Source organism: Bradyrhizobium sp. ma5, from assembly GCF_042258955.1.
In the GTDB taxonomy this organism is placed as follows: Bacteria; Pseudomonadota; Alphaproteobacteria; order Rhizobiales; family Xanthobacteraceae; genus Bradyrhizobium.
In genome coordinates this window covers 2,957,038-3,187,723 of record NZ_CP170156.1, presented here as the reverse complement: position 1 = coordinate 3,187,723, position 230,686 = coordinate 2,957,038, and the positions used below count along the sequence as shown (strand labels likewise).

203 protein-coding genes and 1 pseudogene (2 of these 204 running past the window's edge) are annotated in these 230,686 nt (G+C 64.8%); 89 read left to right on the top strand and 115 right to left on the bottom strand.

Annotation, left to right across the window (positions count from 1 at the left end):
• From ACE103_RS14615 to ACE103_RS14605, 3 genes are all read right to left on the bottom strand, one after another.
• Positions 1-356, bottom strand: partial view of an alginate lyase family protein gene (locus tag ACE103_RS14615; protein ID WP_375779984.1) — the 5' portion only. 1,639 nt of this gene lie to the left of the window's left edge; 356 of the gene's 1,995 nt are visible here — the first part of the coding sequence; the start codon lies at positions 354-356; its stop codon lies beyond the left edge, outside the window.
• Positions 353-2,539, bottom strand: coding sequence for a bi-domain-containing oxidoreductase (locus ACE103_RS14610; protein ID WP_375779983.1), 2,187 nt, complete (start codon positions 2,537-2,539; stop codon positions 353-355). Before ACE103_RS14610 ends, ACE103_RS14615 begins: the two co-directional genes overlap by 4 nt.
• Before the next feature lie 111 nt (positions 2,540-2,650).
• Entirely contained in the window at positions 2,651-3,889 is a 1,239-nt protein-coding gene (locus tag ACE103_RS14605) for a glycosyl hydrolase (protein WP_375779982.1), read from the bottom strand.
• Between the two features lie 117 nt (positions 3,890-4,006).
• Between ACE103_RS14605 and ACE103_RS14600 the strand changes: the two genes are divergently transcribed.
• The 3 genes from ACE103_RS14600 to ACE103_RS14590 all read left to right on the top strand — a co-directional run bounded on the left by ACE103_RS14600 (position 4,007) and on the right by ACE103_RS14590 (position 7,429).
• A complete protein-coding gene (locus ACE103_RS14600; RefSeq protein WP_375779981.1) occupies positions 4,007-5,317 on the top strand; it encodes a glycosyltransferase family 4 protein in 1,311 nt (436 codons plus the stop codon).
• 73 nt (positions 5,318-5,390) lie between these two features.
• Complete coding sequence (locus tag ACE103_RS14595; RefSeq protein ID WP_375779980.1) at positions 5,391-6,701, top strand: nucleotide sugar dehydrogenase; 1,311 nt, start codon at positions 5,391-5,393, stop codon at positions 6,699-6,701.
• An 8-nt stretch (positions 6,702-6,709) separates the two neighbouring features.
• Positions 6,710-7,429 (top strand): class I SAM-dependent methyltransferase, encoded by a 720-nt coding sequence (locus tag ACE103_RS14590; protein WP_375779979.1) that lies wholly within the window; start codon positions 6,710-6,712, stop codon positions 7,427-7,429.
• A gap of 21 nt (positions 7,430-7,450) precedes the next feature.
• Here ACE103_RS14590 and ACE103_RS14585 read toward each other — a convergent pair whose 3' ends face one another.
• The 11 genes from ACE103_RS14585 to ACE103_RS14535 form a co-directional block, all read right to left on the bottom strand.
• On the bottom strand, positions 7,451-8,122 hold the full coding sequence (locus ACE103_RS14585; RefSeq protein WP_375779978.1) for a class I SAM-dependent methyltransferase: 672 nt from the start codon (positions 8,120-8,122) through the stop codon (positions 7,451-7,453).
• Between the two features lie 85 nt (positions 8,123-8,207).
• Positions 8,208-8,834, bottom strand: a complete 627-nt coding sequence (locus tag ACE103_RS14580) for a methyltransferase domain-containing protein (protein WP_375779977.1) — start codon at positions 8,832-8,834, stop codon at positions 8,208-8,210.
• Positions 8,831-10,150, bottom strand: a complete 1,320-nt coding sequence (locus tag ACE103_RS14575) for a polysaccharide transporter (protein ID WP_375779976.1) — start codon at positions 10,148-10,150, stop codon at positions 8,831-8,833. The genes ACE103_RS14580 and ACE103_RS14575 overlap by 4 nt, the downstream gene beginning before the upstream one ends.
• Positions 10,147-11,439 (bottom strand): O-antigen ligase family protein, encoded by a 1,293-nt coding sequence (locus tag ACE103_RS14570; RefSeq protein ID WP_375779975.1) that lies wholly within the window; start codon positions 11,437-11,439, stop codon positions 10,147-10,149. Before ACE103_RS14570 ends, ACE103_RS14575 begins: the two co-directional genes overlap by 4 nt.
• Complete coding sequence (locus ACE103_RS14565) at positions 11,436-12,551, bottom strand: glycosyltransferase family 4 protein (protein ID WP_375779974.1); 1,116 nt, start codon at positions 12,549-12,551, stop codon at positions 11,436-11,438. Before ACE103_RS14565 ends, ACE103_RS14570 begins: the two co-directional genes overlap by 4 nt.
• Before the next feature lie 3 nt (positions 12,552-12,554).
• Positions 12,555-13,313, bottom strand: coding sequence for a class I SAM-dependent methyltransferase (locus ACE103_RS14560; RefSeq protein WP_375779973.1), 759 nt, complete (start codon positions 13,311-13,313; stop codon positions 12,555-12,557).
• Positions 13,310-14,122, bottom strand: coding sequence for a hypothetical protein (locus ACE103_RS14555; protein ID WP_375779972.1), 813 nt, complete (start codon positions 14,120-14,122; stop codon positions 13,310-13,312). Before ACE103_RS14555 ends, ACE103_RS14560 begins: the two co-directional genes overlap by 4 nt.
• Positions 14,123-14,135: 13 nt before the next feature.
• Positions 14,136-16,409 carry a polysaccharide biosynthesis tyrosine autokinase gene (locus ACE103_RS14550; RefSeq protein WP_375779971.1) on the bottom strand — a complete coding sequence of 758 codons (2,274 nt, stop codon included), beginning with the start codon at positions 16,407-16,409 and terminating at the stop codon, positions 14,136-14,138.
• A gap of 129 nt (positions 16,410-16,538) precedes the next feature.
• Positions 16,539-17,201, bottom strand: a complete 663-nt coding sequence (locus ACE103_RS14545; RefSeq protein ID WP_375779970.1) for a hypothetical protein — start codon at positions 17,199-17,201, stop codon at positions 16,539-16,541.
• Between the two features lie 106 nt (positions 17,202-17,307).
• Positions 17,308-18,720: an O-antigen ligase family protein gene (locus tag ACE103_RS14540; protein ID WP_375779969.1), complete on the bottom strand. Its 1,413-nt coding sequence runs from the start codon at positions 18,718-18,720 to the stop codon at positions 17,308-17,310.
• A gap of 76 nt (positions 18,721-18,796) precedes the next feature.
• A complete protein-coding gene (locus tag ACE103_RS14535; RefSeq protein ID WP_375779968.1) occupies positions 18,797-19,909 on the bottom strand; it encodes a polysaccharide biosynthesis/export family protein in 1,113 nt (370 codons plus the stop codon).
• A gap of 298 nt (positions 19,910-20,207) precedes the next feature.
• Here ACE103_RS14535 and ACE103_RS14530 point away from each other — a divergent pair, with 298 nt between their 5' ends.
• From ACE103_RS14530 to ACE103_RS14510, 5 genes are all read left to right on the top strand, one after another.
• Entirely contained in the window at positions 20,208-20,504 is a 297-nt protein-coding gene (locus ACE103_RS14530; protein ID WP_375779967.1) for a hypothetical protein, read from the top strand.
• Positions 20,505-20,611: 107 nt separating this feature from the next.
• A complete protein-coding gene (locus ACE103_RS14525) occupies positions 20,612-20,896 on the top strand; it encodes a hypothetical protein (RefSeq protein WP_375779966.1) in 285 nt (94 codons plus the stop codon).
• Positions 20,897-21,093: 197 nt separating this feature from the next.
• Entirely contained in the window at positions 21,094-22,329 is a 1,236-nt protein-coding gene (locus ACE103_RS14520) for a hypothetical protein (protein ID WP_375779965.1), read from the top strand.
• A gap of 7 nt (positions 22,330-22,336) precedes the next feature.
• Complete coding sequence (locus ACE103_RS14515; protein WP_375779964.1) at positions 22,337-23,116, top strand: metallophosphoesterase family protein; 780 nt, start codon at positions 22,337-22,339, stop codon at positions 23,114-23,116.
• Positions 23,109-23,705: a hypothetical protein gene (locus ACE103_RS14510; protein ID WP_223968312.1), complete on the top strand. Its 597-nt coding sequence runs from the start codon at positions 23,109-23,111 to the stop codon at positions 23,703-23,705. The genes ACE103_RS14515 and ACE103_RS14510 overlap by 8 nt, the downstream gene beginning before the upstream one ends.
• 56 nt (positions 23,706-23,761) lie before the next feature.
• On the opposite strand, the gene ACE103_RS14505 is transcribed toward ACE103_RS14510, so the two are convergent.
• Positions 23,762-25,204, bottom strand: coding sequence for an undecaprenyl-phosphate glucose phosphotransferase (locus ACE103_RS14505; RefSeq protein ID WP_375779963.1), 1,443 nt, complete (start codon positions 25,202-25,204; stop codon positions 23,762-23,764).
• 95 nt (positions 25,205-25,299) lie between these two features.
• On the opposite strand from ACE103_RS14505, the gene ACE103_RS14500 reads away from it, so the two are divergent.
• On the top strand, positions 25,300-25,605 hold the full coding sequence (locus ACE103_RS14500) for a hypothetical protein (protein WP_223968310.1): 306 nt from the start codon (positions 25,300-25,302) through the stop codon (positions 25,603-25,605).
• A 14-nt stretch (positions 25,606-25,619) separates the two neighbouring features.
• Here the strand turns inward: ACE103_RS14500 and ACE103_RS14495 are convergent, their stop codons facing one another.
• Positions 25,620-25,994, bottom strand: coding sequence for a helix-turn-helix domain-containing protein (locus tag ACE103_RS14495; RefSeq protein ID WP_223968309.1), 375 nt, complete (start codon positions 25,992-25,994; stop codon positions 25,620-25,622).
• Positions 25,995-26,661: 667 nt separating this feature from the next.
• Between ACE103_RS14495 and ACE103_RS14490 the strand changes: the two genes are divergently transcribed.
• Positions 26,662-26,850: a hypothetical protein gene (locus tag ACE103_RS14490; protein WP_223968308.1), complete on the top strand. Its 189-nt coding sequence runs from the start codon at positions 26,662-26,664 to the stop codon at positions 26,848-26,850.
• Between the two features lie 194 nt (positions 26,851-27,044).
• Here ACE103_RS14490 and ACE103_RS14485 read toward each other — a convergent pair whose 3' ends face one another.
• The 7 genes from ACE103_RS14485 to ACE103_RS14455 form a co-directional block, all read right to left on the bottom strand.
• Complete coding sequence (locus ACE103_RS14485) at positions 27,045-27,257, bottom strand: hypothetical protein (protein WP_092125205.1); 213 nt, start codon at positions 27,255-27,257, stop codon at positions 27,045-27,047.
• Positions 27,258-28,300: 1,043 nt separating this feature from the next.
• Complete coding sequence (locus ACE103_RS14480) at positions 28,301-29,371, bottom strand: NAD-dependent epimerase (RefSeq protein ID WP_375779962.1); 1,071 nt, start codon at positions 29,369-29,371, stop codon at positions 28,301-28,303.
• 55 nt (positions 29,372-29,426) lie between these two features.
• Complete coding sequence (locus tag ACE103_RS14475; protein WP_223968306.1) at positions 29,427-29,843, bottom strand: hypothetical protein; 417 nt, start codon at positions 29,841-29,843, stop codon at positions 29,427-29,429.
• Positions 29,844-29,898: 55 nt separating this feature from the next.
• On the bottom strand, positions 29,899-30,174 hold the full coding sequence (locus tag ACE103_RS14470) for a hypothetical protein (protein WP_223968305.1): 276 nt from the start codon (positions 30,172-30,174) through the stop codon (positions 29,899-29,901).
• Between the two features lie 158 nt (positions 30,175-30,332).
• Positions 30,333-30,665, bottom strand: a complete 333-nt coding sequence (locus tag ACE103_RS14465) for a hypothetical protein (RefSeq protein ID WP_375779961.1) — start codon at positions 30,663-30,665, stop codon at positions 30,333-30,335.
• Positions 30,666-30,692: 27 nt separating this feature from the next.
• On the bottom strand, positions 30,693-30,851 hold the full coding sequence (locus tag ACE103_RS14460; RefSeq protein ID WP_223968303.1) for a hypothetical protein: 159 nt from the start codon (positions 30,849-30,851) through the stop codon (positions 30,693-30,695).
• Between the two features lie 64 nt (positions 30,852-30,915).
• Complete coding sequence (locus ACE103_RS14455) at positions 30,916-31,107, bottom strand: hypothetical protein (RefSeq protein ID WP_375779960.1); 192 nt, start codon at positions 31,105-31,107, stop codon at positions 30,916-30,918.
• Between the two features lie 567 nt (positions 31,108-31,674).
• Here ACE103_RS14455 and ACE103_RS14450 point away from each other — a divergent pair.
• A complete protein-coding gene (locus tag ACE103_RS14450; RefSeq protein WP_375779959.1) occupies positions 31,675-32,652 on the top strand; it encodes a Ku protein in 978 nt (325 codons plus the stop codon).
• A 214-nt stretch (positions 32,653-32,866) separates the two neighbouring features.
• Here the strand turns inward: ACE103_RS14450 and ACE103_RS14445 are convergent, their stop codons facing one another.
• Complete coding sequence (locus ACE103_RS14445; RefSeq protein WP_092127042.1) at positions 32,867-33,031, bottom strand: Flp family type IVb pilin; 165 nt, start codon at positions 33,029-33,031, stop codon at positions 32,867-32,869.
• A 322-nt stretch (positions 33,032-33,353) separates the two neighbouring features.
• Between ACE103_RS14445 and ACE103_RS14440 the strand changes: the two genes are divergently transcribed.
• Together ACE103_RS14440 and ACE103_RS14435 are read left to right on the top strand one after the other, a co-directional pair.
• Complete coding sequence (locus ACE103_RS14440; protein WP_212311046.1) at positions 33,354-34,988, top strand: thiamine pyrophosphate-requiring protein; 1,635 nt, start codon at positions 33,354-33,356, stop codon at positions 34,986-34,988.
• An 81-nt stretch (positions 34,989-35,069) separates the two neighbouring features.
• Positions 35,070-36,284 carry an NAD(P)/FAD-dependent oxidoreductase gene (locus ACE103_RS14435; protein WP_375779958.1) on the top strand — a complete coding sequence of 405 codons (1,215 nt, stop codon included), beginning with the start codon at positions 35,070-35,072 and terminating at the stop codon, positions 36,282-36,284.
• Between the two features lie 58 nt (positions 36,285-36,342).
• Here the strand turns inward: ACE103_RS14435 and ACE103_RS14430 are convergent, their stop codons facing one another.
• The 7 genes from ACE103_RS14430 to ACE103_RS14400 all read right to left on the bottom strand — a co-directional run bounded on the left by ACE103_RS14430 (position 36,343) and on the right by ACE103_RS14400 (position 45,043).
• On the bottom strand, positions 36,343-37,584 hold the full coding sequence (locus ACE103_RS14430) for an ABC transporter substrate-binding protein (RefSeq protein WP_223968299.1): 1,242 nt from the start codon (positions 37,582-37,584) through the stop codon (positions 36,343-36,345).
• A gap of 45 nt (positions 37,585-37,629) precedes the next feature.
• On the bottom strand, positions 37,630-39,111 hold the full coding sequence (locus tag ACE103_RS14425) for an ATP-binding cassette domain-containing protein (protein WP_375779957.1): 1,482 nt from the start codon (positions 39,109-39,111) through the stop codon (positions 37,630-37,632).
• A complete protein-coding gene (locus tag ACE103_RS14420) occupies positions 39,112-40,038 on the bottom strand; it encodes a branched-chain amino acid ABC transporter permease (protein ID WP_375779956.1) in 927 nt (308 codons plus the stop codon).
• A 1-nt stretch (position 40,039) separates the two neighbouring features.
• Complete coding sequence (locus tag ACE103_RS14415; protein WP_092125194.1) at positions 40,040-40,915, bottom strand: branched-chain amino acid ABC transporter permease; 876 nt, start codon at positions 40,913-40,915, stop codon at positions 40,040-40,042.
• 94 nt (positions 40,916-41,009) lie between these two features.
• Positions 41,010-42,233 (bottom strand): ABC transporter substrate-binding protein, encoded by a 1,224-nt coding sequence (locus ACE103_RS14410; protein ID WP_223968808.1) that lies wholly within the window; start codon positions 42,231-42,233, stop codon positions 41,010-41,012.
• A gap of 503 nt (positions 42,234-42,736) precedes the next feature.
• The gene (locus tag ACE103_RS14405; protein WP_375779955.1) at positions 42,737-44,329 is read right to left on the bottom strand and encodes an MDR family MFS transporter; all 1,593 of its coding nucleotides are present in this window, start codon (positions 44,327-44,329) and stop codon (positions 42,737-42,739) included.
• 192 nt (positions 44,330-44,521) lie between these two features.
• Positions 44,522-45,043 (bottom strand): YcgN family cysteine cluster protein, encoded by a 522-nt coding sequence (locus ACE103_RS14400; protein WP_375779954.1) that lies wholly within the window; start codon positions 45,041-45,043, stop codon positions 44,522-44,524.
• A gap of 289 nt (positions 45,044-45,332) precedes the next feature.
• On the opposite strand from ACE103_RS14400, the gene ACE103_RS14395 reads away from it, so the two are divergent.
• Genes ACE103_RS14395 through ACE103_RS14385 form a run of 3 tightly spaced genes read left to right on the top strand, consistent with a single transcriptional unit; the run spans position 45,333 to position 48,800 of the window.
• Positions 45,333-47,606 carry a transglycosylase domain-containing protein gene (locus ACE103_RS14395; protein ID WP_375781107.1) on the top strand — a complete coding sequence of 758 codons (2,274 nt, stop codon included), beginning with the start codon at positions 45,333-45,335 and terminating at the stop codon, positions 47,604-47,606.
• A gap of 1 nt (position 47,607) precedes the next feature.
• Positions 47,608-48,186 carry a DUF1214 domain-containing protein gene (locus ACE103_RS14390; RefSeq protein WP_050424324.1) on the top strand — a complete coding sequence of 193 codons (579 nt, stop codon included), beginning with the start codon at positions 47,608-47,610 and terminating at the stop codon, positions 48,184-48,186.
• Positions 48,183-48,800 carry a DUF1254 domain-containing protein gene (locus ACE103_RS14385; RefSeq protein ID WP_375779953.1) on the top strand — a complete coding sequence of 206 codons (618 nt, stop codon included), beginning with the start codon at positions 48,183-48,185 and terminating at the stop codon, positions 48,798-48,800. Before ACE103_RS14390 ends, ACE103_RS14385 begins: the two co-directional genes overlap by 4 nt.
• On the opposite strand, the gene ACE103_RS14380 is transcribed toward ACE103_RS14385, so the two are convergent.
• Positions 48,797-49,639 carry an MBL fold metallo-hydrolase gene (locus ACE103_RS14380; protein WP_375779952.1) on the bottom strand — a complete coding sequence of 281 codons (843 nt, stop codon included), beginning with the start codon at positions 49,637-49,639 and terminating at the stop codon, positions 48,797-48,799. The genes ACE103_RS14385 and ACE103_RS14380 overlap by 4 nt on opposite strands.
• 91 nt (positions 49,640-49,730) lie before the next feature.
• Between ACE103_RS14380 and ACE103_RS14375 the strand changes: the two genes are divergently transcribed.
• A complete protein-coding gene (locus ACE103_RS14375; protein WP_375779951.1) occupies positions 49,731-50,588 on the top strand; it encodes a LysR family transcriptional regulator in 858 nt (285 codons plus the stop codon).
• On the opposite strand, the gene ACE103_RS14370 is transcribed toward ACE103_RS14375, so the two are convergent.
• Both ACE103_RS14370 and ACE103_RS14365 read right to left on the bottom strand, forming a co-directional pair.
• On the bottom strand, positions 50,585-51,352 hold the full coding sequence (locus ACE103_RS14370; RefSeq protein ID WP_223968290.1) for a hypothetical protein: 768 nt from the start codon (positions 51,350-51,352) through the stop codon (positions 50,585-50,587). The genes ACE103_RS14375 and ACE103_RS14370 overlap by 4 nt on opposite strands.
• Before the next feature lie 4 nt (positions 51,353-51,356).
• Positions 51,357-51,551 (bottom strand): hypothetical protein, encoded by a 195-nt coding sequence (locus ACE103_RS14365; protein ID WP_375779950.1) that lies wholly within the window; start codon positions 51,549-51,551, stop codon positions 51,357-51,359.
• Positions 51,552-51,847: 296 nt separating this feature from the next.
• Here ACE103_RS14365 and ACE103_RS14360 point away from each other — a divergent pair, with 296 nt between their 5' ends.
• The gene (locus ACE103_RS14360) at positions 51,848-52,780 is read left to right on the top strand and encodes a DUF2336 domain-containing protein (protein ID WP_375779949.1); all 933 of its coding nucleotides are present in this window, start codon (positions 51,848-51,850) and stop codon (positions 52,778-52,780) included.
• Here the strand turns inward: ACE103_RS14360 and ACE103_RS14355 are convergent.
• Positions 52,777-53,121 (bottom strand): DUF1491 family protein, encoded by a 345-nt coding sequence (locus ACE103_RS14355; RefSeq protein WP_176532524.1) that lies wholly within the window; start codon positions 53,119-53,121, stop codon positions 52,777-52,779. The genes ACE103_RS14360 and ACE103_RS14355 overlap by 4 nt on opposite strands.
• 225 nt (positions 53,122-53,346) lie before the next feature.
• Here ACE103_RS14355 and ACE103_RS14350 point away from each other — a divergent pair, with 225 nt between their 5' ends.
• Entirely contained in the window at positions 53,347-54,990 is a 1,644-nt protein-coding gene (locus tag ACE103_RS14350; RefSeq protein WP_375779948.1) for a hypothetical protein, read from the top strand.
• Between the two features lie 71 nt (positions 54,991-55,061).
• On the opposite strand, the gene ACE103_RS14345 is transcribed toward ACE103_RS14350, so the two are convergent.
• Both ACE103_RS14345 and ACE103_RS14340 read right to left on the bottom strand, forming a co-directional pair.
• Positions 55,062-55,808, bottom strand: coding sequence for a peptidoglycan-binding protein (locus ACE103_RS14345; protein ID WP_375779947.1), 747 nt, complete (start codon positions 55,806-55,808; stop codon positions 55,062-55,064).
• A complete protein-coding gene (locus ACE103_RS14340; protein ID WP_375779946.1) occupies positions 55,801-57,612 on the bottom strand; it encodes an ATP-binding protein in 1,812 nt (603 codons plus the stop codon). Before ACE103_RS14340 ends, ACE103_RS14345 begins: the two co-directional genes overlap by 8 nt.
• Positions 57,613-58,046: 434 nt before the next feature.
• Here ACE103_RS14340 and ACE103_RS14335 point away from each other — a divergent pair, with 434 nt between their 5' ends.
• Together ACE103_RS14335 and ACE103_RS14330 are read left to right on the top strand one after the other, a co-directional pair.
• Positions 58,047-58,424 (top strand): DUF5330 domain-containing protein, encoded by a 378-nt coding sequence (locus ACE103_RS14335; RefSeq protein ID WP_375781106.1) that lies wholly within the window; start codon positions 58,047-58,049, stop codon positions 58,422-58,424.
• A 144-nt stretch (positions 58,425-58,568) separates the two neighbouring features.
• On the top strand, positions 58,569-58,997 hold the full coding sequence (locus tag ACE103_RS14330; protein ID WP_375779945.1) for a SufE family protein: 429 nt from the start codon (positions 58,569-58,571) through the stop codon (positions 58,995-58,997).
• Positions 58,998-59,102: 105 nt separating this feature from the next.
• Here ACE103_RS14330 and ACE103_RS14325 read toward each other — a convergent pair whose 3' ends face one another.
• On the bottom strand, positions 59,103-59,516 hold the full coding sequence (locus ACE103_RS14325; RefSeq protein WP_092125178.1) for a MucR family transcriptional regulator: 414 nt from the start codon (positions 59,514-59,516) through the stop codon (positions 59,103-59,105).
• A gap of 180 nt (positions 59,517-59,696) precedes the next feature.
• A complete protein-coding gene (locus ACE103_RS14320; RefSeq protein ID WP_375779944.1) occupies positions 59,697-60,581 on the bottom strand; it encodes a DUF308 domain-containing protein in 885 nt (294 codons plus the stop codon).
• Positions 60,582-60,919: 338 nt separating this feature from the next.
• On the opposite strand from ACE103_RS14320, the gene ACE103_RS14315 reads away from it, so the two are divergent.
• Together ACE103_RS14315 and ACE103_RS14310 are read left to right on the top strand one after the other, a co-directional pair.
• Positions 60,920-62,569, top strand: a complete 1,650-nt coding sequence (locus tag ACE103_RS14315; RefSeq protein ID WP_375779943.1) for a glycosyltransferase family 39 protein — start codon at positions 60,920-60,922, stop codon at positions 62,567-62,569.
• 225 nt (positions 62,570-62,794) lie between these two features.
• A complete protein-coding gene (locus tag ACE103_RS14310) occupies positions 62,795-63,574 on the top strand; it encodes a class II aldolase/adducin family protein (RefSeq protein WP_223968282.1) in 780 nt (259 codons plus the stop codon).
• 102 nt (positions 63,575-63,676) lie between these two features.
• Here the strand turns inward: ACE103_RS14310 and ACE103_RS14305 are convergent, their stop codons facing one another.
• Positions 63,677-65,077, bottom strand: coding sequence for a M20/M25/M40 family metallo-hydrolase (locus ACE103_RS14305; RefSeq protein WP_375779942.1), 1,401 nt, complete (start codon positions 65,075-65,077; stop codon positions 63,677-63,679).
• Positions 65,078-65,173: 96 nt separating this feature from the next.
• Complete coding sequence (locus ACE103_RS14300) at positions 65,174-66,793, bottom strand: helicase HerA-like domain-containing protein (RefSeq protein WP_375779941.1); 1,620 nt, start codon at positions 66,791-66,793, stop codon at positions 65,174-65,176.
• A 354-nt stretch (positions 66,794-67,147) separates the two neighbouring features.
• On the opposite strand from ACE103_RS14300, the gene ACE103_RS14295 reads away from it, so the two are divergent.
• The 9 genes from ACE103_RS14295 to ACE103_RS14255 all read left to right on the top strand — a co-directional run bounded on the left by ACE103_RS14295 (position 67,148) and on the right by ACE103_RS14255 (position 75,270).
• Positions 67,148-67,513: a hypothetical protein gene (locus ACE103_RS14295; RefSeq protein WP_092127034.1), complete on the top strand. Its 366-nt coding sequence runs from the start codon at positions 67,148-67,150 to the stop codon at positions 67,511-67,513.
• A 60-nt stretch (positions 67,514-67,573) separates the two neighbouring features.
• Positions 67,574-67,981: a DUF4332 domain-containing protein gene (locus tag ACE103_RS14290; protein WP_092125172.1), complete on the top strand. Its 408-nt coding sequence runs from the start codon at positions 67,574-67,576 to the stop codon at positions 67,979-67,981.
• A 98-nt stretch (positions 67,982-68,079) separates the two neighbouring features.
• Complete coding sequence (gene folP, locus ACE103_RS14285) at positions 68,080-68,937, top strand: dihydropteroate synthase (RefSeq protein WP_375779940.1); 858 nt, start codon at positions 68,080-68,082, stop codon at positions 68,935-68,937.
• On the top strand, positions 68,934-69,314 hold the full coding sequence (folB, locus tag ACE103_RS14280) for a dihydroneopterin aldolase (RefSeq protein ID WP_223968279.1): 381 nt from the start codon (positions 68,934-68,936) through the stop codon (positions 69,312-69,314). The genes folP and folB overlap by 4 nt, the downstream gene beginning before the upstream one ends.
• 4 nt (positions 69,315-69,318) lie before the next feature.
• Entirely contained in the window at positions 69,319-69,810 is a 492-nt protein-coding gene (gene folK / locus ACE103_RS14275; RefSeq protein WP_375779939.1) for a 2-amino-4-hydroxy-6-hydroxymethyldihydropteridine diphosphokinase, read from the top strand.
• Between the two features lie 109 nt (positions 69,811-69,919).
• Positions 69,920-71,794, top strand: a complete 1,875-nt coding sequence (locus ACE103_RS14270) for a methylmalonyl-CoA mutase family protein (RefSeq protein WP_375779938.1) — start codon at positions 69,920-69,922, stop codon at positions 71,792-71,794.
• Positions 71,791-72,261 carry a GFA family protein gene (locus ACE103_RS14265; RefSeq protein ID WP_375779937.1) on the top strand — a complete coding sequence of 157 codons (471 nt, stop codon included), beginning with the start codon at positions 71,791-71,793 and terminating at the stop codon, positions 72,259-72,261. Before ACE103_RS14270 ends, ACE103_RS14265 begins: the two co-directional genes overlap by 4 nt.
• 12 nt (positions 72,262-72,273) lie before the next feature.
• Positions 72,274-74,430: a methylmalonyl-CoA mutase gene (gene scpA / locus ACE103_RS14260; RefSeq protein ID WP_375779936.1), complete on the top strand. Its 2,157-nt coding sequence runs from the start codon at positions 72,274-72,276 to the stop codon at positions 74,428-74,430.
• Positions 74,431-74,466: 36 nt separating this feature from the next.
• Positions 74,467-75,270 carry a DUF3298 domain-containing protein gene (locus ACE103_RS14255; RefSeq protein WP_375779935.1) on the top strand — a complete coding sequence of 268 codons (804 nt, stop codon included), beginning with the start codon at positions 74,467-74,469 and terminating at the stop codon, positions 75,268-75,270.
• A 14-nt stretch (positions 75,271-75,284) separates the two neighbouring features.
• Here the strand turns inward: ACE103_RS14255 and ACE103_RS14250 are convergent, their stop codons facing one another.
• Positions 75,285-75,755 (bottom strand): SRPBCC family protein, encoded by a 471-nt coding sequence (locus ACE103_RS14250; protein ID WP_375779934.1) that lies wholly within the window; start codon positions 75,753-75,755, stop codon positions 75,285-75,287.
• Positions 75,756-75,913: 158 nt separating this feature from the next.
• Here ACE103_RS14250 and meaB point away from each other — a divergent pair, with 158 nt between their 5' ends.
• The 5 genes from meaB (at position 75,914) to ACE103_RS14225 (ending at position 81,049) form a co-directional block, all read left to right on the top strand.
• Positions 75,914-76,906, top strand: a complete 993-nt coding sequence (meaB, locus tag ACE103_RS14245; RefSeq protein WP_223968273.1) for a methylmalonyl Co-A mutase-associated GTPase MeaB — start codon at positions 75,914-75,916, stop codon at positions 76,904-76,906.
• On the top strand, positions 76,903-77,550 hold the full coding sequence (locus tag ACE103_RS14240; protein WP_375779933.1) for a pyroglutamyl-peptidase I: 648 nt from the start codon (positions 76,903-76,905) through the stop codon (positions 77,548-77,550). Before meaB ends, ACE103_RS14240 begins: the two co-directional genes overlap by 4 nt.
• A 119-nt stretch (positions 77,551-77,669) precedes the next feature.
• Positions 77,670-78,149, top strand: coding sequence for a RidA family protein (locus tag ACE103_RS14235; protein ID WP_375779932.1), 480 nt, complete (start codon positions 77,670-77,672; stop codon positions 78,147-78,149).
• A gap of 282 nt (positions 78,150-78,431) precedes the next feature.
• Entirely contained in the window at positions 78,432-79,298 is an 867-nt protein-coding gene (locus ACE103_RS14230; RefSeq protein WP_375779931.1) for an aldo/keto reductase, read from the top strand.
• 380 nt (positions 79,299-79,678) lie between these two features.
• Positions 79,679-81,049 carry a TIGR03808 family TAT-translocated repetitive protein gene (locus tag ACE103_RS14225; RefSeq protein WP_375779930.1) on the top strand — a complete coding sequence of 457 codons (1,371 nt, stop codon included), beginning with the start codon at positions 79,679-79,681 and terminating at the stop codon, positions 81,047-81,049.
• A gap of 8 nt (positions 81,050-81,057) precedes the next feature.
• On the opposite strand, the gene ACE103_RS14220 is transcribed toward ACE103_RS14225, so the two are convergent.
• From ACE103_RS14220 to ACE103_RS14205, 4 genes and pseudogenes are all read right to left on the bottom strand, one after another.
• Positions 81,058-81,552 (bottom strand): TIGR03809 family protein, encoded by a 495-nt coding sequence (locus tag ACE103_RS14220; RefSeq protein ID WP_375779929.1) that lies wholly within the window; start codon positions 81,550-81,552, stop codon positions 81,058-81,060.
• Positions 81,553-82,094: 542 nt separating this feature from the next.
• Positions 82,095-83,759: pseudogene (locus ACE103_RS14215) on the bottom strand (S8 family serine peptidase).
• Between the two features lie 36 nt (positions 83,760-83,795).
• Entirely contained in the window at positions 83,796-84,542 is a 747-nt protein-coding gene (locus ACE103_RS14210) for a hypothetical protein (protein WP_375781105.1), read from the bottom strand.
• Positions 84,542-85,111, bottom strand: a complete 570-nt coding sequence (locus tag ACE103_RS14205) for a sigma-70 family RNA polymerase sigma factor (RefSeq protein WP_092125157.1) — start codon at positions 85,109-85,111, stop codon at positions 84,542-84,544. The genes ACE103_RS14210 and ACE103_RS14205 overlap by 1 nt, the downstream gene beginning before the upstream one ends.
• A gap of 418 nt (positions 85,112-85,529) precedes the next feature.
• Here ACE103_RS14205 and ACE103_RS14200 point away from each other — a divergent pair, with 418 nt between their 5' ends.
• Positions 85,530-86,678, top strand: coding sequence for a GGDEF domain-containing protein (locus ACE103_RS14200; RefSeq protein WP_375779928.1), 1,149 nt, complete (start codon positions 85,530-85,532; stop codon positions 86,676-86,678).
• 61 nt (positions 86,679-86,739) lie between these two features.
• On the top strand, positions 86,740-87,846 hold the full coding sequence (locus ACE103_RS14195; protein ID WP_173641768.1) for a DUF2336 domain-containing protein: 1,107 nt from the start codon (positions 86,740-86,742) through the stop codon (positions 87,844-87,846).
• Here the strand turns inward: ACE103_RS14195 and ACE103_RS14190 are convergent.
• The 3 genes from ACE103_RS14190 to ACE103_RS14180 are packed head-to-tail and all read right to left on the bottom strand — an operon-like array spanning position 87,843 to position 89,637.
• A complete protein-coding gene (locus ACE103_RS14190) occupies positions 87,843-88,481 on the bottom strand; it encodes an NrsF family protein (protein ID WP_375779927.1) in 639 nt (212 codons plus the stop codon). The genes ACE103_RS14195 and ACE103_RS14190 overlap by 4 nt on opposite strands.
• Positions 88,482-88,483: 2 nt before the next feature.
• Positions 88,484-89,029, bottom strand: a complete 546-nt coding sequence (locus ACE103_RS14185) for a sigma-70 family RNA polymerase sigma factor (RefSeq protein ID WP_212311080.1) — start codon at positions 89,027-89,029, stop codon at positions 88,484-88,486.
• A 32-nt stretch (positions 89,030-89,061) separates the two neighbouring features.
• On the bottom strand, positions 89,062-89,637 hold the full coding sequence (locus ACE103_RS14180) for a hypothetical protein (RefSeq protein ID WP_375779926.1): 576 nt from the start codon (positions 89,635-89,637) through the stop codon (positions 89,062-89,064).
• Between ACE103_RS14180 and ACE103_RS14175 the strand changes: the two genes are divergently transcribed.
• A complete protein-coding gene (locus tag ACE103_RS14175) occupies positions 89,636-90,040 on the top strand; it encodes a hypothetical protein (protein WP_375779925.1) in 405 nt (134 codons plus the stop codon). The two genes, ACE103_RS14180 and ACE103_RS14175, sit on opposite strands and share 2 nt — an antisense overlap.
• Positions 90,041-90,164: 124 nt before the next feature.
• Positions 90,165-90,944, top strand: a complete 780-nt coding sequence (locus ACE103_RS14170; RefSeq protein ID WP_375779924.1) for an enoyl-CoA hydratase — start codon at positions 90,165-90,167, stop codon at positions 90,942-90,944.
• On the opposite strand, the gene ACE103_RS14165 is transcribed toward ACE103_RS14170, so the two are convergent.
• Complete coding sequence (locus tag ACE103_RS14165) at positions 90,941-92,803, bottom strand: acetyl-CoA hydrolase/transferase C-terminal domain-containing protein (protein ID WP_375779923.1); 1,863 nt, start codon at positions 92,801-92,803, stop codon at positions 90,941-90,943. The two genes, ACE103_RS14170 and ACE103_RS14165, sit on opposite strands and share 4 nt — an antisense overlap.
• Before the next feature lie 243 nt (positions 92,804-93,046).
• On the opposite strand from ACE103_RS14165, the gene ACE103_RS14160 reads away from it, so the two are divergent.
• Positions 93,047-94,465 carry a TolC family outer membrane protein gene (locus ACE103_RS14160; RefSeq protein WP_375779922.1) on the top strand — a complete coding sequence of 473 codons (1,419 nt, stop codon included), beginning with the start codon at positions 93,047-93,049 and terminating at the stop codon, positions 94,463-94,465.
• Positions 94,466-94,603: 138 nt separating this feature from the next.
• Entirely contained in the window at positions 94,604-95,572 is a 969-nt protein-coding gene (locus ACE103_RS14155; RefSeq protein WP_375779921.1) for an amidohydrolase family protein, read from the top strand.
• On the opposite strand, the gene ACE103_RS14150 is transcribed toward ACE103_RS14155, so the two are convergent.
• From ACE103_RS14150 to ACE103_RS14140, 3 genes are all read right to left on the bottom strand, one after another.
• Positions 95,565-98,699, bottom strand: coding sequence for an efflux RND transporter permease subunit (locus tag ACE103_RS14150; protein WP_375779920.1), 3,135 nt, complete (start codon positions 98,697-98,699; stop codon positions 95,565-95,567). The genes ACE103_RS14155 and ACE103_RS14150 overlap by 8 nt on opposite strands.
• A 114-nt stretch (positions 98,700-98,813) precedes the next feature.
• A complete protein-coding gene (locus ACE103_RS14145) occupies positions 98,814-100,061 on the bottom strand; it encodes an efflux RND transporter periplasmic adaptor subunit (protein WP_375779919.1) in 1,248 nt (415 codons plus the stop codon).
• A 151-nt stretch (positions 100,062-100,212) separates the two neighbouring features.
• Positions 100,213-101,619 (bottom strand): CoA transferase, encoded by a 1,407-nt coding sequence (locus ACE103_RS14140; RefSeq protein ID WP_375779918.1) that lies wholly within the window; start codon positions 101,617-101,619, stop codon positions 100,213-100,215.
• 207 nt (positions 101,620-101,826) lie between these two features.
• Here ACE103_RS14140 and ACE103_RS14135 point away from each other — a divergent pair, with 207 nt between their 5' ends.
• Positions 101,827-102,114, top strand: a complete 288-nt coding sequence (locus tag ACE103_RS14135) for a hypothetical protein (protein WP_050626238.1) — start codon at positions 101,827-101,829, stop codon at positions 102,112-102,114.
• A 313-nt stretch (positions 102,115-102,427) separates the two neighbouring features.
• Here the strand turns inward: ACE103_RS14135 and ACE103_RS14130 are convergent, their stop codons facing one another.
• Positions 102,428-102,964: a heme-binding protein gene (locus ACE103_RS14130; RefSeq protein WP_375779917.1), complete on the bottom strand. Its 537-nt coding sequence runs from the start codon at positions 102,962-102,964 to the stop codon at positions 102,428-102,430.
• 221 nt (positions 102,965-103,185) lie between these two features.
• On the opposite strand from ACE103_RS14130, the gene ACE103_RS14125 reads away from it, so the two are divergent.
• Positions 103,186-103,956, top strand: a complete 771-nt coding sequence (locus ACE103_RS14125; protein ID WP_375779916.1) for an SDR family NAD(P)-dependent oxidoreductase — start codon at positions 103,186-103,188, stop codon at positions 103,954-103,956.
• Positions 103,957-104,135: 179 nt separating this feature from the next.
• Here the strand turns inward: ACE103_RS14125 and ACE103_RS14120 are convergent, their stop codons facing one another.
• The 3 genes from ACE103_RS14120 to ACE103_RS14110 all read right to left on the bottom strand — a co-directional run bounded on the left by ACE103_RS14120 (position 104,136) and on the right by ACE103_RS14110 (position 110,161).
• The gene (locus tag ACE103_RS14120) at positions 104,136-107,651 is read right to left on the bottom strand and encodes an error-prone DNA polymerase (protein WP_375781104.1); all 3,516 of its coding nucleotides are present in this window, start codon (positions 107,649-107,651) and stop codon (positions 104,136-104,138) included.
• Positions 107,652-107,718: 67 nt separating this feature from the next.
• A complete protein-coding gene (locus ACE103_RS14115; protein WP_375779915.1) occupies positions 107,719-109,476 on the bottom strand; it encodes a DNA polymerase Y family protein in 1,758 nt (585 codons plus the stop codon).
• Positions 109,367-110,161 carry an ImuA family protein gene (locus tag ACE103_RS14110; RefSeq protein WP_375779914.1) on the bottom strand — a complete coding sequence of 265 codons (795 nt, stop codon included), beginning with the start codon at positions 110,159-110,161 and terminating at the stop codon, positions 109,367-109,369. The genes ACE103_RS14115 and ACE103_RS14110 overlap by 110 nt, the downstream gene beginning before the upstream one ends.
• 256 nt (positions 110,162-110,417) lie before the next feature.
• On the opposite strand from ACE103_RS14110, the gene ACE103_RS14105 reads away from it, so the two are divergent.
• On the top strand, positions 110,418-111,851 hold the full coding sequence (locus tag ACE103_RS14105; RefSeq protein ID WP_375779913.1) for a UdgX family uracil-DNA binding protein: 1,434 nt from the start codon (positions 110,418-110,420) through the stop codon (positions 111,849-111,851).
• A gap of 593 nt (positions 111,852-112,444) precedes the next feature.
• On the top strand, positions 112,445-114,067 hold the full coding sequence (locus ACE103_RS14100) for an inorganic phosphate transporter (protein ID WP_223970799.1): 1,623 nt from the start codon (positions 112,445-112,447) through the stop codon (positions 114,065-114,067).
• Between the two features lie 4 nt (positions 114,068-114,071).
• On the opposite strand, the gene ACE103_RS14095 is transcribed toward ACE103_RS14100, so the two are convergent.
• The gene (locus tag ACE103_RS14095) at positions 114,072-115,064 is read right to left on the bottom strand and encodes a LysR family transcriptional regulator (RefSeq protein WP_375779912.1); all 993 of its coding nucleotides are present in this window, start codon (positions 115,062-115,064) and stop codon (positions 114,072-114,074) included.
• 138 nt (positions 115,065-115,202) lie between these two features.
• On the opposite strand from ACE103_RS14095, the gene ACE103_RS14090 reads away from it, so the two are divergent.
• On the top strand, positions 115,203-116,384 hold the full coding sequence (locus ACE103_RS14090) for a cytochrome P450 (protein WP_375779911.1): 1,182 nt from the start codon (positions 115,203-115,205) through the stop codon (positions 116,382-116,384).
• A 135-nt stretch (positions 116,385-116,519) separates the two neighbouring features.
• On the opposite strand, the gene ACE103_RS14085 is transcribed toward ACE103_RS14090, so the two are convergent.
• Positions 116,520-117,692 carry a M20 aminoacylase family protein gene (locus tag ACE103_RS14085; protein ID WP_375779910.1) on the bottom strand — a complete coding sequence of 391 codons (1,173 nt, stop codon included), beginning with the start codon at positions 117,690-117,692 and terminating at the stop codon, positions 116,520-116,522.
• A gap of 277 nt (positions 117,693-117,969) precedes the next feature.
• On the opposite strand from ACE103_RS14085, the gene ACE103_RS14080 reads away from it, so the two are divergent.
• Positions 117,970-118,395: a hypothetical protein gene (locus ACE103_RS14080; protein ID WP_223970812.1), complete on the top strand. Its 426-nt coding sequence runs from the start codon at positions 117,970-117,972 to the stop codon at positions 118,393-118,395.
• 105 nt (positions 118,396-118,500) lie between these two features.
• Here the strand turns inward: ACE103_RS14080 and ACE103_RS14075 are convergent, their stop codons facing one another.
• From ACE103_RS14075 to ACE103_RS14065, 3 genes are all read right to left on the bottom strand, one after another.
• Positions 118,501-119,127 (bottom strand): pyridoxamine 5'-phosphate oxidase family protein, encoded by a 627-nt coding sequence (locus tag ACE103_RS14075; RefSeq protein ID WP_375779909.1) that lies wholly within the window; start codon positions 119,125-119,127, stop codon positions 118,501-118,503.
• A 104-nt stretch (positions 119,128-119,231) separates the two neighbouring features.
• Positions 119,232-120,569, bottom strand: coding sequence for an amidohydrolase (locus ACE103_RS14070; protein ID WP_375779908.1), 1,338 nt, complete (start codon positions 120,567-120,569; stop codon positions 119,232-119,234).
• Between the two features lie 129 nt (positions 120,570-120,698).
• Positions 120,699-121,469, bottom strand: coding sequence for an IclR family transcriptional regulator C-terminal domain-containing protein (locus ACE103_RS14065; RefSeq protein ID WP_375779907.1), 771 nt, complete (start codon positions 121,467-121,469; stop codon positions 120,699-120,701).
• Between the two features lie 169 nt (positions 121,470-121,638).
• Here ACE103_RS14065 and ACE103_RS14060 point away from each other — a divergent pair, with 169 nt between their 5' ends.
• The 5 genes from ACE103_RS14060 (at position 121,639) to ACE103_RS14040 (ending at position 126,771) form a co-directional block, all read left to right on the top strand.
• Entirely contained in the window at positions 121,639-122,130 is a 492-nt protein-coding gene (locus ACE103_RS14060) for a MaoC family dehydratase (protein ID WP_375779906.1), read from the top strand.
• Positions 122,131-122,141: 11 nt separating this feature from the next.
• Positions 122,142-122,582, top strand: coding sequence for a MaoC family dehydratase (locus ACE103_RS14055; protein ID WP_223970827.1), 441 nt, complete (start codon positions 122,142-122,144; stop codon positions 122,580-122,582).
• A gap of 237 nt (positions 122,583-122,819) precedes the next feature.
• Entirely contained in the window at positions 122,820-124,127 is a 1,308-nt protein-coding gene (locus tag ACE103_RS14050; protein ID WP_375779905.1) for an MFS transporter, read from the top strand.
• A gap of 99 nt (positions 124,128-124,226) precedes the next feature.
• Positions 124,227-125,846, top strand: a complete 1,620-nt coding sequence (locus ACE103_RS14045; protein ID WP_375779904.1) for a GMC family oxidoreductase — start codon at positions 124,227-124,229, stop codon at positions 125,844-125,846.
• A gap of 7 nt (positions 125,847-125,853) precedes the next feature.
• Entirely contained in the window at positions 125,854-126,771 is a 918-nt protein-coding gene (locus tag ACE103_RS14040; RefSeq protein WP_375779903.1) for an alpha/beta fold hydrolase, read from the top strand.
• Positions 126,772-126,885: 114 nt separating this feature from the next.
• Here the strand turns inward: ACE103_RS14040 and ACE103_RS14035 are convergent, their stop codons facing one another.
• Positions 126,886-127,101, bottom strand: a complete 216-nt coding sequence (locus ACE103_RS14035; RefSeq protein WP_375779902.1) for a hypothetical protein — start codon at positions 127,099-127,101, stop codon at positions 126,886-126,888.
• A gap of 501 nt (positions 127,102-127,602) precedes the next feature.
• Between ACE103_RS14035 and ACE103_RS14030 the strand changes: the two genes are divergently transcribed.
• Entirely contained in the window at positions 127,603-128,085 is a 483-nt protein-coding gene (locus tag ACE103_RS14030; RefSeq protein WP_375779901.1) for a hypothetical protein, read from the top strand.
• 28 nt (positions 128,086-128,113) lie between these two features.
• Here ACE103_RS14030 and cax read toward each other — a convergent pair whose 3' ends face one another.
• On the bottom strand, positions 128,114-129,217 hold the full coding sequence (gene cax, locus ACE103_RS14025) for a calcium/proton exchanger (protein ID WP_375781103.1): 1,104 nt from the start codon (positions 129,215-129,217) through the stop codon (positions 128,114-128,116).
• Positions 129,218-129,603: 386 nt separating this feature from the next.
• Between cax and ACE103_RS14020 the strand changes: the two genes are divergently transcribed.
• From ACE103_RS14020 to ACE103_RS14010, 3 genes are all read left to right on the top strand, one after another.
• Positions 129,604-129,978 (top strand): Spy/CpxP family protein refolding chaperone, encoded by a 375-nt coding sequence (locus ACE103_RS14020; RefSeq protein WP_223970844.1) that lies wholly within the window; start codon positions 129,604-129,606, stop codon positions 129,976-129,978.
• Positions 129,979-130,161: 183 nt separating this feature from the next.
• Entirely contained in the window at positions 130,162-130,590 is a 429-nt protein-coding gene (locus ACE103_RS14015; protein WP_375779900.1) for a universal stress protein, read from the top strand.
• The gene (locus tag ACE103_RS14010) at positions 130,587-130,970 is read left to right on the top strand and encodes a hypothetical protein (protein WP_375779899.1); all 384 of its coding nucleotides are present in this window, start codon (positions 130,587-130,589) and stop codon (positions 130,968-130,970) included. The genes ACE103_RS14015 and ACE103_RS14010 overlap by 4 nt, the downstream gene beginning before the upstream one ends.
• 108 nt (positions 130,971-131,078) lie before the next feature.
• Here ACE103_RS14010 and ACE103_RS14005 read toward each other — a convergent pair whose 3' ends face one another.
• The gene (locus ACE103_RS14005; RefSeq protein WP_375779898.1) at positions 131,079-131,486 is read right to left on the bottom strand and encodes a GFA family protein; all 408 of its coding nucleotides are present in this window, start codon (positions 131,484-131,486) and stop codon (positions 131,079-131,081) included.
• A gap of 251 nt (positions 131,487-131,737) precedes the next feature.
• Here ACE103_RS14005 and ACE103_RS14000 point away from each other — a divergent pair, with 251 nt between their 5' ends.
• The 4 genes from ACE103_RS14000 (at position 131,738) to ACE103_RS13985 (ending at position 134,440) form a co-directional block, all read left to right on the top strand.
• A complete protein-coding gene (locus ACE103_RS14000; RefSeq protein WP_375779897.1) occupies positions 131,738-132,691 on the top strand; it encodes a metallophosphoesterase family protein in 954 nt (317 codons plus the stop codon).
• Between the two features lie 12 nt (positions 132,692-132,703).
• Positions 132,704-133,027, top strand: coding sequence for a cupredoxin family copper-binding protein (locus ACE103_RS13995; RefSeq protein ID WP_097670580.1), 324 nt, complete (start codon positions 132,704-132,706; stop codon positions 133,025-133,027).
• 94 nt (positions 133,028-133,121) lie between these two features.
• Positions 133,122-133,679: a sigma-70 family RNA polymerase sigma factor gene (locus ACE103_RS13990; protein ID WP_375781102.1), complete on the top strand. Its 558-nt coding sequence runs from the start codon at positions 133,122-133,124 to the stop codon at positions 133,677-133,679.
• The gene (locus ACE103_RS13985; protein ID WP_375779896.1) at positions 133,676-134,440 is read left to right on the top strand and encodes an anti-sigma factor family protein; all 765 of its coding nucleotides are present in this window, start codon (positions 133,676-133,678) and stop codon (positions 134,438-134,440) included. The genes ACE103_RS13990 and ACE103_RS13985 overlap by 4 nt, the downstream gene beginning before the upstream one ends.
• Before the next feature lie 154 nt (positions 134,441-134,594).
• Here the strand turns inward: ACE103_RS13985 and hpnO are convergent, their stop codons facing one another.
• Positions 134,595-135,986: an aminobacteriohopanetriol synthase HpnO gene (gene hpnO, locus ACE103_RS13980; RefSeq protein WP_375779895.1), complete on the bottom strand. Its 1,392-nt coding sequence runs from the start codon at positions 135,984-135,986 to the stop codon at positions 134,595-134,597.
• 102 nt (positions 135,987-136,088) lie between these two features.
• Here hpnO and ACE103_RS13975 point away from each other — a divergent pair, with 102 nt between their 5' ends.
• Positions 136,089-136,745, top strand: coding sequence for a DUF2147 domain-containing protein (locus ACE103_RS13975; protein ID WP_375779894.1), 657 nt, complete (start codon positions 136,089-136,091; stop codon positions 136,743-136,745).
• A 128-nt stretch (positions 136,746-136,873) separates the two neighbouring features.
• Here ACE103_RS13975 and ACE103_RS13970 read toward each other — a convergent pair whose 3' ends face one another.
• Positions 136,874-139,489 carry an MMPL family transporter gene (locus ACE103_RS13970; protein ID WP_375779893.1) on the bottom strand — a complete coding sequence of 872 codons (2,616 nt, stop codon included), beginning with the start codon at positions 139,487-139,489 and terminating at the stop codon, positions 136,874-136,876.
• A 452-nt stretch (positions 139,490-139,941) separates the two neighbouring features.
• Between ACE103_RS13970 and ispH the strand changes: the two genes are divergently transcribed.
• Both ispH and hpnH read left to right on the top strand, forming a co-directional pair.
• The gene (ispH, locus tag ACE103_RS13965; protein ID WP_375779892.1) at positions 139,942-140,868 is read left to right on the top strand and encodes a 4-hydroxy-3-methylbut-2-enyl diphosphate reductase; all 927 of its coding nucleotides are present in this window, start codon (positions 139,942-139,944) and stop codon (positions 140,866-140,868) included.
• Positions 140,869-140,913: 45 nt separating this feature from the next.
• On the top strand, positions 140,914-142,074 hold the full coding sequence (gene hpnH, locus ACE103_RS13960) for an adenosyl-hopene transferase HpnH (protein ID WP_212311112.1): 1,161 nt from the start codon (positions 140,914-140,916) through the stop codon (positions 142,072-142,074).
• Positions 142,075-142,145: 71 nt separating this feature from the next.
• On the opposite strand, the gene ACE103_RS13955 is transcribed toward hpnH, so the two are convergent.
• The 10 genes from ACE103_RS13955 to ACE103_RS13910 form a co-directional block, all read right to left on the bottom strand.
• Complete coding sequence (locus ACE103_RS13955; RefSeq protein ID WP_375779891.1) at positions 142,146-143,096, bottom strand: Rossmann-like and DUF2520 domain-containing protein; 951 nt, start codon at positions 143,094-143,096, stop codon at positions 142,146-142,148.
• Positions 143,042-143,884, bottom strand: coding sequence for a class II aldolase/adducin family protein (locus ACE103_RS13950; protein WP_223970867.1), 843 nt, complete (start codon positions 143,882-143,884; stop codon positions 143,042-143,044). The genes ACE103_RS13955 and ACE103_RS13950 overlap by 55 nt, the downstream gene beginning before the upstream one ends.
• 13 nt (positions 143,885-143,897) lie before the next feature.
• Positions 143,898-145,586 carry an acyl-CoA dehydrogenase family protein gene (locus tag ACE103_RS13945; RefSeq protein WP_375779890.1) on the bottom strand — a complete coding sequence of 563 codons (1,689 nt, stop codon included), beginning with the start codon at positions 145,584-145,586 and terminating at the stop codon, positions 143,898-143,900.
• Positions 145,583-146,227, bottom strand: coding sequence for a TetR/AcrR family transcriptional regulator (locus tag ACE103_RS13940; RefSeq protein WP_375779889.1), 645 nt, complete (start codon positions 146,225-146,227; stop codon positions 145,583-145,585). Before ACE103_RS13940 ends, ACE103_RS13945 begins: the two co-directional genes overlap by 4 nt.
• 362 nt (positions 146,228-146,589) lie before the next feature.
• On the bottom strand, positions 146,590-147,273 hold the full coding sequence (locus ACE103_RS13935; RefSeq protein WP_249788355.1) for a phosphorylase: 684 nt from the start codon (positions 147,271-147,273) through the stop codon (positions 146,590-146,592).
• Between the two features lie 71 nt (positions 147,274-147,344).
• Positions 147,345-149,306 (bottom strand): squalene--hopene cyclase, encoded by a 1,962-nt coding sequence (gene shc, locus ACE103_RS13930; protein WP_375779888.1) that lies wholly within the window; start codon positions 149,304-149,306, stop codon positions 147,345-147,347.
• Positions 149,307-149,372: 66 nt separating this feature from the next.
• Complete coding sequence (hpnE, locus tag ACE103_RS13925) at positions 149,373-150,623, bottom strand: hydroxysqualene dehydroxylase HpnE (protein WP_375779887.1); 1,251 nt, start codon at positions 150,621-150,623, stop codon at positions 149,373-149,375.
• Positions 150,623-151,459 carry a presqualene diphosphate synthase HpnD gene (gene hpnD / locus ACE103_RS13920; RefSeq protein ID WP_375779886.1) on the bottom strand — a complete coding sequence of 279 codons (837 nt, stop codon included), beginning with the start codon at positions 151,457-151,459 and terminating at the stop codon, positions 150,623-150,625. The genes hpnE and hpnD overlap by 1 nt, the downstream gene beginning before the upstream one ends.
• Positions 151,456-152,334, bottom strand: a complete 879-nt coding sequence (gene hpnC / locus ACE103_RS13915; protein WP_223970886.1) for a squalene synthase HpnC — start codon at positions 152,332-152,334, stop codon at positions 151,456-151,458. The genes hpnD and hpnC overlap by 4 nt, the downstream gene beginning before the upstream one ends.
• A 196-nt stretch (positions 152,335-152,530) precedes the next feature.
• Positions 152,531-152,767, bottom strand: coding sequence for a cysteine rich repeat-containing protein (locus ACE103_RS13910; RefSeq protein ID WP_223970889.1), 237 nt, complete (start codon positions 152,765-152,767; stop codon positions 152,531-152,533).
• Positions 152,768-153,172: 405 nt separating this feature from the next.
• Here ACE103_RS13910 and ACE103_RS13905 point away from each other — a divergent pair, with 405 nt between their 5' ends.
• The gene (locus tag ACE103_RS13905) at positions 153,173-153,676 is read left to right on the top strand and encodes a hypothetical protein (RefSeq protein WP_375779885.1); all 504 of its coding nucleotides are present in this window, start codon (positions 153,173-153,175) and stop codon (positions 153,674-153,676) included.
• An 81-nt stretch (positions 153,677-153,757) separates the two neighbouring features.
• Here the strand turns inward: ACE103_RS13905 and ACE103_RS13900 are convergent, their stop codons facing one another.
• The 4 genes from ACE103_RS13900 to ACE103_RS13885 form a co-directional block, all read right to left on the bottom strand.
• Positions 153,758-156,142, bottom strand: a complete 2,385-nt coding sequence (locus tag ACE103_RS13900; protein ID WP_375779884.1) for an RND family transporter — start codon at positions 156,140-156,142, stop codon at positions 153,758-153,760.
• Between the two features lie 197 nt (positions 156,143-156,339).
• Positions 156,340-157,134, bottom strand: a complete 795-nt coding sequence (gene eutC / locus ACE103_RS13895; protein WP_375779883.1) for an ethanolamine ammonia-lyase subunit EutC — start codon at positions 157,132-157,134, stop codon at positions 156,340-156,342.
• A gap of 4 nt (positions 157,135-157,138) precedes the next feature.
• Positions 157,139-158,725 (bottom strand): B12-binding domain-containing radical SAM protein, encoded by a 1,587-nt coding sequence (locus tag ACE103_RS13890; protein ID WP_375779882.1) that lies wholly within the window; start codon positions 158,723-158,725, stop codon positions 157,139-157,141.
• Positions 158,726-158,853: 128 nt separating this feature from the next.
• Positions 158,854-160,236: an ethanolamine ammonia-lyase subunit EutB gene (locus ACE103_RS13885; RefSeq protein WP_375779881.1), complete on the bottom strand. Its 1,383-nt coding sequence runs from the start codon at positions 160,234-160,236 to the stop codon at positions 158,854-158,856.
• Between the two features lie 349 nt (positions 160,237-160,585).
• On the opposite strand from ACE103_RS13885, the gene ACE103_RS13880 reads away from it, so the two are divergent.
• Both ACE103_RS13880 and ACE103_RS13875 read left to right on the top strand, forming a co-directional pair.
• Positions 160,586-162,292: a methyl-accepting chemotaxis protein gene (locus ACE103_RS13880; protein ID WP_375779880.1), complete on the top strand. Its 1,707-nt coding sequence runs from the start codon at positions 160,586-160,588 to the stop codon at positions 162,290-162,292.
• 172 nt (positions 162,293-162,464) lie between these two features.
• Positions 162,465-163,967: a diguanylate cyclase gene (locus ACE103_RS13875; RefSeq protein ID WP_375779879.1), complete on the top strand. Its 1,503-nt coding sequence runs from the start codon at positions 162,465-162,467 to the stop codon at positions 163,965-163,967.
• A gap of 44 nt (positions 163,968-164,011) precedes the next feature.
• Here ACE103_RS13875 and ACE103_RS13870 read toward each other — a convergent pair whose 3' ends face one another.
• From ACE103_RS13870 to ACE103_RS13820, 11 genes are all read right to left on the bottom strand, one after another.
• Entirely contained in the window at positions 164,012-164,890 is an 879-nt protein-coding gene (locus ACE103_RS13870; protein ID WP_375779878.1) for a transglutaminase N-terminal domain-containing protein, read from the bottom strand.
• Positions 164,887-167,418 (bottom strand): circularly permuted type 2 ATP-grasp protein, encoded by a 2,532-nt coding sequence (locus ACE103_RS13865; protein ID WP_375779877.1) that lies wholly within the window; start codon positions 167,416-167,418, stop codon positions 164,887-164,889. The genes ACE103_RS13870 and ACE103_RS13865 overlap by 4 nt, the downstream gene beginning before the upstream one ends.
• A gap of 20 nt (positions 167,419-167,438) precedes the next feature.
• Entirely contained in the window at positions 167,439-170,705 is a 3,267-nt protein-coding gene (locus ACE103_RS13860) for a DUF2126 domain-containing protein (protein WP_375779876.1), read from the bottom strand.
• Positions 170,706-170,805: 100 nt separating this feature from the next.
• The gene (locus ACE103_RS13855) at positions 170,806-171,303 is read right to left on the bottom strand and encodes a GDSL-type esterase/lipase family protein (protein ID WP_375779875.1); all 498 of its coding nucleotides are present in this window, start codon (positions 171,301-171,303) and stop codon (positions 170,806-170,808) included.
• Positions 171,304-171,520: 217 nt separating this feature from the next.
• Positions 171,521-173,044, bottom strand: a complete 1,524-nt coding sequence (locus ACE103_RS13850) for a UxaA family hydrolase (protein WP_375779874.1) — start codon at positions 173,042-173,044, stop codon at positions 171,521-171,523.
• Positions 173,045-173,229: 185 nt separating this feature from the next.
• The gene (locus ACE103_RS13845; protein WP_092125098.1) at positions 173,230-174,006 is read right to left on the bottom strand and encodes an HpcH/HpaI aldolase/citrate lyase family protein; all 777 of its coding nucleotides are present in this window, start codon (positions 174,004-174,006) and stop codon (positions 173,230-173,232) included.
• A 39-nt stretch (positions 174,007-174,045) separates the two neighbouring features.
• Positions 174,046-175,131, bottom strand: a complete 1,086-nt coding sequence (locus ACE103_RS13840; RefSeq protein ID WP_375779873.1) for a malate/lactate/ureidoglycolate dehydrogenase — start codon at positions 175,129-175,131, stop codon at positions 174,046-174,048.
• A gap of 35 nt (positions 175,132-175,166) precedes the next feature.
• On the bottom strand, positions 175,167-175,895 hold the full coding sequence (locus tag ACE103_RS13835; RefSeq protein ID WP_021079917.1) for an ABC transporter ATP-binding protein: 729 nt from the start codon (positions 175,893-175,895) through the stop codon (positions 175,167-175,169).
• The gene (locus ACE103_RS13830) at positions 175,895-177,667 is read right to left on the bottom strand and encodes an ATP-binding cassette domain-containing protein (protein ID WP_375779872.1); all 1,773 of its coding nucleotides are present in this window, start codon (positions 177,665-177,667) and stop codon (positions 175,895-175,897) included. The genes ACE103_RS13835 and ACE103_RS13830 overlap by 1 nt, the downstream gene beginning before the upstream one ends.
• On the bottom strand, positions 177,664-178,539 hold the full coding sequence (locus ACE103_RS13825) for a branched-chain amino acid ABC transporter permease (protein ID WP_097670551.1): 876 nt from the start codon (positions 178,537-178,539) through the stop codon (positions 177,664-177,666). The genes ACE103_RS13830 and ACE103_RS13825 overlap by 4 nt, the downstream gene beginning before the upstream one ends.
• A gap of 72 nt (positions 178,540-178,611) precedes the next feature.
• Positions 178,612-179,757, bottom strand: coding sequence for an ABC transporter substrate-binding protein (locus ACE103_RS13820; RefSeq protein WP_375779871.1), 1,146 nt, complete (start codon positions 179,755-179,757; stop codon positions 178,612-178,614).
• 289 nt (positions 179,758-180,046) lie between these two features.
• Between ACE103_RS13820 and ACE103_RS13815 the strand changes: the two genes are divergently transcribed.
• On the top strand, positions 180,047-181,042 hold the full coding sequence (locus ACE103_RS13815) for a GntR family transcriptional regulator (RefSeq protein WP_375779870.1): 996 nt from the start codon (positions 180,047-180,049) through the stop codon (positions 181,040-181,042).
• Between the two features lie 25 nt (positions 181,043-181,067).
• Here the strand turns inward: ACE103_RS13815 and hpaR are convergent, their stop codons facing one another.
• The gene (hpaR, locus tag ACE103_RS13810) at positions 181,068-181,604 is read right to left on the bottom strand and encodes a homoprotocatechuate degradation operon regulator HpaR (RefSeq protein ID WP_375779869.1); all 537 of its coding nucleotides are present in this window, start codon (positions 181,602-181,604) and stop codon (positions 181,068-181,070) included.
• A gap of 109 nt (positions 181,605-181,713) precedes the next feature.
• Here hpaR and hpaH point away from each other — a divergent pair, with 109 nt between their 5' ends.
• The 6 genes from hpaH to ACE103_RS13780 all read left to right on the top strand — a co-directional run bounded on the left by hpaH (position 181,714) and on the right by ACE103_RS13780 (position 188,313).
• Positions 181,714-182,520: a 2-oxo-hept-4-ene-1,7-dioate hydratase gene (gene hpaH, locus ACE103_RS13805; protein ID WP_375779868.1), complete on the top strand. Its 807-nt coding sequence runs from the start codon at positions 181,714-181,716 to the stop codon at positions 182,518-182,520.
• Between the two features lie 21 nt (positions 182,521-182,541).
• Positions 182,542-182,940: a 5-carboxymethyl-2-hydroxymuconate Delta-isomerase gene (locus ACE103_RS13800; protein WP_223970938.1), complete on the top strand. Its 399-nt coding sequence runs from the start codon at positions 182,542-182,544 to the stop codon at positions 182,938-182,940.
• On the top strand, positions 182,933-184,477 hold the full coding sequence (hpaE, locus tag ACE103_RS13795; protein WP_375779867.1) for a 5-carboxymethyl-2-hydroxymuconate semialdehyde dehydrogenase: 1,545 nt from the start codon (positions 182,933-182,935) through the stop codon (positions 184,475-184,477). The genes ACE103_RS13800 and hpaE overlap by 8 nt, the downstream gene beginning before the upstream one ends.
• A 146-nt stretch (positions 184,478-184,623) precedes the next feature.
• Positions 184,624-185,607: a 3,4-dihydroxyphenylacetate 2,3-dioxygenase gene (hpaD, locus tag ACE103_RS13790; RefSeq protein WP_375779866.1), complete on the top strand. Its 984-nt coding sequence runs from the start codon at positions 184,624-184,626 to the stop codon at positions 185,605-185,607.
• A 180-nt stretch (positions 185,608-185,787) separates the two neighbouring features.
• The gene (locus ACE103_RS13785; protein WP_375779865.1) at positions 185,788-186,660 is read left to right on the top strand and encodes a fumarylacetoacetate hydrolase family protein; all 873 of its coding nucleotides are present in this window, start codon (positions 185,788-185,790) and stop codon (positions 186,658-186,660) included.
• A 24-nt stretch (positions 186,661-186,684) separates the two neighbouring features.
• A complete protein-coding gene (locus tag ACE103_RS13780) occupies positions 186,685-188,313 on the top strand; it encodes a thiamine pyrophosphate-dependent enzyme (protein ID WP_375779864.1) in 1,629 nt (542 codons plus the stop codon).
• On the opposite strand, the gene ACE103_RS13775 is transcribed toward ACE103_RS13780, so the two are convergent.
• The 10 genes from ACE103_RS13775 to ACE103_RS13730 form a co-directional block, all read right to left on the bottom strand.
• Positions 188,310-189,524, bottom strand: coding sequence for an MFS transporter (locus ACE103_RS13775; RefSeq protein WP_375779863.1), 1,215 nt, complete (start codon positions 189,522-189,524; stop codon positions 188,310-188,312). The genes ACE103_RS13780 and ACE103_RS13775 overlap by 4 nt on opposite strands.
• Before the next feature lie 42 nt (positions 189,525-189,566).
• Complete coding sequence (gene alkB, locus ACE103_RS13770) at positions 189,567-190,220, bottom strand: DNA oxidative demethylase AlkB (protein ID WP_375779862.1); 654 nt, start codon at positions 190,218-190,220, stop codon at positions 189,567-189,569.
• Positions 190,221-190,232: 12 nt separating this feature from the next.
• Positions 190,233-190,979, bottom strand: a complete 747-nt coding sequence (locus ACE103_RS13765) for a 2OG-Fe(II) oxygenase (protein WP_375779861.1) — start codon at positions 190,977-190,979, stop codon at positions 190,233-190,235.
• A gap of 253 nt (positions 190,980-191,232) precedes the next feature.
• Positions 191,233-191,919 carry a DUF2848 domain-containing protein gene (locus tag ACE103_RS13760; RefSeq protein WP_375779860.1) on the bottom strand — a complete coding sequence of 229 codons (687 nt, stop codon included), beginning with the start codon at positions 191,917-191,919 and terminating at the stop codon, positions 191,233-191,235.
• Entirely contained in the window at positions 191,912-193,261 is a 1,350-nt protein-coding gene (locus ACE103_RS13755; protein WP_375779859.1) for an amidase, read from the bottom strand. Before ACE103_RS13755 ends, ACE103_RS13760 begins: the two co-directional genes overlap by 8 nt.
• A 176-nt stretch (positions 193,262-193,437) precedes the next feature.
• Positions 193,438-194,157 (bottom strand): ABC transporter ATP-binding protein, encoded by a 720-nt coding sequence (locus tag ACE103_RS13750; RefSeq protein WP_223970967.1) that lies wholly within the window; start codon positions 194,155-194,157, stop codon positions 193,438-193,440.
• Positions 194,147-194,878, bottom strand: coding sequence for an ABC transporter ATP-binding protein (locus tag ACE103_RS13745; protein ID WP_375779858.1), 732 nt, complete (start codon positions 194,876-194,878; stop codon positions 194,147-194,149). The genes ACE103_RS13750 and ACE103_RS13745 overlap by 11 nt, the downstream gene beginning before the upstream one ends.
• Positions 194,868-195,788, bottom strand: a complete 921-nt coding sequence (locus ACE103_RS13740) for a branched-chain amino acid ABC transporter permease (protein WP_375779857.1) — start codon at positions 195,786-195,788, stop codon at positions 194,868-194,870. The genes ACE103_RS13745 and ACE103_RS13740 overlap by 11 nt, the downstream gene beginning before the upstream one ends.
• Positions 195,781-196,704 carry a branched-chain amino acid ABC transporter permease gene (locus ACE103_RS13735; RefSeq protein WP_092125078.1) on the bottom strand — a complete coding sequence of 308 codons (924 nt, stop codon included), beginning with the start codon at positions 196,702-196,704 and terminating at the stop codon, positions 195,781-195,783. Before ACE103_RS13735 ends, ACE103_RS13740 begins: the two co-directional genes overlap by 8 nt.
• A 45-nt stretch (positions 196,705-196,749) precedes the next feature.
• On the bottom strand, positions 196,750-197,997 hold the full coding sequence (locus ACE103_RS13730) for an amino acid ABC transporter substrate-binding protein (RefSeq protein WP_223970970.1): 1,248 nt from the start codon (positions 197,995-197,997) through the stop codon (positions 196,750-196,752).
• A gap of 244 nt (positions 197,998-198,241) precedes the next feature.
• On the opposite strand from ACE103_RS13730, the gene ACE103_RS13725 reads away from it, so the two are divergent.
• The 4 genes from ACE103_RS13725 (at position 198,242) to ACE103_RS13710 (ending at position 202,089) form a co-directional block, all read left to right on the top strand.
• On the top strand, positions 198,242-198,655 hold the full coding sequence (locus tag ACE103_RS13725) for a Zn-ribbon domain-containing OB-fold protein (RefSeq protein ID WP_298369889.1): 414 nt from the start codon (positions 198,242-198,244) through the stop codon (positions 198,653-198,655).
• A 4-nt stretch (positions 198,656-198,659) separates the two neighbouring features.
• Complete coding sequence (locus tag ACE103_RS13720; protein ID WP_375779856.1) at positions 198,660-199,799, top strand: thiolase; 1,140 nt, start codon at positions 198,660-198,662, stop codon at positions 199,797-199,799.
• 108 nt (positions 199,800-199,907) lie between these two features.
• Positions 199,908-200,822: an SDR family oxidoreductase gene (locus ACE103_RS13715; RefSeq protein WP_375779855.1), complete on the top strand. Its 915-nt coding sequence runs from the start codon at positions 199,908-199,910 to the stop codon at positions 200,820-200,822.
• A 154-nt stretch (positions 200,823-200,976) separates the two neighbouring features.
• Positions 200,977-202,089 carry an SMP-30/gluconolactonase/LRE family protein gene (locus ACE103_RS13710; RefSeq protein ID WP_375779854.1) on the top strand — a complete coding sequence of 371 codons (1,113 nt, stop codon included), beginning with the start codon at positions 200,977-200,979 and terminating at the stop codon, positions 202,087-202,089.
• Positions 202,090-202,257: 168 nt separating this feature from the next.
• Here the strand turns inward: ACE103_RS13710 and ppc are convergent, their stop codons facing one another.
• The 3 genes from ppc to ACE103_RS13695 all read right to left on the bottom strand — a co-directional run bounded on the left by ppc (position 202,258) and on the right by ACE103_RS13695 (position 207,762).
• The gene (gene ppc / locus ACE103_RS13705; protein ID WP_223970980.1) at positions 202,258-205,053 is read right to left on the bottom strand and encodes a phosphoenolpyruvate carboxylase; all 2,796 of its coding nucleotides are present in this window, start codon (positions 205,051-205,053) and stop codon (positions 202,258-202,260) included.
• A 228-nt stretch (positions 205,054-205,281) separates the two neighbouring features.
• Positions 205,282-206,826, bottom strand: a complete 1,545-nt coding sequence (locus ACE103_RS13700) for an acyl-CoA synthetase (protein ID WP_375779853.1) — start codon at positions 206,824-206,826, stop codon at positions 205,282-205,284.
• A gap of 123 nt (positions 206,827-206,949) precedes the next feature.
• The gene (locus ACE103_RS13695; RefSeq protein WP_375779852.1) at positions 206,950-207,762 is read right to left on the bottom strand and encodes a crotonase/enoyl-CoA hydratase family protein; all 813 of its coding nucleotides are present in this window, start codon (positions 207,760-207,762) and stop codon (positions 206,950-206,952) included.
• Positions 207,763-207,862: 100 nt separating this feature from the next.
• Between ACE103_RS13695 and ACE103_RS13690 the strand changes: the two genes are divergently transcribed.
• Entirely contained in the window at positions 207,863-208,738 is an 876-nt protein-coding gene (locus ACE103_RS13690) for an SDR family oxidoreductase (RefSeq protein ID WP_298369876.1), read from the top strand.
• A gap of 252 nt (positions 208,739-208,990) precedes the next feature.
• Positions 208,991-210,571: a fatty acid--CoA ligase gene (locus ACE103_RS13685; RefSeq protein ID WP_375779851.1), complete on the top strand. Its 1,581-nt coding sequence runs from the start codon at positions 208,991-208,993 to the stop codon at positions 210,569-210,571.
• A gap of 160 nt (positions 210,572-210,731) precedes the next feature.
• On the opposite strand, the gene ACE103_RS13680 is transcribed toward ACE103_RS13685, so the two are convergent.
• Together ACE103_RS13680 and ACE103_RS13675 are read right to left on the bottom strand one after the other, a co-directional pair.
• On the bottom strand, positions 210,732-211,205 hold the full coding sequence (locus ACE103_RS13680; protein ID WP_375779850.1) for a GFA family protein: 474 nt from the start codon (positions 211,203-211,205) through the stop codon (positions 210,732-210,734).
• Between the two features lie 26 nt (positions 211,206-211,231).
• Complete coding sequence (locus ACE103_RS13675; RefSeq protein ID WP_375779849.1) at positions 211,232-212,506, bottom strand: acyl-CoA dehydrogenase family protein; 1,275 nt, start codon at positions 212,504-212,506, stop codon at positions 211,232-211,234.
• Between the two features lie 220 nt (positions 212,507-212,726).
• Between ACE103_RS13675 and ACE103_RS13670 the strand changes: the two genes are divergently transcribed.
• Positions 212,727-213,506 (top strand): enoyl-CoA hydratase-related protein, encoded by a 780-nt coding sequence (locus ACE103_RS13670; protein ID WP_097670526.1) that lies wholly within the window; start codon positions 212,727-212,729, stop codon positions 213,504-213,506.
• A gap of 128 nt (positions 213,507-213,634) precedes the next feature.
• Here ACE103_RS13670 and ACE103_RS13665 read toward each other — a convergent pair whose 3' ends face one another.
• From ACE103_RS13665 to ACE103_RS13655, 3 genes are read right to left on the bottom strand one after another with little or no spacing between them, the layout of a single operon-like run.
• The gene (locus ACE103_RS13665) at positions 213,635-214,012 is read right to left on the bottom strand and encodes a DUF6285 domain-containing protein (RefSeq protein ID WP_375779848.1); all 378 of its coding nucleotides are present in this window, start codon (positions 214,010-214,012) and stop codon (positions 213,635-213,637) included.
• Position 214,013: 1 nt separating this feature from the next.
• Positions 214,014-215,000: a phosphotransferase family protein gene (locus ACE103_RS13660; RefSeq protein WP_375779847.1), complete on the bottom strand. Its 987-nt coding sequence runs from the start codon at positions 214,998-215,000 to the stop codon at positions 214,014-214,016.
• On the bottom strand, positions 214,997-215,791 hold the full coding sequence (locus tag ACE103_RS13655) for an enoyl-CoA hydratase/isomerase (protein WP_375779846.1): 795 nt from the start codon (positions 215,789-215,791) through the stop codon (positions 214,997-214,999). Before ACE103_RS13655 ends, ACE103_RS13660 begins: the two co-directional genes overlap by 4 nt.
• Before the next feature lie 151 nt (positions 215,792-215,942).
• On the opposite strand from ACE103_RS13655, the gene ACE103_RS13650 reads away from it, so the two are divergent.
• The 5 genes from ACE103_RS13650 (at position 215,943) to ACE103_RS13630 (ending at position 220,116) form a co-directional block, all read left to right on the top strand.
• Positions 215,943-216,725: an SDR family NAD(P)-dependent oxidoreductase gene (locus tag ACE103_RS13650; RefSeq protein ID WP_212311162.1), complete on the top strand. Its 783-nt coding sequence runs from the start codon at positions 215,943-215,945 to the stop codon at positions 216,723-216,725.
• A gap of 509 nt (positions 216,726-217,234) precedes the next feature.
• Positions 217,235-217,612, top strand: coding sequence for a VOC family protein (locus tag ACE103_RS13645; protein WP_163153214.1), 378 nt, complete (start codon positions 217,235-217,237; stop codon positions 217,610-217,612).
• Positions 217,613-217,782: 170 nt separating this feature from the next.
• The gene (locus ACE103_RS13640; RefSeq protein ID WP_223970781.1) at positions 217,783-219,060 is read left to right on the top strand and encodes an acyl-CoA dehydrogenase family protein; all 1,278 of its coding nucleotides are present in this window, start codon (positions 217,783-217,785) and stop codon (positions 219,058-219,060) included.
• A 153-nt stretch (positions 219,061-219,213) separates the two neighbouring features.
• Positions 219,214-219,831, top strand: coding sequence for a flavin reductase family protein (locus ACE103_RS13635; protein WP_375779845.1), 618 nt, complete (start codon positions 219,214-219,216; stop codon positions 219,829-219,831).
• A 9-nt stretch (positions 219,832-219,840) separates the two neighbouring features.
• A complete protein-coding gene (locus ACE103_RS13630) occupies positions 219,841-220,116 on the top strand; it encodes a GNAT family N-acetyltransferase (protein WP_375779844.1) in 276 nt (91 codons plus the stop codon).
• 105 nt (positions 220,117-220,221) lie between these two features.
• Here ACE103_RS13630 and yghU read toward each other — a convergent pair whose 3' ends face one another.
• On the bottom strand, positions 220,222-221,100 hold the full coding sequence (yghU, locus tag ACE103_RS13625) for a glutathione-dependent disulfide-bond oxidoreductase (RefSeq protein WP_375779843.1): 879 nt from the start codon (positions 221,098-221,100) through the stop codon (positions 220,222-220,224).
• A gap of 282 nt (positions 221,101-221,382) precedes the next feature.
• Here yghU and ACE103_RS13620 point away from each other — a divergent pair, with 282 nt between their 5' ends.
• Positions 221,383-222,516, top strand: a complete 1,134-nt coding sequence (locus ACE103_RS13620; protein WP_375779842.1) for a nitronate monooxygenase — start codon at positions 221,383-221,385, stop codon at positions 222,514-222,516.
• A gap of 139 nt (positions 222,517-222,655) precedes the next feature.
• The gene (locus tag ACE103_RS13615) at positions 222,656-224,167 is read left to right on the top strand and encodes an acetyl-CoA acetyltransferase (protein ID WP_375779841.1); all 1,512 of its coding nucleotides are present in this window, start codon (positions 222,656-222,658) and stop codon (positions 224,165-224,167) included.
• 112 nt (positions 224,168-224,279) lie between these two features.
• On the opposite strand, the gene ACE103_RS13610 is transcribed toward ACE103_RS13615, so the two are convergent.
• From ACE103_RS13610 to ACE103_RS13600, 3 genes are all read right to left on the bottom strand, one after another.
• Complete coding sequence (locus ACE103_RS13610) at positions 224,280-225,482, bottom strand: efflux RND transporter periplasmic adaptor subunit (RefSeq protein WP_375779840.1); 1,203 nt, start codon at positions 225,480-225,482, stop codon at positions 224,280-224,282.
• Positions 225,469-228,648, bottom strand: coding sequence for an efflux RND transporter permease subunit (locus ACE103_RS13605; RefSeq protein WP_375779839.1), 3,180 nt, complete (start codon positions 228,646-228,648; stop codon positions 225,469-225,471). The genes ACE103_RS13610 and ACE103_RS13605 overlap by 14 nt, the downstream gene beginning before the upstream one ends.
• A gap of 384 nt (positions 228,649-229,032) precedes the next feature.
• On the bottom strand, positions 229,033-230,686 hold the 3' portion of the coding sequence (locus ACE103_RS13600; RefSeq protein ID WP_375779838.1) for a methyl-accepting chemotaxis protein. The gene runs 53 nt beyond the window's last position; 1,654 of the gene's 1,707 nt are visible here — the last part of the coding sequence; its start codon lies off the right edge, out of view — the gene reads right to left on this strand; it ends in the stop codon at positions 229,033-229,035.

The following is a 230,686-nucleotide window of genomic DNA, read 5'->3' as shown; positions in this document are numbered from 1 at the left end:
ACCGCAAACGCGTACATGTCGGCAGGCGCCCGCTTGCCGCTTCTGATATCGACGAACCAGTCCGGCCGTTCGCCCAAAGCATCATGATCTCTGGCGAAAACCCGCCAATGTCCGGCGAGAATCCGGTCGGCAGCATGGATCAGCCGCTCGGTGGCGTGCTGGGGAGCGTGCGCCGGCAAAGGCAGCGGCTTCAGCCGCGGCTGTCGCGGGCCCGGGGCCAGCCTGGCGCCGGCGTGTCGTGCGATATCGGGCGGCGTGATGCGCCAGAGCAGGCGCAGCAGTTGGTCGTTCACCCGGCCCGTAAGCTCGGACGGTTCCATGCGCTGCAGCCTGCGCAGATACCAGGCCGGATTCATCTCAACGCAGTCGCGGCGCGCGCGACGACCTGCTCTGCTGCGCCGATCGTCAGATCGACCGGCATCCCGGCGGCTGCGCTCTCCTGCACCGCGAGCGTTGCGCGGGTGGTCGCAAGCAGCGATTCGAGTTCGATCGGCATCGCGGAACCCGATGCGACCGCGGCGATGAAGGCATCCAGCATCGGCCGCTGCCCCTTGTCGAGCCGCGCTTTCTTCGCCGTGCGCTGTCCGGCGTGCCAGACTTCGAAGCCCGAGAAATTGTCGAAGGCGGCAAAGCCGGTGCTTGCCGATATTTCAAGCGCCTCCTTCGGCACACGCGGATCGCCTCCGGTGAGATAACTGAGGCTCGCAACCGAACCGTCGGCAAAATCGAATGTGGCGACGAGATTGTCGACATCCTTGCCCGCGGTGCTCGCGGAGACGCGCAGCGGCTCGGCGCCGAGCCACCAGGACAACACGTCGATGAAATGCCCACCCTCGCCGACGAACCGGCTACCTTCGCTCTCGGCCTGCAGATACCAGGATGATTTCTCCAGCGGGCCGGCGATGACGCGATATTGCAGGGTCTGTGGCCCCGCCGGCGCGAACGCCGCGCGCATGGCTTGCAGCAGCGGCGAGAAGCGGCGGTTGAAGCCGACCATCAGCCGGTTGTTACCGGTCTCGCGGATCACCTGCTCCAATTGATCGAGTACGTCTGCGTCGATCGCCAGCGGCTTTTCGACAAACACCGCCTTGCCGGCACGCAGCGCTTGTGCCGCGAGGTCGGCGTGGGAGGCATGGCGCGTCGCGATCAGCACGGCATCGATGTCGGCGGCCGCGAGCACCGAGGTCGCATCCGTCGAGGCACGCGCGAAGCCGAACTTGCGCACCGCGGTGGCGCCGCTCAGGCCGGTGTTGGTGGCAACCTCGACAAGATCGACACGCTGATTATTCGCAAGCTGCGGCAACAACATGCTGGAGGCATAATTTCCCGCGCCGATGACGCCGAGCCGGACCCGGCCGCTGCGCAGGGCAACGACCGGACGATAGACCATCTGCATCGCCCGGGGAGCGGCGTCCGGATAGGCGAAGACCATGCCAAGACCGACCTCGCCCCGGCTCATGCGCTCGAATGCCGACGTCGCCTGCTCCAGCGGCACCACGTCAGAAATCAGCGAAGCAAAATCGAGCCGCCCGTCGGCGAGCAGCGCGACGATCGCCTCCATGTTACGCTTCTCGGTCCAGCGTACATGGCCGATCGGATAGTCGATGCCGCCCTCCTCGTAGAGCGGATCGTAGCGGCCGGGGCCGTAGGAGCGCGAGAAGCGAACGTCGAGCTCCTTGTCGTAGAATTCGTTCCACGGCAGGTTCAGCGTGCATTTGCCGATATCGACGATGCGGCCGCGGTCGCGCAGCAATGCGGCCGAGCGCGATGCGAGATCGGGATCGTCGCTGCCCGCCGTGATGAACACGCAATCGACACCGTTGCCTGCGGTCAGCTGATCGATCCGGGTGCGAAACTCGGCCGCAGCCTCATCCGATGCGACCGCACAGAGCGCGGCGCCCGCCGCCTCCGCCTGACGACAGCGCGCCTCCAGCCTGTCGAGCCCGACGACCACGACACCGGCGCTACGCAGCAGGCGCACCATGATCTGCCCGATCAGGCCGAGGCCGATCACGCAGGCGGTCTCACCGAACCCGGTTTCCGACTGGCGCATCGCCTGCAGCGCGATCGAGGCGATCGTCGTGAACGCGGCCTGATCGAGCGCGGCACTGTCCGGCAGCGGCACGCAGAGGTTCACCGGCACCCAATTGTATTCAGCGTGGGTTGCATATTGATTGCCGCCGCAGCAGACCCGCTGTCCGACCGAGAAACCAGCGACGCCCTCGCCGACTTCCACGACGGTGCCCGACAGCGAGTAACCGAGCGGCGTGTAGGAATCGAGGCGGTTGATCACCTTCTGATAGGTCGCAAGCAATCCCTGCTGGCGGACCGAGCGCACCACCTTGGCAACCTGATCGGGGCGCGCACGCGCCTTGCCGAGCAGCGACAGGCGCCCCTCGGTGAACTTCATCATCTCGGTGCCGGTCGACACCGCCGAAAATGCCGTGCGCACCAAAACCCCGCCGGCGCGGCAACGCGGTGCCGGCACATCGATCAGCTTGAGTTCGCCGCTCTTATAGTTCTGCGCGATCTGCTTCACAGTCGGTCAACGCCTCAAGTTAACAGTGCCCGTTGTATCGTGCCCGCCGCCTGTAATGAAGATAAGAACATCGTGATCGTTATCCCTTGATGCGGAAGTTTAACATCGTTATCATTCCAGCAACAGGACCGGTTTGGGCGAGATCTCGACCTCACCGTTGGCAACAACTCCTTCGCCGCCGTCGAGACCCTGGTAACGGTCAAAGCGCGGATCGACCCGATAGATGGACCGCCCGTTGGTGGTCCAGAGGATCAGACCGCTGCGGCCATCCGGCATGCGGAGATCGACGCGCCAGGTCGACGGCGACGGCCTGGCCGCGGCCACGACGCTGGCACCGACCAGCCATGACTGGACCGTGCGATAGGCAATTCCGCTCGGAAGCAGCCCGCGTGCCCGGTCCCACAATTTGCCGAAGTCGCTGCCCCCGCCGGCGAACTCGTACCAATAGAACCGGTCGACACCGCTGATCCATTTCAGGATATAGGCGCGCGCCAGACAGCCATCCGGATTGTCATCGTGGGACGACCAGCCGGCCTCGGTGTCCCAGATCGGCCTTGTGGAGAGATCGTGCGCGGCGAGGATCTGCTTGAAGCGGGCGATGATTCCGATCACCGCTTCGGGTTCACTCGTATAGCCGTGGAAGGCGAACACATCGGCATATTGGCCGCCGCCTTGCGCCATGAAGGCCTGTTGCCAGCGATAGCCGTCCGGCGTGCCGTTGGACGACGGCGTCAGCACAGTTAGGGCGGGATCGGCCTGCTTGATGATCTCGTAGGCCCGTTTCTGCATCTGGACCATGGTCGCAATATCGCCCGAGTAATATTTAGGATCCTCGGGCTCGTTCCAGATTTCCCAGTATTTGATGCGGCCGGCTGCACGCGCAACGGCCGCACGCACCCATTCATCCCACGATGCGAGATCGGCAGGCGGCGAGCTTGCGCCCGGCGTGAACGCCGGCGGCGCATCCTTCACTGACGCGGCCCAACGCGGCGTGAAGGCGAGATTGAGGACAATATCGACGTGCTCGCGCTCCGCCGCCGCGAGGATGGCGTCGAAGCGCGCCCAATTGTAGATGCCGGGCGCCGGATTGATCTGGGCCCAGTAGATCGCGCCCCATAGCCGGACGCCGTCAAATTTGAGCTCGGGCCATGGCTGCGACTGCCCGATCGCATTGATCGTCATGCCGAAAAGCGACGGCGGGATCACCACGTTCACACGGCTCACATCGAGCGCATCGTTTGCCGCCGCACCGGCCCACTGCAGCGGCCATTTGTGAGCCAGCGGCGCCAGCGCACTCAAAACCAGTGCAATCAACGCCGCCTGTGCCCAATCCCTCACTTTGCCTGCCATGTCGGTGTCTCGTCGCCGTCACATCCGTGCCGGGATTGCATAATGGAAGTCGCTCATGTTAATGCCGATGTTAGTCAGATTGTGATGTTGTTAGGTCAATGGTATAGATCATCGCAGATGTCGAGAGCTGAACCATCACCGCGGCGGATCCTGATCATCGTCGAGAACCTTCCGGTTCCTTTCGATCGCAGGGTGTGGTGCGAGGCAACGTCGCTGCGCCAGGCAGGCTATGAAGTTTCAGTGATCTGCCCGAAGGGCCGCGGCCATGACGAATCCTACGAATGCCTCGACGGCATTCACATTTACCGTCATCCGATGCCGCTGGAAGCGCGCGGGATCGCCGCCTACCTCATCGAATATCCGGTCGCGCTGTTCTGGGAGACGTGGCTTGCGCTCAAGGTGGCGTGGAAGCACGGCTTCGACGTGATCCATGGCTGCAATCCGCCCGACCTGATCTTCCTGATCGGCCTGCTGTTCAAGCTCGGCGGCAAGCGCTTCGTGTTCGATCATCACGACGTCAATCCCGAGCTCTACGAAGCAAAATTCGGCCGCCGGGACTTTTTCTGGCATCTGCTGCGGCTGGTCGAATATCTCACCTTCAAGACCGCAAGCATCTCGATCGCGACCAACGAATCCTATCGCGAGATCGCGATCACCCGCGGCCGGATGCCGGCCAACCGGGTCTTCGTGGTGCGCTCCGGCCCCAGTCTCGACCGGGTGCGCTCCCGCCCCGCCGATCCGGCCTGGCGCCGCGGCCGACGCTACAGCGTCGGCTATATCGGCGTGATCGGCCAGTCGGAAGGCATCGATCTCCTGCTGCAGTCGATCGGCCACATCGTGCACGATCTCGGCCGCACCGACATCCAGTTCAACATCGCCGGCACCGGGCCGGAGTGGAATGCGGTGGTCAAGCTCTGCGAAGAGATGCAGCTCTCCGACTACGTGAACTTCACCGGCGCCGTCGCCGACGACGCGCTGTTCACGATGCTCTCGACCGCTGACGTCTGCGTCAATCCGGATCGCGTCACGCCGATGAACGACATCTCCACCATGAACAAGATCATGGAATACATGGCGCTCGGACGGCCGATCGTTCAGTTCGAGGTTCGCGAAGGCCGCCGCTCGGCGCTCGACGCATCGCTCTATGCGGCGAAGAACGACCCGCAGGATTTCGCCGGCAAGATCATCACGCTGGTCGATAATCCGACGTTACGGCAGACGATGGGGGCATTTGGCCGCAGCCGAGTCGAGCGCGAATTGTCCTGGACGCACGAGGAGCCGAAGCTGCTCGCCGCCTATGAGGCGTTGTTCGCGAGGAAACTCCCCTGGCAGAGCCGCGCGCCGCGCACGATCGCCACCGCGGAGCGGTCAACCTCGCAGGCGTCTGGTGTCAGCGCCAATGCAGCCGCCGGGCGGGCATCGCGTTGAACGCCCTGCCGCCTCACTCACGCGAAACGCGACGCCGCCACACGCACGTCCTTGGATGGTTGAAGGTCGAAGCATGAATGTCAGCATTTTCGGCCTCGGCTATGTCGGAACGGTCTGCGCGGCCTGCTTCACCGAACTCGGCCATCAGATCATCGGCGTCGACAAGAGCATTGCGAAAGTCGACCTGATCCGCGGGGGCCGATCGCCGGTCATCGAGCCGGGCATCTCGGACAAGGTGGCGCACGCGGTTGCAACGGGTCAATTGACCGCCACCACCGACGCCACCGAGGCGATCGTCAACAGTGACATCTCGATGGTCTGCGTCGGCACGCCGTCGTCCGGCAATGGCAATCTCGACCTGGCCGCGATCCGAGAGGTCGCCATCGAGATCGGCCGTGGGCTGCGCGCGAAGAACGCGCCGCATACCGTGACGATCCGCTCCACCGTGCTGCCCGGCACCACCCGCGGCACCGTCGGACCGCTGATCGAGGAAGCCTCCGGCAACAAGATCGGACGCGATTTCGACCTCGCCTTCAATCCGGAGTTCCTGCGCGAAGGCAGCGCGATTGCCGACTTCAACGCGCCGTCCAAGACGGTGGTCGGTGCCTTCAATCAGGAAACCGCAGACCGCGTCATGGCGCTCTACAAGGATCTGCCGGGCGCCAAGATCACCCCGCCGGTCGAGATCGCCGAGCTCGTCAAATATGTCGACAACAGCTGGCACGCGTTGAAGGTCAGCTTTGCCAACGAGATCGGCACCATCGCGAAGACGCTCGGCATCGACGGCCGCGACGTCATGAACATCTTCCTGCAGGACACAAGGCTCAACATCTCGCCGGCCTATCTGCGGCCGGGTTTTGCCTTCGGCGGCTCCTGCCTGCCCAAGGACGTCAAGGCGCTGAAGCACCTCGCGCACAGCCGCGGACTGTCGACGCCGGTGCTCGAAAGCATCCTGCCGAGCAACGACATGATCATGTCGCGCGGCGCCGACTGGATCCTGTCGCATGACGGCCGCCGCATCGCATTCCTCGGCATCAGCTTCAAGGCCGGCACCGACGATGTTCGCGACAGTCCCTTCGTCGAACTGGTGAAAAGCCTGCGCGGCGAACGGCGCGACATCCGGATCTACGACCCCAACGTTCGGCTGTCGCAACTGATCGGCGCCAACCGCGACTTCATGATGCGCAACCCGGAGCTGGTCGGTCTGCTGCATGACGACGTGACGGCGACAATCGAATGGGCCGACATCATCGTGCTGACGACGGCCGATCCGCGCTTCGTTGCGGCGCTGAAGGCAACCCGGCCCGACCAGGTGGTGCTCGAACTGTCTGATATCGGATTGCCCGACGAGGTGAGCGCCAGAGTGAGCGGCTTTCACTGGTAGGGAACACCATGGCCACCATGGCCCAGACCCGCGACCGACCCGAAATCCGCTTTCACGACGAGATCTCGTCGGAGTGGGAGACGCTGCATCGGAGCCGCACCTTCAAGGCGCGCACGGCCGCGATGTTCGATCTGCTCGGGAACACAGACCTTGTGGGCCAGCGCTGGCTGGATGCAGGGTGCGGCACCGGAACGCTCTCCCGCCTGCTCGCCGCACGCGGCTGCGACGTCACCGGCGTCGACGCCTCATCGGAGATGATTGCGGCGGCACGCGGCCGACCCGCCGACGGCACGCTGGCCGAACGGCTCACATTCCGGCAGATTCCGACCATCGCAAGCCTGCCGTTTGCGGATCGATCCTTCGACGGCGTGCTCTGCGCGAGCGTGCTGGAATATGTCCCCGACCTGGCGCAGTGCCTCGCCCAGATCCATCGCGTGCTCAGGCCCGGCGGACTGCTGCTGCTCTCGGTCCCCAACCGCGGATCGCTGCTGCGCCAGGGCTACAAGCTCGCGCATGCGGCTTCGTCGCGCGTGTCGGCGCGGCCGCTGTTCCGCTACCTCGCGTTCTCCAAGTTCGACACGACGCCGGCCGTGATGCAGAACCTGCTGCGGCAACATGCTCTCACAATGCTCGGCGCCAGCTTTGCCGGCTCCCCGCTCCCGCCGGCGCTCGACCGCCGGCCCGCGGTCGGCACGCTGATCAATATCCTCGCCCGCCGCGACAATTGATGTGGCGGGCAGTTACCTGCTTCACGCCTTGATCGCCATCAGCGACTTGGTCACGCCGAGATATCGCTCGCGGTAGATCTTCGCATCCGGAAACGTTTCGGTCATCTCGCGCCAGTCGAACAGGTGCCAGTCGGGCGCGGTCCGTTTGAACCAGAAGCGGTTGAACCTCTCGATCAGTGCGATTTGCTGTCGCCTCGGCAACAGGACGATGATTCCGGGCAACCAGGTATGGCTCTCGATCGGAAAGTACCGGTGCGGCGTCTGCACGTAAAACGACTTCGCGACCCGCGAGATCTCGCCGGCAAAGCGATTCTGATGCTCGCGCGCGATAGTCCGGAATGCCGTGTCGTTCTCGATCGTCACGACGTCCTGCTTCGGCCCGGTGACATGCTCGATCACCGACGAGCAGAAGCAGAAATCGAACGCCTGATCCACGAACGGCAAGCGCTCGGTCTCCTGCAGCAGCACCGTCTTGAACCCGAAGCGCTCGCGCGCGGCCTGCAAATCGTCGGCCGATATATCGCAAACCGTGATGTCGGTATGGCGCGGCAGGATCGCGCGAATGTGCCGGCCGGTGCCACCGCCGAGATCGAGGATCTTTGCGTCGAGCGGCAGGTTCACGGTGCGGACGAGGAACTCGCCGCGCCGCTTGCGCGCTGCACCGGAAAATCGGGCTTGGATCGCGCCCAGCAATGTCAATCTCCTGCTTTCGGTCGCGTCGGTCTAGCACGGCACGCGCAATCCTTCACGCAGCGGTGGATCGATTTGCCGATCCCGCTCACTTGATCGCCTCGAAGAAGATCGATTCCTCCGGCCGGTTGTCGAGCCGGTCGATGTCGGGGCAGACCCCCTCTCGATAGGCCCGGGTGTGGGCCTCGGAACAGCCCGCATCGCGGAACAGCGCCGCAAGGGAAGCGCGCGTAAAGCCCCAGTGATGCGCAAAGGCGGCATCCCTGCGGCGCTCGATCTCGAACACGCCCTTGAGGAAGGCCTGCGGTGCGGCCGGATCGTAGAGCGCGACGATCCTTTCCATGTCGGGGACGACGATGCGGCACACCCCGCCTGGCGCCAACACCCGCGCGATCTCACGCGTCAGCCGCGCGACCTCGTCGGGAAACAGATGCTCGAAGACATGCGCGCTGAACACCGCCGAGAGGCTGCCGTCGGCGAACGGCAACGGCTTGGTCAGATCCATGTAGCGCAGCCCGGCAAATTTGCCCTGGCGATGCTCGGCATAGCGGGCGTCGCTCAGCAGGCCGGCGAAATGCAACGCTTTCGCCGCGAGCGGCAGGCGCGCGATCCACAGATGCATCGTGATGTCGGTGTTGACCCAGCCCGCGATGCCGCAATTGAAGGCGCCGATATGCAGCTTCGAGAGCGAGTGGCCGGATGCGTCGTCGGTCATGTCTGCTCCCGCACCGAATTGGTCAGCACGACCACGATCACCGACGCCGCGCTGGAGGCCACCATCGCCGCAACCGCGCCCGTCACCTGCCAGGCCTCAGCCGCCAGCGGCAGAACGCAGCACAGCGCGACGAGGCCGGCGATCCGGCTCAGCATGAACCGCTGCGGCCTGCCGGTCGCAAACAACGGCAGCGCGAGGCCGAGCCACACCGCGTCGAGCGCCATTGCGGTCCCCATCAAGGCGAGGCTGCCGGTGCCGATCTCATAACTCTGGCCGTGGATGACGAGGGCGAGCATGTGCTGGCCGAGCAGCACGGCCACCGCGCCATAGGCGAGCGCGATCGAGCCGAGCAGCACGGCATTCTCGCGCGCAGCAGCGGCGACCGCGCTGCGCCGGCCGGCGCGCAGTTCGGCTGCAATTTCCGGCAGGCGAACCGAGAACAGCGTCGCGCAGAACTGGCTGAGCGGTGCGAACACCAGGAGCAGGATCCGCAGCGACGCGCTCGCGTCCAGCCCGATCAGGAAACCGCAAACCGGGATCAGGCCGATGCTGCCGATCCAGTAGGTGAGCGAGGTCGCGACGAACCAGCGGCCGTTCCGAAACAGCCGTCGCAGCGAGCCGCGGAAGATCCTCGTCCGCGGCCAGGCCAGTTCGCTGGTGTGAGCGAGCAGCAGGCTGCCGGCAAGCGCCGCCGAGATCGCGAAGCACGCCATCGCGGCCGCAGCGCCGGTCAGTTTGAGCGCGATCATCAGCCCGGCCGAGACGACGAGCGCCACGCAATAGGTCAGCGACGACGCCACCGCGCGCGGCAGCCGCCCATCGAGATAGCAGATGCGGCGGAACATGCTTTGCAGCCGAACCGCAGGGATCGCGAGCCCGGTTGCGATCACGAGCCCGCCCGCGGTGCCGCCGACTGCTGCGATCACGAGGCCCGCAATCACCAGCAGCAGCCCAAGCACAGCCGAGACGAGCAACGACGACAGATAGAGGCCGAGCCGCAGCTGCGGCCACAGCGATTTCGGGATGCGATGCGCAGTCGCCGGCAGGCCGTCATCGAACAGGCCACGCAGAAACACCGCCTCGATCAGGATCGAGAACGACCAGGCGACGCTGAACCGGCCGAACGAACTGATATCGAGCACATTTGCCAGCACCACCGTCAACACGAAAGCCGAGCCGCTGAGCGCCGCCTGATCGATCAGGCCGAGCGCGACATTGCCCCCGGCGCGCCGCAGCCGGCGGAGCGCTCCGCTCACGGCACCAGTGACCCTGGTCTGGGCCGCCACGCGATCCAACCTGTCGGTCAACGCACTCACGCCTCACTCACACGCAGTCTGGCAAACGCCCGCCGTGGCGCCATTTGCAGCCTGGCTTCCGGCCCGAAATAGCACCAGAACACCAGCACGCAGCCGAAATAATTATGCAGCAGCTGGCTGGAATCGTTGGCTGACGCGATCACGACGAACAGCAGCATCGCGAACGGTGCCAGCCAGTACATTCCGCGCCGCTCGAACGTGAAGACGATGGTGTTCCACAACGCCCGCGCGACCAGCAGCATATAGAACGCGCCGCCGAGCAGGCCGAACTGGAGGAAAGCATCGAGATAGGAATTCTCGAACGAGCCGAACTCGGTGTTCCATGGCGCCATGCTCGTCAGCTCGTTCACGGGCGAGTTCGGCAGTTCGTTGAAGAACCCGGAGAAGCCGTAGCCCAGCCAGGGGTGTTGCCAGAAGAAGTGCGGCCAGACCGCCCAGAGGAACGAGCGGCCGGTCAGGTTTCCGCTGCGGCCGACCAGCCCGTACAACTCGTCGCTCGGCACGGCGAACATGACAAGCGCAACAAAGGCGAGGCCGAGCCAGTAAATCGCGGCAGCTCCCCTGTGCCCGAGCACCACCAGCAGCAGCCCGAAAGTCACGGCGAGTGCCGTCAACATGCTGATCAGCGGTCCAGCGGCGCCGGCCGCGGCGAGCGCAAAAAGATGACATCCCATCAGCAGCAGCGACCAGCCGAACTGCCGCCGCGGCCCCGCCAGCATGCGCACGAAGCAGATCAGCACCATGAGACCGAAGAAGGCGCCCGCGAGATTCTTGTGACCGAATACGCCGGCATAGGCCTGGGTCCCGAGCACGGTCGGCCGATGCAGCGGATCGTAGGCCCATTGCGAGCCGATCACCGGAAACAACAGAATGTGAACGATCAGCACCACGATCCCGATCCGGAACAGGGTGTCGACGAGCCGATCGACCGGGCAGCTGATCACGACCCAGGCCGAGAACAGCGTGGTCAGGAGATACATCGCGAACTTGATCGACGAGCCCGCGGGGTCGGCGCTCAGCACCAGCGACACCAGCGCGAAAGCAATGAACGTCAAATAGAGATGTGATTGCAGTATCAGCACGCCGAAGCGGCTCCGATCGACCGCAATGTGCAGCATCAGCACGATATAAAGCAGGAGCCACGCGCCGCGGAACAGCGTGGACTCCCCGGCCCGTTCTGCGAACGAGATGCCCTCGATGAAATTGAACAGGAAGTAGATGCAGCCGAGCACCATCACCAGATAGGCGTGCAGAAAGACCTCGGTTCGAAACCACCATTTACCGATCATTGCGTAGCCTCCTGCCGGGCCGGCGCCCTCAAGAGATGATCGACCGTGGCCGCAAAGCGAGTCGCGGCGTCGGCAAGCGCATCCTTTCGAACGCTCTGCCGGGCCTGCTGCGCCATCGCCTCCCAGCGCGCGGGATGTTCGAGCAAGCCGCGCGCCGCGTCGACCCAGGCCTGCTCATCGAGCGCGCAAACATGGCCGTTATGGTCGTCGCGCACCAACTCGCCGCCTGCCCCGACATGGGGCGACACCAGGCAGGGAACCCCGCACTGCAAGGCCTCGTTGCACACCAGACCCCATGGTTCCAGCAGCGAGGGCAGCAGCAGCAGCCGCGATTGCAGGTAGACCTCCGATATCGCCTGCCACGGCACATAGCTGTCGTGGCTGACATCGATGCCGGCGCCGCCGAGCCGCGCCAGCAAGCGCTGCTCGGCAGCGCCGGACCCGACCACGCGAACCCGCAAGCCAGGCAAGACCCGGCCCAGCGCAATGGCGACGTTCTCGAAGAAGATCGCGTTCTTGGCATCGTCGTTGATGCGGGCGCACCACAGCAGGTGAAAGGGACGGTCGTGGAAGTCAGGGATAATGTCCGGCGGATCCCATGCCGGCACCAGCGGCACCACGAACAGATCGTCGTCGCCAACACCCTCGCCGCGGAAGTACGCCCTGCCCTTGTCGCTGCAGCACACGACCGCGCCGCATTGGCGCAGCAGCCATGGTCGCGCCAGGCGATGATAGGCCGTGTTGGGCATCGTCTCGCGCCAGCCGTCGATCGTCAGCGCAAGCGCCCTGCCGTTGGCACGCGCCCATGCCGCGCCGGCCAGCATCGAGGGATAGAGGCCGTTGACGAACAGCAGGTCGGGCGCCAGCGCGTTCAGGGCGCGCCCGATCCCGATATTGAGATGGGTGTGGCGCGACCGCGACAGCGGGATCGAGACACCGGGCACCGTGCGCGTCGTGTAGCGCGGCGTAAACGATCCCGCCCAGGAGCGATCGGCCTCCTGCGCGGTACAGGACAGCACGGCGAGATCCAGCCCACGGTCAACCAGCTCGTTGTAGAGCCGGTTGGTGTAGGGTGTGATCATGTTGTTGAAGACGACCACGCGCGGCGCCATGGCTTAGCGGTCCCGCGGCGGCGGCGCCGCCTCGGCGCGCCGGCAGAGCGCCCCGCAATGATAGGTCGCAAGCCGGGTCGCGAGTTCGGGGCTGATCGCCAACAGCGACTTCCGCACAAGGCTCTTGGCAAGGCCCTTCAGGCGCGATGAATGAAAGGCGTGCACCGGCAGGCTGTGATCATAGGTACCGAAGCCGGCAACATGGAGCCCCGCGGTCTCCAGCACGAGACGGAACGTGTCCGGCGTGTAGAAATTGATATGGCCGATGTCGAGCGTCGATTGCAGGGCCCGACGATTGGTTCGCGCATGCAGCTCGCACGGCACTTCGAGATAGATGAAATCCCGCGCCACCCGCGCAAGCTCGCGCAGGAACGCGCGCGGTTCGGGCACATGCTCGAGCACGTGGCTGGCATAGACAAGATCGAACGATCCGTCAGCGAACGGGATCGTTGCACCGTCATAGCTCGACCAGCGGAACGGGGCTGACGCGGCGCCGTCGGTCTCCAGGTTGGTTGCGGGATCGATGACGTCGATGCCGGTGAAGTCGCGGCCGATCCCGATCGCGGACAGCCGCGCCAGCACGGCGCCGGTGCCGCAACCGACCTCGAGCACATTCCCGACAGCGGCGGCGGACCCACCGAGCAAGCCGGCGATATGATCGGCCTTGTCGACCGCGCAGACGCGGCGCCAGTCGCGCTCCTGCGCCGAATAGACGCCCTCATAATGCGCGTTGTGCTGTCCGATGCTGAATTCCATCGTCATGGTCGAGCCATCGCTGCGGGCGGCATTCGGGCAGGCTCGTCGAGGCGGTCGTTCGTTTTTTGCTCCGGATTGCGTCGCTCCGTCGGCGAACGGTGGTCGAGATCGTATCCGATGTCGGCCATGGTGCGGGTCAGGATGTCGACGTTGCGTTGCGGGACAGCTGCGAGGCCGGCCAGTAGCCTGTCCCGGTGCACCCAGCCGGGCCCCTTCAGGAGATCGATCGCCTCGGTATACAATTCGGTCTTCACGAGGCGTGCGAACTCGGCCACGACCGCGTCTGAAAGATCAGGCGGCAGGGCATCGAGTATCGCGAGCGCCAAGGCGCTGCGCGTGACGACGATCCAGCCTTCATTGGGCCCGAGCCGGTAGGACATTCGCAGCAGGTCGAAATTTGCATCGTTCAAACCTTGCCTGATGTTACGGAGCCAGAACAGCACGTCCCAGAGATAAGGATCTGCCGGCGCGCAGCCGAGCGACTTGCGGACAGCCGCGTCGAGCTCGCCCAACCGCCTGTCCACGAGGTTGCCGGATGCGAATGCGTTCTCGGCGAGCCGCAGCCGGATCACCGCCGCGTCGCGATCGATCGCCGGTATGCAATCCGGTCGCGCCGAAGCGCGCGACAGCAGCGGACCGAGATCGCCGAGTTCCGCGTCGCTGACCGGCACGTTGCGCACGATCAGGTCTCTGGCGCCATCGAGCCTGGTCTGGTCGATGAACACCGGCAAGGTGGTCGCGCCCCAGGCGACCGACGAGCACGCGACCGCGGCCAAAAAGCCGCGCGCAAGCCAGATGGCGGCACGCCGGGGCATACCACCATGCGTCTCACTCGGTGTAGCCATATCGCCCATAATGCGAGTTGTAATAATAGTTCTTGCCGCCATAGCCGCTATAGCGGCTCATCGCGGCGATATCGGCCTTGTTGAGCACGACGCCGAGCAGGTTCTCGTTGACCGCACGCGCGCTGCGCAACGCCCGCTCGACGACCTGCACCTGGGTCTTGCCCCATTCCACGATGAAGACGAAGGAATCGACGAAGTGCGCGGTGATGCGGACATCGACCACCGGCGTGAGCGGCGGGAAGTCGACGATCACGTAATCATAATGGCTGCGGACCCCGTCGATGAAATCCTTCATCTGGTCAGAGGCCAGCACCTCGTGCGAATGCGCGATGCGCGACCGTGTGGCGCCCGGCAGGAAGGCAAGGCCGGTCTCGGGATCGCGCCACAGCGTGTCCTGCAATGTCGCATTGTTCGACAATACGTCCAGAATGCCGCGCTCGGCTTTGGCGGCGACCTTGCGGCTCAGCGAGGGATTGCGCAGGTCGCAATCGACCAGGAGCACGCGCGCCCCGCTCTGGGCGACCAGCTGCGCGAACACGAAGGCGAGCGTCGACTTGCCCTCGTTGGGCAGCGCCGAGGTCAAGCCAAGGATCTTCGACGGCTTGGTGACATTGAGGTCGGCATTGACCTTGATCGAGCGGATCGCTTCGGAGAATCGCGAGAATGGTGAATCAATCGCCGCCCACAGCACCGGCTCATCGCCGCGCTGGATCATGCGCGCGCCGACCGGCGGGCTAGGACGACCTGCCGCCGGCGCCTTGAGCTGGCTTGGCGAGAGGCGGGGAACGATCGCGACGCAGTCGGCGTCGAGAATGGTCTCGACCATGTCAGCGGTGCGGAATACCCGGTCATAGAGGTCGCGCAACACGCCGAGCGCGAGCCCGGCAATCAGGCCGCCGAGCGCCGAGAGCGCGAGCACGACGAAGGTCTGCGGGTGGCTCTTGCTCAGGGGACGCGAGGCACGGGTGATCACCCGCGCCTCGCTGACCGGAAACGACTGCTGCTGCACATTTTCCATGTAGCGCTGCAGAAAGTTATCATAGAGCGAGCGATAGGTCTGGGACGAGCTCTCGAGCTCGCGCAGCGTGACCTGCGCCTGATTGGTGGACTGCGACTGCGAAACCGAATCGTTCACGGCGCGCTCGATCTCGGTCTGACGCTGCAGGGCGATCGCATAGTCGCTCTTGTAGCTCTCCGCGAGCCGCTTCAATTCGTCGATGATCGACGACTGGATCTCGCGCATCTGGTTACGCAGATTGACGGCGGCCAGGTGATTGTAGCCGTAGCGCGACGACCAGTCGGCCTCGCGATTGGAAAGCTCGAGATATTGCGAGCGAAGCTTGGTGATGACCTGGTTGTTCAGGGTATCGGCAACCGTCGCATCGGGGACGCCGCCCTTCACCACCGCCTCGATGCGGTCGAGCTTGGCCTTGGCGTCGGTGACCTGCGACTTCACCTGGAGCAGCTGAGTGTTGAGCTCGCCGAGCTGCTGCTCGTTCAGCAGCTTGCCGCTGGAAGTGACGATGTTGTTGGTCTTCTTGTAGTCGAGCACGGCGCGCTCGGCCTTGGATGCCTGGGTGCGCAGCTCCTGGATGCGGTCTTGCAGCCAGACACTGGCGCGGCGGGTCGACTGATACTTGGAATCGAGCTGCTCGACGATGTAGGCGTCGGCAACCGCGTTGGCGATCTGCGCCGCGCGCTCGGGATCGAGCGAGCGGAAAGAGACCTCGATCACATAGGTCATGCCGCGCCGGCGGACGTCGAGCTGCTTCTCGAAGGTGCGGACCGCGCGCCGGGTCCGGTAGAACTCGTTGGGCGGCGCGCTGCCGGCAAACAGGCCGGACACGAAATCCAGCACCGCTCCCGCCGCGCCGGCCCTGGAGCCGATGAATTCCGGATCCTCGTTGAGCTTGAGGTCGCGGATCACCGCGAGCGCCACGTTCTCCGACTTCAGGATTTCGACCTGGCTCTCGACCGCGGAAGAATCGACCGGGAGGTCATTCACCGGCGATTGCTGCTGGGCGCCCTGGAGTTTGCGCGTGTCGATGATCATCGTGGCGAGCGCGGTATAGCTCGGCGCTGCCGTCGCCAGGTAGCAGATGCCGCCGAACAGGCAGAGCCCGGCAGTCCCCAGGATGACCCAGTATTGCCGCAGCAGATAGGTGACGAAGGCGTCGAAAGTTTCCGCCAGCGACGGCAGTTCGGCCGGACGATTTCTCAGATCGACGGGCGGCGAAATCTGGTTGCGCTGAAGCATCTCGTCCTATCGCCGCGCCGGCAGGATGCATCCTGCCCTCGCGTCCTCCAATGATCCCGGGAAGCGTTCCGTCGCCGACACCGAAGCGCGCTGCTGCTGAAAGTTCTCCATTCGCGATCGAACGCCCGCTCAGGGAGTAACTGTTGAAATCAGTGTGGTGGTGCCGGCGGTTGTACCGGTCGTATTGTTGCCCGAGCTGCTCACCGACGAGGTGAAGCGGAAGTTGCCGGTGTTGACGCTGTTGCCGTTGATGGCCTCGAGCGTGCCGCCACCCGCGCCGTTGGCGCCGAGCGCGCTGGTCTGGCCACCGGATGCACCGGCGCTGCCCGCGCCGCCGGCGCCGGTCGCAGCGGTGCCGCTGTCACCGGACGCCGCGGCAAACGCCATCACGGTGTCGAGGTCCTTGGTGTCGGCGATCGCCTGCTGAATGCGCGTCGCATAGGGCTGATTGCTGCGCACCACGATACGCGCGGCCTGGGCCAGACCGGCGGCGATCGCCGTCTTCTGGTCCTTGCTTGCCTTGGCGAGCAGAGCAACGAGCGTATCGAGCGATGTCGGATCGTTGAGGGCGAAGTCGCGCGCCCGCGAAGTCAACTCCACACCCGCGTTCGGAAACTGGGTCAGCAACTGTTCCGGGTTGGCCTTGAAATTCGTGACCGCCTGCGAGAGCTGGATCAGCCCGCCGGGCGTTTCCGCCAGCGCTGCGCCGCCGGGCGCCGCCAGCGCCAACATCGCCATTACCGCCGCCAGGCGCAGGGCGGAAAAACCGCCGGATCGCTCAAATGTGAACACTGCCATCTCCCTAACAAATACTAACAGTTCGTTAGCATAGTCAGAGTTGTCGCGCCAATTAAATACCCTCGACCGGACATGACCCGGGCCCGACGCGAAATCAACGTTAACCAGCCGTCCCGATCGTAACACCGGCGTCACGCCCGGTGCCGTGACGCCTGCCGGAACGGAAGGATTGTGACAGGCCCGCCCCAAGCAAGGCCGCGATAACTACGGCATAGCCGGTGATCTGGAGCGAGAAATCGATCATCGAATGGAGTGCGCCGGCGGTCGACGCGCAGAGCGCCGCGAGCGGCACGATCACGTCGCGACGGCGGGTCCGCACGCCATGCGCGAGCACGGCGAACGCTGCGAGCAGCGCGATCATGACGGCGCCGGCCATGAGCATTCCGCCGTCGGACGCCAGCTCGAGCCAGCTGTTATGCGCTCGGTTCCAGGTCCCGCGCAGCGAGATGTCGTCGGTGCGATACGCCGGATAGACCCATTCGAAGCTCCCGAAACCATCGCCGAGCCAGGGGTGGTCCCAGATCATCCGCAACGTCGCGCGATAGGTCGAGAACCGTCCCTCATCCGACAGGCCGATCGTGCTGAAGCGCGCGCCGACGCCGCCGCCGAGCAGTTGCAGCAGCGCCAGCGCAACCAGGCTGCCGACGCAAAGCGCCATGATCAGGCCGTAGCGGCGCGGCATCCGGTTGCGAAAGAAGATCGCGGCAGCTGCGACCGCCGCGAGCAACGAGATCCCGATGCCGCCGCGCGATCCAGCCAGAAACATCGCCAGCAGGCAAACGAGCCAGCCCAACGCATGGCCGGCGAGCCGGCGCCGCGCGTGCATGTCGAGGCGCGCCAGCAGGCGTGGCAGGCTGGGACGGCGCGACGGCCAATGCCGTTCGATCAATTCACAGCCGAACAGCATCCAGATCAGCGCACAGCAGCCATAATAGATGGCCGCCGTGTTGCGATTGACGAAGGGCGACGTCAACCATTCCAGATGCGCCTGCTTTTCATGAAGCAGGTAGATCCGGGCGGGATCGATCGCGAAGGTGATGATGCCGCTGATCGCATAGACCAGGCCGGCCGCGGCCACGGCCTGCAACAAGCCGCGCGCCAAAATGCGGTTGGCGCCGAGCACAACGCCGATCGCAAAGCTGAGCAGGCAGACGATTCCGACGCCTGCCGAATAAAACGGCTGGTTGGTTGCGATCGTCACGACCGGTGGAAGCTCGGCAGGCAGCAATTTGCCGGCCTCCGCCCACAGCGCGTTCGGGGCCACACCCAGCCAGGGCCGCACCGCCGATTGCTCGTGCAGCACCAGCATGGCGAGCGCCGTCAAGAGCGCGGTCACCGCCAGGATCGCAAGCTGGCTGCCGCGCAACGACATCGGCAACATCCCGAGCAGCACGGCGCCGAGCAGGATCGACCAGATCGCCGGCGCGACAACCCCGACCGAGCCGAGCGGCAGCGGCGCCAGCGCGACGACGGCGCAGAACAGCCACGACGACCAGCGCACGGACCACGGCAATGCCGTAGCCTCGCTTGAGCTGGAAGCTAATCGCAAATGTGTCATGAAGCCGGCCGCGCCGGCTCACGCCCGAATATCAGGGCGCAAGCTTGATCGAACTACGAAGTAAAGTTGCGTTGTAGGCGGCCACGATCGGATCGTTCACCGTTGCGGTGACGAGGCGGATTTGCTGCATGAGCTTGGCGTCCTCGACGGATGCCGCGTTCGATGCATAAAGCACGTCCTTGTTGCGCAACTGGAAACGCGTGGCCAGGAAATAGCCGGCCGGATCGCGGAAATTGATGTTGTAGACGACCGGGATGATCGGCCCTGAATATTTGCTGACGTCGACGCCAAGCTTGGCCGCCACTTCCGGCAGCTCGCCGCGATAGACGAACACCGAGGCCGGATCGGCCGAGGAATCGTTCAGGCCGCCCGCCTTGGCGACCGCTTCGGCGAGCGAGATACGCCAGGCCTCGAAATTGAACTGGCCCTGCGCACCTGACGCGCCGAAAGCGACGAAGGTCTGCGGCTCGCGGTAGACATAGATGGTGTCGCCTGGATGCGCATAAATGTTGGTCTTGGGCTCGTAGACCAGCTGGCCGAACGGCACCGTCGTCCGCTTGCCATCACGCTCCAGCATCACCCATGTATCAAAACCCTGCCCTTTCGGGCCGCCGGCGCGCGTGATCGAGTCGAGCACACGCTCGCCCGCGGCATTGGCGGGGAAGCGGTTCGGCGTATTGACCTCGCCGAGCACAGAGATCAGCGAGGTGCGCTGCTCGATCAGGGCGACCACGGCCTGCGGCTCTATCGCGCGGTTCTTCAGCGCATCGACGATCGAGCGCTGCACCTCGGTCGGCGTGCGGTTCTTGGCGCGGATCGCGCCGGCATAGGGCACCGAGATATTGCCGTCGGTATCGACGTTCTGGTTCGGCAGCGTGATGTAATTGCCGGGGCGCACGCCGGCCTCGACCGGAATGAACAGACCGCCGGCGGCGGCCTCGAAGATCGTGACGCTGACGACGTCGCCGATGCCGAAGTGGATGTCCTTTGGTGGCGGGCCCTGAATGCCTCCGGCGAGTTGCGGCGCGAACGACGCCAGCACGTTCTCGACCTGCGGCGTGATCTTGACCATCGCATAGGGCAGGCTTTCCGGATCCTTCTGCCCGGCGACGACGTCAGAACTCGTCGGACCGTTGGTCGGCATGTAATGGCAACCGCCGACCCAGCAGGCGGCCGCAAGCGATAACATTGCTCGAATGAAATTCGCACGCGACATTTAAAATGCTCCGGCCGTGCCGTAACACGCCGACTATCACAATCACAAGGTTCCGTGATATGATGCACCGCAATTGATAAATAATGTTAGCAAAGTGAGGCAAATGAGCGACACCGGCGTGTCGCCGTGAACAAGCGGTCCGCGCGACATCACTCCGGCTTTGATTTCGTGTGATGTTCCGATTATCTGTGAACGAGATGGTTTGAGTTAATCGGTTGGGAGTTCGATGGTTCGCATGAAGCCGCTGGCGATAGCATTGGGGACGGTTGTGGTTCTGCTTGGCGGATCAACCGCATTTGCTGCGGACCTAGGCATCTACAAGGCCCCGCGCGCCGTCGAGCGTGTCAGCGCCAACTGCCAGCGGCTGCAATATTGTCATGGCGATGTCTGCCAGTGGAAACGGGTCTGCTGGCACGGTTGCCCGGATCGCTATTCCTGTGCGCCGCTGTATGGCGCCTATGGGCCATATGGCGGCCGCGACTACTGGGCCGCCTACAGTTACGGCGACCTGCGCCCGTTCTGAATGTTAATCGACTAACATAACCGTGTGCCGTTCCGACGCCGGCCGGCACTGGACTGTGGAATTTGCGACGACCGGCTTAACCCCGGCTTAGGACCCTGCCCGATAATATGCGGGCGCAGGGTTTGGTTATGTTATTTGTTTTGCTTGGCAATTTGATCGGCGGCGCCGTGCTCGGGCTGCGCCAGCACTGTCTGGTGCTGGTGCCGGTGATGCTTGTCGAACTCATGCTGCTGGCCGCCGTCGGCGTGGCGCGCCTCTCGTGGTCCGAGACTGCGCTGCTGATGATCATCGCCATGGTATCGCTGCAGGGCGGATATCTCGCGAGCGCCTTCGCGCCGTTGCTCCGGTCCCGCAGCTCGACGCCGCTCATCGCCCTGCGCCGCCCTCATTGACACGGTACGACGCTGCCTTGCCTGGCGCGCCCGATTTCCATTGACCTCGCCGCGAGCCCGGGGCATCCCGCTGCCTTGCGTTCTCATCGTCCGCAGGACCTGTTTCCCAAGGATTTTCCCAAGGATTTGCCCCTCCCGTGTGGAACGTCACGGCTTTCATCTGCATCTTGATCGGGGCATCGATTCCGGTGGGTCTCATGGACGCATCGCTCGCCACCGGCGTGGTCGGCGCCGCAACGTCGCTCGGCCTGCTGGCAAGCCTCAGATCGATTCGTCCGGGTGAACTGTCTTTCCTGAAGTCCGTTGCCGGGCCCGCCGTTGCGGCAGCGCTGCTGCCGATGCTCTGGATCATCCTGCAGATGCTGCCGCTGACGTTCTGGGCGCATCCGGTGTGGAAATTCGCCGGCGATACATTGGCTGCACCGCTCAGCGGCAGCATCACGATCGATACCGGTGCAAGCCTCGGCGCGCTGCTGCTCTGGCTGTCGCTGCTCTCGGTCATGATCACCGCCGCGGCGATCGCGATCGATCCCCGCCGCGCCGACATGGTGGCCCGCAGCATTGCAGCGACGGCGGCCGTCGTAGCTCTGATCCTGGTGTTGTATAGCGATCCGATCAAAGCTTGGCTCGGCGTCGCCGACGCTGCGCGCGACGGGACAGCAAACGGATTCCTCGTCGTCGTTCTCATTGGCGTCCCGCTCGGCCTTGCGCGCGCACTCGACACCGGCCGACATATTGTTGGCGGCCGCACGGCGGCCCAGTCGACCCGACTGCGCCGGCTGCTCGCCGCCAGCGCGCTGTTTTGCGCCACCTGCGCCTGCTGGTACGGGCGGCACGGCGCCGCGATCGCAATCGCAGGGGGCATCGCGCTCGTCCTGATGACCTTCGCCGCGCGAAGACTTGCTCTGCCTCGCTGGAGCAGCGCTGCTGCTGCGGCTGCGATCGCGCTGATCGCACTGGTCACGGCGAGCGCCAACCGTCACCCCGACGTGGCGCTTGCTATCGCCTTCACCCATGCGCCGGACGAGCTCGTGCAGTCGACCCAAAATCTGCTCGCCGACCTGCCCGCGCTCGGCAGCGGCGCCGGCACCACCGCAACGCTGGCATCGACCTACATGGACTGGCAAGGCGCAACCACGCGGCCCGTGGTGGCGAACAGCGCCGCCGCCTTGATCACGCAGTTCGGTTCCGCCATGTTCTGGACTTCACTCGCGGTTACGATCGTGGGTATCGCGGCGTTCACGGCGGGTGCACGTAATCGCGGCCGCGACTGGTCCTATCCCGCGGCGGCGGCAGCCGTGTTGCTGACCCTGGCGCTCGCCGCCTTCACTTTGCCGGAATTGCCGGCGCTGCCCGGAGTGATCGTGGTGGGAGCCGTGATCGGAACAGGACTGGCACAGCGGATCAGCCGTTCACGGTTGCAGGCGGGCTAGACCACAGATGCGCAACCTCCTCCGGCGTATGGTCGGCCAGACCGGCGACCTCGAACCTGACGAGGGCGACGAGACCTGCATCTATGCCGTCGGCGATATTCACGGACACGCCGATCTGCTGCACGAGATCTGCGCGCGCATCGATACCGATATCCGCAAGTTCCGGCCGGCGCGGCCGATCCAGGTCTTCCTCGGCGACTACATCGATCGCGGACCGGATTCGCGCGATGTGATCGCGATGCTCGATCAGCGCCGCCGCACGTGCAGCATGGTCTGCCTGCTCGGCAATCACGAGGCCTGCCTGCTGGAGTTTCTCGTCAATCCCGACATGCTCGCGCAATGGCGGCAATTCGGTGGCCTGCAGACGCTGATGTCCTATGGACTGACGCCCTCGCTCAATCCCGACGCCGCGGAACGGCGGGCGCTCGCGCAACAGTTGGTTCGCCAGATGCCGCCGGCCCATCTTGCCTTCCTGCGCTCGCTGCCGATCACCTATTCCTGCGGCCGCTATTTCTTCGTGCACGCCGGCGTCAGGCCCGGGCTCGCGCTGAAGCAACAGCGCAAGGAGGACCTGCTCTGGATCCGCGACGACTTCCTGGTGTCGGAAGATGATTTCGGCAAGGTCGTGGTCCACGGCCATACGCCGGTGCACGAGGCCGAGCTGCTGCACAACCGCATCAATGTCGACACCGGCGCCTACGCGACCGGCCGCCTGACCTGCGTCAAGCTGGAGGGCGCGCGGCGAAGCCTGCTGATGACCGGCAACCGGGCGGCGCGCCATGGCTAGCGCGACGACTGATGCGCCCCGACGGCGCGTGCGGCAGCTGTCGCCGGCCTTCATGCCGGCGGCAATCCTGATCGGCGCCGCGACGCTGGCGTTGTCGGCCTGGTGGCTCGCCGCCGATGCAATGCGCGGCAAGTCTTCGCTGGCTGCCGCCCTCGGCGTTGTCAGGAGCGAGCTGTGGCTCGCCGACGGCTGGAGCAAATTGCAGACCTCGCCCGAGGCGGCCGAAGCCGCCTTCACCCGCGCACTGCGGCTCTCGCCGATGGACGCCGGCGCCTGGTTCGGCCTCGCCGCGGCGACCGGACGGTTCGACTGGCTGAATCCGACCGCATCGAAGGCGCTGAAGATGTCCTACTACACCGGGTTCAACCGCAGCGACCTGATCGCGCCGCGGCTGATCCTGCTGGCGCAGGTCGATACCACGCGCGATGTGGAGCTGGTCGATCTGCTGCAGCGGCAGATCCGCCTGATCCTCACCCGCGCGCCGGAGCTGAAGGGCGCGATCGGCCAGGCCTATCGCGTGGCGACCGATGCCAACCGGCACATCATCGAGGCGGAATTCAAGGACGCCAACCAGAGCATCCCGGAGTAAGGCGCGTCGGCACGCGAACGGCGGTCGGATGCGGGATCCGTCAAGACGCCCAGCCGTCAGACGCCCTTATGCCGCAGCACCGCGCCGACGGTGCGCAGCAGGATGCGCAGGTCGAGCACGAAGCTCCAGCTCTTGATGTAGATGAGATCGTGCGCGACCCGCAGCTGCATATCCTCGATCGCGGGCGTCGCGCCGCGCAATCCCTGCACCTGTGCGAGACCGGTGATGCCCGGCTTGACGTGCTGGCGCTGCGCATAGCTTGCGATCAGCTTCGAATATTTGTCGTCATGCGCCAGCGCATGCGGCCGCGGCCCGACCAGCGACATGTCGCCGCGCAGCACGTTCACCAGCTGCGGCAGCTCATCGATGCTGCGACGGCGCAGCGTGGCGCCGATCCCGGTCAGCCGCGGATCGTTCGCGCGAGCCTGCGTGATCACATCGCCGTCCTCGAGCACGTGCATGGAGCGGAATTTGAGGATGGTGAATTGCTTGCCGTCGAACCCGTTGCGGCGCTGCCGGAACAGGACCGGCCCCCTGGAGTCGAGCTTGATCGCAATCGCCGTCCCGATCAGAAGCGGCGCGAACAGCACCAGGAGGCCGCTCGATGCCACGATGTCGAACAGCCGCTTGCCGGCACGCTCGACCGAGGTGAGCGGCGAGCGCTGCATTTCCAGCGTCGGTATCGGGCCGGACGCCACCATCCGCAGCGCCAGGAATCGCTCCGCCGTCCGATCCGGCAGCAGCCGCACCGGCAGCGGTGACGCCCGCAGCTGATCGCACAGGAACTGGATGCGCGGTTCCTCCTGCCAGGGCATCGCCAGGGTGATCTCATCCGCGCCGCACTCCCGTGCCGCGCGGATGGCCGACGCGACGGCGGCGCGATCACCCTCGTCGTCGGACAGGCCGGACAATTGGATCCGTCGCACCTCGCTGAGGCCGAAATCGCGCAGCAGGCTCGATTGCCGCACCCGGGACAATTCGTCCGCCATCCCGACCACGATCGCGCGGCGCGTCGCCAGCATGCCGCGGTCGATCGCGCGTTGCAGCGGCGCCTGCAGCAGCATCCGTCCGGTCACCAGCCCGAGGCCGCCGATCAGGCCAAACGACATCACCGACCCGCGCGAGACGCCGGTGCCAACCTTCAGAAGGAAGATGATCAGGGTCATCAGCAGAACGACCAGCAGCCACCCGCCGAGCAGACTGCTCCAGCGCCGGTCGAGACCGGCCAGCACCTGTGCATTGTAGAGGCCCTGCGACTTCGCCACGAACATGTGAAGGATGGCGGCGAGGACCCCGATCCCTAGAAAACCCTCGAAGCTGTTGCTATAAACCGTGTGGTAGTAAAACAGGTGATAGGCCGCGCCGCCGATGATGCTGGACAGCACGACGATGATCATCTCGAAGACGACAGCAAACGCTTCGAGCGAGCCAAAAGCGAACGAGAAGGCGCCGAAGCTAACCGGTACCTTCGCTATTCGAGCGTCCGAAAGGTCGGTCATCGGGAATTAACATTCGTGTTAACAATTCACATGTGTAATATCAGGCAGGTCGTGAGCTCGCAAGACCTGCCGGCAACATCAGGCAGAGAGCGTCTATGAGTTCATCGGCTGGCGAAACCGAGGCCGCGCTGCTGGCCCTCCTCCATCTCATCCGCTTGATGGGCGCCGAGCTCGTCGCCGGCCAGCACCGCGACGACGTCGAGGTGCTGGTCAAGGCGGTCGAAACAAAGCTGCGATCGGCCCGTTTTCCGGCTGAAATGCCGAACCAGGACATTGTCAAAGGCTTGGACCTTGCAGAGGCGAGGCTACGTCCAATCCTCGAGGAGCTGCGCGCAAGATCCGAGAAAGCGCATCTGAGCGACCAGCTGCTGCTGGCTCCCAGGCCCTCGCGTATCCACTAGCGGATCAGCTTCCGTCAGCTCTGGACTTCACCACGGCGGGGCAAACCGTTCCCGCCGCTGGACCTGAGCGCGAGCTTCTCCTCGATCTTCATTTTCTCGAGCAGCAGGTCAGTCACAATCCGGCGCAGCCGTTCATTTTCCAGCCGCAATTCGTCAATACGGTTGTGAACGTGGGGAATACCATCTCGATCATCGGTGCGAGCGGCAAGCTCGGTCACAGTACCATTCGGCTGATGGCCGCGTGCAGCCTCCTGCTTGCGCCAGCGGTGAAATGTCATCACGCTAACGCCCAGCACCTTGCACGCTTGGGCTTGTGACTGCCCCCGCGCCATGAGTTCCTCGGCTTGCTTGACCTTGGAACTGATCTCGTCAGTTGAATGACGCCTCATTGGTCATCTCATTGCCCCCTAGATTAGCAATCATCGCATGGCCTATAAGCTATGTAAATGCAACAGGAAATTCAAATTGAGGATTTCCCGGGGGACCTACGGGAGCCTCGAACTTGCCGTCGGCAGCGCCGCATTGTGCGAAGAAACATCGAAGCTGCAAGGTATTTACCGGAATATATGAGCAATATTCCTGCCGAAAGACGGCCTCACAGAAAAAGTTATACGACTTTCTGCGCATGACAATTTGATCCGGATAACTGGCGCACCGTTTGCATTCCCGAATGAGAAGCAAATGAGAACATCCAATCGGTCCCGCGACAGATTGTGAGTGCACCATGCCTCTCCGTGATAGCTACGCCGCCGGTCAGGCGAGAGTTTCACAACACTCTAACAAATTAATCCCGCGACCTTCGCGTCCGGCAGCTTGCGGGCGCGCACGCGCAGCGGTAGTTACTGAGACGTTAGGTGTCATGAGAGTTTCAACATATTTGAGGATCATTTTCAGGAAACCTAACACCCATAGCTCGATCCGCGAATTATCAATTAGGCGCTTTCCCACCCGAGGCCCTCAGGCGGAACCACGACCGCCCGATCATCCGCGAACTATTCTGTGCTGACGCTTGTCAGAGCCAGTCTCTGACCAACACATTTTACGAGGATCGACACTATGGCGCGTCTCAAGGTCTTCGAGGGGAAGCAGTCCGCGTCCAGCGAGGCGACCGACGCCCTGGAACGTCTCGTCGCGGAGAATTCCGAGCTCCGGCATACCGCCGTCGAGCTGGTCTTGCAGACTTGGATCCTGCGCGAGCGCCTGTCCTACATCGTGGCGCACAAGCCGGTGCGGCAAGAGCACTGACTGCCCTGCCCTCACGACCACAGATTGTCCGCGGCAAACATTGGCCAGATCGAGCCGGCTCGCCCAAACGAGGGTCGGGCGGGACAACGTTCAATTTAAAATTGAATTGTTCATAGCGGCAGGCGCCGACATCCTCGCCAGACTGGCTTGGATGTGGCCGCAAATTCTGCTCGGTGAGAAATAGGCTGACGACTTTAGCTGTGGTGAACCCGGCGCAATGCGACGCGCGGAGCGTTCTGCTCACGCGACATGCCGAACGAACGAGACGCCCCCGGACGCTCGTGGATTTCACGCAACGCGGCGATATCAAGCATCAGCGCAACGACTTCGTTGCGCAGCGATTGATTGGTCGCGAGCAACGCCTCTTCGATTGGCTGATGCGAATGTTGAACTTTGTGCTGCTTCATGGCGCGCCCTCGCTCTGCGGTTAAGGGTATGAGCGATGTGATTGAAGTTTCGATGACAGAGTTAGATCACGCACATGGAATGCGGTTAATGGGGCAGGTTTGCGACGAACTTGGCTCCGCGTTAAATTTTCTCAACCAGGTTCCACAACCTGATCGCGAAAAGTTCGATCGATGGCCTTATATGTGTCGTGGCGATGGGATGTCAGCGGCAGCGACGAGACGCGCGGCCAAAGAGCGCAGCTGGAACGGACCGTGAGGCGCGACCAAGAGCATGAAATCATTTGACGATCGTTGATCGCGGCGATCGAGGTCGAAACCGGCGACGCGCCTGCCGGCTATCACAATGTCGCCGCGTCAACGGCTCGGGACTTGATGAGGTGTTCCAGCCTCGAACCAGATATTCCACCAAACACGGCGTGCACACACTAAATCTGCTGCTTTCGATCAATCGGTTTTTTCGCCGCGCATAACAGCTTGAACCGAGCAGCATGGATGCAGCGAACCGACGCCGCGTCCTGTGCATTGAGCGCAGAATGTTTCGATCCGTTTCGGATATCGAGATCGCGGATCTGGGCATTCTGATCCGCCCTCACGATGCGGCGAAGGGAATCAACGCCACACATGCGATCATGCGAGACATTCGCCTCGACCTGAGCCGAACGCGACAATGCTATTCAAATTTGAAATGAGTGATATTGAGGCGTTTCGACTTCAGCGGAGGCAGCGAACGCCCGCATTCTCATCTCATATGCGCTTGCACGATTGCCACGGCGGACAACGGCGATTCGACCAACCGCCATAAGCATCGCTAATTCGCAACGTGCGTCGCGATCGCGCGCTATTTCGATTTGAGAGGCGTGTCGTGGTCCATCTTGCCACCACTGGCGACGCACCTGTTGAAAGTGGCGCTGGACATGATGATCCCGGGTGACGCGAAATGATCGCGGCTGACGCGAACGCAAAGCCACTGACAACTCTCGTTGCCGCACTCCGTTCCACGCCGAGCCAGGTTTTTTCTCGCGCCGGAATTCGCAACGAACGCACTACGTCCGATCGACGTCATGATAAGCGCGGTACCAGGCGACAAATTTGGCAATGCCGTCCTCGATCCGCGTCTGCGGCCGAAAGCCGATCTCACGCTCCAGATCGGAGACATCGGCCGACGTCTCCAGGACATCCCCAGGTTGCATTGGCAACAACTGCTTTTCGGCCTGCCGGCCGAAGCCCTGCTCAAGCAGTGCCACCACATGCATCAGTTCTTCCGGCCTGGAGTTGCCGATGTTGTAGACGCGCCACGGCGCCTTGCTCGACCCCGGATCGGGATGCGCTCCCGACCAGTTGACGTCACCCTCGGGCGCGCGGCCGATCAGCCGCACCATCGCCTCGACCACGTCATCGACATAGGTGAAGTCGCGCCGCATATTGCCGTTGTTGAACAACTGGATCGGCTTCCGCCGGGTGATCGCGTCCGCAAACGCATAGAGCGCCATGTCCGGCCGATACCACGTGCCGTACACGGTGAAGAACCGCAGCCCTGTCGTCGGGATGCGATAGAGGTGGCTATAGGAGTGAGCGAGCAGTTCGTTGGCCTTCTTGGTAGCCGCATACAGGCTGATCGGATGATCGACGTTGTCGTGGACCGAGAACGGCAGCTTGGTGTTGGCGCCGTAGACCGACGATGACGACGCAAACAGCAGATGCCGGCACGCAGTATGTCGGCAGCCCTCGAGGACGTTGAGGAAGCCCTCCAGATTGGAATCCAAATAGGCATGCGGATTCTGCAGGGAATAGCGCACGCCGGCCTGCGCCGCGAGATGCACCACGACCTCGAAGCGATAGCGCTCGAACAGCGCTTTCATCCCGGCACGGTCGGCGAGGTCAAGTTCCAGGAAGGTGAAGCCGCGGTGCTGCTTGAGCAGATCGAGCCGCGCCTGCTTGAGCGCCGGATCATAATACTGGTTCAGATTGTCGATGCCGATCACCGGCTGCCCTGCCCGCAGCAAATGCTCAGCCAGATGAAAGCCGATAAAGCCGGCGCAGCCCGTGACGAGTAGATTGCCTGCGATCACCACGTTTCGCCTGTGCCTTTCGCCTTGCGCCGGACCAGGCCGCATACGCCGTCAGGCGCGGGCCGCAGCTTCTGGCTTCGCGTTGCGGCCGCGGCGCGCGTCAGTTGCTGCCGGCCGGAGGTATGTAGTCCGGAAAGCGGCTCAGGACCGCGGCCTTCATGAACTTGAAGTGCGCGATCTCGGTCGCCAGTTCCTTCAGCCGACGCTGGCCGTTGGAGATCTCGGCGTCAAACAGGTCCTGATGATGGTTGTCAAGCGCCTCGCGTTCCAGATACTCGTCGGTGCCGTTGCCGAGCGTCACCGCCGCGCGGGCCAGAACATCGTCGACACGTCGGCCAAGGCCGGATTGCTCGCTTTCGGCTGCCTGCAACGCCGCCTCGATCGCGGCCATGATCGATCCGATCCGGGCGCGATCGGTCTCGGCATCGCGCTCAGCCGAGCGCGCCTTGAAACCTTCCTCGCCACGCCGCGACCTGACCAGGTCGTGCGCGCGAGCCCGCAAAAACAGCTGAAACATCTGTCAGTATCCGGTTCGGGCCCACTCAGGCAGTATCGCTCAAAATCGCCCGGTCTTAGTTAAAAAAGGGTGAATTGCCCGCTTGCCCGGCCCTCAGGTCGGCCTTCCACTGGATCCAGGCCTTGTCGTGCTTGTCATAGAGCTCGAGCCAGCGTCCCTCGACGGCCGACGGCATCAGTTCCGCTCCCTGGGCTTCCCCGCCCAGCATCGGCAGCGAGGTGTCCAGTCCTTCGAATTCAGATGTCTCTTCGAGCGTGAGACCGACCAGCACGCGCTTTCCACTGACATCGACGACATACCGCCTTGGCGAATGCCCCCTGAGATCATTCATGCTGTGCAAGTTCCCTCACGATGCGCGGGCCGACGGAAAGACCCAGCCGGCACGCGAACCCGGCCCCGCTGCCGCAACGAAGACAAGATGACCGATTGCATGTCGCCCGCCAACCCCAACTCACCACACTGTCGCGCTACCTCTGTCGAGCTAGCCCGCTAGAACGCACGGCGCATGTGGCCGAATGCGGTAACCGGCTGTTCCGGCCGCGACGATTTCGCCGCTGACGGCGCCACATAGGGCGCATAGATCCGATATTGCGCGCGCCGCTTGCGCGACCGCCACGCGCGCGTGGCGAAACCGGAGCAGAAGCCGGCGACGAACGCCGCCGCAAGGATGAGAACAGGAGAGAGCATCACATTCGTCCACGTTGATCCGATGTTATTAACATTCGGAGTTGTGACGACATCATGATTGCGCGCGCCGAAAGAATGTTCAGCCGCTGGAATTTTTTGTGCAGTCGAACCGCGCAACGATGACCAGGCGCCCACGCCGGTTGTACTCGAGGGCGACGCGCCTCAGGAGAACCACCACAGCATGAATTTCAGGAACATCGAGCTGAGAAGATAAATCCACCCCGCCATCGCCAGCAGCGTCAGCCCGACGAATACACCTGAAACGCTTTTCTCCTTGAAGCGCGCCAGCAGCGAGTTTTTTTCTTCTTGCGGATAGAACATCTCGAGCTCAAGACGCATCTGATTCAAATCAGCTAGCAGCCAATTTCGATGATCTCATGACGCGTCACGGCAGCAATTCGCCCCGCGCATCACAGATCTCTACTGCAAAATCTCGTGAAGCGGCGGGCCCGCGCTCAAGAAGATTGCTGGTCAAGGCTTGGCTCAAGAAAACAGGGATCGCCTCCCGCGATCGCAGCAGCCCGCGCGCCGGAATTTTCAGTTGCGTGATATTGCGGTCGGCGCCGCGGATGTGCATCGCGCATCAAGCCGATCGCCGAGCCTGGGAATGCCAGGCGATCGCATGCGCGGCAGCCGTGGCGAGATGCGGGCGTGATCGACCGCACACCCCGCAAGCGCATGGCGGCCCGCTATGCCCGCATCTCAGTTTAACAATCAAGACCTCGCATCGGGAAACCGCGATCGGCGCGTCACACCCGGAAAAGGCAACCAGGCAATTCCGCGGATCAAGTCTGCAAGCCCGGTGGAGGCCGTGAGCGGCGCGAGAACCGATGGTCCGGGCTCGGCCTGGAGCGCCCCGGTCGGGTTTCAGTGACCGGACCGTGTCGTTCCGTTGCGATGGCGACCTTTTTGCTTAAGCGCCTGAAATTCCGGCGATTGTCGTTCCCGTTCAGAGGCCGCCGCGTGATCCGAGTGATGTTCCGAGCCGTTGAAGGCTTTCCGACGGTTGGCGCTGCCGCCGCGTCAAACGGGCGCAGGCTTGGGGTCACGGTTAACGCCGTTGCCAGATTCACCGGGCCGCGTTGTTTCAAACCGGGGTTCCCGGTGTTATCCTCGACCGTTCCGCGTAATCGGAGTTTTCCCTATGGCCCCCCGCGCCAACTGGAAGGGCTTTTTGCGCCTTTCGCTCGTGACTTGCCCGGTTGCCCTGTACCCGGCGACGTCGGATACCGAGAAGGTCTCCTTCAACCAGATCAACCGCAAGACCGGCCACCGGATCAAATACGCCAAGGTCGATGCGGAGACCGGCGAGGAAGTCTCCACCGACGACATCATGAAGGGCTACAAGGTCGACACCGACACCTATATCGAGGTCACCAAGGAAGAGCTCGACGACATCGCGCTGGATTCGACTCGCACCATCGAGATCGACGAATTCGTGCCGCGCAGCGAGATCGACAGCCGCTATCTGATCCGCCCCTATTATCTCGTTCCCGACGGCAAGGTCGGCCACGACGCCTTCGCGGTGATCCGCGAGACCATCCGCAGCATGGACAAGGTCGCAATCGGCCGCGTGGTGCTGACCAACCGCGAGCACATCATCGCGCTCGAGCCGCTCGACAACGGGCTGATGGGCACGCTGTTGCGCTACCCCTATGAGGTGCGCAGCGAGAAGGAATATTTCGACGACATCCAGGATGTGAAGATCACCAAGGATATGCTCGATCTCGCCAAACACATCGTCGAACAGAAGTCCGGCGAATTCGATCCGGAGGAGTTCGAGGATCGCTACGAGCAGGCGCTGATCGACCTGATCAACCAGAAGCGCAACGGCATCAAGATCGCCAAGCCCGCGGGCAAGGCCAGCGGCAATGTCATCAACCTGATGGACGCGCTGAAGAAGAGCCTCGCCAACGAGAAGCAGGCCGCTCCCGCCAAGGCCGAGGCAAAGGCGGCGAAGGGCAAGAAGCCGAAGAAGCGCATCGAGGGCCAGCGCGAGATGCTGCTGCCGATCTCGGGCAGCGGCAAGCGCGAGCCCAAGGAGGCCGTCAAGCCCGAGCCGAAGAAGGCCGAGAAGCCCGCGCGTGCGCAAGGCACCGCGGCGCGGAAGAAGGCGGGTTGAGGTCGCGGCGCTGCAGCAGGCGGCCGGCCACATCATCAAGCTATCGGAGCACACCCAGCAGCAGGCGCGCTGGTAGCTTCCGGTTGCGCATCTGATCAGCGCGGCAGAACGAGGTGCGGGTGGCTGACGTTCGCGCGCATCACGATGCTGCGCGCGCTGAATGGAAACGGCGGAGCCGACTGAATCGGAAAGTGTGGAGCGTGTCCGGTGGCGCTTACTTGAATGCAGAACTGACTGCCGTGAATTGGCCGCTCACAGTGGTGCCGATGCCTCTGACGCCGGCGACGATCACGATGCTGATGCCGCCGGCAATGATGGCGTATTCGATCGCCGTAGCCCCGACGTCATCACGCAGAAATCTTGCAAGCAACGCGCGCATGAAAAGCTCCTGTCCGACGCCCGCGGCTTTTTCTCCCGCGCCGTAGCAATATGCCAGCAAAACTAGGCCACATTGGTTGACGGCGCATTGATGGACAGGATGAACGATCGCTTAAAGGTTGCAGAGAAACTCGCTGCCAGTTCTGCCTGCATCCTGAACTCGCCCCGCGAGCCAGCGCGCCGCGATTGGGCGTAAACGCATATCAGGACTACCTGATCCGGCCCCGGCGGCGCTTTACCCTCGCGGCGAAATCCTGTTCCTTTATCGGACAGGACGACAACGAGGCCGGAACGAACCGGCCGCATCCAAGGGAGTGACCGTCATGAAGCTCGGCACCGCGATCGCGGAAATCATGAAGCGCGAGGGGATCGAGATCCTCACGGGCTACCCGGTCAACCATTTGATCGAATATGCCGCCAGTGCCGACATCCGCCCCGTGATGGTGCGCCAGGAGCGCATCGGCGTGCACATGGCGGACGCGATCTCCCGCGTCACCTCGGGCGAAAAGATCGGCGCGTTCTGCATGCAGCACGGACCGGGCGCCGAGAACGCGATGGGCGGCGTCGCGCAGTGCTACGGCGAATCCGTGCCCGTCCTGGTGCTACCGATGGGTTATGCGCGCCGGCTCGCCAACATCGATCCCAACTTCAATTCCAGCCAGGCGATGAAGGCGTTCTCGAAATCCTCGGAGCCGATCAACATCGCCGCGGAAGTCTGCAACATTTTCCGTCGCGCCTTCACCAAGTTGAAGAACGGCCGCGGCGGGCCTGTGATCGTCGAGATCCCCGCCGACATGTGGAACGAGGAGGTGCCGGAGCCCCTGAACTACACACCGGTGCTGCGCACCCGCTACGGCGCCGATCCCGTTCATGTGAAGGAAGCCGCAACCCTGCTCGTCAACGCCAAGCGTCCGGTGATCTATGCCGGCCAGGGCGTGCATTACGCCAAGGCCTGGCCGCAGCTGAAGCGCCTCGCCGAGCGGCTCGCGATCCCCGTCACCACGAGCCTCGGCGGCAAGTCGTCATTCCCGGAGACCCATCCGCTGTCGCTCGGCTCCGGTGGTCTTGCCGTGCCGCGCGCGGTGCCGAAATTCCTCGCTGAGGCCGACGTGATCTTCGGCATCGGCTGCTCCTTCACCGAAACGTCGTTCGGCATCGCGATGCCGAAGGGCAAGACCATCATCCATTCGACGCTCGATCCGAACCACATCAACAAGGATGTCGAGGCCAGGATCGGTCTGGTCGGCGACGCCGGCCTGGTGCTCGACGCGCTGCTGGAGGAGATCGGCAAGACCGTGACCGCGGACCGCAATGCCAGTGCGGTCGCGGAAGAGATCGCAGCCTCCCACAAGGAATGGCTCGCCAAGTGGATGCCGAAGCTGACGCATAACGATGCGCCGCTCAATCCCTACCGGGTGCTGTGGGACCTGCAGCACACCGTCGACATCCACAACACCATCATCACCCACGACGCCGGCAGCCCGCGCGATCAGCTCTCGCCGTTCTGGAAATCGGTCGAGCCGCTGTCCTATATCGGCTGGGGCAAGACCACACAGCTCGGCTACGGTCTCGGCCTCGCGATGGGCGCCAAGCTGGCAAAACCCGACAAGCTCTGCATCAATGTCTGGGGCGACGCCGCGATCGGCTTCACGGGCATGGATTTCGAGACCGCGGTGCGCGAACGGATTCCGATCATGTCGATCCTGCTCAACAATTTCTCGATGGCGATCGAATTGAAGGTGATGCCGATCTCGACCGAGAAATACCGCTCGACCGATATCTCCGGCGACTACGCCGCGATGGCCCGCGCCTTCGGCGGCTATGGCGAGCGGGTGACCAAGCCCGAAGACATCATCCCCGCGATCAAGCGCGGCATCCAGAAGACCAGGGAAGGCGTGCCGGTGCTGCTGGAATTCATCACCAGCAAGGAGACTGAGGTGTCGCGGCCGGGGACGTGAGGCACCTCACACGCCCTCGCCCACTTGATTTGACCTCGCCTGGGCAGGCAAGCTCTCTTCGACAAAGGATCGGAAGGAGAGATGGCGCGCGTTCTGGTGCTGGGTGCCGGCTTTGCCGGGCTGTGGGCGGCGCTCGGTGCCGCTCGCAAGCGCGACGAGATCGGCGTGCGGGCTGAGGACACCGAGATTCTCGTCGTCGATCGCAACGCCTATCACAACATCCGGGTGCGCAATTACGAGGTCGATCTCGGCGATGTCGCACTGCCGCTCAAGGACCTGCTCGATCCGGTCGGCGTCGGGCATAGGGTGGCTGATGTCGCGGCGATCGATCCGGCGAAGCGCGAGGTCGTCGTCAAGACAGGCTCCAGCGCGGACACGCTGAGCTATGACCGGCTGGTGCTGACGACCGGCAGCGAGCTGGTCCGCCCCGCGATATCAGGCCTTGCCGCACACGGCTTCGATGTCGACACCTTCGAAGCAGCCACGCGCCTCAACACGCATCTTGCCGCGCTCGGCAGGCAGCCGCCCTCACCGGCCCGCGCGACGGTGGCGGTGGTCGGCGCAGGGTTCACCGGGATCGAGGTTGCGGCCGAGATGCCGGCCAAGCTCGCGCAAGCCGGCATCAGCGGCGATCACCGCATCGTCCTGATCGACCCCAATTCAGTGGTCGGCGCGACGTTCGGCGCGCATGGCCGTCCCGTCATCAACGAGGCGCTGGCCGCGCTCGGCGTCGAGACGCGGCTGAACGTCAGGGTCAGCGCCGTCGGCGCCGAAAGCATCACGCTGGATAGCGGCGAGATCATTCCGGCCGCAACCGTGGTGTGGTGCGGCGGCATGCGCGCGAGCCCCCTCGCCGCCCTGCTGCCGGCGAAGCGCGATGCGCTCGGCCGCATCGCCGTGGATCACTACATGCGCGCCGAGGGCCTCAACGGCGTGTTCGCCGCGGGCGACGTTGCCGCCTGCCTTATCGATGGCGAGCATCCAACCGTGATGTCGTGCCAGTTCGCGCGGCCGATGGGCCGCTTTGCCGGGCACAATGTGGTCGCGGATCTGTTCGGCGAAAAGCTGCTGCCGCTCAATATCGACTGGTATGTGACGGTGCTCGATCTCGGCGCCTGGGGCGCTCTCTACACCACCGGCTGGGACCGCGAGGTGCACACCACGGGCGCCGCCGCCAAGCTCACCAAGCAGACCATCAACCAGCAACGCATCTATCCGCCGCGCAACGGCGACCGCGCCGCCCTGCTTGCGGCCGCCGCGCCGACGACCCAGACCGCACCGCCGACGCGCAAATAACAGAAGGGGCGGCCACCGCGTGACCGCCCCTTCTCATCTCACGATAGCGTGCCCGCAATTACTGCGACAGCTTCACAAAATCCGGAAACTTCAGTTTCCCTTCCGCGATCGCCTTCGGCCAGACCGTGATCTGCTTGCCGCCCTGCCATTGGAACACGAGGCCGGTGACGGCGCCCGGGCCGGCCTTGATGCCGTGAGTGAATTCGTCGCTCTTGCCGTAGAACTGGATCTTGCCGATCGTGCCCTCGAAATCCGTCTTCTCGAGCTCGGTGACCATCTTGTCCGGATCGGTCGAGCCGGCGCGCTGGATCGCCTCCGCAATGATGTAGACCTCGTCATAGGCGGTGTAGCCGGTATAGGCCGGCGGCGTGCCGAACTTGGCCTTGAACGCCGCGGCGAACGGCTTGGTCTTCGGGGTGACAGCGACGTCGGGCGTCGCCACCGCGAGCGACGGCACGCCTTCGGCGGCGCCGTTGGTGTCGCCCCAGAACGTCGGGCTCAGCGCCTGCGCGCTGATGCCGAACATCGGGATCGGCACCTGCTGGTTCTTCCACTGCACCGTCGGCTGCACGCCGACATGGGAGATGCCGGTGACGATCACGTCGGGCTTGGCCGCTTCCATCTTGTTGAAGATCGGCGTGAAGTCGGTGGTGTCGGGCGAGAAGCGGATGTGCTCGACGACCTTCAACCCGGCCTTGGGCAGACAGGCCTCGTAGCCGATGTCGAGCGGCTTGGTCCACGCCGCATCCTCGCTCATGATCGCCACCGACTTGAACTTGAGCTGATCGACCAGCAGCTCCTTGGCCGCGTCGCAGACGAGCTGCGCCTGCGCGGCCGAGGTCAGGTAGCCGTGGAAAGTGTACTTGTTCTTCTCATAATCGTTGTGCACCGCCTTGGTGATCTCGTTCGAGGCAGCGCCGGGCGTGATCAGCGGCATCTTCAGCCGCGAAGCCCACGGCTCCAGCGCCAGCACGACCTCGCTGATGTAGCTCGCGATCACGGCCGAAACCTTGTCCTCGCTCACCGCGCGCTGAAACGCGCGCACCGAATCCGCCGACGAGCTCTTGTTGTCGTAGGTGACGATCTCGATCTTGCGGCCCATCACGCCGCCCTTGGCGTTGATCTCGTCGGCGGCGATCTGCGCGCCGCCCGGGGTTGCCGCACCCGCGATCGACTGCACCTCGGCGATGACGCCGATCTTGATCGGGTCGTTTGACTGCGCATAGGCTGGCGCCGCAAGGCACAGCGCGAGCGCCGAGGCCAACAGGCTGACGCGGGTGGCGGTTGAATATGCTGACATCGTGATCTCCCTTGCTTTGTTTTGTTATTCTTCAAACTTCGAACGTCAGAGAAAGTCCTTGCCGGCCTCCGCGGCGAACCGGCCCGGATCGCCCTCCCAGACGATCCGCGCATGCTCCAGCACATAGACGCGGTCGGCATGCGGAAGCGCGAAGGTCACGTTCTGCTCGCCGAGCAGCACCGTGATCTTGGTGGTCTGGCGCAGCTTCTCCAGCGCCTTCGACAACAGTTCGAGGATGACGGGCGCAAGGCCCAGCGTCGGCTCGTCGAGGATCAGGATCTGCGGCTGCATCATCAGCGCGCGGCCGATCGCCAGCATCTGCTGCTCGCCGCCGGACAGAGTCTGCGCCATCTGTCCCTGGCGCTCCTTCAGGATCGGGAACAACTCGAACAGCCAGGCGAGTTGCTTGGCCCGCGCCGCGTCGTCGAGATGCTGGCCGCCGAGATCGAGGTTTTCCCGCACCGTCATCTCGCCGAACAATTCGCGCGATTCCGGGCATTGCACGAGGCCCGAACGGGCGATCTTGGCAGGTCCCGTTCCGCGCAACTTCTCGCCGCCGCGCAGGATCTCGCCGGTGTAGGGCAGGAAGCCCGAGATGGTGTTGAACAGCGTGGTCTTGCCGGCGCCGTTGAGGCCGACGATCGAGACGAACTCGCCCTCATGGACGTGGATCGAGACGTTCTCCAGCGCCTGTGCCTTGCCGTAATGCACGCTGACATTCTCGACTTGCAGCAGCGGCACCTTGTCCTTGAACGAGGTCTCGGGCCGCGCATGGGTCTCGATCGCGCCGCCGAGATAGACCCGCCGCACGGTCTCGTTCTTCATCACGTCCTCGGCGCGGCCGGTCGTGATCTCCTCGCCGAGATACATCGCAAGCACGCGGTCGACCAGCGCGGCGACGCTCTTGACGTTGTGGTCGACCAGCATCACCGCGCGGCCCTCGTCGCGGAAGCTGCGGATCAATGCGGAGAACGTTCCGACCTCGGCGCTGGTGAGGCCGGCGAAGGGCTCGTCGACCAGCACCACTTTTGGATCACGCGCAATTGCTTTCGCCAGCTCCAACCGCCGCAGATCGGCGAATGGCAATGTCGGCGGGCGGCGGTCCATCACCGCCCCCAGGCCGACGCGGTCGGCGATCCACTTGGCGCGTTCGGTGAGCGCCTTGTCGGGAAACAGCATGAACAGGCTGTCGGGCAGCAGCGCGACCATGATGTTCTCCAGCACGGTCTGCCGGTTGAGCGGCCGCGAGTGCTGGAACACCATGCCAAAGCCCTTGCGCGCGATCTTGTGCGCCGGCAGCCCGGCGACGTTCTCGCCGTCGAACAGCACCTCGCCCGCGGTCGGGCGCTCGATACCCATCACGCTCTTCATCGCGGTCGACTTGCCCGAGCCGTTCGGCCCGATCAGGCCGAGGATCTCGCCGGGGCGCAGCTCGAAGCTCAGATTCTTCACCGCGGTCAGGCCGCCGAACCGCTTGGTCAGGCCGCGAACTGCGAGTGTCGGAATAGTGGTCACAGTCTGATCCATTTAGGAGCGCGCCTCGCGTGACAGGGCCGCGCCGAGGAAACCGCCGGGGAAGAACAGCACGACGAGCAGCGCCACCGCCGAGACGATGAAGGTCGCGAGCTCGCCGGTCGGACGGAGGAATTCGCCGGCCACGATCAGGAAGATCGCGCCTAGCGCCGCACCCAGCACGGTGCGCCGGCCGCCGAGTACGGCAGAGACGATCACGTTCACGCCGACCGCGACGTCGACCACGGTGCCGACCGAGGCGGTGCCGAAATAAAACACCAGCAGCGCCCCCGACAGCCCCGAGAAGAACGCGCTGACGATGAACGCCGCGAGCTTGTGCTTGACGATATTGAAGCCGAGCGCGCCGGCCTGCACCGGATCCTGCCCACTCGCCTGCAGCACGAGGCCGACGGGCGATTGCGACAGGCCATACAGAATGGCCGCGCTGATGGTCATGAAACCGAGCGCGATCCAGTAGTTCGCCCCGGCATTGATCGTGATGACATCAGGGATGGTGAGCCCGATCTCGCCGCCGGTGAGATCGGCGAACACCACAATGAAATTCTGCAGCATCAGCACCGCGACCAGCGTGGTGAGGCCGAAATACGGTCCCCTCACCCGCAGCGCCGGCAGCGCCAGCACGAAGCCCGCCACCACCGAGGCCAGCGCGCCGAGCAGGATGCAGACATAGACCGACCAGCCGAACTGGTTGTTGAGGATGCCCGCGGTGTAGGCGCCGGTGCCGATCAGGAAGGTCGGCCCGAAATTGACCTCACCGGCGAAGCCGAACAAGAGGTCCCAGGCCATCGCGAATACGCCGAAATAGAACGCGACGGTGAGCAGGCCGAGGATATAGCCGGAGACATAGAGCGGCAGCGTCGCGGCAACCACGACGCAGACCAGCGAGATGAAGAACAGGCGCGAGGTGAAGAAGTTGGCCATCTCAGCGCCTCCCCAAGAGGCCTTGAGGCCGGATATACATCACGAACACCAAAAGCAGCAGCGCCGGAATGGTGCGGTAGGCCGGCGAGATCATGTAGGCCGTGATGGTCTCGAGATAGCCGACGACGAAGGCCGCGATCAGCGAGCCGGAGACGCTGCCGAGGCCGCCGAGCACCACGATCGAGAACGCGCTCGCGGTCAGCGGCCCGACGCTGTAGGAGCTGACGCCGAGGAACATGCCGAGCAGCACGCCGGCGATGCCGGCGAGAATGCCGTAGATGCCCCACACCACGATATAGATCTGGGTGAGCTCGAGCCCGAGCAAGGTGACGCCGCGCGGGTTCATCGAGGCCGCCAGCACGGCCTTGCCGGTCCTGGTGCGGTTCACCAGCAGCCACAGCAGGCCGATCACGAGGCAGCACACCAGCGCGGTGAAGATGTTGTTGCGCGGCGTGCGGTTGCCGAAGATATCGACGACGCCCTCGACGATCGGCAGCACCGTCTTGGCGTTGTTGGTGAAGAAATAGGCGATCAGCTCCTGGATCATGATGCCCCACAGCAGGGTGCCGGTGAGGACGAAGATTTCCTTCTCCTCATTGGGGATCCGCCTGGAGTTCTGGATCGGCTTCACGACCGCAAAATAGGTCGCGAACGCCATGATCAGCGCCACGCCGACACCGAACAGCGCGCCGGAGTAGATGTCGAGGTGCAGCACGCTGGCCGCGGCCCAGGCCGCGACCGCTGCGGCCACCATGATGGCGCCGTGGGAGAGGTTGAGAACGCCGGAGACACCGAAGATCAGGGTGAAGCCGGTGGCGCCGAGCGCATAGAGCGCACTGATGGCGAAGCCATCGATCAGGATTTGTAAGGCAAGCATCTCAAATCGGCCGCGGCAGCAAAGCTGCCTGTTGTGGAGGACGCGGAACTGAATACGGATGCTCCCGGGACCGGCCCGGGAGCATGATCATCGGTCAGTTGGTGGTGAGCTTGATGAAGCTCGGGAACTTGAGATCGCTCTTGGCGACCTCCTTCGGCCACACCGCGACCTGCTTGCCGCCCTGCCACTGCAGCATCAGTCCGGTGATCAGGCCCTTGCCGTACTTGATCGAATGGGTGAAGGGATCGTCCTTGCCGTAGAACTGGACGCGTCCGATGGTGCCTTCCCAATCGGTCTTCTCCAGTGCATCGACCATCTTGTCGGCCTCAACCGAGCCGGCGCGCTTCACAGCATCCGCGATGTAATAGACCTCGTCATAGGCGGTGTAGCCCGCATAGGACGGATAGTTGCCGTAGCGCTTCTTGAAATCCTCCGCGAACGGCACCGACTTCGGCGTCACCGCGACGTTCGGGCCCGACACGCCCTGATACAGCACGCCTTCGGCCGCGTCGTTGGTGTCCTTGCCGAAGGTCTCGTTGGTCGCCTGCGAGGAGATACCGAACATCGGGATCGGCACCTGCTGGTTCTTCCACTGCACCGTCGGCTGCACGCCGACATGCGAGATGCCGGTGATGATGACGTCGGGCTTGGCGGCTTCCACCTTGTTGAAGATCGGCGTGAAGTCGGTGGTATCCGGCGAGAAGCGGATATGGTCGACGACCTTGAGCCCGATCTTCGGCAGGCACTCCTCGTAGCCGACGTCGAGCGGCTTGGTCCACGCCGCGTCCTCGCTCATGATGACCGCAGTCTTCATGTGCTTCTGATCGACCAAGAGCTCCTTGGCGGCATCGCAGACCGACAGCGCGAGCGCAGCCGAGGTCAGGTAGCCGTGGAAGGTGTACTTGTTCTTCTCGTAGTCGGCGTGGACGCTCTTGCTGATCTCGTTGGAGGCCGCACCGGGCGTGACGAACGGGGTCTTCAGGCGCGACGCCCAAGGCTCGAGCGCCAGCACCACTTCGCTGATATAGCTCGAGATGACGACGTTGACCTTGTCTTCGTTGACCGCGCGCTGGAATGCCCGCACCGAGTCCGCCGAGGACGAGTGATTGTCGTAGGAGACGATCTCGATCTTGCGGCCGTCGATGCCGCCCTTGGCGTTGATCTCGTCGGCGGCGAGTTGCGCCGCCTGCGGGATCGACGCCCCGGCAATCGCCTGCGCTTCGGCGATCACGCCGATCTTGAGGGTGTCGGCGGCCTGCGCGCCGCCGGGCGCGAGCGCCACAAGGCCCAAAGCGGCTGCTCCGGCGAATTGCTGCATCGCATGAAATGGCAGTCGCGAAGTCTTTTTCACCCTGTTTCTCTCCTCTTTTGTTCGGCTGCTTCGAGCTCTTGGGGCCGGACTATAGCTGCGACAAAACGCGCAGCAAGTGAAACTGCGCGCAGATCGCCATGCATGGACGACAACTAAAGTAGTGGGTGGGCGCTTTGCGGTTGAATAAATATGAGGCAGCGCGGGAATAAGAGCGTGGGGTGCCGGTCTCTCAATTCGTCATTCCGGGGCGAGCGAAGCGAGAGCCCGGAATCCATTCCACCACTTGTTTTGCTTGATCCGACACATTCAGCGTCGTCCTGGCGAAAGCCAGGACCCATTACCCCAAATGAGAATTGTCGCGCGATGCTGGGGCCACGATCCCATCCATCACCGAGTGCGGTGGTTATGGGTCCTGGCTTTCGCCAGGACGACGGCGGGAATTTGGCGTCGTCACGGAAACGTCCCTGCGTTCGTTCGGGGGACGACTGCGATTTACGAGGCTGACCGCCCTACTCCGCCATCTCGACCGGCCGCGCGGCGGGACCGGCGAGCGGGCGTTCTTCCATCGTGATCATGCAGATGGACGCCGTGGTCAGCAGTACGGCGGCGGCGCCGAACACGTAGCGGAATGCGGTGATCATGTCGGCCATCGGGATCGCGCCGACGCTGCCGGCGGACGCGGCATGATGCTCGCCGGCAAGCGAGATGTCGGTCCCGAGCGTCATCAGCAGGATCGTGGTGAAGGCGGCAACCGTGAAGGACGCCATCATGGCGCGGAAGAAGTTCATCGCACCGGTCACGGTGCCGACCTGCGGGCGCGCCACCGCGTTCTGCAGCGACACCACGCTGATCGGGAATGTGGTGCCGAGCCCGAGCGCGAACACGCTCATCAACAGCAGCAATCCCCACAGCGGCAGCGTCGTCACGGCCATGCCGACGGCGCAGATCGCAGCCACCGAGGTGCCGACGATCGCGACACGCTTGTAATGCTTGGCCTTCGCCATGGTCCGGCCGGCGATCGCCGCACCGAAGGTCGAGATCGCCGCGAGCGGGATCAGCGCAAGGCCGGCCTCGCTGGCGGTGAGGTGATAGACCACCTCGTAATAGAGCGGCAGGTGCACGGTGAGCCCGACCATGGCGCCGAGCGCGCAGCCGCCCGCGCCCATTGCGAACGGCACCACCGAGCCGCCGAGCAGCGACAGCGGCAGGAACGGCTCGTCGGCGCGGCGCGCGTGCCAGACGAAGGCGCCGGCGAGCGCGATCGAGGCGCCAATCATCGCGGTAATGGTCGGCGACAGCCACGAGAGACGCGTGCCGCCCCAGGTCAGCACCAGCATCAACACGACGGCCGAGGCCATCAGCAGCACGCCGCCGAGCCAGTCGACCTTGCGCTTGCGGTGGAACACCGGGATCTTGCTCATCTTCGGCAGCAGCAGCGCCAGCGCCGCCGCCGCGAGCGGCAGGTTGATCCAGAAGATCATCGACCAGTGCAGATGCTCGGCGAACACGCCGCCGACCACCGGGCCGAGAATGCCGCCGGCCATCCAGACGCTGGAGAAATAGGCCTGGTAGCGGCCACGCTCGCGCGGGGTCACCACGTCGGAGATCACGGTCTGCACCACCGGCATGATGCCGCCGCCGCCGAGGCCCTGCAGGCCGCGGGCAATGATCAGCATGGTCATGCTGGGCGCGATCGCGCACAGCACCGAGCCGACCACGAACAGGCTGAGCGAAGTGATGATCATGACGCGGCGGCCATAGATGTCGCTCAGCGTGCCGAACACCGGCGCCACCGCGGTCGAGGCGAGCAGATAGGCCGTGATCACCCAGGACAGGTTGGTGACGTCGTGAAACTGGCGCCCGATCGTCGGCAGCGCGGTCGCGACGATGGTCTGGTCGAGCGCGGCCAGGAACATCGTCAGCATCAGGCTGATCACGATGGTGCGGACTTCGTCCGGATTGAGCGGCGCCGGCGGCGCCAGCGGCGGCGCGTCGCTGAGTTCGATCACCTCGCTCGGGAGGTGAGACAGCTCTGCGGCAATGTCGTCAGGCAATGTTTCTTGGTCGGCAGGAAAACGGCTCTGCCGTTCATACTTGTTCATTTGGGGCGTAATGCTGCTGCGCGGGCGCGTGCCGCGATGGAATCATGCTCTGATCCGCAATTTATGCAGCAATTCGTTGCTGAGGCAGGCACCTCAGCGCATGGGTGCATCCCACCGCACTGTTCTCGCGGTGACGTGATCGCGACAACACCAGCGCCAGCTCTCGCGCCGGCGTCGTTCTGTCGTGAAAATTTACTTGGAGGCCTTGGGCCGCTTCTTCAATTGTGCCCGTTTCGGCAGCAGGGCCGGCCAGCGCACGATGTGATCCTCGAGATCGGCGTCGTTGACGTCGAGCTCGGTGCCCTCCACCCGCCCGCGCACCGAGACCCCGGCTTCATGCACGGTGTTGGGATCGCCGGAGATCAGGGGATGCCACCAGTAAAGGTCCCGCCCCTCGGCCACGAGCCGGTAGCCGCAGCTCGGCGGCAGCCAGTTCAGCGTCCGGACGTTCTCGGGCGTCAGGCGGACGCAATCCGGAACCTGGTCGGAGCGGTTCGGATAGTCCTTGCAGGTGCACAGGCCGGAATCGAGCAGCTTGCAGGAGATATGGGTGAAATAGATCTTGCCGGTGTCCTCGTCCTCGAGCTTCTCCAGGCAGCAACGTGCGCAGCCGTCACACAGGCTTTCCCATTCGGCGTTGGACATCTCTTCCAACGCCTTGGTTTTCCAGAAGAATCCCTCCTGGCCCGACGGGCGCTTGGGCGGTGCGGTCATGATATCCCTGACATGGCGGTAAAGCTCTTCTTGGGACGCCGGCGCTCCCTCCGCAAGGGGGGGTGATATTGCGGGGTCGAAAAAGCCGGTGGGCAGCGTTAGGGCTTTCATTAAATTCATAAGCCGCGCCATTGGTTTATGGCAGCCGCTCGGATAGAACAACGAACGAGTCCCCAACGACGCAAAAGCGCCTTGGGATTGCCGCAACATCGAAGCAAGACGCTGGCCTGTGCCCATTTCGGGCGCCCGCAGCGCTGTCGAACTGATCAAGGGTCCGGTCCTTCAGATCATGCCGTCGCATTGGAAACAGAAGGTCCGGAATTTCTTCCTGGACCTCGATGCGCGTATCGACTCGACGCTGTTCTCGTCGGGCAAGGGCCTGCGCGAACTCTACGAGCGCTATTCCACCTTCATGGACCGCTTCTATGTCGGCCGCTGGAAGCGCTGGGTGTTCATCGAGCCGCTGTCGGAGGCCGCGACGCTTGGGCTCGGCGGCATGATCCTGATGCTGACGCTGGCGATCCCCGCCTTCCGCGAGACCGCCGACGAGGACTGGCTGAAGAAGTCCGACCTCGCGGTGACCTTCCTCGACCGCTACGGCAACCCGATCGGCAGCCGCGGCATCAAGCATAATGACTCGATCCCGCTGGAAGACTTTCCGGACAACCTGATCAAGGCGACGCTCGCGACCGAAGACCGCCGCTTCTACGACCATTTCGGCATCGACGTTCCGGGCCTCGCCCGCGCGCTCGTCACCAACGCGCAGGCCGGCGGCGTCCGCCAGGGCGGTTCGTCGATCACCCAGCAGCTCGCCAAGAACCTGTTCCTGAACAATGAGCGCACCATCGAGCGCAAGGTGAAGGAAGCCTTCCTTGCGATTTGGCTCGAGACGCGGCTCACCAAGAACGAGATCCTGAAGCTCTATCTCGACCGCGCCTATATGGGCGGCGGCACTTTCGGCGTCGACGGCGCCGCGCACTTCTATTTCAACAAGTCGGTGCGCGACGTGAACCTCGCGGAAGCCGCGATGCTCGCCGGCCTGTTCAAGGCGCCGACCAAATACGCCCCGCACATCAACCTGCCCGCGGCACGCGCCCGCGCCAACGTCGTGCTCGACAATCTGGTGGATGCCGGCTTCATGACCGAGGGCCAGGTGTTCGGCGCCCGCCGCAATCCGGCGGTCGCGGTCGACCGGCGCGACGAGAATTCGCCGAACTACTATCTCGACTACGCCTTCGACGAGATGCGCAAGCTGGTCGATACGTTTCCAAAATCCTACACCGAGCGCGTCTTCGTGGTCCGCACCGCGATCGACATGAACGTGCAGAAGGCGGCCGAGGAAGCGATCGAGAACCAGCTCCGCCAGTTCGGACGCGATTATCACGCGACGCAGGCCGCGACCGTGGTGTCCGATCTCGACGGCGGCATCCGCGCCATGGTCGGCGGCCGCGACTACGGTGCAAGCCAGTTCAACCGCGCGGTCGACGCCTATCGCCAGCCGGGCTCGTCGTTCAAGCCCTACGTCTACACCACGGCGCTGCTGAACGGCTTCACGCCGAACTCGAAGGTGGTCGACGGCCCGGTCTGCATCGGCAATTGGTGCCCGCAGAACTATGGCCATTCCTATTCGGGTCAGGTCACGCTGACGCAGGCGATCACCCGCTCGATCAACGTGGTGCCGGTCAAGCTCTCGATCATGCTGGGCGGCAAGGAAGGCCCGAAGGCCGGCCGCGCCAAGATCGTCGAGGTCGCACGCCGCTTCGGCCTCAAGGCGCCGCTGCCCGACACGCCGTCGCTGCCGATCGGCTCCGACGAGGTCACGGTGATCGAACACGCGGTGGCGTATGCAACCTTCCCGAACCGCGGCAAGGCGGTGACGCCGCATTCCGTGCTCGAGGTGCGCACCGGCGCCGGCGATCTGGTGTGGCGCTGGGACCGCGACGGTCCGAAGCCGCGGCAAGCCATTCCGCCGAACATCGCCGCCGACATGGCCGGCATGATGAGCCACGTGGTCAGCGAAGGCACCGCGCGCCGCGCCGCGCTCGACGGCATTCCGACCGCGGGCAAGACCGGCACCACCAATGCCTATCGCGACGCCTGGTTCGTCGGCTACACCGGCAACTTCACCTGCGCAGTCTGGTACGGCAATGACGACTATTCGCCGACCAACCGCATGACCGGCGGCTCGCTGCCGGCGCAGACCTGGCACGACATCATGGTGACCGCGCATCAGGGCGTGGAAGTGAAGGAACTCGTCGGCGTCGGCATGGGCCAGAAGCTGCCGCCGCAGCCGGCGCAGGCCAATGCCCAGGCCAACGCGGCGCCGCGCGTGCTGGAGACCAAGCCGGGTCCGCCGCCGGTCTTGACCAAGCGCGGTGCCGATATCCTGGTGCGGGTCGAGAAGCTGCTCGACGACGCCGCCAAGACGACCAACAAGACCACGCTCAACGAGCCCTCGAAGGCCGGCAAACCGGAATCCTCGAGTGCGCTGGCGTTCCCTGAAAACTACGTTGCCGCGGCCGGACCGGACGGCACGACAGCGCCTGCGCCACGCAAGAACTGACGTGCGGCTCCTCCTCACCACCTTGCTGGCACTCGTCATCGCCACGGCCGTCGGCCTCGGCCTGACCTACGCGACGGCAACGCGCGGCACCGATCTCGGCACGCTGAAGATTGGCGCCTGGACCGCGCGGCCGAAGAACGGCACCTCAGACGTCGACCCCTATTCGCGCGCCACCATCGCGCGCAGCGGCGAGCTGCCGATCGGCACCGGCGACGGCATCGCGTTTTCGGCAACCACCGACGACAAGAACAAGCCGCTCGACGGCCGCTGCGACATCGTGGTCAGCGGCGTGACGCCGGCGGCGCGGTTCTGGACGCTGACGCTGTTCGACCGCAAGGGCCACCTCGTCGCCAATTCGCTGCAGCGCTACGGCTTCACCAGCCAGGAGATCATGCGCGCCTCCGACGGCACGTTCGAGATCCACATCGCCTCGCGCTCGCGCGCCGGCAACTGGCTGCCGACCGGCGGCATCGAGCGCTACGCGCTGATGCTGCGCCTCTACGACACGCCGGTCGGGGTCGCGACCCGCACCCAGCGCGACGCGCCGATGCCCTCGATCGCAACGACGGGCTGTCCATGATCCGCGTGCTGTTCACCATCCTCGCAGGCGTGCTGCTCGGCGGCGTGGTGCATCTCGTCAGCGTGCTGGCGCTGCCGCGCATCGCCTCGCAGGACGCCTATTCGCGGCTGACGCCGATGACCAAGCTCAACGAGGTGACGCAGCTGCCGCTGGCCGACCCGAGCAACTCGCCGATGCCGCTGATGGATCCGGCCTTCGCGGTGGCGATCTGCCGCTACGATCTCTCCACCGGGCCGCTCAAGCTCACGGTGCCGGTCAGCCAGGCCTATACGTCGGTGTCGTTCTACACCCGCAACGAGGTCGCCTATTACGCGATCAACGACCGCTCCGCCGGCAAGAAGGTGATCGAGCTCGACCTGATGACGGAAGCGCAGCACAACGAACTGCCGGAGGATGAGGAAGTCACCGCCGCCGACCGGCTGATCATCGACTCGCCGACCTCGACCGGCCTGATCCTGCTGAAGGCGCTGGCGCCGGAGCCCGGCCTGATGCCGCAGGCGCAGGCCTCGCTTGCGGCCTCCTCCTGCAAGCTGCAGGCCGAGCCCGTCGCGACGAAGCAGGAAGCACCGCCGCCGCTGCCCGCTCCGCCACCTGCGGCGCGCAACAAGCGCTAGCGCGCAGCCAGCGCGTGCCGGCCGCAACGGCAGGTCTCGTAGTCGACGGGATCGTGGCTGTTGACGATCGTGACATCAGAGCCATGCGCCGCCTTCAACTGGCGCAGCCGCTCCTGGTTCTTGATGCGCGTCGCGCGATCCATGTCGGCGCGGCGCTGGAACATGCCGAGCACCAGCGGGATCCGCGGCCTGGCATCGAGCTGCGCGTGGTGGAAATAGGCGTCGCCGGCGTGCAGCAGCCATTTGTCCTTGTCGCGCACCGCGATGCCGCAATGGCCGAGCGTGTGGCCCGGCAGCGGGATCATCAGAATATCCGGCTCGCGATCACCGAGCGCGCGCACCCCCTTGAAGCCGAACCAGTCCTCGCCATCGGCGCCATAGAACGCCCAGTCCGGCCCGTGCTTCCACTGCGCCGTGATGTAGCGGCCTTCCGGCGGCGCGACCTGATGCGTCACCGCCATGTCGTACTCTTTGCGATGAACATGCACCTTGGCCTTCGCAAAGTCCGGCACGCCGCCGGCATGGTCGCGATCGAGATGCGTCAGCAACAGATGCCGCACGTCGTCGGGCGAGAAGCCGAGCGCCTTGACCTGCTGCACCGCCGTCTCGGCCGGATCGAGCCGCGGCGTCGTCTGGCGCACCCATTTGCGGCCGAGCCGCGGCGGGTCGCCGATGTCGTCGAGCCCGATCCCGGTGTCGACCAGCACGAGGCCGTCATTGCTCTCCACGAGCAGGCAGTGACAGACCATCCGCGCCCGCTGGAAAATGCTGCCGCTGCCGTTCACGAGCCGCTTGCCGATCGGGCACATGGTGCCGGTGTTGAGATGGTGGATGCGCATGACCCTTCCTCTGCTGAATTCAGCACAGCCTTGCCACCTGCGTTTCCATAGGTAAAATATTGTCTCTCTATCGATACGATAGGAAAGGCCTATGGATATCCGCGAACTTCGCTATTTCGCCGCGGTCTACCGCGAGCGCAACCTGACCGCCGCGGCGAAGCGCTGCTTCATCTCGCAGCCGTCGATCTCGGCGGCGATCACCCATCTCGAGGCCGAGCTCGGCACCACGCTGTTCATCCGGCACAAGAAGGGCATGGCGCCGACGGAGTCGGCCGCGCAGTTTCACGGCGTCGCCCGCAGGATCATCGACGAGGCGGACGCGGCGCGAAACCTGTTTCGCAAACCCGTGACAAGGCAGCCGCTGACGCTCGGCCTGTTGCGCACGCTCGATCAGGCGCGGACGATCGCGCTACTGAAGCCGCTGACGGCCAACGCCGACCTCGCGCTTCGGCTGGTCGCCGCCAATGAGAAGGCCGACGCGCGGATCGTCGCCAAGACCATGATCAACGCCGGCGAGCACTTCATCCCGCTCTGGAGCGAACGCTACGTCGCGGCATTGCCGCCGTCGCATCCACTGACCCTCAAAGAGACGCTCCGGACCACCGACTTCGCAGGCGTTCCGATGATCGATCGCTGCCATTGCGAGCAGCAGGAGTTCTTCAAGCGCACCGCGCCGCCACGCAGGCCGGTGGCGATCGCGGAATCGGAGGAGTGGGCGATGGCGCTGGTCGCGGCCGGGGTCGGTGTTGCGATCGTTCCCGAAGGCGTGGCGCGCGGCAATCCGGATGTGGCGGTGCGTGCGATCGAAATCGACGTGACACGCCAAGTCGGCCTCACCTACCCCTCGGCGCACCCGCCCTCCGACGCGCTGAAGGAGTTCATTGCGAGCCTGCCGCGGCAGGCGAGCAGCCGCGGGGTCAAATCAGCGCGGAAAGCGAAGCGGGCCTAGCCCTTCGTCACGACGGCCTGACCGGTGACCGGACCTGAGACGAGCGGCGCATTGGCGGTGAGCCGGGCGAGCTCGTTGATCTGGCGTTCGGCGTCGGCGGCCATGCCGTCAGGCGCCTGGATCACCAGCCGCTCCAGCGCCCAGCGATAGGACGAGATCCGCCGCTCCAGGCTCTGCTGGACCCATTGCACGATCAGCGTGTTCTCTTCCATCCGCGCCACCGCGTCGGCCTTCTCGCGCGGCGACACGTCGGCGATCATCTTCAGGCTGGCACTGCGCTTGCGATCCAGCTCGATCACCTGGATCGCGGTGGCGAAGAACGGCTCGAAGCGCGTGATGTCGTCGCGGACCTGGTCGATCAGCAGCGAATAGCGCGAGGCGAACGAGCGATGCGGCTCGTCGATCAGATTGCGGCCATACGCCGTGCGATCGAACACGACCTTCTGCCGCCACGGCGAAGGCAACGGCTGGTAATCGCCGAACACGCTCTTCCACGCCGGTCGCGACAGCGGCGGCTCGATGAACTGATAAGCGAGATCGCGCAGCTGACGTTCGTGTTCAGTGAGCTGGAATTGCGAGGCGTTCTTGCCGACGCTGCCGGTCGCTTCGGCACCCATCCAGCGATGCATGTCGTCGTTGCGGAAGTCGGCGCGGGTGCGGCCGAAGTCGCCGCCGCTACAGCCCGCAAGCGCCGAGCCCGCAAGCAGCAGGATCAGCACCGGGAATGACCGCCGAGCGGCGGTCCGCTGCGCAAATTCCGGCATTGGATCAGGAGCGGCGTCGGCGACGACGGCCCTGCGCAGCGCCCTGCTCCGGCCCGCGACCTCCGCCGGTCTCCTCCGTCGTTCGCTCGATCCGCACGACGGGAAGGATCAGCACGGTCCCCATGCCTTCACCGGCAGCACCGACCATGCTCGGCCGCCGTGCAGCCGCATCCGCCGGAAACTCAACGATGGTGCCCATGTTCCGTTCTCTCTGGCCCCGCACGGACATGATTTGCCCCGCGCACGCCGAGTTAAGAACGCGTATGGTTAACGACATCTTAAGCCGCCGATACGGACGGTTACGGATGTGGCGCTGTGCCTTAATGGACACGCGCAAATTCGAGCGTTCGCCTTCACGGCTTGTTTTCCTTAACTGCGTCTTAAAGCAGCCTGCGTAGGCTCGCTGCCACAAGGTTTTCAAACCGAGTTCTTATTGGCAAGTCGCGTACGCCCGAGATGAGCGCAGCTCCGCTATTTCCTGGTTTCGATGGGCTGATGACGCTCTCCCGCCGCGAGGGAGTCGACATCCGCCCCACTTTGCTGCGCGTCCTGACTGACCTGTATGTGCAGGCGAGCGCACACTCCGCCGACGAAGAGCGCCAGTTCGTCGAGCTGACCTCGCGCCTGATCGACGAGGTCGACGACGCAACCCGCGCCGCCGTCCGCGCGCGACTTGCGATCTATCCGGCAACACCCGCCAGGATCATCGACAAGCTCGGGCTGCGCCGCACCGGTCCGGAGCAGCCGATGCCGGCTGCCGCGCCAATTCCCGCGCCCGCACCGTCCACGCTGCCCGCCAAGGTCCCTACCGAAGCCGAGCTGCGGATGGCCGCGAGCCTTGCGATGCGGCCAAACGATGCCGCCGAAATCTCCGACATGTTCTTTGCCGCCAGCGCGAAAGAACGCGCGCGGATCCTGCACAATCTGCAGGAGACGCCGCTGAAGGCCGCGGCGCGGATTCCGGCTGCCCGCGCCGCGCGCGCGATCCATATCCTGGAGATGGCGGCGTTTGCCGAGGATCTCGATAACTTCACGCTCGAGCTCGGCGAGGCGCTGATCCTGCCGTCGCGGATCGCCGCCGACGTCGTCAACGATCCCGGCGGCGAGCCGCTCGCCTGCGCGATGCGGGCGCTCGACGTGTCGAGCGCCGCATTCCAGCGGATCCTGATGTTCCTCAATCCGGAAGCCGGCTCGTCGGTCAACTACGTCTATCGGCTGTCACGGCTTTACGATCACCTCAGCGAGCGCTCGGCGCTGGTGATGCTGGCGGCGTGGCGTGGCTCGACCATGGCGGTGGCGCGCGCCAAGTATCGCTCGTCGCTCTATGACGACGAGCGCCATCGGGTCCGCGCAGCATCGGCGCAGACACGACCCGTCGTGCAACCCGGCAGCGCGCCCGGCATTCGCAACCAGAAGTCCGGAAGTTAGGCCTTCGCCAGATCGAGAAAGTGCCGCCCGGCGCGATCTTCGGTCTCGACGATCCAGGCATCGGGATCGAAGCGGAGCTCTTTGGTCAATCGCTCCTCGACCGAAGGCTCGGACACCGGCTGCTGTGCGGTCGGCACGAACAGCCGCTCGGCCGGACGGCTGTCGTCATAGACCGTCTGCGGAGCCGGCGCATACAGCATCGCGTTGCCGTCCATCAGCGCCACCTTGACGAACACGGCGCCGGCTTCCTCGGCGCCCTTCTTGCGGATCGCGCCGAACACGCCTTCGGTCTGGCAGCGGCGCAGATACGCCGCGACCCATATGCTGGTTTTCAATCGCATGCGCCGACCTATAGGCCAGCGCCGCGGCCACGTCCAATTGTCACAGATGACATCACGCACGGGCGGGTTGACCGAACCAAGCCTCGCTCATATCCTTGCATCTGCGGTGCAAGCCGCGCCCGGGTCCACGGGAAGGGTTGAACCCACTTGCACCTCATATGCGGCCAACCAAGCCTTTGTGCAGCCGGTTTTGTGGACCGTCGGCGATGATGCACGGAGGTTTCCATGGACCGATCGCCCGCGCGATTGAATCTCGAACATCTGAAGAAGCAGGCCAAGGAGCTCATTCGCCTTTACCGGCGACAGGTCCCGGAGGCTTACGCCCGTTTCCGGCAGGCGCTTCCGGCTGCGGCCGGGCGCAGTGACGCTGAGATCGCCGCACTCGATCTGCGGCTCTACGACGCGCAGTCCTGCGTGGCGCGCGATCTCGGCTTCGCCTCTTGGCCGGACCTGCGGCGCTATGTCGAAGCCCAATTACCATCAGGCAAAAGCAAGGCCGACCGGGTGCGGCGGTGGCTGCAGCTGGTCTATGCCGCTGATGTCGACGGCACATCCGATCGCGCTCATCCGCGCGTCGCGGTGCGCATGCTCACCGAATATCCCGATCTTGTGGCCGACGATCCCTATCTCGCCTGCGCCGTCGGCGACGAGGAGACGATACGGCGCACCACAGCGCGTGATCCCACATGGGTCAACCGTCCCGGTGGTCCGTTGAAGCTGCCGCCGCTGGTTGCGGTCACGCATTCAAGCCTGCTGCAGATTCCGGAATTTCAGGCGCGGCTGCATCGCTGCGCGCGCCTGCTGCTTGAGGCCGGCGCCGATCCCGACCAGCATATCAGCAGCCGCTGGCCGCCCGGATCGCTCGACGCCCCCGATGACAGCAATCCGCTGTCGGCATTGTATGGCGCCGCCGGGCGCAATCACGATCTCGCGCTAACGAGACTGTTGCTCGAAGCAGGCGCCGATCCGAACGATAATGAATCGCTGTACCATTCGCTCGAAGGCTCTGTAACGACAGGCCTGCTGCTCGAGCACGGCGCGCGGATCGCGGGCACCAACGCGATGTACAAGGTGCTCGACGACGAGAACGTGCCGGGGCTCGCATTGCTGCTGAGCCACGGCGGTGACCCGAACGAGCCGGCCCGCAACGCGCCGTTGACGGACTGCGGATCGCCACTGATGTGGGCGATCCGGCGGCGGCGCTCGCGGAAGTGCATCGCGGCCCTGCTCGACGCCGGCGCAGATCCACGCATCACGACACCGGACGGTCTCAGCGCTTACCGCTACGCTTTGCAGTTTGGACTGGCCGAGGTCGCCGAGCTGCTGCGGCAGCGCACCGGCGACGAGACGCTGGCCGATGATGAGCGGTTCGTCGCGGCGTGCAGCAGCGGCAACGAGCGCGAGGCGCGGCGGATCCAGGCCGGCCGACCCGATCTTCCGGGCTCGCTTTCACCACAGCAGTTGCGGCTGCTTCCTGAGCTCGCCGCTGCGGGCGGCGACGATGCGGTGCGGCTGATGGTCAGGCTCGGTTGGCCCATCACAGTGCGCGGCGGCGATTGGGATGCGTCGGCGCTCAATCATGCGGTGTTCTGCGGCAATGCCGGGCGGACACGCTTCCTGCTCGAGCACGGCGCAGAGTGGACCGAGAAGCACGGCTTCGGCGACGACGCGTCCGGCTCGTTGTCCTGGGCGTCCTGCAATGAACCGGTCAGTGGCGGTGATTGGGCCGGCTGCGCGCAGGCCCTGCTCGATCACGGCATGCCGCGCGCCATTCCGGATCGCGACGACCCGGAATGGGTGCTGCTGGCCGGCCGCAGAAAACTGTTCTCCGACGAGGTCAGGGACGTTCTGCTGGGCGAAGCTGTCTGACGGCACATCAATGCGTCGATGAAGCACGTGCGTGGCCGGGCAAAGCCCGGCCATCGCAGGGACGACGACGCCTAGTCGATCGCGTGCCCGATCATCGTGCTGAGTTCGTGCACGAGGCGATCGGACATCTGCCCGGTCACCGGCAGCTTGCGCGCGCGCTCGAATTTCGCGATCGCATGCTGGGTATCGGCGCCGATCGTGCCGGTCGGCTTGAGCTGGCCATAGCCATATTCGGTCAGCGTCCGCTGGACCGCGGCGATGCGTTTTCCGGCCGGGCTCAGATGCTGGGTCGGGATCGGCGCCGGCGGACGAATGACGCTGGACGGCGCGGCGGCCGGGGACGGTGCGGTGGCCGGCGGCGCGGCCGTCGACTTCATCACCAGGCTGGCCATCGGATCGACCGGCTTCGCTTCAACCGGTTTGGGCTCCACCGGCTTGGCTTCGACGGACCTGGTCTCGGCCGGCTTGGTCTCCACGGGTTTCACCTCGACCGGCTTGGTCGGCTCCGTGGCGGCAGCCTCGGCCGGACGCGGGCGCGGCAGCGGGCTGGTGGCCGCGGCAGCCGGGGCCGGCGGCGGCAGCGTCACGACCGAACCGCCGAACATCGGCGACGGATGACGGCCAGCCTGCAGGAACAGCGCATTGATCAGGATCGCAACAATCGCAGACAGGGCCAGCACGCCCGCAACCAGATCCTTCGGACTGTGCAGCAGCAGGCGCAGGACGAGGCCACGTTCCTCCTCGGCCGCGATGGCCACTGCCTTGGCACCGCGGCGACGGCGCGGCGTTTCGTCGTCATCCAAAGTCTGTCTAGGCACTCTTCTTCACCTGTTGGGTTTGCTCTTGCAGTCCGGACCGCAGCGCGGGCTTCAGGGTCGAGACATTGCTGGACGGCTCGACCGCGGCCGGCGGGGTGAACGACAGCGGCAGCGCGACCGACACGACGGTGCCCTCGCCCACCTTGCTCTCCACATTCATCTCGCCGTTGTGCAGGCCAACTAGCCCCTTGACGATGGAAAGGCCAAGGCCGGTGCCTTCGTGGCGGCGCTGATAGGTCTTGCCGGCCTGGAAGAACGGATCGCCGATCCGCTTGAGGTCGTCGGCGGCGATGCCGACGCCGGTGTCGGAGACCCGCAGCAGCAGCCGCGATCCCTCGACGCCGGCCGACACAGTCACCTTGCCGCCGCGCTCGGTGAACTTGATCGCGTTGGAAACCAGATTGAGGACGATCTGCTTGAACGCACGCGAATCGCCATTCACGATCGGCAGGTCGTCGGGCACCCGGGTGACGAGGTCGACACCGCTCTCGCGCGCCTTCAGCGCCACCAGGTTGCAGCAATTGAGCAGCGCCGGCCGCGGCGCAAACGGCTCCGGCGAAATCTCGAAATTGCCGGACTCCATCTTCGACATGTCGAGGATGCCGTTGACGACCGACAGCAGATGCTGGCCGGAGTCGTTGATGAGCTGCGCGTATTCCTTGCGGCGGGCCGCGTCGAGGCCGAGCACGTCTTCCTGCGCGATCATCTCGGAGAAGCCGATGATGGCGTTGAGCGGGGTCCGCAGCTCGTGGCTCATGGTGGCGAGGAACCGCGTCTTCGATGCATCGGCCTGCTCGGCCGTATGGCGCGCCTGTTCGAGCGCCTGTTCCTGCACCTTGCGATCGGTCACGTCGCGGATCACGGCGACCACCTCGGCATCGGCGGCGGCCTGCTCGAGCGAGCGGCAGCGCATTTCGACCCAGATGAATTCGGCGGCAGCCTCGCCACGCGCGCCGTCGCGGCGCACCCGGAACTCGACGCTGCGGGACTCGCCGCGCGCGGCGTCCGACAACGCGGTGAGATAGGCCGGGCGATCGGCGACGTGAACGCGGTCGAACAGGCCGTGGCCGGACAGCCGCGATGCCGGCACGCCGAGCATGACCTCGACCGCAGGCGAAATGAAGCGCACCGCGCCGTTGCGGCTGTGCCGCGACAGCACGTCGCTCATGTTATGGGCGAGCAGCCGGTAGCGCTCTTCCTCGACATAGAGCAGCGCCACGCTGGTACGCGCCAGCGACTCCGCGCCGAAGGCAAGCCCGGCCGCATAGAAGATCGCCGACACGACGCCGAACCCGACCAGCGAGCTGTTCAAGACAACCGCGGGATCGACCACCGGCAGCACGTGGTAATGGCCAAGCACGCTCAGCAGCGCCGCGCAGATCATCGCCAGCGCGAAGGCAAACGCCACCACGCGCCGCGACGCCGACAGCGCCGCTTCGATCGGAATCACGACGAGCCACACCGCGGCGAACGATGCGATGCCGCCGGTGGACGCTGCGATCATCATCACGAGACCGGCGAGCGCCAGCGACGACAGCACATGCGCGCCTTCATAGCGGCCGGTGCGCGACAGGAACCAGGACAGCAGGATCGGCGAGATCAGCCAGGCGAAGGCTGCGACCTCGATCGCCGTCGGCGCCCCGCGCATCGCCAGAAACGCAGGAAACGATGCCAGCGCCGCCAGACTGCCGAGCAGCCGCGGCGCCATGAAGGCACGATGGCGCGCACGCGTCAGCGCATCATATTGCGCCGACGGATGCAGCAGCGCATCCAGGCAATCGCGGATCAGACTCAAACTACTCACAGCACTCGCGCTTCGGCTTAATCGTCAGACAGACGCGCCGGAACGCCTCCTTTGTGATTGCAGGCCAACGTGTCAGAGCGAACTTAAGCGAACGCTAAGGCGGGGCGGCCTGCTGCCAAACACCGTGCATTGGCGAGGCTTCGATGCTGTCATTCACCGGTCATTTGTCGGGGATGGTGAACGGCTGGTTTCCGGGTGCGACAAACTATGGTTTCGAAATGGTGGACACGGCGCAGTATGCCGATTTGGCAACCGTCAGCCGCCATCAATCGAAAATTTACGGCGAATCGATTCAGGCGAAATTTCCGCGATTTTTCGGCAGATTTGCTTCAATGCAGATACTTCCGATTTATCGACCGATGCTAACGGTGAGGGCAATAGCGGCATCGACCGCGCAAGAAGCAAAAGACAAGATAGACGACCGGGATCGCGCCATGTTCTTCCTGCTGCGTTTGGCATTCTGGCTCGGGCTTGTGCTCGTGCTGCTGCCGAGAGACAAAACCCCTGAAGCGGACAAGGCGCCGCAGATCAGCGCATCGGACGCGGTGTCGGCCGCGACGGCGACGATCAACGACATGGGCCAGTTCTGCAAGCGCCAGCCTTCCGCCTGCGAAGTCGGCGGCCAGGCCGCGACCGCGATCGGCCAGCGTGCGACCGATGGCGCGCGCAAGCTCTACCAGATCATCACCGACAAGAAGCCGCCCGACCACACCGGCTCGATCGGCAAGGACGATACCGACCCGGGCGCATCGCGCGACACGCTGACGGCGGACGATCAGATGATTGAATTCCGCCTGCCGCCGATGCCGTAGGCGTCAATCAAGCGCCTTCACGCGAGGCGGTTGCCGGTTCGCGTGAGGAAAACGCGGCAAAAACGACCGGGAACCGGTTCCATTTTCGTCGCTTTCGTGGCCCGCCTTCCTATATAAGCCGTTGAGAATAGGACGCGGGCCACGATGACGACGATCGACGAAATCAGGGACAATTTTGCGCTGCTGGACGAGTGGGACGACCGTTACCGCTACGTCATCGAGCTCGGCCGCACGCTGGAGCCGTTGTCGGAGGCGGAACACTCGGCCGAGAACAAGGTGCAGGGTTGCGTCAGCCAGGTCTGGCTGTCGAAGCGGATCGATCGCGATGCCAATGGCGAACCGCGCCTGAGCTATGTCGGCGACAGCGACGCCCACATCGTGCGCGGCTTGGTCGCGATCGTGCTGACGCTGTTTTCCGGGCACACGCCGAAGCAGATCCTGGCCACCGATGCGCTCGCGCTGTTCGACGAGTTCGGCTTCCGCGACCATCTGACGCCGCAGCGCTCGAATGGCCTCCGCTCGATGGTCGATCGCATCCGCAACGACGCGCGCGAGGCGCTGGCGTCCGCCTAGAGCCTTTTCCGTTCCGATAGAATCGGAACGGGGCTCTTGATTCTTGTTTGACGCATTTTCTTCACGCGAACCGGTATCCACTTCGCTCGAAAATGCTCTGAGCCCTTACTTCCGCTTCCGCGCCTGCTGGCCAAGTCCCATCTTCTTGGCGAGTTGCGAGCGTGCCACCGCATAGTTCGGCGCCACCATCGGATAGTCGGCCGGCAAGCCCCATTTGTCGCGATATTGCTCCGGCGTCATGTTGTACTGCGTGCGCAGATGGCGCTTGAGCGACTTGAAGCGCTTGCCGTCTTCGAGACACACCAGATATTCCGGTGTGATCGACTTCTTCATCGACACCGCCGGCTTGGCCGGCTCGCTCGGCGTGTCGGCACGGCCGCTCGACACCCGCAGCAGCGCCGCGTGGACCTGGCTGATCAGGCTCGGAATATCCGAGGCCGGCGTCGGATTGTTGCTGAGATAGGCCGAAACGATGTTTGCGGTCAGCTCGACCGGCGTTTTGCCTGACGTATCGGACATGACTCAATCTTCCCCGTGCTATCGACGGCCCCGGCGCCCACCGGACAGTATCCACGTGCAGCAATACATCAATGGAATTGCGTACTACTTTGCGAATATGAGCGGATTGCAGCAAAGCTGACAAGAACGGCCGTATTTTTCCGGGCTCGAACCCGCCGCTCGCAAGTATTGATGTGGACCCTAAGGCCGCTGCTCCAGATGCGACCTGAGCTCGTCGATCGAGGTAAACCGCATCATGCCCTCCGGCATCTGCGCCTCGATCGATCCGTCCGAATACAGCGAATAGGCCATGCCGTCGACGACGCCCGATTTGAGCACGGTCACCGGCGGCTGCTCCTGGGGCGGCGGCGGGTGGCCTGACGACGGCGCCGCGCCGGCTGACTGGGTCTCTCCGAAGGCGGACGGCCGGGGCGTACGCCGTGGGGCGACATCGACCGACCGTGGCCGTTCGGCCTTCGGCCAGGCATCGTCGAACGTTGCCGGTGCGGGCTCGGCCGCTGCGGCCGGACCTGGACGCAGCTCCGGCGATAACAGATCCGGCGTCAGCGGCTCGGCCGTGCGGCCCTGGGCCCGCTCGCGTTCCTTCCGCGAGGACGAAAACAACAGGTTGCGCCGCTTGGGCGTGGCTTCGCCCTCCGGGGGCGCTCCACCCGGCACCGGCGGCGGCGCCTCGCCCGGCGTGCCACGCGAGGCGATTTCGTCGTGCCAGGGCGGCGGCGCCGTGGACGTGGATGACGGGGCCAGCGGCGGAGGCGCGGCAACCTTGGGCTCACGCGGCGGTGGGAAAACCGGATCCTCAGGGCCATTGCGCGGGGAAGTTGCAGACGGCAACGGAACCTCGGCCCGAGCGCCTGCGGCCAAGGGATCGAGCCGTCTAGCGATGACCTTGAGTTCCCGAAGGATCGCGGCGAGCGCCAGCACGATCGCGCCGGTGCAGACGCCGGTCACGCCTGTCGTGATCAACGCGCCGCCGACGCTGAATTCCTTGTAGGGGATTCCCAAGCCGATCGCCGCCAAGCCCGCCACAACCAGGCCCACGCCGACGACCAACAGACCAATCATCATCGAACTAACCCCCGGGAGACCCAACCGAAAATCGGCGCGGGCCACCAACGCCACGATACCGTCATATTGCCCACACCGCCAACCGCCAATTGTAGACGGAGTTCCCTAACATCCCGCTTAACAGGGCCCGAAGCGCGGTTCCGTCGCTGTTGCAGCCACGTTCAGGAAAGCGCCGCCCGTAGATTTACTGGCTACGAATTGCTGCCAATATATTGCAATGCATCTGGGAAATTACGCCACAATTACCAATTACTCGGAAGCGGAACTGCGCTATGGATGCCGGGGAATGAGGCCCTAAAGCGCCAAACTGGGCCACAGGCACGCCGGTATCACTAGCTATGTCATCGATTACGACGTCTGCCCTCGAGGCGCCTGCGCGGCGCTCGGTGGAGAAGACCTGCGACGATCTCGCATTCCTCGTCCTCGGCGTGGTCGCCGTGGTCGCCGGGCTAACATTCCGCGATTACGGTCTGGGCTGGGACGACTACACCCACGCTGAATACGCCGACCTGCTGCTGCGCATGTTCGGGTCCGGGTTCAAGGACACCGGCGCGCTGTCCTTCGCCAATCTCTATATGTACGGCGGCGGCTTCGATATGGCCGCGGCGTTGCTGCACAAGGTCATCCCGCTCGAATTGTTCGAGACGCGCCGCCTGCTGGGCGCGATCGTCGGCGTGATCGGGCTTGCCGTAACCTGGCGCCTGGCGCGCCGCGTCGGTGGCCCGCTGGCGGGACTGGCGGCCCTGCTGCTGCTCGCGCTGTGCCCGACCTTCTACGGTCACATGTTCATGAATCCGAAGGATGCACCGTTCGCCGTCGCGATGGTGGTCCTGATCATGGGGCTCGTCCGCCTGATCGAGGAATATCCGGCGCCCTCGCCGCGCACGATCCTGCTCGTAGGCCTCGGCGCTGGCCTGTCGATCGGCTGCCGCGTCCTTGGCGGCCTCGCTTTGATCTACGCAGTGGTCGGCTTCATCCCGCTCTGGATCGAGGAACTCCGCACACAAGGCCCGCGCGAGGCGACGCACCGCTTTGCCCATGTCATCTATGTTCTGCTGCCGGGTCTTATTCTCGGTTATCTCGTGATGGGCCTGATCTGGCCGTGGTCGATCATGGAGCCCGGGCATCCGCTGGAAGCGGTGACCTATTTCTCGCACTTCTTCGAGAAGCCGTGGAAGGAGATGTTCGACGGCGCGCTGGTCTCGGTGCCGGACATGCCGTGGTCCTATTTGCCGACGCTGTTCGCGCTGCAGCTTCCCGAAGTGATGCTGGTGCTGCTGACCGCGGCCGTCATCACCACCTTCATGTCGCTGTCGCGCATCGATGTGACCGCGAAGCGCAAGTCTATCATGCTGATGCTGACGCTGGCGGCGACGCTGCCGCTGGTGATCGCAATGGTGAAGCGGCCGGCGCTCTACAACGGCATCCGCCACTTCATCTTCGTGATCCCGCCGATGGCGGTGCTTGGCGGCGTCGCCTTCGCCCGCGGCATGGACTGGCTCGGCGAGAACCGCCGCGCCTGGCAGCCCGCGGCGCTCGCCGTGTTCGCGTTCGGCCTGCTGCTGCCGCTCAGCGAAATGATCCGCTTGCATCCGTATCAGTACACGCACTTTAACCACATCGCCGGCACGGTGCGGACCGCTGACAATTTCTTCATGCTGGACTATTGGGGCCTGGCGCTGAAGCAGGCATCCGACGGGCTGCGCGAGCAGCTGGCGGAGCGGCAGGAAGTGCCGCCGCAGCACCGCAAGTGGAAGGTCGCGGTGTGCGGACCGCAGCGCCCCGCGCAGGTCGCGCTCGGACCCGACTTCACGATCGGCTGGGACAGCCATGCTGCCGATTTCGCGATGACGCTCGGCGAGTTCTACTGCAAGGGCCTGGCCGCACCGGTGATGGTCGAGATCAAGCGCGACGACGTCGTGTTCGCCCGCGTCTACGATATCCGCGGCCGCAGCATTTCAAGCCTGCTCGCGATCCCTGCGCCCTAAAGCGTTTTCGAACGAAGTCGACGCCGGTTCGCGTCAATCGGAGCTGAAAATGCTCTCGCACATCGCGGCCTTGGAAGATCGATCCTGCGGCTGCCCACTGACCGTCGCCGTTCGGATCGTGGGCCGCATGCCGGCATGACTGTCACGCCGGTATGCTGCCTTGCTGCGCTCCGGCGGCGGCGCTAGGCTCAGCCCAAGCAACAGCCATCAACGGAGCAATCGGCCATGTCGCCAGCGGAAGCGCGCCTGAAGGAAGTGCCATCGGATATCAGTGCGGCGGAATGGGAGCAGCGGATCAATCTCGCCGCCTGCTATCGGCTGGTCGCGCTCTACGGCTGGGACGATCTAGTCGACACCCACATTTCGGCCCGGGTGCCCGGACCCGAGCATCACTTCCTGATCAACCCGTACGGGTTGATGTTCGACGAGATCACCGCCTCGAGCCTGGTCAAGGTCGACCTCGACGGCAACCAGCTCTCGAAGAGCGACTACAGCATCAACCCGGCCGGCTTCACCATCCATTCGGCGATCCACGAGGTGCGCGAGGACGCCGGCTGCGTGCTCCATCTGCACACGGTCGACGGCACCGCGGTGTCGAGCGGCCCCGATGGGTTGCTGCCGCTGAACCAGACCGCGCAGCTCGTTACCCACGACCTCGCCTATCACGACTATGAAGGCATCGCGCTCGATCACGACGAGCGCCCGCGCCTGCAGCGCGATCTCGGCACCAAGAACCACATGCTGCTGCGCAATCACGGCACGCTGACGGTCGGCCGCTCGGTCGCCTCCGCCTTCGAGCGGATGTACCATCTGGAACGCGCCTGCTCGATGCAGGTGGCGACCCGCGCGCTCGGCGGAAGCGTCTATCCGGTCGACCAGCACGCGATCGACAAGAACACCGAGCTGCTGTCCAACCCGGATCGCGCCGAGCTGCGCTCGACGCAGCTGGTCTGGCCGCCGCTGCTGCGCAAACTCGACCGCGTCAATCCCGGCTACCGTGATTGAAATTTCACAATCTTCGGGTAAGCTGGCCGCCAACACCCTCTACACGACCTGAATCAAAACGCCGCCCAATTCCGGGCGGCGTTTTTGCGTTCGCGCCTCGCGCTACTTGGCGTCGGCGAAGGCGGCGAGAATCCGCGCCCAGGAGCGGATGCCCTTTTGGTAGCTCTTGAGGTCGTACTTCTCGTTCGGCGAATGGATGTTGTCGTCGTCGAGCCCGAAGCCGACCAGCACGCTGTCGAGGCCGAGCGTGCGCTTGAAGTCGGCGACGATCGGGATCGAGGCGCCGGAGCCGACCAGCAGCGCCTCCTTGCCCCATTCGTCGGTCAGCGCGCGGCGGGCGGCGGCCAGCGGTTTCATGTTCCAGTCGAGCGCGATCGCCGGCGCAGAGGAATGATCGATGAACTCGGCCTTGCAATCCGCCGGCAGGCGCGCCGTCACGTAATCGCGGAACGCCTGACGGATCTTCTCGGGATCCTGCCCCTCGACCAGGCGGAACGAGACCTTCGCCGACGCCTCCGCCGGGATCACCGTCTTCGAGCCCTCGCCGGTATAGCCGCCGACGATGCCGTTGATGTCGCAGGTCGGACGCGAGGAGACCTGCTCGATCAGGAGCCGATCCTTCTCGCCGGCCGGCACCGAAAGGCCGATCGGCTTGAGGAAGCTGTCCGCCGTCAGATTGAGCTGCTTCCACTGCGCCAGGATGTCCGGCGGCAGATCCTTCACGCCGTCATAGAAGCCGGGGATGGTGATGTGGCCGTTCTCGTCGTGCAGGCCGCCGAGGATCCGCGTCAGCACGCGGATCGGATTCTGCGCGCCGCCGCCGAACACGCCGGAATGCAGGTCGCGATTGGCGGCCTTGATCTTAACCTCGTCGTAGACCAGGCCGCGCAGCGAGGTCGTGATCGCGGGCGTGTTCGGATCCCACATGCCGGTATCGCAGACCAGCGCGAAGTCCGCCTTGAGCTCGGCCTTGTTGGCCTCGAGGAACGGCACGAAATTCTTCGAGCCGATCTCCTCCTCGCCCTCGATGACGATGGTGATGTCGATCGGCAGCGACCCCGTCACCGCCTTCCAGGCCCGGCACGCCTCGACGAAGGTCATCAGCTGTCCCTTGTCGTCCTCGGCGCCGCGCGCGACGATGATCTTGCGCCCGTCGACGTGGTCGGTCACCACGGGCTCGAACGGCGGACGGTGCCAGAGATTCAAGGGATCGACCGGCTGCACGTCGTAGTGGCCGTAAAACAGCACATGGGGGCGCCCGTCGGTCGCGCCGTTCAGCTTGCCGACCACGGCCGGATGGCCGGCGGTCGGGCGCACCTCGGTCTTGAAGCCGAGGGTTGCGATATCCTTGGCGAGGTGATCGGCAGCCGCCTTGCAGTCGTTGGCAAAGGCCGGATCGGCCGAGATCGATTTGATCCGCAGCAGCGTGAACAGCCGCTCGAGACTGTTGTCGAAATCGGCGTCGATACGGTCGAGGACGGGCTGCAGCTTGGCGTTGGACATCGCTCATATCCTTTTTGTTTGGACATTGCCGACGTTGTAGCGCGCCGGCCGCCGGAGGCAAAGTCGGTCGCCCGTTCCGGCCGGATGATCGCGATGCTACCTGCGCAGGATTCCGCCGAGCGCGCCGCGCACCAATGCGCGACCGATGGAGCCGCCGACCGAACCACCGACCGATTTGCCGAGATCTGCGACCACGCCGCCGACCACCTTGTCGGTCACCGAGCGCGTAACGTTGCGCGCGATCACCTGTCCGGTCGAGAGCCGGCCGCGCTTGACATTGGTGCCGAAGATCGTGGCGGCAATGGCCCCGATCTGGCCGAGGATACCGCCGCCTTCGCCAGGCGCACCGTCTGCGGGCGTCGCCGTGCCGGCGAGACGCTTCTGGATGATCTCGTAGGCGGACTCGGCGTCGATCGCGGTGTCGTATTTGCCCTTCACCGGGCTCGCATCCATGATCGCCTTGCGTTCCTCCGGCGTGATCGGCCCGATCCGCGCCGACGGCGGGCGCACCATGACGCGCTCGACCATCGACGGCGTGCCGCCGCCCTCGAGGAACGAGACCAGCGCCTCGCCCTTGGCGAGCTCCATGATCACCCGCGCGGTATCGAGCTTCGGATTGGGCCGGAAGGTCTGCGCGGCGGCGGCAACCGCCTTCTGGTCGCGCGGCGTGAAGGCGCGCAGCGCGTGCTGCACACGGTTGCCGAGCTGCGCCAGCACCTTGTCCGGCACGTCGATCGGATTCTGCGTGACGAAATAGACGCCGACGCCCTTGGAGCGGATCAGCCGCACCACCTGCTCGATCTTGTCCATCAGCGCCTTCGGCGCGTCGGTGAACAGCAGATGCGCCTCGTCGAAGAAGAAAACCAGCTTCGGCTTCGGCAGGTCGCCGGCCTCCGGCAATTCTTCGAACAGTTCCGAGAGCATCCAGAGCAGGAAGGTGGCGTAAAGCCGCGGGCTCTGCATCAACTTGTCGGCGACGAGGATATTAACCATGCCGCGGCCGTCGCGGTCGGTCCGCATGAAATCCTTCAGCGTCAGCGCGGGCTCGCCGAAGAACTTCGCGCCGCCCTGGTTCTCGAGCACCAGAAGCTGGCGCTGGATCGTTCCGACCGTCGCCTTGGACACGTTGCCGTAGCTCTGCGCGGCCTTGCGGATCGACGCCAGCGGATCTTCGCCGTCGTCTGCACCCTTCTTGCTGCTGTCGGGCGCGATCGCATCCAGCAGGGCGCGCAGATCCTTCATGTCGATCAGCGCGAGGCCATTCTCGTCGGCGACCCGGAAGGCGACGTTGAGCACACCTTCCTGCACGTCGTTCAGATCGAGCATTCGCGACAGCAACAGCGGGCCCATCTCGGTGACGGTGGCGCGCACCGGATGACCCTGCTCGCCGAACACGTCCCAGAACACGGTCGAGAATTGATCGGGCTGGAAGGTCAGGCCCATTTGCTGGGCGCGCTTCACGATAAAGTCTTTGGCCTCGCCGACCTCGGAGATACCGGAGAGATCGCCCTTGATGTCGGCTGCGAAAACCGGAACGCCGGCGCGCGCAAATCCTTCAGCCATGACTTGAAGCGAGACGGTCTTGCCGGTTCCGGTTGCACCGGTGACGAGGCCATGCCGGTTGGCCAGCGCCAGCGTCAACCAGGCTGTCTCCTCACCCTTGCCGATAAAAATCTTCTCGTCGGTATCGGCCAACTTGTTGTCGGAGGTCGCCATCGCTTCGCCTCTTCGCGCAGATTTAGATCGTTTCGATCATCACACCCGGTTCAATAGCGAACCAGTGCCATCATATTGCATCTTGCCGGTCGATTGAAACCGTCAGCGCGAGCTGACGTATATTGTCGCGCCACTGGTTCCTCATATTTTATTCCCGGCGAAGTGACGAAAGGCATTGCGCATTGCGACAAGATGGTGTGAATCCGCCGCTCACTCTTGCAACGAGGCCACAGTCACAGCGCGATTGAAAAAGAAAACCAACTGAAATGCGCGGATCGCTTGTATTTCGTGACACAGGCGCTCAAGATAAATCCTTAAGAACGATCCGGCAAAGTCCGGTTGAGGCGGGGCAAGATGGACGAATTGGTTGGACAGCTGGCCGCGAAGGCCGGCATCGATGGCGCTGTCGCTGAAAAAACCATCGGCATCGTTCTGGGTTTCCTCCGTAACGAGGGACCGTCCGACAAAGTCCAGGCTCTGATCGACCAAATCCCCGGCGCCGAAGCGGCAATCGCCGCCTCCAACAACAGCGGTGGTTTATCGCGGTTGATGGGCGGCGGCCTGATGGCTGTCGGCACCCGGCTGATGGCGCTTGGCCTGAGCATGGGTGAAATTCAGAACGTCGCGCGTGAACTTTTCAGGTTCGGCCGCGACAAAATCGGAGCGGATCAAATGGGCGAGATCATCTCGGGGACGCCGGGCCTCAGCCAGTTCGCCTGAAGCACTTTCCGAACGCCCCTGCGCGCGCTTCCTTCTACCTGTTACCTGCATACGAGTATCATGACATACCCCCTCTCCGAGATCGAAGGCCTGTCCGCCTATTGCGCCACCAAACTGAAATCGCAGGGTATCCGCACGACCGACGCACTGCTTGAAGCCGCCCGCACCGTCAAGGGACGCAAGGCGCTCGCCGCCAAGACCGGGATCAGCGAACAACAATTGCTCGAATGGGCCAACATCTCCGACTACATGCGGATTCCCGGCATGGGCAAGGCGAAGGTCGGGCTGGTCCGCGCCGCCGGCGTCACCACCGTGCGGGAGCTCGCGCAGCGCAACCCGTCGCGTCTGGCGCAGAGCATGAAGGACGCCAATGTGCGGCGTAAGCTCGTCCGCGTGATGCCGTCAGAGAAATCGGTCGAGCTGCTGATCGAACAGGCACGCAAGCTGCCGCTCAAGATCACCTATTAGCATCACTATTAGCCTGCCTTAACCGCACCCGCGGCCACCCGCGCCAGCCATCATCGCGACACCTTGACTTGCCGCTGCGGGCAGCGCAAAGCCACCGCATGATGGCGAGCAAGCCCATAGCATCGGCGGTGACCGGCCCGGCCGTATCGGCGGTGCTGCCGGCGCTGCTGTCGCGGCCCTATCCGGCGGTGATGGGTATCTTGAACGTCACGCCGGACTCGTTCTCCGACGGCGGCCAGTTCATCGCGCCCGAACAGGCGCTGGCGCAGGCCCGCAGGCTGATCGCCGAGGGCGCCGACATCATCGACATCGGCGCGGAATCGACCCGCCCCTATGGCTCGCAGCCGGTCACCGCCGAGGCCGAAATGGCGCGGCTGAAGCCGGTGCTGACCGAGGTGGTCGCGCTCGGCGTGCCGGTCTCGATCGACAGCATGAAGTCGGAGGTCGTGGCCTGGGCGCTCGACCAGGGCGCTGCGATCACCAATGACGTCTGGGGCCTGCAACGCGATGCCGGCATGGCGCCGCTCGTCGCCGCGCGCGGCGTGCCCGTGATCATCATGCACAATCGCGAGCAGGCGGATCCCGCGATCGACATCATGCAGGACATCACGGCCTTCTTTGAACGCTCGCTCGAGATCGCAGCGCGCACCGGCATTGCCGACGACCGAATCGTGCTCGATCCCGGCATCGGCTTCGGCAAGACGCCGGAGCAGAGCATGATCGCACTGGCGCGGCTCGCCGAGCTCAATGCGTTCCGCCTGCCGGTGCTGGTCGGCGCCTCGCGCAAGCGTTTCATCAGCACGGTCGTGGCCTCCGAACCGCAACAGCGGATCGGCGGCTCGATCGCGGCGCATCTGATCGCTGCGCAGCATGGCGCCCGCATCATCCGTGCGCACGACGTCGCGGAAACCGTTCAGGCGCTGCGGGTGGCCGCGGCAATCGAGGGACAGCAATGACCGACACGATCTTCATCACCGGGATCGTCATCCATGCCCGTCATGGCGTGATGGAACATGAGACCGAAGTCGGGCAGCGCTTCGTCATCGACCTCGAGCTCTATACCGACCTCTCGGAATCCTCGCGCACCGACCGCCTCTCCGACACGGTGTCCTATTCCAACGTGGTGGCGACCGCGACATCGGCATTCAAGAACACCAACTACAAGCTGCTGGAGCGCGCCGCCGGCGCGGTGGCCGATGACATCTTGGCGAGCTTCCCGCGCGTGAGGGCGGTCAAGGTCACCGTGCACAAGCCGCATGCGCCGATCGCCGCGATCTTCGACGATGTCGGCGTGGTGCTGACCCGCTCGCGGCATCCGCCGCCGCACGGTTGAACCGATGGCTGATGTCCTGATCGCACTCGGCGGCAATGTCGGCGACGTCCGCACGACGTTTAGCAAGGCGATCGCCAATATCTGCGGCATGACGCAAGCGGCGCTCGTGGCGCGCTCGTCGGACTATTCGACGCCGCCCTGGGGCGAGCAGCAGCAGGACAGCTTCACCAATGCCTGCATCGAGATCGACACCAGCCTCGACCCGCACGCGCTGCTGTTCACGCTGCACAAGATCGAAAGCAAATTCGGCCGCGACCGCAAGAACGAGCAGCGCTGGGGGCCGCGCACCCTCGACCTCGACCTGATCGCCTATGACGACGTCACACTCGACAAGCCGGAACTGACGCTGCCGCACCCGCGTTTGTTCGAGCGCGCCTTCGTGCTGGTGCCGCTGGCCGAGATCGTTCCCGACCGCGTCATCGCCGGGCGCCGCGTCGCGGATGCGCTGGCTGGGGTCTCGACCGACGGTATTTTCCGTCTAGCGGACCTCGATTAAAAGCCGCACGAGCGCAAACAACCGTTTGGCTTGGCCGCCCGCCCGTGGCAATTTCCGGCCAAATCAAGGGGGCCCCCGTCGCGGGGCCGATGAAGGACGATTTGGGCGGATGACGACCTCGACTGACGATTTGGCTCTGGCTTCGGATTTTGCTGCTGCGACCTATGACGACTGGCGCAAGCTGGTCGACGGCGTGCTGAAGGGCGCGCCGTTCGAGAAGCTGGTCGGCAAGACCTATGACGGCCTGAGGATCGATCCGATCTATCGCCGCGCCACCAATCTGAGCCCGCTTCCCGGCCGCGCCGCCGCCACTCCCTGGCAGATCCTGCAACGGGTCGATCATCCCGACGCCGCGCAGGCCAATGCGCAGGCCTTGCAGGATCTCGAGAACGGAGCGACCGGCCTCGAATTCGAGTTCGCCGGCGGTCCCGGCGCGCGCGGCTTCGGTCTCACGGACGCCAGCAAGAAGACGCTGGCGCGGGCCTGCGGCGGCGTCCATCTCGATGCCGGCATCATGATCGCGCTCAACCCGGTGATCGGACGCGAGAACGCCGGCGAGACGTTTGCCGAGATGGTCGAGGCCCGCAAGCTCGATCCCGCCAAGCTCGACCTGCATTTCAATTACCAGGCGCTCAGCACGATTGCGGTACGAGGTGCAGCCGCCATCGCCTGGCCCAATTACGAAAAGTCGTTCGGCCAGGTCGTCAACGGCCTGATCAAGCGCGGCTTCAAGGGACCGTTCGTGCTGGCCGACGGCCGGCCGGTGCATGATGCCGGCGGCTCCGAGGTGCAGGAGCTCGCCTTCACGCTCGCGACCGCGCTCGCCTATCTGCGCATGCTGGAAAGCGCAGGGCTCGATCTCGATGCGGCGCGCGCAGCCATGTCGTTCCGGCTCAGCGCCGATGCCGACCAGTTCCTGACCATGGCAAAATTCCGCGCGCTGCGTCGTCTCTGGGCAAGGATCGAAGAGGCCTGCGGCCTCGCGCCGAAGCCGATCTTTGTCAATGCGCAGACCGCCTGGCGGATGTTGACCCAGCGCGACCCCAACGTGAACATGCTGCGCGCGACGATCGCGACCTTTGCGGCCGGGCTCGGCGGCGCCAATGCGATCACCGTGCTGCCGCACACGCTGGCGCTCGGCCTGCCGGACGATTTCGCCCGCCGCGTGGCGCGCAACACGCAACTCGTGCTGCTCGACGAATCCAACCTGGCCAAGGTTTCCGATCCCGCGGCAGGCGCCGGCGGCATCGAGACGCTGACCTCGCAGCTCTGCGAGGCGGCGTGGACGCTGTTCCAGGAGATCGAGAACGCCGGCGGCATCTTCACCGCGCTCGAGCAAGGACTGCTGCAACAGAAAGTCGCCGCGACACGAGCGCAGCGCGAAGCCAACGTGGCGAAGCGCCGCGACGTGCTGACCGGCGCCAGCGAATTCCCGAACCTGCACGAAGCGATCCTCGCAATCCTGGATGTGAAGCCGGCAGCGCCGGTGTCCGCGGCAGGAGCCAAGGTCAGATTCGATGCCCTCGCGCCGATGCGGCTCGCCGAACCGTTCGAGGCGTTGCGCGACAAGTCCGACGCCGCCTTGAAGGCGCGTGGCGCGCGGCCGAAAATCTTCCTCGCCAATCTCGGCACGCCAGCGGATTTCACGGCCCGCGCCACATTTGCAAAAAGCTTCTTCGAGACCGGCGGGATCGAGGCCATCGACAGCGAGGGCTTTGCCGACACCGCGGCGCTTGCCGCCGCCTTCAAGGCCTCAGGCGCCGCGATGGCGTGCCTTTGTTCCTCCGATAAGGTCTATGCCGTCAGCGCCCCTGAGGCCGCCAAGGCCCTTCACGGCGCCGGAGCAAGGCATATCTATCTGGCAGGGCGGCCCGGCGACCAGGAAGCGGCGCTGCGGGCGGCCGGCATCGGTGAGTTCGTCTTCGCCGGCGGCGACGCGCTGGCGACATTGCGCGACGCCTATCGGCGGATGGAGCAGGCATGACGGCAGAGGCACCAGCGAAACCCGTTCTGACCGGCGGTTGCCAGTGCGGCGCCGTGCGCTTTGCGGTGTCGGCGGCGCCGAACCGCGTCAGCATCTGTCATTGCCGGATGTGCCAAAAGGCCTCCGGCGCGCCGTTCGCCTCTTTCGCCGACATCAACAAAGAGGATTTCGCCTGGACCCGGGGCAAGCCGGCGGCGTTCAAATCCTCCTCGATCGCCGAGCGCGACTTCTGTGCCGCGTGTGGCACGCCGCTCAGCTTCCGGCGGATCGACGGTCCCCGCATCGAGATCATGACCGGCGCCTTCGACCGGCCCGACCGGGTGATCCCGACGCAGCAATTCGGAACCGAGTCCCGCCACGGCTGGGTGGTCGGCATCGCCAATCTCCCGAGCCAGACCACAATGCAGAATTACGGACCGGAGAAGATGGCAAGCATCGTCAGCCATCAGCATCCGGACCATGACTAAGGAATCCAAGGAATGACCCGCATTCCCAATTTCGCCGATGTCGCCTTCCAGCCCGTTGCCGCGGCGATGCCGGGCGCGAGCGCCGAACCCTGGCTGACGCCCGAGGGCATTCCGGTGAAGTCCGTCTACGGCGAGGCCGATCTGGAAGGCATCGACTTCCTCGAGACCTGGCCGGGCATCGCGCCCTATCTGCGCGGCCCCTACCCGACCATGTATGTCAACCAGCCCTGGACCATCCGGCAATATGCCGGCTTCTCCACGGCGGAGGATTCCAACGCCTTCTACCGCCGCAACCTTGCCGCCGGACAGAAGGGCCTGTCGGTCGCGTTCGACCTCGCCACCCATCGCGGCTATGACTCGGATCATCCGCGCGTCTCCGGCGACGTCGGCATGGCCGGTGTCGCGATCGATTCCATCTACGACATGCGCACGCTGTTCGCCGGCATTCCGCTCGACCAGATGAGCGTGTCGATGACGATGAACGGCGCGGTGCTGCCGATCCTCGCGCTGTTCGTCGCAGCCGCCGAGGAACAAGGCGTGCCACCGGAAAAACTGTCGGGCACCATTCAGAACGACATTCTGAAAGAGTTCATGGTGCGCAACACCTATATCTATCCGCCGACGCCCTCGATGCGGATCATCTCGGATATCTTCGCCTACACCTCGCAGCGGATGCCGAAATACAATTCGATCTCGATCTCCGGCTACCACATGCAGGAAGCCGGCGCGACGCAGGACCTCGAGCTCGCCTATACGCTGGCCGACGGCGTCGAATATCTGCGCGCCGGGCTTGCCGCGGGTCTCGACGTCGATCGTTTTGCCCCTCGCCTCTCTTTCTTCTGGGCGATAGGCATGAACTTCTTCATGGAAGTCGCCAAGATGCGCGCCGCACGGCTGCTGTGGGCCAAGCTGCTCAAGCAGTTCAACCCGAAGGACCCGCGCTCGCTCAGCTTGCGCACGCATTGCCAGACCTCGGGCTGGTCGCTGACCGCGCAGGACGTGTTCAACAATGTGATGCGCACCACCATCGAGGCGATGGCGGCAACCCAGGGCCACACCCAGTCGCTGCACACCAACGCGCTCGACGAAGCGCTGGCGCTGCCGACCGATTTCTCGGCGCGCATCGCCCGCAACACCCAGCTGTTCCTGCAGCAGGAGAGCGGCACCAACCGCATCATCGATCCCTGGGGCGGCTCGTACTATGTCGAGCGGCTGACCCAGGATCTCGCGGCAAAGGCCTGGGGTCACATCCAGGAGGTCGAGGAACTCGGCGGCATGGCCAAGGCGATCGAGGCCGGCGTGCCGAAGCTCAGAATCGAGGAAGCCTCCGCCAAGACGCAGGCCCGGATCGATGCCGGCCGCCAGGCGGTGATCGGCGTCAACAAGTTCAAGCCGGAGAACGAACGGCCGATCGACGTCTTGAAGGTGGAGAACTCCACCGTGCGGCGGCTCCAGATCGACAAACTGGCGCGGCTCAAGAAGGAGCGTAACCAGAAGGACGTCGATGCGGCGCTGGCCGCGTTGACCCGCTCGGCGGGCGAAGGCAACGGCAATCTGCTGGCGCTGGCGATCGACGCCGCGCGCGCAAAGGCCACCGTCGGCGAGATTTCAGACGCCATGGAAAAGGTGTTCGGCCGCCACCGTGCCGAGATCAAGTCCATCACCGGCGTCTACAAGCGAGAGGCAGCGGCGATGTCCAACAAGGTCGAAAAGGTGCAGGCGCTGATCGACGCCTTCGAAGAGGCCGAGGGCCGCCGCCCGCGCATCCTGGTCGCCAAGATCGGCCAGGACGGCCACGACCGCGGCCAGAAGGTGATCGCATCCGCCTTCGCCGATGTCGGCTTCGACGTCGATATCGGGCCGCTGTTCGCAACCGCCGACGAGGCCGCCCGGCAGGCGGTCGAGAACGACGTCCACATTCTCGGCGTCTCCTCGCTCGCAGCAGCGCATCTCACCGCGGTGCCGGAATTGAAGGCGGCGCTGAAGAAGCACGGCCGCGAGGACATCATGATCATCATCGGCGGCGTGGTGCCGCCGCAGGATTACGATGCGCTCTATGCCGCCGGCGCCGAGGCGATCTTCCCGCCGGGCACGGTGATCTCGGACGCCGCCGAGGAGCTGATCCACAAGCTCAACACGCGGCTCGGCCATAGCGCGGCGGCGGAGTAACGCTGCCGCCTTCGCCTCCCTCACTTGGAGTTTTCCATGCGCGCCGCTCGCTCGATGACGCCTGCCCGCATCATGGATCTTGCCGGCCTGCTGGCCTGCCTCTGCCTTCCTGCGCGCGCCGTCGATCCAAAGCCCGACGCCGCGATCAAGAATGCGAGCATAGAGGCCAACGTCTATCTCGACGACAAGATCAAGGCAGATAGCGCACTGGCGGCCGACTGCCTCGCCGAAGGCCGGAAGTGGATCGACAAGAACGCCGCGGAGGCAGCTTCCGCGCGCAAGGACGAGCCTGAGCTCTTCAAAGACCGCGGCGGCTATTCATTCGAGCGCAAATATTCAGTGCGCTCCGTCGTCGACGGCCGCTATGTCAGCGTGCTGCGTGACGATTACATGGACACGCTCGGCGCGCATCCGAACACCGACGTCAACACCATCCTGTGGGATACGACGGCGAAAAAGCGCATCAGCATCCGTCCCTTCTTCACCGAGACGGCGGACAACGGCCCGACTCTGACGGCGATGCGCAAGGCGATCGTCTCGGCGCTGAACGCCGAGAAGAAGCGGCGCGGCGCCGGCGAGACCGCAACCGCCGAGTGGTACAAGGAGCTGAAGCCGACCCTGCTCAAGATCGGCGCCGTGACGCTGGCGCCGTCGACCGAAGCCGGCAAGAGCTCCGGCCTCACCTTCCACTACCCGCCCTACGCCGTCGGCCCCTATGCTGAAGGCCAGTATGTCGTCTTCGTGCCGTGGGAGACGCTGAAGCCGTACCTGACGGCGGAAGGCGCGAAGATCTTTGGCGGCGCACGGCCGAAGGCCGACGCGGACGATCAGCCGCAATAGCCGCTTCAGCAGGCTCAGCCTGGCTGACGCGCCAGCGCTCTGACCAGGGAGCCGGTCCAGTCCGGGATCCACGCCTGGAACTGGCTGTGCCAGCGATCGGCGTCAGCAGGCGCGGTGTCGAGCTTGACCGACCATTCGATGAAGGTGCGGTTGCCCTCGACGACCGGCAGCAGATGCATCGTGCCCTCGTAATGGGTCGGCTGCGGCGCGTCCGAACCGGCATCCGACAGAAACGGCAGCGGCTCGATGCTGGCATAGGTCAGCGAATGCTGCGTGTCCGAGTGGCCCGCAAGACGTTGCCTGACCCAGAGCCCGAGATAGCAGAAGCGCCTGACAGCACCGACCTGGTCGCCGCGCTTGTCGTCCTCGATCACGCTTTCGCTGACGCCCTCGATATAGGCCGGGTAATTGTTGAAGTCGCGGATCAGCGACCACACGGTATCGAGCGGATGGTCGAGAACGGTGCTGTAATAGGCTCGGGTCATGGCAGGCTCCGGATGTTGGTCCGCAGTGATGCGGAACGCGCCCTGATCAACCGCATGGCATCGACCGCGCCCACCCGATTTCCGATCTCGCGATTGATCGGGGACGAGTGCGGACTCCGCCCTCGCCTGCAACCGGCAGCCGTTGTAAACCAAGGCCCATGACCTCGCCGAAGCCCGCCTCTCCCGACATCCACGCCCTCGCCAAGCAGCTCCGCGCCGGCCACCGCGCCGCGCTGGCGCGGGCGATCACGCTGGTCGAGAGCCGGCGCGGCGACCACCAGGCGGCGGCGCGCGAGCTGGTGCAGGCGCTGTTGCCCGACACCGGCAAGGCGGTGCGGGTCGGCATCACCGGCTCGCCCGGCGTCGGCAAGTCGACCACCATCGATGCGCTCGGCATGTTCCTGATCGAGCGCGGCCACAAGGTCGCGGTGCTTGCTGTCGATCCCTCCTCGGCGCGCACCGGCGGCTCGATCCTCGGCGACAAGACGCGGATGGCGCGGCTCGCCGTCTCCGACCAGGCCTTCATCCGCCCCTCGCCGTCCTCCGGAACGCTCGGCGGCGTCGCGGCGAAGACCCGCGAAGCGATGCTGTTGTGCGAGGCCGCCGGCTTCGACGTCGTGCTGGTCGAGACCGTCGGCATCGGCCAGTCCGAGACCGCGGTCTGCGACATGACCGACTTCTTCCTGGCGCTGATGCTGCCGGGCGCCGGCGACGAGCTGCAAGGCATCAAGAAGGGTCTCGTCGAGCTCGCCGACATGATCGCGATCAACAAGGCCGACGGCGACAACCTCAAGCGCGCCAACCTCGCCGCCGCCGATTATCGCAGCGCGCTGCATATTCTCGCGCCGCGCTCCGAGCACTGGCATCCGCCGGTCGAGACCTATTCCGCGCTGACCGGCGCCGGGCTCGACCGGCTCTGGCAGAAGATCCTCGAGCACCGCACCGCGATGAATGCCTCGGGCGAATTCGAGGCTCGCCGCAGGGAGCAGCAGGTGAAGTGGATGTGGTCGATGCTGGAGGGCCGGATGATGGCGCGGCTGCGCTCAGACGCTGCGATCCGCGCCAGGGTGAAGAAGATGGAGGCCGAGGTCGCCGGCGGCCGCATCTCGCCCGCGGTCGCCGCCGAGCAGATCGCGGAGATGCTGCATTGAGCGGCAAACTGCGCATCATCATCACCGGCTTCGGGCCGTTCCCGGGTGCGCCGTTCAACCCGACCATGCCACTGGTGAAGCGGCTGACCGCCCTGCGCCGCCCGGCTTTCGACAACGTCGCGCTGACGAGCCACATCTTCGACGTCACCTATGCTGCCGTCGATCGCGAATTGCCCGAGCTGATCGCAACGCGTCGCCCGCAGGCGCTGTTGATGTTCGGCCTCGCCGGCCGCAGCTCGCATCTGCGGATCGAGAGCCGCGCCCGCAATGCGGTCACGACCCGTTTCCCCGATGCCGGCCGCCAGCATGCGCGCAAGGGATCGATCGAGGGCGGCGCCGATGCGAGGCTGTTCGGGCCGCACAGCGAAAGGCTGCTGCGCGCGGCGCTGGCCACCGGCATCGATGCACGGATGTCCCGCGATGCCGGCAGCTATCTCTGCAACTATCTGAGCTGGCGCGCGATCGAGGCCGTCAACGGCGACAACGAGTTGCGCCTCGCGCAATTCGTCCATGTCCCGCCGCTCGCCCATGACGGCACGGCCGCATCAGGCAAATCATCCATCACGCTGGAAGCGCTGGTCGATGCCGGCGAAGCCATGCTGCTGGAGCTGGTGAAACTGACCCGGCAGGCTGCGCGCGCGTGAGCGACGTGGCTTCAACGATGACCAATGCGGGGCAGTGCCGGTTTTGCCAATTCGGGGACGATGGTAGAGTACTGGCAGTGACGTTCTCAGCCGAACAACAGGATTGAGAGGCGTGAGCGATGCGCGTCGAGAAGAGATTGGAGCAACTTGGCCTTGTGCTTCCTCAACCCGCCAAGGTGCCGCCGGGCATAAACGTTCCGTTCGCGTGGGTTCGCGTCCACGGCGACCGGGCTTACGCATCCGGTCATGGGCCCCTCAATCCCGACGGCACTCCAGCCGGGCCATTTGGGCAGGTCGGCGCTGAGGTATCTGCCGAGCAAGCCCACATCGCCGCGCGCCGCGCGGCCTTGGCTATGCTCAGCAGCCTTCGCCAAGCGCTCGGCGACCTGGACAGAATCTCGGCATGGCTGACGGTTTCAGGTATGGTGAGCGTCGCGCCAGGCTTTTTTGCCACGACCAACGTCATCAATGGTTGCTCGGACGTCTTGCTGGAGGCATTTGGCCCGGATGCCGGTGCGCATGCACGGACCGCTATCGGCATCACCCACCTTCCGCTCAATCTCCCCGTCGTGATCGCCGCAGAACTAGCCGTCCGCTGACGCCCCCGGATGCGACATGAGGTGATCGGCCAAGGCCACTGGCTGACGCGATCCCAATCACCCGCATGAGTCAGCTGTCCCCCGCAAGCCTGGGGCTGCGCACGCGAGAAATTTGCAATTTCACAGAGTGTAAATCGACCTCTTGCGGCCGTAAAGACCACCCAAAGCCCACCGGTCATGCCTGTCCATCGGTTGACGATCAAAGTCGCTCGCAAGAGTTTATCCACCGAGACCGACACTCCGCAGAGTGAAGCGGATCTCTTCTGAGAATGTTTCGATTAGATGGAGTTGCGGGTGGATAAGTCTCCATACAGCGGGGCGGCGCTTGCCGGAATAGTTCGCCTCGGTGACTTGCCGGTTAGTCGATTGGGCTTCGGCGCAATGCGCCTCTGCGGAGATTCAGCCTGGGGAAGACCAAGGGACCGAGGGCACGCCAATCGGGTTCTGCATCGCGCGATCGAGCTTGGCGTGAATCTGATCGACACGGCGGATAGCTACGGCCCCGAGGCGAATGAGTCACAGATTTCGGAGGCGCTGTATCCTTACCCGCCGGGTTTGGTCATTGCCACCAAGGGCGGCCTGGTGCGACCAAACCGCCGATCCTGGATCGAGGACGGTCGCCCCGACCATTTGCGGCGCGCGGTTGAAGGCAGCTTGCAACGGTTGCGGCTGGAGCGCATCGATTTGTATCAACTCCACGCGCCTGACCCCAATGTGCCATTTGCCGAGTCGATGGAAGCATTGGCTGATTTGAAGCGCGCAGGCAAAATTCGCCATATCGGCATTTCGAACGTGACGGTTGATCAGCTCGAAGCGGCGCGCTCCATCACACCAATCGTGTCGGTTCAGAACCCGTATAATCTGCGAAACCGAACCAGCGAAGACGTACTCGCCGCGTGCGAGCGTCTTGGAATTGCTTTTCTGCCCTGGTATCCGCTGGGCGGCAAACGCGGCCTGAAGGCGCTCAAGGTCAAGCAAGTTGCCTCGCGTCGCGGTCTCACGCATGCCGCCTTGTCCCTCGCGTGGCTGCTGGCAAAGTCACCTGTCATGCTGCCTATCCCCGGCACGCGATCCATCGATCACCTGGAGGATAATGTGCGTGCGGCCGCCCTCAAGCTTGCGCCGGAAGACATCGCCGATTTGGGATGAACGCTTCGGGTCAGATCCGGCGCATGTCGCGAGAATGCGGATGTGTGACTCACAACTGGCGCAACAAATTCAGTGTCGCCCCGGCCTAGTGCGCAATTGCGCACGGGGCCGGGATTCATAACCGCCGATGCTGCTTCTTGCGCAACGCTGGTACGCCGAGTCCCACCTACAACATCCGCCGCAGCGTATGGGTCCCGACCTTCGCCGGGACGACGCTTGGGAATGAGCCATGGGCCCTTATTCTCCTGCTGCACCGGAGGTTAACCCTACCGCCAACAATCGCCCGGCTGCGTCGGCGTGTTCACCATGCCGCGCCGCATTTCGCGCTACCACTCGGGCGCGAACGTCACCGCTGGCGACTATTTGCGAGGGCTGTGCCCATGGACGTCAACCGCCGCCATCTGATCGGAGCCTCCGCCGCCGGCGTCGCCGGCGCGCTTGCGATGTCGCCGGATGCTGCGCCCGCCGCGCAGTCGGCCGGCTCGCTCGGCCGCGACGTGACGCAATATGGCGTCCGTGCCGGCAGCCCCGACGACCAGACCCGCAATTTGCAGCGCGCGATCGATGATGCCGCGCGCGCGCAAGTGCCGCTGGCGTTTCCGCCCGGCGTCTACCGCACCGGCCTGTTGCGGCTTGCGCCCGGCAGCCAGCTGATCGGCGTCCGCGGCGCCAGCCGGCTGGTGTTCAATGGCGGCGCCTCGCTGCTGGAAGGCGAAGGCGCCAGCGGCATCGTCCTGATGGGCCTGAGCTTCGACGGCGGCAACGTTCCGCTGCCTGCGCGGCGCGGCCTCGTGCATTGCCTGTCCGGCCGCGACATCCGCATCACCGATTGCCAATTCACCGGCAGCGGCGGCGCCGGCATCTGGTTCGAGCAGATGTCGGGCGACGTCAGCAACAACATCTTCACCGATATCGCGAGCACAGCGCTGGTGTCGTTCGACGCGCTCGGCCTGATGGTCTCGCGCAACACCATCAAGGGCACCAGCGACAACGGCATCGAGATCCTGCGCACCGCAATCGGCGATGACGGCTCGATCGTCGCCGACAACCGCATCGAGGACATCAAGGCCGGCCCCGGCGGCTCCGGACAGTACGGCAACGCCGTCAACGCCTTCCGCGCCGGCAATGTGATCGTGCGCGGCAACCGCATCAAGAACTGCGACTTCTCGGCGGTGCGCGGCAATTCGGCCTCCAACATCCACATCACGGACAACAGCGTCAGCAATGTCCGCGAGGTCGCGCTCTATTCGGAGTTCTCGTTCGAGGCCGCGGTCATCGCCAACAACACCGTCGACGGCGCCGCGATCGGCGTCTCCGTGTGCAATTTCAACGAAGGCGGCCGCATCGCGGTGGTCCAGGGCAACATCATCCGCAATTTGTTGCCGAAACGCCCCGTTGGCACCGACCCGAACGACGGGGCCGGCATCGGCATCTATGTCGAGGCCGACAGCGCCGTTACCGGCAATGTGATCGAGAACGCACCGACCTTCGGCATCGTCGCCGGCTGGGGCAAGTATCTGCGCGACGTCGCAATCTCAGGCAATGTCGTGCGCAAGGCGTTCGTCGGCATCGGCGTCTCGGTGGTGCCGGGCGCCGGCATCGCGCTGATCAACAACAACATGATCTCGGAAACCCCGCGCGGCGCGGTGGTCGGGCTCGACCACGCCCGCCCGATCACGACCGACCTGTCAGTGGGCGGCGCCCAGCAATATGCGCAGCTCGTGGTCGGCGCGAACGCGGTGCGGCGCTAACCTTCGGCCTACAGCGCGTTGCGCAGCAACGGATAGCGCCGCTGGATGGTGTCGAGATCGAGCACCGGCGGCGGCATCACCGGAGGGGGCATCTCCATCGGCGGCGCGTCAGCCACAACGAGCGGCTGCTCCAGGACCTCGGCTGCCGTTTCCATCGCGGCCGCGACCGCGGTCATCGCCGCCTCCGCCAATGTCGCAGCCTCCGAGCGGCGCTCTGGCACCGACGAGATTTCGGGCGGCGGCAATTTCGACTTGCCGCGGCCGAGCCAGGACAGATCGATCGGCGAATTGTCGAGCGAAGCTTCGCGGGTCAGCAACTCCCGCCAGATGTCGACCGCGGCCCGTGCTTCCCTGACGTTCTCAAGAAAGGCCTGCTCGCTGTGATAGCGGCGCCAGCGTCCGGTTTCGAACAACTCGTTGAGGTGCTCCAGCCTTTGCTCGGCGAGGTTGCACCAGCGTGCAACGATCTCCTGGCCCCTGGCCACGTCGGTCCGATGTGTCATTCAACTTGCCCGCAGGGAAAGAAACGGACGCAGACGCAACCGAACCGAATCAACTGGACGTGACACTGATATTCTGTGGAAAAGGTAAACAAAGTCTAACTAAATTCTTAATCGCGGACGGGCGATGAAGGAAGTCCGCTCCACTACGGAGTTCCTTGCCCGAACCATCGTCAAGTCACCGACTTGCATGGTGGCGATGCGCGTCGCTTCCGAACGCTGCGCAGCCGAACGATCCACAGCAAACGGCCGCCGCCGTCGCGCGCATCCCATCGCGATCGCCCAGCGTGATCACATCCGGCCCGTTCGTCATGCAAGGGGTGCCCCCAAAATGAAAGACCCGTCCGGGGGGACAACCGGACGGGTCAAAGCCATATGGGCGCTTGGGGTGGATGGGCGCTCGCGCCTGATACAGCCGGGGAGGGATAAACCGCTCCCACACAGATAAGTCGTGAGAGGGCGGCGGACGTTCAAATCGCCGGCGATTTTTTTAGCCTTTCGCAGCCCGGTTCCATCGCACCGTTGCAGGCGATCGGCGCCGAAAATCACTGTGCAGCACGGGGATTTGCTGCGGAATCGTCCGATGCGATCGAGGGTGCGGGTTCATTCAACGCGCGGCTCACGGAAGTGTTATTGCCGTCCGCCTCATGTGCAGGCTGCGATGGTTTGTCCACGGTGGTCGCGACGGGCGCACTGGTCGCCGCCATCACCGCAGCAAGCGCGTCCGCCTCCCCCGCCCCGAACAGATCGTCACGTCCCGGTGTCCCGAGGTCGCGGTCTGTGCCGGTCAGGACCTTGCGCACCTCGGCGGGCTTCAATGCCGGACTGCGCTCCAGCACCAGCGCCGCGATGCCGCTGACGAACGCGGCCGAAAATGAGGTGCCCGACATCAGCTAGTACTTGCCGTCCGGCACCGGCACCAGCAGATCGGCGCCCGGCGCCGCCAACGCGATGTAGCTGCCGCGGTTCGAGGCCGCCATCAACCGCTCGCCGGCATCGATGCCGCCGACCGCGATCACGTCGGGATTGGCGGCCGGATAGAGCGGCGGCGATTTCGGGCCGGCATTGCCGGCCGCGGCAACCAGCACGACGTCCTTTTCCGCGGCGGCGGCCACGGCACGCGCGACAAGTGCGTCCTGCGGTCCGGCGAAGCTCATGTTCACGATCTGCGCGCCGTGCGCCACCGCGTAATCGAGACTCCTGAGGATCACACAGGATGTGCTCTCGGCGCCGCCGGCGGCCACACCGAAGGCGCTGATCGCCAGGATCCGCACTTCCGGCGCACTCCCCGTCAGCCTGACGCGCGCCGCGATCTCGCCGGCGACGGCGGTGCCGTGGGCATGCGGGCCATCCTTGCTGCCGAGCGCATCGAAGGTATCCGCGACCGTGTTGGCCAGTTCCGGATGGGCGGCATCAATGCCGGAGTCGATGACGGCGATGGTGACGTTCATCCCGCGCGCCAGCCTGTGCGCCTCGGGCAGATGCAGCTGCGTCTGGGCATATTGCGCCGGATCACTGCCGCCCGCTGCCGACTTCTGGTCTTGCAGCGCGTAACGGTAGTTCGGCTGCACGGAGCGGACGCTGCTGTCGCTTGCGAGGTCGCGGGCCACCGCATCGACGGAGCGATTGCCGGCGGTGCGGAACAGGCCGATCGTCGCGCCCAGCAACGGGATATTCTGCGAAGCGATCCGCCTCAGGCCATGGCGACGCGCCAGCGCGTCGGTCTGGGTCTCGGTCAATGCGCCATCGATCTCCGCCACGAGTTCGTTCGGCACGGTTCGCGTGCCCGCCACGTCCTGCGCGCGTATGCTGCCGCCACCGCCGGCCCTGCCCTTCCTCGCAGCGCCCTTGCCGCCACCGTTGACTGCGACCGGCCGGCCGGAGCATCGGCGCGTGCCGTCGTCGCAATCGGCAGAGAAGCGGGGGGCGTCGCGTGCAAGGGACGGTGGTCTGCTCGATCGCGGCCCGTCGTCGGTCCACGACGTAGCCGGACCGTGGAGCGGCGCGCGGCCGGCCGCGCCGTCCCACCCGCCTCCGGCCCTGCCGATGCCGGGATTGACCCGCGGCCCGACGGAAAGCTGCGGCCCGCCGCCGATCGGCGATCGCGTGAACCCTTGGGAATACGTGGAGTTGGGAAGACAAACCAGCAACAACACCGCAGCCGCAATGGCCGCTCTGTTCGTCGATCTGGTCCGGCCGTTGGCGGTCATGATGACCTCAACTCGGCGCAGACCGTCAGCTGCCGTTTACGGCGTCTCGACCGCGAGCCTGACGATCTTCTCTTTCTGCAAGCGGGCAATCAGCGCCGCGACGCTGTCCTTGTCCATCGCGCGGAACTGCAACCGGAACATCCCAGCCTTACCGTCGATGATCGAGCCCTGGTAGTCGTCCAGCAGCGACGTGATGTCGGCGATCCTGGCATCCGGCGTGAAGCGCACCAACAGCCGCGTCGGTGCCGCCGCCACGCTGGCGCCGAGGTCGCGGGTGATCGGCGCACTGGGTGCAATGGCCGCGCTCGGCGCGGTGGGGGCGCTGCGTTGTTCGGCAGCATCAAGCGAGGCGGTCTGGAACGAGGCCGGCTCGCTGCGCATCAGCACCGCACCGATCACGCCCGCCTGCAGCAGCACCACGAGCGCACCGAGGCTGGACGACCAGGCCAGCGTCCGCGGCGACAATTTTGAAAAGAACTCCGAGACGGAGGCCGACACGCGCGCACCCGCCGACGGCTTGCGCTCTGGCTCGGCATCAATCGCGGCAAACAGCTTCTGCATGGCACGCGCCGACGGCGCACCGAGGCTCTCGTTGAGGCCGATCGTCTCAGCATATTCCTCGCGGATGACGGCATACTGCCTGGCCAGCTCCGGATCGGAAGCGAGCGCGTCCTCGACGCGGCGCGCGTCACGCGCGTTCAGCGTGCCGGCCGCGTGCCAGGGCAGCAGCATCTCGACATCGTCAGGATCCTGACCCTGCACTTTTTTGTTGCTCGCAGCCATCATGGCCAACCTCGCTCGACACCGGCTGCCTTCAGCAACTCGGCAAGTTTCTTGCGCGCATAGAACAGGCGCGTCTTCACGGTGTTCTCCGGAATCCCGACGATCTCTGCGACGTCTTCCACGGATTTCTCGTGATAGTAGACAAGATCGACAATTTCCCGGTGTTCCGCCGATAGTCCCGTCAGGCACTTACGCAGCGTGTCACCCGTGTCCTTCTTCTGCACCACCGTTTCCGGATCGTCGGACGTGTCCTCGATCGCGTTCGCGGCCTCATCGTCCAGTTCGGCGTCCTTCCTTCGCCGCAGCGAAGACAACGCCTTGAACCGGGTAATCGCCAGAAGCCAGGTCGAAACGGCGGATCGTCCCTCGAATTTGCCCGCCTGACGCCACACGTCCAGAAAGACCTCGCTAATGAGATCCTCCGCCACCTGTTCGTCCCGCACGAGCCGAAGCCCGAAGCGGTACACCCTGACATGATGCCGTCCGTACAGCACCTGCATGGCGAGCCGGTCGCCTTGAGCGATCCGAGCGATCAGAACCTCGTCTGAAGCCGCCTGTGTCGCACTCAATGGCCGTCTCGCAAAGTTGGTCTGAGGGGGGTGGTGCGTGGTTCGACGCGAGAGGCAAGATTCTTCACATTACGGCAATGTGCGCACCGCATGTGTGATCTATGACACAGTCGACGATTCCAATCAGGAAAAATCGCCGAGGACTCGGTAAGCGGTATCATAATAGTGAAAACTCTCGCGGACTCTCAGCATCCGGCGCGACCATACCAAGGCTTTGCCGGCAAGCCAGCGCTGTCGTAAAGCGAGCGCCGCCGCAAGCCCCCGCCCCGATCGCTCCGGCCCCGGCTGGGCGAACGGATTCCCCTTACGAAACAAGGGTGATGACCGGGTTTCACCGGAGCAGATTCGGTTCCGAAAGATACCAAACCTAAAGGCTTTCCCACTTAGATTTTCGCCGGATTTCAGCAATGGCGAGACCATGGGCAGCGCTGCGTCGTCACTTCCCAGCCCGATCGCGGATGCATCGGAAAGCGGCCGTCCAAGGCTGACGCGCGAGCGCCTGGCTCGCCGGGCCAAGCAGCGCCGCCAGATCCAGTCGATGATCGCCGCCTGCTTCGTGCTCGATGCCGTCGTGCTGCTGATCTACTCGCATGCCGGCACCACGTCGGTCCTGGTGGCGGCCGGCTACGCCCTGACCGGCCTCTCCCTCGTCGCCATCTATGTGCTGCTTTCGGAGCGCGGCTTTCACGAGCGCTTCCGCGACCACTATCTGGTCGCGCCGCAATCGGCCGTCAACATGGTGAACCTGCTGGTGTTCACCTACATCGCGCCGGAAGTCGGCGTGCTGTTCCTCTGCAACCTGTTCGTGGTGTTCGGCTTCGGTGCGCTGCGTACCTCGGCGCGGCAGACCGCTGTTGTCTGGACCATCATGGTGCTGGGCCTCGCCGCGCTGTTCCTCGGCACCGACAAGGCGATCGGGATGCCGACCGGCACACGGATCGACCGCCTCGCCACCATGCTGGTGTTCGCGCTGACGATCGGGCGCTGCATGTGTCTCGGCATCTTCTCGAGCTCGATGCAGCAATCGCTGTATCAGAGCGGGGTGAAGCTGAAGGAGGCCTACCGGCGCATCGAGGAACTCGCCGAGCTCGACGAATTGACCGGCACCTCCAACCGCCGCAGCATCATGCGCACGCTCGAGGAGGAGATCGCGCGCTGCGCCCGCAACGGCAGCTCCTGCGCCGTGGCGCTGATCGACCTCGACCATTTCAAGCGTATCAACGACGTCTACGGCCATCCGATCGGCGACGAGGCGCTGCGCACCTTCGCCATCGGCATGTTCGCCAATCTCCGCAGCATCGATCGCTTCGGCCGTTACGGCGGCGAGGAATTCCTGCTGGTGCTGCCCGACCTGTCGCAGGATCAGGCGATGCGCGCGCTCGAGCGGCTGCGCGCGATCATCGCCGGTCTCGACTGGAGCGCATTCTCGCCCGGCATGCAGGTGACGATCTCCGCGGGCGTCACGACGCTCAAGCCGCACGAAAACTCCGACACATTACTCGCCCGCGCCGATGGCGCGCTTTATGCAGCCAAGGCGCGAGGGCGCAACCGCATCGCCAGTGCCTAACACCCTTTCATTTCGCTATTCGGCGCCGGAGAATCCGTCGCCACTGCTCCAGGACAGAGTCATGAGTTCGAAGCCCGAGACCGCCCCCGAAAGTCTGCTCGACGAGCTGCAGACGACCCTCGCGCACGGCACCGTCGCACGCCGTGTCGAGACGCTGCGCCGCGTGACCGACCTCTTCATCAACGGATCGGTCAACTATTCGGACCAGCAGATCGTGCTGTTCGACGACGTTTTCCAATGCCTGCTCGAGCACATCGAAAATTCGGCCAAGGCGCTGCTCGCCAACCGCCTCGCCCCGATCGAGACCGCGCCGCCGCAGACCATCCGTACCCTTGCATTCGACGACCTGATCGAGGTCGCAGGCCCCGTGCTGACGCTGTCGCCGCGGCTCGACGACGACACCCTGATCGAGACCGCGCGGAGCAAGAGCCAGGCCCATCTGCTCGCGATCTCCAACCGCAAGACGCTGAGCGGCGCCGTCACCGACGTGCTGGTGCTGCGCGGCAACGACGAGGTGATCCAGAGCGCGGTCAACAATCCCGGTGCGGAATTCACCGAGCGCGGCTTCACCCGGCTGGTCAGCCGCGCCGAGGGCGACGACAATCTGTCGACCTGCGTCGGCCTGCGCCCCAACATCCCGCGGCATCTCTATCTCAAGCTGGTCGCCAAGGCCTCGGACACGGTCAGGCAACGGCTCGAGGCTGCCAATCCGCAGCAGGCCAAGGAGATTCCGATCGCGGTGAAGGAAGCGACGCGACGCGCGCGCTCGGCGCCCGCCGCCGTGACGCCGGACACCACGATCGCGCATGCGCTGGTCAAGTCGCTCTACCAGGACGGCCGGCTCGACGAATTCCAGCTCGCAGCCTTCGCCGAGGCCGGCAAGTTCGACGAGACCAATGCCTCGCTTGCCGCGCTCGCCAATGTTTCGGTCAGCATCGCCGAGAACATGATGATCGAAACCCGCGCCGAGGGCGTGATGATCCTGGCCAAGGTCTCGGGCCTGTCATGGTCGACGGTGCGGTCGATCATCAATCTGCGCGACGACATCTCGGGCGGTGAGCCGACCGATTTGCAGGCCTGCAAGGACACCTATGAGCGGCTGCGGCCGTCGACCGCGCAGCAGGTGCTGCGCTTCCATCGCATGCAGCAGTCCGCGCCCGCGGCCTAATATCTTAGCGCCCTCGATCCCATCAGCGCGCCGACGCTTGCGACGATCGCGGTCGCCAGCGTGTACCAGGTAGCAACGAACAGCGGCGAGTCATCGGTGCAGTGCGATGCATAGACGGTGGCCGCGAGGCCTGCCGAGAGCAGGCCTGCCACCGCGCCTGCGACCGCCGGCCGCGCCGGCGCGCCCTGCCGCAGCCCGTACAGCGCACCGACCAAGAGCGGCAGCGACATTGCGGGGATCGCGGTCATGCACGCCACCGAGTTCTTGCCGATCAGCCGCGTCATCATCGGCGTGCGCTGCGGCATCATCATCTCGCCGCTGATCGCGGCAACGAGGATGCCGGCGGGGATCAGCAGCCACCAGCCGAAGCTGCGCAGCGAGGCTTCAGGCCGCGACAGATGCAGGCTGACCGCGATCGCCGAGGCGGCGAGCGCCAGCGTCACCGCGAACTTCAGGTCGAAGAACGGATTATGCATCGCGGTCATCACGTCGGGCCGCACGCCGAGCTCGGCGAAGAAGATCAGCAGCGAGACCGGCGCCGCCGCCAGCAGCGCCAGCATCAGCGCTAGGCCAATCGGACGCGCGCGATAGGCATTGTCGGCGGTCAGGGTGCGAATGAGTTGATCCGTGTCCATGCTCATCGGTCCCGTAATTTCGCGGTCAGGCTCGCAAGCCCACGATGCAGCGCAACCCGTACCGCGCCCTCGGTCATCGCGAATTTCGCCGCGGTGTCCTTGATCGAGGTGCTGTCGACCGCGATCGATTGCAGCACGTCGCGCTGCCGCGCGGGCAACGCCTGCAACTGGGCGGTCACCTCGCCGGGCGACGCCGTCGGCTCCGGTGTTTCTCCCGGCAGCGTCTCGGCGAAATCATCGATATTGACGAAGATGCGCCTGCCGCGGCGGCGCAGGGCGTCGATCAGCTTGTTGCGTGCGATCGCGAACAGCCACGGCGCGAACGGCGCACTGGTGTCCCAGGTCTGTCGCTTCAAATGCACCGCCAACAAGATGTCCTGCACGATGTCCTCGGACTGATCGACCGGTTGTCCCGCGCGCGCCAAGCCACGTCGCGCCGCGGCACGGAGTACCGGCGTGATGGCCTTGAGCAAGCGATGATACGCCGCGTCATCGCCTGAAATGGCCGACCGCATCAGGTCAGTCCATTCATCCTCACGTTCGCGCACGCAGGCTCCTGAATTGCAATTCGACCGATCTTTCAGTTTGTTACGCGGCACGCCAAGGACATCACGAATTCGTGATGATCGTCCCCAAGCAGGGCCGCGCCGAGGATCAGCCTCAAAGAATCGCTCCGGCGGGTTTGCAGACGGAAGGGCTCATAACACCGATCGGTCCGGCACGCATCGGTGCTGCTGGTGCCGGCGATCCACTCGGACGAAATTGCCCAGCTTTTGCCCTCTGATGCCCGAAGATTCCCTTTTTTTGCCCCGGTGTAGACACGCAGCGGGGTCTCATTTCGCGTTCGGGACGGGCGAAATGGGGAGATCATCAGAATGAAGATCAGAGCCAGCGGGCGCTTGGCCTTGATGGTTGCGACAGGGCTGACAGGGTTTTGTGTGTGTTTCGCCGGACCGTTGCCGGCGTATGCGGCCGGTTCGGAGCCCGCCGCGGCGAAATCCGACAATGCTTCAACCGACAAGTCCGCGGACCAGAGTTCGCGGCATGGCCGACGCCATGCGCGCCACCAGTCTTCCAAGACGACTGACAAGACGGCCGACAAATCCGAGAGCAAGAAGGCCACGAACGGTGCCGGCAGCGTGACGTCGGCGGGCATGCCCGCTACGGTCGCCAATGCCAATGCGGAGCTGACGTCCGGCGACGGTAATGCGAGCACGGCGCCCGCCAGCGTCAATCCGGTGATGGCCGCCTCCGACAAGCCCGGCGACGCGCAACCCGACGGCAGCGTGGTCGCATCCGACCAGCTCAACGACCTCGACCGGGCCCTGCAGCAGGAGCAGCCGGCGGAACAACCGCAACCGGTTCAACCGCAGACCGCCCAGCAGGAGGCGCCGCCGACGCAGCCGCCGCCTGCCGCCGTAGCGGCACCCAAGCCGGCCCCGGTTCTGGCGAGTAGCGACAGTGCGAATTGGGACCAGACCTCGCTGATCGGGAAGATCTTCATCGGCTTCGGCGCCCTGCTCACGGTGGCCTCCGCAGCGCGTATGTTCATGGCCTAGGCCGAGGTCCTCGCGGCTTGCGGCGCGGTGCGCCGCACCGCGGCCCAAAGCCTCGCTTCAGCCACTTGAAGCGCATCCCGCCAGCGGGCACATTGCGCCGCAAATCAGGCACGGGGTTTGCGTCATGGCTACGTTCGAATTCATCATTGTCGAAAGCAAGGGACCGGTCGGCGTCATCACGCTGAACCGGCCCAAAATGCTGAATGCGCTGTCGTTCGGCGTGTTCCGCGAGATCGCCGCGGCGGTGGACGATCTCGAGGCAGACGACAAGATCGGCTGCATCCTGATCACCGGCAGCGAGAAGGCCTTCGCGGCCGGCGCCGACATCAAGGAGATGCAGCCGAAGGGCTTCATCGACATGTTCAACAGCGACTTCACCGCCATCGGCGGCGACCGTGTTGCCCGTTGCCGCAAGCCGACCATTGCGGCGGTCGCGGGCTATGCGCTCGGCGGCGGCTGCGAGCTTGCGATGATGTGCGACATCATCATCGCCGCCGACAACGCCAAGTTCGGCCAGCCGGAGATCACCCTCGGCACCATCCCGGGCATCGGCGGCACACAGCGGCTGACCCGCGCGATCGGCAAGTCGAAGGCGATGGATCTCTGCCTGACCGGACGCATGATGGATGCGGCGGAAGCCGAACGCTCGGGCCTGGTGTCACGGATCGTTCAGGCCGACAAGCTGCTGGAAGAGGCGCTCGCCGCGGCCGAGAAGATCGCCTCGATGTCGCGTCCGGCCACCGCGATGGCCAAGGAAGCCATCAACCGCGCGTTCGAGACGCCGCTCTCTGAAGGCATGAATGTCGAGCGCAACCTGTTTCACTCGACCTTCGCGCTCGAGGATCGGTCGGAGGGCATGGCCGCCTTCATCGAGAAGCGCAAGCCGGTCAACAAGAACCGCTAGTTCACGCGGCTCCGTTGCAGCGCTGCGGTGACGAGCGCGCGATAGGCGCGCTCGGCGAAATGCGTCGGCTTGTCGAGACCGAGCCGCGCCAGGCATTCGCGATCGGCGGCGTCAGGCGGATGCCGCATCCCCTGCCACAGCAGGCCGGCGAGTTGCAGCGGGGTGCGCTGCGCCTGCTGCAAGATCTGCAGGGCCGGAATCAGCCGTTGCTCGACGTCGGTGAAGTCACTGCCGAACGGAAATGACGGCAGCAGCCCTGCGTCACGCGCGGGCTTCAGCGCCATGCTGATGCGCTCGGGATAATTTTCGCGGTGAGCGGCCGGGATTTCATGGCTGCGCGGCAGCTTGCCGGCATCCTTGGCCTGCCGCATCAACTCGCCCTGGAAGCGCGAGTCCGAGACCTGCAACATTGCGGCGATCACGTCGGCATCGGATTTCCCTCTGACGTCGGCGACGCCATATTCGGTGACGAAGATATCGCGCAGGTGGCGCGGAATGGTCTCGTGACCGTAGGACCAGCGGATGTTCGACTGCGTCTGCTTGCCGGACGGATGGGTGGCCTCCAGCGCGAGCACCGAGCGCGCGCCCTCGAGCGCGAATGCCTGCGCGACGAAATTGTACTGGCCGCCGACGCCGCTCACGACCTGGCCGTTCTCAAGCCCGTCGGAGATCGCAGCGCCGAGCAGCGTCGCCATCATCGCGTTGTTGACGAAACGCGCATCGATGCGGGCGCGGCGCTTGCCATCCTCGTCGCCGAAGATCTCGTTGGTGAAGGACACCGGCATCATCTGGATTCGCGCCAGCTGCTCGCCCGTCATCTCGCGCAGCGCCCGATAGAAGGATTGCGGCCCCAGGAAGAATGCGCCGTGCAGGATCACGCCATCAACGTCGCGCTTGAGGATGCCGGCATCGATCAGCCCGAGGAAAGCCTCGAACAGCATCTCGCTGACGCCATAGAGGCCCTTCTCGAACGGCCCGGTCTCGGCCGCCGCAAGCTGTACGGTACCGGGTGCAAGGCGCTGCATGATGCCGTGGAATTGCGCGTTGTTGCGGTGACGCACCACGAGCCCCTGTGCCAGTGCATCGCCGACCTGCCCGATCCCGATCTGCAGCGTGCCGCCGTCGCGGACCAGACCCGCGGCATGCAATCCGATCGCATATTTGGTGTCGCTGATCGGCTCCGACGGCGGCGCGAACAGCGGGAAATCGGTGTCGGGACTGTCGAGCATCGCATCGAATTCATCCGCTGGCAGATCGCCGGGCCCCGGCATGAACGGCAGCTCGGAATTGACCTGACCGATCAGCTTGAATGACGCCCGCCCCTGCGCGCGGGCGCGCAGCACGTCGAGCGTCGTGTCGGTGTTGCAGCTCAAACTGTAGCGCGGCACGCCGTCCACCACGCGCTTGGCGACGAGTTGAGGCACGACATTCAGGCCGCGCGACAGCAGGTACGCCGCCGCGTGGGTGTAATTGGCCGAGATGTAGTGCTGCTGGGCGAACGGCTGATGCAGCCACTGTCCTGCGAGGAAGAAGAACTCGATCACCTTGATGTTGGGTGGAAGCGCGCCGCGATGCAGCGCCTCCGCATAGGCGAGATCCGGATAACCGCCGAACAGGCGATCGATCACCGGGCCGATGAAGCGCTGTTCGAGCAGGCTCTTCGGTTTCGGCTTCTCCAGAGTCAGCGCCGAGAACAGCGTCAGATTAATCGAGCGGTCGGCGACCGCCCGCGCATACAGCGCGTTGACAATGTGGTTGGCCTTGCCAAGGCCAAGCGGCAGCCCCACCACAAGTTCGGTTCCGACGTCACGAACGATATGCTCCGCGATCGCCTCGGGGTCAGAGAAGAATTTAGGCATCTGCGATCAACCCGGGCAAGGCAGTGGATGACCGGCCGCGCTGAATCGGCGGCCGGCGGTTCGAACTTATACTTCATATGACAATTGCGCTCGCCTGTGACGAACCGGCAACAGACAACAACCGAAATGATGTGCAGATGTTGCGCAGCGGTTTGCCTGTGGCGGCGGCGCCCCGTAAACAGGTAGATGTGTCGAACGGCATCGGCGAGAGCGGATTGCCGGGGTTTTGGTTTGCGGGATCACATGGTTGGGCGTGCCGCTGATATTGGCGACGTAGCGAGGCGCGTGCTTTTGTCGGGCATCGGCCTTGGTGCACTGGCCTGCGCGCTGCTGACAAGCCCCGCGGTCCGCGCCGAGAGCCTGCCGGAAGCCCTGGTCAAGGCGTATCAGACCAATCCGCAGCTCAATGCCGAACGGGCGCGCCAGCGCGCGACCGACGAGAACGTGCCGCAGGCGCTGGCTGGCTACCGCCCCCAGATCAGCGCCGGCCTCTCGCTCGGCCTGCAGGCCGTGCGCGATCAGCTGCCCGGCAACGTCATCCAGGGCGCGACGCTGAAGCCCTGGCAGATCGGGGTCACCGTGACCCAGACCCTGTTCAACGGCTTCAAGACCGCCAACAGCGTCCGCGTCGCCGAACTGCAGGTGCAGTCCGGCCGCGAGGCCCTGCGCAATGTTGGCCAGGGCGTGTTGCTCGACGCCGTCACCGCCTATACCAACGTGCTGGCCAACCAGACCCTGGTCGAGGCGCAGCGCGCCAACGTCGCGTTCCTGAAGGAGACCCAGGCGATCACCCAGCGCCGCCTCAATGCCGGCGACGTCACGCCGACCGATACTGCGCAAGCCGAGGCCCGGCTCAACCGCGGCCTGTCCGATCTCAACGCCGCCGAGGTCAACTTCGCGATCAGCCAGGCGACCTATTCGCAGGTGGTCGGCAGCGCGCCGTCGCAATTGCGTCCGGCCGAGACCATCGACCGGCTGCTGCCGCGCAGCCGCGAGGATTCGATCGCGCTTGCGGTGCGCGAGCATCCGGCAGTGATGGCTGCGGGCTTCGACGTCGACGTCGCCTCGACCTCGATCCGCGTCGCCGAGAGCAGCCTGATGCCGAACGTCACCCTGCAAGGCAGCGTCAGCCGCAGCCGCGACAGCGACCCAACGCTGGGTACTTTCGGGACCGACCAGGCCTCGGTGATCGGCCAGGTCACGCAGCCGATCTACGACGGCGGCACCGCGGCCTCGCAGACCCGGCAGGCCAAGGAAGTGGCGGCGCAGAGCCGGCTCGTGCTGGACCAGGTCCGCAACCAGGCCAAGACCGCCGTGGTCAGCGCCTGGGTCGCCAATGAGGGCGCCAAGATAGCGGTGTCGGCCTCCGAGTCCGAGGTGAAGGCCGCGGAGGTTGCGCTCGCCGGCGTGCAGAAGGAAGCCGCCGGCGGCCAGCGCACCACGGTCGACGTGCTCAACGCCCAGCAGGATCTGATCACGGCGCGGGCCCGGCTGATCGGCGCGCAGCGCGACCGCGTGATCGCCTGCTATACGCTGCTCAGCGCGACCGGGCGTCTCGACGTCAAGACGCTCAATCTCAAGACGCCCGACTATCTGCCCGAGGTGCACTACCATCAGGTGCGCGACGCCTGGCACGGCCTGCGCACGCCGTCGGGACAATAGGCTTTAGGGAACCGTTCGCACTGCGAACCTGCCCTTTCCGCCCGCTCTCTCCGCCGATAACCTCCGCCCCCGCCGGCCATCAACAATGCCGGTGCGCGGAGTGCGCGCATAACAGCCGAGCACGCAGGGAGACGTCCAATGCTGACGCGACGCAGTATGATGCTGGCTTCCATCGCAGCGGGAGTGACCATGACCGGCAGCAACGCATTTTCCAAGGCATCACAACCATCCACCCCGGTGAGCTTCGACGTGCCTGCCGGTGCCTGCGACTGCCACACCCACATCCATGGCGACCCCGCGAAATTCCCGTTCTTCGCCGGCCGCGTCTACACGCCGGAACCGGCCTCGCCGGAGGAGATGAGCGCGCTGCACAAGGCGCTGCATGTCGAGCGCGTTGTGATCGTGACGCCGAGCGTCTACGGCCCCGACAATTCGTCGACGCTGTTTGGCATGACGGCGCGCGGACCCACGGCGCGCGGCGTTGCCGTGATCGACGACAAGACCAGCGAGAGCGATCTCGACGCGATGCAGAAGGCCGGCTTCCGCGGCATCCGCCTCAACCTCGCGACCGGCGGCGTCAACGATCCCAATGTCGGCCGGCAGCGCTTCTCGGCCGCGATCGAGCGGATGAAAGCGCGTGGCTGGCACGTCCAGCTGTTCACCAGCCTCGCCATGATCTCCGCGATCAAGGACCTGGTTGCGGCAGCGCCCGTCCCCGTGGTGTTCGACCATTTCGGCGGCGCCGAGGCCACGCTCGGCACCGGCCAGCCGGGATTTGACGACCTGCTCGCGCTGGTCAAATCCGGCAAGGCCTATGTCAAGATTTCCGGCGCCTACCGCGCCTCCAAGCTCGCGCCCGATTATGCCGACGCCGCGCCGCTGGCCCAGGCGCTGATCGCGGCCAATGCCGAGCGCATCGTCTGGGGCACTGACTGGCCGCACCCGGATTCGGTGACGCCGGCGGGCAAGCAAGTCACCGACGTCACGCCGCTGTACCAGATCGACGACGGCCGCCTCCTCAACCAGCTTCCGGTCTGGGCGCCGGATGCCGCGGTGCGCAAGACCATCCTGGTCGACAATCCGGCGCGGCTCTACGGCTTTACCTGACGCTATCCTTCGGCCGGCGCGAGAAGTAGGAGATCAGGACCGGCAGCGTGATCAGGATCACCAGCGGCGCCACCATCATGCCGGTGACGACGACGATGGCGAGCGGCTTCTGCACCTGCGAGCCGATGCCCTCCGACACCGCCGCCGGCAACAGGCCGATGCCGGCGACGACGCAGGTCATCAGCACCGGACGAAGCTGCAGCTCGCCGGTGCGGATCACCGCGCGCATCCGGTCATAGCCTTCGTCGATCAGCTGGTTGAACTGCGACAGGATGATGATGCCGTCCATCACCGCGATGCCGAACAGCGCGATGAAGCCGATCGCCGCCGACACGCTGAACGGAATGCCCGAGATCAGCAGCCCGAGCACGCCGCCGAAGATCGCCATCGGAATCACGCTCATCGCGAGCATGGTGTCGACCATCGAGCCGAAATTCAAGAACAGCAGCACCGCGATCAGCACGAGGCTGATCGGCACCACGACCGACAGCCGCTTGATCGCGTCCTGCAAATTGCCGAACTCGCCCACCCATTCGATACGCGAGCCGGGCGGCAACTGGACCTGCTCGTTGACCTTCTGCTGCGCTTCCAGGATCGCACTGCCGAGGTCGCGGTCACGCACCGAGAACTTGATCGGCAGATAGCGCTCCTGCTGCTCGCGATAGATGTAGGCGGCGCCGGAGATCAGCTTGATCGAGGCCACTTCAGAGAGCGGGATCTGCGTGACCCCGCCATTCGGATTCGTCGCCCCGATCCGCAGGTTCTGGATCGCCTCCGCGCTCTTGCGATATTCCGGCGCAAGGCGGACGATGATCGGAAAGTGCCGGTCGCTGCCGGGTTCGTAGAGATCGCCCGCGGTGTCGCCGCCGACGGCGACCTTGATCGTGGCGTTGATGTCGCCCGGTGACAGGCCGTAGCGCGCCGCCCGCGCCCGGTCGACGTCGATCTGGACGGTCGGCTGGCCGAGCGAGGTGAACACCGCGAGGTCGGTGACACCTTGCACCGTCGCCAACACCGATTTGATCTTATTGGCGGTGTCGGTCAGCGCCTGCAAATCGTTGCCATAGAGCTTGATCGAGTTCTCGCCCTTCACGCCGGACACCGCCTCCGACACGTTGTCCTGCAGGTATTGCGAGAAGTTGAATTCGACGCCAGGGAACTTATCCTGCAACTGCGCGAGCAATTGCGCGGTGAGCACGTCCTTGTCATGGGTGCCCGGCCATTCGCCGGCCGGCTTCAGCGGCGCGAAGAATTCAGCATTGAAGAATCCGGCGGCGTCGGTGCCGTCGTCGGGACGGCCGTGCTGCGACACCACCGACACCACCTCGGGACGGCTGCTGATCAGCTTCCGCATCTCGTTGACATAGGCGTTGCCTTCTTGCAGCGAGATCGTCGGCGGCAGCGTGGCGCGGATCCACAGATTGCCCTCTTCCAGCTTGGGCAGGAATTCGAGGCCGAGGAACCGCACGCAGATGATCGTCGTGACCACGAGGCCGGCCGCACCGGCCATCACGATCTTGCGGTTGGCGATCGCCCAGTTCAGCGCCGGCAGGTAAATCGCATCGAGCTTCTTGACGATCCAGGTCTCGGTCTCGTGGATATGCGCCGGCAGGATGATCGCGCTCAGCGCCGGCGTGATCGTGAACGTCGCCAGCAATCCGCCCGCCAACGCATAGGCATAGGTTCGCGCCATCGGCCCGAAGATGTTGCCCTCGACACCACCCAGCGTGAACAGCGGCAGGAACGCAGCGACGATGATGGTCGCGGCGAAGAAGATCGAGCGCGACACGTCGGCCGCCGCCGACAGGATCGCATGGCTCTTCATCCCCATCACGGTGTCGTCGGAGATGTGCTCGCGCTCGGCTTCCGACAGTGCCGTGGTCTGCGACAACCTGCGGAAGATCGCCTCCACCATGATCACGGTGGCGTCGACGATCAGTCCGAAATCGATCGCGCCGACCGAGAGCAGATTGGCGGATTCGCCGCGCAGCACCAGGATGATCACGGCGAAGAACAGCGCGAACGGAATCGTCGCGCCGACGATCAGCGCGCTGCGCAGATCGCCGAGGAAGATCCACTGCAGCAGCACGATCAGGAGGATGCCGACCACCATGTTGTGCAGCACGGTGTGTGTGGTGAGCTCGATCAGATCCTTGCGGTCGTAGATGCGCTCGATCTTGACGCCCGGCGGCAGGATCGAGGAATTGTTGATCTGGTTGACCAGCTGCTCGACCCGGGCGATGGTCGGCGAGCTCTGCTCGCCGCGGCGCATCAGCACGATGCCCTGCACGATGTCGTCGTCACTGTCGATGCCGGCGATGCCGAGCCGCGGCTTCTCGCCGATCGTCACAGTGCCGATGTCCCTGACCAGCACCGGATTGCCGCCTGATTGCGAGATCATGGTGTTGGCGAGATCGTCGATCGAGCGGATCAGACCGACGCCGCGCACCACCGCCGATTGCGAGCCGATGTTCACGGTGTTGCCGCCGACATTGATGTTGGCGTTGGAAACCGCCTGCAGCACCTGCGGCAACGTCAGGCCGTTGGCGACCAGCTTGTTGAAGTCGACCTGAATCTCGTAGGTCTTGGTCTTGCCGCCCCAGCCGGTGACGTCGATCACGCCGGGCACCGCGCGGAAGCGCCGTTGCAGCACCCAGTCCTGCAACGTCTTGAGGTCGAGCACGCTGTAGTTCGGCGGTCCCTTCAACCGATAGCGGAAGATTTCGCCGATCGGGCTTGTCGGGGAGATGCCGGGCTGCACGTTGCCTGGCAGCGGCGCGAGCTGCGACAGCCGATTGAGCACCTGCTGCAGCGCCTCGTCATAGGTGTAGTCGAAGGAGAACTGCAGCTTGACGTCGGAGAGACCGTACAGCGAGATGGTGCGGATGGTCTTGAGGTTCTTGATGCCGGCGACCTGGGTCTCGATCGGGATCGTGATATAGCGCTCGATCTCCTCGGCCGAGAGGCCCGGGCTCTGCGTCACGATGTCGACCATCGGCGGGGTCGGATCGGGATAGGCCTCGATGTTGAGCTGCTTGAACGCAAACAGGCCGCCGATGATGACGACGACGAACATGGCCACCATCAAGTAGCGGCGATTGACGGCAAGGGCGACGAGGCGATCCATTCAGATCGGCACTTTCAACGGAGAGGATTTTTCTTGGTGAGCATGGTCTCCGCGCAAACGCGTTCCGCGTTTGTCGCGAGGGAAAGCCGGTTCCCACTTTTCCGGATCATGCTGCTAGGTACCTGATGCGGCGCGGTCGATGAAGAGGCTTCCCTTCGTCACGATCTGCTCGCCCGGCTTGAGATTGCCGGCGACCTCGACGAGGTCGCCATTGATGAGGCCGGGCTTGATCTGGCGCAGCTCGATGGTCTTGTCGTCGGCCTTCGCGACCCAGACGCGAACCTGATCGCCCTCGTAGATCAGCGCCTGTTTCGGCACGCCGACCGCCGGGTGGTCGCCCTTCGAATACAGCGTCACATTGGCGAACATCTCGGGCTTCAGCCGATTGTCGGCGTTGTCGATGGTGGCGCGGACCAGGAGCCGGCGCGAGGTCGCATCGATCGCGGCGGCGACATAGTTGACGCGGGCGTTCAGCACCTTGCCCGGCAGCGCCATCACGCTGAAGCTGAGGTCCTGCCCGACCGCGACATTGTCGGCGTCGGATTCTCGGACGAAGGCGATCAGCCAGACCGTCGAGAGATCGCCGATCACATAGACCGGATCGCTGGCACCGGTCGAGACATACTGGCCGGGGCCGGCCTTGCGCTGGACCACGGTGCCGCCGATCGGCGCGAACACCGTCGTCTCCGGATTGAGGCGGCCCTTCTGCTGCAAGGTCGTGATGGCTTCGTCGCCGAAGCCGAGGATGTGCAGCTTGTTCTGCGCGGCTTCCAGCAGCGTCTGCGCCGAGCGCGCATCGTTCTGCGCCTGTACAAGCGCGGCCTGCGCAGTCTGATAATCCTTCAGCGGGATCGCCTTGCCCTCGGACAGGTCCTTGGCGCGCTTCTCCTGGATCTGGGCCAGGTCGAGCGCCGACTGGGCCTTGTTGAGGCCGGTCATCGCGGCGACGTAATCGTTCTGCGCCTGCACGGTGTCGGCCGCTTCGATCACGAACAGCGGCTGCCCCTTCACCACCGTATCACCCGGCCGCACCATGAGACGGGTCACCCGCCCGGTATAGGGCGAGTAGACCGGGGTGGAGCGGTCCTCGTCGATCCCGATCTTGCCCTCAGTCACCAGTTCGGAGCGGAAGGTGTGCTCGGCCACGGTCTGGAAGGTCAGGCTGGCCCACTCGGCCGGCGACGGCGCATAGCGCGTGCCGCCCTTGCGGGACTGGCTGGAGACTTCCGACGGTGTCTGCTTGTCCGAGCCGAACCGCGTATAGCCATAGGCGCCCGCGCAGGCGACCACCAGCACCGCCGTGGCCACGAGCAGGCGCGGACGGCTAAAGCTCTGCATTCGCTTGATAAACTCTTTCAGCATGCGGTCCGCGGGGTCGATCGTTGCAGCTTCCGGCGGGACAGCCCCAGCGGTGCGCTAATAGTGCCGATTTGGCGTTTCAAACAACCTAAAAATCGCACTTCGGCGGTGCGGGTCGTTAAAGTTCGGATAGCCTGAACGGCGGCTGAATGTCTCATCCGGGAAACTCCGGGGCAGGAAACGCTGGAGGGTGGCTGCCGAGCGGCATCGCCGGACGGGACCAATGGGCCGGGGTCTTCGACAGCACGGCGGCGTGCCGGACCGAACTCAGCGTGCCGAAACCGGACGGAAGCCGCTCGATGAAGGGCTGCACCGCATCCGCCTTCAGGTCCTCGGTGGCAAGGCCCCCTTCGAGCCGGCCGAGACTCCACAGCCAGCGCCCGGTCTGCGCCAGCGATACCCGGACATGCCAGCTGCCGCCCTCGCGCGCCTGGCGGGCCTTGGCCATCATGGCGCCGAACGCCATGAAATATCCGGTGGCGTGATCGAGCATCTGGGCCGGCAATTCCTTCGGTCCGTCGACGCCGGCGGCCTGCCCTTCGGCATGATTGAAGCCGGTCGTGGTCTGCACCAGCGAGTCGAAGCCGCGGCGCTCTGCCCACGGACCGGCATGGCCATAGGCCGAGAGTGTCACATAGACGATCCCGGGATTGATGCGGGCCGCTTCCTCCGGCGAGAAGCCGAGCCGCGCAATCGCCTGCGGGCGATAACCCTGCGAGAGAATATCGGCCTGCGCGACGAGGCCGCGCATCACGGCCCGCCCCTGCTCGCTGCGCAGCTCGAGAAAGCTCGTCAGCTTGCCGCGGCCGGTGTCGATAGTGAGCCAGGGAATCGCCGGCAGATCGGGACCGGAGATCAGCAGCACATCGGCGCCGTGCGCGGCGAGCGTGCGGCCGGCGACCGGGCCGGCAATCACGCGCGACATATCGAGCACCCGGATGCCGGCCAGCGGCCGCTTCCCCGCAGGCCACGGCTTTGGCGCGGCCTCGCCGATCTTCTCGATCGAGATCAGCGGCAGCCTTGCAAGTTCTCCTGCATGCGGCGTCGCTGACCACTCGTCATATGAGCGCATCAAGGCGACGACGCCACCGGCGGTATAGGCCGCGGTCTCGAACGCCTCGCCGTCCCATTGCAGCAGCGCGGCCTGGACATCGTCGCGCTCGGCGTTGCAGCCGAGCACCTTGCAGACGGAGTCGCGGTGATGCGGGAAATTGGTGTGCAGGCGGACGAAGCGGTTGTCGCGGACACGGTAGACGCCGGCGATCTTGTCCCAGGCCGGTGGCGGCGGCTTGTCGTCAACCCGCAGATAACGCTCGCTGCGGCATTCGACGACGGCATGGCGCATGTCGACCGCGACGTCCTGCGGCTCGCCGCTGCGGGCTTTCCAGATCTCGGCCGCCGCAAGGCCCGCCGCGGCAATCGGCACCTGCGCCGCCGCTGCGACCCGAAACGACGACGGCAATTGCGGCTCGCTGCCGGTCAGGGCGACCGCATCGAGCGCGGACGGCGCGCCACCGGTGCCGGTCCAGACATCGGAAAGGATTTCACGGATGTCCTGCATGCGCATTCCTGTTTGCGATTATTCTATGCCCGAGCATGATGACAAAATGGCAATGCCCGGTCCCAACCCGTATTTGGCATCATCTTCCCGGAAAGCGGCTTCACGCTTTTCCGGACCATGCCTTATTTGGGCATGATCTTTTCGAAAAACGGTTTCACACTTTCCCGGACCATGCCTTAGCTCTGCCCGACCCGAACAGGAGTTGCAATGGCTGCCATTGATCCCCTCACCGCCGGCGGTGTCTTCCTCGCGACCGCGGCCACCGACGCGGTCTATGTCATGTTCACCTCGGCAGTCGTCGCGCGCAAGCGCGTGCCGGCCGCGACCTGGAGCAGCGTCTGGTACGTGCTCTCCTCCTATGCGGTGATCAGCTACACCGAGAACTGGCTCTATGTCGCCTTCGCAGCGGCCGGCTCGTGGGTCGGTGCCTATGCGTCGATCACCTTCCTGCACCGCCCGCCGGGCGGACCGCCGGTGGGCGCCGCGGTGGAATAGTATGCAGCTGCGCAAGGATTGAACAATCGCTGGGGCTGGCGACGAGGAGTACTGCGCGCGAGACTATCTCCCATCGTCGTCCCGGCGAAGGCCGGGACCCATAGGCCGCAGCAGTTGTAGTTGGCGGGACTCGTCGTTCCAACGGTGCACAACAATCGGCATTTGTGGTTATGGGTCCCGGCCGCCGTGCGCAATTGCGCATTAGGCCGGGACGACAGTGACGATGGGTTTCGCTTCGCTCTACCCATCCTACAATCCTCGTGAAGGACTTCTGCCGGAGCGAGACTCCGGCAGAAGCATCACGTCGCTGCTCTCACTTCAACGCGGCCTGGCCGGCGAGCGAGATCACGTTGTCCTGCGCGCCGGAGCCGCCGCTGACACCGATGGCGCCGACGATCTTGCCATTGACCATCAGCAGATTGCCGCCACGCGAGGCGACGACGTCGTCGAGGGTTGCGAGGTAGGAGAAGTAGGGTCCCTTGCCCATCAGGGTTTCGAACACCAGCGTGGGGCGGCGATAGCGGGTTGCGGTACGCGCCTTGTGCTGCGAGACCCCGACCGAGGCATACTGGCAATTGTCCTGCCTCTCGAAATAGACGAGATCGCCGCTCGGATTGACGATCGCGATGCAGAACGCGTTCCAGATTCGCTTTTGCGTCTCGGCAACGGCTGCCGCGGCGACCTTCTTGGCGGTTTCCAGATTGATCGGTTCGCCGTAGGGCGGCGGCGTCAGGGCATCGGCGACGACGTCATTCGGATTGTCGGGGTTGGGCGGCACCTGGGCCAGCGCGCCGGTGGCGGTAGCGAGCACGACCCATGCCGCGCCGATGAGCGCAGTGAAATAACGCATGTCATTATCTCCCAGTTTGATTGTTGTTTTCAGACGCCCCAATGCGATTACCGGGCGGCAGAACGATAGCAATTGATCCGCGGCGCACAAGGCGAGATCGGATTGGGTGCACCGCGATATTCGCCTGGCTACAATGAAAATCGCGTGACGCGAGGGAATATCGAGGTCGCGCAATGCCGCGATGGTCGCTACAGTCCGCGCGCATCAGAAAGGACATCCGAATGGATCTGGGTTTGAAGGGACGAAACGCCATCGTGCTCGGCGGCACGCGCGGCATCGGGCGGGCCATTGCGGCGACGCTGGCGGGTGAAGGCGTCGGCGTCGCGGTCTGTGCGCGCAATGCCGAGCAGGTTGCGTCCAGCATTGCCGAGCTGAAGGCTGCCGGCGTGCGCGTCACCGGCGCGGCCGTCGATATCACCGACGCCGCGGCGCTGACATCGTGGATTGCCGATGTCGCAACCGAATTGGGCAGCATCGACATGATGTTCTCCAATGCGGGCGCGATGGCGCAAGGCGGCGATCCGGCGTCGTGGGAGCAGAATTTCCGGCTCGACGTGCTCGGCGCGGTGAACGCGTTCGAGGCAGCACGCCCGTTCCTGGAGGCGAGCGGCGAGACAACCGGCGATGCGGCCTTCATCATCATCTCGTCGATCTCGGCAGCGCAGGCGGATCGCGCCGGCTCCTACGGACCGATCAAGGCGGCGCTGGTGCACATGGCGAAGGGACTGGCGCGGCAATACGCGGCGAAGAAAATCCGCGTCAACGTGGTGTCGCCGGGCACCGTGTATTTCAAGGGCGGCGTCTGGAATATGGTCGAGCAGAACACGCCGAAGATTTATCAGGACGCGCTGGCCCGCAACCCGACCGGCCGCATGGCGACGCCGCAGGAGATCGCCAACGCCGCGGTGTTTCTGGCTAGCCCGGCCTCCTCGTTCACGACCGGCTCGAACCTCGTCGTCGACGGCGCGATCTCGAACCGGGTGAATTTCTGAGGAGAGACGACATACACGGCCGACCCGTCATCCTGAGGTGCGAGCCTTGCGGCGCAATTGCGCCGCTGGGCGAGCCTCGAAGGATGCACGGCCCGGCTGGTGGCCGTCGACCCTTCGAGACGCGCGCAATGCGCGCTCCTCAGGGTGACGGTGAGAGGGCGACACGCTGGCGACAACCCTCAATGAAAATCCCGTGACGGCGGCAGGATGCGGACGTTGCGGGGGTGGCGGATTTTTTGCGGCGAGTTGTCGCCGTGATCGCGGCGGTCGTCGTTGAGCGGCTCGATCAGTGCCGGGGCCGGCGGCACCGGATGCTTGGGGCTGAGGGATTCGTTGGCGAGGCCGATAAGATCGTGGGAGCGGTCGGTCATGCGCTGCGCCACCAGATGCGTCACGCCCTCGGGGCTGCTCTGGATATAACCCTCGACCAGGATCAGGCGTGCACCCATCACTTCCTTGCGGTACTGCTCCATCACCTTCGGCCACACCACGATGTTGGCGATGCCGGTCTCGTCCTCCAGCGTCATGAACACGACGCCCTTGGCGCTGCCCGGCCGCTGCCGCACCAGCACGACGCCGGCGCAGCTGACGCGGCGGCGATCATTGCTGCGGTTGATGGTGTGGCAGGCGACGACGCGCTCTCTGGCGAACATCTCGCGCAAGAATTCCATCGGATGGCCCTTCAGCGACAGGCGGATGGTCTGATAGTCGGCGACCACCTGCTCGGGACGCGGCATCTCCGGCAGCGGTTTTGCGCCCTCATCCGGCTGCTCGCGCGCGGTGGCGGCCTCGAACAGCGGCAGCGGCACGTCGTCAGGCAGCCGCCGCACCGCCCACAGCGCCTCGCGGCGGTCGAGCCCGAGCGAGCGGAACGCATCGGCGTCGGCGAGCAGGATCAGCGCGCGCTTCGGCAGGCCGGTGTCGCGGGCGAAGTCTTCCAGCGAGGTGAAGGACCGCCGGTTGCGCGCGGCGACGATGCGGTCGGCCCAGTCTTTCTCTTGCTTCGCCTCTCCCGCTTGCGGGGGAGGCCGGATCGCATCGGAAGATGCGATCCGGGTGGGGGCTCCCTCCTCAGTGGGACTCGTGGAGAGACCCCCACCCCAACCCTCCCCCGCAAGCGAGAGAGGGAGCACAGGCGCGCCCCGGATGCGCAATTGCGCATCGGGGAATGACGACTGGAGAGCTTTCAACCGCTCCTCGTCCTCATCCAGCCAGTGAAAGCCGTCGATCTGGCGGAAGCCGAGCCGCACCGCGCAATGATCGCCGACCTTCTCCTCCAGCGTGTTCTGCGCAAAGCTGAAGGAGACATCGACCTCGCGCACCGTGACGCCGTTGTTGCGGGCGTCGCCGACGATCTGCGCCGGGGCATAGAAGCCCATCGGCTGCGAGTTGAGCAGGCCGCAGCAGAACGCATCGGGATGATGGTGCTTCAGCCATGAGGAGATGTAGACGAGCTGGGCAAAGCTCGCGGCATGGCTTTCCGGGAAGCCGTAACTGCCAAAGCCCTTGATCTGGTCGAAGCAGCTGCGGGCGAAATCCGGATCGTAGCCGCGCGCCACCATGTTGCCGACCAGCTTCTCTTCATAGCTGCCAATGGTGCCGACGTTGCGGAAGGTCGCCATCGAACGGCGCAGGCCGTTCGCTTCTTCCGAGGTGAACTTTGCCGCCTCGATCGCGATCCGCATCGCCTGCTCCTGGAACAGCGGCACGCCAAGCGTCTTGTGCAGCACGTTGTGGAGTTCATCCGGCGGGCCGTGCTCGGGCGACGGCGACGGATAGCTTTCCTTCTCCTGGCCGTTCCGCCGCCTCAGATAAGGATGCACCATGTCGCCCTGGATCGGCCCCGGGCGGACGATCGCAACCTCGATGACGAGATCGTAGAAGGTGCGTGGCTTCAGCCGCGGCAGCATGTTCATCTGGGCGCGGCTCTCGACCTGGAACACGCCGAGCGACTCGCCGCGACACAGCATGTCGTAGACTTTTTTTTCGTCCTGCGGGACTGAAGCGAGCTCCCAGCGCTTGCCCTTGTGGTCATCGATCAGGTCAAAACATTTGCGGATGCAGGTCAGCATGCCCAGCGCCAGTACGTCGACCTTCATCATATGAAGCGCGTCGACATCGTCCTTGTCCCATTCGATGAAGGTGCGGTCGTCCATCGCGGCGTTGCCGATCGGCACATAGGTGTCGAGCCGGTCCTGGGTCAGCACATAGCCGCCGACATGCTGCGAGAGATGGCGCGGAAACTCGATCAGCTCGGTGGCAAGCTCGACCGCGAGGTTGATCATCGCATTTTTTGGATCGAGCCCGGCCTGCCGCACCTGCATGTCGTTGAGGCCCTTGCCCCAGCTGCCCCACACGGTGTCGGCGAGCGCCGCGGTGACGTCTTCCGTCAGCCCGAGCGCCTTGCCGACGTCGCGGATCGCGCTGCGCGGGCGATAATGGATGATGGTCGCGATGATGGCGGCGCGGTGGCGGCCGTAGCGGCGATAGACATATTGCATCACCTCCTCGCGCCGCGAATGCTCGAAATCGACGTCGATGTCGGGCGGCTCCAGCCGTTCCTTGGAGATGAAGCGCTCGAACAGCAGATCGACCTTGGTCGGATCGACCGAGGTGACGCCGAGCACGTAACAGACCGCAGAATTCGCCGCCGAGCCCCGCCCCTGGCACAGGATGTTCTGGCTGCGCGCATAGTGCACGATGTCATGCACGGTGAGGAAGTAATGCGCGTATTTCAGCTCGGCGATCAGCGCGAGCTCCTTGTTCAGGGTGGCACGAAGTTTGTCGTCGATCTCGCCGCCGAAATATTTGTCGACGCCGACCCAGGTCAAATCCTCCAGATGCTGCTGCGCGGTCTTGCCCGGCGGCACCGGCTCGTCCGGATACTGGTATTTGAGCTGGTCGAGCGAGAACGAGATGCGATCGGCGAAGCGTATGGTCTCCGCGATCGCGGCAGGCCAGTCGCGGAATAGCCTGATCATCTCATGCGCCGGCTTGAGATGCCGCTCGGCATTGGCCTCGAGCCTGCGGCCGACAGCCTCGATCGTGGTCTTTTCGCGGATGCAGGTCAGCACGTCCTGCAGCGGGCGGCGCGCGGGATGGTGATAGAGCACCTCGTTGGTGGCAAGCAGCGGCACGCCGGCATCCGCGGCGAGGCGATGCAGCCGCGCGAGACGGCGCCTGTCGTCGCCGCGATAGAGCAGGCTTGCAGCAAGCCAGACGCCATCAGCGGCGCTCGCTTTCAGTTGCGCGAGCACGTCGAGCGCATCGGCCGCCTCGAACCGATGCGGCAGCGCCAGCACCAGCAGCTGGCCCTCGGCGAAGTCGACGAGGTCGGACAGAGTGAGCCGGCAGTCGCCCTTCTCGATGCGCTCGATGCCGCCGCCGCGCTTGCCGCGGGTGAGCAATTGGCACAGCCGGCCATAGGCGGCGCGGTCGCGCGGATAGACCAGGATATCGGGCGTGTCGTCGATGAAGACGATACGGGCGCCGATCAGAAGCTTTGGCGGATGGGCGACCTTGTCGCTGTCGAGCTCCTTCCAGGCGCGCACCACGCCGGCCAGCGTGTTGTGATCGGCAAGCCCGATCACGGGGATCTTCAGTTCGCTCGCCTGATGCACATAGGCGCGCGGATCGGAGCCGCCGCGCAGGAAGGAGAAATTGCTGGTGATGCCGATCTCGGCATAGTCGGGCATCAGATTCTCGTTTTGACGCGTTTTCTTCACGCGAACCGGCCTCCACTTCGCTTGAAAACGCTCTGTTTCATGCGAACAGCCCGTGCACATACCAGTTGGCCGGGACCGGCTTGCCTTCCTCGTCGCGCAGCTCGTTCTCATAGAGGCCGTCGCGAAAGATCCAGAAGCGCTGGCCCTCGGCGTCCTCGACGCGGAAGTAGTCGCGCGTCAGCGCCGCGCCGTCCTGCTTCCACCATTCCATCGCAATGCGCTCCGGGCCTTCGACCCGCACCACCGCATGCAAGGCGCGCCGCCAGGTGAACTGGTGCGGCGGACCATCCGGCACGCTTGCGAACGGCACCTTGATCGGCTCGGGCCGCTCGAACAGCCGCAAGGGTCGCAGCGGCGGCTCGCCGGTGACGCGCTCCGGCCAGGCGGCCGCGCTCGCCGCGGCCAGATGATGCTGCGCCGGCAGCGCGAGCGCTGATCGTTCGGGGATGTGGCTCCCGAGCGGCAGATGCACGACGACACGTTTGCCCCCGATGCGGGCGGCGATGCGGTCGATCAGCGCCGAGATCTCGTCATTGTCGTGCACTGTGGTGTCGAGATCGCGCTGCTGCTGCACCACGATCTCGGTACGCCCGGCGGCGAGGCGGATGAGATCGAAGCCGAAGCCGGGATCGAGCGGATCATTGAGCGCATCGAGCCGCTCGCGGAACAGGCGGTCGATCATCTCCGGCCGCGTCACCGGCCGCCCGGTCTCGACCATGATCGCGCGCACCGCGCCGTCGGTGCGGAAGAAGCTCGCTTCCAGCTGCCGCGCGCCCTTGCCCTGCTTCTTCATCGCCGCAACCAACATTTTGGCGAGGCTTGAGAGCGTCAGCGCGATCACGGTGTCGGTCGCGATGGGCTCGGGGAAACGCTTCTCGACGATGTAATCGGGCAGCGGCTTGCGCGGGCTGATCGGGGCATCGCCCCGCCCGAGCGCGTGGCCGAGCAAGGTGGTGAAATCGGCGCCGAACCGCGCCGAGATTTCATGCGGTGCGCGCGAGGCGACATCGCCGATGGTCTTCAGGCCGGCGCGGCGCAGGCCGGTGGTGACAGCAGGATCGGCACCGAGCGCCGACACCGGCAGCGGGCCGACCGCCTCCGCCTCCGCGCCATCGGCGATGACCTGCCCCGAGGCATAGCGCGTCAGCGTGCGCGCCGCGATCGAGGTGCCGGCGATTGCGGCGCTGACGGCAAAGCCGCGCCGGCTCAGCGCATTGATGACAATCTGCAGCAGCGCGCGCTCGCCGCCGAACAGATGCGCGCAGCCGGTGATGTCGAGGAACAGCCCGTAAGGCGGATCGAGTGCGACCAGCGGCGTGAAACGATCGCACCAGTCGGCGATGTCGTTCAGCGTCTTCAGATCGGCGGCGGGATCGGCGTCGTAGACCGTAAGCTCCGGGCAGATCGCCCGGGCATTGGCGAGCGGCAGCCCGATCGACAGCCCGGCCCGCACCGCCGCCTCGTCGATGGCGTGCAGCAGGATCGCGTTGTGGTCCTTTGCGACCACGACGCTGGGAAGAAGGTTGCTTACCTCATTCGTAAGGGACGCATGAGCGGACGGGTTCCCTCCCCCCTTGTGGGGGAGGGTTAGGGAGGGGGGTGAGCCCCACGGGCGGTGCTCGTGGCTACCCCCCTCTCCAACTCTCCCCCACAAGGGGGGAGAGAGCCCTACTACCTCCCGTGTCTCAGCTTGCGAGACGATGTCCTGCGCGAGCTTGCGCTTGATGCGGTCGATGGGCAGGCGTGGCAGCCACAGGCTGAGGATACGCCGACGGTTCACTGAATTGGCACTCATCACATTTCCATTCCATGATCCATCGCCCGACCGGGCCATGACGATTGCGCACGAGTTCGGCCTCGAAGCGCGGCGCGCCCCAGGCGCTTGCGGCATTGCCGGGCGGCGAATGCGCCGCGCGCACCATCCAGCGCGTCTCCGCGGTCGAGGGGATCGGCGTGGCGGCGATCCGCAGCAGTAGCGCGGTGACGCCGGAGGCTTGCGCGGCCAAGGTCAATTTGCGGCTGGCGACGAGATCGAGCTGGCGCGCATCGCCCCAGATCTCGAGCACGACGGCGCCGAGCGCATCGCAGGCGAGCGCGTCGGCCGCGGTGCGCAGCCCGCTGTCGACATCGGCGGCACGCACGGTGACCAGGAGGCGCGGATCGAGACCGAGCTCGGCGAGCCCGCGCATCGACAGCGCGCCGTTTTCGCGATCGGAAAAATCCTGCAGCACCCAGACCAGCGGCTTGCGCGCTGACACCCGTCCGGCGAGCCCCGCGATGAAGCCGGTCGCCGCGCCGCCTTGATGGCCGGCCGCGAACACCTCGTGCAGCGCGGCCGGCGCAAGTCCGCCGCGCAGCATCGCGTCCGCGCTCGTGTGTCCGAGCGCGATGCGGTTCGGCATCGCCGCCTCCGATGGCGCCTCGATGCGCGCGATGCTGCCGCGCAGAGACGCAAGCGTACCCGTGCGTGCGCCGTTCATTGCACCGCTCCTTCCACCTGAAAATTTGAGGCCGTCACTGACCAGAACAGAGAACCAAGGACTGGCCCATTTGTTCATGATATGTTCTAATATAAAGCTAACAGGGCCCGCGGAGTCAATCGGATTGGTGAGCTCACCGATTCATGAGTGGAATCAATGGGATTCGGGAGCCGCCAAAACCGGACGCAACCTGATCTCCCGCACGCCAGGTGCACTGGCCCCGAAAATGGCGACGTGACGGAAACGGAGCAATCGTATGCGTATCATCGTGCTCGACAACGACACCGATTTCGAGGGCTGGCGCAAGGCCGCGCGACGATTGGCGTTGAATGGCGTGAAGCCTGCGGAGGTCACGTGGACCGTACGCAAGGACGACGAACTGCCGTCGGCATCCTGCGTGAATGACTTGCCCGATGCGCCGCAGGCGCGGTTCAACGTGACAGCCATATTCGTCGAACTCGCAAAGACCGCGATCTTGCATCGCAATGACACGCGCTTCGCCCTGCTCTATCGACTGCTATGGCGGCTGCGCAGCCATCACGATCTGCTCAACGTGACGACCGACCCAGATGTCGCCGAGGTCCACGCGATGGCGCGCGCGGTCTATGGCGATATCGACAGGATGCACGCGCAGCTCCGCTTCCGCGAGATCGGCCGCGAACGGACGGCGCATTACGTCGCCTGGTTCGAGCCGGAGCATCGCATCGTCGAGTTCGCCGCACCTTTCTTCGCCGGCCGCTTCGCCGACATGCCGTGGTCGATCCTGACCCCCGACGTCTGCGCGCATTGGGACGGGCACGCGATCTCGATCTCGCCGGGCGTCGCCAAATCCGAAGTGCCGAGCGAGGATCGGCTCGAGGAGGCCTGGCGGCGTCATGACAACGGCCTCTTCAATCCCGCGCGGCTGAAAGTGATGGAGATGCCGCAGGCCTATTGGAGGAACCTGCCCGAGGACTCGATCATTAAGCCGCTGATCGAAGACGCCATGCGCATGACCAGCGGCCCCTTCATCGCACGCAAGGCGGCCGAGCCGCAGAAGCTGCAGGATGAGCCGATGGTCCGCAAGCAACCTCACGACACGCAGACTCACGACACGATCGCGGCCTTGCGCGAAGAGGCCGCCGGTTGTCGCGCCTGCCCGCTATGGAAGGACGCAACCCAGGCCGTGTTCGGCGAAGGACCGCAAAGTGCTATGCTGATGCTGGTCGGCGAGCAGCCCGGCGATAAGGAAGATCTCGCAGGCCATCCCTTTGTCGGACCGGCCGGGCAGATGCTCGATCGCGCGCTTGAGGACGCCGGTATCGCGCGCGCCACGGTTTACATCACCAATGCGGTGAAGCACTTCAAATTCGTGCCGCGCGGCAAGATCCGGCTGCACCAGAAGCCGGGCACGCCGGAGATCCGCGCCTGCCGCCAGTGGTACGCGCGCGAGCTCGCCGCCATCAGGCCGGAACTCGTGGTGGCGCTCGGCGCAACCGCAGCGCAGAGCGTGCTCGGCAAGATCACCCCGATCAACAAGAACCGCGGCCGCCTGCTCGATCACGACGGAACCAAGGTGCTCGTCACCGTGCACCCGTCCTACCTGTTGCGTCTGCCCGACGAGAAAGCCAAAGCGCTGGAATATCAGCGCTTTATCGACGACCTGAAAATTGCCGCAGATCAGTTGCGCAATGCGGCCCGCGCGGCCTGAGTTGCGCCGAACCGGCGGAACCGGGAGCTACACTTCAACGTGAAATTGTTTCTGGACGCGGACAAATACCTACAACCTTTAATTGATCCGTGGTACTGTGACGTGTTCCAAAGGTATCGGGCGTCATGTTCACGCCATGACGTACCTGAGGCGGGCGCGCTGCGCGGTTTGCTAGCCCCAATCGTGCGGCGCGCCACCTCATCTCGCAATCTTTCCCTCCTCACCCACTTGCTCGCGGCACGCGCCGGATTTCTGGTTATTTGAATTCCTGGTTGCCAGGAATTCCGGTGACCTCGATTCCCGGTGGCGTGGCTTCGCGGGCCCGGCGTCCCACTGCCGGCGTCCTCGCCTCCCACACATCTCGCCCCACGAAACCCGGACGGTGACTTCAGTCACGATCATTGCGCGATCGGTGATCGTCTGTTGCTGAAGATTGCCACGAGGCCGCGAAGGCCCGTGGACCTTCAATGCCTTGCACAACAATTCGGCGGGATGTCCACCGTTATGGGTCGCCGGTTCATTTCACGGGCCGGATTTCAATTGCCTGTCATATGCATGGATCAAAATCGGAGGCATTGGGACAGGAGTTTACCATGAGCGATATGGCGTTACCCGGCTCGATCGAGCCCGCCCTGAAAAAGGGTCCGGACCTCGACAAGGGCTTCCACCCCATGACGGGGATCATTTATTTGGGCGTGGTCGCGGCCGCGCTGCTGTTCGTTGCCTACAGCATCTATGCCGACGTCGACGCCACCGGCACGCGCGTCACGTCGTTCCTGCCCTACATCATGCTGTTCGTCGCACTGCTGATCGCGCTCGGCTTCGAATTCGTCAACGGCTTCCACGACACCGCCAACGCGGTCGCCACCGTGATCTACACCCGCTCGCTGCCGGCGCATGTCGCCGTGGTCTGGTCGGGCATGTTCAACCTGTTCGGCGTGCTGCTCTCGAGCGGCGCCGTCGCGTTCGGCATCGTGTCGCTGCTGCCGGTCGAGTTGATCCTGCAGGTCGGCTCCAGCGCTGGCTTTGCGATGGTGTTCGCGCTGCTGATCGCCGCCATCCTCTGGAATCTCGGCACCTGGTGGCTTGGCCTGCCGGCCTCGAGCTCGCACACCCTGATCGGATCGATCATGGGCGTCGGTATCACCAACGCGCTGCTGCGCGGCCGCGACGGCACCTCCGGCGTGGACTGGACCCAGGCCGCCGGCATCGCCAAGGCTCTGCTGCTGTCGCCGCTGTTCGGCTTCGTGCTCGCGGCCGGTCTGCTCTACATCCTCAAGGCCGTGCTGGCGCGTGCGACGCCCGCGCTGTTCGGCGAGCCGGTCGGCAACCAGCCGCCGCCGTGGTGGATCCGGGGCATCCTGATCCTGACCTGCACGCTGGTCAGCTTCTTCCACGGTTCGAACGACGGCCAGAAGGGCATGGGCCTAATCATGCTGATCCTGATCGGCACGGTGCCGACCGCCTACGCGCTGAACCGCGCGCTGCCCGCGAACCAGATCGAGCAGTTCGCAGCGCACTCCACCTCGGCCAGCAAGGTCATCGAAGGCAAGGCCGCCGGCTACAACGTGATCGGCAATCCCCGCCCGGCCGTGACCAACTACGTCGCGCAGCACCAGATCAACGAAGGCACCTTCCCGTCGCTCGCGGTGCTGGTGCGCGACATCGGCCAGCAGGTTGCCCAGTATGGATCGCTGGCCAAGTTCCCGGCTGACGCGGTCGGCAACACCCGTAACGACATGTACCTGGCGTCCGAGGCGATCCGCTTCCTGATGAAGGACAAGGAAGCCGAGCTGACCGCGGCCGACGTCGCCACGCTGACCGAGTACAAGGGCTCGCTCGATGCCGCGACCAAGTTCATCCCGAGCTGGGTGAAGTTCGCCGTCGCCATCGCGCTCGGCCTCGGCACCATGGTCGGCTGGAAGCGGATCGTCGTCACCGTCGGCGAGAAGATCGGCAAGACCCACCTGACCTACGCGCAGGGCGCCTGTGCCGAGATCACGGCGGCCGCGACGATCGCGGCAGCCGATGGCTACGGCCTGCCGGTCTCGACCACGCACGTGCTGTCTTCAGGCATCGCGGGCACCATGGCCGCCAACGGCTCCGGCCTGCAATGGTCGACGATCCGCAACATCGCGATGGCCTGGGTGCTGACCCTGCCGGCCGCGATGATCCTCTCGGGCTGTCTGTACTACGTGTTCTACCACGTGTTCTGATGCCCTATACTCTCGGCGCGGCAACGCGTCGGACGAAAGGCCCGCGCGTTAGGTGCGGGCCTTTTGCTTTTTGAGGATCGCGGCGCGCTCCGGCGGCGTACACTTTCGCGATCTCGGCCAGCAGGCCGCGCGCCCATTTGTGCAGGCCCGATTTGGCCGTCCGGGCGCTCCAGTACATGTCGATCGAGATCGGCACCCGGAACGGCAACGAGGCGACGTGCAGGCCGCCGCGCATCGCCCGCGCAAGGTGATGCGGAATGGTCGCGACCAGCTTCGTGCCGGCGACGATGCGCTCCAGACTGTCGTGGTTCGGAAGGCTGACCGCCGGCTCGATCTCGATCTCCCTCGCCTTCAGCGCCTCGAGATAAAGCGGCTGCCACTCGCCGCTATGGGTGATGAAGACATGTTCGGCCTTGGCATAGGCCGACAATGCGATCCGGCCGCGCGCCAGCGGATTGGCCGGATCCATCACGCAGACATAGTGATCGGTGAGGATATGGCGCCGAAAGAAGCTTTCGCCGACGATCCCGACCGGACCGAGCACGGTGTCGCATTGGTTCTGCTTGAGATGGATGTCGCCATGGCCCGCGGCGTCGAGCAGGACGAGACGGACTTTTGGCGCGCCGGCACGCAACCGCGCGCTGAACTGCGGCATCAGGGTCTGCCGTTCGTGATAATTGCAGGAGATCGTCAGGCTGCCCTGCGCGGTCGCCGGATCGAATTCCACCGGTGAGGCAAGCCCGTCGATCTCGCCGATCATGTCCCGCGCCCAGCCGACCAGCGCCGCGCAGCGTTCGGTGGCGGTCACGCCATTGCCGTTGCGCACGAACAGGGGATCACCGAGCGCACCGCGCAGCCGCTCCACCGCATAGCTGATGGTGGACTGATTGACGTCGAGCCGCTTGGCGGCCGCCGAGAACGACTGCAGATCGTAGACCAACACCAGCGTCCGCAAGGTCCCGATGTCGATCGGATCGATCGAGGAATTGGCCGCCACGTTGCACCTCCCGCCTTGCTGGCGGCCCAGCCTATCACGATGTCATTGAATATTTCGATGACTGATATCGAGCCCATCGAATTGAGCGATTGCGTCGCCTGGCGCTAGGCTTCGCAAAAAAACGCCCCTGGAGGACCAATGACCAGCACCGTGCCCATCGTCACCGACATCGCGTATCAGGATCTGCTCGACGACCCCTATCCGACCTTCCGCCGCCTGCGCGAGCTGGCGCCGGCGGTGTTCGTCGAGGCCGCGAAGCTGACACTGGTGACGCGCTTCGACGACATCGTGCGGATCGAGCGCGACCCCGCGACCTACTCGGCCGACAATCCCACCTCGCTGGTGAACAGGGTGACGGGGCCGACCTTCATGCGCAAGGACGGCGCCGAGCACGCGATCGGCCGCAAGGCGATCGAGCCCTCGTTCCGCCCGGCCACGATCAAGGAGTATTGGGCGCCGAAATTCACCGCGATCGCGCAAGCGCTGATCGATGACCTGTCCGCTGCCGATGAGGCCGATCTGTTTGTGACGCTCGCCGCGCCGATGGCCTCGCGCAGCCTGATGGCGATGATCGGCTTTCGCGCGATGCCGTGGCAGACCCTGGCGGAGTGGTCTCAGGCGCTGATCGACGGCGCCGGCAACTACGCCGCCGATGCCGAAATCGAGCGCAAGGCGATGCAGGCCAGTGCCGACGTCGACGCCGCGATCGACGCGGTGCTCGACGACCACCGCAGCCACCCCAACCCCTCGATCCTATCCTCGATGGTCAACGCCGATCCGCCGATGCCGATCGAGGGCATCCGCGCCAACATCAAGGTAATCATCGGCGGCGGGCTGAACGAGCCACGCGATGCGATCCTGACCCTCGTGCTCGGTCTCCTGCAAAACCCGGCGCAGCGGGACAGCGTGCTGGCGAAGCCTGAGCTTTGGCCGGCCGCGCTCGAGGAAGCGGTGCGCTGGATCTCGCCGATCGGCATGTATCCGCGCCGCGTCACGCACGATGTCGATCTTTCCGGCACCAGGCTGCCCGAGGGCCTTCAGATCGGGCTCTGCGTCGGCGCCGCGAACCGCGACGGCAATCGCTTTTCGGCGCCCGATTGTTTCGACGTGACGCGGCCGAAGCAATCGCATCTGGCGTTCGGCGCCGGACCGCATTTCTGCGCCGGCACCTGGGTGTCACGGCTCACCGTCGGCAAGATCGTGGTGCCGATGCTGTTCGACCGCTTGCGCAATTTGCGCCTCCGCGCGGAGACGCCGCCTGTGGTCCGCGGCTGGGTGTTCCGCGGACCGGTGACGCTGCCGGTACGATGGGATGCGTGAGCCGGCGCCATGACCAACGCTCACCGTCATTGCGAGCGAAGCGAAGCAATCCATCTCTCCACTCGCTGAGCAATGGATTGCTTCGTCGCTTCGCTCCTCGCAATGACGGTCGAAGAGTGACGGCAACGGCGAGCCTCACGCCGCCAGCGCGTCCTCCACGATCTTCACGAAGTACGACGTCCCGAACACGATCGCCTCGTCGTTGAAATTGTAGGCGGGGTGATGCAGGCCGGCGCTGTCGCCGTTGCCGCAGAAGATGAAGGCGCCGGGCCGGGCTTCCAGCATATACGAAAAATCCTCGCCGCCCATCAGCGGCGGCATCGGATGCACGTTGCCATCGCCGGCGACTTCCTTGGCGATGCGGGTCGCGAATTCGGTCTGCGGCGCGTGGTTGACGGTGACGGGATAGCCGTGCTTGTAGTCGAGATCGATCCGCGCGCCGGTCAGTTGGGCCACGCCCTTGACCACTTCACCGATGCGCTTCTCGATCAATTGCCGGACCTCTGGGGTCAGGGTGCGGACGGTGCCGCGCAAGACCGCGGTCTGCGGAATCACGTTGCGGGCATTGCCGGCGTGGAATTCGCAGATCGAGATCACGGCGGAATCCAGCGGATCGACGCTGCGCGACACGATCGACTGCAGCGCGGTGATCAGCTGCGCGCCGACCATCACCGAATCGATGCATTTGTGCGGCCGCGCGGCGTGGCCGCCGAGCCCTTCGATGTTGATATTGACCTCGTCGGTGGACGCCATGATCGGGCCGGAGCGGATCGCGAACGAGCCGATCGGAATCCCCGGACCGTTGTGCATGCCGTAAACCTGCTGGACGCCGAAGCGGTCCATCAGGCCATCCTTGATCATGGCGGCGGCACCGGCCCCGCCCTCCTCGGCCGGCTGGAAGATCACGACCGCATCGCCGGCGAAATTGCGCGTCTCGGCGAGATAGCGCGCCGCGCCGAGCAGCATCGCGGTGTGGCCGTCATGGCCGCAGGCGTGCATCTTGCCCGGCGTCTTCGAGGCGTAAGGCAGGTTGGTTTCCTCGTGGATCGGCAGCGCGTCCATGTCCGCGCGCAGGCCGATCACCTTGACCTCGCCCTTGGCCGCTCCCTTCTTGCCCTTGATGACCCCGACCACGCCGGTTTTGCCGAGCCCGGTCACGACCTCGTCGCAACCGAATTCCCGCAGACGGTCGGCCACGAATGATGCAGTGCGGTGCACGTCGTAGAGCAGCTCGGGGTGTTCATGGATGTTGCGGCGCCAGGCCTGGATATCGGGTTGCAGATCGGCGACGCGGTTGACGATGGGCATGAGAATTCTGGCCTCGGAGGTTGGACGTAACTCCTCTCTAGCATGCAAGAGGCGGTCCACCCAACAGATGTGGCATGCCTCCGGCCCCAGGCCCTGCATTCGCAAATGGGATGCCGAATATTCTCCAGACGTAGGGCCGAGTGGCCTTGCGTCCGTTTGCCAATCTCTGGCCTGAGCGATCGCATCCGACCAAAGCCTAATAGTGCCGGGGATATCTCATGCGGATACTACTTGAGGTTTCCGCACCGAAATCCTCCTCGAAGAAGGGCGCGGCTGCATGACGCCGGATCAAGCGGTCTTGTTCTCGACCATCATCCTGCTGGTGCCGATGGGCTACTTCCTGCTTGCGGCGCCGGCGTTCCTGCTCGTGAAGCTCGACGTCCCGCCCGTCACCCGCCTGCTGCGCGGCATGTTCAATGCCTACTTCCTGGTGCTGACGGTCTCGGGCGTGATCGGGACGCTCGCCTTCGCCGCGGCGGGCCGGCCGGCCGTCGCGCTTGGCATTGCGTTGATCGCGGCCTTCGCTGTGCTGGCACGCCGATGGTTCCTGCGGCGGCTCGATGCCGAGGCGGACGCGCGCGACTCAGGTGATCCGACCGCGGTGCGGCGGCTGCGCCGGCTGCATTGGGGTGGCATGCTGTGCAATGCGGTTCAGGTGTTTGTTCTGGTCGGCAGCATTCCCTACATGGCGCCGCTGCCCTGAACGGGTTTTGCTCTGCTTAAGGCGCGGACGATTGGAAGCCGCGTCCGCTTTGCCCCTGCGCGCGGCGCAGAGCAAGATCCTGTTTCGTGACGGCGAGCCCGCCCGCTATGCCTCACCTTTTCGATGCGGGTCGTATTTCGAAAGCACGTCCTTAAGGTAATCCCGGCTTTTCCATTCCGGTGCGGGCGGCTCGTACCCGGGCCGAGGAACGAACGGATTCGCCGCCACATCCGCTGACGCGCCCATCATGTCCGGAATGTAGCGCGGGCAATTCGGAAAGATTTCGCATTTGACGCGCACGACAACCTTCGCACCATGGTGCTGGGCAAGCGTTTCCGCGCTGTCGTCGATCGTTGCCTTGCCTCGGATGCGCGCGCGAAACGTCTTGCCGTCGAGGCGCACAAACAGCAACCCGACGTTCGGGTTGCGGTGAATATTGCCGAGCGTGCGGTACATGTTGTTGCCGTCATACTCGGGGTATTCAAGCGTGTCGGGCCCGGTGATCTTCACGAAGCCGGGATCGCCACAACGCATCGAACAATCGACGTTGTCCTGATAGCTCGTCGCAATGAAAAAGAACCGCGCCTCCTCAATGAGCTTGCGCTCCTGGTCCCAGAATTCGAAGTGCAGGCGATGCTTCTCGAGACCGTCGGCGACGCGCCGGCCGTCGAAGCGGTCCTGCAATTCACGCATTCCGTCGTGGTAGAAAGGGGCGCGGACCGGGTCTGCCACGTGGCTTCTCCAACAAGTTGATCAATTTATCTGCGAGTCTTGGCACGGCCAGATTGTTCGGCACAGCGGCAGTGAATTTTCTGCGCCTGCCCGGCCGCAGACGGCTAGTTTCCCTTCGCCTGCCGGTCGAACGCGCTCAGCACGGCCAGCGTCATGGCCTCGACACCGGTCTTGATGGTGGGCTCCGGCACCGGCGCGAACAGCGGCGAATGATTGCTCGGCAATGGCGGGCCGTTGCGCGCTCGGGCTGCGGCGACGCGCTCCGGCTCATAGACACCGATGTTGAAGAACATCGAGGGCACTCCGGCGCTGACGAACTCCGAATAATCCTCGCTGGGCGTGCCCGGCGGCGAGGTTGCGAACTTGTCGCCAAACGCCGCCTTCAGCACCTTTTCCGCGGTGCCGACCACGTCCGGATCGTTCATCACGGCCTTGGTCCCTTCGGCCAAGTTGATCTCAGGCTCCGGCGCATTCGACATGGCGGCGACCGCCTTTGCCGTCCGCTCGATGCCGGCAAGCATTTTGGCGCGTACTTCGGGCTTGAAGGTGCGAATGGTGCCGAGCAGCACCACGTCATCAGGAATGATGTTTGACGCGGTGCCACCGTGAATTGCGCCGATGCTGACCACGCCGAATTCGGTCGGGTCCTTTTCGCGGCTGATCACGCTCTGAACATCGACGACAAAGCGCGCGGCCATCATCACGGGATCGATGGTCGCCTGGGGCACGGCACCGTGTCCGCCGCGACCATGAAATTTGATGTAGAGGCCATCGGCGGCAGATGAGCCGATCCCGACGCGATAGCGCACCGTTCCGTAGGCGAACGGGCCGTCGTGCAGGGCGAAGCCGAAATTCGGCTTTGGAAACCTCGTGAACAGACCATCCGCCAGCATCGCCTTGGCGCCCGCCACGATCTCTTCAGCCGGCTGGGCGATGAACATCAGCGTACCGTGCCATTGGTCTTTCAGGCCGACCAGCGTCTTGGCCGTCCCCACCCAGCTCGCCATGTGGACGTCGTGGCCGCAGCTGTGCGCCACGAAGGTTTCCCGTCCCTGCCATGTGGTCTTGTCGTGGCTGGCATAGGGAAGGCCGGTCTTCTCTTCCATCGGCAGCGCATCGAGCTCGGTGCGCACCATGATGGTGGGGCCCTCGCCGTTCCTGTAGATCGCGACCAGCCCGGTCTTGCCGACATGCTCCGTCACCTCGAAGCCCAGCGCCCGCATTTCGGCAGCCAGCTTGACGGCGGTCTTCTCCTCCTGAAATGCGATCTCGGGGTGGGCGTGAAGGTCCTTGTAGAGCGCGTCGAGCTTCGGATAGTCGGTCTCGACCGATTTCTCGATTGCACCCTTCAGCGCGACGACATCCAGTTCGGCATTGGCCCGTAGCGGCAATGAAGTGCAGAGCGCGGCGGACGCAAGCAGCGTGAGAACAATCTTGTTCATGGCAATCGCTCCAACCGAAGTCCGGATACTGCATCCCGAGTAGCCAGCTACATCGCCAGGCCGGACTCGGCTGCGCGATTTAAGCAGGCACGGTGACGGGAAACAATGACTGATCCAGAGCGTGTGCGCCTAACCTGACGTGAGCATCTGGCTGCGGATTTCCTGTGCGGTGCGGCGCAGCGGCAGCAGAAATTTCTTGCGCGCGCCGGCCTCGCTGACAGTGCCGGAGATCGTGTTGACGCTGAGCGCCGCGACCACTGCACCGGCCGGATCACGCAACGGCACCGCGATGCCGCAGATCGCGGGATCAAGCTCGCCGTCGACCCAGGCATAGCCGTCGCTCTCGGCCCGCGCGAGCAATTCGCCGAGACGATCCGGATCGGTCACGGTGCGCGGCGTGACCTGCTTGAAGCCGCCGGTCGCGAGATAAGCCTCGCGGGTGCCTGGCGGCAGCGCCGCCAGCATGACGCGGCCGAGCGACACCAGATGCGCGGGCAGCCGGCTGCCGACGCCGAGATTGGCCGACAGAATCCGCCGCGCCGGCAGACGCAGCGCATAGACGATCTCGTCCTCGTCGAGCACCGCCATCGCGCAGGACTCGCCGATCTCGTTGCGCAAATTCTCCAGCGCGCGCTGCGCATGCGCCCAATAGGGCAATGCATTGAGGTAGGACAGGCCGAGCCCGAGCGCGCGCGGCCGCAAGCTGAAATAGCGTCCATCCGAAGCGCAATATTTCAACGCCACCAGGGTCGCGAGGATGCGGCGCGCGGTGGCGCGGTTGAGATCGGCAGTGTCGGCGGCCTCCGCCAGCGTATGCCGGCCCGGCGGCTTGCCGAGCGCCTCGATGATCGAGAAACCGCGCGCGATCGCGCGCACGAAGCCGTCACTCTCTTTGCTCATGGCGTCATCTTGGTGGGGGCGTCGTTCTGCTCTTCACATCGAAGCCCGCATGGCTGCCTGCACATGATGCGGCGCTGCCCGCTTGTCAGGGGCTCCCGACCGCGCTAGCGTCAATTCACACCGCGAATTGACTGTTCGCCTGGCGAACTGAATAGCAGGAGGATCCTCGATGGCGCAAGCAGAAAGTTCTGCGGCCACCCCGTTCGAAACCGATTTCTGGAAGGACGCGAAACTGCGCAAGGTGTGGGACGACATTGTCCCCGGCGAACCGCGCAAGACACTGCCCTACCTGCTCACGCAGGACGCGATCGCGCTGTACTGCCGTGCGGTCGGCGAGACCAATCCGCTCTATCTCGACGAAGCGGTCGCGAAGGCCGGGCCCTATGGCGGACTGATCGCGCCACCCGCGATTCATATCCTCTTGATGTTCGCCTGCACCCCGGCCGACGACTGGATGCGTTCGCCCGGCACCGTCAATGCCGGACAGTCATGGAGCTACAACATCCCTGCCCGCCCCGGCGACACCATCACCCTGCAGGCGCGCGCGCTCGACAAGTTCATCAAGCGCGAGCGGCTGTTCGTGGTGCACGACAACGTCTTCTTCAACCAGCATGGCGACGTGATCTGCTCGGGTCGCGGCCAGACCATCCGCCCGATGTAAGGAGGATCACGATGACCACAGCGAATTTCGACGCTCTCAAGGCCGGCGACACCATCGACGGCCCCGCCTTCGCCGTCTCGCGCGAATCGATCCGCCTGTTCTGCGATGCATCGCTCGACTACAACCCGCTGCATCTCGACGACAACTACATGAAGGGCGATTTCGGCAAGACCAATTTCGGCGGCATCATCATGCATGGCATGAACAATTTCGGCCTGATCTCGCGCATGCTGACCGACTGGGCGCTTCCCGCCGGCGCGATCCATCGCAGGCTCGAGACGCGCTGGCTGAAGCCGGTGAAGCCCGGCGACACCATCCGCCCCGCCGGCACCATCAAGGCCAAGCAGACCACCGCGAAGTCGCGCTGGGTGCTGGTCGACGTCGCCGTGCAGAACCAGCGCGGCGAGACGGTCGCGGCCGGTGAAGCGATGCTGGAGTTTCCGGCGAAATAGCGAAAGACACTCAAGTCGAGCGGCGAACTCAACCTCGCCTCGCCCCGCTTGCGGGGAGAGGCCGGAATGCATCGCCAGATGCATTCCGGGTGAGGGGGAGTCTCCGCATGCCTAGCTCTCTCTGATTATGCGGAGACAGCCCCTCACCCCAACCCTCTCCCCGTAAGAACGTGGCGAGGGAGCGCACTGCCGCCGCCGCACTAACGAACAATCAAAATAATCACTGAGGAGACTTTCATGCAGGACTCGGCCCAATCGCGGCTCTATCGACGGATCGCCTGGCGCCTGATCCCGTTCCTGCTGGCGTGCTACACAGTGGCGATCATCGATCGCTTCAACATCGGCTTTGCCAAGCTGCAATTCCTGCACGACCTCAACATCGATGACGCGGTGTTCGGGCTTGCCGCTGGCATCTTCTCGGTCGGCTATGTCGCGCTCGAAGTGCCGAGCAATCTGCTGCTGGTCAAAATCGGCGTCCGCAAGACGCTGCTGCGGATCATGCTGCTGTGGGGCACTGTCACCGTGCTGCTCGCGCTGGTGCAGAACCAGTATCACCTCTATCTGCTGCGCTTCCTGCTCGGCGCCGCCGAGGGCGGCTTCTTCCCGGGCATCCTGTATTACTTGACGCTGTGGTTTCCGGACCGCGTGCGCGGCCGCATGACGAGCCTGTTCGTGATGGCCGTGCCGCTCGGCGGCGTCATTGCAGGACCGTTGTCGGGCCTGATCATGGACCACATGCAAGGCGTCCATGGCCTGCACGGCTGGCAGTGGCTGTTCATCCTCGAAGGCGTTCCCGCCGTGCTGCTCGGCATCGCCGCATATCTTTGTCTCGCCGACGGGCCAGATGCCGCAACCTGGCTCAGCGCCGACGAGCGACGGCAGGTCGCAAGCGATCTCGCCCGCGATCGCGCCGCCGCCCCTAACACGACAAGCAGCTTCGCGGCGACGCTGCGCGAGCCGCGCGTCTATTTGCTCTCCTTCATCTATTTCGCGTTCTTCTGCTCGCTCAACACCATCCTGTTGTGGACGCCGACGCTGCTCAAGCGCGTCGGCGTGGCGACCACAACCGAGATCGGCTGGCTGAGCGGCGCGATTTCGGTGGCGTCGGCGATCGGCATGGTCGCGATCGGCTACAGTTCCGATCGCACGCGGGAACGGCGCTGGCACGTGGTCGCTTGCGGCCTCGTCGCGGCGGCGTGCTTCATCGCCCTGCAGGTCGCGCAGGGCAGCATCCTGCTGACCGTAACCCTGCTCGCCATCGCCTCGATCGGCATCTTCGCGATTCTCTCGCTGTTCTGGACCATTCCGAACGCGATGCTGGAAGGCAGCGCCGCGGCGGGCGGCATCGCGCTGATCAGCGCGATCGGCTCGTTCGGCGGCGCGATGTGCCCTGCCCTGATCGGCTGGATGAATGTCGCAACCGGGAGCATCTACGCACCGCTCGCCCTGGTCGGCGCGCTGCTCGCTGTCGGTATGCTGACGCTGATCCTCTGCGTGCCGCGGCCTGGCCCCGAGGTCACATTCGCGGAGCTCAGCCGTCCCTGATCATCCAGCGCAAGCCCGGCGCCGTCGGCCGGGCTTGTCTCCACCGGCTGCGTCTGACTAATAGGAGCCCAACAGAAGACGCTTGCCGGGAACGAAGACATGCCGCGAAGGCTCGAGGGTGATTTCGACTACATTATCGTCGGCGCAGGCACGGCGGGCTGCATCATGGCCAACCGCCTGTCGGCCGATCCGAAGAAGCGCGTGCTGCTGCTGGAAGCCGGCGGCAAGGACAACTGGATCTGGTTTCACATCCCGGTCGGCTATCTCTTCGCGATCGGCAATCCGCGCTCGGACTGGATGTTCAAGACCGAGGCGGAGCCAGGTCTCAACGGCCGCGCGCTCGCCTATCCGCGCGGCAAGGTGATCGGCGGCTCGTCGGCGATCAACGCCATGATCTCGATGCGCGGCCAGGCCGCCGACTACGATCACTGGCGGCAACTCGGCCTCACCGGCTGGAGCTACAGCGACGTGCTGCCGGCATTCAAGCGGCTGGAGGATCACTTCCTCGGCGAAAGCGAGCATCATGGCACCGGCGGCGGCTGGCGCATCGAGGCGCCGCGGCTGTCGTGGCAGATCCTCGATGCGGTCGGCGATGCCGCCGAGGAGATGGGCATCAAGCGCATCCCCGACTTCAACACCGGCGACAACGAGGGCACCAGCTACTTCCACGTCAACCAGAAGCGCGGGCGGCGCTGGTCGTCGGCGCGCGGTTTCCTCAAGCCGGTGCTGAACCGCAGCAATCTCAGGCTCGAGACCGACGTGCTGGTCGACCGCCTGATCATCGAGAGCGGCCGCGCCGCGGGCGTTGAGTTCCGTCAGGGCAATGAGACGGTAGAGGCGCGCGCCAAGGGCGAGGTGATTCTCTGCGCCGGCTCGATCGGCACTACGCAGGTACTGCATCGTTCCGGCATCGGCCCGTCTGAATGGCTGTCTCCGCTCGGCATCGACATCGTGGCTGACGTGCAGGGCATCGGCCATAATCTGCAGGACCATCTGCAACAGCGCGCGATCTACAAGGTTTCCGGCGTGCGCACGCTGAACGAGACCTACTACAACCTCGTGCGCCGCGGCCTGATGGGCCTCGACTACGCGTTCCGCCGCCGCGGCCCGCTGACCATGGCGCCGTCGCAGCTCGGCATTTTCACGCGCTCGGACGAGACGCGCTCGCGCGCCAACATCCAGTTCCATGTGCAGCCGCTGTCGCTGGACAAATTTGGCGACCCGCTGCATCGGTTCCCCGCGATCACCGTGAGCGCCTGCAACCTGCAGCCGACCTCGCGTGGCACGGTGCGGATCCGCTCGACCGCGCCCGACGACAAGCCGTCGATCGCGCCAAATTACCTCTCGACCGAGGACGACCGCCAGGTCGCGGCCGACGCGATCCGCACCACGCGCAGACTGATGAAGCAGAAGGCGCTGGAGCAATATCATCCCGAGGAATTCCTGCCCGGCCCCTCGGTCGGCGACGACGACGCCTCGCTCGCCAAGGCCGCCGGCGACATCGGCACCACGATCTTCCACCCCGTCGGCACCGCGAAGATGGGAACGGCCAACGATCCGATGGCCGTGGTCGACGAGCGCCTGCGCTTCTACGGCCTTAACGGCCTGCGCATCGCGGATGCCTCCGTGATGCCGACCATCACCTCCGGCAACACCAACACGCCGACCGCGATGATCGCCGAGAAGGCGGCTGCGATGATCTTGCAGGATGCGCGATAGAACGACGATGAACTCCAGCAAGCGCATTCTCGTTGGCGATGCCGGCGCGCAGATCGCGCTGGCACGATGGGGCGAACCGGCCTCCGGCAAACCGCCGGCGCTGCTGCTGCACGGCACCGGCTTTGTCGCCGAAGTGTGGACCGAGGTCGCCGAAGCGCTGGCCGCCGACTACACCGTCTACGCGCTCGATCGCCGCGGCCATGGCCTGAGCCACAAGCCGGCGGCCGAGCGTTATCAGTTCCAGGATTTCGCCGACGATGTCTGCATGGTGGTTGAACGCCTCGATCTCCGTGACATCTACGGCATCGGTCACAGCGCCGGCGCGACCGACCTGATGCTCGCCACGAAGCTGATGCCGGACCGCTTCTTGCGGCTGTTCGTGACGGAGCCGACCGCGATGGATCCGCGCACGCCGCGGAGCGGCGGCCTGAGCGAGATCGCGAACGCATCGGTGCAAGGCGTGTTGCGTCGCCGCGCCGAATTCGACAATTCCGACGATTTGTTCCGGCGATTGCGCGCCGCGCCGGCGTTCGCGCCGTGGACCGAGCCCTCGCTGTGGGCCTATGTCCGTCACGGCTTTGCGCGGCTCGACGATGGCCGCATGCGGCTGCGCTGTACGCCCGAGATCGAGTCGGCACTGCTCGGGCCGATCTTCCAGGCCATGGAGCAGATCTACACCGGCGATGCGCGCGGCAATCCGTTCCCGTGGTTCTCCGAGATCGCCTGCCCGATCCGCATCGCCACGGCCGAACAGTCATGGCCGGTCTACAAGGAGATGGCCGACCGCGCTGCCGCCCTGATCCCGCACGCCAGCCGCTGGAGGTTCGACGGCGTCGGGCATTGCGTCGCGCAGGAAGCGCCGGACCTAATGGTTGCGGCGATCAGAACGTTTGCCGAGCGCGCGGGCCGCGACACCTTCTCATAGGCGCGCTACGTCCGCATCGACCTCGAAAACCGAAGCGAGATGGGTCCAGGCCAGGTTTGGGCTGGACCTGGACGATACTGACCAGTTGCGCGCCGATGGCAGCCGAACGTCACGTCATCGTCGATCGTCGAGTTGCTTCACCGAATAGACCGGTGCGCGCACCGGCTGGATCGTCAGCCGATAGGCGATCAGGTTGGTGCCATCAAATGCTTCAAGCAAATAGTCGCAAACGGGACAGTGATACTCACCCTTGGCGCCGGGTTCGGACCATAGCTCCAACCGCCGGAAACCCGCGCCACAGCACGCGCACGTTACATCCGCTTTCCGCACGTTCTTTCTCTCCCCGAGGCGATGCCAACAGTGCAAGAACACGGCCAAGGCGATCGAGATTGGAGAGAAGCCCAGCAGAATGCCGCCTGCGAGGCTGATGTCCCCGAACCCGTCCTCATCATCGCCGCTGCAAATCGCGGGGTTCTGGCGCTACGGAACACCTCGGATCGAGGTTGGTTCAACAATTCCGACTGCGCACGGTCGCAAGCGAAAAAACGTTGGTGAACTCGGCAATGGATGAGGCTGTCGCCTGACTGAGAGGTGACACGACAAGTCACGTAACCTCCGAAGTCCAGCATTCTAGGCAAGGCCGCTTCGACAGCAAAGTGCAGATTGTGCCGGAGGAGATTTGAAAGCTGGCGCCTGTCGCGGTTGCGCGAAAGCGACCGCGGAACCCGGCGTCTCGGACGCGATTGCGTTCCGTTGATCTACGTCAACCCGGCGCCCTTGGCGTGATGCAGCTTCACGGTTCGCAACCTCGTCCGCTAGGGAGGACACGCCATGCTTCGTTGCATCCTCGCCGCTCTGGCAGTTCTGCTCCTCGTTGCTGTCTGCCTCGTTCCTGATGACGCCTATGCCCGCCGTGGAGGAGGCGGCGGCTTCCGTGGCGGCGGAGGCGGCGGATTTCATGGCGGTGGGATGCGTGGCGGCGGCATGCATGCCGGTGCCGGAAGGATGCATGCCGGAAGGATCCATGGTGGAGGATATCGCGCTGCCGGCCGCCCGCGCCCCTCACACCCGATCGCCGGCCGTCCGGGCTATCCGGGCCGACCGATTGCAGGACGCCCCGGCCGCCCGGTCGCCGGCTATCCCGGTTATGGCGGCGGCTACTATCGACCAGGCTGGGGCTATGGTGCTGCGGCGGCCGGCGCTGCGGCCGCGGCTGGCGCGTACTATGGCAGCTATGGCTACTACGGCAACCAGGGCTGCTATCATGATCGATACGGTCAAATGATCTGCCCGCAACAGCAGTATCAATACTGATCCGGCTGGGCAGTCGTTGGATGGATGATCAAACCGGAGTGTGCGATCCCGGCGGCACCATGTACAGCGTCATGGCAAAGATCGCATAGATCAGCACGAGCAAGGCGCCGATGAACCATGCCGACCGTCCGCTGTTGGTGATGAAGCAGGACGTCACGGAGGCGATCATGACCATCGTCACGGCACCCGGCCAGAACTGCAAATCCATCGGCTTCGGACCGATGACATAGCTTAGAAGAACCAGCGCAGGCGCAACGAACAGGGCGATTTGCGAAGCGCTTCCGAGCGCGATGCTGACGCTCATGTCGAGCCGGTTCTTGCGCGCCGCGGAGAATGCCACGGCCATTTCTGCTGCGGCGCCGACCAGTGCGACGATGATGAAACCGACGAACGCCGGGCTCAATCCCAGCGTCTCGCCTGCTTTCTGCACCGAACTCACGAATATCTCGCTGACCAGGGCGACCAGCACCGTGACGGCGAGAAGCGTACCCAACGCAAGTCCGATCGGCCAGCCGGCGCCGCCGGTCTCGCCTTGCTCCTCGCTTGCGAACAGCTCCTTGTGGGTCTTGAGCGAGAACAGCAGGCCCAGCCCGTAGGCACTCATCAGCAGCACGGCGAGGCCTGTGCTGAGAGCGAGCGCCATGGCTTGGCCGCGTGCCGGATCAAGGTCGGCGACCGCTGAGGGGGCGAGCAGCGCAATCGTGGCCATCAGCAGCAACGCCGCGTACATCCTCCCGCCGGCTCGATTATACTCCTGAACGTGATGGCGGAGCCCGCCGAGCAGGAACGATGCACCAAGCATGAAGAGCGAGTTGGTGACAATGGCACCTGCCATCGATGCCTTGACCAGCATGTATTCTCCGGCGTGTAACGCTGCGATCGCGATGATCAGCTCGGTCAGATTTCCCAAGGTTGCGTTGAGCAAGCCTCCGATCGCATCGCCCGTTTTCTCCGCGACGCTCTCCGTCGCGTGGCTGAGAAGGGCCGCCAATGGCACGATGGCCAGGACAGCAAGCACAAACAGCGCCGTATGGGCGGACGGAGCTGCCGTTTCGACCGCCAGCACGATCGGTACGAAGATCAACATCCAAAGCAGTGGATTATGTCGTATTTCCGTGAGCAGAAGGTGCATGGTACCGCCCGGTCGAAACGACTTGGACAGCACCTTTTGATCACCACGGACCGCTCGATCTTGATCTAGCTCAATCCGTCACCGTCGTCTCGCCGGCCACCGCATGAGCCAGGCCGGCCTACGCGAAGTCCCACGGCATTTCCCGAACGGTCAGAAGCGCGTCCATATTTCCCTTTGACCTAGATCAAGCCGCTGCTGACCAGCTTGTGTGTCTCTTCTCGCGGACATCCGCGATAGCAGCTCAGGAGTTTGCAATGACGAGGAACGCAGCCGCCGTAGTGATTGCATTTTTGGTGACAACCTCGTCTCTCGCCTTCGCAGCGGAGACATCCCCGGCTGTCGGCGTCGCGTCACCCAGCGCCGCCGACCTCAAGAGCCTGACCGACATGCGCGTCGGCATCGTCAAAGCCGCCCTGCAACTCACCCCCGATCAGGAGAAGTACTGGCCGGCGATCGAGGATGCGATCCGCACGCGGGCGAAAAATCGGCAGGCCCGGCTGGAGCGGATTGCCGAATTGCACGAGAACGGCGCGATGGACGGCCTTCATGACGGCAATCCGGTCGAGATGATGCAACGCAGAGCGGACCGGCTGATTCAGCGCGGGACCGACCTCAAGAAGCTCTCCGATGCCTGGGAGCCGCTGTACAAGACATTAAGCGATGACCAGAAGCGAAGGATGGCCTTCGTGTCGTTCGCCGTCATGCGCGGCATGCGAAATGCGATCGAGCAGCACGGCGGTCCGGAAGACGAGGACGAATAGGGCTGGATGGCGCTGCGCCATTCGGCCGACATTCCGCAGCCCCGGTCCTGCTTTACCGAGGCTTCTCAAGCGTTTGGGCCACGACGTGACGTCTTGCTGCCTCGTTCAGACGACCTTCGAGTCGCCTTCCGTCCCGCGTCACTCTTCGCTTGCGAATTCCTGAAGCACCAGGGGAGTTGAAGCATGTACCGGCATATTCTCATTCCGACGGATGGATCGGAACTAGCGAAGCACGGCATCGCCCAAGGGATGGCGCTCGCAAAATCCATCGGAGCCAAGGTCTCCGTGATTTTCGCCGTGGAGCCGTTTTCGGAACTGACGGGGCATTTCCGTGACACGATCGCCAACTATGCCGAGATGCGCAAGGAGCAGGCCACGAAAGCGCTGAACGACGCGGCGAATGCGGCCAGGGAGGCCGGCATTCCCTGCGAGACGGTGCTGGCGGAGAACGGGCAACCCCATCAAGCGATCATCGCGGCGGCCGCGGACAGGGGTTGCGATCTCATCGTCATGTCGTCGCACGGACGCAGCGGACTCTCCGTGCTTCTGATCGGCAGTGTGACAAATAAGGTGCTGGCGCAGGCAAAAACGCCCGTGCTGGTTTGTCCGTGAATGATCGGACGTTCGACGAACGAGAGCGTCAGCGCGCAGCGCCCGCCAAAAGAAAGCGCCGTCCCCTTGCGGGGACGGCGGAAGCCACTCACGCAGTACTGGAACGTTTATTAGTGTTCGCCATGGTGCTCGGCGTGATGCCGGCTGGCCTCGGTGTGGTGATGCTGGGCATGGCTGGCGTGACCATGGGCGCTGTGCGCGTGATGCGCCGCCTTGTGGTGATCGCCGGCTTCGTGGTGCTTGGCGGCTTCGCGATGATGACGCGCCGCGTGTTCGTGGTGCTCGGCGGCCTTGTGGTGATGCTCAACGCCTGCGTGGTCGCTCATGAAGATCTCCCGGTGTGGCGAATGAAGTCTGCCATTCTTATGCAGGAGCGCTGACACTATGCTGACGGCTGCAAGACAGCTTTGTTGCGGCCGTTCATCTATGTTGCAGGGCATGGCGATGTTGCGACGCGCATCATCGCCGCTGCGCCCGTCGGCGGCCGGTTATTCCTGCGGCGGAAAGCGCTCGACGGTCGGCAGCTCATGCACCGCTTCCATCCAGCGCAACCGCTCCGCGACCTGGATATGCATCGTGGCCGGCACCGCATCGGGATCGTCATAGGTGCCGCTCCGAATGTCGATCAAGCCGGGCAACATGTTGCCATTGGTGTAGAAAAGCCCGGTGCCGCAGTTCGCGCAGAAATGCCGTCGGCCATGCTCGGAAGACCGGTAGATGCTGGGCTGCCCCTTGGTCACCTTGACCATGCCTTCAGCGACCATCACCCATCCGACCATCGGCGCGCCGGCATGGCGTCGGCAATCGGTGCAGTGACACAGCGCATGGACGACTGGTTCCCCGGTCACCTCGTAACGAACCTCGCCGCAGTGACAGCCGCCGGTGACCTCAGACATATTTTCCTCCGACCGATCAGTGGTTTGCCGGGGTCGATAGCGTTGCAGGCCCCACGCCTTCAATGGCGCATCTTGCCCTTGCGTCCACCTGTCGCGCCGGCCATATGGCTGCCCATGACGCCGTCGGCTTTCCGGCTCTCACGAAATCGTCATCCCGGCCCTCAACCCCCTCCAAAGCCGCGGGAATAAACCCTTAGGCCCGCCGATCACCTCCCCGGAAACCCAATCCCTGGGCCCATGGGAGACTTGTCATGAGCGGACACGATCACGATCACCACGATGAAGAGAAAGGCGTCAGCCGACGCAAGGTGCTGGAATGCATGACCTGGGCTGGCACCGGCGTACTCTGGACGGTTACCGGCGGCGTGCCGCATTCGCTCGGCATCGTCGGCTCGGCCGCTGCGGCCGAAGCGACCACCGGCATGACCTTCATGCAGATCAGCGACAGCCATGTCGGCTTCGACAAGCCGGCCAACCCGAATGCCATCGGCACGCTTGAAGAGGCCATCAACAAGGTCCGGGCGATGCAGGTCAAGCCGTCGTTCATGATCCACACTGGCGACATCACGCATCTGTCGAAGGCGTCCGAATTCGATGACGCCGACCGCATCATCTCGCAGGCCAAGCTCGACGTGCACTACGTGCCGGGCGAGCACGACTTCATCGACGAGGAGATCAAGCTCTACAAGGAGCGTTACGGCAAGGGCACCAAGGGTCCGGGCTACTACTCCTTCGACGCCGGCGGCGTGCATTTCGTCGGTCTCGTCAACGTCGTCGACCTCAAGGGCGGCGGCCTCGGCAATCTCGGCAACGAGCAGCTCGAATGGCTCGAGAACGACCTCAAGGGCCGCTCGAAGTCGACGCCGATCGTGCTGTTCGCCCACATCCCGCTGTGGACGGTCTATCCGCAATGGGGCTGGGGCACCGAGGACGGCGCCCGCGCGCTGGAATACGTCAAGGGCTTCGGCTCGGTCACCGTGCTCAACGGCCACATCCACCAGGTGATGCAGAAGGTCGAGGGCAACGTCACCTTCCACACCGCGCGTTCGACGGCCTTCCCGCAGCCGGCGCCGGGTGCCGCCCCCTCGCCCGGTCCGATGAAGGTCGAGGATGCCAAGCTGCGCAGCATGCTCGGCGTCGCCAGCATCAACTTCAAGCAGAACAGCCAGCCGCTGGCGATCATCGACACGCCGTTGCAGGGCTAAGGGACGAGACCGATGAGTTCGATCAATCGACGCGACTTCGGTATAGCCGTGGTCGCAACCATGCTGCTTCCGGTCACAGCGGCCCGCGCCGAAGATACCGCGGTCCACATCGACAACTTCTCATTCGCGCCGAACCCGCTCGACGTGAAGGTTGGCACCACCGTGACCTGGACCAACCGCGACGACATCCCGCACACCGTGGTGTGCGCGGGCAAGTTCCGCTCCAAGACCATGGATACCGACGGCACCTTCTCGTTCACCTTCACGGAGCCCGGCGAGTACAAGTATTTCTGCTCGCTCCATCCGCACATGACAGGCAGTATCAAGGTTGGGTAACGTGACCACCCATACAATCACAGCCATGCCCGGCCGGTGGCCCTCCGCCCCCGGCCGGGCACAAGCCGTCTCTCGACATGCCGGGCAGGACACGATGGTTGTCAAAGCGTCGCAAGACGATCCCGAAAAGGCGCGGCGCTTTCGCGAAGCCGCGCTGCCGTACCTTGACGACGCCTACACCCTGGCACGCTATTTGTTGCGCGATTCCGCCGACGCAGAAGATGCGGTGCAGGAATGCTATCTGCGCGCCTTCAAGCATTTCGACAGCTACCGTGGACCCGCGATGAAGCCGTGGCTGTTTGCGATCCTGCGCAATGTCTGCCGCGCCGAATTTGCCCGCCGCAAGACCGCTCCCACCGCGGTCGAGGAGCTGCCCGAGGGCGGCGATCAGACCCCGCTGTGGAATGAGGCGCCGGAGACACCGGAAAAGCAGCTGCTGCGCCGTTTCGACGGCGACACCGTGCGCAAGCTGGTTGCGGCGCTCGCCGAGCCGTTCCGTGAGACCTTTGTGCTCAGGGAAATCCAGAATCTTTCTTACCGCGAGATCGCCGATGTCGCCGCCGTGCCTGTCGGCACCGTGATGTCCCGTCTCGCACGCGCCCGCGCCATGCTGCGATCGGCTTGGCTCGCGGAACAGGAGCAAGTGAAATGAACTGCGAGGAAGCCGAAGTGCTGGTCCACGCGTTGATCGACGGCGAACTCGACGCCGGCCATGCACGCGAAGTGGAAGCCCATATCGAGGGTTGCGCGCATTGCGCCGCCCTGATGAAGGAATATCAGGAGATCCGCCAGGCGATCGCCGAAAGCGACGTGCGCTACAAGGCGCCGCTCGAGCTCCGCCGCAAGATCGAGAAGGCCTTGCCGCAGCCGCAGGCGGCGCCGACCCGGCGCTCGGTGCTGCGCGGCTTCGCGATGGGCTCCGCCGTGTCGGCGATGGCCGCGACCGGCCTCGTCGCGATCGTGCTGCGCAACGACGACGAGCAGCGCGTCGAGAACGAGGTGGTGTCGGCGCATCTGCGCTCGCTGCAGGCCGGGCACCTGATCGACGTGGTCTCGACCGATCAGCATACGGTCAAGCCCTGGTTCAACGGCAAGCTCGACGTCTCGCCACCGGTGATCGATCTCACCGCGCAGGGCTTTACCCTGATCGGCGGCCGGCTCGACTACGTCAACGCCCGCGAGATCGGCGCGGTGGTCTACAAGCGCCGCCAGCACGTCATCAATTTATTCGTGGCGCAGACCGCGAGCACCGAACGGAAGTCGGCGAAGATCTCGACCTTGCAGGGCTTCAACATCCGGCGCTGGAGCGACCGCGGCCTGAATTACTGGGCGGTCAGCGATCTCGGCGCGGACGAGCTGACGGAGTTCGGCGACAAGTTCGAGAGCGCGATGCACGCCAACAAGGAAGGGTGATTGTGGATTTGTAGGGCGGGTTAGCGCAGCGTAACCCGCCACAAGTCTCTCGCCGGCTGCAACTGTCGGCGGATTACGCCGGAGCCTGTCATCGGGCCGCGCTTTGCGCGGACCCATTGGGCTTAATCCGCCCTACGCAGCTACGGGTTCGAGCCTACGCCGACTTGCGCACCGCGTTGTCGACCAGCGTCTTGCCGAGCGACCAGATCGCGCCGGGCACCTTGTGGCTGCCGGCGATCACGTCGTCGAACGACTTCTCGATCCAGCCGCAATCCTCTTCGGTGATCATGAGCGGCGGCAGCAGCTTGATGGTGTGGAGGCCGTGGCCGGCGACCTGGGTCAGGATCTTGTGATCCTTGAACAGCGGCACCGTGATCAGCTGGCAGAACAGGCCCTTGTTGGCGGTCTCCAGCAGATTCCACGACGCCTTGAGCCGCAGCGATTTCGGCGGACCGAACTCGACGCCGATCATCAGGCCCTTGCCGCGGACTTCCTTCATCAATTCATAGCCGGGCACCATGCGCGTCAGCGCAAGGCGGAGCTCGGCGCCGCGTTTGGCGGCGTTCTCGACGAGCTTCTCGGCCTTGATGACATCGAGCGTCGCGATACCGGCAGCCATCGCCAGATCGTTCTTGGCGAAGGTCGAGCCATGCACGACGGCGCGATCCATCTGGTTGAAGATCTTGTCGAAGATGTTCTTGCGCGTCAGCAGCGCGCCGATCGGCACGTGGCCGCCGGAGAGCGCCTTCGCCAGCAGCACCATGTCGGGCTCGATGCCCCAATGCTCGATCGCGAGGAACTTGCCGGTGCGGCCGATGCCGGTCTGGATCTCGTCGGCGATGAACAGCGTGCCGTATTTGCGGCACAGCGCCAGCGCGCCTGGCAGGAACTCGTCGGTGGGCATGTTGACGCCCTTGCCCTGGATCGGCTCGACGATGAACGCGCCGACCTGGCGCGACGACAGCGCTTTCTCGAGCGCCTCAAGGTCGTTGTAGGGGATCGCGGTGCAGCCCGGCAGCAGCGGCTCGAAGCCGCTGCGGAAATTCGAATCATCTGTCAGCGACAGCGCGCCGTAGGACAGGCCGTGGAACGAATGCCCGCAATAGACGATACCGGGACGGCCAGTGGCGCCGCGCGCGAACTTGATCGCCGCTTCGACGGTTTCGGCACCGGAATTAGCAAAAAACACCTTGTCCAGATATGGGACATACTCCAGAAGCCGTTCCGCGAGCACGCCGGCCAGCGTCGAGACGTCGAGCTGCACCAGATTCGGCAGATCGGCGTCGAGCACGCTCTTCAGCGCCTTGCGGAGGTCCGGATGATTGCGGCCAATCGCAAAAACGCCAAATCCGCTCAATAGATCGAGGTAACGAGCCCCCTGACGATCGAAGAGGTATTGGCCTTGCCCCTTCTGGAAGCCGACGTCGTAGCCGATGGTCTTGAGGACGCGAACGAGCTGCTCGTTGAGGTGACGCGTGTGCATGGCACCGCGCTGCCCCTCGCGCTCCACAAATATCTCGGAAACGTCTAAATTGGAACTTACCATTCGTTACATACGTCGGTTGATGGCCATCTCGTCAACTTAAAACGCTCGCTAGCGGCGTTTTGACCCCCGCTCGGATCGTCTAGATAAGCACAGGTTTGGACCATGTTGCACTGCCCAAGAACTTTCGCGCGTACAATAGCCTTTTCAGGTTTATTTTTGGCCACCGTATTGTCACCGGCATTTGCAGCGGACCCGACCGGCGACTGGAAGGTCGCAGACGGTGTCGCCACCATCCGCGTCGCCCAGTGTAATGGCAACATGTGGGGTGCTGTGTCCTGGGAAAAAACCCCCGGCGGCAAGGATAAGAACAATCCTGATCCTGCGAAGCAAACTAGGCCGACGCTCGGTATGCCGATCCTGATCGACATGAAGAAGAAGGCCGGCACCGACGCGTGGGAAGGCCAAGTCTACAACGCGAAGGACGGCCAGCTCTACAGCTCAACCATCAAGCCCGTCGGCACCGATCAGCTAGAGATCCAGGGCTGCGTGCTCGGCTTCCTGTGCGGCGGCGAGACCTGGACCCGCGTCGGTCCGCCGATCCCCATGAGCGTCGCCGGCAACCCGCCTGTCGCCGGCAGCCCGGCAGCGAAGGGTGCCCTGCCCAAATCGGCAGCACCGCAGAAGACCACCGGCGCCGTGGCGCCTGCCGCCAAGCCGGGTCAAAAGCAAGCAGCTAATGCCCCAGGCAGTGCCAATGCGTCTGCTGACGTCGTGGGCGATATCTGCCTGCTGCCGGACATCGCGCGACCGACGCACTAGCGGATGTGAGATCGCGCGCGAGAGCACAGATGCTCACGCGCGCGCCGGGATGACTGGATCGCTCGGTCTGAAATCACGGCTCGGCGGCACCTGCCGCCAAGCCGGATCGAAAACGAACCGCCTAGGCGTCAGGTGACGTCGTTGGCGATATCCTCCTCTTTGCCGACCTCGCGCGGCTTGCCCATCAGCGCCGGCTGGAAGAGCAACACTGCCGCCAGCGTGGTGACGAGCGAGAGCGCGAGCAGCTTGCCCATGCTCGCGGTGCCGGGATGGCTTGACAGCCACAGGCTGCCGAACGCGGTCGCCGTGGTCAGCGCGCTGAAAAAGATCGCGCGCGTCAGGCTCGATTGCAGCAGGTTTGTCCTGCCCTGGCGCCACGCCGTGACATAGTAGATCTTGAACGCGACGCCGACGCCGAGCAGCAGCGGCAGCGCGACGATGTTGGCGAAGTTGAGCGGCAGCCCGATCAGCACGCAGATCTCCAGCGTGACGATGCCGGCAACCAGCAGCGGCACCAGCGTCAGCAACACGTCGACGACGCGGCGCAATGCCAGCCACAACAGCACGCTGATCGCCACAAGCGCCAGAATGCCGGCGTGAATGAATGCGTCGACGACGACATCGCCGGATTTCAGAATTGAAATCGGTCCACCGATTGCGGTCGGCTCGGCAACGAGCACAGCGTCGGCAAAGCGGCGCAGATTGTCGTTGTCGTTCGGATCGCCCTTCGGCTCCGCCTCGACGCGCATCAAGCCATCTTTGGTCTTCCAGCTCGCGACCAGTTCCGGCGGCAGGTTCTGCAACGTGACGGTCTGGGCCTGCAGCGTGTTCTTGAGCTGGTCGAATACGATCTTCATCGGTGCGACGAAGACGTCCTGCGCCTTGTCGCGGATCGCCTGGTTCGAATCGGCGAGCTTCTGCAGCGCGTCGGCGAGCCGGCGCGCGGCAACCGCGCCCGGCCCCTTGCCGTCGCCCGCGGTCCTGCGCAGGCTGTCGACCGAGCTCTTCAGCGACTCGACATTCTCCTGATCGGACGGCGCAGGATCGACCGAATCCGGATTGAGTGCCGGGTTGAGCGTCTTGGCCGCCTGCGCGATCAGCTTCAGCTTGGCCGGCTGGTCGTCAGGCACGAAGCTGTCGAGCGACACCACGCGCGACACTTCCGGCAGCTTCTCGAGCTTGGCCTCGATCTTCTTGGCGTCGGCTTCCGAGCGCGTCATCACATTGATGGCGTTGGCACCGGTGTTCGGATCCTTCCGCAAGTCGAGGAAGGTCGCGATCGATTCCACCTTCGCGCTGCGCAGGTTGATCGGGTTGAAGTCGAACTTCATGTAGTGGAGCAGTGGCAAACCAGCGACGGAGATCAGGATCGTGCCGACGATGATCGGGATGCGGTGCTTTTCCAGGAAGTGGTCGAGGGGGGCCAGGAAGGCGTAGCCGACCGCTTCCTTCTCGCCGGGCGGATTGAGCAGATCGAGCAGCGCCGGCAGCACCGTGATGCTGGTGAGGAATGCGATCAGCATGCCGGCGCCGGCGATCTTGCCGAGCTCGGAGATGCCTCTGTAATCGGTCGGCAGGAAGCAGAGGAAGCCGGCGGCCGTCGCCATCGCCGCAAGCGACAGCGGCACCGCCGAGCGGCGCGCAGCGTTCTCGAGCGCGAGCGTCAGATTGTCGTTCTTGAAGCGCTCGGAGCGGTAGCGAACGCTGAACTGGATGCCGAAATCGACACCGAGACCGATGAACAAGACCGCGAAAGCGATCGAGAGCAGGTTCAGCGATCCAACCATCATCAGGCCGACCGCCGTGGTGAGCGCAAGACCGATGAACAGGTTGACGAACACGGCGAAGATGATCTTGCCGGAGTGCAGCGCCAGCCAGAGGATGATCAGCACGATCACCACGGTGCCGATGCCGTTGGTGATCGCGCCGTCCTGCACGGTGGCGTATTCCTCGTTGGCGATCGGCACGGGTCCGGTCAGGCGAACGCGCGCGTGATATTCAGTCGGGAATTTCAGATCGGCGGCCGCCTGCCGGATCGCGTCGGTCGCGCCCTTGCCCGGCTCCAGCGCCGAATAGTCGATGATCGGCTTGATCTCGATGAAGGCGCGCTTGTCCGAATCGGTCAGCGGCTTGTCGCTGGTGAGCTCACGCCATGAGAAGGTCGCGCTGCCCTTGGCGAGGATGGTCTCGACGGTCTCGGAGATCAGGTTGAACGGCGGCGCGGCATTGTCGAGCTTGACCTGTCCGCGCTTGACGCCGGCAAGGCCGGTCTCGAGCGCACCGGTCAGCCCGCGGATCGAAGGGTCGCCGGCCATGATCTCGATCAGCGGCGCGGCCGATTCGAGCTGGCCCGTGACCTTGCCAACCTCTTCGGTCGGCAGGAACAGCAGGCCGTTCCTCTCGAAGAATTCGCCGGAGCCGAGCGCGGTGATCGCCTCGAAGTTCTTCTTATCGGCTTGCAGCTTCGCGGTGAGCGCCTTCGCGGCCGAGCTGGTCAGCTCGGGCGTCGCTGCCTCGACGACGGCCAGGATCAACCGCTCGCGGTCAAAGGCTTCCTCGAACTGGTTGTCACGCTTGCGCCAGTCCAGATCGGGCGAGATCAGCTTGTTAATGTCGGTATTGATCGAGAAATTGCGGGCCGTATAGAAGCCGGCGCCGATCGACAGCAGCACAGCGAGAATGACAACCGGAAGGGCAAAACGCGTACAGGTCCTAACAACGGAGACGACAATATTTGTCAGCACTTCGTTTCTTTCTAATCTCGGGGAAGCATGGCCGAAAACGCCCGCTCTGTAGCGGAGTTCCGGGGACCGATCTAATGTTGTTTTGGTTACCTTCGCCGACGAGATGCGAAGAGGTTCCAAACCACAGGAACGGCCACGAGTCGCCGGTATAGACCGCAGGAGTGGGCGATAAAGTGACGAACAAGTGAGGGAGACGGACGGTCGCAGGACCCGAAATCCACACTATATTACCTCCGTGCCCGCACCTAGCTGGCTACTCATCCGCTCGAAGCGCTACCTTTTTGCCACAAATCCCTGTATTTCCATGCTCTTGAGGGCGCGGATCACGTGCAGGACCTGAGATGGTGCGGACATTGCAACTGAAGTTGCGGCGTCCGACCGGGCGGAGTGCGTTGCCGAAAAGGCCGCAGGGCATGGAATGAGATTGGTGCAATTTGCGTAACGGACGACCTATGGAAGTGTTTCTTGCCCAGCCGCGCGGCTTTTGCGCGGGCGTTGTGCGCGCGATCGAAATCGTCGAACGCGCGCTGCAGAAGTATGGCTCGCCCGTCTATGTCCGCCACGAGATCGTTCACAACAAATACGTGGTCGAAAGCCTGAAGAAGAAGGGCGCGATCTTCGTCGAGGACCTGTCGGAAGTGCCGGCCAAGGCGGTGACCGTCTTCAGTGCCCATGGCGTCGCCAGGAGCGTCGAGGAGGAGGCGGAGGCCCGCGACCTGCCCGTGCTCAATGCCACCTGCCCGCTCGTCACCAAGGTCCACAACCAGGGCAAACGCTATATCTCGAGGGGCCGCGCCCTGATCCTGATCGGGCATGCCGGGCATCCTGAGGTCGAGGGAACCATGGGGCAGGTTCCGGGGCCGGTCCTGCTGGTCCAGAGCGTTCAGGATGTGGCGGAATTGCGGCTGCCGACCGACGCTCCGGTCGCCTATATCACCCAGACCACCCTGTCCGTGGACGACACCAGGGACATCATCGCGGCCCTTCAGGCAAAATTTACAGATATTCAAGGCCCGGACATCAGGGATATCTGCTATGCGACACAGAACCGCCAATCTGCGGTAAGGGACCTGAGTAAGCTGGTGGACGTCATTTTGGTGGTGGGGGCCGCCAATAGTTCCAACTCGAACAGGCTTCGTGAGATCGGCACCGAGGTTGGCGTCGCGAGTTATCTCATTGCCGATGGGAGCGAGCTCAACCCGGATTGGCTGAAGGATGCGAAGGCCGTCGGCATCACGGCGGGTGCATCGGCACCTGAAGTTTTGGTCGACGATGTCATCGAGGCCCTGCGGCGCATCGGACCGGTATCGGTCTCGGTCGTTCCGGGCCGCGAAGAGAATATCGAATTCCGGCTGCCGGCCGAACTGACTGCGGGCTGATCTGAACCCAATTCCCTTTGATAAGTGCAGAAAGAAAATCGTCTAATGGCTATACCGTTCTTCAAGGAAATGCGTATCGGCGGTTATCTGATCAAGCAGAAGCTGCTTGGCCGCAAACGCTATCCGCTCGTGCTGATGCTCGAACCGCTGTTCCGTTGCAACCTCGCCTGCGTCGGCTGCGGCAAGATCGATTATCCCGATGCGATCCTCAATCGCCGCATGACCGCGCAGGAATGCTGGGACGCGGCCGATGAATGCGGCGCACCGATGGTGGCGATCCCGGGCGGCGAGCCGCTAATCCACAAGGAGATCGGCGAGATCGTGCGCGGCCTCGTGGCGCGCAAGAAGTTCGTCTCGCTGTGCACCAATGCGCTGCTGCTCGAGAAGAAGCTCGATCTGTTCGAGCCGTCGCCCTATTTGTTCTTCTCGGTGCATCTCGACGGCCTGAAGGACCATCACGACAAGGCGGTGTCGCAGAAGGGCGTGTTCGATCGCGCCGTCTCCGCGATCAAGGCTGCGAAGGCGCGCGGCTTCACGGTCAACGTCAACGCCACCATCTTCGACGGCCATCCGGCCGAGGAGATCGCCAAATTCCTCGACTTCACCACCGAGCTCGGCGTCGGCGTCTCGATGTCGCCGGGTTACGCCTATGAGCGTGCGCCCGACCAGGAGCACTTCCTCAACCGCACCAAGACCAAGAAGCTGTTCCGCGACGTCTTTGCGCTCGGCAAGGGCAAGAAGTGGAATTTCATGCATTCCGGCCTGTTCCTCGACTTCCTCGCCGGCAACCAGGAATACGAGTGCACGCCCTGGGGCATGCCCGCGCGCAACATCTTTGGCTGGCAGAAGCCCTGCTATCTGCTCGGTGAAGGCTACGCCAAGACCTTCAAGGAACTGATGGACACCACCGATTGGGAGACCTACGGCACCGGCAAGTACGAGAAGTGCGCCGACTGTATGGCCCATTGCGGCTACGAGCCGACCGCGGCGACCGCTGCGATCAACAATCCGCTGAAGGCGATGTGGGTTGCGCTGCGCGGCATCAAGACCACTGGCCCGATGGCGCCGGAGATCGACATGTCGAAGCAGCGTCCGGCGCAGTACATCTTCGCCGAGCAGGTCGAGAAGAAGCTTTCGGATATCCGTCGCGACGAGGCCGCGGCTGCCGCCGCCAAGCAGCAGCAGAAGGCTTCCAGCGCCGCGTAAAGCTCCATGTGAGCGGACTGCAGAACGAACAAGGGCCTCGGTTCAGCGAACCGGGGCCCTTTTTTCTTGGATCAGGATGCCGCCTGCTCTCGCCTGGTTCGGAGCAGCAACTGTTCGATCTCTGCGGCGCGCGGAGCGCTGAGTGTGCCACGCTCGATCCCGAGCGGGACATTGCGCAGAGCCAGTTCGCGATACAGCGCGCCCGAGGCGGGAAAGCGCTCGTCCAGGGCCCGCAGGTGCTTGACGATCGTTCCAACGTCGCCGCGCGCCACGCAGCCACCCATGCCGTTGGCGAGGCCACCGTCGAGAACGGCTGCGACCGTGCCCCGCAGCAGCGGCATCATGGCGCGCAGCGCGTCGGCCTCGCTGGCGCCAAAGCTTTTCCAGAGATCGACGCCTTCCTTGAGCAGAGAGATTAGGAATGGGCCGACATAGTAGGCCGAGGCATGATAGATCGCGCGCACACCGGCCGGCAGCGCCAGCGGCTCGCACCCGATGCTGGTGGCGAGCCGCTCGAGGTCGTGCCGGAAGTCGCCTTCAGCCTCGATGCCGACGGTGCATCCGCGCAGCCCCTCAAGCGCGACGTCGGGATTTGCAAACATCTGCATCGGATGAAATCCGCCGGTTGCTGCGCCCGCGGACCGCGCATGGTCGAGCGCGGCCAGTTCGGTCGCGCCGCTGCAATGGACCACGCGGTGACGCGGCTCCCAGCGCAGACCGCGGCAGACCGGCAGGATTGCGTCGTCGCTCACCGTGAGAAAGACCATGTCGCAGTTGTCCACGACCTGTTGCGCATCGGTCATCGGCCGTGCCGACGGGATGCGGGATCCGAGACGCTGCGCGGCATTGGGACCGCGGTTGTAGAAGGCCGCGACGTCCAGATCCGCGCGGGCAAACGCCGGCGCGAGCGTCTGCGCGACGCGGCCGGCACCGATGAAGCCGATCCGCAACGAGGCCTGCGACGTGCTCATTGCGCGTAGCTCCCGTCGATGCGGTCGAGCCTGCGCCGCAGCGCCGGCCATTCCAGCAGCCCGTAACCGGCTTGCAGGTTTTGCGCCGATTCATTCAGCACCGGATTGGTGTCGCGCTCATTGTCGAGCGTGATCTCGGTGCCGGCAAAGCAGGTCACCGTGTTGCCGATCGCCAGTTCGCTCGGGGCGTGCAGCGGCCGGCCACAACCGAGCGCATCGACCTGGATCCGGCAGGCCTGCTCGAGCCAGTAGATCGCATTGAACGCCTGCGGAATCGTGTTGCCGCAGACCAGGAGGCCATGATTGCGCAACACTAGCACGTTGTTGCGGCCGAGATCGGCGACGACCCGGTCGCATTCGTCGCGGTCGATCGCCGGCCCCTCGAAATCGTGATAGCCGATCCGCCCGTGAAACCGCATTGCCGTCTGCGACAGCGGCAGCAGCCCCTCGGCAAGCGTGCTGACCGCCGTGCCTGCCCGGGTGTGGGTATGCAGAACGCATTTCACGTCGGGCCGCGCGCGATGGATCGGAGCATGCAGATAGAAGCCGGCCACGTTGACGTTGTAGCCGTGGTCGGGCTGCAGCAAGGTCCGGCCCTCGATGTCGATCTTGACGAGGCTCGACGCCGTGATCTCCTCGTAAAGCATGCCGTACGGATTGATCAGATACTGATCATCATGGCCCGGGATTTGCGCGCTGATGTGGTTGTAGATCAGGTCGGTCATTCCATAGAGCGCGACCAGGCGGTAGCACGCCGCGAGATCGACCCGCATCGCCCACTCCGCTTCCCCGACCATCGCCCTGACGTCGTTGACGGCACAAACTTCGGTCTGACGCATATGACTGGGACCCTTAGTGGCGGATGACGGAGGCGCGTTCGACGACGTTGCCAAGGCCTTCCGACGACGGAAGCGCGCCGAACACATGCATCCCGTCCGCGCCAAGCCTGGATTGCACGAACAGATCGGCGGCAGCGGCGTCGCTGTGCCTCAACATCTCGGCAGCCTGCAACGCATGCGCCATGCGGGTGACGAGCGCCCTCGCATGCCCATCGTCCGGATATCGTGCCAGCATGCGATCCGCGAGGTCGTCCGTGCACCGGTCATAGAGCGGATTGAGGCCCTTGCTCGCGCGCAGTTCGTCGACGAACGCGTCCCGGCAATTTGCATCCCGTTGCATGGCGCGCAGCACGTCCATGCACATCATGTTGGAGGTGCCTTCCCAGATCGAGTTCAAAGGCGCCTCGCGATAGAGCCGCGCCATCGCATTCTCCATGATGAAGCCGTTGCCGCCATGCACCTGCAGGCACTCATAGGTGAAGGCCGGCGCACGCTGGCAATTCCAGAACTTCACCACGGGAGTGGCGACCCGCGCCAGCAGCCGCTCGTGGTCGCTCGTCTGCAGGCCGTCGGTCGCACGCGCGACGCGAAATGCGCCCAGCATCGCCGCTTCGCTCTCGATTGCGAGATCGGCAAGCACGTTGCGCTGCATCGGGAGCTCGGCCATCGGCTTGCCAAATGCCGTTCGCGTTTGCGCGTGGTTCAGTGCCAGGCTCAACGCCTGCCGCAGCAGTCCGGCGGAACCGACCGCGAAATCCAGCCGCGTCAAATGCGCATGCGAAAGGATCTCCGCGATGCCGCGGCCTTCCTCGCCGACCAGGATCGACCACGTCTCGTGATACTCGATCTCGCTCGACGCGTTCGAACGGTTGCCGCATTTGTCCTTCAGGCGCTGAATGTGGATGCGGTTGGCGCTGCCATCCGGCAACAGGCGCGGCACGAACAGGCAACTGACACCGGATTGGGTGCGCGCCAGCGTGTAGAATCCATCGGCGACCGGCACTGAGAAGAACCATTTGTGGCCGGTGATCGCATAGATCTCGCCATGCGCGCCGCGCTCGACGAAGCGCGCGGTGGTCTGGGTCTCACGCAGATCGGAGCCGCCCTGCTTCTCGGTCATCGCATAGCCGATCACCGCCGCGCGCTTGGCCTCGATCGGAAGCCGGCGCGGATCGTAGTCCGCCGCCAACGTTCGTTCCCGCCACAGACTGAATTGCGGTTTGCCGGAAAACCCGGCGATTGCGGCGTATGCCATCCCGGTGGGGCAACCGACGCCGTTCTCGATCTGATTCCAGAGATAGCTCAGCGCCGCGCGCGCCAGATGGCCATCTGACTCGCGCGTCGACCAGGCCAGGCTATGGACCTCGCTCTGGAACGCCAGCGCCATCAATTGATGCCACGCCGGATGAAATTCGACCCAATCGTTGCGGTTGCCATACCGGTCATGGGTCAGGAGCTTCGGCTCGTGCTCGTTGGCAAGCCGCGCGGCGTCCTGCACGGCTTCGCTGCCGGCGTGCGCGCCGAGCGCAGAAAGCTTGTCTCTTGCCCACGGTACGATCTTTGCGATCAGGGCGCTCAACGCGCGGTCGTCATCGAACGCGTTGAAGCCGGTGGCTGGCCGCGCCTGGTTGCGGACCTCATGGGTCGCAAATGGAGCGGCTTTCGCTTCCGAGGCGGCGACCGGCTGGACACACGCATTCATGCGGAGACTCTCGATACAGGGGTCAATTCTGGCGTGGGATTGCGAAACAGCATGCGCGCGGAAAGCCCCGCGATCGATTGTGCGATCGCCTTTGCCGCGTCGGAGTCCGGGGCTGCTTCGGGCGCCAGCGGACCAACCAGCGCCTCCATGAAAGCGCCGGCCACGCAGGATGCCGCGACATTCGCATCAATCTCGACGAACTCGCCGTCGGCGATGCCACGCCGGACCAGCCTTGCGATCTGATCGGCCAGGGCCGCCCGGTATTTCAGGCGCGCCGCATCGATCTCGGGCTCGCAGGGTTCGGCGATCAGCGCATAGGCCAGACGGCGGCCGCGCATCGCCCGGACCGCGAAGGTGTAGATCGCGTCCACCAGACACTGGGACGCAGATCCCTCCGCCTCGACGATCGCGGCGACAACGGCCACCTCGCGCTCGGAAACCAGGGCCAGCACCTGCGCGTACAGGTCAGCCTTCGAGTCGAAGTAGCGGTACACGCTGCCCGTGGCCACGCCGGCCCGTGAGGCGATCAGGGCGATCTGGGCGTCCTTCCACCCACTCAGCGCCACCGCCTCCTTGGCGGCATCCAGAATGCGGGCCTTGGTCTCGACGAGCTGGTTGAGGCGAACCGCAGCGATTGCCATAGTGAACCTTTATTCATGAATGCAGGATCATAATTCATAGTCGATTGAATTACGGTTTCTGCCAAGCGCGCCCACGGGGCGGCCCGAGGTCGCAGGACGGCGCACACCGCCCGCCAACGCTGCGGCTGGATTGCAGGACCAATGATCGTCGGAGAATCGGGCCTCAAGGGTGACGCGCCCGCAAGCCAACAACGGACGCCCGGCACATCACTCGCCGAATACCCGGAACCACAACCGGCGTGGCTTCGAGCCAAACCATTGGCCACAAAGCAAAAGGCCCGATCGCGGTGCGATCGGGCCTTTGTTCTTGAGCTTGAGTGTTTGAGCCAGGTCCGGCGAGCGTCCGGCCCGGGACAGTTGGATCAGGCCGCCTTGGCCGTGATCAGGACATCTGCCACCGGCATCAGCACGTCATTGCCGAGCAGGAAGCCGCGGCAGCTGCGCAGCGAGCGCAGCGCGCGATTGAAATCGATACCGGTCGACACCAGCGCCCGCAGCGTCCGCGGATTGCGCACGATGCCGCGCAGCACCTTGCGCAGGTCGATGTCGCCGTTCGGCTTCACCGCGGATTTCGCAAGCTCGGGCAGCGCCCGGTGCGCGGGATCGCTGATCACGCGCAGCGCGGCGAACGGAACGCCCGCCTTCGCAGCATAGGCTGCCGCAATATGGCTTTCCATGTCGACTGCGGCTGCGCCCGTCATCGAGCGCAGCGCGGCCTTGCAGGCCTTCGCCGCGATCACCTCTTCGACGCCGGCAAGCCCGCCGCGGACGATCCTGCGGCGCTTCAGCGCGGCGCTGGCGATCATCTCTTCGTTCAGGGCGGACGCCGCCAGGAAACGGGTATCGCCGGACATCACCTCGGTCGCAACCACGACGTCGCCCGACTTCAGCGACGGATCGAGCCCGCCGGCCACGCCGAACGAAATCACGCCGCGGAAGCTCGTCGGATCCAGCGTCGCCAGCAATTCACGCAGCTGCTGCGGATCGCTCGAGCTGCAGATCACGATCATGCCGGGACCGGCTGCGATGCGGGCCTCCTGCACCAATCCAGTCACAATCAATACCGGCCGAGGATCAATTCTACTGCCCACGGTCTCGGCGGCCCCCGCCTCAACAATCACATCCCGACCCCTACCACCCTGCTATTGGTGCTTCTCAAATTCCGATACCGCGCCAGCGCCCAGAGCGGAAAGAACTTCGAGTAGCCATGATATCGCAAGTAAAATACCCGCGGAAACCCCGTAGCTGTGTATCGCTGCTCGTCCCACAGCCCTTTTTCCGTCTGTGTTGCCTTTAGGTACTCCACCCCCCGCGCAACAGCGGGATTTTCGACCTCTCCGGCCGCCATCAATCCAAGCAAGGCCCATGCCGTTTGCGAGGAGGTCGACGGCGCAACTTCATAACCCTTGTAATCCAGCCGGTAGCTGACGGCGTCCTCGCCCCAGCCGCCGTCCTGATTCTGGACCGACGCCAGCCAATCGACCGCTTTCCGAATCATCGGGTCGTTCCGATCGACCCCTGCGACATTTAGCGCGGAGAGCACCGACCAGGTGCCGTAGACGTAATTCAGGCCCCAGCGGCCGTACCAGGAACCCTCGGCGAGCTGGGTGCGGCGCAGATAGGCGATACCGTCGGCCATCGCCTTGTTGCTCTCGGCGGTCTCGCCGAGCTGGCCCAGCATCGAGATGCAGCGCGCGGTGACATCCTCGGTCGGCGGATCGAGCAAGGCGCCGTGATCGGAGAACGGGATGTTGTTGAGGTAATATTCGAGGTTGTTGACGTCGAACGCCGCCCAGCCGCCGTCGCGGCTCTGCAACCCCTCGATCCACTCGCGGCCACGCGCGATCGCCTCGTCATATTCCCCGGATCCGGTATGGCGCCGCGCGCGATCCATCGCCATCACCACCACGGCGGTGTCGTCGAGATCGGGATAGTGGTCGTTGTTGTACTGGAACGCCCAGCCGCCGGGACGGACGTCCGGCGCCTTGACCGCCCAATCGCCCTTCAGCTCCAGCACCTGGCGCGGCTTCAGCCAATCGAGACCCTGCTTGGCCTTGGCGAACGTATCGTCGCTGCCCGCTTCCAGAAGCGCGTGACAGGTCAGCGCGGTGTCCCACACCGGCGAGACGCAGGGTTGGCAATAGGCCTCGTGCTCGCCGATCACCAGCAGCTTGTCGATACCGCGGCGGGTGATGGCGCGCGGCGGAAAACTCTCGTCCTTGCCGAGCGCCTCATACATCATAACGATGTTGGCCATCGGCGGATAGATCGCGCCCATGCCGTCTTCGCCGTTCAGCCGCTCCTCGGTGAAGGCGAGCGCGGCGTCGATCGCGCGCTGGCGCAGGCGCTTCGGAAACATCGGCTCGATCACGCGCAGCACGGCGTCGAGCGAGCGGAACAGATAGAACCAGCTCGCGCTCTGATGCGGCGCCTTCGGCGCCATGCGGACCGATTTCGGATCCTCCAGGAACAATTCGTCGATGCCGACGCCCTTCGGATTCTTGGCGCGCGGCTTCAGCGCGGCGAGCACCATCAGCGGCACCATAGTGGTGCGCGCCCAATAGGAGATCTTGTTGATGTGGAACGGCGACCACATCGGCAGCAGCATGATCTCGATCGGCAGCACCGGCGTTGCGCGCCAGGTCACGACGCCATAGAGCGCAAGCAGGAAGCGCGTGAACACGTTGCTACCGGAAGCTCCGCCGCGCGAACGGATCGCTTCGCGCGCCCGCACCATGTGCGGCGCGTCGACGGAATCGCCGATCATCTTGAGCGCGAAGTACGACTTCACGCTGGCGCTCATGTCGAACGGGCCATCTTGCACCAGCGGCCAGCCGCCATGCGCGCCCTGCACGCGGCGCAGATAGTTGCCGATCTTGGCCTCGAGCGCGGCATCGACGGGCTCGGCCAGATAGTGACGCAGCAGGATGTACTCGGCCGGAATGGTGCTGTCGGCCTCGAGCTCGAACACCCAGTGTCCGTCGGACTGGCGATAGCCGAGCAGCGCTTCGGTTGCCTTGGAGATGCTCTTCTCCAGCGCGACCGGGTCGACTGCAACGCTGTGATCTCTCGAAAGCATTTCGCTCGATATCCTCTTCATTGCGGACCGGCTGATCGAAAGCCGCGGCCGCTTAACAAGTCGAATCTAGCGCTTGGCCAGAACCAGATCTGCGGCGCGATCACCCGAGCGCACCGACCCCTCGATGGTTGCCGGCAACCCGGTAGCAGTCCAGTCGCCGGCAAGGAACAGGTTTTTTTGCGCCGTCGCGGGCCCCGGACGCAGGGCGTTCTGTTCCGGCGTCGCCTCAAATGTGGCGCGGCGCTCACGCACGACCTGCCACGGCGGCAGGTCGCCGGAAACGCCGGATGCCTTGCAGATATCCCGCCAGATCGCCTGCGCGAGCTCCTCGCGCGGCATGTCGACCAGGCGGTCGCCGTTGCTGATCGTCACCGACAGCCGCTGCGGGAACGCGAACAGCCACTCCACGAGGCCGCCGACCACGCCGAGAATGGGCGCGGCGTCGCGCGGCGGATCGACGCGGAAATGCGCATTCACGATAGCGCGGAATTTGGTCGGGGTTTTCAGGCCGGGCAGCAGGGTTGCCGCGGCGCGCGGTGGCACCGCGAGCACGACGGCATCGTCGGCCGCCAGCGTGATCTTGTCGCCACCGCCGAAGTCGAGCTCACTGATGCGATCACCGGACATGCCAAGCGTACGCAATTCGTGACTGAACTGGACGCTGTGGCCCCGCTCCTGCAGCAGCTTCACGGCCGGCTCGATCAGCACCGAGCTCAGGCCGTCACGTGCGACCAGCGGACGGCAGGCCTGACCGCCGGCGAGCAGAGTCTCGCGCACGATGGCGCCGGCAAGCCCGGCCGAGCCCTCCGGCGGATCGACGTTCAATGCGGCGAGCAGCAGCGGCTGCACCAGGCGGTCATACAGCGTGCCCTTGCAGGGAATCGTGTTACCGACCAGCGCTTCGGTGCTGGCCCAGGCCAGCGGCGCCAATGCGAGATAATCGCGCAGACCGGTGTCCGGGACGCGGCGCGCCTCGTCGAACACCCACAGCGGCAGGCGGGAATCGCCGAGGTCGAGCTGCCAGCGCTGGCCGGAGGCCAGATCGACGAACGGAAACTGCGCGCGCGCAGGTCCCACGAGCCCCGCCTCGGTGCCGATCGAACGCGCGTAGCTCAGCGCGTGGCGGTTACCCGACAGCAGCAGATGGTTGCCGTTGTCGATGGTGAGATTGGTGGCCGCGTCGAAATAGGAGCGGCAGCGGCCGCCGGCCTGCTGCGTCGCCTCGTGGACGGCGACCTTGTAGCCGCCATTGGCGAGCCGCACGGCTGCGGAGAGGCCGGAAATACCGGCACCGATGATATGAACGGTCTTTTGCATCAGATGATCGCGTAACGAAGAAGAATGCCGATCTTGGCTGCCTTGGACACACGCACCGGCTCACGTGGAGCGGCGAAACCGCGCGCGATCAGGAGATCGAGGATCGCGCGGTAGTATTTCGACATGATCCGCGGCGCGCGCACGGCGCGGCGCGAATTGCGCTTCATGATCTCGTCGGACTTCTGGAAGTGCATCTTGGCACGCTCAGCAAGCGGCGCACAGACTTTCGGCAGCGCGCGATCGGCGGTGACGCGGTCCGGGTCGTTGTTGGTGATGCCGGCGTGCCAGAGCCATTCGCGCGGCAGATAGAGCCGGCCGAGACCGGCATCCTCGTCGATGTCGCGCAGGATGTTGGTGAGCTGCAGCGCACGGCCGAGGTGATGCGCGAGCTCGATGCCGTCCTCCTCGGGCAGGCCGAACACGCGCACCGACAGCCGGCCGACCGCGCTCGCGACGCGATCGCAATACAGGTCGAGCGTCGCAAGATCCGGCGCGCGGATGTCCTGCGGCACGTCCATCTCCATGCCGTCGACGATCGCGACGAAATCCTCGCGCTTCAGGCCGAAGGCCTTCACCGACGCGACATAGTCCTTCAGCCGCTCCGGCGGACGTCCCGCATACAGCGCATCGATATCGTCGCGCCACTGCTGCAAGGCGGCCAGGCGCTCCGGTCGCGGACCATCGGAATCGGCGATGTCGTCGACCTGCCGGCAGAAGCTGTAGATCTGGAACATCGCCTCGCGCTGCGCGTGCGGCAGGATGCGCATCGCGGCATAGAACGAGCTGCCCGACGCGGCGCTTCCGTAATTTGCGTTGGCCGCCGCCTCAGCACTCATGCCCCTGCCGCCGTCTTGGAGACCGCACGCCGTCCGATCGCCCGCCGCGCCGTCTCGCCGGCAACGCCGCCAAGGCTCTGCAGCAGCAATTCGACCGGGCCCAGATGCACGCGCTCGCTGAGCGGGTCGCGCACCTTCAGCATGTTGACGATCTTGTCGGCGAACGCCTGGATCACCGAGATCTCGAGCCCGAGCCGGAAATCCTTCACTTCGGCGGCGAGCGACTTGCTCTGGTCGAGCAGCGCCTCGGTGCGCACCGCGAGCGCCTGCAGGCATTTGAGCAGGGCCGGCTGCGACTTCGCCTCGCCGAGCATCTCGACGGACGCACCCGCAGCGGCCAGCGCATCGCGCGGCAGGTAGACGCGGTTCAGGTTCCGATAGTCCTTGCCGCAGTCCTGCAGGTGATTGTTGATCTGCAAGCCGGCGCAGAGCGCGTCCGACGCCGCCCAGGTCGAAATATCCTCGCCATGCACGTCGAGCATGAAGCGCCCGACCGGCATCGCCGAGTAGCGGCAATAGTCGATCACGTCGTCCCAGTTTTCGTAGCGCAGCTTGGTGACATCGAGGCGGAACGCCACCAGCACGTCGAGCGCATGCCGCGGCGCCATGCCGCGCTCGGCGAAAGCGCGGCGCAGGCTGACCGCTTCCTTCTGGCTATCGCCATTGCCGAGCAGCTCGGCCTCCATCAGGTCGAGATAGCGCAGCTTCTCCGCAGGCGGCAGCGTGGCGTGATCGGCGATATCGTCGGCAGTGCGGACGAAATTATAGAAGGCCAGAATCAGGGCACGATGCCGCGGATGAATGATCCACGACGCGACCGGAAAATTCTCGTCGCGGTGGGTCTTTCCGGATCGCAGGTCGCTCGCGGTGGTCATGGGAAATTTAGACTACACTGGTCATGGCACGACGCAGGCGCGGACGGTCAGGCGCATGCGGGGGATTTGCGAGCCCCATATAGGGGAATACGCCACCAAAACCAATGCTATCTGTGACCGCCAGCATATGCGGCCGCGGCCGGCATGACTGCCAGCCGCGGTGTCGATAGCGGTCCCTTGAGACCTGAATCCGGTCTTATTGGCCGTGGCTCTTCAGCACTTGGTCGCAGGCGGCGCTGATCTTGCTGCGGTTCTGCTGCAGGCAGGCAAGAATGGTGAAATCGCCCTGATCGATGACGGAGCGGCAGTGACGCTGCACGTCGCGCGTGCAGGCCTTCTGCTCATCGGGCGTACCGCGCCCTTGCTGCTGGGCGAAGGCGCTGGACGAGAGCGGGATCGACAACAGGGCAACAGCCAGGAGAAATTTACGCATCGTATTCCTTCATTTCCGACAGCAGAAAATCTGTTCCCGAAACGCGTTTCGGCATGGCCGGGACGGATTTTGAGGATTGCAGACGCCACGTAACGCGGCAACGGATTGACGACAAGCACTGCTAAATGCGGCTAAATTTGCGGCGCTGTAAACCCCCGCCTAAGCTATTGAATTACAACAACGATTCATGCCATCACTTTGTCGCGTTTGGGTATTGCGGATCGCACTCGCGCAAAGCTAGATGCCATCAAGGGGGCAACGGTTTCCGATTCTGTTCGTTGACAACAGGGCTCGCGCGCGCGGCTTCTGTCGTTTGAACCTAACATTCTTGGGTGACACTAAACCTTCGATGCGGCGAGACGCTTTCTTCCGACAGAGGCGTTGATTTTGATGGGAAAATTCACAATGAAACTGTTTGGTTCCAGCCTTTATGGTCAGGCCCTCAGAGCTGTGGCCGTCGGCGCCGCACTGATGCTGTCCGCCTCCGCAGTCCATGCCCAGGCCAATGGTCCATTTGCCGGTTTTGCCGGCTCGTGGACCGGAACGGGCACGGTGGCGTTGTCCAACGGCACGACCGAACGCATTCGTTGCAAGGCGGATTACAAGGTCGCGCCATCGGGCATGAACCTGAAGCAGTCGCTGCATTGTGCGAGCGACAGCTACAAGTTCGACCTTTCCAGCGACGTCACCAGCCAGGGCGACCGGATCTCCGGCAACTGGAGCGAGGCGAGCCGCAACATCTTCGGCAATTTGCAGGGCACCGCGGGTGGCGGCCGGATCGACGTGTTTGTCGAGGCGTCCGGCTTTGCCGCAAACCTGAACCTGCAGACCAACGGCTCCAAGCAGGTGGTGCAGATCGACTCCAAGGGCGAGATCCGCGGCGTCACGATTACGATGACGAAGACCTGACGTTCCCGAGCGATTTCACGCGCGAACAAAAAAAGGCCCGGTTCCGAACGCTTCGGAACCGGGCCTTTTGTTTTCGGTCAATCAGGCCTTCTCGATCGGCACCGGTTGCCCGCCCTTGCCGCGCAACTTTTGCGACAGGTTGATCAGGAACATCGAGGTCGGACGCAGGATGAACAGGTCCGCGACCAAGGCCGCGACCATCGAGAACGCGCTGAGCCAGCCGAACAGCCGCAGCGACGGCAGGTCGGAGAACACGGTGACGACGAGGCCGCAGGCCAGCACCACCGTGGTCAGGATCAGCGCCGGGCCGACCAGGACCGTGGCGCGCTCCACCGCAAGCTCCGGTGTCACACCGGGCTTGGTCTCGAGCCGCAAGCGATTGAGGAAGTGGATGGTGGCGCTCAGCCCGAGGCCGAACGACACGGTCAACGCCACGACGCTGGCGAATTGCAGCCCCTCCCCGAGCAACCACAGCACGGTGCCTGACAGCACCACCGGGAAGATGCCGGGCAGGATGCACGAGAACATCACCACCACCGAGCGGAACGCCAGGCCGATGAAAACCGCCACCAGCAGGAATTCGACGGTCAGGCCACGGTTCAGTTTTTCGATCATGTTGGCGCTGTTGCGCGCGGCGATCACCGACAAGCCGGTGACCGCAATCTCGTAGCCGGGATGCTCGGCGCGCACCTTGTCCAGCGAGCTATCCAGCTTGTTCACGACCGGAAGCAGCTGGCTCGAGTCGAGATCCGGGACCCGGCCCGACACCACGACCGCATCCTGATCCGCCGAGATGAAGCGGCGCACCAGATGCTCGGGAATCACGCCGACATATTCCTTCAGCGTTGCGACGTCATTACTGCCGGCCTTTTCGGCGAGCCAACGGCGCAGGGTCTCCAGCGACCAGACGTTGCCGACACCCGCCGCGGTTTCGACCATCGCGTGGACGTCGGCGATCGTCTTCAGGGTCTCCGGCGAGTAGAGCGATTCGCCCTTGGGGAATTCGATCAGCACATCGACCGGATTGGCGCCGGTCAGCTTGGCGTCGAGCCGGCTCGACGCCGCCACCGCCTGCCGCTTGTCCGGAACCTGGTCGGCGAGCCGGTAGCGCGGCTCGAGATTGGCGTAGATGACGCCAAGCCCGCCGACCACGATCACCGCGATCAGGCTGAACATCCCGGGACGGCCCACCATGCGCACCGCGATCCAGTAGCAGAAATTGCGCAGCGCCTGGACGCCGGCGTCGGCGCCCTGGAATTTTACCGCGAATACTTTTTCGTTGCGTACCAGAAGCATTCCGAATGCAGGCACCAGCGAGAGCACCGCGATCAGCGCAATGATGGTCGCTGCAAGCCCGGCCTCGCCGAATTTGCGGATCAGGTCGGAATCCGAGAATTGCAGCGCGATGAACGAGATGCCGGCGGTGCCATGCGTCAGCACGCAAGCCGGACCGACCACCATCACCGCATTCCTGAACGCAGTGTACTTGTCCTGGCCGGCGATCAGGCGGTCGCGTGCCGCAAACGTCAGCTGCATCGAGTCGGAGAAGCTGATCACCATGATGAGCGGCGTCATCACGTTCAGGAACATGTTGAGGTTGAAGCCGGCCCAGCCGAGGCCGCCGAGCGCGAGCAGGATCGCAATGATCGGCGGGAACGCGGCGATCACCATGAACGATATCTTGCGGAAGAAGATGATGGCGATGATGCAGCCAGCCAGAATGCCGAGGATATTGTAAGTCAGCCCGTCGCGCTTGACCGCGTTGCGGATTTCGAGCTGCATGACCGGGACGCCGGAAAGCTGGGCGTTGAGCCCGCTGCCGCTGAGATCATCGGCCATGATCTTTCTCATGTCCGCGACGACCTTGCTGAGCTTGTTACTGCCGACAACCTCAGGCTCGAGCGACAGTACGATCAGCGCCAGCGTGCCGTCCTCGGACAGCAGCTTGCCGCGAATGATCTCGTTGGATTTGACGGTCTCGACGAATTTGTCGTAGGCGGCGCCTTGCGGCAGCTCGGTCGGGAACAGCGCGGCTGGCAATTTGCCGGGCTCGGGCGCCTGGCGCGCCGAAAACAGCGAGACCAGACCGCGCACGCCCTCGACCAGTTGCAGGTCGGTGACCATGTCGCGGATCTTTTCGAGGTTCTGGCGCGCAAGGAGCGTCTTGCCCTCGACCACGACCAGCACGTCGAACTCGGTAGCCGGGAAGCGTTTGGTGACCGCTTCGTACTGCTTGTAATCCTTGGAATTGGAACGGAACAACTGGCTGAGCGAGTCGTCGATCTTGATGCGCTCGATACCGAAAACGGCCGCGACCATCAGCGCCAGCAGAATGATGACTGACAGGACCGGCGCCTTGATCGCGATCAGGCCGATACGCTCCAGCCCGAACGCGATGCTGGGGCCCGAACGCGGCTCTTCGACCTTCTCGACGTGGACCTGACTTTCGGAGTTCTTTTCGAGCATGCCCTGTCCAGTTCTGAAAACGGCGCAATCTGTCTTGCTTGGGTCTAGGGGCGCGAATGAGGCGGGTGAGCGCGGCTTATCGGCGCTAGTCCTTGAAAACACGCGAATATTGACCGGCGCCGGTTTTACCTGTCCGCCCCTTTGCTCGCAAGCGCGAGGGTAGAACCAAATGCGCGGGGAACCGCTGATCCCCGCTATTAAGTATCTGATTTGTCACACCCCGGTAGCGCATTCTGTGACGATCCACCGCCGCTTTCATCTTTCAACGCGATCCCGGTGATCTGGCGTGCCAAGCCTTCGCGCACAAGCCACGCGATCCTGAACGCGGCTTCCGGATAGCTCAGCCCGGCACGGTGGATGTTGGAGATGCAGTTGCGGTCGGCATCGCTGAGGCCGATCCGCGGCGCGAAGGTGAGATAGGCGCCAAGGCTGTCGGGCGCGGACAGGCCGGGCCGCTCGCCGATCAGCATCACCAGCATGCGCGCGCCGATGATGGCGCCGATCTCGTCACCGAGCGCGACCCGCGCGCCCGACGCGATGATCACCGCACCGGTGTCGATCCTGTCGGCCGCAAGCCGCGGCACTAGGTGCCGGATCAATTCGACGGCATGCACATTGACGGCAGTCGGCGACAGGCCGTCCCCGATCACGATCGCGCAGGAGCATGCGGTGATGCCGCTTCTCTCCAGCGACCGCCGCGACGCCGAATCCAGCATGCGTCCCAGATCGGGCCGGCGCAGATAGTCGCGCCGGCCGGGTGCCTGGCTCGACACCTCGTGCGGCCTGATATCGAGGGCGGCGAGACCGGCTGCAATGCCGCTGACATCGAAGGCCGCGTGAACAGCGTCGCGGGCGCGGGCGTGGTCGAGCGTGAACGAGAGCAACGCATCGGTCGGCAGGCTGGCCCCGGACCGGCCGAGGCCGATGCGCGCCGGCGTGAGGTCGCGCAAATCGGGAAGCGACGGGGACGATGGCGCCGGCGGTGTCGTCATGCTGTCATTCGGCGGGAACAGAAGCCTCGCGCAGCCGAATCGAGTAGTTCGAGGCGTTCTGCCGGCCGCTGGAGGCTGCGCGCGCAAACGTGATCAGATGATGCGCAACCAGCGTCGCCGAGATCAGCCCCTCGATGTCGCCGCGCTTGAGCCGGCCGAGCGCAAACTTCCAGAACACGCGCTTGTAGTCGCCGAGCACGCCGACCTTCCAGAAGATGTTGCGCAGCATGATCAGGCCGCGCCGGATGTTGGCCCAGCTCTTCATCTCCGGGCTGACCGGCACCTTGATGCGGTTGGCATAGGTGTAGTTGCATTGATGCAGGTAGCGCTCGAACAGCTTCTCGGGCTGGTAGGCGATCTCCATGCATTTGCGCCAGGAGCTGACCACGTCCTCATAGGGCAGCAGGAATTCGACATTGGAGTCGCGGCCCTCGTCATCGACCAGCCGGCCCGCTTTTTCGAGCCGATCCCACAGCGGCGTCTTGGGCAACGCCTGCAGCAGGTTGATTGTGAGCAGCGGAATCCGGGACTCGTCCACGAAGGAGAGCAGCGCGTCAGCGGTCTGAGGCTTGTCGGTATCGAGCCCCATGATGATGCCGGAGACGACCTCCATACCGAACGAATTGATGGTGCGCACGCCCTCCAGGATCGGAACCATCATGTTCTGATCCTTGTGCATCGCCTTCAGCGCGTCGGGATCGGGCGTTTCGATGCCGACGAAGATCGTCACAAAGAAGGCCTCGCGCATCTTCTCCAGGATCTCGGGGCGCTTGGCGATGTTGAGCGTCGCCTCACAGGCGAGCCGCGTGACATAGCCGGTCCGCTTCTGCCACTCGATCAGATGCGGCAGCAGCTCGGCTGCCGCCTTGCGGTTGCCGATGAAATTGTCGTCGACGAAATAGACGGTGTCGGTCGCACCGCAGGCGCGCAGCTTATCGAGCTCGGCGATGATCTGCTGCGGCGACTTCAGCCGCGGATTGCGGCCGTAGAGCCCGGGGATGTCGCAGAACTCGCACTGATAGGGGCAGCCCGAGGAGAACTGGATGCTGCCGAGGAAGTACTTCTTGGTTTCGGCGAGCTCATAGGCCGGTAGCGGGAATTCCGTCATCGGCAGGCGGTCGACGGTCTTCAGCACCACCTGCTCGTCCGGACGGCTGGTGTCCTGCTCCAGACGCCTGAACAGCTCATTGGTCGCATCGCCGAGCTCGCCGACATGAAGGTAGTCGAATGAGGGATAGTAGTCCGGACAGGCACTGACCGATGGGCCGCCGATCGCGACCACAAGCCCATGATCATGCGCGCGATGGCAGATGTCGTTCATCTGCTGGCGCTGGATGTGCATACCGCTGACGAACACCGCGTCCGCCCACTCGAAATCCTCCGTCGTCGCCGGACGCAGATTCTCGTCGACGAATCGGACCGGCCAGTTCTCAGGGAGGTATGCAGCGATCAGCAGCAGGCCCTGCGGCGGCATGAACGCCTTGACGCCCTCGGTCAGGGGATAGGAGTGCTCGAAGGTCCCAAAGGACGACGTATAGCGCGGAAAGACGCAGAGAATACGCCGTGCTGTCTTTATGCCCTCAGCTCTCATCAAACGACCCCGAAGCACCCGCAAATCTAACCATAGCGTGGAACGCTGGGCCAGAAATTCTTCAACATTGTGGCGCTTACCAACGTCACAACGGTGAGATAGTTGCTCTGCAGAATTTAGCTATCCCGTCAGGCCAAGAGCCTGGCGGCGAGGTCGGGCAGCTGCCCCGCATCGGCAACGAGGCGGAAGTCCTGCCCGGCAAGGCCGACGCGCGCGAGCCAGTCGTCGAATTCGGGCGCCCGCCTCACGCCGAACAGGTCGCGGATGTAGAGCGCATCGTGAAACGATGTCGACTGATAGTTCAGCATCACGTCATCAGCGCCCGGCACGCCCATGATGAAGTTCACGCCGGCCGCCGCAAGCAGCGTCAGGAGATTGTCCATGTCGTCCTGATCGGCCTCGGCGTGGTTCGTGTAACAGACGTCGATCCCGAGCGGCAGGCCGAGCAGCTTGCCGCAGAAATGATCCTCGAGCCCGGCGCGGATGATTTCCTTGCCGTCATAGAGGTATTCCGGACCGATGAAGCCGACCACGCTATTGACGAGCAGCGGATCGAACGCCCGCGCCACCGCATAGGCCCGCGCCTCGCAGGTCTGCTGGTCGACCTGGTGATGGGCGTTGGCCGACAGTGCCGAGCCCTGCCCGGTCTCGAAATACATCACATTATCGCCGACCGTGCCGCGGCGGAGCGACAGGCCGGCTTCCCGTGCTTCCCGCAACAATGAGAGATCGACGCCGAAGCTGCGGTTGGCCGCCTCGGTGCCGGCGATCGACTGGAACACGAGATCGACCGGCAGCCCCTGCCCGATCAGGCCGAGCGTGGTGGTGACATGGGTCAGCACGCAGCCCTGCGTCGGAATCCCGAGCCGCGTGATGACGTCGTCCAGCAGCCGCAGCAGGCCGCCGATGACGTTCGGATCGTCGCTCGCCGGATTGATGCCGATGCAGGCATCGCCGGACCCGAGCAGCAGCCCGTCGAGGATCGAGGCGGTGATGCCCTTGGCATCGTCGAACGGATGGTTCGGCTGCAGTCGCGTGCTCATTCGCCCGCGCAAGCCGATGGTGTTGCGGAAGCGGGTCGTCACCTCGCATTTCTTCGCGACCAGGATCAGATCCTGGTTGCGCATCAGCTTCGACACCGCCGCCACCATCTCCGGCGTGATGCCGCGCGAGATCCGGCTGATCGCGTCACCGGTGGCGGCATCCGACAGCAGCCAGTCGCGGAAGCCGCCGACGGTGAGCGACGACACCGGCAGGAAGCCGGCAACGTCGTGGCTGTCGAGGATCAGGCGGGTGACTTCGTCGTCCTCATAGGGGATGACGGGCTCATCGAGGAACTGCTTGAGCGGAACGTTGGCAAGCGCGAGCCGCGCAGCGATCATCTCCGCGGCGCTGTCGGCCGCGATGCCGGCCAGCCGGTCGCCGGACCGCGGCGGCGAGGCCTTGGCAAGCAGGATGCGCAGATCGTCGAATGCATAATTGGTGGCGTCGATGGTGTGACGATAGAGCATGGGGAATTCGCGTCGAGGCTGGGGACGGCGTAACCTAGCACCTCTTTGCGAAAGTCGTGCCATCAGCTTCGCCCTGTGTGCCGAGGGGATGTTGATGAATGAGGATGATGGCGGTCCGTCATTCAACACGGCGGCAAGCCGCCGCCACCCCGTCGCTGCGAAGCGGCTCATAAGACATTGGTATTATTTAGAGATTTTAACGGTTGCGGCGGCGCAGAACGCACGCGTTAAGAGATTGTCCATGAAGATTTTGCATAAGCTTTAATTGGCCGAAGGTACTCCCCGGCCTCTTGGAGTGCCCGCAATGCCGTCCCCCGCCACATTCCCCATCTCCACATCCCGGCCTCCAATGGCATCCCGATTCTCGCTTGCTGCCAGGCTGTACTCGACGTTTGCGCTGATTGCGGCGCTGACCGCCGCCATCACCGTGCTGTCCGACTACAACGCGCGGCGCAATGCCGAGCTGACCGAGGCCGTCGACCTCGCAAGCCGCGCCGCGCTCAATGTCGAGCGGGTCAACTCGCTGGTTTATGCGGTGGTGATGGAATCCCGCGGCGTCTACATGTCGACCGACCCTGCGGCAGTGAAGAAATACGGCGCCGGGCTGCTGGCGTTCAACGACCGCATCCTCGGCGTGGTGAAGAACTGGGAAACCCTGGTGCAGGCCGACGACGCCGCGCAGTTCACGGTGTTCAAGCAGCGCATCGAGCAGTTCGTCGAGTTCCGAAAAGAGCTGGTCCGCCGCGGCATCGAAATCGGCGCCGCCGCCGGGCGCGAGTGGGGCGACAACGACGCCAACCGCGACGTGCGCACCGCACTGAACAAGGACCTCGAGGCGCTGTCCAAGGTCTACGCCGAGCGCAGCAAGAAGCTGGCACAGCAGACCGACACCAACCGCGAGCTGGCGCTGCTCCTGACCGGGCTCGGTGCGGCGGCCCTGATCGTGGTGGTGCTCGGCGTGCTGATCATCGCCCGCTCGGTGGCGCGGCCACTGTCGCAGATCACCACGACCATCAAGCACGTCGCCGAGGGCGCCGACCATGTCGACGTGCCGCATGTCGGGCGCAGCGATGAAATCGGCGCACTGGCGCGCGCCATCAAGGTCTTCCAGGAGGCGATGGACCGCAATCGCAGCCTGAACGCGCAAGTCGTGCAGGACTCCCAGGCCCGCGATGCCCGCGGCCGGCATATCGAAAGCTTCGTCGAGACGTTCCGCGGCACCATCGGTGAGGTGATCCGCGCGGTGCACGACAACGCTGCCACGATGCGTCAAACCGCGCAGACCATCGCGACCGTCGCGACGGACGCCAGCGGCCGGACGATGGCGGCGGCTGGCGCGACCGAACAAGCCTCGAGCAACGTTTCTGCGGTGGCGAGTGCAGCCGAAGAGCTCTCCGCCTCGGTCGAGGAGATCGGCCGCCAGGTCAAGCAGTCGTCCGGGGCGGTCGATCAGGCAGGTGCACGCACCGACCGGTCGATCACCGAGATCGAGAGCCTTGCCGCCACCACCCAGCGCATCGACGGCGTGCTGAACCTGATCCAGGCGATCGCCGAGCAGACCAACTTGCTCGCGCTCAACGCCACCATCGAAGCCGCCCGCGCCGGCGATGCCGGCCGCGGCTTCGCGGTCGTTGCGCACGAGGTCAAGGCGCTGGCCGGGCAGACCGCCAAGGCAACCGCCGAGATCAGCGAGAATGTCGGCCTGATCCAGGCTTCGACCCGCAACTCGGTGGCCGCCGTGCGCGAGATCGGCCAGGCGGTGCGCGAGATCAGCAACGTCACCGCCAACATCGCAAGTGCGATCAGCCAGCAGGATGCAGCCACGCGCGAAATCTCCGCCAACGCGCAGATGGCCGCCCAGGGCAACGAAACCCTGGTGACGAATGTCGGCTCGCTCCGCGACGACATGGACCAGACCAGCAAGGCGGCGGAATCGGTGCTCGCGGCATCGAACGATCTGACCGCAACCGCCGAGACGCTGTCGCGCGAGGTCGAGCAGTTCTTCCGCAACTTGCGCAGCGACGCCGCTGAGGATCTGCGACGGACCGGAACCTGAACGGATCAGGCAGTCTGTCCGGGTCCCGCAGCAGGTTCCGACCAATCCGGAATGGTTAAGACTATCGCAACGCATGGGCGCAAATTGCCTGTGGTTGAGGTCGCCTTTCTCAATTTGATGCCCCTATAGAAGCGGACAGAGCGCGGGGGGCGCGGGGAAGTGGAAGCGAGCAATGAACGGGCTGTTGCCAAGGCCGAAGGCGGTGCCGACCAAACGGCTCCTCGCGCTCGGGATCGGTCTCGTCTTGTGCTTTTCAGCGATCTGCGCGTCCATTCTCTGGGAGATGGCCGGCAAGGACTATCAGCATGCCAAGGAAGGCGCGACCAACCTCGTCGCCTCCATCGCCAGCGAGATCGATCGCAACATCGAGCTCTATGACCTGTCGCTGCAGGCCGTCGCCGACGGCGTCAGGCTGCCGGAGCTCGGCAAGATCAGCCCGGAGCTTCGCCAGGTCGTGCTGTTCGACCGTGCCGCCACCGCCAAGGATCTCGGCTCGATCCTCGTGCTGAATACGGCGGGAGACGTCACGCTCGATTCCCGGACATTGACGCCACGGACCGCAAATTTCGCCGATCGGGACTTCTTCCGGGTGCATCAGGCGCGAGCCGACAGCGGACTGTTCATCAGCGCTCCCTGGGTGACTCCAGACGGCGAATATCTGATCAGCCTGAGCCGCCGCATCAGCAATGACGACGGGTCCTTTGCCGGCGTCGTCGCAGGCAGCATGCGGCTCAGCTATTTCCACAATCTGTTTCGTAAGCTGAGCTTCGGCCTCGGCGACAGCATGGCGTTGTTCAACACCGACGGCGTCATGCTGATGCGGGCACCGTTCGACATCGGCAAGATCGGGCAAAGCATCAGAGACTCACAGGTCTTCAAGCAGTTCCCGGCACGGCAATCCGGCTCCTACATGACGAAATCGCTCGTCGATCACGTCAGCCGGCTCTATGTCTTTCAGGCAGTCGGACACCATCCGCTGCTGATCGCCGAGGGCCTCGCGCTCGACGGCATCTATGCCGACTGGTGGCAACAGCTCTGGCTGATCGGAAGCGTGGTGGCGGCGCTCTGCGGCTTCTCGATCGTCTTGATGTTCTATCTGCTGGCCGCGCTCAAACGGCGGGCCGCCGCGGAAGGCCGGCTCGCGCACCTCGCGAACACCGATGCGCTGACCGGCCTCGCCAACCGCCGCCGCCTCGACGATACGCTTGACGTCGAATGGCGGCGTGGCATGCGCGCAAAGTCGCCGGTATCACTTCTGATGATCGACGTCGATCATTTCAAGACCTTCAATGACACCTACGGCCATCAGGCCGGCGACGCTGTGCTCGCCACGGTGGGACGCTGCATCGCAGCCAGCACCAAGCGCGCAACCGATCTCGGCGCGCGCTATGGCGGCGAGGAGTTTTCGGTGTTGTTGCCCGGCATCGGCAAGGCGGGCGCATTGGAGGTTGCCGAACAGATTCGCGCAAAGCTGACGGATGCACGCGAATCCGAGCACGAGTTGCCGACCATCAGCATCGGATTGTCTTGCCTCGTCCCGGATCACGAACGCACATCGCGCGATCTGCTCAAGGCCGCGGACCTCGCGCTCTATCAAGCCAAGCATGAAGGCCGCGACCGCGTCATCGTCAGCCCGATCGGGTGGGATAAATCGGGCAAGCGGCAGGTCGCCTGATCGAGATGGCGGCGGCGCGGTCGCACGCGCCCGCCCCCCACGGCTCACTCCACCGGCAACACGTCGACAGCGACGCTGAGCTTCTGCTTGCGCGCGCCGACGATGACGCCATCGACCGGCGAGACATCGGCGAAGTCGCGGCCGATGGCGAGAATGATGTGATCGTTGGCGACCATGAGATCGTTGGTCGGATCGAACCCGACCCAGCCGAGCTCGCTGCCGCACCAGACCGACACCCAGGCGTGGGTAGCGTCCGCGCCCTGCAGCCGCGGCTGGCCCGGCGGCGGAATGGTGCGCAGATAACCGCTGACATAGGCGGCCGGCAGACCGAGGCCGCGAAGCCCGGCGATCATCACATGGGCAAAATCCTGGCAGACGCCGTGGCGCTTTTCGAACACGTCGCGAAGCGGCGTCGAGATCACAGTCGCCTTGGGATCGTATTTGAAGTCACTGCGGATGCGGCGCATCAAATCGGCTGCACCGGCAAGGATGCCGCCGCCCGGCGAAAAACTCGCGGAAGCGTAGGCCGTCACCGGCCGCAGCACCGGCACCAGCGCGCTGGCGAAGACGTAGCCGACGGGCGAGGTTGCATCGAGGCTCAACGCCTCGAATGCGCTGTCGCGCACGTCCTCCCAGGGCAGGCTCGCCGCGTCGCGGGGCGGCGGCTGCCGCGCCACCGAGACCCGCGAGCGCGAATCGATCCGAAGACTGCGATGCGCGGTCTCGATCAGGACGCTTTCGGTCAGAGTGCCGAAGAAGTCGCGCCGCGCGGTGCGCTCCGCGGGCTTGGGACGTATCTCGACCGAATGGGAAACCAGTTGCTGCCCATCGCCGGTGATCGGCTCCAGCCGCAGCGAGCAGCGCGCGAAGCTGACCTGGGTCTCGTAGCTGTAGGTCGTGACGTGACGGATGTCGTAGATCACGCCAGCCCCGTGAGCTTCTCCGGCCGGCTGGCGTTCGGCCCGTGCGGGAAATAATGCAGCCCGACCGAGTCGGCGAGGTTGAGCAGGTCCTGCTCCAGCGCAAACAGCGTCTTGACGTCGAGACTACCGGCTTCGGCCGTCGTCAACATCGCCTCGAGCGCGACCGCGAGCCGCTGCGGCCGCTCGATCAAGCCGTGCTCCTTCAGGCTCGGCAGCGCGGCGATATGCTCGTTCAGCGCCGCGACCTGGAATGCGACCGAGCGCGGATTATAGGGGTCGAGCACGGCAAGATCGCGCACCGGCGTCAGCAGCGGCTGCACCAGATAGCGCGAGCGGTAGGTGATCTGGCAGTCGACCAGCGTCAGCAGGACGTCGAGATCCTCGTCACCGGCTTCGTCATAGGCGAACTGGCGAGCAAAGCGCGTGGTGTTGATGGCGCGCTCGGCACGGCGGCCCATCTCGAGGAAGCGCCAGCCGGCGGCGCGGTTCATGTTCTCCTGCGCGAGGCCGGCGAAGCTTGCGAGCTCCTGCAAGGTCAGCTCGGCTGCGCTGACGACGCCGTCATCGTCGTGAACCTCGATCGCGAGGCGATCCGCCATCTCGGTGATGACCTGCCAGGCGTCCGGCGACAGCCGCTCACGGAGCGAGGTTGCCGTGCGCTGCGCCGATCGCACCAGCGACAGCGCCGAGCCGAACTTCTCCTCGCTCTGCAATGCTTCGAGCGCGACCTTGGCGGGATTGGCGCGCGCGGTCTGCGAGGCCGCGCCCCAGGTGACCAGCATGCGCTGGATGCGCTCGGCCGAATGCACCGCCGGCGTCGGGCCGGTCGCATTCGCCCGCGCAGGATCGCGCAGCGGCGTGCACAGCGCGCGGATCAGCCGAATGGTGGCCTCGGCGCGCTCGAGGTAGCGGCCGAGCCAGAACAGATTGTCGGCCGCGCGGCTCGGCAGCACGCCGGCAATGCGGCGGATGCGGACGGTGTCGACCGCCGGCAGCAAGGTCGAGGTCGCAACCGCCTTGTCTGACACCACCCAGACGTCGGCGGACACTGCGCCATCGCCCATCGACACCGCGCGCGCATCCGCGCGATCGGCAATCCGGCAGAAACCACCGGGCAGCACGGTCCAGCCGTTCGGCGTCGCCGCCGCGAACACCCGCAGCACAAAGGGACGCGGCGCGATGCGGCCGTCCTCCCACACCGGCGTCGTGGACAGGCGCACCAGTTCCTGTCCGACGTAGTCGATGCCGCGATGGCTGATCGCATCCTTCAGGCGGTCGCGGTCCGCAGCCGACAATTCGCCCGGGAGCACCGGGCCATGGCCTGGAAAATCCGCAACGCCGCAGCCATAGGCGCCTTCGATTGCGAATTCGTCGAGCCGCGACAGCACCTGCTCGCGGGCGGACCTCTGGCCGCACCACCAGGTCGCGATGTGCGGCATCATCAGGTCTTCACTGAGCAGACGCCGACACAGATTGGGCAGGAAGCCGAGCAACGCCCTCGCCTCCATCACGCCCGAGCCCGGCATATTGGCGACCACGACGCCGCTCTTGCGCAGCACCTCGACGAGCCCGGGCACGCCGAGATAGGAGGAGGCGTCGAGCTCGAGCGGATCAAGCATATTGGAATCGACCCGACGCAGCAGCACGTCGAGCCGCTTCAATCCGGCAACGGTGCGGATATGGATGCGGTCGCCGGAAACCGCGAGGTCGTCGCCCTCGACCAGCAGGAAGCCGAGATAGCGCGCGAGCGTGGCATGCTCGAAATAGGTTTCGCTGAACGCGCCCGGCGTCAACAGGCCAATCCGCGGCTCGTCGCGGTCGGCACTGGCGCGCAGTGAATCGCGGAACGCCTCGAAGAACGGCGCGACGCGCTCGACATTCATCGACTTGTAGAGGTTGGAAAAGGCGCGCGACAGCACCAGGCGGTTTTCCAGCGCATAGCCCGCGCCCGACGGCGCCTGGGTGCGATCGCCGAGCACCCACCAGCGGCCGTCAGGCCCGCGGCCGATGTCGGCGGCGTAGAGATGCAGATAGCGGCCGCCCGGCGGCTTGATGCCGCTGACCGCGCGCAGATACTCGCTGCTGCCGGCGATCGCTGCGGCGGGAATCGCGCCTTCGGCGACGAGACGGCCATCGCCGTAGAGATCGGCCAGCACCATTTCCAATAGCTGGGCGCGTTGCGCGACACCGGCGGCGAGCTGCCGCCAATCGGCCGCATCGATGATCAGCGGCAGATGGCTGAGCGGCCAGATCCGGTCGGACGTATCGCCGGGCGCGCGATAGGTGACGCCGGCCTCGCGCAGATGGCGATCGGCGGAGGCGAAGCGCCGCTCGATATCGGCCGGCGACAGCCCGGCAAAAGCGTCGAAGAAGCGCGCCCAGACCGGCCGCGGCGCGCCGTTCTCGGCGATGTATTCATCGGGAATGCCGGGCAACCGGACATAGTCGCGGGTCCATTGCGCCATCCGGCGCTGGCCGGGACGGGCCCTGCTCTCTTGACTGCTTCCTTGGCCACCCGATGCGGTCATTGCACTTCCCCTGCACCCAATTACTGCAGGAGCGGCGTCCGCAAGTCGAGGGTCAAGGGAAACTCAATTGTGCGTTCCTCTGGCGGTGGTTCTATCCTGCCGGGCGTATGCCCGTGCTCCTGGAAGCGCGCCAGCCGCCGCGCCTCGGCCTCGTAGGAATTGACCGGCTTGGTCTCGTAGTTGCGGCCGCCGGGATGGGCGACATGATAGACGCAGCCGCCGAGCGAGCGGCTGTTCCAGGTATCGATCAGGTCGAACGTCAGCGGCGCGTGCACGGGGATGGTCGGGTGCAGGCCGGAGGCCGGCTGCCAGGCCTTGAAGCGCACGCCGGCAACCGCCTCGCCGGCGCGGCCGGTCTCGGTCATCGGCATCCGCCTGCCGTTACAGGTGATGACGTGGCGGCCCTCCACGAAACCCGTCGCCTTCACCTGCAACCGCTCGACCGAGGAATCGACGTAGCGCACGGTGCCGCCTGCGGTGCCTTCCTCGCCCAGCACATGCCACGGCTCGAGCGCCTGCCGCAGCTCGAGGCCGACGCCACCGTGATGGATGCGGCCGAAGGCGGGGAAGCGGAATTCGAGCTGGGCCTGATACCATTCCGGCTCGACGTCGTAGCCGAACTGCTTGAGTTCGGCGAGCACGCCGAGGAAATCCTCCCAGAGGAAGTGCGGCAGCATGAAGCGGTCATGCAGCGCGGTGCCCCAGCGTACGAACTTGCCCTGCTGCGGCTCGCGCCACAGCTTTGCGATCAGCGCCCGGATCAAGAGCTGCTGCGCCAGCGACATCCGCGGGTCGGGCGGCATTTCGAGCGCACGGAATTCGACCAGGCCGAGCCTGCCGGTCGGACTGTCGGGCGAATAGAGCTTGTCGATGCAGATCTCGGCGCGATGGGTGTTGCCGGTGATATCGACCAGGATGTGCCGGAACAGGCGATCGACCAGCCACAGCGGCGCCTCCATGCCCGGCGGCGGCACGTGCGACAGCGCGATCTCCAGTTCATAAAGTCCATCATGCCGCGCCTCGTCGATGCGGGGCGCCTGGCTGGTCGGGCCGATGAACATGCCGGAGAACAGATAGGACAGCGACGGATGGCGCTGCCAATAGAGCACCAGGCTCTTCAACAGATCGGGCCGGCGCAGGAACGGCGAATCCTCCGGCTTGCTGCCGCCGACCACGATGTGGTTGCCGCCGCCGGTGCCGGTATGGCGGCCGTCGATCAGGAAACGGTTGGCCCCGAGCCGCGTCTTTGCCGAGTCCTCATAGAGGCCGAGAGTGATGTCGACGGCCTCGCGCCAGCTCTGTGCCGGCTGCACGTTGATCTCGATCACGCCGGGATCCGGCGTCACCTTGATCACCTCGATCCGCGGATCGAACGGCGGCGCATAGCCTTCGACATGGACTTGCAGTTGTAGCTCTTCGGCGGCGGCCTCGATCGCAGCGATCAGTTCGAGATAGTCCTCGACCTTCTCGACCGGCGGCATGAAGGCGCAGAGCACGCCGTCGCGCACCTCAATCGACATCGCGGTGCGCACCGGCAGCGGCTCTTCGATGTCCTTGAGCGCCCGCGTCAGCTCCGGATCGATCTTGCCCAGCGCATCGCGTGGCGCCGTCGGATCCTGCTCGATGACATAGGGAAAATCCTCCGGCGGGACGTGTTCGAGCGAAGAGATCGGAAGCCGCAAGCCCAGCGGGGAATCGCCCGGAAACAGAAACAGATGGCTGCGCCGGATCTTCCAGCGCTCGCTGCGCCAACGCGCCGGCACGCGATCGCCCAGCGGGCTCCAGCGCTGGATCGGCAGCACGTAACCCTTCGGCGTGGTCAGCCCTTCGTCGAACACCCGCGCCATCCGCGCGCGCTCTTCCGGATCGGTCAGTTTGGAATTCGCGGGGCTGACATTGGCCGGCAGGCCGGCCTCGCGCTCCAGCCAGAACGCAGTGTCCTCAAAGGCCGGCATGACGTAATCAGCCTTCAAGCCAAGCCGCGCGGCGATGCCGATTGCGATGCGCTCCGCGTCAGCGATCTCAGCCTTGCGCGGATTTTCGACTGAAGCGATCAGGTTGGCGTTCTTCCAGATCGGCTTGCCGTCCTTGCGCCAATAGAGGCCGAACGCCCAGCGCGGCAGGCTCTCGCCGGGATACCATTTGCCCTGGCCGTAATGCAGCAGGCCGCCGGGCGCGAAGCGCGTGCGCAGCTTGCGGATCAGTTCGTCGGCGAGCCCGCGCTTGGTCGGACCGACCGCGGCGACGTTCCACTCCGGCGATTCCAGATCATCGACCGAGACGAAGGTCGGCTCGCCGCCCATTGTCAGCCGCACGTCGTGCGCCTCAAGATCGGCATCGACGAGCTCGCCGACCTGGTCGAGCCGCGCCCAGGATTCATCGGAGAAAGGTTTGGTGATGCGCGGCGCTTCGCGCACGCGCGTCACGCTCATCTCGAAGCCGAACTCGACATTGGCAGCTCCGGCGGTGCCTGATATCGGCGTGGCCGAACGGTAATGCGGCGTAGCGCAGACCGGGATATGCCCCTCGCCCGTCAGCATGCCCGAGGTGACGTCGAAGCCAATCCAGCCCGCGCCCGGCAGGTAGACTTCCGCCCAGGCATGCAGATCGGTGAAATCGTTTTCGACCTCACGCGGCCCTTCGAGCGGATCGATATCCGGCCGGACCTGGATGAGATAGCCGGAGACGAAACGCGCAGCGAGCCCGAGATGGCGCAGCGCCTGGATCAGGAGCCACGCCGAGTCACGGCAGGAGCCGGAGCCCGCGGCAAGCGTCTCCTCCGCGGTCTGTACGCCGGCCTCCATGCGGACGACGTAGCTGATCTTCTTCTGCAGCTGCGCGTTCAGTTCGACCAGGAAATTGACGGTCGAGTCGGCCTGGCGCGGGATGTCCTTCAGGTAGGCCGCGAGCAATGGCCCCGGCTCGTCGGTCTCAAGATAAGGCGCGAGCTCGGTCTTGAGATCGCCGGGATATTCGAACGGAAAGCTGCCGGCATAGGGCTCGACGAAGAAATCGAACGGATTGACCACCGTCATCTGCGCGGAGAAGTCGACCTCGACCTTGAGCTCGGTGGTCTTCTCCGGAAAGACGTAGCGCGCCAGCCAATTGCCCTGCGGGTCCTGCTGCCAGTTCACGAAGTGATTGGCGGGAGTGACCTTGAGCGAATAGCTCAGGATCGGCGTGCGGGTATGCGGCGCGGGCCGGAGCCGAATGGTCTGAGGCCCGAGATCGATCGGCCGGTCGTATTTGTAGTGCGTGACGTGATGCAGTGCGACGAAGATCGACACGGACCGAGGACTCCAGCAGCTTTTTTGAGCAGAACACTGGTTCCGGTCGACATCAAGCACTAACAACGGGCAGCGACTGCCCAAGCGGCGGGCTACGGGACTAGCGCCCGACCGCGCCAGATACTTGCGACGCAAGCTGCTCGGCGAGCATATGATAGCCCTCGGGGGTCAAATGCACACCATCGGGCTGATGCGGCAGTCCGTGCAGCATCCCGTTGGAAAGCACGATCACCGCGATGCCACGGGCGCTGAGGCGACTTTGGATATCCGCGGTCCGGTCGGGGCTGCCCTTGCGCCGATCATTGCCGCCCGGCTGTAGAATCACCGCACGGGTCCCGTTCGGGACGGCGCGGTCCAGGCGCTGCAGCATCCCTTCCGTGGTGTCGCCGTTGATGCCGGCGTTCACGACCCGGACGCTCAAACCCTTCGCCCGCAAGATCGCTTCGAGCTGCGCGGGATAGGCCTGGTTGCGCGCCACGCCCTTGCCGTAGGTATTGCTCGCGCCAAGCGCCACGATGGTCGCGGCGTCGGCAGAAGCGATGCCAAGGCTCAAGGCCGCGACAAAAGCGAGGCATCCAATCAACCGGCGCACGCGCATGTTTCCCCCATCCAGTCCGTAGCCGGGATGGAGCGAAGCGCAATCTGGGAGGTTGCGTCAATAGAACTCGTCGTCCCTGCGAAAGCAGGGACCCATACCACGTGATTCATCGATCGAAAAACGGTGGCAGACGTCTGCACATCACTACGGCCGGTGGCTACGGGTCCCTGCTTCCGCAGGGACGACAGCGGAGTGTAAGGCTAAATCGCAGCCCTAACTACATCGTCGCGCCAAGCACCCAGGGCGCGAACTCGGCGCCGCCGAAATCAAAGCTCTCGCTCTTGGTCGGCTGGCCCGAGGCAGTCTTGAGGATCAGGTCGAAGATCCGCTGGCCGCATTCCTGCACGCTCTCCTCGCCGTCGAGGATGGTACCGCAATTGACGTCCATGTCGTCTTGCATCCGCTTGTACATCGGCGTGTTGGTGGCGAGCTTGATCGACGGCGCGGGCTTGCAGCCGAACACGCTGCCGCGGCCGGTGGTGAAGCAGACCAGGTTGGCGCCGCCGGCGACCTGTCCGGTGGCCGCAACGGGGTCGTAGCCGGGCGTATCCATGAACACAAAACCCTTCTTGGTGACGGGCTCGGCGTAGTGCAGGACGTCGACAAGGTTGGTGCTGCCGGCCTTGGCCATCGCGCCGAGCGACTTCTCCAGGATGGTGGTGAGGCCGCCGGCCTTGTTGCCGGGGCTCGGATTGGCGTTCATCTCTGCGCCTTCACGCTGGGTGTATTCCTCCCACCAGCGCATCAGGCCGACCAGCTTCTCGCCGACCTCGCGGCTGACGGCGCGACGGGTCAGCAGATGCTCGGCGCCGTAGGTCTCCGGCGTCTCCGAGAGGATCACGGTGCCGCCGTGGCGAACCAGCAGGTCGCTCGCCGCGCCGAGCGCCGGATTGGCCGATACGCCGGAATAACCATCCGAGCCGCCGCATTGCAGCGCCACGGTGAGTTCGCTCGCCGGCACCGCCTCGCGCTTGACCTTGTTGGCGTCGGTGAGCGCCTCCTTCACGAAAGCAACGCCGGCTTCCACGGTCTTGCGCGTGCCGCCGACCTCCTGGATGTCCATCGCGCGCAGGCGCCCGGCGAGCTTCTGTTCCTGCATCAGGCCGCCGATCTGGTTCACCTCGCAGCCGAGGCCGAGCACGATGACGTTGGAGAAATTGACGTGCCGCGCGTAGCCGCCGAGCGTACGGCGAAGCAGCGCCAGCGGCTCGTCCTGGGTCATGCCGCAGCCGGTCTTGTGAGTCAGCGCGACGACGCCGTCGACATTCGGAAAATCGGCCAGCGGGTTGTCGCCGGTGAATGGATTCTTCTTGAACATGTCGGCGACGATTCCAGCGACATGGGCGCTGCAATTCACCGAGGTGAGGATGCCGATGTAGTTGCGCGTCGCGACACGGCCGTCGGCGCGGCGAATGCCCTCGAAGGTCGCCGGCAGATCGAAGTTCGGCACCGGCTTGACGTCGACGCCATAGGCATAGTCCTTGGCGAAATCGCCCATGCCGCAGTTCTGCGTATGCACGTGCTGGCCGGGCGCAATCGGCTGCGTTGCGAAGCCGATGATCTGGCCGTAGCGCCGGATCGGCTCGCCCTGCGCGATCGGCTTGATCGCGACCTTGTGGCCGGCCGGAATGCGGTCGACCGTGGTGACGCCGTCGGCAACCTCCAAGCCCGGCGGCAGGCTCGCGCGCGCGATCAGGACGCTGTCGTCGGCGTGCAGGCGGATCACTTGTGCCGAGGCCATGGGAGTTCTCCTTGGTTCTTCTTCACCTCTCCCCGTCCTTTACGGGGAGAGGTCGAATTCTCGCACAGCGAGAATTCGGGTGAGGGGCGAAGCACGATGTCACTTACAACGATGGTGCTCGCCGGATAGAAGCCCCTCACCCCAACCCTCTCCCCGCGAAGAGCAGGGAGAGGGGGAGGATAGATTTACGCCTTGCCGCCGGACTTCTCGCGGGTCTGGTTGACCTGCATCCTGGCGTAGACCTGCATCAGGCCCACTTCGTTCGACAGCGTCACGAGCTTGAAGCCCATGTTGATCGCGCGCACCGCGCCCTCGGCGCCGGAGCAGTGGATGCCCGGGTTGAGACCGCGCTTACCGCACTCCTTGATGATCTTCTCGTAGATCTTGAGGATCTCGGGCTCGTCGCGATCGAGCTTCGGCACCAGGCCGTAGGAGAAGCCGAGATCGGACGGGCCGATATAGACGCCGTCGATGCCCTCGACATCAAGGATCGCTTCCATGTTCTCGACAGCGGTCTTGGTTTCCATCATCGGCAGCAGCACGATCTCGTCGTTGGCAGTCTGCTGATAGGTGCCGGCCGAGCCGTACATGCCGGCGCGGATCGGGCCGTTGGAGCGCACGCCCTTCGGCGGATACTTGGCGTAGGAAACCAGGTTCTTGGCTTCCTGCGGCGTGTTGACCATCGGGCAGATCACGCCATAGGCGCCGCCATCCAGCACCTTGCCGATGATGCCGGGCTCATTCCACGGCACGCGGACCATCGGTGTCACCGGATGGGCATGCATCGACTGGAAGCACTGCACCATCGACTGATAATCTTGCACGCCATGCTGCATGTCGACGGTGACGCTGTCGAAGCCGCATTGCGCGATCACTTCGGCCGAAAACCCGGAGGGGATCGCGAGCCACGCGTTCACCACCGCCTTGCCCGATGCCCAGACTTGCTTGACCTTGTTTGCCATTGATCGCGTTTCCCTTTGCGGTTTATTGGGGGACGAGCCTCAGCTGGTCGCCCGCTGGATAGAAACTTCGCTGACGCCGACTTCGCGCGCGGTATTCACTATCGCCGCCCAGGTGTCGTCAGGCAAGGGGATGCCATTCCTGGTGCGATCGGCGCGGGTTTTCCGCTCGGGATCGCCCGGAACCAGCACGGACTCGGTGCCCGCAATCGGCTTGGTGGCGCGGATGAAATCGGTGTAGCGGGTGATTTCATCGTCGAAGAAATTGCTGGTGTCGATCACTTTGGGGTCGATGTAGAACGCCATCATGCCGTTGGCGAAACGACGGTCCGACGACGTCGCGCCGGTGCCGGTCAGCGCGCCGCCGAGCAGCTCGCAGATGAAGGCAAGGCCCGAACCCTTGTGATCGCCGAAGGCGCGGATTGCGCCGGTTCCCTTGGTGTGGTCGCGCGGCCCGTCGGGCGTGTACGGGCCATACAGCACACGCGGGTCCTCGCTCAGCGTGCCGTCGGCATCGACCAGCGCACCTGTCGGCAGCTTCTTGCCGCCGCGGCTGGCAACCAGGCACTTGCCCTCGGCGACGACGGAGGTCGCGAAATCGAGCACGATCGGGTCCTGGCCCCGGCGCGGAATGCCGACGCAATACGGCGCGGTGGACAGACGCTTCTCGACGCCGCCGTAAGGCGCGACCAAGAGCGAGCCCGCCGCGGTCACGAAATGGACAGAAACAAGGCCTTCGGCGGCGGCCATCTCGGCCCAGTCGCCGACGCGGCCGAGATGGCCGGAGTTGCGCAGTGCGACGGCGGCAAGCCCCGCCTTCTTGCACTTCTCGATGCCGAGCCTCACTGCGACAGGCGTGACGGTCTGGCCATAGCCGAACTTGCCGTCGACCACCGCGAGCGACGGCGTGTCGACCACGACCTCGGGGGTCTGGTTCGGCACGATCGAACCCATCTTCTTCCACCTGACATAAACAGGCACGCGGATCACGCCGTGGCTGTCATGCCCGGTGAGGTTCGCGGTGGTCAGGTAGGTCGCGATGCGCTTCGCCTCTTCCGGAGAGGACTCCGAATGGGAAAACACCTCGGACACAAAGTTGATGAGATTATCGACCTTGATGGTGACCATGAAAACTAGCTCGCTCGATACAGCACAGTGAATTGTCAGGCGTGGGTTTTGGCGTGGCCGCCGAGATAGGCCGCGGCGATGGCTTCGTTGCCCCACAATTCGTCGGGCTTGCCGCCCAGCACAATCCGCCCGGTCTCGAGGACGAAGCCGTGATCGGCGACCGAAAGTCCCATGCGCGCATTTTGCTCGACGAGCAAGACCGTGGTGTCTTTCCTGATCTGCGAAATGATGCGGAACACCGCCTGCACGATGACGGGCGCGAGCCCGAGCGACGGCTCGTCGAGCAGCAACAGCCGCGGCTTGGCCATCAGGCCCCGCGCCACCGCGACCATCTGCAGCTGGCCGCCGGACAGCGTCCAGCCGAGCGCGTTGGAGAAGGCGCGGATGTCGGGGAACAGGTCGAACATCGCGTCGGCCTCGCGCGAGATCTGCGACGCCGATACCTTCCGGTTCGAGGCGCCGAGCATGATGTTCTCTTTCACGGTGAGGCCCGGGAACACGCGGCGGCCTTCAGGCACATGCGAGATGCCGAGCCGCACGATCGCTTCTGGCCCAAGGCCCGCGATCGAGTGACCGTCGAACAGGATGTCGCCGGAGGCGGGTTTGGCGAGGCCTGAGATTGCGCGCAGCGTGGTCGACTTGCCGGCGCCATTGGCACCGAGCAACGTGACGACCTGGCCCTGTTCCACGGCGATGGTGACGCCGCGCAGCGCTTCGATCTCGCCGTAGCGGACCACGAGATTGCGGATTTCGAGCAGCGGCATCATTCGCTCCCGAGATAGGCGGAGACGACGTCGGGATGACGCAACACCGCCATGGACTCGCCGTCGGCGATACGGCGTCCGAAGTTCAGCACGGTGATGTGCTGGGCGGCTTCCGAGACCAGCGTCATGTCGTGATCGATGATCAGGATGGTGAGGCCTTGCGCTGCGATGCGCTTGAGCAGCTCATGCAGCTCGAGCTTCTCGGTGGAGTTGAGGCCGGCGGCCGGTTCGTCGAGTAGCAGCAGCGTCGGGTTCGACGCCAATGCGCGGGCGATCTCGATCAGGCGCTGGTGGCCGTAAGAGAAGCTCGAGATCAACTCGTTGGCGCGGTTGCCGAGGCCGACGAAGGTCAGCGCCTCCATCGCCCGCTCGGTCAGCGCGTCGTCGCCCTTCCCGATCATGGTGTTGCCGGGGCGCTCGGCGCCGATCTCGACATTCTCCAGCGCCGTCATCGAGCGGAACAGGCGGATGTTCTGGAAGGTGCGTCCGAGACCCGCTGCGGTGCGCTGGTGCGGTGCCATACTGGTGATGTCGGTGCCGTCGAGCACGATCTTGCCCGCGGTCGCCTTGTAGAGACCGGACAGCACATTCAGCGTCGTGGTCTTGCCGGAGCCATTGGGTCCGATCAGCGCATGCACGCTGCCGCGCTTCACCGCGATGTCGACGCCGTCGACCGCCTTGAGGCCGCCGAAATGCTTCGAGAGCCCGGTGACTTCGAGCACGATGTCGCCGCCAGTGGTCGCTGGCTTGAGCAGGAGCGCGCCGGCAACAGGCGGGGCATTGGTGTGCGCGCGCCAGCGTGTGAACGCGTCGGACACGAAGCCCCAGATGCCGTCCGGCATGAAGCGGATGATCAGGATCACCGACAGGCCGTAGATTGCGAGGTAAAGACCGGGCACGCTCTTGAGGAAGCGCAGCCATTCCGGGATCAGGATCAAGAGCCCGGTGCCGATAGCCGAGCCGATCGGCGAGGCCACGCCGCCGAGCAGCGACATGGTCAGGAACTGAATCGATTCCGCAAATGAGAACTGGTCGGGACTGACATAGGCAAAGCCGCCGGCGAACAGGCCGCCCGCGAGGCCGCCGAGCACCGCGCACACCGCGAAGGCGTAGACTTTGGTGCGGAACACGTCGATGCCGTTGACGCCGGCCGCGAGCTCATTGTCGCGCACGGCACGCATGGCGCGGCCAAGCTTGGTGTCGGGCAGGTGCCAAACGAGATAACCGACGATCGCGAGCATCGCGACGCAGAAAGCGAGATAGCTTTGCGAGGACTGGAACAGCTCGGGCCGGCGAATGTTGGCGACGCCGTCCGGGCCGTGGGTCACGCCGATGGCGTTGATCATTACCAGCGTCACGATCTGCTGGAACGAGATCGTCACCATCGCGAGGTAGTGCCCGCCGAGCCGCAGCGTCGACATGCCCAGAAACGCGCCGGCGACCAGCGTGATCGCGCAGGCGCCGACCAGACAGAGCCAGAAGTTCAGATGCAGGTCGGCAGTGCCGAGGCCGACGGCATAGGCACCGAAGCCGAAGAACGCCGCCTGCGCCAGGTTGATCTGGCCGCACAGGCCGAGCACGACCGACAAACCGAACACCGCGATCGAGAAGGTCGTGGCTTGCAGCAGGATGTTGAGGATGTAGCCGTCGAACTGCATGCCGGCGGCGAGCGCCACCAGCGCGGCCGCGCCGATGAAATACGGCAGATGGCGGATGATCAGCGGCTTCGAGCGCACGGCGGGCGCCGGAATCATGTTGTCGCTGGCGCTCATGCTTTCTCCGCGACGCGTTCGCCGAAGATGCCCTGCGGCCGGAACACCAGGAAAGCGATCAGCACCAGGAAGGCAAAGCCGTCCTTGTACGGCACCGAAATATAGGCGGCGCCGAACGTCTCGATGACGCCGAGCGCGAGGCCGCCGACGATGGCGCCGGCAACGTCGCCGAAGCCGCCGATGATGGTCGCGGCAAACGCCTTCAGCGCAATCGTCGAGCCCATCTGGATCGAGACGAACAGCACCGGCGCGACCAGGATGCCGGCAAGACCGCCGAGCACGGCCGAATAGATGAAGGTGATCATGATCATGGTGGAGACGGAAATGCCGAGCAGCGAAGCCATCTCCTTGTCCTGCGAGGTCGCCTGCAGCTTCTTGCCGAGTAGCGTCCTCTCGAAGAACCAGAAATTGAACAGCACCAGGAGGATTGTGACGCCGATGATCAGCAGATACTGGCTGTCGAGATAGACCGGGCCGAGCTGGATGCCGGGCGTATCGAACCAGCCCTGCAGCACCTGCGGCTGCGGACCGTAGATCGCCAGCACCGAGTTCGACAGCAGGATCGAGGCGCCGATGGTGGCGATGATGACAGGCAGGTAGGTGCGGTGGCGCAGCGGATAGTAGACGCCGAGATTGAAGATGACGCCGAACAGCGCCATGCCGGCGAGCGCGATTAGGAACGACAGCCAGTAAGGCCAGCCGAGATCGACCGAGAACACCACCATCAGATAGGCGGCGACCATCGAGAATTCGCCCTGCGCGAAGTTCACCACGTTGGTGGCGCGGAAGATCAGCACGAAGCCGAGCGCCACCAGCGCGTAGACCGCGCCGATGCCAATGCCGGTGAACAGCAGTTGTAAGACCAGATCCATGACGGCGCTCGATCCGAACAGTGTGCGCAGAAGATCGGCCTCGCCGGTTTCGCCGGCGAAGCCGAGCCGCGATCAATCGTTGAAGTCGATGTGCTTGTCGTAGACGATCTTGCCCTTGTCGTTCTTCACGACGTTGTAGCCGTGCAGACCGTCGCCGTTCTTGTCGAAATTGTACTCGCCTTCCGCGCCGGCGAATTTCTGCGTCGCCAGGATGGCGTCGCGGATCTTGGTCGGATCGGTCGAGCCGGCCTTGTTGATCGCCGCCGACAGGATGGTGATTGCATCATACGGCCAGGCGCTCTGGTTGTCGGGCGCAGTCTTATAGGCATCGCGATAGGACTTGCCGAACGCCTTCGCGGTGTCGCTCGAGTCCTCGGCGAAGTCGGCGACCCCATAGGTGCCGAACAGCGCCGGACCGGCGAGCTTGGTCGAGGATACCGCCACGACCGAGGGCGAGCCGACCCAGGGGATGTTGACGCCGAGCTGGCGCAGCTGCCGGGCGAAGATGCCGAGGTCGTTCTCGAAGGTGAAGTAGGTGCCGAGCACGTCGGCGCCGGACTGCTTCACGGCCAGCACGACCGGGGTGAAATCCTGGCTCTGGTTGGCATAGCCCTGGTCGAGCACCGGCGGCGCGCCGAGCTTGGTCAGCGCCTCTGACAGCGCCTTGCCGCCCGCGGTGCCGAAGGCATCGGTGGAATGCACGATCGCCCACTTCTTCTTGCCCAGCGTGTTGACGCCGAAATCGGCGATCACGCGGCCGGAATAATTGTCGTTCGGGCGGAAGCGAAACAGCCAGGGATTGCCGGAATGGGTGAGATCGGGATTGGTGCCGCCGATCATCACGGGCTTGCCGACCTTGATCACGTCGGGCGCCATCGCCTGCACCTGGGTCGAACGGATCGAGCCGAGGAAGGCCACGATGTCGGATTGCGCGGCAAGCTTGGAGAACGCCAGCACGATGCCCGGATTGGTGGTCTGGTCATCCTCGATGACGAGCTCGACCTGCTTGCCGAGCACGCCGCCGGCCTTGTTGACCGCGGCCAGCGCCAGCTTGGCGCCGTTCTGGGCCCACAGGCCCTGCTCCGCCGCCGGTCCGGTCACCGGCACGCACATGCCGATCTTGATGGTCGCTCCCTGCGCCCAAGCGCTGCGCATCAGCGCGGGAGCAGCGAGACCTGCCGCCAAGCCGGCGGAAAACTCACGCCTCGTCAGTTTCATTCAATCCTCCCTTTGGTGCGCCGAACTTGCATGTCGGCTGCGTTGAAACGAGCTGACGCGTCGATCGGTTGCCCTATCCGCAGCCATCGAACGGCGCGGCGAACAAATGTGAGCGCCGCTGCAGCGCACAAGACGCGCAACGGCGGCCATCAATCTGGCGTTTGACGCAGCTAAACATGATTGCACATTGCACGCAATAGCCAAAAGTTCGCTGGCAACGGTGCGTAAATGCCTGCTACCAGCGACCATGACGGGATCACGTGATAGTGTGACCGGCGGGCAGTCATCGATGTCGATTCCAAGAGCGAAATCGCAGACCAGACGGAAACAGCCGGCCTATGCGCTGATCAAGAGCGCATTGGCGAAGCACATCCGGACTGGCGACGTGCCACCCGGTACGGTTCTCTCCGAATCGGCGATCGCGACCTTGTTCGGCTCCAGCCGCTCGCCGGTGCGGCAGGCCTTCGAACAGCTCGAGCACATCGGCCTGGTGCGCCGGTTCGACGGCCGCGGCGTCATCGCAGGCAAGCGCAAGGTCGACCCGCGGCGCGTCCCGATCACGCCGGAAATGTTCGGGCTGACCGACGGCCCCGTCGAGGCGGTGCGCAGCGACGCCTGGGATGCGCTCTATTACAAGCTCGAACGCGAGATCATCTACCGGTCGCTGTTCGGACGCTTCCGCGTCAGCGAGCTCGCATTGGCACGACACTTCCGTGTGGGGCGCACGGTTGCGCGCAATTTGCTGCTACGGGCGCAGGCGATCGGAATCCTGGAGAAAGGCGCCAAGGCGCACTGGTATGTCGTGCCGCTCGACGAGGATCGCCTCCGCGACATCTTCGAGGTGCGCGCAACCCTCGAGCCGCTGCTGCTCAAATCCGCTGCGGCGAGGATTCCTGCCGCACTGCTTGACCGGATGGCGGAGCGGCTGCGCGAGGGGATTGAGTACCGCGACCGCGTCGGCGTCGGCGAACTCGACGAGATCGAGGGCGACCTCCATATCCGCTGCCTGGGTTACGGCACCAATCGCGAGATGATCGAAGCCCTCAAGCGCACCCACTGCGCCTTCGTGATCGGCAAGCACATCCAGGTTGCGCTGACCGCGCCGCAGATCGATTCCTTCATGGACGAGCACCTGGTGATCTTCGAAGCCTTGCGCGCGCGCGACGGCGAGGCGGCCGCCGCGACCTTGCGCCGCCATATCGAGTGGTCGCACTCCAAGGTTGCCGGCTGGATTGCCGAATTCCGCGCCATCAACGTGATCTCGCGCGTGCCCTACATGGCCTGAGCGGCACTGCCGCGCATCGTCGCTGCTACTCGTCGGCCTCGACCTCGGCGCCATCGGCCGGGCCCATTCCGGCGAGGCTCGCCTCCAGCACGCCCAGCATTTCGTGCAACTCGGCAAGCCTGCGCGCGCCATACCGCCGTGTGATCTCGGCATAGATCGCCTCCGACGTCGGCGCCACCGCCTCGATCAGCTTCAACCCCTTGACGGAGATCGAAACCACCGCGCGCCGGCCGTCGTTCTCCGCCGCCTTGCGCTCGATCAACGCGCGCGCCTCGAGATCGCGCAGGATTCGCGACAGGCTCGGGCCGAGCAGAAACGCGACGCGGGCGAGCTCGGTGACCTCGATCTCGTCGACCGCGGTGAGCGCGCGCAGGATCCGCCACTGCTGCTCGGTCAGCCCGTGATTGCGTAGCGACGGACGGAACTGCCGCATCACCGCCTCACGCGCACGGAGCAGCGACATCGGCAGCGAGCGTGAGAACTCCCGCATCGGGGCCCGTCGCGACGATGCGTCGTCGCCCTGCCCCGGCCTGACCTCATCCAATGATTTCTTGCGTGCCATGCTCAATCCACAGCAACGAAATTTTGCGTTGCAACATGCCCTGATTCAGTTTGCGGGAATTCACTTAACATGTTAATCATCTCTCGGCATCCACTTTTGTGTAGCACGCATGGCCCTCTCCAAGGACGATATCCGCGCTGCAGCCGAACGGCTCGACAGTGCGGAAAAGACCCGCAAGCAAATCCGCCAGCTCTCGCTGGAATACCCCCGCATTACCCTCGAAGACGCCTACGCGATTCAGAAGGCCTGGGTCGAGATGAAGGTGGCGCAGGGCCGCGTCGTCAAGGGCCACAAGATCGGCCTGACCTCGAAGGCGATGCAGAGCGCGCTCAATATCGACGAGCCGGATTCCGGCATCCTGCTCGACGACATGTTCTTTGCCGATGGCGGGCTGGTGCCGACCGATCGCTTCATCGCAACCCGCGTCGAGGCCGAGCTCGCCTTCGTGATGAAGCATCGCCTCGCAGGGCCGAACTGCACGCTGTTCGACGTGCTCAATGCCACCGACTTCGTGGTGCCGGCGCTGGAGATCCTGGATACTCGGGTCGAGCGCGTCGACCCCGAGACCAAGGCGACGCGCAAGATCTTCGACACCATCGCCGACAATGCCGCCAATGCCGGCATCGTGCTCGGCGGCCGGCCGATCCGCCCGTTGGAAGCCGATCTGCGCTGGATCGGCGCGCTCTGCTTCCGAAATGGCCAGCTCGAGGAAACCGGTCTGGCCGCCGGCGTGTTGAATCATCCGGCGACCGCGGTGGCATGGCTTGCCAACAAGATCGCGCCGAACGGGCTGACGCTGGAGGCCGGACAGATCGTGCTGGCAGGCTCCTTCATCCGCCCGATCGAGACCCGCAAGGGCGACACCATCCAGGCCGATTACGGACCCTACGGTTCCGTGAGCTGCTACTTCGCCTGACGCACTCAGCAGGAGCGCTGCATGCCGCATTTCACGATTGAATATTCCGCCAATCTCGACGGCCTCGTCGACATGGGCGCGACCGTCGAACTGGTCCGCAAGGCCGCGGTCGAGACCGGCATCTTCCCGCTCGGCGGCATCCGGGTCCGCGCCATCAGGTGCGAGCATTACGCGATCGCAGACGGCCGCAAGAATTACTGCTTCCTCGATATGGTGCTGCGGCTGGGCGAAGGCCGCGATCTTGCCACCCGCAAGAAGGCCGGCGAGCACATCTTCAAGGCGCTCTCGGCCCATCTCGATCCGGTCTTCGCCAAAGCCAAGTTCGCGTTGTCGTTCGACATGCAGATCAACGACAAGGAAACCAGCTGGAAGCGCAACAACATCCACGACGCACTGAAGGTGGAGCCGGTCAATGGATAAAGCCGCCACGAAATCTGCTGCCGACGTGTTCCAGGCGAACCGCGACCGCGCCGGTCCGCTGCTCGCCAAGTTGAAAGCCGAAGGCATCGGCCATGTGATCGACGGCAAAGTCGTGCCGGCGGCCTCCGGCCAGACCTTCGAGACCAAATCGCCGATCGACGGCACGGTGCTGGCGACCGTCGCGCGCGGCAACGCTGAAGACATCGACCGTGCCGCAACCGCCGCGTCCAAGGCCTTCAAGGCCTGGCGCGACATGCCTGCGGCGCAGCGGCGCAAGCTGCTGCATCGCGTCGCTGACGCGATCGAGGAGCGCGCCGACGATATCGCCGTGCTCGAATGCATCGATACCGGCCAGGCGCACCGCTTCATGGCCAAGGCCGCGATCCGCGCCGCCGAGAATTTCCGCTTCTTCGCCGACAAATGCGGCGAGGCCCGCGACGGCCTCAGCACGCCCTCGGACGAGCACTGGAACATCTCGACCCGCGTACCGATCGGCCCGGTCGGCGTGATCACGCCGTGGAACACGCCGTTCATGCTCTCGACCTGGAAGATCGCGCCCGCGCTCGCCGCCGGCTGCACGGTCGTGCACAAGCCGGCCGAATGGTCGCCGGTGACCGCCGATCTGCTGGTCAAACTGGCAAAACAGGCCGGCCTGCCCGACGGCGTGTTCAACACCGTGCACGGCCTCGGCGAGGACGCCGGCAAGGCGCTGACCGAGCACCCCGCGATCAAGGCGATCGGCTTCGTCGGCGAGAGCGCGACGGGGTCGGCAATCATGGCGCAGGGCGCACCGACCCTGAAGCGGGTGCATTTCGAGCTCGGCGGCAAGAACCCGGTGATCGTTTTCGACGATGCCGATCTCGACCGCGCACTCGATGCCGTCGTGTTCATGATCTACTCGCTCAACGGCGAGCGCTGCACCTCGTCGAGCCGGCTCCTGGTCCAGGAGAGCATCGCCGAGAAATTCATCGAGAAGCTGACCGCGCGCGTGAAGGCACTCAAGGTCGGTCACCCCCTCGATCCGGCGACCGAGATCGGGCCGCTGATCCACGAACGGCACTTCGCCAAGGTCTGCAGCTATTTCGACGTCGCCAGGCAGGATGGCGCGACGATCGCGGTCGGCGGCAAGCCGCATGACGGTCCGGGCGGCGGGCACTATGTGCAGCCAACCCTCGTCACCGGTGCCAACGCCAAGATGCGCGTGGCCCAGCAGGAGGTGTTCGGCCCGTTCCTGACCGTGATCCCGTTCTGCGACGAGGCTGACGCCATCGAGATCGCCAACGGCGTGCAGTACGGCCTTGCCGGCTATGTCTGGACCGGCGACGTGGGCCGCGCGTTGCGCGTCGCGGATGCGCTCGAAGCCGGCATGATCTGGCTCAATTCGGAAAACGTCCGCCATCTGCCGACCCCGTTCGGCGGCATGAAAGCCTCTGGGATCGGCCGCGACGGCGGCGACTACTCGTTCGACTTCTACATGGAAACCAAGCACGTCTCGCTCGCGCGCGGGACGCACAAGATTCAGAAACTGGGAATTTGATTGCACGTCGTTCCGGGGCGCGAAGCGAACCCCAATGCGCAAGCGCGCATTGTGGAACCTCGAGATTCCCCGGTGCACAATTGTGCACCTGAGGTTCGGTCCTGACGGACCGCCCCGGAATGACGCGCCAAATTGAGGAAACACCGATGCCCGCACCAACACACGTCTTCGATCCGCCGTTCAACATCATTCGCTGCAGCCACGCCGTGCTCGACGTCACGGATTTGGAGAAAAGCGCCGCCTTCTACGAGAAGACCGTCGGCCTCCACATTGAGGACCGCGACGACAAATCGGTGTATCTGCGTGCCAGCGAAGAGCACCAGCATCACTCGGTGGTGCTTCGCAAGGCGGCGAAGGCCGCCTGCAACCGGCTCGGCTTCAAGGTCGGCAATGACGGCGACCTCGACAAGGCAGCGTCGTTCTTCTCCGAGAACGGCATTGCCTACGCCTTCGTCGACCAGCCGTTCCAGGGCCGCACCCTGCAATTCACCGATCCATTCGGCTTCCAGATTGAGCTCTACGCCACGATGGAGAAGCGCCCGCATCTGTTGCGGCGTTACGATCTCTACAAGGGCTGCCATCCGCAGCGGCTCGACCATTTCAACGTGTTCGCCGCCGAAGTGCAGGACACCGTCGACTTCTACGCCCGGCTCGGTTTCCGCCTCACCGAATATGCCGAGGAGGACGGCGACAATGGCCGCATCGCCGCAGCCTGGATGCACCGCAAGGGCAACGTCCATGACTTCGCCATCACCAACGGCCGTGGCCCGCGTCTGCACCACATCGCCTATTGGGTGCCGACCGCGATGAACATCGTGCATCTCTGTGACGTGATGGCCTCCTCCGGCTTCCTCGCAAATATCGAGCGCGGCCCGGGCCGGCACGGCATCTCCAACGCCTTCTTCCTCTACATCCGCGATCCCGACGGCCATCGCATCGAGCTCTACACCAGCGACTATTTCACCGGCGATCACGACCACGAGCCGCTGCGCTGGTCGCTGCGCGATCCGCGCCGCCAGACGCTGTGGGGCGCGCCGGCGCCGCGCTCCTGGTTCGAGGAAGGTTCGACCTTCGCCGGCCAGGCGGTGCGCGAGCCGCGCTTCGTCGCCGACGTGCTGGTTGCAGATTAAGCGCGAATACAACGAACACCATCCACGTCGTCCCGGCCGAGTGCGCGATTGCGCACGGAGCCGGGACCCATAACCACCGAATAGGGTTGCCGAAAGAATCTCTAGCCGCGTACCCATTCCGATGGCCGCGGCGTATGGGTCCCGGCCTTCGCCGGGACGACACCAATGAATGGATTGCTAATGTCAGCCCCTCGCCTCGCCACCTATTCCGTCAACGGCGCCACCAGCTATGGCGCCGTCACCGACACCGGCATCGTCGACCTCTCGTCGCGCTTCGCCAAGGACTATCCGACGCTGCGCGAGGCGATCGCCGCTGGCGCACTGACCAGGCTCGTGGACGACGCCGCCAAGCGCGCGCCCGACCACACGCTGGAAGCAGTTGCCTGGCAGCCGCCGATCCCGGCGCCGGACAAGATCATCTGCATCGGCGTCAACTATCCCGACCGCAATGCCGAGTACAAGGACGGCTCGGACGCGCCGAAATATCCCAGCATGTTCCTGCGCGTGCCGCGTTCCTTCGTCGGTCACAACACGCCGGTGGTGCGGCCGCGCGTCTCACCGCAGCTCGACTATGAGGGCGAGCTGGTGCTGGTGATCGGCAAGGCCGGCCGGCATATCCCCGAGAGCGCCGCGCTCGATCACATCGCCGCGATCACGCTCTGCAACGAGGGCACCATCCGCGACTGGGTGCGCCACGCCAAGTTCAACGTCACCCAGGGCAAGAACTTCGATTCCACCGGCAGTCTCGGCCCGTGGATCGTGCCCTATACCAATGAGGCGCAGATCGCCGATATCCGGCTGACCACGCGAGTCAACGGCGAAGTCAGGCAGGACGACCGCACCTCGCGCTTGATCTTCGGCTTCCGCTACCTCATCAACTACATCTCGACCTTCACGACGCTGGTTCCCGGCGACATCATCGTCACGGGAACGCCGACCGGCGCAGGTGCGCGGTTCGATCCGCCGCGCTATCTGAAGCCCGGCGATGTCGTCGAGGTCGAGGCCGAAGGCGTCGGCATCCTGCGCAACGGTGTCGTCGACGAAGCCACCTAACCTCACAAACAAGTGGACAGTGCCATGACCTCAACATCCGGCGGCGAAGCGATCGTCAACGGCCTCGTCGCCCACGGCGTCGACACCGTGTTCGGCCTGCCCGGCGCGCAGATCTATGGCCTGTTCGATGCGTTCCACCAGGCGCAGCTCAAGGTGATCGGCGCCCGCCATGAGCAGGCCTGCGGCTACATGGCGTTCGGCTATGCCCGCTCCAGCGGCAAGCCGGGCGTGTTCAGCGTGGTGCCCGGTCCCGGCGTGCTCAACGCGTCGGCGGCGCTGCTCACCGCATTCGGCTGCAACGAGCCGGTGCTGTGCCTGACCGGCCAGGTGCCGACGCAATTCCTCGGCAAGGGCCGCGGCCATCTGCACGAGATGCCGGACCAGCTTGCGACACTGCGCACCTTCGTGAAATGGGCCGACCGGATCGAATATCCTGACAACGCGCCTGCGCTGGTGTCGCGCGCATTCCAGGAGATGCTGTCGGGCCGGCGCGGCCCGGCTTCATTGGAAATGCCGTGGGATGTGTTCACACAGCGCACCCGGGTTGCCCCCGTCAAGCCGTTCGATCCGTTGCCGGCGCCGCAGCCCGATCCGGACCGCATCAAGGCAGCCGCCGATCTGATCGCCGGCAGCAAGGCGCCGATGATCTTCGTCGGCAGCGGCGCCATCGAGGCCAGCGAGGAGATCCTCGAACTGGCCGAGATGATCGACGCGCCGGTGGTCGCATTCCGCAGCGGCCGCGGCATCGTCTCCAACGCGCATGAGCTCGGGCTCACCATGGCCGCGGCCTACAGACTGTGGCCGAAGACCGACCTGATGATCGGCATCGGCACCCGCATGGAGCTGCCAACGATGTCGCGCTGGCCTTATCAGCCGGCCGGACTGAAATGCGTTAGGATCGACATCGATCCGGTCGAGCTGCGCCGCTGGCCCGCCGATGCCGGCGTGATCGCGGACGCCAAGGCCGGTACCGCCGACCTCATCGCGGCGGTGCGCAAGGCCGGCTACAGCAAGACCGCGGGCCGCCGCGCCGCGATCCGCGAGGCGACCGCGGCCACCGAGCAGGAGATCCAGCGCATCCAGCCGCAGATGGCCTATCTGAAGATCCTGCGCGAGGTGCTGCCGGCCAACGCCATCGTCACCGACGAGCTGTCGCAGGTCGGCTTCGCCTCCTGGTACGGTTTTCCGATCTACGAGCCACGCACCTTCGTCACCTCGGGCTATCAGGGCACGCTCGGCTCGGGCTTCCCGACCGCGCTTGGCGTCAAGGTCGCCAATCCGAACAAGCCGGTGGTTGCGATCACCGGCGACGGCGGCTTCATGTTCGGCGTGCAGGAGCTCGCCACTGCCGTGCAGTTCAAGATCGGCGTGGTGACCTTGGTGTTCAACAACAACGCCTATGGCAATGTCCGCCGTGACCAGCGCGAGCGCTTCGACGGCCGCGTCGTCGCCTCCGATTTGGTCAACCCCGATTTCGTCAAGCTCGCGGAGTCCTTCGGCGTCGGCGCCGCGCGCGTGACCTCGCCCGATCACTTCCGTCCTGTGCTGGAGAAGGCGCTCGCTGATGGCGGGCCCTACGTGATCTCGGTGGAAGTGCCGACGGACTCCGAAGTCTCGCCCTGGGCGTTCATCCATCCGGTGCGAAACAACTAGGCCTGTTTCACGCCGCGTTGCAGCCGCGTCGCCGCGATCACGAGCAGGCCGGCGCCGGCGACCGACCAGCAGGCGACCGGTGCCCAGTGCACCAGCGGCGCATAGTCCGGCAGCTTCTGCAAGCCGCCGGCGACCGCCGCCATCCGCGCGAAGGTCGCGAGCGCCAACGCGGAGAACACGAGGCCGGTGACCTTGCCTTCCGCGCCGGTCTCGCCGATCGCAAGCGCTGCGGACACCGCACTCATCAGCATGCAGCCCCAAGCCGCTCCCGCCATGAACTGCGCCACGATCAGGACGTTGAGGCTGCCGGCGATCTCAGCGGCGATGATGGCGAAGGCGCCGAGCAGCCCCGCCGCGCCCATCACGATCAGGCCGCCGCGATGCTTGACGACGATGCTCGCCGGAAACATCGCGATGTTGAAGCCGATCCAGAACACCGGCATCAGCCATTGCAGCTCGTCTGATTTGGCAAAGCGTAGATAGAACGGGGCGCTGTTGATGTTGAAATGCAGCTGATAGCCCAGGGACAGCAACACCATCGATCCGATCAGGAACATCGGCACCGCGCCGAGCCGCTTGGCGGGTGCTGCAAGCCGCACTGGCTCAGTCTCCGCCGCAATACGCCGCTCGATCCCTGAGAACGCCAGCGCAGTCAGCAGCAGCACGGCGCCCGACAGCACGAACGGCAGCCGCGCATCATGATCGCGCAGCACGACGCCGAGATAGGGCGAGACCGCGCCGGCGATGCCATAGCCCAGCATCGCCAGCGCGGCGAGGAACGGCACCGAGGGTTGCGCGCGATACCTGCCGAGCAGCGTCAGCGGCGGCGCGCGCAAGGCCGAGGACGTCACCGCCCAGATCACGATCAGCACGATCAGCCAGGCTTTCGCGCCCGGCCCGGTGCCGGCCACATAGGGCAGCGCGACGAAGGCAGCGCAGGAGATCGCGGCGAGAACGCCGACGAACACGCCGAGCCGGCCGACCAGGCTCGCAATCCTGTCGGCGGCCATGCCCATCGCGGTGTCTGTCACGGTGAAGATGCCCTGGTCCATCATCAGGATCAGGATGACGGTCGACGGCGCGATGCCGACATCGGCGCACAGCTTGGGCAGATAGATCAGGTAGGTGGTCCAGCCCAGCGTGAAGACGAGCTGCAGCACGGCGAGATAGACGCCGGTGCGGTTGACGGCGCGGTCGGCCTTGGTGGTCATGATCCGAGTTTAGACCACCTCTCCCATTTTCGGGAGGGGGAGCTAGCGCACCTTGCGGAAGGTCAAATTGATGCGCTGCCGGCCGAGCACGCTGTGCTCGCCATCAGCGAGCGCTGCGACACCGTGATAAAATAGCCGTGACGGCCCGCCCCACACCGCAACATCGCCATGTTCGAGTCTGTAGCGGCGCGGCGTGTCGCTGCGCCTCAGCCCGCCGAACAGGAAGACCGCCGGCAGCCCGAGCGAGATCGAGACGATCGGCGCGCCGTAGTCGAGCTCGTCCTTGTCCTGGTGCAGCGACAGTTTTGCGCCGGGCACATAGCGGTTGATCAGGCAGGCCTGCGGCGCGAAGCCGTTGAAGCCGGCCGCAGCCGCAGCTTCGGCGGCGAGCCCGCGCAGCACCTCCGGCATTTCAGGCCAGGGCTGTCCCGAGTCAGGATCGATCGGATCATAGCGATAGCCGCTGGGATCGGAGACCCAGCCGACGCCGCCGCAATTGGTCATCGCGACCGACATCCGGTGGCCGCCCGGCGTGATCAGGTGCCGGAACGGCGCCTGCTTGACGATGATGCGCAAGGCCGGGATCAGTTCGGCCTCGAACGGCCGCACAAAACCACGCAACAGCACCGCGCCGTCCGCGATCGTCTCGCGCGGCGGCCGGGCATCGCCGATGGTCTCGAACAGATCAGCAGCCACGCCTCTGCACACTCACTTTGCGTCGTGGAAGATCACGCCAACGGTATGGCGATGGCCGGACCTGATCCGGCTGACGCCGTGGCGTAGATTGACACGATACGGCCCACGCGTCCCCTGCACCGGACGATGATGTACGGCAAACGCCACCGCATCGCCCTTGGTCAACGGCACCACCTCGGGCCGCGACTGCATCCGCGGCCGCTGCTCGGTCAGCACGAATTCGCCGCCGGTGAAATCGCGCCCCGGCTGCGACAGCAGAATCGCGACCTGGATCGGGAACACGTGCTCGCCATAGAGATCCTGGTGCAGACAATTGTAGTCGCCCTCGCCATATTGCAGCAGCAGCGGCGTCGGCCGCGTCTGCCCGGCGTCATGGCAGCGCTTCAGGAACGCTGCATGCGACGGCGGATAGCTGATCTCGATCCCCATCGTCTGGTTCCAGCGATTGGCTGTCGCAGTCAGCCGCGCATAGAGCGCCGGCCGCAGCTCCGCGATCAGGTCCGGCAGCGGATAGGAGAAGTACTTGTACTCGCCGCGGCCAAAACCGTGGCGGCCCATCACGACCCGGCTGCGGAAGTGGCCGTCGTCGGGATAGAGCGCGGCGATGGTGTCGCACTCCTCAGGCGTTAGCAGGCCGCCCAGGACGGCGCAGCCCTGCCCGTCGAGGTCGGCCGTGATCTCGTCCCAGTCGAGCGCGTCAACGCGGGCGGGGACGCCAGAGGCGGAGCTGCGGGCGATGGTCTTGGCTGTTGCTGTCACGAGCCAGAGTTTTGCGCATGATCGCGGGAGTCGCCACCCGATTTCCGATCCAGATGTGCCGGGAACGCCGCCCCAATTCCCGCTGTCGTCCCGGCGAAAGCCGGGACCGATTACCACCGTCATCAGTTGTTGAGATCGCTGGGGCCACAGCGCGCCAGCCACATTGTCCTGTGGTTATGGGTCCCGGCTTTCGCCGGGACGACGCGCGGAGAGGGTGTCGGCTGCATCCGCTCCAAGACCTCGCGGCGAGAAATCAGCCCCTGACCGGCAGCGTGACCACGTCATATCCGTGGCTGATCTTCCGCTTCAGCACCGGGTCTTCCAGCTCGAACTCGAAGCGGCTGGCCGGGCGGATGCCGCCCTTGGCCGCGAAGGTGCCGCCGAACATGGCGCAGCCGTCCGGCAACGCGCCCTTGTCGAAGCCGCGCCCGATCAGGTCCTTGACCGGCAGCATGTGATCGAGCGTGCCTTCCTGATAGAGCACGCGCTGGCCGCCTATCGTGGCCCAGGAGCGCAGGATGAGCTGGTCCCAGTGATCGATGACGTCCTCGAGTTCCCAGAGTTCAGATGCCATCGGCTTGTCGCACATCTGCTTCGACACCGTGACGCTGTAGCTCTCGACCTTGCGGTCGGTATGGTCGGAGCCGCAGCCGACGAAGATGCGGCCCTGCCAGCCGATCAGCACGAACTCGACCTCGCCGCTTGAGTCCTCGCCGCAGACCTCGATGGTGTCGGCGAAGGTGAGCCGGCGCGCCGAGCAGCGGTAATAGATCGGCGTCGTCGCGGGCCGTGCGATGCCGAGCGCCTCGAGCTCGGCGATGTGCTTGTCGCGCGCCACCGGATCGCGGCCGGTCCAGCCGGCGATCACGGCCTGTTTGATTTCAAGCGTGAGTGGCGTCGCGACGCCCTTGTCGTCGACATTGAAGGTGAGATCAAACACGGATGACGGTCTCCATTCCGGCCGCAAGCTCGAAGATGCGGCGATCCGAGCCGCCCGCGGCAGCAAGCATCAGGCCGACCGGCGCTTCGCCCTCGCGATGCGCGGGCAGCGAGATCGCGCAGCCATCAAGCACGTTGATCAGCGAGGGATTGCGCAGCGCGCGCAGGTTCTCGGTGGCGAATGCCTTGTCATCGGCGAGACTGGCAATGGTCGGCGGCAGGTTCGCCGTGGTCGGCAGCACCATCGCGTCATAAGGTGCGATGCGCGCCTCGGTCCGGGCGATGAACGAGCGGCGCGCGTTGATGATGTCGATATAGTCGGCCGCCAGAAACCCCTCGCCGCGCTGGATCCGCACCGCGACGCGGGGATCGTAGATGTCGCCCTTGCTGGCCAGCAGGAAGCGGTGCCAGGCATAGCTCTCGGCCGCGGAAAACCCGCCCTTGGTGTTCATCACGCCGACATCGAGCAGTTCGGGCACCTCGATGCGCTCGATCAGCGCGCCGGCGCGCGACAACGAAGCCAGCGCACGCTCGAAGGTCTTTGCGACGGCATCATCGAGGTCGTCGAGCACGACCGTGGTCGGCACCGCGAGCCGCATACCCTTGACCGGGCGCGGGGTGACCGGCGTCACCGGCTCGTCGGCCAGCACCGCATCGAGCGCGGCGCAGCAGGCCACTGAATTGGCCAGCGGGCCGTAGCTGTCGAGGGTGAACGACAGCGGCACGCCGCCATCGAGCGGAATCCGGCGCTGGGTCGGCTTGTAGCCGACGATGCCGTTGAAGGCCGCCGGAATCCGGCAGGAGCCGCCGGTGTCGGTGCCGAGCGCGCCGAACGCCATGCCGTCGGCGATCGAGACCGCCGCGCCCGAGGACGAGCCGCCGGGCACATGGCCGACGCTCCGGTTCCAGGCGCTCTTCGGCGTACCGTAATGCGGGTTGATGCCGATGCCCGAATAGGCGAACTCGGTCATGTTGGTGCGGCCGATCACGATAAAGCCGGCGCGCTTGAGCCGCGCCACGGCAGGCGCATCGGCATCCGCCGGCGCTGAATCATCCAGCGCGCGGGAGCCGGCGCGCGTCACCTGCCCCTTGATGTCGAACAGATCCTTGATCGAGACCGGAATGCCGGCAAAGGGCGACGGCGCGGCGTTGGCCTTGCGCAGCCGGTCCATGGCATCGGCGGCTTCCAGCGCCGCGTCGCGGTCGACATGGATGAAGGTGCGCTGGCCCTCGCCGGACGGATCGGCGATCCTGGCGATGCATTGCTCGACGAGCTTGCGGGCGGAGGTTGCGCCGCTGGCGAGGTCGGCGGCAAGGGAGGCGAGTGTCGGATTTTTGGGCATGGCTTTCACTTTAAGGCTTGCACTTCACGGCTTGCTGGCTGGCAACTCAAAAGGTCTTGCAGCTAATTGTCGCGCGAACCGGCGCCGATTTCCAGATCGGCGCTAGCGCTTCTTTTTTGACGCGTTTTCTTCACGCGAACCGGTGTCCACTTCGCTCGAAAACGCTTCCGCCAGCGTCACTTCAGCCCGAAATAGGCCCGGTGCAGCTCTTCATTGCCGCTCATCTCGGCAACCGTGCCGGAAAAGCGGATCCGCCCGCCTTCCAGCACGAATACGCGGGTGGCAATCTCAAGGAAACCGATATTTTGCTCGGCGATCAAGAGCGCCAATCCGCGGCCTTGCAGGCTCGACAGGGCGCGAAGCACCTCCTTGACGAACAGCGGCGACAGCCCGGCCGAGGGCTCGTCCATGACCAGCAGCTTCGGCTCGGCCGACAGTGCCTTGGCGATGCCAAGCATCTTGCGCTGGCCGCCGGACAGGCTGGAGGCCGGGTCGCGGCGCTTGTCGCGCAGCACCGGAAACAAGCCGTACAGTTCGTCGACCCGCGCGCCCGGATTGGCATGGCCCAGCGCCTGCGCGCCGACCCGGATGTTCTCCTCGATCGACAGATCGGGAAACACCGCAAGCTCCGACATGTAGGTCATGCCGCGCTTCATGCGATCCGAAGATCGCATTCTCGTGATGTCTTCGCCGCCGAGCCTGATGTGGCCGTTGCGGGCCTCGATCAGGCCGACCAGCGATTTCAGGAAGGTGGTCTTGCCCGCGCCATTGGCGCCGAGCAACAACACGGTCTCGCCGGGGCGGACGTCGAGATCGACGCCCCACAGCACCTGCATGGTGCCGTAGCCGGCATCGACGCCCTTGGCGTCCAGAAGCGATGCTGCATCAGTGGGCATGCTCGCCTCCCAGAAACACCTCGATCACCTGCGGCTCGCGCACGGCTGTCGCGAGCGTGCCTTCGAAGATCTCCTTGCCCGCATTGAGCACGATGACGCGGTCGGTGATCTGCTCGATAAAGCCCATCAGATGCTCGACCACGATGATCGCCATGCCGGTCGCGGCGAGCGCCTTGATGCGGCCGGCGATCCAGTCGAGCTCCGCTGGGTTGAGGCCGGCCGCGAGCTCGTCGAGCAGCAACAGGCGCGGGCGCGTGGCGAGCGCACGGGTCAGATCGAGCATCTTCTGCTGCGCGCTGTTGAGATCGGCCGCAGGACGATCGGCGACCTCCTTGAGCCGGTATTCCTCAAGCAGCTCGGCGATCGACGTCGGCGTGCCGGTCGCGCCGCCATAGGCCAGCGCCACCTGGATGTTCTCGCGCACCGTGAGCGACAGGAACGGCTTCGGCACCTGGAAGGTGCGATTGATGCCGCGGTGAACCAGCTTGTGCGAGGCGACGCCGCCGGAAGACGCGCCGTCGAACACGACCTCGCCGCCGTCGGGCGCATAGAGACCCGAGATCACATTGATCGCCGTGGTCTTGCCGGAGCCGTTCGGACCGACCAGACCAAGAATTTCGCCCGGCACGACGTGAAAGCTCAGTCCGTCGAGCGCGTGGAAGCCGCCGAAGCGCTTGACCAGCTTGGAGACCTTGAGGATGGAGTTTTGCTCAGGGGACATGCCACCCCCTGCGCGTTGCCAGCGACACCAGTCCCGCGGGCAGGAACAAGACCAAACCCATGATCAGCAGGCCGTAGATCAGCTGGAAATATTGCGGCGTGGTGAAGCCGATCAGATTGTAGATGCCGTAGAGAATGAGCACGCCGACGATCGGTCCGGTGATGGTGGCAACTCCACCGAACAGCGCGAACACGATCGCGAAGATCGAGAACTCGCCGGAGAACACGTTGTCGGGATAGAACACCGAGACGTACCAGGCGTAGATGCCGCCGGCGAGGCCTGCGACCAGCGCCGAGGCGAGCCAGGCGATCACCCGCATCTTGATGATGTTGACGCCGGCCATCGAGGCCGACACCGCATCCTCGCGCACGGCCTGCAGCGCCAGGCCGAACGGCGAGTTCTTGAGATAGATCACCGCGCCGACCGTCAGCGCCATCACGACCACGGCCGCATAATAGGCATGGGTCGGATTGAACGTGCCGGTGAGCGATACGCCGTAGGGGCCCTTGGTGATGCCCTCCAGCGCCGGGTTGGCGACGAAGTGCAGCACGGCGAGCGAGGCCGCGAGATTGGCGATCGCAAAATACGCACCCGACAGCCGCAGCAGCGGAGTCAGCAACAGGCCGAGCGCAACCGCGACGACACCGCCGACCAGAACGGCGAGCGGCGCCGGCGTCTGCAGATGCATCACCACGATGGCAAAGCCGTAGGCGCCGGCCCCGAAGAAGCCGACATAGCCGAACGGCAGATAGCCGGTGAAGCCATAGATGATGTTCACGCCCTGCGCGAGGATCAGGAAGATCACGAAGTTGAACAGCAGCAGATGGTTTTGGTAGACGCCGGGCAGCAGTGCGAACACCACCACCAGCGGCGCCAGGATGAACAGCAGGTGCTTCGATGCATTATGCAACGCGCACCCGCCTTCCGAGCAGACCGCTCGGGCGCAACAACAGGATCACGATCAACAACACATAGGGCAAGAGGTCAGCCCAGGAACTGAGATAGGTCTGCACCAGCATGTAGCAGAGGCCGTAGACGACGCCGCCGAGCGCGGTCCCTAAGGGATTACCGAGCGAGCCGAGCACCACGATCGCAAACGACGTCACCGTCGCATCGGCGCCGAAGGCCGGCGTCACCGAGCCGAACATGAAGGGCGCGAACACGCCGGCCACCGCCGCGATGCCGAGCCCGATGCCGAACGCCGCCGCCGAGACGCGATCGACATCGATACCGGTCGCCAACGCCTCGTCGCGGCGTGACATCACCGCACGGGTCAGGGTGCCAAGCCGCGTGTGGTAGAGATAGAGGTAGACCAGCGCGATCGCGACGAGGCTGGTGCAGGCCGCGATCACCCAGGGCGCGGGAAAGCCCTGGCCGAAGATCTGGATCGGCCCTGCCCCGCCGGCCTTGCCGCCGAACCACTTGACCTTGATGGTCGTGAACACGGTGCCGAGCAGCCGGCTCTGGATCGAGCGCTCGCTGGTGCCCGCGAAGATCGTGGTGACGGCTTCGATCACCTGCGACAGGCCGAAGAACAGGATGATCGACAGCATTTCCGGGTTGGCCGAGCCCTGCAGCCGCGGCACCAGCACCCAATACAGCAGCACGCCCGCCAGCACAAAAACCATGAAGGCCAGCGGCACCGCGAACAGCGGGTCGATGCCGGCAATGCCGACCACGCCGAGCGCGATGAAGGCGCCGAGCATCAGGATGTCACCATGCGCAAGATTGACGATGCGCATGACGCCGAACACGAGATTGAGGCCGATGCCGACCAGGCTGAAATACAGCCCGAAAAGCACGCCGGCAACGAGCGCATAAGTCATGCTATCGCTCGCCGCCGAAGACTACGTCTAGTGTACTCACCTGCATCACGGCGCCGGATAGATCGGCTTGCCGGTGGCGGTCTCGTGCGGATAGATCGAGACGAACTTGATGTGATCGTGCTCGTCGACCGTGAGCTGGCCGAGCGGCGTCAACTCGCCGATCTGGCCGCCGGTCTCATCCAGCGCGAAGGTGCCGTCCAGCGTCTTGAGCTGGCCGCTGAGCGAGAACACCGCGCGGCGCAGCTCCATCTGGTCGAGACTGGTCGCAACCGACAGCGTCTTCTCGATCACCAGCGCGGTGGTGTAGCCGGCCACCGCATTGAATCCGAACTCCATCTTGCCGTCGTTGTACTTCTTCAGCCAGGCGGTGCGGAAATCCTTCATGGTCATCCCGAAATTGACGGGATAATCCAGCTCGGACGGCGGCACGTAGGTCCAGACATGCTCGAGGCCCTTGGCGCCGACGTTCTTCTCGAGCAGCTCGGTCTCGAGGCCGGCATAGATCGCGAACAGCATCTTGAACTTGGTGCCGACGTCCTGGACGTTGCGCAGGAAGGCGATGTCGTTCGGCGCGTAGCCGAAATGGATCACCGCGTCGGGATTGGTGTTGCTGATGTTGTTGATGATGACGTTGTAGTTGGTGGTCTCGGTCGGGACGCCCTGGTCGTAGACGATCTCGATCGGCGCGCCGGACTCCTTGACGAACTTGCGGAACGCGTTGGCCTGAGTACCGGTGAACTCGTTGGTCGCGTAGAGGATGGCGATCTTCTTGATGCCGAGGCCCGGACCATCATGGCTGATGAAGTCAGCCACCGGCTTCGGCCAGACCGTCGACACCGGGTCGGCCATCAGCGCGATGTAGGGATTGTCCTTGGAGAAGAAGCTCGCGCCGGTGCCGGTCTGGTCGAACAGGAACATCTTGTGGTCGCGCGCGATCGCAACCGCCGGCGCCGTCAGCACCGATCCGGAATCGGCGACCAGCAGGTCGACCTTATCCTGGGTGACGAGCTGGTTATAAAGCGTCGAGGCGGTCGCGGTGTTGCTCTGGTCGTCATAGGACACGAGCTTGATCGGGATCTTCTTGTCGAACGCCTTCACGAACACGCCACCCTCGGCGTTCTTCTGCTCGACCCACAGTTTGAGCGAGCTGTAGACCGGCATAGAGATCGAGGCGTAGCGCCCCGAGGACGCGTAGAGCGTGCCGATCTTGATCTCCGACGGTGCGTCGGCGGCGATTGCCTGCGTGGCAAATGCGAGGCTGGCAGCGAGTGCCGCGCCGATGATCCTCAGCATGATGTTATTCCTCCCGGGTATCTTGGACGTCTCGTGGACCTGGCTTCGACGTATCTTGGACCGCGGCCCTTCTACGCGCCGGACCGGAGCGACACAAGCATCGCGGCCTTAGCAATTGTGCGAGGGGCGGAATATGCGGCATGCGCGGGACACAGGCCGCTGCGCGGGGCGTGGATGGACCGTTGACGGGCCTTGGTTCGATGGCGCATCAAGACCGTAACGATTTCGGGAGGAGACATCAGACATGGCCGAGCCCGCGCGCGCGAAACCAAAGCCGACACCTGAGACCCAGCATTTCTGGGACGGCACCAAGGCCGGCGAACTGCGCCTGCAGCGCTGCGACGCCTGCGCCAATGTCTACTTTCCGCCGCGCCCGTTCTGCCCCTCCTGCGCCTCGCGCAAGGTCTCAATCTTCAAGGCCAGCGGCAAAGGCAAGCTCTACAGCTACGTCATCAACCATCGTCCCGCCGCGCCCGGCTTCACGCCGCCTTATGCGATCGCCATCGTCGAGCTCGACGAGGGTCCGCGGATGATGAGCAACATCATCGATTGTCCGCAGACGCCGGAAGCGCTCGAGCTCGACATGCCGCTCGAGGTCGCCTTCGAGGCCCTCGACGACAAGATCACCCTTCCTTTGTTCCGCCCGGCAAAGGGGTAATGTGATGCGCAGGAATCAGGTTGCCGTCGTCGGTGCGGCCGAAACCACCGAACTCGGGGTCATCCCGAACATGTCGCAGATCCAGCTGCACGCGGACGCGGCGCTGAATGCGATCGCGGATGCCGGTTTGAAGCTGTCCGACATCGACGGCTTCGCCACCGCGGTCGAGACCCCGCAGCAGATGGCGCACTATCTCGGCATCACCCCGACCTGGGTCGACGGCACCTCGGTCGGCGGCTGCTCGTTCATGCTGCATGTCCGCCACGCCGCTGCCGCGATCGAGGCCGGCCTCTGCAAGACCGTGCTGATCACCCATGCCGAGAGCGGCAAGTCGATGATCGGCAAGCAGCCGCGCTTCACCGCACCCGACAGCCTCAACGGCCAGTTCGAGTCGCCGTTCGGCGTCTACGGGCCGCCGAGCATGTTCCCGATTCCGGTGCTGCGCTTCATGAAGACGCACGGCATCACGCATGAGCAGCTCGCGATGGTCGCCGTCGTGCAGCGCGAATGGGCGGCGAAGAACCCGCGCGCGACCATGAAGGATCCGATCACGGTCGCCGACGTCCTGAACTCGCGGATGATCGCCTATCCGTTCCGGCTGCTGCAATGCTGCCTCGTCACCGACGGCGGCGGCGCGCTGATCCTCACCTCGGCCGATCGCGCCAAGGATTTCCCGCAAAAGCCGGTCTACATTCTCGGCACCGGCGAGAGCGTGGAGACGCCGATGGTCAGCCAGATGAAGACCTTTGACTCATCGCGCGCCTTCAGGGTGGCGGGCCCGTTGGCGTTCAAGGAGGCCGGCATCGCCCACAAGGACGTCGATCATCTGATGATCTACGACGCCTTCGCGCATCTGCCGCTCTATGGCCTCGGCGACCTCGGCTTCATGCCGCATGAGGAAGCCGGCAAGTTCATCGCCGACGGCAACACCCGCCCCGGCGGCAAGCTGCCGCTCAACACCAATGGCGGCGGGCTGAGCTACATGCACTCCGGCATGTACGGCATGTACGCGCTGCAGGAGAGCGTGCGACAGATGCGCGGCATCGCGCCGGCGCAGGTGCCGAATGCGAAGATCTCGGTCTGCCACGGCGTCGGTGGCATGTTCGCCGCGTCAGGCACCATCATCTTTACGAACGAGAAGTAACGCCCGTCGTTCCGGGGCGCGCGAAGCGCGAACCCGGAACCTCGAGATTCCGGGTTCGATGCTGGCGCATCGCCCCGGAATGACGGACAGCAAACCAGGAGAACCCACATGGCAAAATCACTGCAGGATAAGGTCATCATCGTCACCGGCGCGGGCCGCGGCATCGGCCGCGAGATCGCGCTGCTCTGCGCCGCGGAAGGCGCCAAGGTCGTGGTCAACGATCCCGGCGGCGCCGCCGACGGTGGCGGCTCGAATGCTGCGCCCGCTGAGGAAGTGGTAGAGGAGATCAAGAAGCGCGGCGGCACGGCCGTTGCCAATCTCGAGTCGGTGGCGGAAGCGATCCCGGCCAGCAAGATCGTGAAGACCGCGACCGATCATTTCGGCCGGCTCGACGGCGTCGTCAACAATGCCGGCATCCTGCGCGACATGATCTTCCACAAGATGAGCGTGGAAGCCTTCGAGGCCGTCATCAAGGTGCATCTGATGGGCTCGTTCTATGTCAGCCACGCTGCGGCGCGCATCTACCGCGAGCAGGAATCAGGCTCGTTCGTGCACTTCACCTCGACCTCCGGCCTGATCGGCAATTACGGCCAGGCCAACTACGCCGCCGCCAAGCTCGGCATCGTCGGCCTGTCGAAGTCGATCGCACTCGACATGGGCCGCTTCAACGTCCGCTCGAACTGCGTGTCGCCGTTCGCCTGGACCCGGATGATCGGCACCATCCCGACCGAGACCGACGCCGAGAAGGCCCGCGTCGAGAAGATCAAGCAAATGGGCCCGGAGAAGATCGCGCCGGTCTGCGCTTATCTGCTCTCGGACGCCGCCAAGGACGTCACCGGACAGATCTTCGGCGTGCGCATGAACGAGATCTTCCTGTTCGGCCAGCATCGTCCGGTGCGCTCGGTGCACCGCGGCGAAGGCTGGACGCCCGAGACCATTGCGGAACACGGCATGCCGGCGCTGAAGGGATCGTTCGCCAAGCTCGACCGCTCGGCCGACGTCTTCACCTGGGATCCGATCTGAACTGATCCGATCTGACAGTTTTATGAAAAGTCGCCTCGGCGAAACCGCCGGGGCGACACACTCCTTGGTTGTTTCTTCATAACGCGCCCGCATTGTGCCCGAATTGCCGGCGCATGATCGTCCTCCCGATAACAAAAAGCCTGGGAGGACTTTCGTGACAAATCCAAGCAACACAGAGCAACACGAGAGCGACGGCGCGAAGGCGTTCGACCGTCGAACCATTTTGCGCGGCGCAACCGCGCTTGCTGCATCTGCGATGGCCGCATCCGATGCTGCAGCGCGCGACTATGGGCGAAATGCAGAGCCACAGCGTTATCCTGACCCCGACATCGTCGTGATCGACGACAAACGCTTCAAGGCCAAGGTCGGCAACACCGCGATCAAGCGGCTCTACACCGGCTGCCTCTGGGCTGAAGGTCCAGCCTGGAACGCGCAGGGCCAGTATCTGGTGTGGAGCGACATTCCGGCCAACCGGCAGTTGCGCTACCTCGACGATGACGGCCATATCTCCGAGCAGTTCCACAAGCCGTCGAACGAGGCAAACGGCTCGACCTTCGATTTCGAGGGCCGACAGATCACAGCTGAGCGCACGCGACTGGTGCGTTACGAGCACGACGGAACCGTCACCTCATTGGCCGAGCAGGCCAATGGCAAGCAGCTCAACGGGCCGAACGACATGGTCGTGCATCCCAACGACAAGTCGATCTGGTTCACCGATCCCGGATACGGCGCGATCTCGATCTATGAGGGCCAGCGCGCCAACACCGGCTCGAACCAGCCCTACCAGAAGGAGGCCGTCTACCGCATCGACGCTGCGACCGGCCAGATCACCAAGGTCGCCGACGAACCGTTCAAGCCGAACGGCATCGCCTTCAGCCACGACTACAAGAAGGTCTATGTCTGCGACACCGGCATCACGCACTACCCGAACGCGAAGAACATCGTCTGGCAGTACGACCTCAACGGCGACAAGCTCTCCAACCCGCGCACGCTGATCGACATGACGCTGGACGGCAAGTCAGGCTTCCCTGACGGCATGCGTGTCGACATCGACGGCAACATCTGGGTCGGAGCCGGCTGGGTCGGACCGGGCTATGACGGCGTGCAGGTGTTCGCGCCCGACGGTGCACGCATCGGCCAGATCCTGCTGCCGGAGACCTGCGCCAACCTCACCTTCGGCGGCAAGAAGCGCAACCGCCTGTTCATGACCGCAAGCCAGTCGCTCTACGCGGTCTATGTCGAGACCAGAGGCGCACACAACTGTTGATCTAACCGTCGTCCCGGCCTAGTGCGCGATTGCGCACGGGGCCGGGACTACCACCGCTGTGGATTGTCGAAGAAAGCTGGGGCCCAAACCGTTCACGGCACGACCAGTCGTGGTTATGGGTCCCGGCCCCGTGCGCAAATCGCGCACTAGGCCGGGACGACAGCGTGGCTAGCCGCTGTTCCTCAACCCCGCCGAGATCCCGTTGATCGTGATCTGAATCCCGCGCAGCACCTGCTCGTCGGGGTTCTGCGCGCCGCGGTGCTCCTTCAACAGCTCCACCTGCACGTGGTTGAGCGGATCCATGTACGGGAAGCGGTTGCGGATGCCGCGTTCCAGCAGCGGGTTGCCCTGCAGCAGCCGGTCGTGACCCATGATGTCGAGCAGCGTCTCGATCGAAAGATGCCACTCGCGGCGGATCTGGCCAAAGATCTTCTCGCGCAGCGCAACATCAGGCACCAGCTCGGCATAGCGCGAGGCGATCGCGATCGAGCTCTTCGCCAGCACCATGTCCATGTTGGAGAGCAGCGTGCGGAAGAACGGCCATTCCTTGTAGAGCTCCTGCAGGAACGGCATGCCCTGCTCCGGGTGCTCGGCAATCCAGGTCTCGACCGCGCTGCCGAAGCCGTACCAGCCCGGCAGCATCAGCCGGCATTGCGCCCAGGAGAACACCCACGGAATCGCACGCAGGTCCTCGATCTCGCGGGTCTTCTTACGCGAGGCCGGACGGCTGCCGATGTTCAAGGTCGCGATCTCGTTGATGACGGTCGAACCCCAGAAATAGTCGGCGAAGCCTTCGGTCTCGTAGACGAGACCGCGATAGGCCTTGAACGCAAGCGCGGAAATCTCCTCCATCGCCTTGAGATATTCGGGGCGCGGCGCGCTCTGCCGCGGCTGCAGCAGGCTGGTTTCCAGCGTGGCCGCGGCGAGGATTTCCAGGTTGCTGCGGCCGACCTCGGCATTGGAATATTTCGAGGAGATGATCTCGCCCTGCTCGGTGATGCGGATCTGGCCGTTCACTGCGCCGCCGGGCTGCGCGATGATCGCGTCATAGCTCGGGCCGCCGCCGCGGCCGACCGAGCCGCCGCGGCCATGGAACAGGCGCAGCCGCACGCCGTGGCGCTCGAACACCTCGACGAGGCCGATCTCGGCCTTGTAGAGTTCCCAGCCGGAAGTGACGAAGCCGCCGTCCTTGTTGCTGTCGGAATAGCCGAGCATCACTTCCTGCACGCTGCCGAGACTGTCGACCAGCTTGCGATAGTCGTGCAGCACCAGCATGCGGTCCATGATGCCGCTGGAGGCCTGCAGATCCTCGATGGTCTCGAACAGCGGCACGATGTTGATGGCGCTGCGGCCGGACGGATTGACCAGCCCGACCTCCTTCAGCAGCACCGCGACCTCGAGCATGTCGGACATGCCCTTGCACATCGAGATGATGCATTGAGGGATCACTTCGGGGCCGAACCTGGCGTGGGCCTCGGCCGCGGCGCGGAACACGGCGAGCTCGCTCTGGGTCTCCTCGGAATATTTGACGAAGGGCGAAGCCAGCGGCCGCGCGTTGCGCAATTCGCCGAGCAGCAGGCTGACGCGCGCATCCTCGCCGAGCGCCAAGTACGACGTGCCGGGATTTGCAGTGTCGAGCAGCTCGGCGACGGTACGCTCATGCACCGCCGAATTCTGGCGGACGTCGAGCCGCGCCAGATGGAATCCGAAGCAATCCACCGCCCGCCGCAACTGCCGCAGCCGGCCGCGCGCGATCACCCCGGAATTGTTCGCGATCAGCGAGCGATTGAGGACGTCGAGATCGGCCTGGAATTCCATGACGCTCGCATAGGGCTCGGCCTTGCCCACCGGCGGCCGCGTGGTTTCGACCTCGAGCCGCATGGCAGTCGCTGCGAGCCGCGCATAGATCCCGGATACCGCCAGACGATACGGCTCGCCGCTGCGATGCGGCGAGGTGTCCGGCGAACGCTCGGCCAGGATGCGCAATTCGTCCGAGACGTCGGCGAGGTGCGCCGCAAGCGACAGCTCGGCGCCGAGCGTATGCAACTGTTCGAGATAGAAGCTGAGCACCCGGCTCGACTGCAGCCGCAGCGTGCCGCGCATCACCTCCGCGGTGACGAACGGATTGCCGTCGCGGTCGCCGCCGATCCAGCTGCCCATCCGGAGGAACGAGGCGAGCTCGCCCGCCTCGCCGCCCTCCTTGTTCAGCCGGTCCTCCAGCGCGCAGTGCACGCGCGGGACCTCCTGCAAGAAGGTGTAATCGTAGAACGACAGGCCGTTGGCGACCTCGTCGAGCACGGTCAGCTTGGTCCGGCGCAGCAGGTTGGTCTGCCACAACGTCACGACCGCGCGGCGCAGCTGCTCGTCGCTGGCTTCGCTCTCCTCCGGCGTCATCTGCAGCCGCTCGCGGCGGTCGAGCAGGTCCGCGATCTCCATCTCGCGGTCCATCGTGCTCTTGCGGCGGACCTCGGTCGGATGCGCGGTCAGGACCGGGCTGACCAGCGCATTCTTGAAGAAGCTGCGCAGATCGGCCGGGCTGATGCCGGCCTGGCGGGCATGCACCAGCGTCTGCTCCAGCGTGCTCGGGCGGGGCGCCCCGCCGGGGCCGCGGCTGCGCATCTGGCGGATATTGTTCTGGTCCTCGGCAATGTTGGCGAGGTGGGAGAAATAGCTGAAGGCGCGGACGATCCGCAGCGTCTCGTCGATCGACATGCCGTCGAGGATGCCTTCCAGCTCCCGCCGCGCCAGCTTGTCCTCGTCGCGGTGGAACCGGACCGAGGTCTGGCGGATGCGCTCGACCAGGTCGAACACGCCGGCCCCCTCCTGGTCGCGGACGGTGTCGCCGAGCACGCGCCCCAGCAGCCGGATGTCGTTCCGGAGCCGTGCATCCTCCTCCTGTGCCGCCTTCTCTGCGGCACTCCTGGCACCGTTGTCGGTGTCGGAAGGCATGGTCTGGGGTGACATGGCGGGCTACTCCAGAGGCTGCCGGGTTCCTCCGGAGTGTGCGCTTTTTTTGCCGCAGCGCAAGATGAACTTGGAAGCGGTGCACACACACCCATGTCGTCCCGAAGGCTGGGACCCATAACCACAAGTAGCGGTTTTGCGCGAAGCTGCGGCCCCTGCCGGCCATAGCCACGAACGATTGCGGCGATGGGTCCCGGCGTTCGCCGGGACAACAGCAAGTTTGCGGCCCTAGATCCTCCGTCCCGCCTGCTCCCAATACGGATCGCGCAGCCGGCGCTTGAATATCTTTCCGGAATCCTCGCGCGGCAAATTGGTCTGGATCTCGATGTGCTTGGGCACCTTGTAGTCGGCGAGCGCGGTCTTGAGCTGGGCGCGGACCGAGGCGATCTCGAGCGTCACGCCCGGCTGCGGCTCGACCACCGCCATCAGCGCCTCGCCGAACTCGGCGTCGGGAATGCCGAACACCGCGCAGTCGTGCACACCGGGCACCGCATGCAGCACGGCCTCGATCTCGGCCGGATAGATGTTGACGCCGCCCGAGATCACCATGTCGCGCTTACGGTCGCAGATGAAGACGTAGCCATCCGCGTCGATATAGCCGACGTCGCCCGAGGTGATGAATCCCTGCCGGTCGATCTCGGCGCGCTTCTCCGACTTGTTGTGATAGGTGAAATCGGGATTGCCGGCGATCCGCGAATAGATCTCGCCGATCTGTCCCTGCGGCACCTCCTTGCCGTCGTCGCCGATGAAGCGAAGCTCGGCGCCGGGCGAGATCTTTCCGACCGTACCGGGCTTCTTCAGCGCGTCCTCGGAATTGGCGAACGTCACCGCACCTGACTCGGTCGATCCGTAGAATTCGTAGATCACCGGTCCCCACCATTCGATCATGGCGCGCTTGACGTCGGGCGGACACGGCGCGGCGGCATGGATGATGTGGCGGAGCGACGACATGTCGTACTTCCGGCGCACCTCCTCGGGCAGCTTCATCAGGCGGATGAACATCGTCGGCACCATGAAGATGGTGTCGATCTTCTCGCGCTCGATCAGCTGCAGAAATTCCTCCGCGTCGAAGCGCGGCATCAGCACCAGCGCGCCGCCGAGCCTGCCCGAACGCAGCCCGAAGGAATTCGGCGCCGAATGGTAGAGCGGTCCCGGCAGGATCGCGCGCGCGCCCGGCTTCAGACCGTAGATCATCCCGCGCATCGCTTCCGCATTGGCGGTCTGTTCCGGCGTCGGCGCGAAACGGCGCACCCCCTTCGGATGGCCCGTTGTGCCAGAGGTGTAGATCATGTTCTGCGGCTGCGGCACCACAGGGCCATCATAGCGCGGGAACTGCGCCAGCCAGGATTCGAAATCGATCGCGAAGTCGGGTGTCGCGAGATGATCGGGATTGATCTTGTAGTTGGCGAGGATTTCCGGCGGCGTCGGCACGCTGAGCACGGTGACGTCATCCGGGATCGCGCCGCGCAACGGATGCAGCATGTCGGCATGGCCGATCAGGACGCGCGTGCCGGAATCCGTCAGCACGTAGTTGATCTCCTCCGGCTTGAAATGCCAGTTGACCGGCACGCCATAGGCGCCGAGCCGCATCGCTGCGTAGGCAGCCTCGATGAAGGCGATGTCGTTGCGCATCAGCATGCAGACGCTGTCGCCCGGCTTGACGCCGAGCTTGTTCAGGCCGCTGGCGATGCGCTCAGTGCGCTCGGCGATCGCAGCGTGCTCGCGCCGGCGACCGCCGCTGACGATACCGAGAAAGGGTTGGGACGTTTCCATTTGTCGCTGTCCGATCTGTCGTCGGGTTAAGTCGTCATTCCGGGGCGATGCGCAGCATCGAACCCGGAATCTCGAGATGCTAGGACTGGTCCTTCGGACCATCCCGGAATGACGGCGTTGCGTCTACCCAACATCCGCAAACCTTGGCGCACGCTTCTCCAGATTGGCGCGCACCGACTCGTTCTGGTTCGGGCTGCCGAGCAACTTCTGCTGCTCGGCGGATTCCGCGAGCAGCGCGGCCGCCGGATCGACCGACAGATTGTTCAGCATCCGCTTCGCGGCACGGATCGCATCCGGGCTCTTGCCGGCGATCTCGCGCGCGACCTCGAGCGCGGCGGCGCGCGGATCGTCACAGACGCGGGTGGCGAGGCCGTAGCTCTGTGCTTCCTGCGCCGAGAAGATCCGGCCGGTATAGGTGAGCTCGCGCAGGATATCGTCGCGCACGAGGCTTGCGAGGATCGGCGTTCCCGCCATGTCGGGGACGAGGCCCCATTTGATCTCCATGATCGACATCCGCGCGTCCTGCGAGAGGAAGCGCATGTCGGCACCGAGCGCGAGCTGGAAGCCGCCGCCAAACGCGACGCCGTGGACCGCGGCGATCACCGGCACCGGAAGCTGGCGCCAGCCCCAGACCGCCTGCTGCGCGAAATTGGCCTTGCCATGGGTGCGGTTGGTGAGGTCGCGGTTCTCGCCGCCCGGCACCCCGTTACCGCCATCCTTCATGGCGGCGAACCGCCCCATGTCGAGGCCGGCGCAAAAGGCCCGTCCCTCGCCGGACAGTACGACGACCCGAACGCCCTTTTCCTTGGAAAGCCGGTCGGTTGCAGCGACCAATGCCTCGAACATCGCGGCATCGAGCGCGTTCATCTTGTCCGCCCGCACCAGGCGGACATCGGCGATACCGTCTGAAATCGATATCGAAACGCGATCTTCCATCATTCCCTCCGCTTGGTCCTTGAGTTGGCGCTTTACACAAAGGCCGTTGTCCGCTTTTAGTCAATCGACCAATTAACTGACAACCCCCGTGGAGGAAACGATGTTCTCTGACCAGCTTCTTGCCGGGCGGCGCATACTGGTAACTGGTGGTGGCACCGGCCTTGGCAAGGCCATGGCCACGCGGTTCCTGCAGCTCGGAGCCGAGGTGCATATCTGCGGCCGCCGCAAGAGCGTCTGCGACGAGACCGCCACCGAATTGATGGCCGAGCATGGCGGACGCGTGGTCAGCCACGGCGTCGATATCCGCAACGCGATGGCGGTCGACGAGATGATCGAGTCGATCTGGACCACCAGCGGTCCCCTCACCGATCTCATCAACAACGCCGCAGGCAATTTCATCTCGCGGTCGGAAGAGCTCTCCGCGCGAGGATTTGATGCGGTGGCCAACATCGTGATGCACGGCACCTTCTATGTGACGCATGCAGTGGGCCGGCGCTGGATCGCCGGCGGGCATCGCGGCAACGTGGTGTCGATCACCGTGACCTGGGTGCGCAACGGCTCGCCCTATGTGGTGCCGTCGGCGATGAGCAAATCGGCGATCCATGCCATGACGATGTCGCTCGCGATCGAATGGGGCCGCCACGGCATCCGCCTCAACACCATCGCGCCCGGCGAGATCCCGACCGAAGGCATGAGCAAGCGCATCAAGCCCGGCGACGAAGCCGGCGCGCGGACCAAGGCGATGAACCCGATGGGCCGGGTCGGCACCATGGAGGAGCTGCAGAACCTCGCCGTGTTCCTGATCTCCGGCGGCTGCGACTGGATCAACGGCGAAACCATCGCCATGGACGGCGCGCAGGCGCTGGCAATGGGCGGCAATTTCTACCAGCTGCGCGACTGGAGCGACGACGACTGGACCAAGGCGCGCGACTCGATCAAGGCGCAGAACGAGAAGGATCGCGCGGCGCGGGGTTGAAGCGACAGCTCGCGCCTCGATTCCAGCTGTCGTCCCTGCGAAAGCAGGGATCCATAACCACGTCTTGAAAACATCGAGCGCGCTGGGGCCGCAGCGCAGCTGACAACTCGATCCTGTGGTTATGGGTCCCGGGTCGCGCTTCGCTTGCCCGGGACGACACTGTGGATCGATCGTGCACCACTCCCCGTATTGTCTTTGCTGCCGGATGCCGCCACACTCCGCGCAACCAAAACAAGACGTCCCGGGGGAAACATGTCCGACGCGCCGAAACTGAGCAACCTTGCCGACATGGTGCGCGACCGCGCTAAAGGTCGCGGCGATGCGCTGGCCTATGAGTTCGAGGGCCGGCAAACCAGCTTCGCCGAATTCGACACGAACACCAACCGCGTCGCCAACGCGCTGATCGCGATGGGCATCAAGAAAGGCGAGCGGATCGCCTATCTCGGCAAGAACAGCGACTTCTATTTCGAATTGTTGATGGGGGCGATGAAGGCAGGCGTGGTGATGGCGCCGGTGAACTGGCGCCTCGCAGGCCCCGAGGTCGCCTTCATTGTCGACGATTGCAAGGCGCCCGCCCTGTTCGTCGGCCCCGAATTCATCACGCAAGCGCGCAACATCAGGGACAAGCTGCCGAGCGTCCGCACCGTCATCACGACCGAGGGCGGCGCGCCGGAATGGCCCGACTATCTCGCCTGGCGCGACGCGCAGAGCGGCGACGACCCGCGCGTTGCGATCGAGCCCAAGGACATCGCGATCCAGCTCTACACCTCGGGTACCACGGGCAAGCCGAAGGGCGCGATGCTGTCGCACGCCAACTTCCTCAACCTCGTGCAGAGCGGCAATGAGGCCGAGAAGCCGGAATGGAACCGGTGGACCACCGACGACGTCTCGCTGGTCGCGATGCCGATCTTCCACATCGGCGGCTCCGGCTGGGGCGTGATGGGGCTCTATCACGGCGCCCGCGGCGTGATCGCCCGCGAGTTCGACCCGACCAAGGTGCTCGACTTCTTCGAGCAGTCCGGCATCACCAAGCTGTTCATGGTGCCGGCGGCGATGCAGTTCGTGGTGCGGCAGCCCCGCGCGCGGCAGGTCGACTTCTCGCGCCTGAAATACATGCTTTACGGCGCCTCACCGATCCCGGCGGCGCTGCTGAAGGAATGCATCGAGGTCTTCAAATGCGGCTTCGTGCAGATGTATGGCATGACCGAGACCACCGGCACCATCGTCGCGCTGCCGCCGGAGGACCACATCGAGGGGCTCGACCGCATGCGCTCCGCCGGCAAGGCGCTGCCCGGCATCGAGCTCGCGATCCTCGATCCGGACGGCAAACCGCTGCCGCCCGGTGAAGTCGGCGAGATCGCCACCCGCTCCGGCTCCAACATGGCCGGCTATTGGAATCTGCCCGAGGCCACCGCGCGCACCATCGATAGCGACGGCTGGCTGCGCACCGGCGATGCCGGCTACATGGACCGCGACGGCTATCTCTACATCCACGACCGCATCAAGGACATGATCATCTCCGGCGGCGAGAACATCTATCCGGCCGAAGTCGAGAGCGCGCTCTGCGACCACCCGGACGTGGCGGAAGCCGCAGTGATCGGCATCCCCGACGACAAATGGGGCGAGGCGGTGAAGGCGGTGGTGGTGATGAAGCCGGGCAAGAGCGCGACGGCGACCGACATCATCAACTTCACCCGCGAGCGGATCGCGGGATTCAAGACGCCGAAATCGGTCGACTTCATCCCGGCGCTACCGCGCAACCCGTCGGGCAAGATTTTGCGACGAAATTTGCGCGATCCGTACTGGGTGGGGAAGGACCGGCAGGTGAACTAGCCTCCCCTGTCGTCCCCGCCAAGCGAAGCGCGAGCCGGGACCCATAACCACCGTTGCTCATTGTCTAGCGACGCTGGGGCCACATCTCGTTCAAACAATAGCCAACTGTGGTTATGGGTCCCTGCTTTCGCAGGGACGACGCGGGAGGGAGTGTCGCGCCTCACGTCTTCTTCATTCTCTCCCGCAAGACCCGCCAGCGCTCCTGCGCCTCTTTCGGCCAGACCTCTCTCCGATCGTAATACTCGGCGAACACCTTCGCTGCGGGCGGGAACGTCACCCACGGCTGCTTCGACGACGTGAAGATGTGGACATCGGGCGGGCACCGGCTCGGATCATCCAGCGTGCCGACGCGAACGAAGCGCACCGCCGCTCCCGAGCCCGGATAGTTGCTCCAGACCGCGACCTTGCAGCGCGGGCAGCGCGCGATCTTCTGGCCCTTGCCGCTCGCCGATGGCGTGTCCACGATCTCGGGCTCGGCCGCGATGTGCGCGACCCGCTCGGCCTCGTACATCGCGTTGAGCGCATGCACGGTGCCGGTCTCGCGCTGGCACCAGGTGCAGTGGCAGGCGTGCATGATCAGCGGCCTGCCGGTGAGGCGGTAGCGGACGTTTCTGCAGGTGCATCCACCTTCCATGTCGTGCCGCCTCTGCGATTAATGCGTCAATGCTTGCCGGCGCCCATGTAGCCGAACAGGAAGCCCGCCACCTTGCGCTTCTGGATCTCCTCGCTGCCTTCGGTGATGCGATAGCGGCGGTGATGGCGATAGATATGCTCGAACGGCTTGTGGCGCGAATAGCCCATGCCGCCATGCACCTGCATCGCGCGGTCGGCGGCCTCGCAGCACAGCCGGTTTGCCCAGAAATTGCACATCGAGACCCGGTCAGACAGCGTGTGCTCGACCTGCGCCTGGGTGAGCTGGTCCATTTCCCAAGCGGTCTTGCGGATCAACAGCCGCAGCATCTCGGCCTGGGTCGCAAGCTCGACCAGCGGCCACTGGATCGCCTGGTTCTCCGCCAGCGCCTTGCCGAACGGCTTGCGCTCGCGGGCATACTTGACGCTCTCATTGATGCAGTAAACCGCAGCGCCGAGCGAGCTTGCCGCCTGACGGATGCGGTTCTCATGGACAAAACATTGCGCCAGCGACAGGCCGCGGCCGACCTCGCCGAACTGCGCATCCTCCGGCACGAACACGTCAGTGAAGCTGACGCGCGGATGATCGGTCGGCATGTTGAAGGTCCACATATACTCCTCGACCTTCACGCCGGGCGACTTCGCCGGCACCAGGAAGCAGCTGATGCCGCGCGCGTCGCCGTCATTGCCGGAGGTGCGGGCAAACAGCGCGCAATGCGTCGCGACATGCATGCCTGTGGTCCACATCTTCTCGCCGTTGATGATCCAGCCCTTGACGTTGTCGCGGGTCGCCGGCACCGCCTTGGTTTCCATATGCGTGGCGTCGGAGCCATGCTCGGGCTCGGTCAGGCCGAACGTGATGCGGTACTTGCCGGTGATCGAGCCGTCGATCATCGCCTTCTGCTCGTCGGTTCCATAGCGATCGAGCATGGTGACCAGCGGAAGATTGCCGACGATCGAGTGCTCGTTCTGCAGGTCGTTGTGCAGGCCGAGACCTTTCGAGGCAAAATGCTCGCGGATCACCGCCATCCAGAGATTGGAGCCGTCCTTGCCGCCGTAACGCTTCGGGATCGCGAAGCGCAGGTGGCCGGCGGCATCCGCCAGGTTCTTGACCTTGCGCAGCAGCAGTTCCCATTCATGGCGCGGCAGGCCGCCCTTGTCGAAATCGGTGCGCGCCCATTCGCGGCGATGATCGAAGAAGCGGATGTTGTCGTCAGCCGCTTCCAGCGGCTTGACCTCGCGTTCGATGAAGCGATCGAGCTCGGCGAGATAGGCTGTCAGGTCAGCCGGTAGATTGAAATCCAAGGCGGTCACTCCCGAAGATATTGTTGATTCTGGTTTTGCGTTTAGACGCTATCGCGTAGCCGCGTTCGGATCGATTAAGGTGAGAAGCACGCCGCCAAGTCAAGCAGGCCGGTGACGCTTGCGCGCGCGGTCGCGTTGCGTAATTGGATGGCACGGAACGAGGCGCAGGCGGTAGGATATCAGCCATATTCTTCGCCGCAGAAAATCGACGGGAGCAAACATGGATCTGAAATTCTCCAAGGTGACGCGCAAGGGTCCCATCACCATCGTGACGCTGTCGCGGCCCGAGGTTTATAACGCGCTGCATATCGACGCGCATTTCGAGCTCAACAAGGTGTTCGACGACTTCTCCGCCGATCCCGAGCAGTGGGTCGCGATCGTCACCGGCGCCGGCGACAAGGCGTTCTGCGCCGGCAACGACCTGAAATGGCAGGCCGCCGGCGGCAAGCGCGGCTGGGACAAGGGCGGCTTTGCCGGCCTGACCAGCCGCTTCGACTGCGACAAGCCGATCATCGCCGCCGTCAATGGCGTCGCAATGGGCGGCGGGTTCGAGATCGCGCTGGCCTGCGACCTGATCATTGCATCGGAGAATGCCACCTTCGCCCTGCCCGAGCCGCGCGTCGGCCTTGCGGCACTCGCTGGCGGAGTCCACCGCTTGCCGCGCCAGATCGGGCTGAAGCGCGCCATGGGCATGATCCTGACCGCGCGCCATGTCAGCGCCAAGGAGGGTCTCGAGCTCGGCTTCGTCAACGAGGTGGTGCCGCAGGGCGAAGCCCTCGCCGCAGCCGAGCGCTGGGCCGAGACCATCGCCAAGAACTCGCCGATGTCGATCCGCGCCTCCAAGCAAGCGATCCAGAAGGGCCTCGAAGTCTCGCTGGAGCAGGCGCTGGCCGAGCAGCGCGAATATCCGGCGGTGAAGGCGATGGCCGCCTCGCAGGATTACATCGAGGGCCCGAAGGCGTTTTCGGAGAAGCGCCCGCCGAAGTGGCTGGGGCGGTAAACGCTCTCTCCTTCCGTCATTCCGGGGCGTCGCGAAGCGACGAGCCCGGAATCCATAACCAACATCGTGAGTATGGATTCCGGCCTGCGCCTATCGGCGCATCCCGGAATGACGAACTTGGATATTTGCTACACCTTATTCCCCAGTTCCCTCTTGTACGACGCGTAGTTCGGCTGATCGACCGCGAGCTTGTCCATCGTGGTCTGCCAGAGATGTTCAGGCAGCCCCGGCGTCTTCAGATCAACCTCGCCGCCTGCGATCTTCTCCGAGAGCGCGCGGTTGAGCTCCATCAGCGTGCCATCCGTGTCGAGCAGCGCCTTCAGCCGCGCGGCCTCGGTCGCATCGCCGGCCTCGGCAAGCACGAGCTGCCGCGTCACCAGATCGAGCGCGTTGATGCCGACGCGCAGCTTGAAGCTGTTGTGCCCCTTGATCGCGGGTGCGATCTCGTTGCGCAGGAAATCGGCGACGGCCTTGATCAGTTCAGTGGGTGTCGGTTCGTCCTGCATCTCAACGGCCTCTCGGTGCCAGTAGCCTAAGCAGATCGATCTCGGTCTCCGACGCCCGCCGCCCGATCATCGCGCGCTCCATCGAATGATCGGGGCCCAGGCGGAAGCGCTGCATCATGCCGCAGCACATCACGCCCCAGCGCAGCGTCCCCATCACTTCCCAGAACATCACGCGATCGGGGTCGACCTTGCGGCCGGCCTCCGCGTAGCCGGCGAACAGGTCCTCGCGGGAGCCGAAGCCGCCGACCGGCTTGTCGATCTCGCCGAAGCGCCACGAATTGACGCAGATCCAGCCGAGATCCTCCATGGGATCGCCGGTATGCGCGAGCTCCCAGTCGAGCACCGCGCGCACCCCGTCGGGGCCGATGATCAGATTGCCGTGACGAAAATCGCCATGCACCAGCGTCACCTCGGACGACGGACCGGGATCGTGATCGCGCAGCCAACGCAGCGCCAGCTCGAACACCGGCCGCGGCCAGTCGAAGCTGTGATACTCGCGGGCAAGGTCCTCGATCTCCTTGGTTGCCGTCAGGCTGCGCAGCTGCGGCAGCTTTGCCTGCGGCAAGCCATGGATCCCGGCGATGACACGGCCGAGCTGGCGCGCCAGCATCGGCCGCGCCTTGGCAAATTCCTCGTCGCGCAAAATTTTGCGCGCGATGGTCTCGCCTTCGACCCGCGCCATGATGAAGCCACGGCCAAGGCCGTCCTCCGGCGTCAAGACATGCATCACCTTCGGCGACGGCAGGCCCGCGTCATGCGCGAGCTGCATCAGCGTCGCCTCGGCCTCGAGACCGGCGGCGCGGCCGGGCGCGGCACCGTAACCCGGCGGTGCGCGGCGCAGGATCGCGCCGACATTGCCGTTCGGGTGCACGATGTCGAACGTCCAGGTCTCCTGGCTGGCGCCGCCGGAGAGTTTTGCCGCGTCGGTGACGCCGGTCGCGCCAGGATGAAACGAGGCGACGCAGCGGGTGAGTTCGGTCTCGATCATTTGCCCGTGAACTTCGCCGGCCGCTTCTCGAGGAACGCGGTGACGCCTTCCTTGAAATCCTCGGCGCGGCCCGCGATCCGCTGCGACTCGAATTCCAGATTGAGCTGATCCTCGAGCGTGTTTTCCGGGCTGTCCCAATAGAGTTTTCGGATCAGCGACAGTGCAACCGTCGGGCCGTTGGCCAGATCGTGCGCAAGCTTCATGGTCTCTTCCATCAGCGCGGCATCGTCATAGACACGGTTGACGAGGCCCCATTCCAGCGCCTTCTCGGCCGGCAGCCGCTCGCCGAGCAGCGACAGCTCGACCGAACGCGCCTTGCCGATCAGCCGCGGCAGCAGCCAGGTCGAGCCGCAATCCGGCACCAGGCCGATGCGGCGGAACGCCTGCAGGAAGTAGGACGAGCGCGCGCACAGGATGAGGTCGCCCATCAGTGCGAAGCTCATGCCGGCGCCGGCGGCCGGACCGTTCACCGCCGTCACGATCGGACAGTGCAGCTTACGCAATCGGCGCAGGAACGGATGGAACGCGGTCTCCAGCGCCGCGCCGGCGTTGCTCTTGCCGGGCTTCTGCTGCTGGTTGCGGCCCTGCAGATTGGCGCCGGTGCAGAAGGCGCGGCCGGCGCCCGTGATCACCAGGCAGCGCACCTCGTCGCGCTTGTCGTCGATCGCATCGAGCGCCTCGGCAAGGCCGCCCAGCATGTCGATCGAGACCGCGTTCATGACTTCCTGATGGTCGAGCTTGAGGATCGCGACCGATCCGTCGAAGTCGAGCGTGACGTGCTTGAACTGCATGGTTTCCTCTTTACGTTGCTTCGGCGGTGGGTACCGCGGTAGGTCGATGCTTCGACCCATATTTGATTTTTGTGCCGGGCTTGTCCATGGTCGGCGGCAAGCCCATCCGTGAACGCGTGATTAGCGCGCACCAAACCAAATGGAAACCCCAATGAGTGGCATCTTCGATCTCACCGGCCGCGTTGCTGTCATCACCGGCGGCAACGGCGGCATCGGCCTCGGCATCGCGCAGGCGTTGAACGCAGCCGGCTGCAACGTCGCGATCTGGGGCCGCAACGCGGAAAAAAACGCTAACGCCGCGGCCTCGATGAAGGCTGGGCCCGGCAAGGTCGCGACGCAATTCTGCGACGTCACCGATCCCGGCTCGGTCAAGACCGCGATGAAGGCGACGCTCGACACCTTCGGCCGCGTCGACGGCTGCTTCGCCAATGCCGGCATCGGCGGCGGCGGACGCCGCTCCTTCATCGACCGCACCGAGGAGGAATGGCGCAAGATGTTCGCGACCAATCTCGACGGCGTGTTTCACGTATTCCAGGCTGCGGCACGTCACATGACCGAGCGCGCCGAGGCCGGCGACAAGTTCGGCCGACTGGTCGCGACCTCGAGCCTCGCCTCGCTGTTCGGCACCGCACGCAACGAGCACTATGCCGGCACCAAGGCCGCGCTGAACGCGCTGTGCCGCGCGCTCGGCGTCGAGCTCGCCCGCCACGGCGTCACCGCGAATGCGATCCTGCCCGGCTGGATCAAGAGCGACATGACCGCCGGCATCATGGCCAACGACAAGTTCGTCGCCAATGTGATGCCGCGCATCCCGGTGCGCCGCTTCGGCGAGCCGAGCGATTTCGGCGGCATCGCCGTCTACCTCATGAGCAAGGCGTCGTCCTATCATACGGCGGACTGCTTTGTGATCGATGGCGGGTACACGGCGTTCTGAGGGTACCGGGACCGCCACGTCCACAACTGTCGTCCTGGCGAAAGCCAGGACCCATAGCCACCGAATTTGCTTATGAACGGGATCGTGGCTCCAGCGTCGCGCAACAATTGAGATTTGGGGTAATGGGTCCTGGCTTTCGCCAGGACGACACTGAGTGTGTTGCACGTTCTGTGGATCATACATCCGCATCCTCGCGGCGCTGCTGCGTCCGAGTCTTGCGTTTACTTGTCCCTCTCCCGCTGTCGGGCAGCTCAGTGATCAGGGTATCTCCCCCTCGTCATTCCGGGGCGCGCCTTTTTGGCGCGAGCCCGGAATCCATTCATCCACCGACGCCGCGGCTTGATGGATTCCGGGCTCTCGCTTCGCTCGCCCCGGAATGACGAGATCGGTCCGCTTCAGAACCGCACGCGACGCGGCGTCGCTTCCGTCGCGGCGAAACTGCTGCTAAGCGTTCGAGCGGCAGGCACGCGACAAAGCGGCTTTCGTCGACAACAGGGAGGATATTTCAGATGTTTTCACACGTGATGGTTGGCACCAACGATCTGGACAAGGCCAAGGCGTTTTATGATGCGCTGCTCGGCACGCTCGATGTCCGGCCGGCCCGGGTCGACGGTCACCGCATCATGTACCTCACCAAGGCCGGCATTTTCATGGTTTCCAAGCCGATCAACGGCGAGCCGGCCACGCACGCCAATGGCGGCACGATCGGCTTTGCCTGCTCTTCGCCGGAACAGGTCCATGCCTGGCACGCGGCCGGCGTCGCCAATGGCGGCAAGCCCTGCGAAGACCCGCCGGGCGTGCGCGAGGGAGGCGGCATCAAGCTCTACCTCGCCTATCTGCGTGACCTCGACGGCAACAAGATCTGCGCGATGCATCGGATGACCTAACCGGCGTCCGCCGGATTTTTCACGCTGTCGGCGACGGCGTTCAAACAACGTTTGAAACGCCGTCGCGAAATTCCGCGATGCGGTAGAGACATCAGGAAAATCGGTGCTCGCGCTTCGCGCCGCACACGTTTATTGTCCGCCGCGAACGCGCCTTCGCGACGGGAGAAACGATAATGAAGCATGCCTATGTGCCGCGCACCACGAACTACACGCTCAATCCGGGCGACGAGCTCAACGACCTCCGTATGTCGGACAAGGTCCGCCCGCTCTACGACCATGTGAAGCAGTTCATCCGCGACACCGTCGACCCGATGTCGGTCGAGTTCTATCGCGCCGGCGAGAAGAAGACCGACCGCTGGAGCTTCACGGACCAACAGCTCGCGATCCTGCAGAAGGCCAAGGACAAGGCCAAGGAGGTCGGTCTCTGGAACTTCTTCCTGCCCGACGCCGAAACCGGCGATGGCCTCAACAACCTCGACTACGCCTATATCGCCGCCGAGCTCGGCAAGAGCCCGCTCGCCTCCGAGACGATGAACTGCTCGGCACCGGACACCGGCAACATGGAAGTGCTGGAGCGCGTCGGCACCAAGGCGCAGAAGGAGAAGTGGTTGAAGCCGCTGCTCAACGGCGAGATCCGCTCGGCCTATGCGATGACCGAGCCGAACGTCGCCTCCTCCGACGCCAAGAACATCTCGACGTCCGCAAAGCTTGTCGGCGACGAGTGGGTGATCAACGGCGAGAAGTATTACATCTCCGGCGCCGGCGATCCGCGCTGCAAGATCATGATCGTGATGGTGAAGACCAATCCCGATGCGGCGCCGAGCAAGCAGCAGTCGCAGATCCTGGTGCCGATCGACACCCCCGGCGTCGAGATCCTGGGCCCGATGCACGTGTTCGGCCATGACCATGCGCCGCGCGGCCACATGCATCTGCGCTTCAACAATGTGAAGGTGCCGAAGGACAACATGCTGCTCGGCGAAGGCCGCGGCTTCGAGATCTCGCAGGTCCGCCTTGGCCCCGGCCGCATCCATCACTGCATGCGCACCATCGGCAAGGCCGAGAAGGCGCTCGACATGATGGTGCAGCGCGGCCTGACCCGCGAAGCGTTCGGCAAGAAGATCGCCCATCTCGGCGGCAACCTGCAGATCATCGCCCAGGCCCGCTGCGAGATCGAAGCGATGCGGCTGATGGTGTTGAAGGCCGCCAAGGCGATGGACGTGCTCGGCAACAAGGAAGCCCGCGTCTGGGTCTCGATGGTCAAGGCCATGGTTCCCGAGCGCGCCTGCAAGGTGATCGACCAGGCGATCCAGATGCACGGCGCCACCGGAATCTCGCAGTGGTCCCCGCTCGGCGAAATGTACCAGGACGTCCGCCATCTGCGCTTCGCCGACGGTCCGGACGAGGTGCACTGGATGGTGGTCGGCCGCCACGAACTGAGCATGACGTAGTCGATGCGCCCCCCACTCCCCGCTCTTCGCGGGGCGTGGTGAGGAAGCAAGTCTGCAAGGCGGGTTCGCGCAAGCGTAACCCGCCTTTTGCTTTCCGAACGGCCGGCGGCGGGTTACGCTTTCGCTAACCCGCCCTACGTTTTCGGACATCCCATGGAATATTCCCCGAGCGACCTAAGTCAGCGCGAACGCTACAAGGTGCTGACCTCCTTCGTGCTGCCGCGGCCGATCGCCTGGGTGACGAGCCAGAGCGCCGACGGCGTGGTCAACGCGGCGCCGTTCTCGTTCTTCAACGTGTTCTGCGAGGATCCGCCGCTCTGCATGTTCGCGGTCAACCGCAGGCCCGACGGCCGCGAGAAGGACACCCTGGTCAATATCCAACGCCTGGGCGAGTTCGTGGTCAACCTCACCGACGAGCCCTTGGCGCGAGCGATGCACGAGACCTCGGGCGATTTTCCGCCCGAGATCGGCGAGCCGGATTATCTCGGCCTCAAGCTCGCGCCCTCCAGCAAGATCGCGGTGCCCCGGCTTGCCGACGCGCCGTTCGCGATGGAGTGCAAGACCTGGAAGCTGATCGACGTCAACGGCGACCGCCAGCTGATCATGGGCGAAGGCATCCACTTCCACATCCGCGACGAATTGTGGGATCGTGATGCGATGCGCGTCCACATGGAGCGTTACCACCCGATCGGCCGCATGTTCGCCGACCGCTACTGCCGCACCGACGACCGCGTGGTGTTTCCCGCGGCCGAGGGCGCAAAGAAGAAATAGGACAAGACGATGAGCGAAGCATTCCGCGAAAACGAGGCCCAGAGCCGGTTCGAACTTGACGTCGATGGCGCAACCGCCTTCGTGGTCTACCGCAAGACGCCGGGTACGATCACGCTTGTGCACACCGAGGTGCCGGCGGAGCTCGGCGGCCGCGGCATCGGCTCAAAACTCGCCCGCGCGACGCTCGATGCGGTACGCGCGCAGAAGATCAAGCTCGTTGTGAAATGCGAGTTCATCCAGGGCTTCATGAAGAAGCATCCGGAGTATGACGATCTGCTGGGGTGATGCGTCGATTGTAGGGCGGGTTAGCCGAAGGCGTAACCCGCCAATTTGTCCGCACACGACGGCGGATTACGCTTCGCTAATCCACCCTACGCAGCTATTGCGCAATCAAGACGCCGCCGGCTCGCCGATCTTGTCCTGCGTCCTGGTCTCGAAATCGCCGGCGTCATGCCGCTCGTGGAGCTGGCTCGACGGCTCGCCCCAGGTTCGGTTGACCATGCGGCCACGCTTCACCGCGGGCCGTGCTGCGATCGCATCGGTCCAGCGCTGCACGTTCTTGAAATCCTGCACCGAGAGGAATTCGCCGCCGCCATAGAGCAGGCCCTTGGCCAGACCGCCATACCACGGCCACACCGCCATGTCGGCGATGGTGTAGACATCGCCCGCGAGATATTCGTTGTCGGCGAGCCTGCGGTCGAGCACGTCGAGCTGGCGCTTCACCTCCATCGCAAAGCGGTCGATGGCGTATTCGATCTTGGTCGGCGCATAGGCATAGAAATGCCCGAAGCCACCGCCGAGATACGGCGCCGAGCCCATCTGCCAGAACAGCCAGGAGAAGGTTTCGGCGCGGGTCTTCACATCAGTGGGCAGGAACGCGCCGAATTTTTCCGCGAGATAGACAAGGATCGAACCCGACTCGAACACCCGGATCGGCTCCGGTCCGCTGCGGTCCATCAGTGCCGGAATCTTCGAGTTCGGATTGACCGCAACAAAACCGCTGCCGAACTGGTTGCCGTCGATCTTGATCAGCCAGGCGTCGTATTCCGCGCCCTTGTGGCCCGCCGCCAGCAGTTCTTCCAGCATCACGGTGACCTTGACGCCGTTCGGCGTCGCCAGCGAATAGAGCTGCAGCGGATGACCGCCGACCGGCAATTCCTTGTCATGGGTCGGGCCCGCGATCGGCCGGTTGATGCTGGCGAAGCGCCCGCCGCTCTCCTTGTTCCAGGTCCAGACTTTCGGCGGCTCGTAGGCAGAGGTGTCAGTCACGTCGTTGGCTCCCGGTTTATGTTTTTCCAAAGGTTGGGCCGGCGACCGTCGTGCCCATCCGTATGCTCGCACTAGATGGTGGGTGTGCTCGGCTTTGCCCAGCCCGTGCTCTCGCATTTTCTACCTTGCGGAATGCGTCGCGAGGGATGCAGCCAGAGCAGCGCCTCCGCGCAAGATCGCCGTAGTGGAAACCGGCTTGGCTTGACCATCCATGATGCGCTAGCGTCGCGGAAGCCTGATGCCAACAAGCACAAAAAACGGCTGCCGGGAGAAAACCAGTCCATGAAATCACCGATCTGCGACATGCTGGGAATCGAATTCCCCCTGCTCGCTTTCAGCCATTGCCGCGACGTTGTGGCGGCGGTCAGCCGCGCCGGCGGCTTCGGCGTATTCGGCGCGACCCGGTATCTGCCGGAGACGCTGGAGCAGGAATTGAAATGGATCGACGATCACGTCGACGGCAAGCCCTACGGCATCGACGTGCTGATCCCCGAAAATATCTCGACCGCGGGTGAGAAGAACGTCACCTGGAAGAGCCTCGAGAAACGCGTTTCGCAGGAGCATCGCGATTTCACCCGCAATCTCCTCAAGAAATACAACATCGAGCTCACGGCGCAGAGTGTCGCCGACAACCAGCCGCAGCCGTTCGACGCCGAGACCGCGCTGCAATTGCTCGAGGTCTCGTTCCGCCATCCGATCCGGCTGATCGCCAACGCACTCGGTGTGCCGCCGAGAGCGATGATCGAGATGGGCCGCAAGCACGGTGTGCCGGTGGCGGCGCTGGTCGGCTCCAAGGAACATGCGCTGCGTCAAGTCACAGCCGGCGTCGACATCCTCGTCGCGCAGGGCACTGAGGCCGGCGGTCATTGCGGCGAAGTCTCGACCATGGTGCTGGTCCCCGAGGTGATCAAGGCGGTCAGGAAGATCCGCGACGTGCCGGTGCTCGCCGCCGGCGGCATCATGACCGGCAGCCAGATGGCGGCCTGCATGGCGATGGGCGCTGCCGGCGCCTGGACCGGCTCGGTGTGGCTTGCCACCGTGGAGTCGGAGACCTCGGAGATATTCCGCGAGAAGATGATCGCGGCGTCCTCGCGCGATGCGATCCGCTCGAAGGGCCGCACCGGCAAGCCGGCGCGGCAGCTCCGCTCGGTGTGGACCGACGCCTGGGACCGCTCACCGGATAGCCCCGGCGCGCTGCCGATGCCGCTGCAAAGCATCATCAGCCGCGACGCCTTCAACGCCATCGACCGCGCCGCTGCGGCCGGCAACGAGAAGGCGCGCGATCTCGTCAGCTACTTCGTCGGCCAGGGCGTCGGCCTGGTCGACAGCGTGAAGTCGGCGGGCGCCGTGGTGCAGGAGTTCAAGGAAGAATTCGTCGAGGCTGTCGAGCACATGAACGCGCTGGTGGCGGAGTGACACGGCCACCGCCGTCATTGCGAGCGAAGCGAAGCAATCGATCTCGCCCCGGGTGGAGAATGGATTGCTTCGTCGCCTCGCTCCTCGCAATGACGACCAATTAGCCACCGAATCAATATCCCAGAGTGAAGCAACAAGAATGTCGAACAGCATCCCCGAAGACCGCATTCCCGTCATCGTCGGCGTTGGCGAGGTTGTCGATCGTCCCAAGGACATCGCCGCCGGCCTCGAGCCGCTCACTCTGCTGGAAGAGGCGCTGAAGCGCGCCGAGGCCGACAGCGGCGCAAAACTGCTCTCCGACGTGCAGTCGCTCGATGTCGTCAACTTCCTGAGCTGGCGCTATCGCGATCCCGAAAAGCAGCTGGCGCAGCGGCTCGGCATAGCGCCCGCGCATCTCTATTACGGCCCGGTCGGCGGCGAGAGCCCGATCCGCTACCTGCACGAGGCGGCGCAACGCATCGCGCGTGGCGAATGCAGCGTTGCCGCGGTCTGCGGTGCGGAGGCGCAGTCGACCGCGACCAAGGCGCAGCGCGCCGGCGTCGAACTGCCGTGGACGCCGTTCGCGCATGACGTGGAGGAGCCGAAGCGCGGCGCCGCGTTCCAGAAGCCGCTGGCCGTTGCGCTCGGCGTGTTCCGGCCGATCACGGTCTATCCGCTCTATGAGTCCGCAACCTCGGCGCATTGGGGCCAGACGCCGCGCGAGGCGCTGAAGGAGTCCGGCGATCTGTGGTCGACCTACGCGCGAGTTGCGGCCGACAATCCGAACTCGTGGCTGAAGAAGCGCTTCACCGGCGACGAGATCACGACCGCGACGCCGGACAACCGGATGATCGCCTGGCCCTACACCAAGCTGATGGTGGCGAACCCGACGGTGAACATGGGTGGCGCGCTGATCCTGACCAGCCTTGCGAAAGCGCGCGCCGCCGGCGTGCCCGAGGACAAACTGATCTATCCGCTCGGCGGCGCCTCGGCGGAAGAGCCGCGCGACTATCTGATCCGCGACCAGTTCGTCGAGAGCCACGCGCAGAATGCGGTGCTGAAGGCGGTGATGGACCTCGTCGGCGGCGACGGCAGGAAGTTCGACGCGATCGAACTCTATAGCTGCTTCCCCTGCGTGCCGAAGATGGCGCGCCGGACGCTCGGCCTCGGCGCCGACGTGCAGCCGACCGTGACCGGTGGTCTGACGTTCTTCGGCGCGCCGCTCAACACCTACATGACGCATTCGGCCTGCGCGATGGTGCGCAAGCTGCGCAACGGCGGCACGCTCGGCTTGCTCTACGGCCAAGGCGGCTTCGTCACCAAGCATCATGGCCTCGTGCTGTCGCGCGCGGCGCCGACGGCGGCACTCAAGCAGGAGACCAGCGTGCAGGCGGAGGCGGACCGCCACCGCCGCAACGTGCCCGATTTCACCGCCGAGGCCGCGGGAAAAGGCAACGTCGAAGCCTTCACCGTGATCTATCGCGCCAATGGCGAGGTCGAGCACGGCGTCACAATGCTGCGCACCGAAGACGGCCGCCGCACCCTCGGCCGCATTCCGGCGAGCGACACGGCAACGCTGACCTATCTGCGGGACCTCGACCGCACGCCGGTCGGCAGCACGGGCGACATCGTCACGGCGAGCGATGGTGTGCGGGAATGGCGGGTGGGATAAGGCTTTTTCCGCATGTCATGGCCGGGCTCGTCCCGGCCATCCGCGTCTTTGCCTAGCCAAGAAAAGGAAAACGTGGATGCCCGGGACAAGCCCGGGCCTGACGAAGGGGAAGCTACCCCTTCACATCCTGCTTTTCCGATGCCGTCGTCGGCTTGCCCTTGGCGCCGGCGCCGGTGACGCGGACATGATCGCCGTCGGCGAGTCCATCAGGCGGGGCGGTGATGATGCGGTCGTCAGGCGCGAGGCCCGAGGCGATCTCGATCTCCTTGCCGAGGTCGCGGCCGATCTTCACGGTCTTGAACAGCACCTTGTCATCGGGGCTGACAGTCGCGACCCGCAGGCCGCTGCTGTTGAAGATCAGCGCGCTGGCGGGAATGCTGAGCGGCGCGGCCTCGCGCTGCAAATTGAGCTTCACGCTGGCATAGCTGCCCGGCATCAGTTCGCCGGAGGAATTGTCGAGCCCGAGCTGCATCCGCGTGGTGCCGGAGGCGACATCGACCGCCTGCGAGGAGGCTTCCACCGTCGCCTGGAAGGTGCGGTTCGGGTAATCCGGCAATACCAAGAAGGCCTTGGCGCCGATCTTGATCGCCGGGACGTAGTTCTGCGGCACGTTGACGTAGACGCGCAGCTTGGTGATGTCCGAGATCGTGAACATTGCAGGACCCGAGTTACCGCCGGCATTGATCAGCGCGCCGACGTCGGTGTCGCGCGAGGTGACCACGCCATCGAACGGCGCCGTGATCTTCTTGTAACCGGCGAGCGCTTCCAGCCGCTCGACATTGGCCTGGCCGGACCTGACCGCACCGTTCTTGTTGGAGAGGTCGGCGGTGCGCTCGTCGATCTCCTGGGCGGAGACGAAGTTCGAGGCGACCAGCGTCTTGCGCCGGGTCAGCGTGGCCTCTGAAAGCTTGGCCGAGGCCTGGGCGCTGGCGAGATCGGCGCGCGCCTGCAGCAATTGCTGGTCGAGGTCGGGTGCCTCGATCTCGGCGATCACCTGGCCGGCCTTGACCCGGGCCCCGATGTCGGCGTCCCAGTTTTTCAAATAGCCGGACACCCGGGCGAAGATCGGTGCGCGGGAATAGGCCTCGAGCCGGCCCGGCAGGTCGATCGTGGGGCTGAGCGCCTTGGCGTTGGGTAGCGCCACCGCGACGGTCGGAACGGCCTGGTCATCGGTCCATTGCTTCAGCCTGGTGTCCTGCTCCTCGCGAGCGCGGATCCCGGTGCCGACGATCAGCCCTGCGCCGACCAATGCAACCACGCCGAATATGCCCAATCTCCGGCGGGACACCGGTGGGCGCTGTTCAGTGGGCTGCATGCGGAATCTCCGGTGAGGCGGCGGCTTTGGCGCCCTGCTTCTTGTGTACCATACTGAATACCACGGGAACAAACATCAGCGTCGCGAAGGTGGCGAAGATCAGGCCGCCGATCACGGCGCGGCCCAGAGGGGCGTTCTGCTCGCCGCCCTCGCCGAGCCCCAGCGCCATCGGCGCCATGCCGATGATCATGGCGAGCGCGGTCATCAGCACCGGGCGGAACCGGACGAAACCTGCCTCCAGCGCCGCCGCGACGGGATCGCCGAGTTCCTCATAGCGCTCGCGGGCGAAGCTGATCACGAGCACGCTGTTGGCGGTCGCGACGCCCATGCACATGATGGCGCCGGTAAGCGCCGGAACCGACAGCGTGGTCTGGGTCGTGAACAGCATCCAGACGATGCCGGCAAGTGCTGCCGGCAGCGCCGTGATGATCACGAACGGATCCGACCAGGACTGGAAGTTCACCACGATCAGGAAGTAGATCAAGACGACCGCGCCGAGCAGGCCGAACAAGAGGCCAGTGAAGGCCGAGTTCATGGTCTGCACCTGACCGAGCAGCACCACCGAGGAGCCCTTCGGCACCTCCTTGGCGGTGTCGGCGATCAGCTTGCGCACGTCGGTCGCGACGCCGCCGAGATCGCGGCCCTGCGTCGTGGCGTAGATCTGCACCAGGGACTGGATGTCGTATTGCGACACCACCGCGCTCGAGGTCGCGCGCTTGATGTCGGCGATGCCGCCGAGGATCGGCGCCTGGGTGTTGCCGGTCGCGGTGATCGGCAGCGTCTGCAGCGCACTCAGCGAGTCGATCTGGTATTGCGGCGTCTGCATCACGATCGAATAGGACACGCCGTTATCGGGATTGAGATAGTAGGTCGGCGCGACCTGCGAGGAGCCGGCGAGGTTGACGACCAGCGAGTTGGTGACGTCGCGCTCGGTCAGGCCGACATATTGCGCGCGGGTGCGGTCGACATCGATGTTGAAGGTCGGATTGTTCGGCGACTGCTGGATCCGCGCGTCGGCAATGCCGGGAATGCGCTTGATCTTCGCCAGCAGCTTGTTGGCGTAGGCAAAGTTGGCGTCGAGATTGGCGCCGCGGATCTGCAGGTCGATCGGCGCCGGCGCACCGAAGTTCAGGATCTGGCTGACGATGTCGGCCGGCAGGAACGCGAAGCTGGTGCCCGGAAACAGCCGCGGCAATTGCTCACGCAGCGTGCGGACATGCTGCTCGGTCGGCTTGTGGCCTTCCTTCAAGCGGATCTGGATGTCGCCGTCCTGCGGACCGATCACGCCGGTGTTGTTGTAGGTCATGTTGATACCGGAGATCGGCATGCCGATGTTGTCGGTCATGGTCTCGATCTCGCCGGGGACCAGCTTGCGGATCGCCTTCTGGATGTCGGCGAGCTGGTTGGCGGTCTCCTCGACGCGGGTGCCGACCTGGGTGCGGACATGCATCAGGATGTTGCCGGCATCGACCGACGGGAAGAAGTTGCGTCCCAGGAACGGTACCAGCAGGAACGAGACGGCGACCACCGCGAGGAAGCCGCCAACGAACACCTTGCGGTGGCCGAGCGCCATCGCGAGCAAACCGTGATAGCCGCCGCGGATGCGCTCGAACCGCGCCTCGAAGCCGCGCTGGAACCACACCAGGGGATTGCGCGACTTCGGCGGCGCGCCCTCGTGATGGACGTGCGCCTGCAGCAGATAGCTCGCCATGGTAGGCACCAGGGTGCGCGACAGGATGAACGACCAGATCATCGCGAACATGACAGCTTCGGCCATCGGCACGAACAGGAAGCGCGCGACGCCGGTCAGGAAGAACATCGGCACGAACACGATGCAGATACAGAGCAGCGAGACGAAGGCCGGCGTCACGATCTGGTTGGCGCCGTCGAGGATCGATTGCTCGACCGGCTTGCCCTGCTCCAGGTGGTAGTTGATGTTCTCGATCGTCACCGTGGCGTCGTCGACCAGGATGCCGACCGCGAGCGCAAGGCCGCCGAGCGTCATGATGTTCAGCGTCTCGCCGATCAGGGACAGCATGATGATGGCGCCGAGCACCGACAGCGGGATCGACACCGCGATGATGACGGTCGAGCGCCAGCTGCCGAGGAACAACAGGATCATCACGCTGGTCAGCAGCGCCGCGATCACGCCTTCGAAGGCGACGCCGGTGATCGCGCCGCGGACGAACACCGACTGGTCGCCGATGAAGCCGATCTTCAGCGCGTCCGGCAGCTGGTCCTTGACGTCGATCACCTTCTGCTTGATGCCGGAGATGATATCGAGCGTCGAGGTGGCGCCGGCCTTCAGCACCATCATCAACACCGAGCGGTTGCCGTCGACATGGACGATGTTGGTCTGCGGCGGGTTGCCGTCGCGGACGGTAGCGACATCGCGCACATAGACCATCGCGCCGTTGACCTGCTTGATCGGCAGGTCGCCGAGTTCCTCCATCCGGAGCGGCGAGTTGTTCAGGTTTACGGTGTATTCGAAGTTGCCGATCTTCTGCGTGCCGACCGGCGTGATCAGGTTCTGCGCGGCGAGCGTGTTAGCGACGTCCTGGCCGGACAGGCCGCGTGCCTGCAGCGCAGTCGAATTGAGATCGATCTGGACCTGGCGCTGCTTGCCGCCGAACGGATACGGGATCGCGGCGCCGGGCACCGTGACCAGCGGCGTGCGCAGCTGGTTGATGCCGATGTCGGCGAGGTTCTGCTCGGTCAGGCCTTCGCCCGACAATGCGACCTGGATGATCGGAACCGTCGAGGCGCTGTAGTTCAGGATCAGCGGCGGCGTCGCGCCCGGTGGCATCTGCTTGAGCAGCGTCTGCGAAATCGCGGTGACCTGCGCGTTGGCGGTGCGGATGTCGACATTGGGCTGAAAGAAGATCTTGATGATGCCGAACCCGTTATACGAGTTGGCGGTGATGTGCTCGATGTCGTTGACCGTCGTGGTCAGCGCGCGCTGGAACGGCGAAGTAATGCGGCCGGCCATCTGGTCGGGCGGCAGACCGGTGTACTGCCAGACCACACCAATCACCGGGATGCGGATGTCGGGAAAGATGTCGGTCGGCGTGCGCATCGCCGCCAACGGTCCGATAATCAACAGCAGGATCGCGAGCACGACGAAAGTATATGGCCGGCTCAGCGCGATACGAACCAGTGCGATCATAAAAGCAGCATTCCCGAAATGAAGCCCGCCCCGGGCAGAGGAATCGACATTGCAAAAGCCGTTCCGCAGCGGCCGATTTACCCGACGACGGGCAAAACGCCAACCTGCGGAGCCGCGGCGGCCTTCACTTCCTTGGCATAGTAGGTGAAGCCGTGCGCTCCGATCGGGTACGCCGGGCACAGTGCCGCCGATCGCGCTCGGATCATCGTCAAAAAAGAGACGGCTCTGCTGCGAATACGCGCCGGCCGAGCACGCCGTTTCGGCCGTCAGGAGGCTAACGCATCGCTGCTCTGCGAAAATGTAGAGCGTGGTGAGCCGGCCGGCTCACCACACCGGGATCGGTTGCCCTGACAACGATGTCTGTTTGGTCGAACCGGCAGCGGATCAGGCGGCGCGGACGGCGTTGAGGAACTTGCCGACTTCGAGCTTGAGGCGGCTGCTGTCACCCGAGAGCGACTGTGCCGCCGACAGCACCTGGGTCGACGCCGAGCCGGTCTCATTGGCGCCGTGCTGCACGTCGGTAATGTTGGCCGAGACCTGCTGGGTGCCCTGTGCCGCCTGCTGCACGTTTCGGGATATTTCCTGGGTCGCCGCGCCCTGCTCCTCGATCGCGGCGGCAATGGCGGACGAGATCTCCGACAGCCGCTCGATGGTCGAACCGATGGCGCGGATCGCGGCCACGGAATCCTCGGTCGCAGCCTGGATGCCGGAAACCTGCTGGCCGATCTCCCCGGTCGCCTTCGCGGTCTGCTCCGCGAGTGCCTTCACCTCCGATGCCACGACCGCGAAGCCACGTCCGGCCTCGCCGGCGCGCGCCGCCTCGATGGTGGCATTCAGCGCCAGCAGATTGGTCTGGCCGGCAATGGTGTTGATCAGCTCGACCACGTCACCGATCCGGGCGGCAGCCTTCGACAGCTCCCCGACCCGGTCATTGGTCGCACGGGCCTGGTTGACGGCATCGCCCGCCATCCGTGCCGATTCCTGCACCTGCCGGCTGATCTCGTTGACGGAGGATGACAGTTCCTCCGTAGCGGACGCCACTGACTGGACGTTGGTGGTGGCTTCCTCCGACGCAGCGGCAACGGTGGTCGCGAGGTTTTGCGAACGCTCGGCGGTCGAGGTCAGCGTGGTCGCCGACGCTTCGAGCTCGGTCGAGGCGGATGCGACGGTCTCGACGATCTCACCGACCGCGCGCTCAAAGCCATCGGCCAGTTGGAGCATGTCGGTGCGGCGCTGTGCGGCGGCGCGCACCTCGATTTCCTTCTGCTCGCGCTCCATCCGGACCTTGGCAAGGCCATTGTCCTTGAACACAAGCGCGGTCTTGGCGACGTCGCCGACCTCATCGCGGCGATCGGTGCCGTGCACCGGGATGTCATAGCGGCCATCGGCAAGCTGCTGCAGCATCGCGACAACGGCACGGATCGGCTTCGCGACACCGTACTGTCCGACGACAAAGCCGAACAGCAACCCGAGCAGGACCCCCGAAGCAGCAAGCAGGATCAACAACTCCGAGGTCGATACGTATTCCTGCTCACTGGCCTTGACGTTGTCCCTGACCCGCTCGTCCTGGCGGTCAGCGACGGCCCGAACCCTGGCCTGAAGCTCTTCCGCGGCCGTGCGGCTCTTCATCGCGACATCGCGCAGTTTCTCGGCAGACTGGGTCAGGTCCACCGCCTTCGCGCTCTCGACCGCGTCAAGCGTCTGCTTCAGCTGAGCCCGATAGGCCGACAGCGCCGTTCGCACGCCGGGCAGCAGCGCGATGGTTTGCGGGTCCTGTGTCTTGCTGATCGTGGCGATGCGCTCCTCGAGCGACTTGAACTGCTCGTCGATCAGCGATCGCGCCGCAAGCCGGTTCTCGTCGCGCGGATCGAGCGCGCTGCGGAATTCGGCGCGGTTGATCGCGAGCACGTTCTGGTTGGCCTGCGCCGACAGCAACGCGCGTTCCGCCGCGCGCGCCGTGACGACGCCGCGCTCGCTGAGCGATTTCAACGAGGAGATCCCGAGATAGGCGAGCATCCCGGCGATGATCGAGAGACCG

Bases quoted from the DNA above. Each gene is read 5' to 3' on its own strand.
- ACE103_RS14605 (WP_375779982.1), bottom strand. From the start codon at position 3,889: ATGGCAGGCAAAGTGAGGGATTGGGCACAGGCGGCGTTGATTGCACTG.
- ACE103_RS14600 (WP_375779981.1), top strand. From the start codon at position 4,007: ATGTCGAGAGCTGAACCATCACCGCGGCGGATCCTGATCATCGTCGAG.
- ACE103_RS14595 (WP_375779980.1), top strand. From the start codon at position 5,391: ATGAATGTCAGCATTTTCGGCCTCGGCTATGTCGGAACGGTCTGCGCG.
- ACE103_RS14590 (WP_375779979.1), top strand. From the start codon at position 6,710: ATGGCCACCATGGCCCAGACCCGCGACCGACCCGAAATCCGCTTTCAC.
- ACE103_RS14580 (WP_375779977.1), bottom strand. From the start codon at position 8,834: ATGACCGACGACGCATCCGGCCACTCGCTCTCGAAGCTGCATATCGGC.
- ACE103_RS14570 (WP_375779975.1), bottom strand. From the start codon at position 11,439: ATGATCGGTAAATGGTGGTTTCGAACCGAGGTCTTTCTGCACGCCTAT.
- ACE103_RS14565 (WP_375779974.1), bottom strand. From the start codon at position 12,551: ATGGCGCCGCGCGTGGTCGTCTTCAACAACATGATCACACCCTACACC.
- ACE103_RS14560 (WP_375779973.1), bottom strand. From the start codon at position 13,313: ATGACGATGGAATTCAGCATCGGACAGCACAACGCGCATTATGAGGGC.
- ACE103_RS14555 (WP_375779972.1), bottom strand. From the start codon at position 14,122: ATGCCCCGGCGTGCCGCCATCTGGCTTGCGCGCGGCTTTTTGGCCGCG.
- ACE103_RS14550 (WP_375779971.1), bottom strand. From the start codon at position 16,409: ATGCTTCAGCGCAACCAGATTTCGCCGCCCGTCGATCTGAGAAATCGT.
- ACE103_RS14535 (WP_375779968.1), bottom strand. From the start codon at position 19,909: ATGCCGACCAACGGTCCGACGAGTTCTGACGTCGTCGCCGGGCAGAAG.
- ACE103_RS14530 (WP_375779967.1), top strand. From the start codon at position 20,208: ATGGTTCGCATGAAGCCGCTGGCGATAGCATTGGGGACGGTTGTGGTT.
- ACE103_RS14525 (WP_375779966.1), top strand. From the start codon at position 20,612: ATGCGGGCGCAGGGTTTGGTTATGTTATTTGTTTTGCTTGGCAATTTG.
- ACE103_RS14520 (WP_375779965.1), top strand. From the start codon at position 21,094: ATGGACGCATCGCTCGCCACCGGCGTGGTCGGCGCCGCAACGTCGCTC.
- ACE103_RS14515 (WP_375779964.1), top strand. From the start codon at position 22,337: ATGCGCAACCTCCTCCGGCGTATGGTCGGCCAGACCGGCGACCTCGAA.
- ACE103_RS14510 (WP_223968312.1), top strand. From the start codon at position 23,109: ATGGCTAGCGCGACGACTGATGCGCCCCGACGGCGCGTGCGGCAGCTG.
- ACE103_RS14505 (WP_375779963.1), bottom strand. From the start codon at position 25,204: ATGACCGACCTTTCGGACGCTCGAATAGCGAAGGTACCGGTTAGCTTC.
- ACE103_RS14500 (WP_223968310.1), top strand. From the start codon at position 25,300: ATGAGTTCATCGGCTGGCGAAACCGAGGCCGCGCTGCTGGCCCTCCTC.
- ACE103_RS14495 (WP_223968309.1), bottom strand. From the start codon at position 25,994: ATGAGGCGTCATTCAACTGACGAGATCAGTTCCAAGGTCAAGCAAGCC.
- ACE103_RS14490 (WP_223968308.1), top strand. From the start codon at position 26,662: ATGGCGCGTCTCAAGGTCTTCGAGGGGAAGCAGTCCGCGTCCAGCGAG.
- ACE103_RS14485 (WP_092125205.1), bottom strand. From the start codon at position 27,257: ATGAAGCAGCACAAAGTTCAACATTCGCATCAGCCAATCGAAGAGGCG.
- ACE103_RS14480 (WP_375779962.1), bottom strand. From the start codon at position 29,371: ATGCGGCCTGGTCCGGCGCAAGGCGAAAGGCACAGGCGAAACGTGGTG.
- ACE103_RS14475 (WP_223968306.1), bottom strand. From the start codon at position 29,843: ATGTTTCAGCTGTTTTTGCGGGCTCGCGCGCACGACCTGGTCAGGTCG.
- ACE103_RS14470 (WP_223968305.1), bottom strand. From the start codon at position 30,174: ATGAATGATCTCAGGGGGCATTCGCCAAGGCGGTATGTCGTCGATGTC.
- ACE103_RS14460 (WP_223968303.1), bottom strand. From the start codon at position 30,851: ATGTTCTATCCGCAAGAAGAAAAAAACTCGCTGCTGGCGCGCTTCAAG.
- ACE103_RS14455 (WP_375779960.1), bottom strand. From the start codon at position 31,107: ATGCACATCCGCGGCGCCGACCGCAATATCACGCAACTGAAAATTCCG.
- ACE103_RS14450 (WP_375779959.1), top strand. From the start codon at position 31,675: ATGGCCCCCCGCGCCAACTGGAAGGGCTTTTTGCGCCTTTCGCTCGTG.
- ACE103_RS14445 (WP_092127042.1), bottom strand. From the start codon at position 33,031: ATGCGCGCGTTGCTTGCAAGATTTCTGCGTGATGACGTCGGGGCTACG.
- ACE103_RS14440 (WP_212311046.1), top strand. From the start codon at position 33,354: ATGAAGCTCGGCACCGCGATCGCGGAAATCATGAAGCGCGAGGGGATC.
- ACE103_RS14435 (WP_375779958.1), top strand. From the start codon at position 35,070: ATGGCGCGCGTTCTGGTGCTGGGTGCCGGCTTTGCCGGGCTGTGGGCG.
- ACE103_RS14430 (WP_223968299.1), bottom strand. From the start codon at position 37,584: ATGTCAGCATATTCAACCGCCACCCGCGTCAGCCTGTTGGCCTCGGCG.
- ACE103_RS14425 (WP_375779957.1), bottom strand. From the start codon at position 39,111: ATGGATCAGACTGTGACCACTATTCCGACACTCGCAGTTCGCGGCCTG.
- ACE103_RS14420 (WP_375779956.1), bottom strand. From the start codon at position 40,038: ATGGCCAACTTCTTCACCTCGCGCCTGTTCTTCATCTCGCTGGTCTGC.
- ACE103_RS14415 (WP_092125194.1), bottom strand. From the start codon at position 40,915: ATGCTTGCCTTACAAATCCTGATCGATGGCTTCGCCATCAGTGCGCTC.
- ACE103_RS14410 (WP_223968808.1), bottom strand. From the start codon at position 42,233: ATGCAGCAATTCGCCGGAGCAGCCGCTTTGGGCCTTGTGGCGCTCGCG.
- ACE103_RS14405 (WP_375779955.1), bottom strand. From the start codon at position 44,329: ATGAACAAGTATGAACGGCAGAGCCGTTTTCCTGCCGACCAAGAAACA.
- ACE103_RS14400 (WP_375779954.1), bottom strand. From the start codon at position 45,043: ATGACCGCACCGCCCAAGCGCCCGTCGGGCCAGGAGGGATTCTTCTGG.
- ACE103_RS14395 (WP_375781107.1), top strand. From the start codon at position 45,333: ATGCCGTCGCATTGGAAACAGAAGGTCCGGAATTTCTTCCTGGACCTC.
- ACE103_RS14385 (WP_375779953.1), top strand. From the start codon at position 48,183: ATGATCCGCGTGCTGTTCACCATCCTCGCAGGCGTGCTGCTCGGCGGC.
- ACE103_RS14380 (WP_375779952.1), bottom strand. From the start codon at position 49,639: ATGCGCATCCACCATCTCAACACCGGCACCATGTGCCCGATCGGCAAG.
- ACE103_RS14375 (WP_375779951.1), top strand. From the start codon at position 49,731: ATGGATATCCGCGAACTTCGCTATTTCGCCGCGGTCTACCGCGAGCGC.
- ACE103_RS14370 (WP_223968290.1), bottom strand. From the start codon at position 51,352: ATGCCGGAATTTGCGCAGCGGACCGCCGCTCGGCGGTCATTCCCGGTG.
- ACE103_RS14365 (WP_375779950.1), bottom strand. From the start codon at position 51,551: ATGGGCACCATCGTTGAGTTTCCGGCGGATGCGGCTGCACGGCGGCCG.
- ACE103_RS14360 (WP_375779949.1), top strand. From the start codon at position 51,848: ATGACGCTCTCCCGCCGCGAGGGAGTCGACATCCGCCCCACTTTGCTG.
- ACE103_RS14355 (WP_176532524.1), bottom strand. From the start codon at position 53,121: ATGCGATTGAAAACCAGCATATGGGTCGCGGCGTATCTGCGCCGCTGC.
- ACE103_RS14350 (WP_375779948.1), top strand. From the start codon at position 53,347: ATGGACCGATCGCCCGCGCGATTGAATCTCGAACATCTGAAGAAGCAG.
- ACE103_RS14335 (WP_375781106.1), top strand. From the start codon at position 58,047: ATGTTCTTCCTGCTGCGTTTGGCATTCTGGCTCGGGCTTGTGCTCGTG.
- ACE103_RS14330 (WP_375779945.1), top strand. From the start codon at position 58,569: ATGACGACGATCGACGAAATCAGGGACAATTTTGCGCTGCTGGACGAG.
- ACE103_RS14325 (WP_092125178.1), bottom strand. From the start codon at position 59,516: ATGTCCGATACGTCAGGCAAAACGCCGGTCGAGCTGACCGCAAACATC.
- ACE103_RS14320 (WP_375779944.1), bottom strand. From the start codon at position 60,581: ATGATGATTGGTCTGTTGGTCGTCGGCGTGGGCCTGGTTGTGGCGGGC.
- ACE103_RS14315 (WP_375779943.1), top strand. From the start codon at position 60,920: ATGTCATCGATTACGACGTCTGCCCTCGAGGCGCCTGCGCGGCGCTCG.
- ACE103_RS14310 (WP_223968282.1), top strand. From the start codon at position 62,795: ATGTCGCCAGCGGAAGCGCGCCTGAAGGAAGTGCCATCGGATATCAGT.
- ACE103_RS14305 (WP_375779942.1), bottom strand. From the start codon at position 65,077: ATGTCCAACGCCAAGCTGCAGCCCGTCCTCGACCGTATCGACGCCGAT.
- ACE103_RS14300 (WP_375779941.1), bottom strand. From the start codon at position 66,793: ATGGCGACCTCCGACAACAAGTTGGCCGATACCGACGAGAAGATTTTT.
- ACE103_RS14295 (WP_092127034.1), top strand. From the start codon at position 67,148: ATGGACGAATTGGTTGGACAGCTGGCCGCGAAGGCCGGCATCGATGGC.
- ACE103_RS14290 (WP_092125172.1), top strand. From the start codon at position 67,574: ATGACATACCCCCTCTCCGAGATCGAAGGCCTGTCCGCCTATTGCGCC.
- folP (WP_375779940.1), top strand. From the start codon at position 68,080: ATGATGGCGAGCAAGCCCATAGCATCGGCGGTGACCGGCCCGGCCGTA.
- folB (WP_223968279.1), top strand. From the start codon at position 68,934: ATGACCGACACGATCTTCATCACCGGGATCGTCATCCATGCCCGTCAT.
- folK (WP_375779939.1), top strand. From the start codon at position 69,319: ATGGCTGATGTCCTGATCGCACTCGGCGGCAATGTCGGCGACGTCCGC.
- ACE103_RS14270 (WP_375779938.1), top strand. From the start codon at position 69,920: ATGACGACCTCGACTGACGATTTGGCTCTGGCTTCGGATTTTGCTGCT.
- ACE103_RS14265 (WP_375779937.1), top strand. From the start codon at position 71,791: ATGACGGCAGAGGCACCAGCGAAACCCGTTCTGACCGGCGGTTGCCAG.
- scpA (WP_375779936.1), top strand. From the start codon at position 72,274: ATGACCCGCATTCCCAATTTCGCCGATGTCGCCTTCCAGCCCGTTGCC.
- ACE103_RS14255 (WP_375779935.1), top strand. From the start codon at position 74,467: ATGCGCGCCGCTCGCTCGATGACGCCTGCCCGCATCATGGATCTTGCC.
- ACE103_RS14250 (WP_375779934.1), bottom strand. From the start codon at position 75,755: ATGACCCGAGCCTATTACAGCACCGTTCTCGACCATCCGCTCGATACC.
- meaB (WP_223968273.1), top strand. From the start codon at position 75,914: ATGACCTCGCCGAAGCCCGCCTCTCCCGACATCCACGCCCTCGCCAAG.
- ACE103_RS14235 (WP_375779932.1), top strand. From the start codon at position 77,670: ATGCGCGTCGAGAAGAGATTGGAGCAACTTGGCCTTGTGCTTCCTCAA.
- ACE103_RS14230 (WP_375779931.1), top strand. From the start codon at position 78,432: ATGGAGTTGCGGGTGGATAAGTCTCCATACAGCGGGGCGGCGCTTGCC.
- ACE103_RS14225 (WP_375779930.1), top strand. From the start codon at position 79,679: ATGGACGTCAACCGCCGCCATCTGATCGGAGCCTCCGCCGCCGGCGTC.
- ACE103_RS14220 (WP_375779929.1), bottom strand. From the start codon at position 81,552: ATGACACATCGGACCGACGTGGCCAGGGGCCAGGAGATCGTTGCACGC.
- ACE103_RS14210 (WP_375781105.1), bottom strand. From the start codon at position 84,542: ATGGCTGCGAGCAACAAAAAAGTGCAGGGTCAGGATCCTGACGATGTC.
- ACE103_RS14200 (WP_375779928.1), top strand. From the start codon at position 85,530: ATGGGCAGCGCTGCGTCGTCACTTCCCAGCCCGATCGCGGATGCATCG.
- ACE103_RS14195 (WP_173641768.1), top strand. From the start codon at position 86,740: ATGAGTTCGAAGCCCGAGACCGCCCCCGAAAGTCTGCTCGACGAGCTG.
- ACE103_RS14190 (WP_375779927.1), bottom strand. From the start codon at position 88,481: ATGGACACGGATCAACTCATTCGCACCCTGACCGCCGACAATGCCTAT.
- ACE103_RS14175 (WP_375779925.1), top strand. From the start codon at position 89,636: ATGCCCGCTACGGTCGCCAATGCCAATGCGGAGCTGACGTCCGGCGAC.
- ACE103_RS14180 (WP_375779926.1), bottom strand. From the start codon at position 89,637: ATGCCCGCCGACGTCACGCTGCCGGCACCGTTCGTGGCCTTCTTGCTC.
- ACE103_RS14170 (WP_375779924.1), top strand. From the start codon at position 90,165: ATGGCTACGTTCGAATTCATCATTGTCGAAAGCAAGGGACCGGTCGGC.
- ACE103_RS14165 (WP_375779923.1), bottom strand. From the start codon at position 92,803: ATGCCTAAATTCTTCTCTGACCCCGAGGCGATCGCGGAGCATATCGTT.
- ACE103_RS14160 (WP_375779922.1), top strand. From the start codon at position 93,047: ATGGTTGGGCGTGCCGCTGATATTGGCGACGTAGCGAGGCGCGTGCTT.
- ACE103_RS14155 (WP_375779921.1), top strand. From the start codon at position 94,604: ATGCTGACGCGACGCAGTATGATGCTGGCTTCCATCGCAGCGGGAGTG.
- ACE103_RS14150 (WP_375779920.1), bottom strand. From the start codon at position 98,699: ATGGATCGCCTCGTCGCCCTTGCCGTCAATCGCCGCTACTTGATGGTG.
- ACE103_RS14145 (WP_375779919.1), bottom strand. From the start codon at position 100,061: ATGCTGAAAGAGTTTATCAAGCGAATGCAGAGCTTTAGCCGTCCGCGC.
- ACE103_RS14140 (WP_375779918.1), bottom strand. From the start codon at position 101,619: ATGCAGGACATCCGTGAAATCCTTTCCGATGTCTGGACCGGCACCGGT.
- ACE103_RS14135 (WP_050626238.1), top strand. From the start codon at position 101,827: ATGGCTGCCATTGATCCCCTCACCGCCGGCGGTGTCTTCCTCGCGACC.
- ACE103_RS14130 (WP_375779917.1), bottom strand. From the start codon at position 102,964: ATGCGTTATTTCACTGCGCTCATCGGCGCGGCATGGGTCGTGCTCGCT.
- ACE103_RS14125 (WP_375779916.1), top strand. From the start codon at position 103,186: ATGGATCTGGGTTTGAAGGGACGAAACGCCATCGTGCTCGGCGGCACG.
- ACE103_RS14120 (WP_375781104.1), bottom strand. From the start codon at position 107,651: ATGCCCGACTATGCCGAGATCGGCATCACCAGCAATTTCTCCTTCCTG.
- ACE103_RS14115 (WP_375779915.1), bottom strand. From the start codon at position 109,476: ATGAGTGCCAATTCAGTGAACCGTCGGCGTATCCTCAGCCTGTGGCTG.
- ACE103_RS14110 (WP_375779914.1), bottom strand. From the start codon at position 110,161: ATGAACGGCGCACGCACGGGTACGCTTGCGTCTCTGCGCGGCAGCATC.
- ACE103_RS14105 (WP_375779913.1), top strand. From the start codon at position 110,418: ATGCGTATCATCGTGCTCGACAACGACACCGATTTCGAGGGCTGGCGC.
- ACE103_RS14100 (WP_223970799.1), top strand. From the start codon at position 112,445: ATGAGCGATATGGCGTTACCCGGCTCGATCGAGCCCGCCCTGAAAAAG.
- ACE103_RS14090 (WP_375779911.1), top strand. From the start codon at position 115,203: ATGACCAGCACCGTGCCCATCGTCACCGACATCGCGTATCAGGATCTG.
- ACE103_RS14085 (WP_375779910.1), bottom strand. From the start codon at position 117,692: ATGCCCATCGTCAACCGCGTCGCCGATCTGCAACCCGATATCCAGGCC.
- ACE103_RS14080 (WP_223970812.1), top strand. From the start codon at position 117,970: ATGACGCCGGATCAAGCGGTCTTGTTCTCGACCATCATCCTGCTGGTG.
- ACE103_RS14070 (WP_375779908.1), bottom strand. From the start codon at position 120,569: ATGAACAAGATTGTTCTCACGCTGCTTGCGTCCGCCGCGCTCTGCACT.
- ACE103_RS14065 (WP_375779907.1), bottom strand. From the start codon at position 121,469: ATGAGCAAAGAGAGTGACGGCTTCGTGCGCGCGATCGCGCGCGGTTTC.
- ACE103_RS14060 (WP_375779906.1), top strand. From the start codon at position 121,639: ATGGCGCAAGCAGAAAGTTCTGCGGCCACCCCGTTCGAAACCGATTTC.
- ACE103_RS14055 (WP_223970827.1), top strand. From the start codon at position 122,142: ATGACCACAGCGAATTTCGACGCTCTCAAGGCCGGCGACACCATCGAC.
- ACE103_RS14050 (WP_375779905.1), top strand. From the start codon at position 122,820: ATGCAGGACTCGGCCCAATCGCGGCTCTATCGACGGATCGCCTGGCGC.
- ACE103_RS14045 (WP_375779904.1), top strand. From the start codon at position 124,227: ATGCCGCGAAGGCTCGAGGGTGATTTCGACTACATTATCGTCGGCGCA.
- ACE103_RS14040 (WP_375779903.1), top strand. From the start codon at position 125,854: ATGAACTCCAGCAAGCGCATTCTCGTTGGCGATGCCGGCGCGCAGATC.
- ACE103_RS14030 (WP_375779901.1), top strand. From the start codon at position 127,603: ATGCTTCGTTGCATCCTCGCCGCTCTGGCAGTTCTGCTCCTCGTTGCT.
- cax (WP_375781103.1), bottom strand. From the start codon at position 129,217: ATGCACCTTCTGCTCACGGAAATACGACATAATCCACTGCTTTGGATG.
- ACE103_RS14020 (WP_223970844.1), top strand. From the start codon at position 129,604: ATGCGCGTCGGCATCGTCAAAGCCGCCCTGCAACTCACCCCCGATCAG.
- ACE103_RS14015 (WP_375779900.1), top strand. From the start codon at position 130,162: ATGTACCGGCATATTCTCATTCCGACGGATGGATCGGAACTAGCGAAG.
- ACE103_RS14005 (WP_375779898.1), bottom strand. From the start codon at position 131,486: ATGTCTGAGGTCACCGGCGGCTGTCACTGCGGCGAGGTTCGTTACGAG.
- ACE103_RS14000 (WP_375779897.1), top strand. From the start codon at position 131,738: ATGAGCGGACACGATCACGATCACCACGATGAAGAGAAAGGCGTCAGC.
- ACE103_RS13995 (WP_097670580.1), top strand. From the start codon at position 132,704: ATGAGTTCGATCAATCGACGCGACTTCGGTATAGCCGTGGTCGCAACC.
- ACE103_RS13990 (WP_375781102.1), top strand. From the start codon at position 133,122: ATGGTTGTCAAAGCGTCGCAAGACGATCCCGAAAAGGCGCGGCGCTTT.
- ACE103_RS13985 (WP_375779896.1), top strand. From the start codon at position 133,676: ATGAACTGCGAGGAAGCCGAAGTGCTGGTCCACGCGTTGATCGACGGC.
- hpnO (WP_375779895.1), bottom strand. From the start codon at position 135,986: ATGGTAAGTTCCAATTTAGACGTTTCCGAGATATTTGTGGAGCGCGAG.
- ACE103_RS13975 (WP_375779894.1), top strand. From the start codon at position 136,089: ATGTTGCACTGCCCAAGAACTTTCGCGCGTACAATAGCCTTTTCAGGT.
- ispH (WP_375779892.1), top strand. From the start codon at position 139,942: ATGGAAGTGTTTCTTGCCCAGCCGCGCGGCTTTTGCGCGGGCGTTGTG.
- hpnH (WP_212311112.1), top strand. From the start codon at position 140,914: ATGGCTATACCGTTCTTCAAGGAAATGCGTATCGGCGGTTATCTGATC.
- ACE103_RS13955 (WP_375779891.1), bottom strand. From the start codon at position 143,096: ATGGCCGGCGCTGCGGCGCAGGCTCGACCGCATCGACGGGAGCTACGC.
- ACE103_RS13950 (WP_223970867.1), bottom strand. From the start codon at position 143,884: ATGCGTCAGACCGAAGTTTGTGCCGTCAACGACGTCAGGGCGATGGTC.
- ACE103_RS13945 (WP_375779890.1), bottom strand. From the start codon at position 145,586: ATGAATGCGTGTGTCCAGCCGGTCGCCGCCTCGGAAGCGAAAGCCGCT.
- ACE103_RS13940 (WP_375779889.1), bottom strand. From the start codon at position 146,227: ATGGCAATCGCTGCGGTTCGCCTCAACCAGCTCGTCGAGACCAAGGCC.
- shc (WP_375779888.1), bottom strand. From the start codon at position 149,306: ATGCTTTCGAGAGATCACAGCGTTGCAGTCGACCCGGTCGCGCTGGAG.
- hpnE (WP_375779887.1), bottom strand. From the start codon at position 150,623: ATGCAAAAGACCGTTCATATCATCGGTGCCGGTATTTCCGGCCTCTCC.
- hpnD (WP_375779886.1), bottom strand. From the start codon at position 151,459: ATGAGTGCTGAGGCGGCGGCCAACGCAAATTACGGAAGCGCCGCGTCG.
- hpnC (WP_223970886.1), bottom strand. From the start codon at position 152,334: ATGACCACCGCGAGCGACCTGCGATCCGGAAAGACCCACCGCGACGAG.
- ACE103_RS13910 (WP_223970889.1), bottom strand. From the start codon at position 152,767: ATGCGTAAATTTCTCCTGGCTGTTGCCCTGTTGTCGATCCCGCTCTCG.
- ACE103_RS13905 (WP_375779885.1), top strand. From the start codon at position 153,173: ATGAAACTGTTTGGTTCCAGCCTTTATGGTCAGGCCCTCAGAGCTGTG.
- ACE103_RS13900 (WP_375779884.1), bottom strand. From the start codon at position 156,142: ATGCTCGAAAAGAACTCCGAAAGTCAGGTCCACGTCGAGAAGGTCGAA.
- eutC (WP_375779883.1), bottom strand. From the start codon at position 157,134: ATGACGACACCGCCGGCGCCATCGTCCCCGTCGCTTCCCGATTTGCGC.
- ACE103_RS13890 (WP_375779882.1), bottom strand. From the start codon at position 158,725: ATGAGAGCTGAGGGCATAAAGACAGCACGGCGTATTCTCTGCGTCTTT.
- ACE103_RS13885 (WP_375779881.1), bottom strand. From the start codon at position 160,236: ATGCTCTATCGTCACACCATCGACGCCACCAATTATGCATTCGACGAT.
- ACE103_RS13880 (WP_375779880.1), top strand. From the start codon at position 160,586: ATGGCATCCCGATTCTCGCTTGCTGCCAGGCTGTACTCGACGTTTGCG.
- ACE103_RS13875 (WP_375779879.1), top strand. From the start codon at position 162,465: ATGAACGGGCTGTTGCCAAGGCCGAAGGCGGTGCCGACCAAACGGCTC.
- ACE103_RS13865 (WP_375779877.1), bottom strand. From the start codon at position 167,418: ATGACCGCATCGGGTGGCCAAGGAAGCAGTCAAGAGAGCAGGGCCCGT.
- ACE103_RS13855 (WP_375779875.1), bottom strand. From the start codon at position 171,303: ATGCGCGTGCGCCGGTTGATTGGATGCCTCGCTTTTGTCGCGGCCTTG.
- ACE103_RS13850 (WP_375779874.1), bottom strand. From the start codon at position 173,044: ATGGCCTCGGCACAAGTGATCCGCCTGCACGCCGACGACAGCGTCCTG.
- ACE103_RS13845 (WP_092125098.1), bottom strand. From the start codon at position 174,006: ATGGCAAACAAGGTCAAGCAAGTCTGGGCATCGGGCAAGGCGGTGGTG.
- ACE103_RS13840 (WP_375779873.1), bottom strand. From the start codon at position 175,131: ATGGTCACCATCAAGGTCGATAATCTCATCAACTTTGTGTCCGAGGTG.
- ACE103_RS13835 (WP_021079917.1), bottom strand. From the start codon at position 175,895: ATGCCGCTGCTCGAAATCCGCAATCTCGTGGTCCGCTACGGCGAGATC.
- ACE103_RS13830 (WP_375779872.1), bottom strand. From the start codon at position 177,667: ATGAGCGCCAGCGACAACATGATTCCGGCGCCCGCCGTGCGCTCGAAG.
- ACE103_RS13825 (WP_097670551.1), bottom strand. From the start codon at position 178,539: ATGGATCTGGTCTTACAACTGCTGTTCACCGGCATTGGCATCGGCGCG.
- ACE103_RS13820 (WP_375779871.1), bottom strand. From the start codon at position 179,757: ATGAAACTGACGAGGCGTGAGTTTTCCGCCGGCTTGGCGGCAGGTCTC.
- ACE103_RS13815 (WP_375779870.1), top strand. From the start codon at position 180,047: ATGTCGATTCCAAGAGCGAAATCGCAGACCAGACGGAAACAGCCGGCC.
- hpaR (WP_375779869.1), bottom strand. From the start codon at position 181,604: ATGGCACGCAAGAAATCATTGGATGAGGTCAGGCCGGGGCAGGGCGAC.
- hpaH (WP_375779868.1), top strand. From the start codon at position 181,714: ATGGCCCTCTCCAAGGACGATATCCGCGCTGCAGCCGAACGGCTCGAC.
- ACE103_RS13800 (WP_223970938.1), top strand. From the start codon at position 182,542: ATGCCGCATTTCACGATTGAATATTCCGCCAATCTCGACGGCCTCGTC.
- hpaE (WP_375779867.1), top strand. From the start codon at position 182,933: ATGGATAAAGCCGCCACGAAATCTGCTGCCGACGTGTTCCAGGCGAAC.
- hpaD (WP_375779866.1), top strand. From the start codon at position 184,624: ATGCCCGCACCAACACACGTCTTCGATCCGCCGTTCAACATCATTCGC.
- ACE103_RS13785 (WP_375779865.1), top strand. From the start codon at position 185,788: ATGTCAGCCCCTCGCCTCGCCACCTATTCCGTCAACGGCGCCACCAGC.
- ACE103_RS13780 (WP_375779864.1), top strand. From the start codon at position 186,685: ATGACCTCAACATCCGGCGGCGAAGCGATCGTCAACGGCCTCGTCGCC.
- ACE103_RS13775 (WP_375779863.1), bottom strand. From the start codon at position 189,524: ATGACCACCAAGGCCGACCGCGCCGTCAACCGCACCGGCGTCTATCTC.
- ACE103_RS13755 (WP_375779859.1), bottom strand. From the start codon at position 193,261: ATGCCCAAAAATCCGACACTCGCCTCCCTTGCCGCCGACCTCGCCAGC.
- ACE103_RS13750 (WP_223970967.1), bottom strand. From the start codon at position 194,157: ATGCCCACTGATGCAGCATCGCTTCTGGACGCCAAGGGCGTCGATGCC.
- ACE103_RS13745 (WP_375779858.1), bottom strand. From the start codon at position 194,878: ATGTCCCCTGAGCAAAACTCCATCCTCAAGGTCTCCAAGCTGGTCAAG.
- ACE103_RS13735 (WP_092125078.1), bottom strand. From the start codon at position 196,704: ATGACTTATGCGCTCGTTGCCGGCGTGCTTTTCGGGCTGTATTTCAGC.
- ACE103_RS13730 (WP_223970970.1), bottom strand. From the start codon at position 197,997: ATGCTGAGGATCATCGGCGCGGCACTCGCTGCCAGCCTCGCATTTGCC.
- ACE103_RS13725 (WP_298369889.1), top strand. From the start codon at position 198,242: ATGGCCGAGCCCGCGCGCGCGAAACCAAAGCCGACACCTGAGACCCAG.
- ACE103_RS13720 (WP_375779856.1), top strand. From the start codon at position 198,660: ATGCGCAGGAATCAGGTTGCCGTCGTCGGTGCGGCCGAAACCACCGAA.
- ACE103_RS13715 (WP_375779855.1), top strand. From the start codon at position 199,908: ATGGCAAAATCACTGCAGGATAAGGTCATCATCGTCACCGGCGCGGGC.
- ppc (WP_223970980.1), bottom strand. From the start codon at position 205,053: ATGTCACCCCAGACCATGCCTTCCGACACCGACAACGGTGCCAGGAGT.
- ACE103_RS13700 (WP_375779853.1), bottom strand. From the start codon at position 206,826: ATGGAAACGTCCCAACCCTTTCTCGGTATCGTCAGCGGCGGTCGCCGG.
- ACE103_RS13695 (WP_375779852.1), bottom strand. From the start codon at position 207,762: ATGGAAGATCGCGTTTCGATATCGATTTCAGACGGTATCGCCGATGTC.
- ACE103_RS13690 (WP_298369876.1), top strand. From the start codon at position 207,863: ATGTTCTCTGACCAGCTTCTTGCCGGGCGGCGCATACTGGTAACTGGT.
- ACE103_RS13685 (WP_375779851.1), top strand. From the start codon at position 208,991: ATGTCCGACGCGCCGAAACTGAGCAACCTTGCCGACATGGTGCGCGAC.
- ACE103_RS13680 (WP_375779850.1), bottom strand. From the start codon at position 211,205: ATGGAAGGTGGATGCACCTGCAGAAACGTCCGCTACCGCCTCACCGGC.
- ACE103_RS13670 (WP_097670526.1), top strand. From the start codon at position 212,727: ATGGATCTGAAATTCTCCAAGGTGACGCGCAAGGGTCCCATCACCATC.
- ACE103_RS13665 (WP_375779848.1), bottom strand. From the start codon at position 214,012: ATGCAGGACGAACCGACACCCACTGAACTGATCAAGGCCGTCGCCGAT.
- ACE103_RS13660 (WP_375779847.1), bottom strand. From the start codon at position 215,000: ATGATCGAGACCGAACTCACCCGCTGCGTCGCCTCGTTTCATCCTGGC.
- ACE103_RS13655 (WP_375779846.1), bottom strand. From the start codon at position 215,791: ATGCAGTTCAAGCACGTCACGCTCGACTTCGACGGATCGGTCGCGATC.
- ACE103_RS13650 (WP_212311162.1), top strand. From the start codon at position 215,943: ATGAGTGGCATCTTCGATCTCACCGGCCGCGTTGCTGTCATCACCGGC.
- ACE103_RS13645 (WP_163153214.1), top strand. From the start codon at position 217,235: ATGTTTTCACACGTGATGGTTGGCACCAACGATCTGGACAAGGCCAAG.
- ACE103_RS13635 (WP_375779845.1), top strand. From the start codon at position 219,214: ATGGAATATTCCCCGAGCGACCTAAGTCAGCGCGAACGCTACAAGGTG.
- ACE103_RS13630 (WP_375779844.1), top strand. From the start codon at position 219,841: ATGAGCGAAGCATTCCGCGAAAACGAGGCCCAGAGCCGGTTCGAACTT.
- ACE103_RS13620 (WP_375779842.1), top strand. From the start codon at position 221,383: ATGAAATCACCGATCTGCGACATGCTGGGAATCGAATTCCCCCTGCTC.
- ACE103_RS13615 (WP_375779841.1), top strand. From the start codon at position 222,656: ATGTCGAACAGCATCCCCGAAGACCGCATTCCCGTCATCGTCGGCGTT.
- ACE103_RS13610 (WP_375779840.1), bottom strand. From the start codon at position 225,482: ATGCAGCCCACTGAACAGCGCCCACCGGTGTCCCGCCGGAGATTGGGC.
- ACE103_RS13605 (WP_375779839.1), bottom strand. From the start codon at position 228,648: ATGATCGCACTGGTTCGTATCGCGCTGAGCCGGCCATATACTTTCGTC.